This window comes from Pseudomonas sp. FSL W5-0203 (genome assembly GCF_001896155.1).
GTDB lineage: Bacteria > Pseudomonadota > Gammaproteobacteria > Pseudomonadales > Pseudomonadaceae > Aquipseudomonas > Aquipseudomonas paracarnis.
Map to the genome: position 1 here is coordinate 1 of NZ_MPOR01000010.1, position 182025 is coordinate 182025.

The 182025-nt window shown below is 58.6% G+C and carries 176 protein-coding genes and 3 pseudogenes; 84 read left to right on the top strand and 95 right to left on the bottom strand.

The genetic code is table 11. The features are described 5' to 3' along the window. Nucleotides 1-79 precede the first annotated feature (79 nt). Nucleotides 80-460 carry a glutamine synthetase gene (locus tag BOP96_RS11285; RefSeq protein WP_073452697.1) on the top strand — a complete coding sequence of 127 codons (381 nt, stop codon included), beginning with the start codon at nucleotides 80-82 and terminating at the stop codon, nucleotides 458-460. On the opposite strand, the gene BOP96_RS11290 is transcribed toward BOP96_RS11285, so the two are convergent. Beyond that, complete coding sequence (locus tag BOP96_RS11290) at nucleotides 457-1668, bottom strand: N-acetylmuramoyl-L-alanine amidase (protein ID WP_019818160.1); 1212 nt, start codon at nucleotides 1666-1668, stop codon at nucleotides 457-459. The two genes, BOP96_RS11285 and BOP96_RS11290, sit on opposite strands and share 4 nt — an antisense overlap. A gap of 128 nt (nucleotides 1669-1796) precedes the next feature. Here BOP96_RS11290 and folE2 point away from each other — a divergent pair, with 128 nt between their 5' ends. Genes folE2 through BOP96_RS11320 form a run of 6 tightly spaced genes read left to right on the top strand, consistent with a single transcriptional unit; the run spans nucleotide 1797 to nucleotide 7007 of the window. After that, the gene (gene folE2 / locus BOP96_RS11295; RefSeq protein ID WP_073452699.1) at nucleotides 1797-2687 is read left to right on the top strand and encodes a GTP cyclohydrolase FolE2; all 891 of its coding nucleotides are present in this window, start codon (nucleotides 1797-1799) and stop codon (nucleotides 2685-2687) included. Further along, nucleotides 2684-3352 (top strand): metal ABC transporter ATP-binding protein, encoded by a 669-nt coding sequence (locus BOP96_RS11300; protein WP_014720564.1) that lies wholly within the window; start codon nucleotides 2684-2686, stop codon nucleotides 3350-3352. The genes folE2 and BOP96_RS11300 overlap by 4 nt, the downstream gene beginning before the upstream one ends. Then, nucleotides 3353-4219 carry a metal ABC transporter permease gene (locus BOP96_RS11305; protein ID WP_073452701.1) on the top strand — a complete coding sequence of 289 codons (867 nt, stop codon included), beginning with the start codon at nucleotides 3353-3355 and terminating at the stop codon, nucleotides 4217-4219. Between the two features lie 11 nt (nucleotides 4220-4230). Then, nucleotides 4231-5109 (top strand): metal ABC transporter substrate-binding protein, encoded by an 879-nt coding sequence (locus tag BOP96_RS11310; protein WP_073452703.1) that lies wholly within the window; start codon nucleotides 4231-4233, stop codon nucleotides 5107-5109. Continuing rightward, a complete protein-coding gene (locus BOP96_RS11315; protein WP_005792581.1) occupies nucleotides 5106-5666 on the top strand; it encodes a gamma carbonic anhydrase family protein in 561 nt (186 codons plus the stop codon). Before BOP96_RS11310 ends, BOP96_RS11315 begins: the two co-directional genes overlap by 4 nt. Before the next feature lie 3 nt (nucleotides 5667-5669). Beyond that, nucleotides 5670-7007 (top strand): dihydroorotase, encoded by a 1338-nt coding sequence (locus BOP96_RS11320; RefSeq protein WP_032901862.1) that lies wholly within the window; start codon nucleotides 5670-5672, stop codon nucleotides 7005-7007. On the opposite strand, the gene BOP96_RS11325 is transcribed toward BOP96_RS11320, so the two are convergent. After that, complete coding sequence (locus BOP96_RS11325; RefSeq protein ID WP_014720569.1) at nucleotides 7004-7525, bottom strand: DUF3617 domain-containing protein; 522 nt, start codon at nucleotides 7523-7525, stop codon at nucleotides 7004-7006. The genes BOP96_RS11320 and BOP96_RS11325 overlap by 4 nt on opposite strands. Before the next feature lie 130 nt (nucleotides 7526-7655). Here BOP96_RS11325 and cls point away from each other — a divergent pair, with 130 nt between their 5' ends. Continuing rightward, a complete protein-coding gene (gene cls / locus BOP96_RS11330) occupies nucleotides 7656-9095 on the top strand; it encodes a cardiolipin synthase (RefSeq protein WP_020302042.1) in 1440 nt (479 codons plus the stop codon). 131 nt (nucleotides 9096-9226) lie between these two features. On the opposite strand, the gene cfaB is transcribed toward cls, so the two are convergent. From cfaB to hflK (BOP96_RS11370), 8 genes are all read right to left on the bottom strand, one after another. Beyond that, nucleotides 9227-10411, bottom strand: a complete 1185-nt coding sequence (cfaB, locus tag BOP96_RS11335) for a C17 cyclopropane fatty acid synthase CfaB (RefSeq protein WP_014720571.1) — start codon at nucleotides 10409-10411, stop codon at nucleotides 9227-9229. 87 nt (nucleotides 10412-10498) lie between these two features. Further along, complete coding sequence (locus tag BOP96_RS11340; protein ID WP_073452705.1) at nucleotides 10499-11287, bottom strand: HvfC/BufC N-terminal domain-containing protein; 789 nt, start codon at nucleotides 11285-11287, stop codon at nucleotides 10499-10501. Beyond that, complete coding sequence (gene bufB, locus BOP96_RS11345; protein ID WP_014720573.1) at nucleotides 11278-12123, bottom strand: MNIO family bufferin maturase; 846 nt, start codon at nucleotides 12121-12123, stop codon at nucleotides 11278-11280. Before bufB ends, BOP96_RS11340 begins: the two co-directional genes overlap by 10 nt. Nucleotides 12124-12190: 67 nt before the next feature. Next, a complete protein-coding gene (bufA2, locus tag BOP96_RS11350) occupies nucleotides 12191-12442 on the bottom strand; it encodes a BufA2 family periplasmic bufferin-type metallophore (RefSeq protein WP_003195792.1) in 252 nt (83 codons plus the stop codon). A gap of 116 nt (nucleotides 12443-12558) precedes the next feature. Beyond that, the gene (locus tag BOP96_RS11355; RefSeq protein ID WP_032901860.1) at nucleotides 12559-14445 is read right to left on the bottom strand and encodes a cation-translocating P-type ATPase; all 1887 of its coding nucleotides are present in this window, start codon (nucleotides 14443-14445) and stop codon (nucleotides 12559-12561) included. Continuing rightward, a complete protein-coding gene (gene hflK / locus BOP96_RS11360; RefSeq protein ID WP_014720575.1) occupies nucleotides 14442-15476 on the bottom strand; it encodes a protease modulator HflK in 1035 nt (344 codons plus the stop codon). Before hflK (BOP96_RS11360) ends, BOP96_RS11355 begins: the two co-directional genes overlap by 4 nt. Then, nucleotides 15473-16474, bottom strand: a complete 1002-nt coding sequence (hflC, locus tag BOP96_RS11365; RefSeq protein WP_161981171.1) for a protease modulator HflC — start codon at nucleotides 16472-16474, stop codon at nucleotides 15473-15475. The genes hflK (BOP96_RS11360) and hflC overlap by 4 nt, the downstream gene beginning before the upstream one ends. Nucleotides 16475-16483: 9 nt before the next feature. Next, nucleotides 16484-18409 carry a protease modulator HflK gene (gene hflK, locus BOP96_RS11370; protein ID WP_014720577.1) on the bottom strand — a complete coding sequence of 642 codons (1926 nt, stop codon included), beginning with the start codon at nucleotides 18407-18409 and terminating at the stop codon, nucleotides 16484-16486. A 310-nt stretch (nucleotides 18410-18719) separates the two neighbouring features. On the opposite strand from hflK (BOP96_RS11370), the gene BOP96_RS11375 reads away from it, so the two are divergent. The 6 genes from BOP96_RS11375 to BOP96_RS11400 are packed head-to-tail and all read left to right on the top strand — an operon-like array spanning nucleotide 18720 to nucleotide 24397. Then, nucleotides 18720-19340, top strand: a complete 621-nt coding sequence (locus tag BOP96_RS11375) for a CDP-alcohol phosphatidyltransferase family protein (RefSeq protein WP_014720578.1) — start codon at nucleotides 18720-18722, stop codon at nucleotides 19338-19340. Nucleotides 19341-19350: 10 nt separating this feature from the next. Next, nucleotides 19351-21099, top strand: coding sequence for a bifunctional alpha/beta hydrolase/class I SAM-dependent methyltransferase (locus tag BOP96_RS11380; RefSeq protein ID WP_038452043.1), 1749 nt, complete (start codon nucleotides 19351-19353; stop codon nucleotides 21097-21099). Nucleotides 21100-21101: 2 nt separating this feature from the next. Continuing rightward, entirely contained in the window at nucleotides 21102-22400 is a 1299-nt protein-coding gene (locus BOP96_RS11385) for a phosphatase PAP2/dual specificity phosphatase family protein (protein WP_073452709.1), read from the top strand. Continuing rightward, the gene (locus BOP96_RS11390) at nucleotides 22390-22833 is read left to right on the top strand and encodes a hypothetical protein (RefSeq protein ID WP_014720581.1); all 444 of its coding nucleotides are present in this window, start codon (nucleotides 22390-22392) and stop codon (nucleotides 22831-22833) included. Before BOP96_RS11385 ends, BOP96_RS11390 begins: the two co-directional genes overlap by 11 nt. Before the next feature lie 9 nt (nucleotides 22834-22842). Continuing rightward, nucleotides 22843-23463 carry a lysophospholipid acyltransferase family protein gene (locus BOP96_RS11395; RefSeq protein ID WP_073452711.1) on the top strand — a complete coding sequence of 207 codons (621 nt, stop codon included), beginning with the start codon at nucleotides 22843-22845 and terminating at the stop codon, nucleotides 23461-23463. A 1-nt stretch (nucleotide 23464) separates the two neighbouring features. Next, entirely contained in the window at nucleotides 23465-24397 is a 933-nt protein-coding gene (locus BOP96_RS11400) for a phosphatidate cytidylyltransferase (RefSeq protein ID WP_014720583.1), read from the top strand. 167 nt (nucleotides 24398-24564) lie between these two features. Here BOP96_RS11400 and BOP96_RS11405 read toward each other — a convergent pair whose 3' ends face one another. From BOP96_RS11405 to mnmG, 17 genes are all read right to left on the bottom strand, one after another. Then, on the bottom strand, nucleotides 24565-24930 hold the full coding sequence (locus tag BOP96_RS11405) for a hypothetical protein (protein ID WP_073452713.1): 366 nt from the start codon (nucleotides 24928-24930) through the stop codon (nucleotides 24565-24567). 84 nt (nucleotides 24931-25014) lie between these two features. Next, a complete protein-coding gene (gene glmS, locus BOP96_RS11410; protein ID WP_014720585.1) occupies nucleotides 25015-26847 on the bottom strand; it encodes a glutamine--fructose-6-phosphate transaminase (isomerizing) in 1833 nt (610 codons plus the stop codon). Nucleotides 26848-26857: 10 nt separating this feature from the next. Continuing rightward, nucleotides 26858-27625, bottom strand: coding sequence for a DeoR/GlpR family DNA-binding transcription regulator (locus BOP96_RS11415; RefSeq protein WP_014720586.1), 768 nt, complete (start codon nucleotides 27623-27625; stop codon nucleotides 26858-26860). Nucleotides 27626-27863: 238 nt separating this feature from the next. Beyond that, nucleotides 27864-29231 (bottom strand): bifunctional UDP-N-acetylglucosamine diphosphorylase/glucosamine-1-phosphate N-acetyltransferase GlmU, encoded by a 1368-nt coding sequence (glmU, locus tag BOP96_RS11425; protein ID WP_014720587.1) that lies wholly within the window; start codon nucleotides 29229-29231, stop codon nucleotides 27864-27866. A 122-nt stretch (nucleotides 29232-29353) separates the two neighbouring features. Then, nucleotides 29354-29770 (bottom strand): F0F1 ATP synthase subunit epsilon, encoded by a 417-nt coding sequence (locus tag BOP96_RS11430; protein ID WP_003195825.1) that lies wholly within the window; start codon nucleotides 29768-29770, stop codon nucleotides 29354-29356. 44 nt (nucleotides 29771-29814) lie between these two features. Then, nucleotides 29815-31191, bottom strand: a complete 1377-nt coding sequence (gene atpD, locus BOP96_RS11435; protein ID WP_003195827.1) for a F0F1 ATP synthase subunit beta — start codon at nucleotides 31189-31191, stop codon at nucleotides 29815-29817. Nucleotides 31192-31218: 27 nt separating this feature from the next. Continuing rightward, nucleotides 31219-32079, bottom strand: coding sequence for a F0F1 ATP synthase subunit gamma (gene atpG / locus BOP96_RS11440; RefSeq protein WP_005792602.1), 861 nt, complete (start codon nucleotides 32077-32079; stop codon nucleotides 31219-31221). Nucleotides 32080-32129: 50 nt separating this feature from the next. Then, nucleotides 32130-33674, bottom strand: a complete 1545-nt coding sequence (gene atpA / locus BOP96_RS11445; RefSeq protein ID WP_003195831.1) for a F0F1 ATP synthase subunit alpha — start codon at nucleotides 33672-33674, stop codon at nucleotides 32130-32132. A 21-nt stretch (nucleotides 33675-33695) separates the two neighbouring features. Further along, nucleotides 33696-34232 (bottom strand): F0F1 ATP synthase subunit delta, encoded by a 537-nt coding sequence (locus BOP96_RS11450; RefSeq protein WP_003195833.1) that lies wholly within the window; start codon nucleotides 34230-34232, stop codon nucleotides 33696-33698. A gap of 12 nt (nucleotides 34233-34244) precedes the next feature. Next, nucleotides 34245-34715 (bottom strand): F0F1 ATP synthase subunit B, encoded by a 471-nt coding sequence (locus BOP96_RS11455; RefSeq protein ID WP_003195835.1) that lies wholly within the window; start codon nucleotides 34713-34715, stop codon nucleotides 34245-34247. A gap of 55 nt (nucleotides 34716-34770) precedes the next feature. Next, entirely contained in the window at nucleotides 34771-35028 is a 258-nt protein-coding gene (gene atpE / locus BOP96_RS11460; protein WP_002555987.1) for a F0F1 ATP synthase subunit C, read from the bottom strand. A 133-nt stretch (nucleotides 35029-35161) separates the two neighbouring features. Further along, the gene (atpB, locus tag BOP96_RS11465) at nucleotides 35162-36031 is read right to left on the bottom strand and encodes a F0F1 ATP synthase subunit A (RefSeq protein ID WP_014720589.1); all 870 of its coding nucleotides are present in this window, start codon (nucleotides 36029-36031) and stop codon (nucleotides 35162-35164) included. A 16-nt stretch (nucleotides 36032-36047) separates the two neighbouring features. After that, nucleotides 36048-36455, bottom strand: coding sequence for a F0F1 ATP synthase subunit I (locus BOP96_RS11470; RefSeq protein ID WP_010565865.1), 408 nt, complete (start codon nucleotides 36453-36455; stop codon nucleotides 36048-36050). Nucleotides 36456-36603: 148 nt separating this feature from the next. Continuing rightward, a complete protein-coding gene (locus tag BOP96_RS11475; protein ID WP_003195890.1) occupies nucleotides 36604-37476 on the bottom strand; it encodes a ParB/RepB/Spo0J family partition protein in 873 nt (290 codons plus the stop codon). Between the two features lie 9 nt (nucleotides 37477-37485). Next, complete coding sequence (locus BOP96_RS11480) at nucleotides 37486-38283, bottom strand: ParA family protein (RefSeq protein ID WP_003195891.1); 798 nt, start codon at nucleotides 38281-38283, stop codon at nucleotides 37486-37488. Nucleotides 38284-38301: 18 nt separating this feature from the next. Further along, nucleotides 38302-38946: a 16S rRNA (guanine(527)-N(7))-methyltransferase RsmG gene (rsmG, locus tag BOP96_RS11485; protein WP_020302581.1), complete on the bottom strand. Its 645-nt coding sequence runs from the start codon at nucleotides 38944-38946 to the stop codon at nucleotides 38302-38304. Beyond that, a complete protein-coding gene (gene mnmG, locus BOP96_RS11490; protein WP_073452808.1) occupies nucleotides 38943-40835 on the bottom strand; it encodes a tRNA uridine-5-carboxymethylaminomethyl(34) synthesis enzyme MnmG in 1893 nt (630 codons plus the stop codon). The genes rsmG and mnmG overlap by 4 nt, the downstream gene beginning before the upstream one ends. A 541-nt stretch (nucleotides 40836-41376) precedes the next feature. On the opposite strand from mnmG, the gene BOP96_RS11495 reads away from it, so the two are divergent. The 3 genes from BOP96_RS11495 to BOP96_RS11505 all read left to right on the top strand — a co-directional run bounded on the left by BOP96_RS11495 (nucleotide 41377) and on the right by BOP96_RS11505 (nucleotide 45353). Beyond that, the gene (locus tag BOP96_RS11495; RefSeq protein WP_032901518.1) at nucleotides 41377-41883 is read left to right on the top strand and encodes a sigma-70 family RNA polymerase sigma factor; all 507 of its coding nucleotides are present in this window, start codon (nucleotides 41377-41379) and stop codon (nucleotides 41881-41883) included. Then, nucleotides 41883-42827, top strand: a complete 945-nt coding sequence (locus BOP96_RS11500) for a FecR domain-containing protein (protein ID WP_073452715.1) — start codon at nucleotides 41883-41885, stop codon at nucleotides 42825-42827. The genes BOP96_RS11495 and BOP96_RS11500 overlap by 1 nt, the downstream gene beginning before the upstream one ends. 135 nt (nucleotides 42828-42962) lie before the next feature. Next, nucleotides 42963-45353 carry a TonB-dependent siderophore receptor gene (locus BOP96_RS11505; RefSeq protein WP_175562984.1) on the top strand — a complete coding sequence of 797 codons (2391 nt, stop codon included), beginning with the start codon at nucleotides 42963-42965 and terminating at the stop codon, nucleotides 45351-45353. A gap of 18 nt (nucleotides 45354-45371) precedes the next feature. Here the strand turns inward: BOP96_RS11505 and mnmE are convergent, their stop codons facing one another. The 5 genes from mnmE to rpmH all read right to left on the bottom strand — a co-directional run bounded on the left by mnmE (nucleotide 45372) and on the right by rpmH (nucleotide 49300). Then, on the bottom strand, nucleotides 45372-46742 hold the full coding sequence (gene mnmE / locus BOP96_RS11510) for a tRNA uridine-5-carboxymethylaminomethyl(34) synthesis GTPase MnmE (protein WP_073452719.1): 1371 nt from the start codon (nucleotides 46740-46742) through the stop codon (nucleotides 45372-45374). Nucleotides 46743-46821: 79 nt separating this feature from the next. Next, on the bottom strand, nucleotides 46822-48504 hold the full coding sequence (yidC, locus tag BOP96_RS11515; RefSeq protein ID WP_073452721.1) for a membrane protein insertase YidC: 1683 nt from the start codon (nucleotides 48502-48504) through the stop codon (nucleotides 46822-46824). A 2-nt stretch (nucleotides 48505-48506) separates the two neighbouring features. Continuing rightward, the gene (gene yidD / locus BOP96_RS11520; RefSeq protein ID WP_019816912.1) at nucleotides 48507-48752 is read right to left on the bottom strand and encodes a membrane protein insertion efficiency factor YidD; all 246 of its coding nucleotides are present in this window, start codon (nucleotides 48750-48752) and stop codon (nucleotides 48507-48509) included. Beyond that, a complete protein-coding gene (gene rnpA, locus BOP96_RS11525) occupies nucleotides 48745-49152 on the bottom strand; it encodes a ribonuclease P protein component (protein ID WP_020302575.1) in 408 nt (135 codons plus the stop codon). Before rnpA ends, yidD begins: the two co-directional genes overlap by 8 nt. 13 nt (nucleotides 49153-49165) lie before the next feature. Beyond that, complete coding sequence (gene rpmH / locus BOP96_RS11530; protein WP_003213577.1) at nucleotides 49166-49300, bottom strand: 50S ribosomal protein L34; 135 nt, start codon at nucleotides 49298-49300, stop codon at nucleotides 49166-49168. Nucleotides 49301-49885: 585 nt separating this feature from the next. Between rpmH and dnaA the strand changes: the two genes are divergently transcribed. Genes dnaA through gyrB form a run of 4 tightly spaced genes read left to right on the top strand, consistent with a single transcriptional unit; the run spans nucleotide 49886 to nucleotide 56094 of the window. Then, nucleotides 49886-51406 carry a chromosomal replication initiator protein DnaA gene (dnaA, locus tag BOP96_RS11535; protein ID WP_032901521.1) on the top strand — a complete coding sequence of 507 codons (1521 nt, stop codon included), beginning with the start codon at nucleotides 49886-49888 and terminating at the stop codon, nucleotides 51404-51406. A gap of 38 nt (nucleotides 51407-51444) precedes the next feature. Beyond that, nucleotides 51445-52548: a DNA polymerase III subunit beta gene (dnaN, locus tag BOP96_RS11540; protein ID WP_073452723.1), complete on the top strand. Its 1104-nt coding sequence runs from the start codon at nucleotides 51445-51447 to the stop codon at nucleotides 52546-52548. 20 nt (nucleotides 52549-52568) lie between these two features. Continuing rightward, nucleotides 52569-53672, top strand: coding sequence for a DNA replication/repair protein RecF (gene recF / locus BOP96_RS11545; protein WP_003187251.1), 1104 nt, complete (start codon nucleotides 52569-52571; stop codon nucleotides 53670-53672). Between the two features lie 4 nt (nucleotides 53673-53676). Then, nucleotides 53677-56094, top strand: a complete 2418-nt coding sequence (gene gyrB, locus BOP96_RS11550) for a DNA topoisomerase (ATP-hydrolyzing) subunit B (protein ID WP_003187253.1) — start codon at nucleotides 53677-53679, stop codon at nucleotides 56092-56094. Between the two features lie 105 nt (nucleotides 56095-56199). Here the strand turns inward: gyrB and BOP96_RS11555 are convergent, their stop codons facing one another. Then, nucleotides 56200-56922 (bottom strand): response regulator transcription factor, encoded by a 723-nt coding sequence (locus BOP96_RS11555; protein WP_014716281.1) that lies wholly within the window; start codon nucleotides 56920-56922, stop codon nucleotides 56200-56202. A gap of 410 nt (nucleotides 56923-57332) precedes the next feature. Between BOP96_RS11555 and BOP96_RS11560 the strand changes: the two genes are divergently transcribed. Next, the gene (locus tag BOP96_RS11560) at nucleotides 57333-59612 is read left to right on the top strand and encodes a CHASE2 domain-containing protein (RefSeq protein ID WP_073452725.1); all 2280 of its coding nucleotides are present in this window, start codon (nucleotides 57333-57335) and stop codon (nucleotides 59610-59612) included. A 181-nt stretch (nucleotides 59613-59793) separates the two neighbouring features. On the opposite strand, the gene BOP96_RS11565 is transcribed toward BOP96_RS11560, so the two are convergent. From BOP96_RS11565 to glyQ, 4 genes are all read right to left on the bottom strand, one after another. After that, the gene (locus BOP96_RS11565) at nucleotides 59794-60564 is read right to left on the bottom strand and encodes a lysophospholipid acyltransferase family protein (protein WP_003187258.1); all 771 of its coding nucleotides are present in this window, start codon (nucleotides 60562-60564) and stop codon (nucleotides 59794-59796) included. A gap of 82 nt (nucleotides 60565-60646) precedes the next feature. After that, complete coding sequence (gene gmhB, locus BOP96_RS11570) at nucleotides 60647-61186, bottom strand: D-glycero-beta-D-manno-heptose 1,7-bisphosphate 7-phosphatase (protein ID WP_173877514.1); 540 nt, start codon at nucleotides 61184-61186, stop codon at nucleotides 60647-60649. Beyond that, the gene (gene glyS, locus BOP96_RS11575) at nucleotides 61186-63240 is read right to left on the bottom strand and encodes a glycine--tRNA ligase subunit beta (RefSeq protein ID WP_014716283.1); all 2055 of its coding nucleotides are present in this window, start codon (nucleotides 63238-63240) and stop codon (nucleotides 61186-61188) included. Before glyS ends, gmhB begins: the two co-directional genes overlap by 1 nt. Further along, complete coding sequence (glyQ, locus tag BOP96_RS11580; RefSeq protein ID WP_003187265.1) at nucleotides 63237-64190, bottom strand: glycine--tRNA ligase subunit alpha; 954 nt, start codon at nucleotides 64188-64190, stop codon at nucleotides 63237-63239. Before glyQ ends, glyS begins: the two co-directional genes overlap by 4 nt. An 81-nt stretch (nucleotides 64191-64271) precedes the next feature. Here glyQ and BOP96_RS11585 point away from each other — a divergent pair, with 81 nt between their 5' ends. Together BOP96_RS11585 and BOP96_RS11590 are read left to right on the top strand one after the other, a co-directional pair. Continuing rightward, entirely contained in the window at nucleotides 64272-64829 is a 558-nt protein-coding gene (locus BOP96_RS11585) for a DNA-3-methyladenine glycosylase I (protein WP_014716284.1), read from the top strand. Between the two features lie 40 nt (nucleotides 64830-64869). Continuing rightward, entirely contained in the window at nucleotides 64870-65757 is an 888-nt protein-coding gene (locus BOP96_RS11590; protein ID WP_014716285.1) for a lysophospholipid acyltransferase, read from the top strand. Between the two features lie 131 nt (nucleotides 65758-65888). Here the strand turns inward: BOP96_RS11590 and BOP96_RS11595 are convergent, their stop codons facing one another. The 5 genes from BOP96_RS11595 to def form a co-directional block, all read right to left on the bottom strand. Then, nucleotides 65889-66200, bottom strand: a complete 312-nt coding sequence (locus tag BOP96_RS11595) for a tetratricopeptide repeat protein (RefSeq protein WP_014716286.1) — start codon at nucleotides 66198-66200, stop codon at nucleotides 65889-65891. Between the two features lie 135 nt (nucleotides 66201-66335). Further along, nucleotides 66336-67709, bottom strand: a complete 1374-nt coding sequence (gene trkA / locus BOP96_RS11600) for a Trk system potassium transporter TrkA (protein WP_014716287.1) — start codon at nucleotides 67707-67709, stop codon at nucleotides 66336-66338. Nucleotides 67710-67731: 22 nt separating this feature from the next. After that, nucleotides 67732-69042: a 16S rRNA (cytosine(967)-C(5))-methyltransferase RsmB gene (gene rsmB / locus BOP96_RS11605; protein ID WP_073452727.1), complete on the bottom strand. Its 1311-nt coding sequence runs from the start codon at nucleotides 69040-69042 to the stop codon at nucleotides 67732-67734. Then, nucleotides 69039-69992, bottom strand: coding sequence for a methionyl-tRNA formyltransferase (gene fmt, locus BOP96_RS11610; protein ID WP_014716289.1), 954 nt, complete (start codon nucleotides 69990-69992; stop codon nucleotides 69039-69041). Before fmt ends, rsmB begins: the two co-directional genes overlap by 4 nt. A 69-nt stretch (nucleotides 69993-70061) precedes the next feature. Next, nucleotides 70062-70568 carry a peptide deformylase gene (def, locus tag BOP96_RS11615; RefSeq protein WP_003187273.1) on the bottom strand — a complete coding sequence of 169 codons (507 nt, stop codon included), beginning with the start codon at nucleotides 70566-70568 and terminating at the stop codon, nucleotides 70062-70064. 135 nt (nucleotides 70569-70703) lie between these two features. On the opposite strand from def, the gene BOP96_RS11620 reads away from it, so the two are divergent. The 3 genes from BOP96_RS11620 (at nucleotide 70704) to BOP96_RS11630 (ending at nucleotide 73278) form a co-directional block, all read left to right on the top strand. Continuing rightward, nucleotides 70704-71480: a hypothetical protein gene (locus tag BOP96_RS11620; RefSeq protein ID WP_014716290.1), complete on the top strand. Its 777-nt coding sequence runs from the start codon at nucleotides 70704-70706 to the stop codon at nucleotides 71478-71480. A 63-nt stretch (nucleotides 71481-71543) separates the two neighbouring features. Further along, nucleotides 71544-72647 (top strand): DNA-processing protein DprA, encoded by a 1104-nt coding sequence (dprA, locus tag BOP96_RS11625; protein WP_073452729.1) that lies wholly within the window; start codon nucleotides 71544-71546, stop codon nucleotides 72645-72647. Between the two features lie 73 nt (nucleotides 72648-72720). Further along, nucleotides 72721-73278, top strand: a complete 558-nt coding sequence (locus BOP96_RS11630; protein WP_014716292.1) for an L-threonylcarbamoyladenylate synthase — start codon at nucleotides 72721-72723, stop codon at nucleotides 73276-73278. A gap of 110 nt (nucleotides 73279-73388) precedes the next feature. Here the strand turns inward: BOP96_RS11630 and BOP96_RS11635 are convergent, their stop codons facing one another. After that, complete coding sequence (locus tag BOP96_RS11635; protein ID WP_014716293.1) at nucleotides 73389-74366, bottom strand: quinone oxidoreductase family protein; 978 nt, start codon at nucleotides 74364-74366, stop codon at nucleotides 73389-73391. A gap of 178 nt (nucleotides 74367-74544) precedes the next feature. Here BOP96_RS11635 and hemF point away from each other — a divergent pair, with 178 nt between their 5' ends. Together hemF and aroE are read left to right on the top strand one after the other, a co-directional pair. Next, nucleotides 74545-75477, top strand: a complete 933-nt coding sequence (hemF, locus tag BOP96_RS11640; protein ID WP_014716294.1) for an oxygen-dependent coproporphyrinogen oxidase — start codon at nucleotides 74545-74547, stop codon at nucleotides 75475-75477. Continuing rightward, nucleotides 75477-76295, top strand: a complete 819-nt coding sequence (gene aroE, locus BOP96_RS11645; RefSeq protein WP_073452732.1) for a shikimate dehydrogenase — start codon at nucleotides 75477-75479, stop codon at nucleotides 76293-76295. The genes hemF and aroE overlap by 1 nt, the downstream gene beginning before the upstream one ends. Nucleotides 76296-76423: 128 nt before the next feature. On the opposite strand, the gene BOP96_RS11650 is transcribed toward aroE, so the two are convergent. From BOP96_RS11650 to betC, 3 genes are all read right to left on the bottom strand, one after another. Further along, on the bottom strand, nucleotides 76424-77992 hold the full coding sequence (locus BOP96_RS11650) for a SulP family inorganic anion transporter (RefSeq protein ID WP_073452734.1): 1569 nt from the start codon (nucleotides 77990-77992) through the stop codon (nucleotides 76424-76426). Between the two features lie 222 nt (nucleotides 77993-78214). Beyond that, a complete protein-coding gene (choX, locus tag BOP96_RS11655; protein ID WP_014716297.1) occupies nucleotides 78215-79129 on the bottom strand; it encodes a choline ABC transporter substrate-binding protein in 915 nt (304 codons plus the stop codon). A gap of 18 nt (nucleotides 79130-79147) precedes the next feature. Beyond that, entirely contained in the window at nucleotides 79148-80662 is a 1515-nt protein-coding gene (gene betC, locus BOP96_RS11660) for a choline-sulfatase (RefSeq protein WP_014716298.1), read from the bottom strand. Between the two features lie 103 nt (nucleotides 80663-80765). Here betC and BOP96_RS11665 point away from each other — a divergent pair, with 103 nt between their 5' ends. From BOP96_RS11665 to BOP96_RS11690, 6 genes are all read left to right on the top strand, one after another. Further along, nucleotides 80766-81716: a choline sulfate utilization transcriptional regulator gene (locus BOP96_RS11665; protein WP_060766931.1), complete on the top strand. Its 951-nt coding sequence runs from the start codon at nucleotides 80766-80768 to the stop codon at nucleotides 81714-81716. Nucleotides 81717-81746: 30 nt separating this feature from the next. After that, a complete protein-coding gene (locus tag BOP96_RS11670) occupies nucleotides 81747-82073 on the top strand; it encodes a DOPA 4,5-dioxygenase family protein (protein ID WP_014716300.1) in 327 nt (108 codons plus the stop codon). A 176-nt stretch (nucleotides 82074-82249) separates the two neighbouring features. After that, nucleotides 82250-83209, top strand: a complete 960-nt coding sequence (locus tag BOP96_RS11675; protein ID WP_073452737.1) for a 2-dehydro-3-deoxygalactonokinase — start codon at nucleotides 82250-82252, stop codon at nucleotides 83207-83209. 1 nt (nucleotide 83210) lies between these two features. Continuing rightward, nucleotides 83211-83831 (top strand): 2-dehydro-3-deoxy-6-phosphogalactonate aldolase, encoded by a 621-nt coding sequence (locus BOP96_RS11680; RefSeq protein WP_014716302.1) that lies wholly within the window; start codon nucleotides 83211-83213, stop codon nucleotides 83829-83831. A gap of 48 nt (nucleotides 83832-83879) precedes the next feature. Further along, nucleotides 83880-85028, top strand: a complete 1149-nt coding sequence (dgoD, locus tag BOP96_RS11685; RefSeq protein WP_003187297.1) for a galactonate dehydratase — start codon at nucleotides 83880-83882, stop codon at nucleotides 85026-85028. 161 nt (nucleotides 85029-85189) lie between these two features. Further along, a complete protein-coding gene (locus BOP96_RS11690; RefSeq protein WP_073452739.1) occupies nucleotides 85190-86494 on the top strand; it encodes an MFS transporter in 1305 nt (434 codons plus the stop codon). 32 nt (nucleotides 86495-86526) lie between these two features. Here the strand turns inward: BOP96_RS11690 and BOP96_RS11695 are convergent, their stop codons facing one another. The 3 genes from BOP96_RS11695 to trpB form a co-directional block, all read right to left on the bottom strand. Further along, nucleotides 86527-88185 carry an FAD-dependent oxidoreductase gene (locus BOP96_RS11695; RefSeq protein WP_073452741.1) on the bottom strand — a complete coding sequence of 553 codons (1659 nt, stop codon included), beginning with the start codon at nucleotides 88183-88185 and terminating at the stop codon, nucleotides 86527-86529. A 189-nt stretch (nucleotides 88186-88374) separates the two neighbouring features. Next, entirely contained in the window at nucleotides 88375-89184 is an 810-nt protein-coding gene (gene trpA / locus BOP96_RS11700; RefSeq protein WP_020301419.1) for a tryptophan synthase subunit alpha, read from the bottom strand. Continuing rightward, the gene (gene trpB / locus BOP96_RS11705; RefSeq protein ID WP_073452743.1) at nucleotides 89184-90410 is read right to left on the bottom strand and encodes a tryptophan synthase subunit beta; all 1227 of its coding nucleotides are present in this window, start codon (nucleotides 90408-90410) and stop codon (nucleotides 89184-89186) included. The genes trpA and trpB overlap by 1 nt, the downstream gene beginning before the upstream one ends. A 108-nt stretch (nucleotides 90411-90518) precedes the next feature. Here trpB and BOP96_RS11710 point away from each other — a divergent pair, with 108 nt between their 5' ends. Next, nucleotides 90519-91415, top strand: a complete 897-nt coding sequence (locus BOP96_RS11710) for a LysR family transcriptional regulator (protein ID WP_073452745.1) — start codon at nucleotides 90519-90521, stop codon at nucleotides 91413-91415. Nucleotides 91416-91423: 8 nt separating this feature from the next. Here BOP96_RS11710 and BOP96_RS11715 read toward each other — a convergent pair whose 3' ends face one another. Further along, nucleotides 91424-91750 (bottom strand): DUF883 family protein, encoded by a 327-nt coding sequence (locus tag BOP96_RS11715; RefSeq protein WP_003187304.1) that lies wholly within the window; start codon nucleotides 91748-91750, stop codon nucleotides 91424-91426. 157 nt (nucleotides 91751-91907) lie between these two features. Between BOP96_RS11715 and BOP96_RS11720 the strand changes: the two genes are divergently transcribed. Both BOP96_RS11720 and BOP96_RS11725 read left to right on the top strand, forming a co-directional pair. After that, nucleotides 91908-92123 (top strand): dodecin, encoded by a 216-nt coding sequence (locus BOP96_RS11720; protein ID WP_005783406.1) that lies wholly within the window; start codon nucleotides 91908-91910, stop codon nucleotides 92121-92123. A gap of 116 nt (nucleotides 92124-92239) precedes the next feature. After that, on the top strand, nucleotides 92240-92467 hold the full coding sequence (locus tag BOP96_RS11725; protein ID WP_014716308.1) for a DUF1161 domain-containing protein: 228 nt from the start codon (nucleotides 92240-92242) through the stop codon (nucleotides 92465-92467). Between the two features lie 57 nt (nucleotides 92468-92524). Here the strand turns inward: BOP96_RS11725 and BOP96_RS11730 are convergent, their stop codons facing one another. Beyond that, nucleotides 92525-93526 carry an LLM class flavin-dependent oxidoreductase gene (locus tag BOP96_RS11730; RefSeq protein ID WP_014716309.1) on the bottom strand — a complete coding sequence of 334 codons (1002 nt, stop codon included), beginning with the start codon at nucleotides 93524-93526 and terminating at the stop codon, nucleotides 92525-92527. 218 nt (nucleotides 93527-93744) lie between these two features. Here BOP96_RS11730 and BOP96_RS11735 point away from each other — a divergent pair, with 218 nt between their 5' ends. Together BOP96_RS11735 and BOP96_RS11740 are read left to right on the top strand one after the other, a co-directional pair. Next, nucleotides 93745-94176 (top strand): OsmC family protein, encoded by a 432-nt coding sequence (locus tag BOP96_RS11735; protein WP_003187311.1) that lies wholly within the window; start codon nucleotides 93745-93747, stop codon nucleotides 94174-94176. A gap of 212 nt (nucleotides 94177-94388) precedes the next feature. Further along, the gene (locus BOP96_RS11740) at nucleotides 94389-94628 is read left to right on the top strand and encodes a DUF1161 domain-containing protein (RefSeq protein WP_003187312.1); all 240 of its coding nucleotides are present in this window, start codon (nucleotides 94389-94391) and stop codon (nucleotides 94626-94628) included. 1 nt (nucleotide 94629) lies between these two features. Here BOP96_RS11740 and BOP96_RS11745 read toward each other — a convergent pair whose 3' ends face one another. Beyond that, nucleotides 94630-95052 carry a PA0061/PA0062 family lipoprotein gene (locus BOP96_RS11745; protein WP_014716310.1) on the bottom strand — a complete coding sequence of 141 codons (423 nt, stop codon included), beginning with the start codon at nucleotides 95050-95052 and terminating at the stop codon, nucleotides 94630-94632. Nucleotides 95053-95162: 110 nt separating this feature from the next. Here BOP96_RS11745 and BOP96_RS11750 point away from each other — a divergent pair, with 110 nt between their 5' ends. Beyond that, on the top strand, nucleotides 95163-96206 hold the full coding sequence (locus BOP96_RS11750; protein WP_073452747.1) for an aminopeptidase: 1044 nt from the start codon (nucleotides 95163-95165) through the stop codon (nucleotides 96204-96206). A gap of 95 nt (nucleotides 96207-96301) precedes the next feature. Here the strand turns inward: BOP96_RS11750 and BOP96_RS11755 are convergent, their stop codons facing one another. Beyond that, the gene (locus BOP96_RS11755) at nucleotides 96302-96961 is read right to left on the bottom strand and encodes an HAD family hydrolase (RefSeq protein WP_073452749.1); all 660 of its coding nucleotides are present in this window, start codon (nucleotides 96959-96961) and stop codon (nucleotides 96302-96304) included. Then, the gene (locus BOP96_RS11760) at nucleotides 96958-97500 is read right to left on the bottom strand and encodes a gamma carbonic anhydrase family protein (protein WP_003187318.1); all 543 of its coding nucleotides are present in this window, start codon (nucleotides 97498-97500) and stop codon (nucleotides 96958-96960) included. Before BOP96_RS11760 ends, BOP96_RS11755 begins: the two co-directional genes overlap by 4 nt. Before the next feature lie 101 nt (nucleotides 97501-97601). Between BOP96_RS11760 and prlC the strand changes: the two genes are divergently transcribed. Beyond that, on the top strand, nucleotides 97602-99653 hold the full coding sequence (prlC, locus tag BOP96_RS11765; protein ID WP_073452751.1) for an oligopeptidase A: 2052 nt from the start codon (nucleotides 97602-97604) through the stop codon (nucleotides 99651-99653). After that, nucleotides 99650-99925 (top strand): YheV family putative zinc ribbon protein, encoded by a 276-nt coding sequence (locus tag BOP96_RS11770; RefSeq protein ID WP_020301415.1) that lies wholly within the window; start codon nucleotides 99650-99652, stop codon nucleotides 99923-99925. The genes prlC and BOP96_RS11770 overlap by 4 nt, the downstream gene beginning before the upstream one ends. A gap of 35 nt (nucleotides 99926-99960) precedes the next feature. Here BOP96_RS11770 and BOP96_RS11775 read toward each other — a convergent pair whose 3' ends face one another. Then, complete coding sequence (locus tag BOP96_RS11775; RefSeq protein WP_073452753.1) at nucleotides 99961-100611, bottom strand: dual specificity protein phosphatase family protein; 651 nt, start codon at nucleotides 100609-100611, stop codon at nucleotides 99961-99963. Between the two features lie 275 nt (nucleotides 100612-100886). Here BOP96_RS11775 and BOP96_RS11780 point away from each other — a divergent pair, with 275 nt between their 5' ends. The 10 genes and pseudogenes from BOP96_RS11780 (at nucleotide 100887) to BOP96_RS11820 (ending at nucleotide 108815) form a co-directional block, all read left to right on the top strand. Further along, entirely contained in the window at nucleotides 100887-101639 is a 753-nt protein-coding gene (locus BOP96_RS11780) for a gluconate 2-dehydrogenase subunit 3 family protein (RefSeq protein WP_014716317.1), read from the top strand. A gap of 2 nt (nucleotides 101640-101641) precedes the next feature. After that, on the top strand, nucleotides 101642-103426 hold the full coding sequence (locus BOP96_RS11785) for a GMC family oxidoreductase (protein ID WP_014716318.1): 1785 nt from the start codon (nucleotides 101642-101644) through the stop codon (nucleotides 103424-103426). Nucleotides 103427-103438: 12 nt separating this feature from the next. Beyond that, entirely contained in the window at nucleotides 103439-104737 is a 1299-nt protein-coding gene (locus BOP96_RS11790) for a cytochrome c (protein ID WP_073452756.1), read from the top strand. Between the two features lie 82 nt (nucleotides 104738-104819). Beyond that, nucleotides 104820-105047, top strand: a pseudogene (locus BOP96_RS11795) (PA0069 family radical SAM protein); the annotation flags it as partial. A gap of 117 nt (nucleotides 105048-105164) precedes the next feature. After that, on the top strand, nucleotides 105165-105845 hold the full coding sequence (locus tag BOP96_RS29555; RefSeq protein WP_138726216.1) for a dual OB domain-containing protein: 681 nt from the start codon (nucleotides 105165-105167) through the stop codon (nucleotides 105843-105845). Between the two features lies 1 nt (nucleotide 105846). After that, entirely contained in the window at nucleotides 105847-106290 is a 444-nt protein-coding gene (locus BOP96_RS11800; protein ID WP_073452760.1) for a DUF488 domain-containing protein, read from the top strand. Beyond that, nucleotides 106287-106886 carry a DUF4326 domain-containing protein gene (locus BOP96_RS11805; RefSeq protein ID WP_073452762.1) on the top strand — a complete coding sequence of 200 codons (600 nt, stop codon included), beginning with the start codon at nucleotides 106287-106289 and terminating at the stop codon, nucleotides 106884-106886. Before BOP96_RS11800 ends, BOP96_RS11805 begins: the two co-directional genes overlap by 4 nt. A 206-nt stretch (nucleotides 106887-107092) precedes the next feature. Next, entirely contained in the window at nucleotides 107093-107419 is a 327-nt protein-coding gene (locus BOP96_RS11810) for a hypothetical protein (protein WP_073452764.1), read from the top strand. 66 nt (nucleotides 107420-107485) lie between these two features. Continuing rightward, entirely contained in the window at nucleotides 107486-108070 is a 585-nt protein-coding gene (locus tag BOP96_RS11815) for a hypothetical protein (RefSeq protein ID WP_020301969.1), read from the top strand. Nucleotides 108071-108371: 301 nt separating this feature from the next. Continuing rightward, nucleotides 108372-108815, top strand: coding sequence for a hypothetical protein (locus BOP96_RS11820; RefSeq protein WP_073452766.1), 444 nt, complete (start codon nucleotides 108372-108374; stop codon nucleotides 108813-108815). A 268-nt stretch (nucleotides 108816-109083) separates the two neighbouring features. Here BOP96_RS11820 and BOP96_RS11825 read toward each other — a convergent pair whose 3' ends face one another. The 3 genes from BOP96_RS11825 to BOP96_RS11835 form a co-directional block, all read right to left on the bottom strand. Beyond that, complete coding sequence (locus tag BOP96_RS11825; protein ID WP_073452768.1) at nucleotides 109084-109809, bottom strand: hypothetical protein; 726 nt, start codon at nucleotides 109807-109809, stop codon at nucleotides 109084-109086. A gap of 341 nt (nucleotides 109810-110150) precedes the next feature. Then, nucleotides 110151-110588, bottom strand: a complete 438-nt coding sequence (locus BOP96_RS11830) for a hypothetical protein (RefSeq protein ID WP_073452770.1) — start codon at nucleotides 110586-110588, stop codon at nucleotides 110151-110153. A gap of 14 nt (nucleotides 110589-110602) precedes the next feature. Further along, the gene (locus BOP96_RS11835; protein ID WP_130898288.1) at nucleotides 110603-110998 is read right to left on the bottom strand and encodes a hypothetical protein; all 396 of its coding nucleotides are present in this window, start codon (nucleotides 110996-110998) and stop codon (nucleotides 110603-110605) included. 425 nt (nucleotides 110999-111423) lie between these two features. On the opposite strand from BOP96_RS11835, the gene BOP96_RS11840 reads away from it, so the two are divergent. Genes BOP96_RS11840 through BOP96_RS30480 form a run of 3 tightly spaced genes read left to right on the top strand, consistent with a single transcriptional unit; the run spans nucleotide 111424 to nucleotide 113458 of the window. Next, nucleotides 111424-112404, top strand: coding sequence for a RepB family plasmid replication initiator protein (locus BOP96_RS11840; RefSeq protein ID WP_073452774.1), 981 nt, complete (start codon nucleotides 111424-111426; stop codon nucleotides 112402-112404). Then, nucleotides 112395-112763: a hypothetical protein gene (locus BOP96_RS11845; RefSeq protein WP_073452777.1), complete on the top strand. Its 369-nt coding sequence runs from the start codon at nucleotides 112395-112397 to the stop codon at nucleotides 112761-112763. Before BOP96_RS11840 ends, BOP96_RS11845 begins: the two co-directional genes overlap by 10 nt. Before the next feature lie 17 nt (nucleotides 112764-112780). After that, nucleotides 112781-113458, top strand: coding sequence for a hypothetical protein (locus BOP96_RS30480; protein ID WP_238346835.1), 678 nt, complete (start codon nucleotides 112781-112783; stop codon nucleotides 113456-113458). Nucleotides 113459-113531: 73 nt separating this feature from the next. Here the strand turns inward: BOP96_RS30480 and BOP96_RS11855 are convergent, their stop codons facing one another. The 4 genes from BOP96_RS11855 to BOP96_RS11870 form a co-directional block, all read right to left on the bottom strand. Continuing rightward, entirely contained in the window at nucleotides 113532-115148 is a 1617-nt protein-coding gene (locus BOP96_RS11855; RefSeq protein WP_073452779.1) for a relaxase/mobilization nuclease domain-containing protein, read from the bottom strand. After that, on the bottom strand, nucleotides 115145-115507 hold the full coding sequence (mobC, locus tag BOP96_RS11860) for a plasmid mobilization relaxosome protein MobC (protein WP_073452782.1): 363 nt from the start codon (nucleotides 115505-115507) through the stop codon (nucleotides 115145-115147). Before mobC ends, BOP96_RS11855 begins: the two co-directional genes overlap by 4 nt. 69 nt (nucleotides 115508-115576) lie before the next feature. Then, on the bottom strand, nucleotides 115577-115915 hold the full coding sequence (locus tag BOP96_RS11865; RefSeq protein WP_073452784.1) for a hypothetical protein: 339 nt from the start codon (nucleotides 115913-115915) through the stop codon (nucleotides 115577-115579). 408 nt (nucleotides 115916-116323) lie between these two features. Next, nucleotides 116324-117952, bottom strand: a complete 1629-nt coding sequence (locus tag BOP96_RS11870; RefSeq protein ID WP_073452787.1) for a recombinase family protein — start codon at nucleotides 117950-117952, stop codon at nucleotides 116324-116326. Nucleotides 117953-117990: 38 nt separating this feature from the next. On the opposite strand from BOP96_RS11870, the pseudogene BOP96_RS11875 reads away from it, so the two are divergent. The 3 genes and pseudogenes from BOP96_RS11875 to BOP96_RS11885 form a co-directional block, all read left to right on the top strand. Then, nucleotides 117991-118827: pseudogene (locus BOP96_RS11875) on the top strand (PA0069 family radical SAM protein); the annotation flags it as partial. Nucleotides 118828-119055: 228 nt separating this feature from the next. Then, on the top strand, nucleotides 119056-119787 hold the full coding sequence (locus BOP96_RS11880; RefSeq protein WP_003187331.1) for a carbonic anhydrase: 732 nt from the start codon (nucleotides 119056-119058) through the stop codon (nucleotides 119785-119787). Between the two features lie 85 nt (nucleotides 119788-119872). After that, entirely contained in the window at nucleotides 119873-121414 is a 1542-nt protein-coding gene (locus tag BOP96_RS11885; protein WP_014716321.1) for a SulP family inorganic anion transporter, read from the top strand. A 67-nt stretch (nucleotides 121415-121481) separates the two neighbouring features. On the opposite strand, the gene BOP96_RS11890 is transcribed toward BOP96_RS11885, so the two are convergent. After that, nucleotides 121482-122129, bottom strand: coding sequence for a hypothetical protein (locus tag BOP96_RS11890; protein ID WP_003187334.1), 648 nt, complete (start codon nucleotides 122127-122129; stop codon nucleotides 121482-121484). A gap of 369 nt (nucleotides 122130-122498) precedes the next feature. Here BOP96_RS11890 and coxB point away from each other — a divergent pair, with 369 nt between their 5' ends. The 4 genes from coxB (at nucleotide 122499) to BOP96_RS11910 (ending at nucleotide 126878) form a co-directional block, all read left to right on the top strand. Continuing rightward, entirely contained in the window at nucleotides 122499-123626 is a 1128-nt protein-coding gene (gene coxB, locus BOP96_RS11895; protein ID WP_014716323.1) for a cytochrome c oxidase subunit II, read from the top strand. Between the two features lie 58 nt (nucleotides 123627-123684). Further along, nucleotides 123685-125268, top strand: a complete 1584-nt coding sequence (ctaD, locus tag BOP96_RS11900) for a cytochrome c oxidase subunit I (protein WP_003187339.1) — start codon at nucleotides 123685-123687, stop codon at nucleotides 125266-125268. A 135-nt stretch (nucleotides 125269-125403) separates the two neighbouring features. Continuing rightward, nucleotides 125404-125955, top strand: a complete 552-nt coding sequence (locus tag BOP96_RS11905; RefSeq protein WP_003187340.1) for a cytochrome c oxidase assembly protein — start codon at nucleotides 125404-125406, stop codon at nucleotides 125953-125955. 35 nt (nucleotides 125956-125990) lie between these two features. Then, a complete protein-coding gene (locus BOP96_RS11910; RefSeq protein WP_014716325.1) occupies nucleotides 125991-126878 on the top strand; it encodes a cytochrome c oxidase subunit 3 in 888 nt (295 codons plus the stop codon). A gap of 6 nt (nucleotides 126879-126884) precedes the next feature. Here BOP96_RS11910 and BOP96_RS11915 read toward each other — a convergent pair whose 3' ends face one another. After that, nucleotides 126885-127088, bottom strand: a complete 204-nt coding sequence (locus BOP96_RS11915) for a twin transmembrane helix small protein (protein WP_003187345.1) — start codon at nucleotides 127086-127088, stop codon at nucleotides 126885-126887. Nucleotides 127089-127119: 31 nt separating this feature from the next. Between BOP96_RS11915 and BOP96_RS11920 the strand changes: the two genes are divergently transcribed. From BOP96_RS11920 to BOP96_RS11940, 5 genes are read left to right on the top strand one after another with little or no spacing between them, the layout of a single operon-like run. Further along, on the top strand, nucleotides 127120-127884 hold the full coding sequence (locus BOP96_RS11920) for an SURF1 family protein (RefSeq protein WP_032872186.1): 765 nt from the start codon (nucleotides 127120-127122) through the stop codon (nucleotides 127882-127884). Beyond that, complete coding sequence (locus tag BOP96_RS11925) at nucleotides 127850-128434, top strand: hypothetical protein (RefSeq protein WP_073452789.1); 585 nt, start codon at nucleotides 127850-127852, stop codon at nucleotides 128432-128434. Before BOP96_RS11920 ends, BOP96_RS11925 begins: the two co-directional genes overlap by 35 nt. A gap of 10 nt (nucleotides 128435-128444) precedes the next feature. After that, nucleotides 128445-129524 carry a COX15/CtaA family protein gene (locus tag BOP96_RS11930; RefSeq protein ID WP_038448363.1) on the top strand — a complete coding sequence of 360 codons (1080 nt, stop codon included), beginning with the start codon at nucleotides 128445-128447 and terminating at the stop codon, nucleotides 129522-129524. Continuing rightward, nucleotides 129512-130411, top strand: coding sequence for a heme o synthase (gene cyoE, locus BOP96_RS11935; protein WP_038448365.1), 900 nt, complete (start codon nucleotides 129512-129514; stop codon nucleotides 130409-130411). The genes BOP96_RS11930 and cyoE overlap by 13 nt, the downstream gene beginning before the upstream one ends. Continuing rightward, nucleotides 130408-131043, top strand: coding sequence for an SCO family protein (locus BOP96_RS11940; protein ID WP_014716330.1), 636 nt, complete (start codon nucleotides 130408-130410; stop codon nucleotides 131041-131043). Before cyoE ends, BOP96_RS11940 begins: the two co-directional genes overlap by 4 nt. A gap of 129 nt (nucleotides 131044-131172) precedes the next feature. Here the strand turns inward: BOP96_RS11940 and BOP96_RS11945 are convergent, their stop codons facing one another. The 3 genes from BOP96_RS11945 to BOP96_RS11955 are packed head-to-tail and all read right to left on the bottom strand — an operon-like array spanning nucleotide 131173 to nucleotide 133676. After that, nucleotides 131173-131943, bottom strand: coding sequence for a MetQ/NlpA family ABC transporter substrate-binding protein (locus BOP96_RS11945; RefSeq protein ID WP_014716331.1), 771 nt, complete (start codon nucleotides 131941-131943; stop codon nucleotides 131173-131175). A gap of 51 nt (nucleotides 131944-131994) precedes the next feature. Next, nucleotides 131995-132669 carry a methionine ABC transporter permease gene (locus BOP96_RS11950; RefSeq protein ID WP_003187354.1) on the bottom strand — a complete coding sequence of 225 codons (675 nt, stop codon included), beginning with the start codon at nucleotides 132667-132669 and terminating at the stop codon, nucleotides 131995-131997. Then, nucleotides 132669-133676 (bottom strand): methionine ABC transporter ATP-binding protein, encoded by a 1008-nt coding sequence (locus BOP96_RS11955; RefSeq protein WP_014716332.1) that lies wholly within the window; start codon nucleotides 133674-133676, stop codon nucleotides 132669-132671. Before BOP96_RS11955 ends, BOP96_RS11950 begins: the two co-directional genes overlap by 1 nt. 265 nt (nucleotides 133677-133941) lie before the next feature. Here BOP96_RS11955 and katE point away from each other — a divergent pair, with 265 nt between their 5' ends. Then, a complete protein-coding gene (gene katE, locus BOP96_RS11960) occupies nucleotides 133942-136083 on the top strand; it encodes a catalase HPII (protein WP_060766945.1) in 2142 nt (713 codons plus the stop codon). Between the two features lie 86 nt (nucleotides 136084-136169). On the opposite strand, the gene BOP96_RS11965 is transcribed toward katE, so the two are convergent. From BOP96_RS11965 to zur, 4 genes are read right to left on the bottom strand one after another with little or no spacing between them, the layout of a single operon-like run. Beyond that, complete coding sequence (locus BOP96_RS11965; RefSeq protein ID WP_014716334.1) at nucleotides 136170-136889, bottom strand: PA5502 family lipoprotein; 720 nt, start codon at nucleotides 136887-136889, stop codon at nucleotides 136170-136172. A gap of 37 nt (nucleotides 136890-136926) precedes the next feature. Beyond that, complete coding sequence (znuB, locus tag BOP96_RS11970) at nucleotides 136927-137715, bottom strand: zinc ABC transporter permease subunit ZnuB (RefSeq protein ID WP_014716335.1); 789 nt, start codon at nucleotides 137713-137715, stop codon at nucleotides 136927-136929. Further along, the gene (gene znuC / locus BOP96_RS11975; protein ID WP_003187361.1) at nucleotides 137708-138478 is read right to left on the bottom strand and encodes a zinc ABC transporter ATP-binding protein ZnuC; all 771 of its coding nucleotides are present in this window, start codon (nucleotides 138476-138478) and stop codon (nucleotides 137708-137710) included. Before znuC ends, znuB begins: the two co-directional genes overlap by 8 nt. Then, complete coding sequence (gene zur, locus BOP96_RS11980; protein ID WP_014716336.1) at nucleotides 138478-138960, bottom strand: zinc uptake transcriptional repressor Zur; 483 nt, start codon at nucleotides 138958-138960, stop codon at nucleotides 138478-138480. Before zur ends, znuC begins: the two co-directional genes overlap by 1 nt. Nucleotides 138961-139018: 58 nt before the next feature. Here zur and BOP96_RS11985 point away from each other — a divergent pair, with 58 nt between their 5' ends. Continuing rightward, nucleotides 139019-139948, top strand: coding sequence for a zinc ABC transporter substrate-binding protein (locus BOP96_RS11985; RefSeq protein WP_073452792.1), 930 nt, complete (start codon nucleotides 139019-139021; stop codon nucleotides 139946-139948). A 107-nt stretch (nucleotides 139949-140055) separates the two neighbouring features. Here the strand turns inward: BOP96_RS11985 and BOP96_RS11990 are convergent, their stop codons facing one another. Both BOP96_RS11990 and BOP96_RS11995 read right to left on the bottom strand, forming a co-directional pair. After that, on the bottom strand, nucleotides 140056-141009 hold the full coding sequence (locus BOP96_RS11990) for a homoserine kinase (RefSeq protein WP_014716337.1): 954 nt from the start codon (nucleotides 141007-141009) through the stop codon (nucleotides 140056-140058). A 56-nt stretch (nucleotides 141010-141065) separates the two neighbouring features. Then, nucleotides 141066-141356: a DUF2782 domain-containing protein gene (locus BOP96_RS11995; RefSeq protein WP_014716338.1), complete on the bottom strand. Its 291-nt coding sequence runs from the start codon at nucleotides 141354-141356 to the stop codon at nucleotides 141066-141068. Nucleotides 141357-141430: 74 nt separating this feature from the next. Between BOP96_RS11995 and polA the strand changes: the two genes are divergently transcribed. Further along, nucleotides 141431-144226, top strand: a complete 2796-nt coding sequence (polA, locus tag BOP96_RS12000; RefSeq protein ID WP_014716339.1) for a DNA polymerase I — start codon at nucleotides 141431-141433, stop codon at nucleotides 144224-144226. A 271-nt stretch (nucleotides 144227-144497) separates the two neighbouring features. On the opposite strand, the gene yihA is transcribed toward polA, so the two are convergent. Next, a complete protein-coding gene (yihA, locus tag BOP96_RS12005) occupies nucleotides 144498-145139 on the bottom strand; it encodes a ribosome biogenesis GTP-binding protein YihA/YsxC (RefSeq protein ID WP_003187369.1) in 642 nt (213 codons plus the stop codon). A gap of 192 nt (nucleotides 145140-145331) precedes the next feature. On the opposite strand from yihA, the pseudogene BOP96_RS30485 reads away from it, so the two are divergent. The 6 genes and pseudogenes from BOP96_RS30485 (at nucleotide 145332) to BOP96_RS12035 (ending at nucleotide 150814) form a co-directional block, all read left to right on the top strand. Beyond that, nucleotides 145332-145539, top strand: a pseudogene (locus BOP96_RS30485) (cytochrome). Nucleotides 145540-145572: 33 nt separating this feature from the next. After that, a complete protein-coding gene (locus BOP96_RS12015; protein ID WP_014716340.1) occupies nucleotides 145573-146199 on the top strand; it encodes a c-type cytochrome in 627 nt (208 codons plus the stop codon). 167 nt (nucleotides 146200-146366) lie between these two features. Then, complete coding sequence (gene dsbA / locus BOP96_RS12020; RefSeq protein WP_014716341.1) at nucleotides 146367-147002, top strand: thiol:disulfide interchange protein DsbA; 636 nt, start codon at nucleotides 146367-146369, stop codon at nucleotides 147000-147002. Nucleotides 147003-147012: 10 nt separating this feature from the next. Further along, on the top strand, nucleotides 147013-147891 hold the full coding sequence (locus BOP96_RS12025; protein WP_003187377.1) for an endonuclease/exonuclease/phosphatase family protein: 879 nt from the start codon (nucleotides 147013-147015) through the stop codon (nucleotides 147889-147891). Continuing rightward, nucleotides 147888-149948 (top strand): GGDEF domain-containing protein, encoded by a 2061-nt coding sequence (locus BOP96_RS12030; protein WP_073452797.1) that lies wholly within the window; start codon nucleotides 147888-147890, stop codon nucleotides 149946-149948. The genes BOP96_RS12025 and BOP96_RS12030 overlap by 4 nt, the downstream gene beginning before the upstream one ends. Nucleotides 149949-150037: 89 nt before the next feature. Further along, the gene (locus tag BOP96_RS12035) at nucleotides 150038-150814 is read left to right on the top strand and encodes an N-acetylmuramoyl-L-alanine amidase (RefSeq protein WP_014716344.1); all 777 of its coding nucleotides are present in this window, start codon (nucleotides 150038-150040) and stop codon (nucleotides 150812-150814) included. Between the two features lie 32 nt (nucleotides 150815-150846). On the opposite strand, the gene BOP96_RS12040 is transcribed toward BOP96_RS12035, so the two are convergent. Further along, nucleotides 150847-152634 (bottom strand): ATP-binding protein, encoded by a 1788-nt coding sequence (locus BOP96_RS12040; protein ID WP_073452799.1) that lies wholly within the window; start codon nucleotides 152632-152634, stop codon nucleotides 150847-150849. Nucleotides 152635-152644: 10 nt separating this feature from the next. After that, nucleotides 152645-153991, bottom strand: coding sequence for a sigma-54-dependent response regulator transcription factor AlgB (gene algB / locus BOP96_RS12045; RefSeq protein ID WP_014716346.1), 1347 nt, complete (start codon nucleotides 153989-153991; stop codon nucleotides 152645-152647). Nucleotides 153992-154380: 389 nt separating this feature from the next. On the opposite strand from algB, the gene BOP96_RS12050 reads away from it, so the two are divergent. The 5 genes from BOP96_RS12050 (at nucleotide 154381) to BOP96_RS12070 (ending at nucleotide 158748) form a co-directional block, all read left to right on the top strand. Beyond that, complete coding sequence (locus BOP96_RS12050; RefSeq protein WP_014716347.1) at nucleotides 154381-154665, top strand: hypothetical protein; 285 nt, start codon at nucleotides 154381-154383, stop codon at nucleotides 154663-154665. 77 nt (nucleotides 154666-154742) lie between these two features. Then, nucleotides 154743-154907 carry a DUF1328 domain-containing protein gene (locus BOP96_RS12055; protein WP_003187386.1) on the top strand — a complete coding sequence of 55 codons (165 nt, stop codon included), beginning with the start codon at nucleotides 154743-154745 and terminating at the stop codon, nucleotides 154905-154907. A gap of 2 nt (nucleotides 154908-154909) precedes the next feature. Next, complete coding sequence (locus BOP96_RS12060; RefSeq protein ID WP_014716348.1) at nucleotides 154910-155377, top strand: inhibitor of vertebrate lysozyme family protein; 468 nt, start codon at nucleotides 154910-154912, stop codon at nucleotides 155375-155377. A gap of 712 nt (nucleotides 155378-156089) precedes the next feature. Further along, entirely contained in the window at nucleotides 156090-157421 is a 1332-nt protein-coding gene (gene gltP, locus BOP96_RS12065; RefSeq protein WP_003187390.1) for a glutamate/aspartate:proton symporter GltP, read from the top strand. Nucleotides 157422-157518: 97 nt separating this feature from the next. Next, on the top strand, nucleotides 157519-158748 hold the full coding sequence (locus tag BOP96_RS12070) for a nucleoside recognition domain-containing protein (protein WP_019816928.1): 1230 nt from the start codon (nucleotides 157519-157521) through the stop codon (nucleotides 158746-158748). Nucleotides 158749-158839: 91 nt separating this feature from the next. On the opposite strand, the gene BOP96_RS12075 is transcribed toward BOP96_RS12070, so the two are convergent. The 19 genes from BOP96_RS12075 to BOP96_RS12165 all read right to left on the bottom strand — a co-directional run bounded on the left by BOP96_RS12075 (nucleotide 158840) and on the right by BOP96_RS12165 (nucleotide 179279). After that, a complete protein-coding gene (locus BOP96_RS12075; protein ID WP_019816929.1) occupies nucleotides 158840-159451 on the bottom strand; it encodes an ABC-type transport auxiliary lipoprotein family protein in 612 nt (203 codons plus the stop codon). Continuing rightward, nucleotides 159448-160386 (bottom strand): MlaD family protein, encoded by a 939-nt coding sequence (locus BOP96_RS12080; RefSeq protein WP_003187394.1) that lies wholly within the window; start codon nucleotides 160384-160386, stop codon nucleotides 159448-159450. The genes BOP96_RS12075 and BOP96_RS12080 overlap by 4 nt, the downstream gene beginning before the upstream one ends. A 1-nt stretch (nucleotide 160387) precedes the next feature. Further along, nucleotides 160388-161191: an ABC transporter ATP-binding protein gene (locus tag BOP96_RS12085; RefSeq protein ID WP_014716351.1), complete on the bottom strand. Its 804-nt coding sequence runs from the start codon at nucleotides 161189-161191 to the stop codon at nucleotides 160388-160390. Further along, entirely contained in the window at nucleotides 161188-162336 is a 1149-nt protein-coding gene (locus BOP96_RS12090) for an ABC transporter permease (protein ID WP_073452801.1), read from the bottom strand. Before BOP96_RS12090 ends, BOP96_RS12085 begins: the two co-directional genes overlap by 4 nt. Before the next feature lie 54 nt (nucleotides 162337-162390). After that, nucleotides 162391-163422 (bottom strand): DUF5924 family protein, encoded by a 1032-nt coding sequence (locus tag BOP96_RS12095; protein ID WP_003187399.1) that lies wholly within the window; start codon nucleotides 163420-163422, stop codon nucleotides 162391-162393. A gap of 68 nt (nucleotides 163423-163490) precedes the next feature. Next, nucleotides 163491-164873 (bottom strand): M16 family metallopeptidase, encoded by a 1383-nt coding sequence (locus BOP96_RS12100; RefSeq protein WP_032903962.1) that lies wholly within the window; start codon nucleotides 164871-164873, stop codon nucleotides 163491-163493. Between the two features lie 58 nt (nucleotides 164874-164931). Further along, nucleotides 164932-166590 (bottom strand): Na/Pi cotransporter family protein, encoded by a 1659-nt coding sequence (locus BOP96_RS12105; RefSeq protein ID WP_003187402.1) that lies wholly within the window; start codon nucleotides 166588-166590, stop codon nucleotides 164932-164934. Between the two features lie 272 nt (nucleotides 166591-166862). After that, a complete protein-coding gene (locus tag BOP96_RS12110; protein WP_014716354.1) occupies nucleotides 166863-167630 on the bottom strand; it encodes a TerC family protein in 768 nt (255 codons plus the stop codon). Between the two features lie 67 nt (nucleotides 167631-167697). Then, nucleotides 167698-169005 carry a CitMHS family transporter gene (locus BOP96_RS12115; RefSeq protein ID WP_073452803.1) on the bottom strand — a complete coding sequence of 436 codons (1308 nt, stop codon included), beginning with the start codon at nucleotides 169003-169005 and terminating at the stop codon, nucleotides 167698-167700. Between the two features lie 380 nt (nucleotides 169006-169385). After that, a complete protein-coding gene (locus BOP96_RS12120) occupies nucleotides 169386-171347 on the bottom strand; it encodes a DUF7844 domain-containing protein (protein ID WP_073452805.1) in 1962 nt (653 codons plus the stop codon). Continuing rightward, nucleotides 171344-171664 carry a DUF2388 domain-containing protein gene (locus BOP96_RS12125; RefSeq protein WP_003187408.1) on the bottom strand — a complete coding sequence of 107 codons (321 nt, stop codon included), beginning with the start codon at nucleotides 171662-171664 and terminating at the stop codon, nucleotides 171344-171346. The genes BOP96_RS12120 and BOP96_RS12125 overlap by 4 nt, the downstream gene beginning before the upstream one ends. Nucleotides 171665-171703: 39 nt before the next feature. After that, complete coding sequence (locus BOP96_RS12130; RefSeq protein ID WP_032894275.1) at nucleotides 171704-172012, bottom strand: DUF2388 domain-containing protein; 309 nt, start codon at nucleotides 172010-172012, stop codon at nucleotides 171704-171706. Nucleotides 172013-172118: 106 nt separating this feature from the next. Next, nucleotides 172119-172439 carry a DUF2388 domain-containing protein gene (locus BOP96_RS12135; protein WP_020301396.1) on the bottom strand — a complete coding sequence of 107 codons (321 nt, stop codon included), beginning with the start codon at nucleotides 172437-172439 and terminating at the stop codon, nucleotides 172119-172121. Nucleotides 172440-172769: 330 nt separating this feature from the next. After that, entirely contained in the window at nucleotides 172770-172985 is a 216-nt protein-coding gene (locus tag BOP96_RS12140) for a DUF1127 domain-containing protein (protein ID WP_003187413.1), read from the bottom strand. 318 nt (nucleotides 172986-173303) lie between these two features. Next, entirely contained in the window at nucleotides 173304-174797 is a 1494-nt protein-coding gene (locus tag BOP96_RS12145; RefSeq protein ID WP_003187414.1) for an acetyl-CoA hydrolase/transferase family protein, read from the bottom strand. 236 nt (nucleotides 174798-175033) lie between these two features. Beyond that, on the bottom strand, nucleotides 175034-176470 hold the full coding sequence (locus tag BOP96_RS12150; RefSeq protein WP_014716357.1) for an NAD(P)(+) transhydrogenase (Re/Si-specific) subunit beta: 1437 nt from the start codon (nucleotides 176468-176470) through the stop codon (nucleotides 175034-175036). Next, on the bottom strand, nucleotides 176470-176790 hold the full coding sequence (locus BOP96_RS12155) for an NAD(P) transhydrogenase subunit alpha (protein ID WP_003187417.1): 321 nt from the start codon (nucleotides 176788-176790) through the stop codon (nucleotides 176470-176472). The genes BOP96_RS12150 and BOP96_RS12155 overlap by 1 nt, the downstream gene beginning before the upstream one ends. Before the next feature lie 15 nt (nucleotides 176791-176805). After that, nucleotides 176806-177927, bottom strand: a complete 1122-nt coding sequence (locus BOP96_RS12160; RefSeq protein WP_003187419.1) for a Re/Si-specific NAD(P)(+) transhydrogenase subunit alpha — start codon at nucleotides 177925-177927, stop codon at nucleotides 176806-176808. 452 nt (nucleotides 177928-178379) lie between these two features. Further along, nucleotides 178380-179279: a LysR family transcriptional regulator gene (locus BOP96_RS12165; protein ID WP_032903964.1), complete on the bottom strand. Its 900-nt coding sequence runs from the start codon at nucleotides 179277-179279 to the stop codon at nucleotides 178380-178382. A gap of 157 nt (nucleotides 179280-179436) precedes the next feature. Here BOP96_RS12165 and BOP96_RS12170 point away from each other — a divergent pair, with 157 nt between their 5' ends. Together BOP96_RS12170 and BOP96_RS12175 are read left to right on the top strand one after the other, a co-directional pair. Further along, entirely contained in the window at nucleotides 179437-180618 is a 1182-nt protein-coding gene (locus BOP96_RS12170) for an acyl-CoA dehydrogenase (RefSeq protein WP_003187423.1), read from the top strand. Nucleotides 180619-180631: 13 nt separating this feature from the next. Beyond that, the gene (locus tag BOP96_RS12175) at nucleotides 180632-181852 is read left to right on the top strand and encodes a CaiB/BaiF CoA transferase family protein (protein WP_014716358.1); all 1221 of its coding nucleotides are present in this window, start codon (nucleotides 180632-180634) and stop codon (nucleotides 181850-181852) included. The last annotated feature ends 173 nt before the right edge of the window (nucleotides 181853-182025 follow it).

The following is a 182025-nucleotide window of genomic DNA, read 5'->3' on the forward strand; positions in this document are numbered from 1 at the left end:
CCTTCCAGACTGACGGCAAGTTCATCGACCTGGATGCGCTCGTGGCGGGACTGGAGCTGGGCTGACGGAAATTTCTGGGATTCCGGCGTACAACCCCTACCTGCTGTGCGCCCTGCTATTGGCAGCCGCCGGGCCTGCCTGCGCCCAGGCACCCAGCCTGTTGGCCAAGTGCACACGCAGCGCAAACCTGCTGGCGTGTGTAGACCCGTTGGGCAATGCCTATAGCGTGGCAACCGTCGGCAGCACCACCTACTTGCGCGGTTTCGAAGTGATCGGCAAACGCTATTGGGCGCAGACCAACAGCCGTTATGGGCAACTGACGTTTTTTACCGGGTTGGCATCGGATGGCGAGGCGTGGGTTGGCTACACGCGGCGCGTAGGCTGGACCACCATCAATCGGTTTTCCAGCTCTGGGGGCGCCAGCGCCAAGTTCACCTGCAGCCGAATGACCGGCTGTTAGGCCTGGCTGTTTTTCTGCGCCTGCACCCAGGCCATGTAGCTGTTCATGGGTGGGTTCTTCTGGAAGTAACGCTTGAGTCCTTCGAAAAGGCCATCCGCCACCGCCTGTTGATGGCGCGCCGTCACCAGCCGCTGGGCATCCCGAGGGTTGGAAATGAATCCCGTCTCCACCAGGATCGAAGGAACATCCGGTGACTTGAGCACGGCGAACCCAGCCTGCTCCACCCGTTTCTGATGCAGGCTGGTGATGTTTTGCAGGCTGCCCAATACCGAGCTGCCCAACTGCAGGCTGGAGGCGATGGTCGCGTTCATCGACATGTCGAGAATCACTCCGGCCAGCATCGGGTCCTTGTCCTTCAGATTGAGCAAGGTGGTGGCGCCCAGCAAGTCGGCGCCATTTTCGCGCTGGGCCATGAAACGCGCTGTGGCCGAGGTGGCGCCGCCTTCAGACAACGCATACACCGAGGCGCCCGACGCGGTCAGCCGTGGCGCGGCGTCGGCATGTACCGAAATAAACATATCGGCCTTGTGCTGACGGGCAATGTCAACGCGCTTGCGCAGCGGCACGAAGAAGTCGTCGTTGCGCACCAGTTTCACGTCAAAACCCTTTTCGCGTTTCAAGCGTTTAGCCAGTAACTGGGCGATGGACAGCACCACATCTTTTTCGCGCTGGCCCTTGGAGCCGATGGCGCCGGGGTCTTTGCCGCCATGGCCGGGGTCGACCACCACGATGATGTCGCGCTTGGGATGCGCCTTGTCTACCGGCGCCACCAAGGGTGCTGGCTCAGCGGCGATTTGACGGGGCGCACGGGTCGCGTTGGTCAAGTCCAGCACCAGGCGATGGCCTTGTCCCTCCTGCGGCGGCAACACGAAACTGTTGAGCTGCATGGGCTCGACCAGGTCCAGCACGATGCGCGTGTCGCTCTGGCCGAAATGCCCGGAACGGATCGAGGTAATCCCACTGTTCTTCAACGCCAATTGGGAAAAGTCGCCGCTGAGCCCGGCGCCACTCAAGTCGATGATCAATCGGTCAGGTGAGGTTAGGGAAAAGGTCTTGTATTGCACCGGGCCGCTGAGGTCGAACACCAGGCGCAGCTTGTCGTCTGAGCGCCACAGGCGTGCATTGCGAATCTGCGTGGCGTGAGCCCCCAAAGGCAAGGCAAACAAGGGGCTGACCAGCAGCAGGTTGAGGAGCTGACGTCGGTGCATGGCATATACCGCAGATAAAGGAGCATCCCTACTCGACGTGACTGAACAAAGGCAGGTGCAGAAAATTCATCGTGGCTCGTATTGTTATACTATAACATGTCGAATTATTTCCAACGATGGACCTGCTTATGAATGCGCTGACTCTGCCGGATATCGCCGCGCAGGCTTCACGCCAAGCCTTGCCACTCGACTGGGTGGGGATGCGCGGCATCGCCTTGCCAATCCTGATTGACGGTCAACACCTGACCGCCACCGCTGATGCGGGCGTAAGCCTGGACGACGGCACGGCCCGTGGCATTCATATGTCACGCCTGTACCTGGCTCTGGAAATGCTCGATCAACAGCCGCTGACATCTGCACTGCTGCGTAATGTACTGCAGCGTTTTCTCGACACACATGAAGGTTTATCTAAGAACGCTTACCTGCGCATCCACACCCAGCTGCTGCTTAAACGCCCTGCTCTGGTCAGCCCATTAGCCGGCTGGAAAACCTACCCCGTGAGCATCGAAGCGCGCCTGGAAAACCAGATGTTCCACGTGGAACTAAAAATTGACGTTACTTATTCCTCAACCTGCCCTTGCTCCGCCGCCCTCGCCAGGCAGTTGATTCAGCAGCAATTTGTGGATGATTTCGCCAATACGCCGTTACAGCATGAAGCGGTGCTGGCCTGGCTCGGCACTGCCGACGGCATCGTCGCCACACCCCATAGCCAGCGCAGCAGCGCGCAGTTGCACGTCCAGTTGCAAGGTACTGACCTGCCGATAGTCGGCTTGATCAACGCTGCCGAAGCCGCGCTCGGCACCGCCGTACAAACCGCGGTGAAACGCGCAGACGAACAAGCCTTCGCCCTGGCCAACGGGCAGAACCTGATGTTCTGCGAAGACGCCGCTCGCCGCCTGAACCTCGCCTTGAAACGCTCGGATGCCATCAAAGCCTTCCACCTCCAAGTGATCCACGCCGAAAGCCTGCACGCGCACGATGCCGTGGCTGAAAGCCGCTGGACGAGAGACTTTGCATGATCACCTGTAACTCTTTGCGCTGGGGTGCCCCCGGGCAACCGCTCACCCCGGCACTGGATTTGACCCTGGAAAAAGGCAGCCTCACCGGCATCATCGGCGCCAATGGCACAGGCAAAAGCAGCCTGCTCAAGGTCATTGCCGGCCTGCAAAAACCGCTGGCGGGAAAGGTCATTGTGGATGTTCCACGCCGTGGCGGCCTGGCCTTCTTGCCCCAGCAGCAACACTTGGACCGCCAGTTCCCCATCAGCCTGCAAGAGCTGGTCGCTGCCGGTTTCTGGGGCATCCAACACACCCCGCAACAACGCAGCCAACGCCTGCAAGCGGTACTCGAAGACTGGTGCCTGACTGGCTTGGAACACCGACCGTTGATGGCATTGTCCGGCGGCGAATTGCAGCGCGCCCTGCTGGCACGCATGAGCCTGGCCGACGCACCCGTCCTGCTGCTCGACGAACCTCACGCAGCTCTCGACGAGGATGGCCAGGCGCTGTGCTGGAAACACATCCACGCCTGGCACAACGAAGGCCGCACCCTGGTGATCGTCTGCCATGACCTGGCCTCCGTGCGTCACCACACCCAGCACGTACTGCAGATCAAAAACACCGGCTGCGTATTCGGCCCCAGCAAAGAGCTGATCCGCCCGCAACCGCAGATGCAGGTGGCCTGAATGCACTTCACTGCCCACTTATGGATGCCGTTTCATGAGTTCGTCTTTATGCGCCGCGCACTCCTCGGCGGTTTGGTACTGGCTTGCAGCACCGCGCCGCTAGGAGTGTTTCTGATCCTGCGGCGCATGAGCCTGATCGGTGATGCGGTGGCCCACGGCATCCTGCCCGGTGCCGCCCTGGGTTTCTGGTTCGCCGGCCTGAGCCTGCCCGCGCTGACCCTCGGTGGCCTGGGTGCGGGCCTGAGCATGGCCGGCCTGGCCGCGTGGATCACTCGCCGCACCGGCCTGCGCGAAGACGCCAGCCTCGCCGCCATCTACCCCATCTCTTTGGCCGCCGGCGTGCTGATCCTGGGCCTTGCCGGCAAGCGTCTGGACCTGCTGCACCTGCTGTTCGGCTCCGCCCTGGCCGTGGATCAAACCACACTGACCGGCATGCTATGGGTCTCGGGTTTCAGCCTGATCGCCATGGCGCTGATCTACAAACCGCTGCTGCTGGACACCCTCGACCCGCTGTTCCTGCAAACCGTCAGCCGCCTCGGCCCCCTCGCCCATGGCGTGTTCCTGACCCTGGTGGTGCTGAACCTGGTGATTGGTTTCCAGGCCATCGGCGCGTTGATGGTGGTCGGCTTGATGATGTTGCCGGCCATTGCCTCACGCTTCTGGAGTCGACGCCTGCCAGTACTGATCGCGGTATCGGCACTGCTGGGCTGCCTGTCGGTGTGGTTGGGTCTGCTGCTGTCGTTCTACTACTCACTGCCCAGCGGCCCGGCGATCGTGCTGGTGGCGGGCGCTGGGTATTTGTTGTCCGTGGTGTTCGGTCCGGTGCACGGTTTGTTGCGCCGCCCGCCTTTGCTCACATCCCAATGAGGTGTTTCCCGATGCGCGCTCTATTCGTGCTGTTCAGCCTGCTGCTGCCGCTTTCGATGGCCCACGCCGCCGACAAACTGCAAGTGGTCACCAGCTTCAGTATTCTCGATGACATTACCCACCAGATCGGTGGCGAGCATATCCAGATCAGCAACATGGTCGGCCCGGACGCCGACGCCCATACCTATGAACCCACGCCGGACAACGCCAAGGCACTGCTCAAGGCCAAGGTCATCATCAAGAACGGCCTCGGTTTCGAGCCGTGGCTGGACCGCCTGGTCACCAGCACCGAAACCAAGGCAACGGTGGTCACCGCCAGCAAAGGCGTGATTTCCCACACCATGGACGAGGATGGCGAAACCATTCCCGACCCGCACGCCTGGCACAACCTGGCCAATGCCGAGATTTATGTGAGCAACATCACCAAGGCCTTGGTGACCGCCGACCCGGCCAACAAGACCGCCTACCTGCGCAACAGCCAGGCCTACCTCAAACAAATCCATAGCCTGCTGGAAGAGGCCAAGGCCAAGTTCGGCGCCCTGCCACCGGGTAACCGCCGCATCGTCACCTCCCATGACGCCTTCGGCTACCTGGGCCAGGCCTATGGCATCCAGTTCCTCGCGCCCCAGGGCTTGTCCACTGAACGTGACCCTTCGGCCGCTGAAGTTGCCGCACTGATCACCCAGATTCGCAAGGACAAGGTCAAAGCCGTGTTCATGGAAAACATCAAAGACTCGCGCCTGCTCAAGCAGATCGCTGACGAAAGCGGCGCACAGATCGGCGGCACGCTGTACTCCGACGCCCTCGCCGCAGAAGGCCCGGCCAGCACCTTTATCGGGCTGTTCGAATACAACCTCAACACCCTGTGCGCCGCACTGAGCCAGCCATGATCCGCAAAAATCCTTCCGGCGACCTGCCGGTGATTGCCGAATCGGCCTACGTCGACAAGACCGCGATCATCTGCGGCAAAGTCATCATCGGTGAGAACGTGTTCGTCGGCCCTTACGCCGTGATCCGCGCCGACGAAGTGGATGCCAGCGGCGCCATGGACCCGATCACCATCGGCGCCAACTCCAACATCCAGGACGGCGTGGTCATCCACTCCAAATCCGGCGCAGCAGTGACCATCGGCGAATTCACCTCCATCGCTCATCGCTCCATCGTCCACGGCCCCTGCACGGTGGGCGACCGCGTGTTTATTGGCTTCAACAGTGTGCTGTTCAATTGCGCCGTCGGCGATGGGTGCGTGGTGCGCCACAACTCGGTGGTCGACGGCCGCGACCTGCCCGCCGCTTTCTACGTGCCCTCCACCACGCGTATCGGCCCCAACACCGACTTGTCGCAATTCCCACCGGTGAGTGTCAGCGCCTCGGAGTTTTCCGAAGACGTGGCACGCACTAACGTCGACCTGGTGCGCGGCTACAAAGCCCTGCAAAACGAGTTCTGAACCATGAGCCGCCTGCTGATCCGCAACGCCCGCCTGGTCAACGAAGGCCAGGTATTCGACGCCGACGTACTGATCGCTAATGGTCGTATCGAGAAGATTGCCGCCAGCATTCAAGGCGATAACGAACCGGTGGAAATCGATGCCAACGGCCAGTGGCTACTGCCAGGGATGATCGACGACCAGGTGCATTTTCGCGAACCCGGCGCGCCGGAAAAAGGCAGCTTCTACAGCGAATCCCGCGCGGCGGTGGCCGGTGGTATCACCAGCTTCATGGATATGCCCAACACTCACCCGGCCACCTTGAACCTGGAAGCCCTGGCCGATAAAAAGCGCCGTGCCGCACTGCATTCAGTGGCCAACTACGGCTTTCATTTTGGCGTGAGCAACGACAACCTCGACACCGTCGCGGCCCTCGCTCCTCGTGAAGTGGCTGGAGTCAAAGTGTTCATGGGCGCATCCACCGGCAATATGCTGGTGGACGACCCACGCGTTCTGGAGCGCCTGTTTGCCGAGGTGCCGACCATCCTGCTCGCTCACTGCGAACACACGCCCAGCATCCTGGCCAACGAGCAACGCCTGCGCGAACGCTTCGGCGAGCATATTCCCGCAGTCGCCCACCCGCTGATCCGCGATGCCGAGGCCTGTTATCGCTCGTCATCGTTTGCCGTGGAATTGGCCAAACGCCATGGCACGCGCCTGCATGTGTTGCACCTGACCACCGCGCGGGAACTGGCGTTGTTCGAAGACAAGCCCCTGGCCGACAAGCACATCACCGCCGAGGTCTGCCTGCACCACCTGCTGTTCGATGACCGCGATTACCACCACCTCGGCCACCAGATCAAATGCAACCCGGCGATCAAGACCCGCACCGACCGCGACGCGCTGCGCCTGGCATTATTGAGTGATCGTCTGGATGTGATTGGCACCGACCATGCGCCGCATACCTGGGCGCAAAAACAGTTGGGCTATCGGCAAGCGCCCTCGGGCTTGCCTCTGGTGCAGCATGCCCTGCCGGCGTTACTGGAGTTGGTGGCCGACGGGCATTTGCCCTTGACCACTCTGGTAGCCAAGACCAGCCACCGCGTGGCCGACCTGTTTGCCATCGCTGATCGCGGCTACGTGCGCGAAGGCTACTGGGCCGACCTGGTACTGATCAAACCGGAGCCTGCCGGCAAGCCGGTCAACAGCCAGCCTATTCTCGCCCGCTGCGGCTGGACACCCTTTGCAGAACGCAGCTTTCGCCACAGCGTGAGTACCACACTGGTCAGCGGCCACCTGGCCTGGCACAACGGCCAGGTGGTCAACAGTTGCCAGGGCTTGCCCCTGCAGTTTGGGCGTTAGGCGCGGGGTTTGACTGAACCGCAATCGTTGCCCAGCCACTGAGCGTGGCTGTCCAGGCTACCCTTCTGCTGGATCCCGGTGGCATTGAAGGTACCGTTGACGCTGGTGGTGAATTCTTTCTGGCTCTGAAACGTTGCCACCCCAGTGCCCTGGGCTTTCGGGCAACTGAAGCGGAACTTCCACTGGTTGCCGCTCTTGTCGGTGACTTCCTGTTTGCAGCCCGATTGAGGGTCGGTCAGGGGGATCGAATCGGAGGCCACCTGGGCCGGGGTCAGGCACACCTGTACGCCTTTACCGGCCATGTTAATGCCTTGTTTTTCGAGCATGGCGCGCTGTTCAGGGGTCATCTGTTGCTTGAGTTGACCGAGGATCAGCGACAAGTCCGGCAGGTCCTGGTTATCGACTTTCATATTGCTGGTGGTCAATTCCCACAAGCCCGGCGCCAGCATCTGCGCCTGTGCCGCCACAGGCAGCGACAAACCAACAACCATGGCCAAACCAAGCAGACGAGCATTCATCGGGTAACTCCTGGGTAATTGTGGGCGTTAGACGTCGCAAAGCAGCCAGTGTTGCATGGCAAATAAAATAGCGACATTCACAGCCGTTCATGGTCTGTTACGCACTGGACTGCCTGGAGTTACGTCGTTCATGGATTTCTTTGGCCCGCACCTGCTCGCCTACGTCATTGCCACGCTGCACTTTCTTGGAACGCTCGCCGCGATCCACGCAGTACTGACCGTGCGCACCGCACAAGGCTCGATTGCCTGGGCGTTGTCACTGATGTTCATGCCCTACCTGACGCTGATCCCCTACCTGATTTTCGGCCGCAGCACGTTCGACGCGTACATCCAGGCCCGTCGCCAGGCCAACCAGGAAATGCACACGGCCATTACCGAATTGAACTGGCGCCCCTGGGTGGAGGAAGCGCTCGCGGCGCGCAATTCCAGCGCCTATGCCTCCTTGCGCGCCATGCCCAAGCTGGGCCGCATGCCGTGCCTGGCCAACAACGAAGTGCGCCTGTTGATCAATGGCGATGCCACGTTCGGCGCGATCTTCGAGGCTATCCGTCACGCAAAGACCGCCGTGCTGTTCCAGTTTTTCATCATTCACGATGACGAACTGGGCCGTCAATTGCAGGCCCTGTTGAGGGAAAAAGCCGCTCAGGGCGTGGCCATTTATGTGCTGTACGACCGCATCGGCAGTCACGCCCTGCCCCATCGTTATGTGCAAGCGCTGCGTGACGCTGGCGTGCAGGTCAAGGCATTCGCCACCCGCAGTGGCTGGCTTAATCGCTTCCAGGTCAACTTCCGTAACCATCGCAAGATCGTCGTGGTGGACGGCATCACCGGTTTTGTCGGCGGGCATAACGTAGGCGATGAATACCTGGGTAAAAAACCGCCGCTGGCGCCATGGCGCGATACCCATGTGCAGGTCGCAGGCCCAGTGGTGGCATGCCTGCAGGAGTCGTTTGCCGAGGACTGGTTCTGGGCCGCACGGGAACTGCCGCCGCTGATCCTGCCGGACGCCTACCCGGAAGACGGCGTGCTCTGCCAGTTGCTTGCCAGTGGGCCAGCGGACCCTTATGAAACCTGCTCGCTGTTTTTCGTCGAGGCCATCCATGCCGCGACCAAGCGGGTGTGGATCACCAGCCCCTATTTCATCCCCGACGAGGCGGTGTTTGCCGCCCTGCGCCTGGCGGTATTGCGCGGAGTCGATGTGCGCCTGCTGCTGCCGTCACGGCCCGACCACCGCATCGTATATGCCGCATCCAGCCTGTACGCCAACGAAGCGGTGCGAGCAGGCGTGCGAGTGTTTCGCTACACACCGGGCTTTTTGCATCAGAAGGTGGTGTTGGTAGACAGCGAAATCAGCGCCATTGGCAGCGCCAACATGGACAACCGTTCGTTCCGGCTGAATTTTGAAGTGATGCTGCTGACGGTGGATGAAGCCTTCGCCAGCCAGGTTGAACAAATGTTGCTGGATGACTTTGCCCTGGCCCATGAAGTCAGCCAGGAAGAAAGCCGCGAGACCCGTCGCCTGCAACAACTGGGGATGCGCATTGCACGCCTGATCTCACCCATCCTCTAACCGCCAATACAAAACCAATGTGGGAGCTGGCTTGCCTGCGATAGCGGTGTTTCAGTCGACTCATCCGGTCCTGATACAACGCTATCGCAGGCAAGCCAGCTCCCACAGTTTTGAGCTTCAGTGCCTGGTGGTCAACGGTAGAGATCTTCCCGCGTCCACGGCAGTTCATGCCCGCCATCAGCATGGGGTTTCACTGCCAGTATCTGGTGCAGGTTGATCCAGCCACGGGCAAATGCATAAGCGCAACCGGCCAGGTACAGCCGCCAGATGCGTAGCGCCTGCTCTGGCACCATCTTCGCCGCTGCTTCCAGGTTGTCTTCCAGGCGTTCGCTCCAATGGTCCAATGTGCGGGCGTAATGCATACGCAGGCTTTCGACATCGACCACTTCCAGCCCTGCTTCGCTGATCTCGGCGGTCATCATGGCCAGGTGCGGCAGTTCACCATTAGGGAACACGTAGCGCTCGATAAACTCGCCGGCTCCACGGCCTACGGGGCGGCCGTCGGTGTGCTTGGCGGTGATGCCATGGTTCATCACCAGGCCGCCTTCACGCACTGCGCCGAACAGGGTCCGGCAGTATTGCGCCAGGTTGGCGTGGCCGACGTGTTCGAACATGCCCACGCTCACGACTTTGTCGAAACGACCGTCCTGGGGCAGGTCGCGGTAGTCGAGTAATTGCAGGTCGACCTGGTCTTCCAGGCCTTCGGCTTTCACCCGCTCCTTGGCCAGCGCCAGTTGTTCCTTGCTCAAGGTGATGCCGAACACCTTGACCCCGAACTCACGTGCGGCATAACGCGCCAGCCCGCCCCAGCCGCAGCCCACATCGAGCAGATACTCACCCGGCTGCAGCCGCAACTTGCGGCACAGGTGGCGGAATTTGTCTTGTTGGGCCTGATCGATCGACTCGCTGCCGGTTTCGAAATAACCGCAGGAGTAGGCCATGTCCTGGTCCAGCCATAGCTGGTAGAACTCGTTGGACAGGTCGTAATGGTAGGAAATGGCCGCCGCGTCGGTGGCCTTATCGTGAATCGAGCGCACCGGACGACTCTCCTCGTCGTCATCGACCAAAGCGTGACTCAACTCGTCACATACCCTGATCACTTCGGTGATGGAGCCTTCCAGCTCCAGCTTGCCCTCGACGAAGGCTTCGCCCAGTGAGTCGAGTGTTGGATGGGTCAGCCTGGATACAACCGTGGGGTCCTTGACCACGATGGTGACACTGGGCTCAGGGCCCAAGTTGAATTCATGGCCGTCCCAGAGTCGAAGACGCAGCGGTAGCTGAAGATTCTGTAAGGCCGGTGGAAGTTGCGCGAGCATGAGTAGTCCCCCCTTGTTTCAGACGTCTGCTGTGAGGGTAGACCATGCCAAACAAAGTAGGAAGCTATCGAATGAATAGCTCCCCTTCTATGGCGCTCGGCGCTCGAGCAAACCTTCCTGGACCCACTGTTTCAGCCAAGTGGCCGCTTGCAGCGACGCCCCCTCTGAATAAGTGACCGTCAGCTCAGTACACAGTTCTGAAAAATTCCAGCCCATGGTCACCATGCCCGACAGCGCACAGGCTTCAGCGGCTTCCAGGCTGCGGTAGTGGCAGCGGTTCTGGTTGCGCCACACCAGGCAAATCTGCGCCGGTTCCAGCGCCTGGCTGCCGGGGAAATCCGACTCATCCTTGCTGGCTCGCCAGATCGCCACCGTGTTGAAACGGCAAAGCAGCTGCTGCACCGAAGGCGTCAGCGCAACCTGCAAGGTGGGCCAGTCTTCAGGCGCCAAATGCGCCATGTCATTCAAGGTCAGCGGCTCCCCTTCGGCGGCGTCAAACGCCAAGGTGAACGCCCACTCCAGACGTGCCAACTCAGCCAAAGGCGCACTGTGCGCAGCCATAAGATGCTCAACGATAAACATCGCAAAGCGCTCGCCCAACCAACGCACGCTGTAATGGGCCGAGGGATAACGGCGGATGTAGGCCTCGGTCAGCGAGCAAAACTGCTCATCTCCCAGCCAATACCAGATGGCACCGAAGTCATGGCGCAGCACCTCTTGCAGTCGCGAAAGATAGGCGTTGTGGTAAATCGCCAGGCCGGTGTCCACATCCAACGTCGGCCCTCCCAGCAAGGTAGCGGCAAAGCCACTGTTGGCCGGGGGCGCTTCGGATAATAGATGCTGTTCAAACGCCAACTGCCAGTCGATCAGGCGCATAACGCTCTCCGGGCCAAGGCGCTGGCACCCAACTCACGGGCTTTGTTCAACTCGGTGAGTAATTCTTCGAAGGGTGGAAAATGGTCATCGCGTTCCAGTAACGTCGACACGGGGCCCAGATGTTCGAGAGTCTGCTGATACAGCGCCCACACCGGGTCGCACACTGGATGGTCATGGGTATCGACCACATAGTCGCCATAGTCCATATGCCCTGCCAAATGCAGCTGGCGAATGCTTTCGGGTGGCAGGTTGCGAATGAAGGTCCAGGCATCAAAACCATGGTTACGTGCGCTGACGTAGACATTGTTGACGTCCAGCAGCAACTGGCATCCGCTCAGGTGGGCCAAGGCGTTGAGGAACTCCCACTCGGTGAATTCATCCGCCTTGGAACGCACGTAGCTGGAGACATTTTCCAGTACCAGCGGTCGCTGCAACACGTCCTGCACCTGACGTACACGGCCGGCCACGTGGTAAAGGCTTTCTTCGGTGTAAGGCAGGGGTAACAAATCATGTAACTGGTGCGCGCTGCCACGGCTCCAGCACAGGTGATCGGAAATCCATGCCGGCTGAATGCGCTCTGCGAGCTGTTTGATGTGATTCAGGTAATCCATATCGAGGGCATGTGGCCCGCCGATGGACAACGACACACCGTGCATCACCAAGGGGTAACGCTCGGCTATCGCATCCAGGTAGTACAAGGCCTTGCCGCCCTGCACCAGGTAGTTCTCGGAGATCACTTCGAACCAATCCACGGCCGGCGACTGTTCAAGGATCTGGTGGTAGTACTCACTGCGTAAACCCAGGCCGTAACCCAGACTTGGAAGGGACGCGGACATGACTCACTCCAGGGCAAAGTGTCCGCAGCGGTGGCAGGCAGCCGCCGCGGTTGCACTCGTTTGCCGGTTACTCGCCGACTTTACCGCCAGCGGCGTCACAGGCCGATTTGGTCATGGCCTTGAAGCCCATCCCTTTGCACTCGCCCTGGCCCTTGCACGCGTGGTCCTTGGTTTTGCAGTCGTTCATGCCTTTGCAGGAGGTCACGCCGTAGCAGTGAACGGTGGCGTCTGCCGCTTGTACCTGGGTGGCCACACCCGCGAACAGAGAAGCAGCGGCCATTGCGAGGGCGGCACCAGCAGCAGCGGATTTAATGCTCATTGTTGTATTCCTCATGATCAGTAGTGGAGCCGATCTGAACGGATTGTTCAGTCTCGACACAGCACTAGAGTGAGGCCCCCTGTCGGCGTTACAGCCGTGAGCAAATATTTCTGAAATTATTCGTCGAGCTTCAACAGCGGCTCCTGGAAGCGCAGTAAACGCCCGGCGTTCCCCAATACCAACAAGGTGCTGAGGTTATGCAGCACCGCCGCGATCATCGCGCCCGCCGCCCCCAGCCAGCCAAATGCGGCGAACACCACGATGGCCAGTGTCCAGCCCAAGCCAATGATCACATTGACCTGCAACGTCTGCCGGCACTGGCGACTCAAGCGCACACAGGTGCCCAAGCGGCGCAAGTCGCTGCCGATCAGCACCACGTCCGCCGAGGCCAGGGCGATGTCGGCACCGCCCGCGCCCATGGCCACGCCGACCACGCCGGCCTTGAGCGCCAGGGAGTCGTTGATGCCATCGCCCACCACCATTGGCCGGAAGCCACTGCTGATTTCGCCCAGCACGCGGTTGAGCTTGTCTTCCGGCAGCGCTTGGGCTTCGACATCACTGATGCCCACGTCCAGCGCCAGGCTGTCGGCCACGCTTTGGCGGTCGCCGGTCAGCAGCAGTTGGCGGCCCAGGCCCAAGTCACGCAGCTCTTGCAGGGCCTGGCGCGCTTCGGGTTTGACGCTGTCGGCCAACAGCAGCCAGGCGAGGAACTCGCCGTTCAACGCCAGCCCGGCAATCGGGCCATCATGGGCGGGCACGGCGGTGGTGACGATGCCCAACTGTTCAAATAACTCCGGCCGCCCTAGCGCCGCTTCGCCCTGCTCGGTCTGGGCGACCACGCCCAGGCCCTGACGCTCGCGGATGTCGCTAAGCACCCGCATCTGCTCCTGGCTCGCCAACCCCGCCAACGCTCGGCTGACCGGGTGACTGCTTGCCGAACCAAGGCTGGCCGCCAGGTTCAGCAGCTTTTGGCGATCCGGCGCGGTAGTCTCGATGGACTGCAAGCGCAGGGTGCCAAAGGTCAGGGTGCCGGTCTTGTCGACCACCAGTGATGTCAGGTCGGCCAGTTCTTCGAGGAACGCCGAGCTGCGAATCAGGATGCCATGGCGCGCCGCCACGGCAATCCCGGCAATCGCCGTGGCCGGTGCCGACAGCACCAAGGCACAGGGGCACGCAGCCACGAGCACCGCGAGCATCGCCTGGGCGTCATTGGTGACAAACCAGGTGACGGCCGCCAGCAGCAACACCAGCACCATGTAGCTGCCGGCATAACGCTCCAGCAGCCGGGTGATCGGTGGCTTGGACCGCTCGGCGTTCTGCATCAGCGCAATAACTTTGCCCAACGTCGATTCGTTACCGGTGCGCGTGACCTCAAGGCGCAGCAGGCCATCGAGGTTGATCGCCCCACCAAACACCTGCACGCCCACGCTGGCTTCCAACGGCACCGACTCGCCGGTGATCGGCGCCGTGTCCAGGCTCGCCTGGCCGGACAACACCACGCCATCGGCCGGCACGCGGTCACCGGCACGCACTTCGACGATATCGCCGGTGTTCAAGGTGCCGTTATCCACTTCGGTGATGCTGCCGTCCGCCTGCACCAGGCGTGCATGGCTGCGGGTGAGTTTGCCCAGGGCATGGATCGCTTCCTGGGAGCCAATCACGCTGCGCTCTTCCAGCACATGGCCGAAGATCATGATGATCGGCAGCAACGCGGCGGTGAGCAGATCACCGGTGGCCCAGGCGCCGAGCATGGCCAGGGCGATCAATTGATCGGTGATGCCGTGCAGGCTCGGAAAGCGCAGGCTGTACCAGGCCGAACGCATCACCGGCACCGCCACCAGCAGCGAAGCCACGCCCAGCAGCAGCTGGCTGACGCCGCTCTGGTCCGGCGCGAGCCAGCGCCACACCAGGCCCAGCACGAGCAAGCCCAGGGCGAGCATCGCCAAGGTCAATTGCCGGGCAGCGCTGCGCTGTTCGGCAGAGGTCAGCATGGGTGCGCTCATTGTTCGGCTCCCTGGATGATCAAGCGGGAGTCGTCTTTGGGATCGACAGTGGTCACTGAACCGGCCTGGCCGAGAATCTTCGGCAAGCGTTCACGGTACAGACGCAACAGCAAACCGGGATCTTTGACCTGGGCCAGGCTGGCAACGGTAGCGGTCTGCGCCTGGGCATTGGCCAAGCGCTCACTGGCCTGGGCATGGGCGACTTGCACCTGGCGATCAGCTTCCTGGTTGGCGGTCTGGGTGAGTTTTTCCGCTTCAGTGCGGGCGTTGGCCACGGCTTTATCAGCCTGCTGGCTAGCGGTCAGTACCGCGTTAAATGCATTTACCGCAGGCCCAGGCAGGCTCGATTGCACATCGACGCGGGTGGCTTCGATACCCAGCCCCAAGCCGCTGGCCGCCAACTCCGCCAGGCGTTTGTTGATGCCTTGCACCAGGTCGCCGCGCAGCCGCTCACGCCGTTCGGCGGCGCCATTGTCGCTGCCGATCAGTTCCGGGCGGGCTACCAGGATGGTGTCCAGATCCCGCGCTGCGGTGAGGGCCACGGCGCTGCGTGTCACCAGCCGATCCAGGGCAGGCAGCACGTGGTCGCCCTGCAACACAAAGGCGTAGGGCTCGGTCACCTTGTAGAACACCCGCACGTCCAGTTGCACCACCCCGGCATCACCGGTCAGCAGGTAGCCGGAACCGGCCAGGGCATCGCTTAACGGCGTGGCGAAACTGGCCACGCGATCGGCCTGCAACGCCGCGTCGGAACGCAGCAGGTTTTCCACCCGGCGTTCGATCACCCGGTCGGCCGCTGGCAGCAGGATGACTTGCTCAAAAGGTTGCGGCCAGGCCAGCAACAACCCGGCGTTCTGAATGCGATCAAGGGCGCCGAAGTGCAAGACCACGGCGCGATTCTGCGGGTCGATCTGGCGCACATTGGAAAAGGCCCAGGCCAACGCCGCCAATACGGTGACCGCGTACAGTGCCAGGAACGTCAGGCGCCCGGCCTGGATCCACGGGCTGTCCGGGCTTTCAGGCTCGCTCATGGCTGCAGGTCCTTCGGCCCATCCACCAGGGCGCGGAACGGCGCGGCGTCGGTGCGCAGGATGATCTTGGTCCCCGGCGTGACCACCGTGCCCAAGGTATCCAGCGAACGCAGCAGGTTGTACAGCTGCGGATTGCCAGCGTAGGCGCGGCCATAAATCTGCGCGGCTTCAACCCGCGACTGCGCTTCGATATCGGCGGCTTTCACGGTGGCATCGGCCTGCATGATGCGCGCATCTCGCTCGGCAGCGGAGCGGATCTGCGCCGCTTCGCGCTTACCCACGGCGGTGCGTTCGGTGGCGATGGTTTCACGCTCGGCGCGCATGCGGTCAACCGTGGCGGTGAGGGTCACCGATGGCAACGTCAAACGCTCGATACCGACCTGCGCCACGCGCACACCATAGGTGGTGAGCAATTGTTGATCAATCTGCTGGCGCAACTGCGCTTCAAAATCGGCGATGCGCACTTGGTTGGCGTCGGTGTTGATCAAGCTGGACAGGTCAAAACTGGCCGCCGTGGTTTCCAGCGCCGAGCCGACAAAGGTACGAATCTGCCGCGCCGCCTCATCCGGCTGGTTCTGCACCGCACGCATAAAGCGCTGCACGTTGTCGGCATCGCCCTGCACCTGCCACGCCACATAGGCCTGCACAATAATCCGCAAGCCATCGCGGGTGCCCACATCCTGCAGGCCGCTGGAGGTGGTGCGCAGACGCAGGTCCACCGGGATCGCCGCTTCGAACGGTGCCGGCCAGCGCCAGCCCAGGCCCGGCTCCAGCAGCACGCGCGCCGGGTTGCCGAAGCGGGTAATCACCGTGGCCTCACCGGAACGCACTTGCACCAGGCTTGCCGCTGCCATGGCAAACAGCACCAGCAACACCGCCCACGCCATGCGACGCCAGGGAAAAGGCCCGGCCGCCTGCTCATCGCCGTGATGGTGATGGTGGTGGCCGTGATGGTGGTGATGACCGTGATCATGATCGTGGGAATGAGCGCTCAACAGACAGACTCCTTATTGAACGGCTTTGCGCGGCGCCGACGGGTCGGCGGGCAAGGTAAAAGAACGCAGATCGATCGTCGGCGCACTGTCGGCACCCAAACGATGATCCAGAATAAGCAGCTTGGCCTGGGCCAGGCCCTGGCTCAGTTGGCCCAGGTACTGTTCCAGCACGAAGGCTTGGCCCGCAGCGGCGTAGGCCTTTTGTTCGGCGGCAAAGCGCAGGTTCGCTGCTTGGGCGCCGGCATTCACTTCGCGGGCACTGGCCTGGGCCTGATCGCGGGCGGTACTGGCTTGAAGCAGCGCCTGGTTGGTCTGTTCGCTGGCTGCACCGCGTTCACGGGCGATCAGCGCCTGGGCGCCGATCTGCGCGGCCTGCACACCGTGATAAGCATTGGCGGCACCGGCCGGCGGGTGGATCGCCTCGACCACCGTGGCGAGGATTTCCACTCCGCTGTCGAGGGTTTGCAGGTCGGCTTGCACGCTGCGACCAATCTCGTCCGCGAGGCTGGTGCGCTCTTCCCCGAGCAATTCATCCAGGGTGCGCGAGGCAAAATCGTGCACCAGGATGCGGCTGGCGGTGCTGCGGATCAGGGTCGGGATATCCGCGCTGTTGTAGGTGGCGGCAAGCGCGGCCTGATCGGTGAGGCCGATGCGGTAGACAAAGCGCACGTCCATGTTGACGATCTGGAAGCCCTGCTTGTCGCCGCTGCTGCTGGCAATAACCTGGGATTTGTCATTCACATGGCTGGCGTCCCACAGGCGGTTGGCGATCAACGGCGCCGGGCCTTCGGCGGCGGCCAGCTGCGGTGTGGCGGCGTCACTGACGCTGGTCGCCAGCTCATGCACCACGCCGTTTTCCACGTTCAGCACGCGGCCCAACGGCCACGGCAAACCGGCATGCAGGCCGGGGCCGAACACCTCGACCGGTTTACCAAAACGCTCGTAAATCCCACGGCCTTGCAGGGGCACTTCATGCAGACCGGTCAGCGCCCAACCTACCGCCAGCACCACCAGCAACACCGGGAAAAACGCCCGGCGCATGTATGTAAAGGCCCAGATCTGGCGCAGGTCGATGCCAAAGCGGTTGTGCAACTCATGCTGCAACGCCAGCAAGGGCTGAGGCGGCCAACGCAGCAGGCCGGCAATGAAACTCTGCGCCATCAAGCGCGGCTCAAGGCGCGGCTGACGCGGGCTGAACAGCGACAGCACGCCCCTGAGCAGGAACTCCAACGCTACCAACGCTGGCAACAGCCCGATGAGAGTGGCCAGGCGCAGCGGCCAGACCGACTCCGCATTGGCAAACAGCAGGCAGATCGCGCTGAGCACCAGACAGATAATTGCCATCCGGCTCAACTGCGCCAACTGTGAGGCTTCCGGCCATTGGGCAGCGGTTTCCTGGGCCAGGCGGCGTTCGAATACCAGCAGGCCAAACGCCAGGGCCAAAGCGAGCGCTGCGCCAATACTTGCCGATTGCCCGATGGCAGCAGCGGGCAAGCCCAGGTTCCAGAACTGCAGGATGCTGACCAGCGCCAACAGCGACCAGCCGCCCAACCACAGCACCGGCGCGCCAATCTGCGCCAACAGGCCGTTGCCGAACCGGTTGATCAGGCCTTTATGCCAGGGAGTGGGCTCGATGGATTGTTCGACCGCTTCACCGCTCGGCGCTTCCAACGCCTGGGCACGCCAATCGGCCACCCACCAGGCCGATTGCAAACCGGCCACCAGCAGCAGCAAGGCCGACGCGCAGTTGATCAATACCACCGGCCAGATCGACAGCGGGGCAAACAACGCTACGAACAGCGCCAATATCCAACCACTGAGGGCCAGGGTTGTCAGGCCGATACCGGCTTGGCGCAATCGACGGGCGTGGAACAGCCCCTGCTGAAAACGCGCGAGGCCTTCAACCGAAGCCCCGTCAGCCTCTAGATCCACTTGCATCTGCTCAACGCCCACTTGTACACAATTCGTTACGATATAACACGAAGCGTGAAATTTTTGTTCGCTTTTGAATTCACCCTGAATCCCTTGTGGGAGGGGGCTTGCCCCCGATAGCAGTGTGTCAACCGACTGATTAGTTACTGGTACACCGCAATCGGGGGCAAGCCCCCTCCCACATTTGTTCTGATGGTGTTCTTCTGATTGTGACTAACCCCCTATAAACACGAGCCATCACTGGTGTCGGCTGCGATTAGTCGGCACACTCCAAAACAGTTTTTCGCGGGTTCACGGACAAGGAAGCGCCACCCCCATGATTTCCATCTACCAACTCAAACCGCGTTTTCAAAACCTGCTGCGGCCTCTCGTGCAGCGCCTTTATGACAACGGCACCACCGCCAACCAGATCACCGTGCTGGCCGGGGTTGTTTCCCTGCTGGTGGGGCTGTTGATCGCGGGCTTTGCCCAACACCTCTGGCTGTTTGCACTGATCCCGCTGTGGATGATTGTGCGCATGGCGCTCAATGCCATCGATGGCATGCTGGCCCGGGAATTCGGCCAACAGTCGCGCCTCGGTGCTTACCTCAATGAATTGTGCGACGTGATCGCCGATAGCGCGCTGATCCTGCCCTTTGCATTGATCCCCGATGTGAGCCTGGCGCCGGTGCTGCTGGTGACGCTGCTGGCGGTATTCAGCGAATACGCCGGGGTGCTGGGGCCGATGGTGGGCGCGTCGCGCCGTTATGACGGGCCCATGGGCAAGAGTGATCGGGCGTTCGTACTCGGTGTGTTGGCCACTGGCGTGGCGCTGGGCTGGCTCGGCGCCGGTTGGGTCGAGGCGGTGATGTGGCTGGTGGCCGCCCTGCTCGCCTATACCTTGGTCAACCGGGTGCGTCAGGGCCTCAAAGAACAACAATCTCTCCCTTCTGCATAAGGATTTTGCGATGCGCGAACAGCAAGAGCACACCTTCAGTACCCATGATGGCGTCGAGCTTTTCTACCGGCACTGGCCGGCCACGGCAGGCGCCGGGCCGCGCAAGGCGATCCTGTTGTTCCATCGCGGCCATGAGCATTCGGGGCGTATTGCCCACCTGGTGGATGAACTGGGCCTGCCTGAATTCGACTTCTTCGCCTGGGACGCCCGTGGCCACGGCCAATCCCCAGGCGAGCGCGGTGACAGCCCCAGCTTTGCCACCAGCGCCCGCGACGTGCAGACGTTCTGTGATCACATCAATGCCACCTACAGCATCGAAGAGGAAGACATCGCCGTCATCGCCCAAAGCGTCGGCGCGGTGATTGCGGCCACCTGGGTTCATGATTACGCGCCAAAAATCCGCGCCCTGGTGCTCGCCTCGCCAGCCTTCAAGGTCAAGCTGTATGTGCCCCTCGCCCGCCCGGGCCTGGCACTGATGCGCAAGTTTCGTGGCAACTTTTTCGTCAACAGTTACGTCAAGGCCAAGTTCCTCAGCCATGATCCGGAACGGGTGGCGTCCTACGACAGCGACCCCTTGATCACCAAGGCCATCTCGGTGAATGTGCTGCTGGGCCTGTACGAAGCCGCCGACCGGGTTGTAGCCGATGCCCAGGCGATCCAAGTGCCGACCCAGCTGCTTATCTCCGGCTCCGATTTTGTGGTGCACCGCAAACCCCAGCAGCAATTTTTCGACCGCCTCGGCAGCCTGAAAAAAGAGCTGCATATCCTCCCCGGCTTTTTCCACGACACCCTCGGCGAACGTGATCGCGCCGTGGCTGTGACCAGCGCCAAGCGCTTTATCTTGCAGAACTTCGCGCACCCGCTGGACCGCGCTTCTCTACTGGACGCCGACAAACTTGGCGCCACGTGCGCCGAATCCGAATCCCTCGCCGCGCCGTTGCCACGCAATTCACTGCGCGACCTGTACTGGCGCATGACCCGCGCCAGCATGGGCCTGGGCAAGAACCTGTCGGATGGGGTGAAGCTGGGCTTCGACACCGGCTTCGATTCCGGCAGCACCCTGGACTACGTGTATCGCAATAAGCCTACCGGCAAGGGCGGGCTGGGGCGGATGATCGATACCAACTACCTCAATTCCATCGGCTGGCGCGGTATTCGCCAGCGCAAGCTTAATGTCGAGGAACTGCTGCGCCTGGCCATGGCCAAGCTGCGTGATGACCAACGCGAAGTGCGCATTGTCGACATCGCCGCCGGCCACGGCCGCTACATCCTGGAAGCCTTGCAAGGCGTATCGCCGCTGCCGGAATCGATCCTGCTGCGCGACTACAGCGACATCAACGTGCGCGACGGTGGCGCGCTGATTCGCGAGAAGGGCCTGGGGGACATCGCCCAGTTCGTCAAAGGCGATGCGTTCGACCGCGCTGACCTGGCTGCCCTGGCCCCTAAGCCGACGCTGGCCGTGGTATCCGGCCTGTACGAATTGTTCGCCGATAACGCCATGGTCGGCGGCTCGCTGGCGGGCTTGGCCGAAGCCGTGGAGCCAGGTGGTTACCTTGTCTACACCGGGCAGCCGTGGCACCCGCAGTTGGAGCTGATTGCCCGTGCGCTCACCAGCCACCGGCAGGGCCAGGCCTGGGTGATGCGCCGGCGCAGCCAGGCGGAAATGGACCAACTCGTCGAAGCGGCGGGCTTTCGCAAGATCACCCAGCGCGTGGATGAGTGGGGCATTTTCACCGTGTCCCTGGCACAGAAGATCTGAACATGCGCGAGCCCGGTTTATTGAAACCTGCGGTGCTCTGGCTGCTGCTGTTGGCGCCGCTGTTTTTCAGCACCTATGGCTTTGCCACCTGGGTCACCAGCCAGCGCAGCGACGTCGGCACCCTGGTGTTCGGCTGGGAAACACACATGCCGTTCTGGGCCTGGACCATCGTGCCCTACTGGTCCATCGACCTGCTCTACGGCTTCTCCCTGCTGCTGCCCAATACACGGCATGAGTTGAAACAACATGCACTGCGCCTGCTGAGTGCGCAGGTGATTGCCGTGAGTTGCTTCCTGATCTGGCCATTGCGCTTCACCTTCGAGCGACCGGAACTGGACGGTGTGTTCGGCTGGCTGTTCGCCGTGCTGGCCGGTTTCGACAAACCGTTCAACCAGGCGCCTTCACTGCATATCGCGCTGCTGGTGATCCTGTGGGTCATGTATCAGCGGCACACCCAGGGGATTTGGCGCTGGGTGGTGCATGGCTGGTTTGCGCTGATCGGCATCTCGGTGCTGACTACTTATCAACATCACTTTATCGACTTACCCACAGGCGCCCTCGCGGGGTGGTTGTGCGTGTGGTTATGGCCGGTGGAACACCCGAGCCTATTGTTGAGTGCCCGGTTAACGCGCGATACCCAACGCTGGCGCCTGGCTGTTCGCTATGGGCTGGGTGCGATAGTACTGCTGACGCTGGGTTTGTTACTTCGCGGCGGCTGGCTGTGGTTGCTGTGGCCAGCAGTTTCCCTCGGCTTGATCAGCGCCAACTACCTGGTGATCGGCGCGCCGGGCTTTCAAAAACGTACAAATGGCCGCCTGACGCCTGCCGCTCGCTGGCTGTATGCGCCTTACTTGGCAGGGGCGTGGACCAATTCGCGGCTGTGGACACGCAAACATCCACAGCCGGATCTGATTGTGGATAACGTCTGGCTGGGGCGTGTTCCTACAACCTCTGAGCAAGGCCCGTTCAAAGCCATTGTCGATCTGTGTGCCGAACTGCCGATTAATCCACAGGGCCGTGCTTATGCCTGCGTGCCGGTACTGGACCTGATCACCCCGACAGCCGACGAATGCCTGAAGGCCGCGCACGCCATTGAACGTCTGCGAATGAGTGGCCCCTTGCTGGTGTGCTGCGCCCTCGGTTATTCCCGTAGCGCGACTGCCGTCGCCGCCTGGCTGCTGACCACCGGGCGCGCCGCAACGGTTGACCAAGCACTGGCTATTATTCGTACAGCACGGGCCACTGTGGTCCTGCACCCCGCACACCGTAAAGCGTTGGAGGGTTTGCATTATGCCCGCTGATATGGAACTCCAGGTAGTCGCCAGCCTGCTACGTCGTGGCCGTTCCCTGGATCAGTTATCCACAGGCCTGACGTTGCTCGGCGTACTGTTCGGCCTTGCCCAACTGTTGTTGGCCAGTATTTCGACGACCTGCCTGCTGCTGGCCCTGTGGATGATCGTGCTGGGCCTGCTGCAAAAATACTGGGCGCTACGGGTGGCCTTTGACGCCGATCTGTTCGCCTTGCTGGCCCGCGACGTTACCCGCACGCCAGACCTTGACCAAGCCTTGCAAACCCTTGGCCTGCAATTGCCCAAGCGAGCCGGTCGGCCATGGAGCGAACGCCGGCGCGGCGCTCTCAAACTGTTGCGTAAACAAGCCTGGCTACTGGGCGCGCAAGCGCTGCTGACCCTGGGCGTCATCCTTGCCAGCCCTTGGCTGCCTTTTGCCGGATAAGGAATCCTCATGTTCGAACCCGTGGTCGCCACGCTGATTACCTCCATGGCCCGCACCGTCACCGGCGCTCGCAGCCTGTGGCTGGGGTGCGCGCCAGTGCCGGTGCAGCGCATCTATTTCGCCAACCACAGCAGCCACGGCGACTTTGTGCTGGTGTGGGCGTCGCTGCCGCAGAACCTACGCAAGTTCACACGCCCGGTGGCCGGCAGTGATTACTGGAACAAGAGCGCGTTGCGCCGCTACATCATCAACCGCGTATTCAATGGTGTGCTGATCGACCGCGAGCGCAAAGAGCCTGTGGATAACCCACTGATGCCCATGCTCGCGGCCCTGGAAAGCGGCGATTCGTTGATAATCTTTCCCGAAGGCACGCGCAATCTGGAGGATGGCTTGCTGCCGTTCAAAAGCGGCTTGTACCACTTGGCAAAGAGTTACCCACAGGCCGAATTGGTCCCTGTGTGGATAGCCAACTTGAACCGGGTCATGCCCAAGGGTCGCGTATTGCCATTGCCGTTGTTATGCACCACCAGCTTCGGTGCCCCCCTGCAATTGGAAGAAGGCGAAGACAAAGCCGCCTTCCTCGCCCGCACTCGCGACGCCCTGCTCGCCCTTGCCCCGGAGCATTCCTGAGATGGATAGCCAAACCCTGATGTTATTTGGCGGCATCGGCGCGATCCTGGTCATCGCCTCGCTGATCGGCCTGATCCTCAAGCTGCGCACCCGTGGCAGCCCCAACGCAGTTATCGACAACCTCAACGCCCGCATCAACGCCTGGTGGGTGATGGTGGTGGTCATCGGCATCGCCTTCTGGCTCGGCACCGGCGCGGTGATCCTGCTGTTCTACGCGGTGTCGTTCTACGCCCTGCGCGAATTTCTCACCCTCACCCCGACCCGGCGCAGCGACTACCCGGCCCTGGTGGCCGCGTTTTACCTGGCCCTGCCGCTGCAATACCTGCTGATCTACGCCGACTGGTATGGGCTGTTCTCGATCTTCATCCCGGTGTACGTGTTCCTGCTGCTGCCGATCCTCGCCTCCCTGGGCGGCGACAGTACGCACTTTCTGGAACGGGCATCGAAGGTGCAATGGGGGTTGATGATCGCCGTGTTCTGCGTGTCTTTCGTCCCGGCGCTGCTGACATTGGACATACCGGGTTACGAAGGCCGTAACCTGCTGCTGATCGCCTATCTGGTGATCGTGGTGCAACTGTCGGACGTGCTGCAGTACGTGTGCGGCAAGCTGTTCGGCAAACACAAGATCGCGCCCAACCTGTCACCGTCGAAAACCGTGGAAGGTTTTGTCGGCGGGATCCTGTTGTCGTCGCTGATCGGCGCAGCGCTGTGGTGGACCACACCGTTCAATCCCTGGCAATCATTCCTGATCGCGCTGCTGATCAACCTGCTGGGGTTTGCGGGAGGGATTGTGATGTCGGCGATCAAGCGTGACCGCGGGGTGAAAGACTGGGGCCACATGATCGAAGGGCACGGCGGGATGCTGGATCGGCTGGATTCGGTGTGCTTTGCGGCGCCGATCTTCTTTCATCTCGTGCGCTACTGGTGGACCTAACCCACCCCTTTCTCAAACCCGATGGAGATCAAATGTGGGAGCTGGCTTGCCTGCGAAGGCGGTGGTGCAGTAACAGATGCAGCGACTGACACGCAGCCCTCGCAGGCAAGCCAGCTCCCACAGGGGATATGCGCCTACCTGTAGGTTTTATGGTGCTTTCAATACCTCTAGCCAGTGATCTCGATATAGCTAGACTCTCCGCCTCCGGTCGCACCCGATAGCCAGCCCCAAACGAAACTCAGGGTAGTGCGCCCGGCGTGATCAACACCTACCGTGCCTCGTGACCACCCTGCGAGCAGCTCCCCGTCCAGGGTGACGCACTGATAAAGCAGCTCGATAGTATCTGGGCCGGTCACCCGCCCGACCTGCGTTCCCAGGCGAATTCGGCCACCGTGGTAAGTGCTCGAAATCACCCCGCCTTCGACTTCGTAATGAAACACGGTGCCGGTACCGGACAACCCTTGGGCGTTGTTGGCGACCACGAACCGGCGATTGTGCAAACGTGCGTGGACGGTAGCAGGAGGGTTTTGCATCAATACGCATCCTTGAATTGAGCGAATTCAAAACACAAAAAAGGGGCTGTTGAAAACAGCCCCTTTTGGGTACGCCAGTGAGGCTTACTCCACCGTCACCGACTTCGCCAGGTTACGCGGCTGGTCAACGTCGGTGCCCTTGAGCACCGCGACGTAGTACGACAGCAACTGCAGCGGGATGGTGTAGAGGATCGGCGACAGGGTGTCGTGGATGTGCGGCATGTTGATGACGTGGGTGCCTTCACCGTTGGTCATTCCGGCCTTCTCGTCAGCGAAGACGATCAGTTGGCCGCCACGGGCGCGTACTTCCTGCAGGTTGGACTTGAGCTTCTCCAGCAGTTCGTTGTTCGGCGCCACGGTGACCACTGGCATGTCGTCATCCACCAGGGCCAACGGGCCGTGCTTCAGCTCGCCGGCCGGGTAGGCTTCGGCGTGGATGTACGAGATTTCCTTGAGTTTCAGCGAGCCTTCCATCGCCACCGGGTACTGCGCACCACGGCCGAGGAACAGGGTGTGGTTCTTGTCGGCGAACAGCTCGGCGACTTTTTCCACGGTGCCGTCCATGGCCAAGGCTTCGCCCAGGCGGGTCGGCAGGCGGCGCAGTTCTTCCACCAGAGTGGCTTCGACACCGTCGGCGAGGGTGCCGCGTACTTGGCCCAGTGACAGGGTCAGCAGCAACAGGCCCACCAGTTGGGTGGTGAAAGCCTTGGTGGAGGCGACACCGATTTCACGACCGGCCTGGGTCAGCAGGGTCAGGTCGGATTCACGCACCAGGGAGCTGATGCTGACGTTGCAGATCGCCAGGCTGCCGAGGAAGCCCAGTTCCTTGGCGTTGCGCAGGGCGGCCAGGGTGTCGGCGGTTTCGCCGGACTGGGAAATGGTCACGAACAGGGTGTCGGGCTGCACCACCACCTTGCGATAGCGGAACTCGCTGGCGACTTCGACCTGGCATGGGATGCCGGCCAGTTCTTCCAACCAGTAACGCGCCACCATACCGGCGTGGTAGCTGGTGCCGCAGGCGACGATCTGCACATTGCGCACTTTGGCGAACAGTTCAGCGGCTTGCGGGCCGAAAGCATTCACCAACACTTGGTTCTGGCTCAGGCGACCTTCCAGGGTGCGCTGTACCACGGACGGCTGCTCGTGGATTTCCTTGAGCATGAAGTGGCGGAACTCGCCCTTGTCGGCGGCTTCGGCACCGTCGCGGTATTGCACGGCTTCACGTTCCACGGACTGACCGTTCACGTCCCAGATCTGCACGCTTTCACGGCGGATGTCGGCAATGTCGCCTTCTTCCAGGTACATGAAGCGGTCGGTCACTTGGCGCAGGGCCAGTTGGTCGGACGCAAGGAAGTTCTCACCCAGGCCCAGGCCAATTACCAATGGGCTACCGCTGCGGGCGGCCACGACGCGGTCAGGCTGGCTCGCGCTGATCACGGCCAGGCCGTAGGCGCCGTGCAGCTCTTTGACCGTGGCCTTGAGGGCGGTGGTCAGGTCGCTGTGGTCCTTGAGCTTGTGGTTGAGCAGGTGGGCGATCACTTCGGTGTCAGTGTCCGAGGTGAAGACGTAGCCCAGGCCCTTGAGTTGTTCACGCAGCACTTCATGGTTTTCGATGATGCCGTTGTGCACCACCGCCAGGTCGCCCGAGAAGTGCGGGTGAGCGTTACGCTCGCACGGAGCACCGTGGGTGGCCCAACGGGTGTGGGCGATCCCTAAGCGACCTACCAGTGGCTCACCGGCCAGGGCCTGGTCCAACTCGCTGACCTTGCCCGGGCGGCGCATGCGCTCCAGCTTGCCGGCGTTAGTGAAGACGGCCACACCGGCGCTATCGTAGCCGCGGTATTCGAGGCGCTTGAGGCCTTCGATCAGGATGGCAGTAACGTTACGTTCGGCGACTGCGCCAACAATTCCACACATGGTGCTTCTCCTAGATGATTGCCGCGCATATCAGCGTAATGCCGCGGGCTTGGATCTGGTCGCGGGCCTCGAGCGGCAGGCGATCATCGGTAATAAGGGTATGGACGCTGCTCCAGGGCAGTTCCAGGTTGGGAATCTTGCGGCCGATCTTGTCGGATTCGACCATCACCACCACTTCACGGGCGACCTCGGCCATGACGCGGCTCAAGCCCAGCAGTTCGTTGAAGGTGGTGGTACCGCGCTGTAAATCGATGCCATCGGCACCGATGAACAGCTGGTCAAAGTCGTAAGAACGCAGGACCTGCTCGGCGACCTGGCCCTGGAACGAATCCGAATGCGGGTCCCAGGTGCCCCCGGTCATCAACAGCACCGGTTCGTGTTCCAGTTCGCTCAAGGCGCGGGCCACGTTCAGGGAGTTGGTCATCACCACCAGGCCCGGCTGATGGCCCAGTTCGGGGATCATCGCGGCGGTGGTGCTGCCGCTGTCGATGATGATGCGCGCATGTTCACGCAAACGCTTCACGGCCGCACGGGCGATGGCGCGCTTGTAGACCGAGATGGGCTGGGCAGCGTCACCCACCAGCTCTTGGGGCATAGTGATTGCACCGCCGTAGCGACGCAGGAGCAAGCCGTTACTTTCGAGGGCAGCAAGGTCCTTGCGGATGGTCACTTCCGAAGTTTCGAAATGTTTGGCCAATTCGTCCACGCTGACTTCGCCCTGTTCGTTGAGCAAGGTCAGGATATTGTGGCGTCGTTGGGGGGTGTTTCGTTTCGACATGGTAGTGATAAGTTTCGTTTCGAAAGATAACGAAGGCAATCAAAACCTATTGGTGAAAGATCGTCAAGAGGCGGAAGGCATTTTTGTAGAGCTTTCGGACATGCCGCTAAACAACTGTGGGAGCTGGCTTGCCTGCGATAGCGGCGTGTCAGGCGACATCATGATGAATGTCAGACCGCTATCGCAGGCAAGCCAGCTCCCACAGGAGTGAATCTCAACCTATCGAGTTGTGGATAACTCAGCTCTTCTTGATTTTGACCGGGCGTTTCCAGCCGTCGATGTTGCGTTGGCGAGCCCGGGCAACAGCCAGTTGGGACTTATCCACATCCTGGTTGATGGTTGAGCCCGCTGCGGTGTTGGAACCATCGCCGATGGTCACCGGAGCAACCAGCGAGTTATTGGAGCCGATGAACACGTCTTCACCAATGGTGGTCTGGTACTTGTTGGCACCGTCATAGTTGCAGGTGATGGTGCCGGCGCCGATGTTGGTGCGGGCGCCGATGACGGCATCGCCCAGGTAAGTCAGGTGGCCGACTTTGGCGCCTTCGCCCAGGTGAGCGTTTTTCAGTTCGACAAAGTTCCCCACATGGGCCTTGGCCCCCAGCTCGCTACCCGGACGCAAGCGCGCAAACGGCCCGGCATCGCTGCCCTCGCCCATCACCGCACCGTCGATATGGCTGTTGGCCTTGACCACCACGCCTTTGCGCAAGGTGCTGTCCTTGATCACGCAGTTCGGGCCGATCACCACACCGTCTTCAATGATCACGCGGCCTTCGAGGATCACATTGATATCGATCAGGATGTCGCGGCCCACCGTGACTTCGCCACGTACATCGAAACGCGCCGGGTCTCGCAGGGTCACACCCTGGGCCATCAGGCGCAGGCCTTCGCGCAGTTGATAGTGACGTTCCAGCTCTGCCAGTTGTTTGCGGTCGTTGGCGCCCTGCACTTCCATCGGATGGTGGGGCTGCTCGGTGGCGACCAGCAGGCCATCGCTGACGGCCATCTCGATGACGTCGGTGAGGTAATACTCGCCCTGGGCGTTGTTGTTGGACAGGCGGCTCATCCAATCGGCGAGCTTGTTGGCAGGCACCGCGAGAATGCCGGTGTTGCCTTCAGTAATCGCGCGCTGGGCTTCGCTGGCATCTTTGTGTTCAACGATGGCAGCCACCTTGCCGTCGGCGTTGCGCACAATGCGGCCGTAGCCCGTAGGGTCGTCCAGCTCCACGGTCAGCAGGCCCATCTGGCCAGGCACCACGTGCTTGAGCAGGCGTTGTAAGGTTTCCACTTCAATCAGCGGTACATCGCCGTAGAGGATCAATACCGTGTCCGCGGTGATGAAAGGCACAGCCTGCGCGGTCGCGTGGCCGGTGCCCAGTTGCTTGTCTTGCAATACGAAATTCAGGTCGTCCGCGGCCAGACGCTCACGGACCACATCGGCACCGTGGCCAATCACCACATGAATACGTTGTGGGTCCAGTTGCCGGGCGCTGTGGATAACATGACCCAGCATGGAATTGCCCGCGACCGGGTGCAGCACCTTGGGCAGGGCCGAACGCATACGAGTGCCCTGGCCTGCGGCGAGAATGACGATTTCAAGAGACATGAATGGCTACCAATCCTGGGCGGTCCGGGTTCAGACCAAAGAAGTGTTTTGCAAAAAAGAAAAAGGGTAGCCGAGGCTACCCTTTTTAATCAATCACGCATCAAGCAAAACGGCGTGGCCGCTTACTTCTTGCGGATCTGCTGGAGAGTACGCAGCTGGGCTGCGGCCTCGGCCAGACGGACTGCAGCAGCGCTGTAGTCGAAGTCTGCGCCTTTTTCGTTCAGCGCCTTCTCGGCAGCCTTGACGGCTTCCTGAGCGGAGGCTTCATCCAGGTCGCCAGCACGTTGCACGGTGTCGGCAAGTACCTTGACCATGTTCGGCTGAACCTCGAGGAAACCACCGGAGATGTAAAACACCTCACGTTCCCCGCCTTGCTTGGTCAGAGTGATCGGACCTGGCTTCAAGCTTGTGATCAGCGGGGCGTGACCCATGGCGATACCAAGATCACCCAAGTCGCCGTGCGCTGTTACAAACTCGACCAGACCGGAGAAAATTTCCCCTTCCGCGCTGACGATATCGCAATGGACTGTCATAGCCATCTGATTGCCTCAACCTGATGAGCGCCCGTTTCCGGGCGCCAGGATTACAGTTTCTTGGCTTTCTCGATCGCTTCTTCGATGCCGCCGACCATGTAGAACGCTTGTTCTGGCAGGTGGTCGTAGTCACCGTTGAGGATGCCTTTGAAGCCAGCAATGGTGTCTTTCAGGGAAACGTATTTACCCGAAGCACCGGTGAAGACTTCAGCCACGAAGAACGGCTGCGACAAGAAACGCTGGATCTTACGAGCACGGTTTACCAACTGCTTGTCGGCTTCCGACAGCTCGTCCATACCCAGGATCGCAATGATGTCCTTCAGTTCTTTGTAACGCTGCAGCACGTACTGAACGCCGCGAGCGGTGTCGTAGTGCTCCTGGCCGATCACGTTCGGGTCCAGCTGGCGCGAAGTCGAGTCGAGTGGATCGACCGCTGGGTAGATACCCAGGGAAGCGATGTCACGGGACAGAACGACGGTGGCGTCCAAGTGGGCGAAGGTGGTAGCTGGCGACGGGTCGGTCAAGTCATCCGCAGGTACGTATACCGCTTGGATCGAAGTGATCGAACCTTCCTTGGTCGAAGTGATACGTTCTTGCAGAACGCCCATCTCTTCAGCCAGGGTCGGCTGGTAACCTACTGCAGAAGGCATACGGCCCAGCAGTGCGGATACTTCAGTACCGGCCAGGGTGTAACGGTAGATGTTGTCGACGAACAGCAGAACGTCGTTACCTTCGTCACGGAATTTCTCGGCCATGGTCAGGCCAGTCAGGGCTACGCGCAGACGGTTTCCCGGCGGCTCGTTCATCTGACCGTAAACCAGTGCCACTTTGTCCAGAACGTTGGAGTCCTTCATCTCGTGGTAGAAGTCGTTACCCTCACGAGTACGCTCACCAACACCTGCGAACACGGAATAACCGCTGTGCTCGATGGCGATGTTACGGATCAGTTCCATCATGTTTACGGTCTTGCCTACACCGGCACCACCGAACAGACCGACTTTACCGCCTTTGGCGAACGGGCAAACCAGGTCGATAACCTTGATGCCGGTTTCCAGCAGGTCGTTGCCGCCCGCTTGTTCTGCGAACGAAGGTGCTGCGCGGTGAATGCCCCAGCGCTCTTCGGTGGCAATCGGGCCAGCTTCGTCGATCGGGTTGCCCAGTACGTCCATGATCCGGCCCAGGGTCGCTTTACCGACCGGTACGGAGATGGCAGCGCCAGTGTCGACAACGTCCAGACCGCGCTTCAAGCCTTCGGTGGAACCCATCGCAATGGTACGAACTACGCCGTCGCCCAGCTGCTGCTGAACTTCCAGGGTAGTTTCCGCGCCTTGTACTTTCAGCGCGTTGTAGATGCTCGGTACGCTGTCGCGTGGAAATTCCACGTCGATAACGGCGCCGATGATTTGAACGATACGTCCGCTACTCATAGCTGGATCCTCTGAATATTTGAACCGTTAAACCGCGGCAGCGCCGCCGACGATTTCCGAGATCTCTTGGGTGATCGCAGCCTGACGCGCCTTGTTGTAGATCAGCTGCAAATCGCTGATCAGATCACCGGCGTTATCGGTAGCGTTTTTCATCGCGATCATCCGCGCCGCTTGTTCAGCTGCGTTGTTCTCGACCACCGCCTGGTACACCTGCGACTCCACGTAGCGCACCATCAAGCCGTCAAGCAGCTCTTTGGCGTCTGGTTCGTAGAGGTAGTCCCAGTGGTGCTTGAGTTCCTGATCCGGGGTTGCCACCAGTGGAATCAATTGCTCCACGGTTGGCTGCTGGGTCATGGTGTTGATGAACTTATTGGATACCACGGACAGGCGGTCAATCCGGCCTTCCAGGTACGCATCCAGCATCACCTTCACACTGCCGATCAAATCATTGATCGACGGCTCTTCACCCAGGTGGCTGATAGCTGCAACGACGTTACCGCCGAAGTTGCGGAAAAAGGCCGCACCCTTGCTACCAACAACACACAGATCGATCTCGACGCCGTTTTCGCGGTTTACCGCCATGTCCTTGACCAGGGCCTTGAACAGGTTGGTATTCAGACCACCGCACAAACCACGGTCACTGCTCACTACCACATAACCTGCACGCTTGACGGCGCGCTCGATCATGAACGGGTGGCGGTATTCCGGGTTGGCGTTGGCCAGATGCCCAATTACCTGGCGGATACGCTCCGCATAAGGACGGCTAGCAGCCATGCGCATTTGTGCCTTGCGCATTTTGCTGACCGCCACTTTTTCCATGGCGCTGGTAATTTTTTGCGTGCTTTTGATGCTCGCAATCTTACTGCGAATCTCTTTTGCGCCTGCCATGTAACACCTATCAGGTTAGCAAGCGGAAGCCTTGCGGCTCCCGCTGCGGCTTACCAGGTTTGGGTGGCCTTGAACTTCTCGATACCGGCTTTCATGCCAGCGTCGATATCGTCATTGAAGTCACCCTTCACGTTGATCTTCGCCATCAATTCGGCGTGATCGCGGTTGAAGTAAGCAATCAGCGCTTGTTCAAAGCTGCCGACCTTGGCGATTTCAACGTCGGTCAGGAACCCACGCTCAGCGGCATACAGCGACAACGCCATGTCAGCGATCGACATTGGGGCGTATTGCTTCTGCTTCATCAGCTCGGTAACGCGCTGACCATGCTCAAGTTGCTTACGGGTCGCTTCGTCCAGGTCAGAAGCGAACTGGGCGAATGCCGCCAGTTCACGGTACTGAGCCAGAGCGGTACGGATACCACCGGAGAGCTTCTTGATGATCTTGGTCTGAGCGGCACCACCCACACGGGATACCGAAACACCGGCGTTCACTGCAGGGCGGATGCCCGAGTTGAACATGGCCGATTCCAGGAAGATCTGACCGTCGGTGATGGAAATCACGTTGGTCGGAACGAACGCGGAAACGTCGCCAGCCTGGGTTTCGATGATCGGCAGTGCGGTCAGGGAACCGGTTTTGCCGGTCACTGCGCCGTTGGTGAACTTCTCTACGTACTCTTCGGAAACGCGGGATGCGCGCTCCAGCAGACGGGAGTGGAGATAGAACACGTCGCCTGGGTAGGCTTCACGGCCTGGTGGACGGCGCAGCAGCAGGGAAATCTGGCGGTAAGCCACTGCTTGCTTGGACAGATCGTCATAAACGATCAGCGCGTCTTCACCGCGGTCGCGGAAGAATTCACCCATGGTGCAACCGGAGTACGGTGCCAGGAATTGCAGCGCAGGAGATTCCGAAGCACTGGCAGCCACGATGATCGTGTTGGCCAGGGCGCCGTTTTCTTCCAGCTTGCGAACTACGTTGGCGATGGTCGATTGCTTCTGACCGATGGCTACGTAGACGCAGAAAATGCCGCTGTCTTTCTGGTTGATGATCGCGTCGATGGCCAGAGCGGTTTTACCGATCTGACGGTCACCGATGATCAGCTCACGCTGGCCACGGCCGACCGGGATCATGGCATCGACAGCCTTGTAGCCAGTCTGTACAGGCTGGTCTACCGACTTACGCCAGATCACGCCTGGAGCAACTTTCTCGACCGCGTCGGTCTCGGTGTTGCCCAGTGGACCTTTACCGTCAACAGGGTTACCCAGTGCGTCGACTACGCGACCCAGCAGTTCCTTACCAACCGGAACTTCCAGGATGCGGCCTGTGCACTTGGCGCTCATGCCTTCAGCCAGACTGGTGTATGCGCCCAATACAACGGCACCTACGGAGTCTTGCTCCAGGTTGAGGGCCATACCGTAGACGCCGCCCGGAAACTCGATCATCTCGCCGTACATGACGTCGGCCAGACCGTGAATCCGCACGATGCCGTCAGATACGCTGACGACAGTGCCTTCGTTACGGGCTTGGGAGGTCACATCGAGCTTGTCGATGCGGCCCTTGATAATTTCACTTATTTCGGAAGGATTGAGTTGCTGCATTGCTCTGCTGCCCCTTCAAACTCAAGATTTCAATGCTTCGGCAAGTTTCGCGATTTTGCCGCGAATCGAGCCATCGATAACCAGGTCGCCGGCACGGATAACAACACCACCAATAAGCGATGCGTCCTCCGAAGCTTGCAGGCGCACTTCCCGATTGAGTCGTGCACTGAGAACCTTGGCGAGTTTGTCTTGCTGTTCTTGGTTCAATGCGAAAGCACTGGTCACTTCAACGTCTACCGATTTCTCTGCTTCGGCCTTGTACAGGTCGAACAGAGCGGCGATCTCCGGCAATAGCGGGAGACGGTCGTTTTCGGCAATGACGTGGATGAAGTTCTGCACCTTCACATCAAACTTGTCGCCGCACACTTCAATAAAAGTGGCGGCCTTGTCTGCGCTCGTCAGGCGCGGGGCCTTGAGCACGCGCTGCATGGTGTCGTCTTGCGACACTGCTGCAGCCAGGCCGAGCATGGCTGACCAAGAGGCCAGCTGCTGGTGGGCCTGGGCGTGCTCGAAGGCTGCCTTAGCGTAAGGTCGGGCCAACGTGGTCAGTTCTGCCATGATCGCCCTCGCTTAAATTTCAGCAGCCAGTTTGTTAACCAGCTCCGCGTGCGCGTTTTGATCGATTGTGGCACCGAGGATCTTCTCGGCACCGCCAACGGCCAGAGCACCCAGTTGGGCACGCAGCGCGTCTTTGACACCGTTCAGTTCCTGTTCGATCTCGGCATGAGCCGAAGCCTTCACACGGTCAGCTTCGACGCGGGCTTTTTCAACAGCCTCTTCGACGATCTGGTTACCGCGTTTCTTGGCTTGCTCAATGATCTCGGCTGCCTGTGCTTTAGCTTCGCGCAGTTGCTGACCCACTTTCTCGTGGGCCAACTCCAGGTCGCGAGCTGCACGGCTGGCAGCGTCCAAACCATCCGCGATCTTCTTCTGACGTTCGTGCAAAGCCGCGATGACCGGAGGCCACACGAACTTCATGCAAAACACTACAAAAATGAAGAACGCAACGGATTGGCCAATCAGGGTTGCATTAATGTTCACGCCAACACCTCGCTCATTCGTTGTCCATCACCCCAATCACTCGAAAATCGAGTGATTAGCCAGCGAGTTGACCAACGAAGGGGTTCGCGAAGGTGAAGAACAGTGCGATACCAACGCCGATCATGGTCACGGCGTCGAGAAGGCCGGCGACGATGAACATTTTAACTTGCAGCATTGGGACCATTTCTGGCTGACGCGCTGCGCCTTCCAGGAATTTGCCGCCCAGCAGGCCGAAACCAATGGCAGTACCCAGGGCGCCCAGGCCGATCAACAGTGCAACAGCGATAGCGGTTAGACCAACTACAGTTTCCATCTTTCCTCCCGACTTTTACGTCGTATGGTTTAGGTTTTTTAGATTTTAAAGCGGTAAAACAAATCGTTTCATAGCCCTGTTGGGCCACCTTCCCGTTTGACCGGGAAGGACATCAGACTAGTCGAGACTGGTCTTAATGGTTCTCTTCGTGCGCCATCGACAGGTAGACGATGGTCAGCATCATGAAGATGAAGGCCTGCAGGGTAATGATCAGGATGTGGAACACAGCCCACGCCCACTGCAGAACTACGCCCAGGCCGCTAAGCCAGAGCAGGCCGCTGCCGAACATCACAGCGATCAGAATGAACACCAGCTCGCCGGCATACATGTTGCCGAACAGTCGCAGAGCCAGGGAAATCGGCTTGGCGACCAGGGTGACGAATTCCAGCAGGAAGTTCACCGGGATCAGCAGGGCTTGAACGAAGATGTTCTTGCTGCCGAACGGGTGCAGGGTCAGTTCGCCGATGAAGCCGCCGATGCCCTTGACCTTGATGCTGTAGAAAATGATCAGCGCGAATACCGACAGAGCCATGCCCAGTGTGGCGTTCGGGTCAGTGGTGGATACGGCGCGGAATGGAATGTGCGGGTCGCCGGAGATCGCCATGGCCAACTGAGGAATCCAGTCCACCGGGATCAGGTCGACGGCGTTCATCAGGAACACCCAGACGAAGATGGTCAGTGCCAGCGGTGCAATCACCGGGCTACGGCCATGGAAGCTGTCTTTCACGCTGCCATCGACGAATTCGACCAATACTTCAACGAAGTTCTGCAAAGCACCTGGCTGACCGGAAGTCGCCTTCTTTGCCGCCATGCGGAAAATCAGGACGAAGATCAGACCCAATGCGACCGACCAACCCAGAGTATCCAGGTGGAAAGCCCAGAAACCCATTTCTTTGGCTTCTGCTGCGGTGTGGGCAAAGCCCCAGCCGCCATTAGGAAGCTGACCGAAGGTCAGGTTCTGCAAGTGGTGCTGGATATAGCCCGAAGCGGTTGTTTCTGCCATGGTTGCCTCAAACGCCCTAAGGTTTCGAAAGTCTTGTTTTCATTAGCAGGGGAGCGAACCAGCTGACCAGTTGGGTCAACACGAAGACGCCGAATACAGCCAGCGGCGCCAATGGCTTCACACCTGCAAAGGTCAGTGCAAACAGCACTGCCGTCAAAATCAGTTTCCCTGCTTCGCCGGCATAAAAAGACCGGACGATAGCCTGGGCTGCTCGGGCGCCGGAAAACCGAAAGGCCCTGTGAGCAAAATACATATTGGGCAGCAAGGCTATCAGGCCTCCGCAGAGTCCTGAATACCCGGCTACGACTCCATGCCAATACCAGAGCGCCAATGCGGCGATCAGCAAAATGACAAATTGAGCCAGTAGAACCGGAAAAACAGCCAAGCGATGGAACGGCAACGTGTTTGGCGTGCGGGTTTCCATCACTCTTGCTCCTCAATGGTCGGCTGCCGGAAATCAATAACTTGGCATAATTTGTGCCGACAAAATGCGCGCAGAGTATAGGGGCGGTTCAGCCCCTATTCAACTGTCGGGTAGTGATTTCCGATCACGCGCTACATAAGCAAATGTTTCAGCGGATGTGGGCAAGGACGCCTTGAAGCTCGTCAAGGGAGTTATATCCGATGACCAATTGCCCTTTGCCCTTCTTGCCGTGACGAATTTGCACCGCAGAGCCCAGGCGCTCGGCCAGGCGCTGCTCGAGTCGCGCGATATCCGGATCAGGTTTGGCGGTTTCCACCGGTGCAGGTTTGCCGCTGAGCCATTGGCGCACCAGCGCTTCAGTCTGACGTACGGTCAGGCCTCGTGCGACAACGTGTCGCGCCCCTTCAACCTGTTGATTTTCCGGCAAACCGAGCAACGCACGGGCATGGCCCATTTCCAGGTCGCCGTGGGACAACATGGTCTTGATCACTTCCGGCAGCGCGATCAAACGCAACAAGTTGGACACGGTGACGCGGGACTTGCCCACTGCCTCGGCCACTTGTTGCTGGGTGAGCTGGAATTCCTGCTGCAAACGCTGCAACGCAATCGCTTCTTCGATCGGGTTGAGGTCTTCACGCTGAATATTCTCGATCAGTGCCATGGCGATCGCGGTTTCATCCGGCACGTCGCGCACCATCGCCGGGATAGTCTCCTTGCCGGCCTGCTGGCTGGCACGCCAGCGGCGCTCCCCGGCGATAATCTCAAAGCGGCCACCGCCAATGGGGCGCACCACGATGGGCTGCATCACGCCCTGAGCCTTGATCGAGTTGGACAGTTCTTCCAGGGCCTGGGGGTCCATGTCCCGACGTGGCTGGTATTTGCCGCGCTGGATCAGGTCCAGCGGCAAGTGCTGCAGCTCGCGCTCGTCGGCCTGCACCGCTTGTTCTTCAAGCGATGTGACGGTCGGACCACTCAACAGTGCATCCAGTCCACGTCCGAGACCTCGTTTCTTGACGGCCATGGGGATTCCTTAAGTTGGCTGGGCTGCAGCGGTGCGTGAATTACGGCGTTGGCGGCGAACCATCTCGCCAGCCAATGCCAGGTAGGCGATGGCGCCACGCGAGGATTTGTCGTACGCCAGCGCCGGCATGCCATAGCTTGGCGCTTCGGCCAGACGGATGTTGCGTGGAATCACGGTGTCGTACAGCTGGTCACCGAAGTGTTCCTTGAGCTGCGCCGACACATCGTTCATCAGGCTCAGGCGCGGGTCGAACATGGTCCGCAACAAGCCTTCGATCTGCAGTTTCGGGTTGAGCAACTCGGCAATGCGCTTGATGTTATCCACAAGGTCGCTCAGGCCTTCCAACGCGTAGTACTCGCACTGCATGGGGATAATTACCCCATCGGCGGCCACCAGCGCGTTAAGCGTGAGCATCGACAGCGACGGTGGGCAGTCGATCAAGATGTAATCGTAGTTGTCGCGAATGGGCGCCAGGGCGCTGCGCAGACGGCTTTCTTTCATCTGCATTTCCAGCAACACCACTTCCGCCGCGGTCAGATCGCGGTTGGCCGGCAGCAGTTGGTAACCGCCGTGCTCGGAATAATGCATGGCCTGGGCAAGGTCGCATTCGCCAATCAGCAAATCGTAGACCGAGTTTTCCAGGCCGTGTTTATCCACACCGCTACCCATGGTGGCGTTGCCCTGTGGATCGAGATCGATCAACAGCACCCGACGCTTGGTCGCGACCAGGGATGCTGCGAGGTTGATACAGGTGGTGGTTTTACCCACGCCACCTTTCTGGTTCGCTATCGCGAATACCTTAGCCATTCTTGCTTGTGTTCCCAATCATGCCGTGCGGCGCAGTATCAGCAGATGGCGTTGGCCTTGGCAACCAGGTACGGCCAAGGCGTGTTCGCTATCGAGGTGGAAGTCTGCCGGCAATGCTAACAGCTCGTCGCTTGGATGGACGCCCTTCATTGCCAGCCAGCGCGTGTCGCGATCGCCAAGGTGGCGGGTCCAGTTGCTGAAGTTCTCCATGCTGCTGAACGCCCGGGAAACAATTCCGTTGAAGGGCTGTTCAGGCGTGAAGGCTTCGACGCGGCTGTGGATAACTTGCAGGTTGTCCAGCTTGAGTTCGAGTTTGACCTGGGTCAGGAAGCGGGTTTTCTTGCCGTTGCTGTCCAGGCAGGTCACTTGCGACTCGGGAAACAGAATCGCCAGCGGAATACCGGGCATTCCGCCGCCGCTGCCGACATCCAGCCAGCGACCATTTTCGATGAATGGCATAACACTAAGACTATCGAGCAGATGGCGCGAGACCATTTCGTCCGGATCACGCACTGCGGTCAGGTTGTAAGCCTTGTTCCATTTGATCAACAGGGCGAGGTAGCCCAGCAGTAGCTCATGCTGGGCTTCGGTCAGCGCAACGCCCAACTGGCGCGCTCCTGTGGATAACTCTTCGGCGTGTTGCGAGGTGACCAACGAACTCAAGCGCTTTGCTCCAACTGACGGCCCGCGCCGCGTTTTTTCAAATGAATCATCAACAGCGAGATGGCTGCCGGGGTGACGCCAGGAATACGTGAAGCCTGCCCGAGGGTTTCCGGACGAGTTACCCCCAACTTGCTTTGGATTTCTTTCGACAACCCGGAAATCCCGGTGTAGTCGATATCCACAGGCAGCTTGGTGTCTTCACTGGCGCGCAGGCGAGCAATTTCGTCCTGCTGGCGATCAATGTAACCGGCGTACTTGGTCTTGATCTCCACCTGTTCGGCAACTTGTGGGTCTTCAGCGCCCTGGCCTGTCACTTCGACCAAACCAGCGTAGTCGATTTCCGGACGGGAAAGCAGGTTGAGCAAGTTGTACTCATGGGTCAACGGCGTGCCGAATTTTTCTGCGATGGCGTCGCCCTGCTCCGTGCCCGGGCGAACCCAGGTACTTTTCAGACGCTGTTCTTCGAGCGCAATGCTTTCGCGTTTTTTGCAGAAGGCCGCCCAGCGGGCGTCATCGACCAGGCCCAGCTCGCGACCTTTTTCGGTCAAGCGCAGGTCGGCGTTGTCTTCGCGCAGGATCAGACGGTATTCCGCCCGAGATGTGAACATCCGGTACGGTTCCTGGGTACCCAGGGTAATCAGGTCGTCGACCAATACGCCGATGTAGGCTTCATCGCGACGCGGGCACCAGCTGTCTTTGCCCTGTGCACGCAATGCTGCGTTGGTCCCGGCCAGCAAACCTTGGGCCCCGGCTTCTTCATAACCGGTGGTGCCGTTGATTTGGCCGGCGAAGAACAGGCCACCGATCACTTTGGTTTCCAGGCTGTATTTCAGGTCGCGCGGGTCGAAGTAGTCGTACTCAATGGCGTAGCCCGGACGCACGATGTGCGCGTTTTCCATACCGCGAATCGACTGCACGATCTGGATTTGCACATCGAACGGCAGCGAAGTGGAAATTCCGTTGGGGTACAGCTCGTGGGTGGTCAGGCCTTCGGGTTCGATAAAGACCTGGTGGCTTTCCTTGTCGGCAAAGCGGTGGATCTTGTCTTCGATCGACGGGCAATACCGCGGGCCAATGCCTTCGATCACCCCGGAATACATCGGCGAACGATCAAGGTTCGCGGCAATGATTTCGTGGGTACGGGCGTTGGTGTGGGTAATCCAGCAGCTGACCTGTTTCGGGTGCTGTTCTTTGGAACCCATGAACGACATGACCGGGATCGGCGTGTCGCCGGCTTGCTCGGTCATCATCGAGAAATCCACAGAACGCCCATCAATGCGTGGCGGGGTCCCGGTTTTCAAGCGGCCGACGCGCAGCGGTAGTTCACGCAGACGTTTTGCCAGGGCGATCGACGGCGGGTCACCGGCACGGCCACCGGAATAATTTTGCATACCGATGTGGATAAGTCCGCCCAGGAACGTGCCCGTGGTCAGTACGACCGAATCTGCATGAAAACGCAGACCCATTTGCGTAACAACACCACGTACCTGGTCCTGCTCGACGATCAAGTCATCGGCGGCCTGCTGAAATATCCACAGGTTCGGCTGGTTTTCCAGGGTTTCGCGTACCGCTGCCTTGTACAGGATGCGGTCGGCCTGAGCCCGGGTAGCACGTACGGCCGGGCCTTTACGGCTGTTGAGCACGCGAAATTGAATACCACCCTTGTCGGTGGCCATCGCCATTACCCCGCCAAGGGCATCGATTTCCTTGACCAGATGGCTTTTGCCAATCCCGCCAATTGCGGGGTTGCAACTCATGGCACCGAGGGTTTCCACGTTATGCGTCAGCAACAGGGTTTTTACACCCATGCGTGCTGACGCCAGTGCTGCCTCGGTACCGGCATGACCGCCGCCGATGACGATCACTTCAAAACGGGAAGGGAAATCCACCACGCACCTCGTGCCTGCTTATGTAGGTAATCAGGAATTGTTTGTTGAAAGGGTTTTAGAGCTTTGCGGGCAAGTATAGGGACTTAGGGCTTCCTAAAGAACCCTTTGCACAAAATTTAACCAGCTGTGGATGAATCACAGACAATAGAAATTAAAAGAGAGAAATTTATTAAATCTTTGTTTTTATGTTTATTTATACTGAGCTACATTTCTGTGGATAGATCTCTACAGGCCTTTATTTTCAATGTGTACAGCGATTCAAAACGTTGTGGTCATCTGCCAATGAGGCCCTTGGATAAGTGCTTTAAGCCTGTGGATTAAACGACCGGTTATCCACAGATGGGTTTTTACGCAGGTTTCACGCCCTGTTATCAACTGGGCACAGGAGCGGTTATTCACAGGGCTTAATCCACAGAAACGGCCGATTTCGTCCACGGCAAAGCTGGGAATTAATCCCGGGTGGGACAAAAACAGATCTATTGTGGGAAAACACTGGGCCAGTTAATAATAGCGATTATCATTAACCTGCCTTGTCGCGCCTATGCCTCCCTCCTCACATACCGCAGCGGTCCACCACATCTATGAACAGCACCATTCGTGGTTGCGCGGATGGCTCAAGGGAAAATTGCATAACGCCAGCGATGCAGCCGATGTGGCCCACGACACGTTCGTGCGCATGCTCGGTGGACGACATGCGGCGCAGATCCTCGAACCACGGGACTATCTAGCCACCATCGCCAGGGGCCTGGTGATTGATCGGTATCGCCGGCATGCCATCGAGCAGGCCTACAGGCAGACCCTGGCAGAGCGTCCTGAAGCCACGGCTATCAGTGAGGAAGACAAGGCAATCATCATCGAAACCCTGGTGGCTGTGGATAAAGCGCTGTCTGGGCTGGGTGAGCGTGCACGGCGAATTTTCATGCTGGCACAGATTGAAGGGCTGACTTATCAACAGATCGCCGATCTACTGCAGGTATCGCTGACCACGGTGAAGAAACACATGATCCGTGCCCTCACCGAGTGCTCCCTGATCATGGCCAGCCGGTAATGGTCAGCCCTGACCGCAAGACGTTCGAGGTCGCTGCCAGTTGGTATGTGCAATTCCAGTCGCAATCACCGACGCCCGCACAACATCAAGCCTGGCAGCAGTGGCTTAATCATGACCCGTCCCACCAGGCGGCTTGGGACCAGATGGAGCAGTTGCAACGCAGCCTCGGTGGCCTGCCCCCTGATCTCACACGCCGCGCGTTATCCACCACGCAACAGCGGCGCCAGGTACTCAAGTGGATGCTGGTGCTTGGCGGCAGTGGCTACCTGGGCTGGAACGTCCAGCAACATACGTCGTTGGGTAACGCATGGGCTGATTACCGCACGTCGGTGGGCCAGAGGCGGCGCATCGAGTTGGCGGATGGCACGCAGATCAATCTCAATACTCATACCGCTATCGATGTGGCCTTTGACGGGTACCAACGTTTGATCCGTCTGCGCGAGGGTGAAGTACTTATCCACACCGGCACGCGGGGTGGGCACTTACCGTTTTATGTAGAAACTCGCCAAGGCCGGGTCAAGGCGCTGGGCACTCGGTTTACTGTGCGCCAACTGCCGGATGCCACGCGGGTGGGCGTCTTGGAAGAACGGGTTGAGATATCCCCCGGCGACCAACCCGAACTTCGCCGCACTATGGGCGCGGGTGAGAGCGCAGAGTTTGATCGGCACAATGTGCGCCCTGCCCAGCGATATGGCGGTGTACAGGCCGCCTGGGTCGATGGCCAACTGATCGTGCTCGATGCTCGGCTAGGAGAAGTTATCGATGAGTTGGCGCGCTATCGGCCGGGCGTATTGCACTGCGACCCAGCCTCTGCGGGCCTACGCGTTTCCGGGACATTCCGTCTGGACTCAACCGATGCCGTCCTCGCTAACCTGCAAGCGAGCCTGCCGATTCAAGTGAAATACTTTACGCGCTATTGGGTGTCGGTCACCCGGATCGGCTAATCGAAAAATAATCCACAGAGGGGTTATCTTTTTTTGACCTGGTGCGGCCCTACAGGTAATCACGACGCTACCTTCAGGGCTTACTCACCTATGCGCCTTCCCACCCCGCTCCGCAAACGACTTTCCTGCCATGGCATGACGTACGGTCTGCAGTTCATCACCGCTACGACCGGTGTGTTGTTATCCACCACCGTCATGGCCGCCAGCGCAACGCAACACTTTGCCATTGCCGCAGGCCCGCTGGACAACGCCTTGAGCCAGTTTGCCGCCAAGGCCAATGTGATTCTGTCCTTCTCGCCACAGCAAACGGCGCGTTTGAATACGCCAGGGCTGCAAGGTGACTATTCGGTGGACCAGGGCTTTGCGCTACTGTTGCAGAACTCGGACCTGCAGGCGGTCGCACAGGCTCCCGGCAGCTATGTATTACAGGCGGCACCTGCTGGCCAATTGACCTTGGCCCCTACCACCGTCAACGCTTATCAACAGGGCGGCTTCAATCAAGAGATCGCCGGGGATGTAGGCTACAAGGCTCAGAGCAGCCGGATCGGCACGAAGACCAGCACACCGCTGTCCGAGACCCCGCGTTCGGTGTCCGTTGTCACTGGCCAGCGTATCAAGGACCAGAAGTCCCAGACCCTGACAGAAGTGCTGGGCTACGTACCGGGAATCTTCGCCCCACCGTTCGCGGCGGGCGACGGCTTGGCAGGCGATCTGTTTTTCATACGCGGTTTCAACGCCACGGATTACGGCTACGGCCTGCTGCGAGATGGTCTGCGAGTTCAAGGCAATCGATACGACACCACCAGCGAACCCTACGGCCTGGAACGGGTCGAGATTTTCCGCGGTCCTTCTTCCCTGCTCTACGGTGAAAACGCACCCGGTGGCTTGGTTAATCTGGTGAGTAAACACCCGACTGCAACCCCGCAAGGCGAGGTGCAGGTGAGTTATGGTTCGAATAATCGACGCCAGTTGGGTGTGGATATCTCGGGCCCGCTCAACGACAGTGACACTATCCTGGGTCGGGTGGTGATGCTGGGGCGTAAATCCGACACGCAGACCGATCACGTTCCGGACGATCGTCTGTATATCGCGCCATCCTTGACCCTGAACTTCGACGACTACAACACCCTGACGCTGCTGGCCAACTATCAGAAAGACCATACCAACCTGGAACTCGGCCTACCCGCCGCCGGTACCCTGCTTACAAATCCCAACGGCAAGCTGTCCAAACACACCTTGCTGGGCAACCCGGACTGGAACACCTTTGAACGCGAAGCGTGGAGCACCGGCTATGAGTTCAGCCACAGCTTCAATGATGACTGGCAGTTCCGTCAGAACTCGCGCTATATGCAGTCACGTATCAACCGGCACGAAACCTGGCCTGGCTCATTGAATAACGGTGGCTTCGGCACCCGGCTGAACATGAACACCTACGACCGCTACAACAAGTCGATGGTCTATTCCCTGGATAACCAGCTCGAAGGCAAGTTCCAGTTGGGCAGTGTGGAAAACACAGTGCTATTGGGCGCCAGCTATGACCGAACCTCGTTCAATCAAGACTGGGATGCGGGTTTCGCCGGCACCATCGATGTGTATAACCCGGTGTACCTGCGCGACCCGCTCACTCCCCTGGCAGTGCAAAACACTTTGCTTGAACAGCAGATGAAAGGGGTTTATGCACAGATCCAAAGCAAATACGACCATTGGCTCTTTCTGCTCGGCGGCCGCCAGGACTGGGTCGACAGCGATTACCGAGACAAGGTCAAGCCATCGAGCAATATCAACTCACAGGATCGTAAATTCACTTACCAGGGCGGGGTGATGTACCAGTTCGACAACGGCCTTACGCCGTATGTCAGCTATTCCACCGCGTTTGTCCCCGTGCAGCAGATCTCCAACGCCGGCTCGCCGTTGAAACCGATCACCAGCAGCCAATACGAAGTGGGCGTTAAGTACGAACCGATCGGCTGGGATACGGCGATGACCGTGTCGGTGTATGACCTGCGCAAGCAGGACGATACCTACCTTGATGCCACCACCAACAGCTATCGCCAAGTCGGTGAAAGTCGCGCCAAGGGCGTGGAAGTCGAGGTCAACAGTAACATCAGCTCCAACTTCAACGTGACGGCAGCCTATACCTACACCGACGCCCGGATAACCAAGGATTCGGCCACTTCGCTGGTAGAAGGCCGTCAGATGACGGGCGTGCCGCGTAACCAGGCTTCGGTGTGGGGCAAATATCGCTTTCTCGACGGCCAACTCAAGGGTTTCTCCGTGGGCGGCGGGGTGCGCTATTTCGACAGTACCTTTTCCTACACCCCGCCTACGCTCTACGGGAAGCTGGACGCAGGTAGCGTCACCTTGGTGGATGCGGCACTGGGTTATCAGATCAACCCACACTGGTCGGTGGACCTGAACGCCAAGAACCTGTTCGACAAGGAATATGTATCCGGTTGCAACGATGCGGGGCGTTGCTATTGGGGCGACAGCCGTACCTTGCTCGGTACGGTGTCTTACAACTGGTAGACGGTGTGGATAACTCGGTTACTTGCCAATGCAAAAGCTTGAGAAAATCCGCCCCAGCAAATCATCCGAACTGAAAGCGCCGGTGATTTCACCCAACAGCTGCTGCGCCTGACGCAGATCTTCAGCCAGCAGCTCCCCAGCCCCCGCCAAGGTCAACTGAGCGCGCCCGTGCTCCAGGGCCGCGCTGGCATGACGCAGCGCTTCCAGGTGCCTGCGCCGCGCACTGAAGCTGCTTTCCGAGGTCTGTTCGTAGCCCATGCAGGCTTTAAGGTGTTCGCGCAGCAATTCCAGACCCTCACCGGCCGATTTCGCGCTCAAGCTGATCGTGACGTGGCCATCTTCACTGGTTTCCAGGGCGATGGCTTCACCCGTAAGGTCGGCCTTGTTACGGATCAAGGTGACTTTGGCCGGGTCTGGCCGTTGTTCAAGGAATTCGGGCCACAAGGCAAAAGGATCCACAGCTTCCGGTGCAGTGGCATCCACCACCAGCAACACACGATCGGCTTCGCTGATCGCCTTGAGCGCACGTTCCACGCCGATCTTTTCCACCTGGTCGTCGGTGTCGCGCAGACCAGCGGTGTCCACCACGTGCAGCGGCATACCGTCGATGTGGATATGTTCACGCAAGATATCCCGGGTAGTGCCGGCGATCTCGGTGACGATGGCCGCCTCGCGCCCTGCAAGAGCATTGAGCAGGCTGGATTTGCCGGCATTGGGCCGGCCGGCAATCACTACTGTCATACCATCGCGCAGTAAGGCGCCCTGCCCGGCTTCACGCAGCACTGTGGATAACTCATCGCGGACTTTGTCCAGCATCGCCAATACATGGCCATCCGCCAGAAAGTCGATTTCTTCTTCCGGAAAATCAATCGCGGCTTCGACGTAGATGCGCAGACTGATCAACTGCTCGGTCAAATTATGCACACGCAGGGAAAAAGCCCCCTGCAATGAGCGCAACGCGTTACGTGCAGCCTGTGCAGAACTGGCTTCGATCAAATCAGCGATAGCTTCGGCCTGGGCCAGGTCGAGCTTATCGTTCAAGAATGCGCGTTCGCTGAATTCCCCGGGTCTGGCCAGGCGGCAACCCAATTGCAAGCAGCGCTGCAGCAGCATGTCCAACACCACAGGACCACCGTGCCCTTGTAGTTCAAGGACATCTTCACCGGTGAACGAGTTTGGCCCTGGAAAATAGATGGCCAGCCCCTCGTCCAATACGCTGTGGTCGGCATCCAGGAACTGGCCGTAATGGGCATAACGGGGTTTCAGCTCCCGGCCTCTGATAGCCTTGGCTGCCACGCCCGCCAATGGCCCGGAAATTCGAACGATGCCGACACCGCCCCGACCTTGAGCGGTAGCGACAGCAGCGATGGTTTCACGAGGAGCGCTCATCAGCAGGTTCCAGAACAAAAGTGACGGAAAGCAAAACGCCCCACTAGGGGGCGTCTTGAGTGGTTATCCACAGAGTAAATTACGCCTCGGCTTTTTTGGTAGCCGCTTCGATTTTACGTGTGATGTACCACTGTTGAGAGATCGACAACAAGTTGTTGACCACCCAGTACAGTACCAAGCCAGCAGGGAACCACAGGAAGAAGAAGGTGAAGATGATTGGCATCATTTTCATTACCTTGGCCTGCATCGGATCCGGCGGGGTTGGGTTCAGACGCTGCTGGATAAACATGGTCGCGCCCATGATGATCGGCAGGATAAAGAACGGGTCTTTGATCGACAGGTCAGTTATCCACAGCATGAACGGCGCCTGGCGCATTTCAACGCTTTCCAGCAATACCCAGTAAAGCGACAGGAACACCGGCATCTGTACCAGAATCGGCAAGCATCCACCCAGCGGGTTGATCTTCTCTTTCTTGTACAGCTCCATCATGGCCTGCGACATTTTCTGCCGGTCATCACCATGTTGTTCTTTCAGCGCGGCCAGTTTCGGGGCCACGGCGCGCATACGCGCCATCGACTTGTAGCTGGCTGCCGACAGAGGGAAGAAAAGCCCTTTGATCAGCATGGTCAGGAAGATGATCGACCAGCCCCAGTTACCGACGATGCTGTGGATATGCTGCAACAGCCAGAAGATCGGCTGGGCAATGAACCACAGGAAGCCGTAGTCCACAGTCAATTCCAGGCCTGGGGACAACTCTTTCAGTACCGCCTGGCTTTTAGGGCCGGCGTACAGGGTAGCGCTGGTTTCAGCCTTGGCACCTGGAGCGACGGTCAACGCCGGGCCAGTGAAACCAATGATGTAGTTGCCCTGGCTGTCCTTGCGGGTCTGAACCAGGTTCGCGTCACCCTTGTTAGGAATCCAGGCGGTCACGAAATAGTGCTGCAGCCACGCTACCCAGCCACCTTGGACGGTTTCTTTCAGCGAGCCCTTGTCGATATCTTTCATCGACACTTTTTTGTACGGCTCGTTACTTGTCCACAGGGCGGCGCCCAGGTAAGTGGCGGTACCGGTGGCGGTGCTGGAAGACGGATCGGAGCTGGCGTCACGCTTGAGCTGGGCAAACAGGTTGCCGCTCCAGGCTTTGTCGCTGGTGTTGTCGATCAGGTAAGTGACCTTCAAATCGTACAAACCGCGGGTAAAGCTGAAACGCTTGATGTAGTTGACACCGTCGAGGCTGAATTTCAGGTCGACGTTCAACTGGTTCTGGCCGTCTGCCAGTTGATAAGTCTTCTGCTCGGTCGAATAAACCGGACGACCGGTAGCACGTGCATCCGGACCATTGGTGCCGGTCAGGCCGCTTTGCGCCAGATAGGTACGTTCACCGCCGTTATCGAACAGTTGGAACGGCACATCCGGATGGTCTTGGCGACGTGGATAAAGCGGCAGCTTCAGCTGTGCGATATCACCACCTTGTGGGTCGATAGCCAGGTCGAGCACATCCGTTTTTACGTGGATGAGGTCTTTGTTGGTGACCACTGGCGTTTCTAACGGGGCACTTGTCTCGCCATTCGCGCTGGGAACATCGGCACTCGCGGACGCATTGTTACCCAGCGGGGTGTCCGGAATAGCCGGCGCAGCCTGATTGGTAGCAACATTCTGAGTCGGCAGGGCAGCCTGACCGTAGTCCTGGTTCCATTTAAGGACCATGACATAGGACACGATTGCCAGGGCGACGATCAGGATTGTGCGTTTAATATCCATGATTACTCGGCCATCGAAGAAGAACGGGAGGTAGGGATAGGTGGAACCGGGTCATAACCACCGGGATTCCACGGATGACAGCGACCTAAACGACGAAAGGTCAGCCAGCCACCGCGCAGAAGACCATGATTTTCTATGGCCTCTAACGCGTAGCAGGAACAACTGGGGTAGAAACGACAGTGGCTGGCCATCAGAGGACTAATGGCATAGCGATAAAACTGGATCGGAACGATTGCCAGTTTACGCATCAAGGCTGTCTACCCCTACAGTTTCGGTGCTGACTGCTGGTGCTGGCTTGTGGGTACGCGCCAAACGTTTCCAGAGCTTGCCGAAATGCTGAATCAATTCGGGGTTTTCTACATCACCCAAGCCTTTGCGCGCGACGATAACAATATCCCAACCAACCAGAGTGTCCTGGTGGAGGCGAAACGATTCGCGCATCAGACGCTTGAGGCGATTGCGCTCAACGGAGAGCTTTACGCTCTTCTTGCCGATCACCAACCCGAGACGGGGATGATCAAGATCGTTGTTACGCGCAAGGAGCAGGAGATTTTTCCCCGGAACCTTGCCGGTGGGGGAGTCAAAGACTGCCTTGAAATGCCGGGGGGTTAGCAGACGCTTTTCCCGACTGAAGTCCTGACTCACCACCAGTACCGGATTATCAAACTGCCAGACGCGCACGACCTTTGGCGCGGCGACGCGACAGGACAGCACGGCCGTTCTTGGTAGCCATGCGAGCACGGAAGCCGTGAGTACGGGCGCGTTTGATGGTGCTTGGTTGGAAAGTACGTTTCATGGCGTTGTTACCTGGTTCGTCCACAACGGGCCGGAATGGCCCCCGTTTTAAGAGACCGGCGATTCTAGAGAAAGCAAGCCTCTAGGTCAATTTCCAACCAGCTTTTCCTTTAATTAGATGTCGACGGGGTCCTGGCGCCCTTCTCCCCGTCTGACTTCCATCTGCCATGCGATAGATATAAAAATAAAGAAGGAAGTTATTTAAAGCTTTTCTGTAAAGCTTATAAAAGCTAGGGACGCGATCATCTGTGGATAACTGCCTTGAGCCCTTGTTCCACGTGTTGTACAGAGAATGACAACACGGGGGAGAAGCGGTGCTCTGCCTGTGCTGCGCTATCGGATAAGCTGTGTGTGGAACAGCTACTTATCCACAGGCCGGTTACCCACAGACTTTCGACCCCACTTGTACAACGAGCTTAGGTGGGTTTATCCACAGAGCTTATACACAGACCACTGGTCGCATTTTTTGCGGTTAAGGCATTGATTTTGGGTGGCCTGTGAACAACCTACATGTGGATAAGTGGACGGCTGGCCGCTACAATGGCGGCTGTTTTTGCCTCACCGGCTTTCAACTTAGGGGATATCCGTGTCAGTGGAACTTTGGCAGCAGTGCGTGGAGCTTTTGCGCGATGAGCTGCCTGCCCAGCAATTCAACACCTGGATCCGTCCGCTACAGGTCGAAGCCGAAGGCGACGAGTTGCGTGTCTATGCGCCCAATCGTTTTGTCCTCGACTGGGTCAACGAGAAGTACCTGGGCCGCGTTCTCGAATTGCTCGACGAACATGGCAACGGCCTGGCGCCTGCTCTCTCCTTATTAATAGGCAGCAAGCGCAGCTCAGCTCCTCGCGCCGCGCCGAATGCGCCATTGGCCGCCGCCGCGTCGCAAGCCCAAGCTGCAGTGGCGCCTGTCGCCGCAGCACCTGCACCGACAGCTGCGCCGTCCAAGCCGTCGTCGCGCAAAAATAATGCGCCAGAGAATGAAGAGCCGTCCCGCGACAGCTTCGACCCGATGGCCGGTGCCAGCTCTCAACAGGCGCCCGTGCGCTCCGAGCAACGTACTGTGCAGGTAGAAGGCGCGCTCAAGCACACCAGTTACCTGAACCGCACGTTTACCTTCGAGAACTTTGTCGAAGGCAAGTCCAACCAGCTGGCCCGAGCGGCCGCCTGGCAGGTCGCCGATAACCCCAAGCATGGTTACAACCCGCTCTTCCTTTATGGCGGCGTGGGCTTGGGTAAGACGCACTTGATGCACGCCGTCGGTAACCACCTATTAAAGAAGAACCCGAATGCCAAGGTGGTTTACCTGCATTCGGAGCGCTTCGTGGCCGACATGGTCAAGGCCTTGCAGCTCAACGCCATCAACGAGTTCAAACGTTTCTACCGCTCCGTTGATGCCTTATTGATCGATGACATTCAGTTCTTTGCCCGCAAGGAACGTTCCCAAGAGGAGTTCTTCCACACCTTCAACGCCCTGCTCGAAGGTGGCCAGCAGGTCATCTTGACCAGTGACCGTTACCCGAAGGAAATCGAAGGCCTGGAAGAACGTCTGAAGTCTCGTTTCGGCTGGGGCCTGACGGTTGCCGTGGAGCCACCGGAGCTGGAAACCCGCGTTGCGATCCTGATGAAGAAGGCCGACCAGGCTAAAGTCGATCTGCCTCACGATGCTGCGTTCTTCATCGCCCAACGCATCCGTTCCAACGTGCGTGAGCTGGAAGGCGCGCTCAAGCGGGTCATCGCCCACTCGCACTTCATGGGTCGCGATATCACCATCGAGCTGATTCGCGAGTCCTTGAAAGACTTGTTGGCCTTGCAGGACAAGTTGGTGAGTGTGGATAACATCCAGCGTACCGTGGCCGAGTACTACAAGATCAAGATTTCCGACCTGCTGTCCAAGCGCCGTTCGCGCTCGGTGGCACGTCCACGCCAGGTTGCCATGGCCCTCTCCAAGGAGTTGACCAACCACAGCCTGCCGGAAATCGGTGATGTGTTTGGCGGACGCGACCACACCACGGTCTTGCACGCATGCCGCAAGATCAATGAACTTAAGGAATCCGACGCGGATATTCGCGAGGACTACAAGAACCTGCTGCGTACACTGACTACGTGATGACACCAGCGCAGCTTATTAAGGCAAGGGACTAGACCATGCATTTCACCATTCAACGCGAAGCCCTGTTGAAACCCCTGCAACTGGTCGCAGGCGTCGTCGAGCGCCGACAGACCTTGCCGGTGCTTTCCAACGTATTACTGGTGGTCGAGGGGCAACAGTTGTCCTTGACCGGTACCGACCTGGAAGTCGAACTGGTGGGTCGTGTCCAGCTCGAAGAGCCTGCCGAACCCGGCGAGATCACCGTGCCGGCGCGCAAGCTGATGGATATCTGCAAAAGCCTGCCTAACGATGCGCTGATCGACATCAAGGTGGATGAGCAGAAGTTGGTGGTCAAGGCAGGCCGTAGCCGTTTCACCCTGTCGACCTTGCCGGCCAATGACTTTCCAACCGTAGAAGAAGGCCCTGGCTCGCTGACGTGCAGCCTGGAGCAAAGCAGGCTGCGTCGTTTGATCGAGCGCACCAGCTTCGCAATGGCCCAGCAGGACGTGCGTTACTACCTCAACGGTATGCTGCTGGAAGTCTCGGAAGGTATTATCCGCGCCGTGGCCACCGACGGTCACCGTCTGGCAATGTGCTCGATGCGTGCCGATATCGGTCAGCCGGATCGTCACCAGGTAATCGTTCCACGCAAAGGTATCCTTGAACTGGCGCGCTTGCTCACCGAGCCGGACGGCAACGTCAGCATCGTGTTGGGCCAGCACCACATTCGCGCGACCACCGGTGAGTTCACCTTCACCTCCAAGTTGGTAGACGGTAAGTTCCCGGACTACGAGCGTGTGTTGCCTAAAGGTGGCGACAAGCTGGTGGTCGGTGATCGTCAGGCTCTGCGTGAAGCCTTTAGCCGTACTGCGATTCTGTCCAACGAAAAGTACCGTGGTATTCGCCTGCAGCTGGCCAACGGTCAACTGAAAATCCAGGCCAACAACCCGGAACAGGAAGAGGCGGAAGAAGAAGTGGGTGTCGACTACAACGGCGCATCGCTGGAAATCGGCTTTAACGTGAGCTACCTGTTGGACGTGCTGGGTGTTATGACTACCGAACAGGTTCGTCTGATCCTGTCGGACTCCAACAGCAGCGCCCTGGTACAAGAATCCGACAACGACGACTCGGCTTACGTTGTCATGCCGATGCGCCTGTAATCATGCTCAGCAGAAGCTAGATGTCCCTCAGTCGCGTCTCGGTCACCGCGGTGCGCAATCTGCACCCGGTGACCTTCTCCCCTTCCCCCCGCATCAATATCCTCCATGGCGCCAACGGCAGTGGCAAAACCAGTGTGCTGGAAGCCATCCATCTGCTGGGGCTTGCGCGTTCCTTCCGCAGTGCCCGTTTGTTACCCGTGATTCAGTACGAACAATTGGCCTGTACCGTATTTGGCCAAGTGGAACTGGCTGAGGGCGGTCATAGCAGCCTGGGGATATCGCGTGATCGTGGTGGGGAATTTCAGATCCGAATCGACGGGCAAAATGCGCGCAGCGCAGCGCAACTGGCAGAGATCCTGCCGTTGCAACTGATCAACCCCGACAGCTTTCGATTGCTGGAAGGTGCCCCGAAAATCCGTCGGCAATTCCTCGACTGGGGCGTGTTCCACGTGGAACCCCGCTTCATGGCCACTTGGCAGCGGCTGCAGAAGGCCCTGCGGCAGCGGAACTCATGGCTGCGGCATGGTACACTTGACGCCGCTTCGCAAGCAGCCTGGGACCGTGAACTGTGCCTGGCCAGCGACGAAATAGATGAATACCGCCGCGCCTATATCAAAGCCTTGAAACCAGTCTTTGAGCAGACCTTGAGCGAGTTGTTGGACCTCGAGGGCCTGACGCTGAGTTATTACCGCGGTTGGGACAAAGAACGTGAGCTGAGTGCAGTGCTCGCAACGTCCTTGCAACGGGATCAGCAAATCGGACACACCCAGGCCGGCCCCCAGCGCGCTGATTTGCGCCTTAGATTAGGTGCACACAATGCTGCGGACATCTTGTCCCGCGGCCAGCAAAAGTTGGTCGTCTGTGCGTTGCGTATCGCGCAGGGCCATCTGGTTAGCCAGGCTCGACGCGGTCAGTGTATTTATTTGGTGGATGACTTGCCGTCAGAACTCGACGAGCAGCACCGCCGCTCGCTATGCCGCTTGTTGGAAGACTTACGCTGCCAGGTGTTTATCACCTGTGTAGACCACGAATTATTGAGGGAAGGCTGGCAGACGGAAACGCCAGTCGCTTTGTTCCACGTGGAACAAGGCCGTATCACCCAGACCCACGACCATCGGGAGTGAAGGCATGAGCGAAGAAAACACGTACGACTCGACCAGCATTAAAGTGCTGAAAGGTTTGGATGCCGTACGCAAACGTCCCGGTATGTACATTGGCGACACCGATGATGGTAGCGGTCTGCACCACATGGTGTTCGAGGTGGTCGATAACTCCATCGACGAAGCTCTGGCCGGTCACTGCGACGACATCAGCATTATCATCCACCCGGATGAATCCATCACCGTGCGTGACAACGGTCGTGGCATCCCGGTAGACGTGCACAAAGAAGAAGGCGTTTCGGCGGCAGAGGTCATCATGACCGTGCTCCACGCTGGCGGTAAGTTCGACGACAACTCCTATAAAGTATCCGGTGGTTTACACGGTGTAGGTGTGTCGGTAGTGAACGCCCTGTCCGAAGAACTGATCCTCACTGTCCGCCGTAGCGGCAAGATTTGGGAGCAGACCTACGTCCACGGCGTACCACAGGAGCCGATGAAAATCGTCGGTGACAGTGAAACCACCGGTACCCAGATCCACTTCAAGCCATCGGAAGAAACCTTCAAAAACATACACTTCAGCTGGGACATCCTGGCCAAGCGGATTCGCGAACTGTCTTTCCTTAACTCCGGTGTCGGCATCGTCCTCAAGGATGAGCGCAGCGGCAAGGAAGAGCTGTTCAAGTATGAAGGTGGCCTGCGAGCGTTCGTTGAATACCTGAACACCAACAAGACCGCGGTCAACCAAGTGTTCCACTTCAACATCCAGCGTGAAGATGGCATCGGCGTGGAAATCGCCCTGCAGTGGAACGACAGCTTCAACGAGAACCTGTTGTGCTTCACCAACAACATTCCACAACGCGATGGCGGTACTCACCTGGTGGGTTTCCGTTCTGCGCTGACGCGTAACCTGAACACCTACATCGAAGCGGAAGGCTTGGCGAAGAAACATAAAGTCGCCACCACCGGTGACGATGCCCGTGAAGGCCTGACGGCGATCATCTCGGTCAAGGTACCGGATCCGAAGTTCAGCTCCCAGACCAAAGACAAGCTGGTGTCTTCCGAAGTGAAGACTGCGGTTGAACAGGAAATGGGTAAGTACTTCTCCGACTTCCTGTTGGAAAACCCGAACGAAGCCAAGCTGGTTGTCGGCAAGATGATCGACGCTGCACGCGCCCGTGAAGCCGCGCGGAAGGCCCGTGAAATGACCCGCCGCAAAGGCGCGCTGGATATCGCCGGCCTGCCAGGCAAACTGGCTGACTGCCAGGAGAAGGACCCTGCCCTCTCCGAACTGTACCTGGTGGAAGGTGACTCTGCTGGCGGTTCCGCCAAGCAGGGTCGTAACCGTCGCACCCAGGCCATCCTGCCGTTGAAGGGTAAGATCCTTAACGTTGAGAAGGCCCGCTTCGACAAGATGATTTCCTCCCAGGAAGTCGGCACCTTGATCACGGCGTTGGGCTGCGGTATTGGCCGCGATGAGTACAATATCGACAAGCTGCGCTACCACAACATCATCATCATGACCGATGCTGACGTCGACGGTTCGCACATCCGCACCCTGCTGCTGACCTTCTTCTTCCGTCAGTTGCCGGAGCTGATCGAGCGTGGCTACATCTACATCGCCCAGCCGCCGTTGTACAAAGTGAAAAAGGGCAAGCAAGAGCAATACATCAAAGACGACGACGCCATGGAAGAGTACATGACGCAGTCGGCCCTGGAAGATGCCAGCCTGCACTTGAATGACGAAGCGCCGGGTATCTCCGGTGAGTCGCTGGAGCGACTGGTCAACGACTTCCGTATGGTCATGAAGACACTCAAGCGTTTGTCGCGCCTGTACCCTCAGGAGCTGACCGAGCACTTTATCTACCTGCCGGCCGTGAGCCTGGAGCAGTTGGGCGATCACGCCGCCATGCAGGATTGGCTGGCCCAATACGAAGTGCGCCTGCGTACTGTGGAGAAGTCTGGTCTGGTGTACAAAGCCAGCCTGCGTGAGGACCGTGAACGTAACGTATGGCTGCCAGAGGTCGAACTGATCTCCCACGGCCTGTCCAATTACGTCACCTTCAACCGCGACTTCTTCGGTAGCAACGACTACAAGACCGTGGTTACCCTCGGCGCGCAATTGAGCACCCTGCTGGACGACGGTGCTTACATTCAGCGTGGCGAACGCAAGAAGCAGGTCAAGGAGTTCAAGGAAGCCTTGGACTGGTTGATGGCGGAAAGCACCAAGCGTCATACCATCCAGCGCTATAAAGGTCTGGGCGAGATGAACCCGGATCAGCTGTGGGAAACCACCATGGACCCTGCTCAACGTCGCATGCTGCGCGTGACCATCGAAGACGCCATTGGCGCCGACCAGATCTTCAACACCCTGATGGGTGATGCGGTCGAGCCTCGTCGTGACTTCATCGAGAGCAATGCTTTGGCGGTGTCTAACCTGGACTTCTGATCAGGAACATCTGCTAAAAACAAAAGGCCAACGCTTAGCGTTGGCCTTTTTTGTTGGTTCGTAGTCGCGCATTTTTTAAATGCTCCACGTGGAACATCAGGCTATTTAACTTTCCACAGCGGGTGTCACACTCTCCAACCGATACCCGTACCCATAGATCGTCAACAGCTGCCAACCGCGATCCGCGGTCAGCCCTAGCTTGTTGCGCAGGCGGTAGATATGCGTGTCCAACGGCCGCGACGACACCATTTCTTCGTGGCTCCAGAACCGCTCATAGAGATACTCGCGAGACAACGGCCGGGCCAGGTTGGCAAATAGACAACTTGCCAAACGGTATTCCCGTTCTGTCAGGTTAATGGGCTTGCCCGCTCGGGTGACGGTCAGTTCGGCATCGTCGAACGTCAGATCGTTAAAGCTCTGCACTTCCTGGGTAGCCGACTTTTGCAAACCGTGGCGCCGCAGCACGGCGCTGACTCGGGCTTTGAGTTCGTTGGGCCGAAACGGCTTGCTGACATAGTCGTCCGCCCCGCTGTTCAACGCCGTCACGATATCGCTTTCGGCATCGCGACTGGTGAGCATGATAACGGCGGGAGGCGACTCCATGTGCTCGCGGGTCCAGCGCAATAACGCGATCCCGGAGATATCCGGCAGTTGCCAGTCGAGGATCAGCAGGTCAAAGGTTTCCCGACGTAGCTGGCGTAGCAGGTCTTCGCCACGTTCAAAAAAATGCAGGGACCAGGGCTGTTCAGCCGGACCGGGAATCTGTCGCAGTGTCTGTTCCACCCGTCGCAACTCTGCGGGTTCGTCATCCAGTATTGCGACACGCATGGGCGGGGTCCTTCCTACAAAAATACGAGAGCTTGAATGGGGGGCACATGCTGTACAAATGCCGACCTATGAATCTGAATAATTATGGACGGATTCTACAGTGCCTGGATCTCTCGATACGCTGAAAGCGCCGTAAACTCAATCCACTACGATCCTCAAAGAAGATACCGGCTCCTGTCGTTCCGGAAAAGGGTCGGCGTGATCGCCTCGCCGGGGCGTTATGCCCGCTCCAATGTGCGGTATCGTTCATTGCGCGGTCGTGGGAAGTCCTCCAATGAGACCGAAATAAGCTTCACTGGTTTCAGAACACCGCATGCACTTCATCGCAACCCCATGGAGAGGGATCCTGGGCTTATGACATCTTTACTTAACGACCATCAATGCCTTGGCCCCCTCATGGCGCTAGCCCTGTGAAGCTCTGGCGCAAAACCGAGAAACGCCAACCTACCCAGGCCCAGCTTTTGTTCCATGGGTTGGTTCGTGAATGGCTGTTGATCGGTTTGGTACTCCTGCCCTTTACGGCCTACTTATCCTTGAGCGCTGGCTTAGCGCTCAATAATCCGCTCTATGACAGCCTGCGCCGCCTCACGCCCTTGCCGGTAGATCCACGCATCGTCCTGGTGACCATCGACGCACCCAGCCTGGAAGCACTTGGCCCATGGCCTTGGCCGCGCAGCGTACATGCCGAGCTGATTGAACGCGTGAACGCCGCACAGCCGGCGGGCATTTTGTTGGATGTGATCTTCAGTGAGACCGACCACAGTCATGACGAGCAGCGCCTGGCCGATGCCGTATGCAAAGCCGGCAATGTATTGCTGCCCATCGCCGGAGACAGCAGCGTCAGCCCCAAGGCTCCCATAGCGCCGTTGTCGCCACTGCTCAAGTGCGCCAAGGGTGTCGGTCACATCAACGTCGAAGCGGACAACGACGGTGTGGTGCGCAGCGTGTATCTACGTGAAGGCCCGCCGGGAAGCACGCTTCCTCAGTTGGCGTGGCTGGCGTTCGCCATGAGCGAGCATGCCGAGACGATGCCGGGCCTGCCACAAGAGCCTACTGGAGGGCACTGGCATCAGGAACATGAGATTCGTGTGCCGTTCACTTCGGAACCAGACCATTTTCCCAGTCTGTCCTACGTCAGCGTACTACGCGGCGAGGTAGCTCCCGAGTCGCTGCGGGGTCGCCTGGTTCTGATCGGCGCCTCAGCCTATGGCATGGCCGATCGTTTCGTGACGCCGCTCTCTTCCACCGTGGGCACCACTGCGGGGGTTGAGATCCAGGCTGAAGTACTGAATGGTTTGTTGCAGGGTCGCAGCATCGTCGATCTGCCCGGCTGGTTCGCGGCGTTGCTAGCAACGTCCCTGGTGGCCCTGCTGCTGGGCCTTCTGCTTGTGCGCCCCCGTTACGCCCTGTGGATGACCTTGGCGTGCATGGCCGTGGCTTTGCTGGGCTCATGGGGCTTATTGCGCCTGGGCCACTGGTGGAGCCCCGCAGCATGCCTGATCGGTTTGTTGCTGAGTTACCTGATCTGGAATTGGCGACGTCTGAGCGTAATTCTCGCCTACTTTGGCTGGGAACTGGCACGTCTGGATAACGAACCCAAGGTGCTTCCGGAACGTCGTCGCGCGCCCGCCAGTAAGGGCGATGTGCTGCAAGGGCGGATCTTTGCCCTTGAACAAGCCGTCAGTCGTACACGCGATACGCGGCGCTTTATGGCTGACGGGCTGGAGTGCCTGCCGGTAGCAACGCTGATCACCGACCCTCAGGGCAGCATCCTGTTGGCCAACCGCGTGGCCCGTGAAGTATTCGGCAATGACCTGGGCGGCGAAAACCTCGTCGAACAGCTCGCCGATCTAGGCTATCCCCCGCTGCACAATGGTGTACGCCCTGCCCTGTCGGCACTGGAACTGGTCGAGTTTCGCGATATCCACCAACGCAGTTTGCGCATGGAGCTAGCCCCTTTGCTGCCTGCCGAAGGGGATTTCGCCCTCGGCTGGTTGTTGAGCCTCACGGACCTGAGCAAGGAGCGTGAAGCACAGCAGCACCGCGAGACGATGCTGCGTTTCCTTTCCCACGACCTGCGTGCACCGCACTCAGCGATCCTTGCCCTGTTGGACGTGCACAACGGGGAGTCCCCGGTGTTTACCCAGATCGAACAGCAGGTGCGGCGGGCCTTGAGCCTGACTGAATCCTTTGTGCAATTGGCCAAGGCTGAAGCGGACGGTTACCAGTTCCAGCCCACCCTGTTTGCCATGCTGGTGATGGACGCTTTTGATCAAGTGGCGGTGATTGCGCAGTTGAAGGGCATCCATTTGGTTCACGACCTGGATGAGGCGGACGAGGCCATGGTCTACGCCGACCAATCGCTGCTCACCCGGGCGTTGTTCAATGTGCTGGAGAACGCGATCAAATACTCCCCATCCGGTACCACCGTCAGGTTGAGGCATGGCAGTGCGCAAGGTTGGTTGGAATGCAGGATAAGCGACCAGGGACCGGGGATTGCGCCTGAGGATCTGCCGGAGTTGTTTAACCAATACCGACGTTTCGATTCGGCTCAAGGCAGTGAGGGGCTTGGACTGGGGCTGACCATGGTTAAAGCAGTGTTGGAGCGGCACGGTGGGCGCATCGTGTGTGAAAGTGAGCTGGGCAAGGGCTCGACGTTTATCCTGCTGCTGCCGTTATTGGAGGACTGAAAAAGCGGCTTTTCTGCTGTGCATAAAAAACCGGTCACAAGGACCGGTTTTTTTATGAAGAAAAAACTTATGCACGTTTTTCTGAATTTTATGAGCTTCAGAAATATGTAAGTAAATCAGCTTGTTATGAAGCAAAAAAGCCAATTCGCCAACAAAGCGTACACAGGTTATCCACAGATGCTCAAACGGCCGGCGTCTCCACCACCACCGGTTCCGGAGGCAGGGAGCCCATGGCCCGTTGCTGCGCCTCATTCCACGCCGCAGCGCGGTCGTTCAGGGCGGCGATGGCACGTGGTCCTTCGCCTTCTGCGTACATCGGTTCGCCGATCACTACGGTGATAGTGCCTGGGCGTTTAGCCCAGCCAGTCTTGGGCCAGAACTTGCCGGCGTTATGCGCAATTGGCAGCACAGGCAGGTTGGCGTTGACCGCCAGGGCGGTACCACCCCGTGAGAACTTACCCACGGTGCCGTAGGGCACCCGCGTGCCCTCCGGAAAGATCAGCACCCAGACGCCGTCCTTGAGCAACTCATCGCCCTTCTTCGCGACATGCTTGAGCGCAGCCTTGGGGTTGTCCCGGTCGATGGCGATCGGACGCAACATGGCCATGGCCCAGCCGAAGAATGGCACATACAGAAGCTCGCGCTTGAGCACCTGGCTCAACGGCGAGAAATACGCCGAGAGGAAGAACGTCTCCCAGGTGCTCTGATGGTTCGAGAGAATCACGCACGGTTGATCAGGAACGTTTTCAGCGCCCTTGACCTCGAAACGAATATTCAGGAACACCTTGCTCAGCCACAACGCGCAGCGGCACCAGTAGACGTTGATAAAGCGATAGCGCGCCTTGAAGGGCAGGAACGGTGCAATAAAAAAGCTCAGGGTGCACCAGAGAAACGAACTGGTGCCCAGCAGCAGGTAAAAGAAAAAGGTTCTGATGGCCTGCAAGATCGACATGGCGGCATTTACCGTTGCGGGACACGGCCCGCCTGCTAAAAGCGCACTCCCGAACAGTCCTTGGTCAGGAAGTCGAGGGCGGCTAGTTGTTGATAAGTTCTGCGGCAACGGCCGCCAGATCGTCAAAAATCAAGGTGCCTACCGGCAGGTTTTTAGCCTGGGTCTTTTCGCCTTTTCCGGTTTTAACCAAAACTGGCTGAGAGTCGACGGCTTTGGCCGCCTCCAGGTCACCGAGGCTGTCCCCGACGAACCATATCCCAGCCAAGGGCACCTTGTAATGTTCTGCAATAATTTTCAACATGCCAGGCTTGGGCTTGCGGCAATCGCAGCCTTCGTCCGGCCCGTGGGGGCAGTAGACCACCAGCCCCACCTCGCCGCCCTGCTCGGCCACTAACGCGCGCAAACGCGCGTGCATGGCCTCCAGGGTCGCGATGTCGTAGTAACCGCGGGCGATGCCGGACTGGTTGGTGGCGATGGCCACCGTCCAGCCGGCTTTGCTCAACTGCGCGATGGCCTCGATCGAACCGGGCAGCGGGATCCACTCCTCCACCGACTTGATGTAAGCGTCGGAGTCGTAGTTGATCACCCCGTCCCGATCGAGAATCAGCAGTTTCAACATGATCAGCCCAGTACGGAGATGTCGGCGATATTGATGAACAAGCCACGCAGGCGCGCCAGCATGGCGTAGCGGTTTTTGCGCACGCCAGCATCATCGGCATTGATCATCACCGCTTCGAAGAACGCATCCACCGGCTCACGCAAGGACGCCAGGCGCGCCAACGCTTCAGCGTAGTTACGCTCGGCGATCAGCGGCTTCACGGCGTTCTCGGCCTTGGCGATGGCTGAGTTCAGCGAGAACTCCTTGGCATCGGCAAACAGGCCCGGGTCGACTTCGGCAGTGCCGAGGTTGTCGGCCTTGCTCAACAGGTTCGACACGCGCTTGTTCACGGCGGCCAGGGCATCGGCTTCCGGCAGCTTGCGGAACGCTTGCACGGCTTGTACACGCTGGTCGAAGTCCAGTGCCGAGCCCGGTTGCAGGGCACGTACCGACAGGTAGACGGAAACGTCCACGCCTTCGTCTTCATAACGCGCACGCAGGCGATCGAACACAAACTCCAGCACTTGCTCGGCCAGGCCGGCTTGCTTGACCTTGGTGCCGAACTGGCCGACGGCAAATACCACGGCCTGGGTCAGGTCGAGGTCCAGCTTTTTGTCGATCAGGATACGCAGCACGCCCAAGGCCGCACGGCGCAGGGCATACGGGTCTTTGCTGCCGGTGGGCAGCATGCCGATACCGAAGATACCCACGAGGGTGTCCAGCTTGTCGGCAATGGCCACGGCCGCACCGGTCAGGGTGCTCGGCAGTTCTGCACCGGCACCGCGCGGCATGTACTGCTCGTTCAGGGCCAGGGCGACATCATCCGGCTCGCCGTCGTTGAGGGCGTAGTAGTAACCGGCCACGCCTTGCATCTCTGGGAACTCGCCGACCATCTCGGTGGCCAGGTCGCACTTGGACAGCAAGCCAGCACGCGCTGCCCAGGCTGCGTCGCCGCCGATACGTGGGGCAATGTAGGCCGCCAGCTTGGAAACACGCACGGCCTTGTCGTAGACGCTGCCGAGTTTTTCCTGGAACACCACGTTTTGCAGGCGCAGGTTGAAGTCTTCCAGCTTCTGCTTCTTGTCTTGCTTGAAGAAGAACTCGGCGTCGGTCAGGCGCGGGCGCACGACTTTTTCGTTACCGGCGATGATCTGCTGTGGGTCTTTGCTTTCGATGTTGGCCACGGTGATAAAACGCGGCAACAACTTACCGTCCACGTCCAGCAGGCAGAAGTACTTCTGGTTGTCCTGCATGGTGGTGATCAAGGCTTCTTGCGGCACGTCGAGGAAACGCTCTTCGAACGAGCACACCAGCGGCACCGGCCATTCCACCAGGGCGGTCACTTCGTCGAGCAGGCTTGGCGGCACGATGGCGGTGCCTTCCTGCAGACGGGCCAGCTCTTCGGTGCGCTTGCTGATCAGCTCGCGACGCTCATTGGCGTCGGCCAGCACGTAAGCAGCGCGCAGGTCGTTGAGGTAGTTGGCCGGCGAAGTGATGCGCACACTTTCTGGATGATGGAAGCGGTGACCACGGGAGTCACGACCGGCCTTCTGGGCGAGGATGGTGCAATCGATGACCTGGTCACCGAGCAGCATCACCAGCCATTGGGTTGGGCGCACGAACTCTTCCTTGCGCGCACCCCAGCGCATGCGCTTGGGGATAGGCAGGTCGTTCAGGGAATCTTCAACGATGGTCGGCAACAGGCTGGCGGTTGGCTTGCCGGTGATGACCTGGCTGAAACGCAGTTTCGGGCCGCTCTGGTCGATCTCGCTCAGCTCCACGCCACACTTCTTGGCAAAGCCAAGGGCCGCCTGGGTCGGGTTGCCTTCGGCGTCGAAAGCCGCCTGGCGCGGTGGGCCGTCCAGGTTGATGCTGCGATCCGGCTGCTGGGTTTCCAGCGCGGTCAGCAGCACAGCCAGGCGGCGCGGCGCGGCGTAGACCTTCTTGGCTTGAAACTTCAGGCCAGCGGTCTGCAGGCCTTTTTCGATACCGGCCAGGAATGCATCGGCCAGGGTATTGAGGGCCTTGGGTGGCAGCTCTTCGGTGCCCAGTTCAACCAGGAAATCTTGAGCACTCATTGTGCAGCCTCCAGCTTAGCCAACACTTCATCACGCAAATCCGGGGTTGCCATCGGGAAGCCCAGCTTGGCGCGAGCCAGCAGGTAGGCTTGGGCGACGGAACGCGCCAGGGTGCGCACACGCAGGATGTATTGCTGGCGCGCAGTAACCGAAATGGCACGGCGGGCGTCCAGCAGGTTGAAGGTATGGGAGGCCTTCAACACCATTTCATAGCTTGGCAACGGCAGCGGCTGGTCGAGTTCGATCAGACGCTTGGCTTCGCTTTCATAGAAGTCGAACAGTTCGAACAGTTTGTCGACGTTGGCGTGTTCGAAGTTGTAGGTGGACTGCTCCACCTCGTTCTGGTGGAACACATCGCCGTAAGTCACCTTGCCGAACGGGCCGTCAGCCCATACCAGGTCGTAGACCGAGTCCACGCCTTGCAGGTACATGGCCAGGCGCTCAAGGCCGTAGGTGATTTCGCCGGTGACCGGGTAGCACTCGATGCCGCCGGCTTGCTGGAAGTAAGTGAACTGTGTCACTTCCATGCCATTGAGCCAGACTTCCCAGCCCAGGCCCCAGGCGCCCAGGGTTGGCGATTCCCAGTTGTCTTCGACGAAACGAATGTCGTGCACCAGTGGGTCCAGGCCGACATGTTTCAGCGAGCCCAGGTACAGCTCCTGGAAGTTGTCCGGGTTGGGCTTCAATACCACCTGGAACTGGTAGTAGTGCTGCAGACGGTTCGGGTTTTCGCCGTAGCGGCCGTCAGTCGGGCGGCGACTGGGCTGCACATAAGCGGCGTTCCAGGTTTCCGGGCCGATGGCCCGCAGGAATGTAGCGGTGTGGAAAGTGCCGGCGCCTACTTCCATATCGTAGGGCTGAAGTACCACACAACCTTGCTCGGCCCAGTATTGCTGGAGGGCGAGGATCAAGTCTTGGAAGGTACGCACGGCTGGCGTAGGCTGGCTCACGAAATTCACCTGTTACTTGGGCTGCGATTTAAAGAGCGGGAGTATACCCGATTCGGCCCCGCCACCACTCCCTGGAGCCTTATGCCACGCTGCTTTTGGTGTTCTGAAGATCCGCTGTACATGGCTTATCACGATCAAGAGTGGGGAACGCCGCTGCGCGATGCGCAGGGTTTGTTCGAGTTGCTTTTGCTCGAAGGGTTCCAGGCAGGCCTGTCCTGGATCACCGTTTTACGCAAACGCGAGCATTATCGAAAGGTGTTGTTCGGCTTTGACGCGCAGCGTCTGGCGCAATTGAGCGATGACGAAATCGAGGTGCTGATGCAGGACCCGGGCATCGTGCGCAATCGCTTGAAGCTCAACGCTACCCGGCGCAACGCCGCGGCCTGGCTGGCGCTGGAAGATCCCGTGGGGTTGCTGTGGTCGTTTGTCGGCGGCAAACCCAAGGTCAATCACTTCAAGGATCGCAGCGACGTCCCGGCGATCACGCCCGAAGCCCAAGCCATGAGCAAAGCCTTGAAAAAGGCCGGCTTCACCTTCGTCGGGCCGACCATCTGCTACGCCTTCATGCAGGCCTCGGGCATGGTCATGGACCACACCCAGGACTGCGACCGTTACGCGGACTTGGTCAACGCCGGTTAGAATGCCGGCTTTGCGCACCACACACGATCAGGAGTGACCTGTGGAAAAGTTTAAAGGCGCCTTGCTGGTAGGCGCTCTTCGGTTGTTTGCCCTGCTGCCCTGGCGCGCCGTACAAGCCGTCGGCACGGGGATCGGCTGGATCATGTGGAAAACCCCCAACCGTTCCCGCGATACCGTGCGGATCAACCTCTCCAAATGCTTCCCGGACATGGACCCTGCAGAACGCGAGCGCCTGGTGGGCCGCAGCCTGATGGACATCGGCAAGTCCCTCACCGAAAGCGCCTGCGCGTGGATCTGGCCGGCGCAGCGCTCCATCGACCTGGTCCGCGAAGTCGAGGGCTTGGAAGTGCTGCACGAGGCCCTGGCTTCTGGCAAAGGCGTGGTGGGCATCACCAGCCACCTGGGCAACTGGGAAGTGTTGAACCACTTCTATTGCAGCCAGTGCAAACCGATCATTTTCTATCGCCCGCCCAAGCTCAAGGCGGTGGACGAACTGCTGCGCAAACAACGCGTGCAGCTGGGCAACCGCGTGGCGGCTTCCACCAAGGAAGGCATTCTCAGCGTGATCAAGGAAGTGCGCAAAGGCGGCCAGGTGGGCATTCCTGCCGACCCGGAGCCGGCTGAGTCCGCCGGGATCTTCGTACCGTTTTTTGCCACCCAGGCGCTTACCAGCAAGTTCGTGCCGAACATGCTCGCGGGCCACAAGGCGGTGGGTGTGTTCCTGCATGCCCTGCGGCTGCCGGACGGCTCGGGCTACAAGGTGATCCTGGAAGCGGCGCCGGAGGACATGTACAGCACCGACACCGCGACGTCCTGTGCGGCGATGAGCAAGGTAGTTGAGCGCTATGTAGGCGCTTACCCAAGCCAGTACATGTGGAGCATGAAGCGCTTCAAGAAACGCCCGCCGGGTGAGGCGCGGTGGTATTGATACACCGCTGACCTCCAGCCCAATGGAGATCAAATGTGGGAGCTGGCTTGCCTGCGATAGCATCACCTCGGAGTGCCTGATATACCGAGGTGTCTGCATCGCAGGCAAGCCAGCTCCCACAGGTGATCACGTCAGGTTTGGCGATCAAGTTTCTTCAGGAACACCGTCATTTCTTTTTCGGCCTGTTTGTCGCCATGGGCCTGGGCGGCTTCGATGCCCTTCTCCCATGCCAGGTGTGCTGCCGCGCGATCTTCCAATCCCAGCCGCGCCTTGCCCAACAACTTCCACGCCGCTGAATACTTCGGATCGAACTCGACGCATCGCTGCAAATGCTCGGCCGCCGTTGCGTTGTCCTTCAGGTCCAGATAACCCTTGCCCAGGCCAAAGCGCAGCAGCGAATTATCCACACCCTTGGCGAGCATTTTTTCCAGGGATTCGAGCATGACTGTGCGTCCTTTAGCTATATAGCGGTTTCGATATCGTCATCGCGGGCAAGCCCGCTCCCACACTTGGAACGCGATCACATGTGGGAGCGGGCTTGCCCGCGATGGCGGCGGCAGGCTCACTCAATTTTTTAATCAGAAAAAACTCAGCCCCACGTGGAACAGCTTCTCCACATCGCGGATATGTTTCTTGTCCACAAGGAACAAAATCACGTGGTCTCCGGTGGCGATCACCGTGTCGTCGTGGGCAATGATCACTTCTTCATCGCGAATGATCGCACCAATGGTGGTACCGGGCGGCAGGCCGATATCGCGGATCGCCTTGCCAATCACTTTGCTGGACTTGGAGTCACCGTGGGCAATCGCCTCGATGGCTTCCGCTGCGCCACGGCGCAACGAGTGCACGCTGACAATGTCGCCACGCCGTACGTGGGCGAGCAAGGTACCGATGGTCGCCAACTGCGGGCTGATGGCAATGTCGATATCGCCGCCCTGGATCAGGTCCACATAGGCCGGGTTGTTGATGATGGTCATCACCTTCTTCGCCCCCAGCCGCTTGGCGAGCAAGGACGACATGATATTGGCTTCGTCATCGTTGGTCAGGGCCAGGAAGATATCCGCGTCGGCGATGTTCTCTTCCATCAGGAGATCACGGTCCGAGGCGCTGCCTTGCAGTACAACAGTGCTGTCGAGGGTGTCGGACAAATGCCGGCACCGCGTCGGGCTCATCTCGATGATCTTCACCTGGTAGCGGCTTTCGATGGCTTCTGCCAAACGCTCGCCAATCTGCCCGCCGCCGGCGATGACGATGCGTTTGTAGCTTTCGTCGAGCCTGCGCATTTCGCTCATGACCGCACGAATGTTCGCCTTGGCGGCGATGAAAAACACTTCGTCGTCAGCCTCGATCACCGTATCGCCCTGGGGCAGGATCGGCCGGTCACGGCGGAAAATCGCGGCGACGCGGGTTTCCACATTCGGCATGTGCTCACGCAGCTGGCGCAATTGCTGGCCAACCAGCGGCCCGCCGTAATAGGCCTTCACGGCTACCAGTTGCGCTTTGCCTTCAGCGAAGTCGATAACCTGTAGCGCACCTGGAATTTCGATCAGGCGCTTGATGTAGTGGGTCACCACCTGTTCCGGGCTGATCAGGACGTCTACCGGGATGGCGTCGTTGTCGAACAGCCCGGCGCGGGTCAGGTAAGCCGCTTCGCGCACCCGAGCGATCTTGGTCGGGGTGTGGAACAGGGTGTGGGCGACCTGGCAGGCGACCATGTTGGTCTCGTCGCTGTTGGTCACAGCCACCAGCATGTCGGCATCGTCGGCACCGGCCTGGCGCAGCACCGTCGGAAACGACGCGCGGCCTTGCACCGTACGAATGTCCAGGCGGTCGCCCAGGTTGCGCAAGCGCTCGGCATCGGTGTCGACCACGGTGATGTCGTTGGCTTCACCGGCCAAATGTTCGGCCAGCGTGCCACCCACCTGCCCTGCTCCAAGGATGATGATTTTCATCCGGTCACTCCCTTAAAACCATTCAGCCGCGCGCGGCGGCAATCTTGATCAGTTTGGCGTAGTAGAAACCATCGTGCCCGCCTTCCTGCGCGAGCAGTTGGCGGCCGTGGGGCTGCTTGATGCCGGCGCTGGTGGCGAGGTCCAGTTCGCGCGCGCCGCTGGTGCGGGCGAGGAAGGCTTGGATGACCTCGGTATTTTCGGTGGGCAGCGTGGAGCAGGTGGCGTAAAGCAGGATGCCGCCCACTTCCAGGGTTGGCCACAGCGCGTCGAGCAGTTCGCCTTGCAACACCGCCAGCGCGGCGATGTCGTCGGGCTGGCGGGTCAGCTTGATGTCCGGGTGCCGACGGATCACACCGGTGGCGGAGCAAGGAGCGTCCAGCAGGATGCGCTGGAATGGCTTGCCGTCCCACCACGTCGCGGTGTCGCGGCCGTCGGCGGCGATCAGGTCGGCGCTGAGGCCCAGGCGTGCAAGGTTTTCCCGCACGCGCACCAGGCGCTTGGCCTCAAGGTCCACAGCCACCACACCGGCCAGGTCTTTTTCAACCTCAAGGATGTGACACGTCTTACCGCCTGGCGCGCAGCAGGCGTCGAGTACGCGCTGGCCGGGGGCCAAATCGAGCAGATCGGCAGCCAATTGCGCGGCCTCGTCCTGCACGCTGATCCAGCCTTCGGCAAAGCCCGGCAGGCTGCGCACATCGGCGGCGGCTTCCAGCACGATACCGTCCGTGCTGTACACGCACGGGGTGGCGTTAATGGCCGCGTCGGCGAGTAATTGCAGGTATGCATCCCGGCTGTGGTGGCGACGGTTGACCCGCAGGATCATCGGCGGGTGCGCGTTGTTGGCCGCGCAGATAGCCTCCCATTGCTCGGGCCAAAAGGCTTTCAGGGATTTTTGCAGCCAGCGCGGGTGGGCGGTGCGCACCACCGGATCATGTTCAAGCTCGGCCAACAGCGCTTCGCTTTCACGCTGGGCGCGACGCAGCACGGCATTGAGCAGGGCCTTGGCCCAGGGCTTTTTCAGCTTGTCGGCGCAACCGACGGTTTCACCAATGGCGGCGTGGGCGGGCACGCGGGTGTAGAGCAACTGGTAGAGACCCACCAGCAACAGCGCCTCGACATCCGCGTCCGCCGTTTTGAACGGTTTTTGCAGCAGCTTGGCGGCCAACGCAGACAACCGTGGCTGCCAACGGGCGGTGCCAAAGGCCAGGTCCTGCGTAAACCCCCGGTCGCGGTCTTCAACCTTATCCAACTGCGTGGGCAATGAACTGTTCAGCGAAGCCTTGCCGTTGAGCACGGCGGCGAGAGCCTTGGCGGCGGCCAGACGTGGGTTCATTGAGTGACCACTCCAAGCGTGGTGCCCAGGGCGAATTTCTCACGACGACTGTTGAACAAATCACTGAAGTTCAGCGCCTTGCCGCCGGGCAATTGCAGACGCGTCAGGCACAGCGCCTGTTCACCGCAAGCCACCAACAGGCCGTCTTTGCTGGCGCCGATGATCTCGCCGGGAGCGCCTGCACCATCGGCCAGGGTCGCGGCCAACACTTTCAAAGCCTCGCCGTTCAGGGTGCTGTGGCAGATCGGCCACGGGTTGAAGGCACGTACCAGGCGCTCAAGCTCCACGGCTGGGCGGCTCCAGTCGATGCGTGCTTCGTCTTTGTTCAATTTGTGCGCGTAGGTGGCCAGGCTGTCGTCCTGTACCTCGCCTTCCAGTGTGCCGGCAGCCAGGCCAGCGATGGCCTGGATCACGGCGGGCGGCCCCAATTCAGCGAGGCGGTCGTGCAGGCTGCCGCCGGTGTCTTGGGCGGTGATCGGTGTGGTGACTTTGAGCAGCATCGGCCCGGTATCCAGGCCGGCTTCCATGCGCATCACGGTCACGCCGCTCTCGCTGTCGCCTGCTTCAACGGCACGTTGAATCGGCGCCGCACCGCGCCAGCGGGGCAGCAGTGAAGCATGACTGTTGATGCAACCCAGGCGCGGTATATCCAGCACAGCCTGAGGCAGGATCAAACCGTAAGCCACCACCACCAGCAGGTCCGGCTTCAGCGCGGCCAGTTCGGCCTGGGCGTCGGCGTTACGCAGGGTCGGCGGTTGCAGCACCGGAATGTTGTGCTCCAGTGCTAATTGCTTGACTGGGCTCGGCATCAGTTTTTGCCCGCGACCGGCCGGGCGATCCGGCTGGGTGTACACCGCGACGATGTCATAAGGGCTGGCAAGCAGCGCCTTGAGGTGTTCGGCGGCAAATTCAGGAGTGCCGGCAAAAACAATGCGCAATGGCTCGGTCATGGGAGTTCTCGGTAAAAAACAGTCACAAAAGAAAAAGGCTTGCCGCAGCAAGCCTTTGGAAGAAGGGCATCAAGCTTGCTGGCGATGCTTTTTTTCCAGCTTTTTCTTGATCCTGTCCCGCTTGAGCGTGGACAGGTAATCGACAAACAGTTTGCCGTTGAGGTGGTCGCATTCATGCTGGATGCACACCGCCAACAGACCTTCGGCAATCAGCTCAAACGGCTTGCCGTCACGGTCCAGCGCCTTGATCTTCACGCGCAGCGGGCGTTCAACGTTCTCGTAGAACTCCGGCACCGACAGGCAGCCTTCCTGGTATTCGCCCATCTCTTCGGTCAGCGGTTCGAACTCAGGGTTGATGTACACCCGAGGTTCGCTGCGATCTTCCGACAGGTCCATGACCACGACACGCAGGTGCACGTTGACCTGGGTAGCGGCGAGGCCGATGCCCGGGGCTTCATACATTGTTTCAAACATGTCATCGACCAACTGACGAACCTTGTCGTCCACTACGGCCACCGGCTTGGCGATCGTGCGCAGGCGCGAGTCGGGAAATTCGAGGATGTTCAAAATAGCCATAAGCGTAATTGCTGCACATGTGAGGAAGAGACAAATCGGCGGTGGGATGGACCCATACGGCCGGTGTGAAACGCTCGGAAGCCGCGAAGGCTATGGCATTTCACGCGAACGCACATAATAAAGGAGATTCACCCCATGAGGAAATCGCTACTCGTCTTGCTGCTGTGGGCCCCGTTCGCCACGGCATTGATTGTGCAACCCACTGAGCGTCTGGATCAGGCCGCGCAACAGGCCATTCAGCATTTTTTACTGCACAACCGTATTTTTGACTCCCCCCACGACCTGGACAACGCGCCTTATATTATTGCGGCTCAAGGCGGGCGCGTGCTGGGTGCCAACGACGAGCGTGTGCATGCGCGCGGGCATCTGGACCCGGCCCAGCCCAGCTACGGGATCTTTCGGCGGGGCAAGGCCTACACCGACCCCGTTACCCAGGAATTACTCGGCATCAATGCCGACGACATCGGCACTGCACGCTTTGTGCTTGCCGACAGCCTCACCACCTTGGCAGTGCAACGGGTGACCCAGGAAATTCGCCCGGGTGACCGTTTGTTGCGCGCCGAGCCTCCCGTTGCTTTGGCCAGCCTGGAACCCTGCAAACCCGCACCCTTGATTACAGGGCACATCATCGACATCCCCAAGGGCGTCACGCAGATTGGCGTGCTCGATGCTGTGACCCTGAACAAGGGCCGCCGCGATGGCCTGATGGAAGGCCAACTGCTCACGGTGATCAAGGCTGGCGCCACCGTGCGAGACGCCCTCACCGGTACGCCCACGCCGCTCCCGGATGAGCGAGCGGGCACCCTGCTGGTGTTTCGCACCTACGAAAAGCTCAGCTATGCCCTGGTGCTCAGTGCTTCAAGGTCGTTGGCCGTGCAAGACCGTTTCGAGACGGCTCAACAAGCGCAATAAATAGCCTGCTAAATAAGTTACCAACAGAGTTATCCACAGCTTGTTCCGGTCAAGGATGATCATATGAATCCGATAAACAGTAGCGATATTTCCCCGGCAGAGCTGGAAGCCCGGCTACGCTTGCACAGGCTGCCAGAACTGGGGCCCAAGCGTTTTCACGTGTTGATCGAAGCCTTTGGTTGCGCTTCCAAGGCTCTGAGTGCTCCCGCCAGCGCCTGGCGTTCCCTCGGTTTGCCCGCCATCAGTGCCGAGGCCCGACGTAGCCCCAAAGTCCGTGACGGTGCCAGTGAGGCGTTGGCCTGGCTGGCGCGCCCGGCCCAGCATTTGCTGATGTGGGACCAACCAGAGTACCCGGCGTTGCTCGCGCAGATCGACGATGCGCCGCCGTTGTTATTCGTGGCGGGCGACCCCGGTATTCTGGAAAAACCACAGTTGGCCATGGTCGGAAGCCGGCGTGCCTCTCGCCCAGGCATGGACACGGCAGCGGCCTTTTCCCGCAGCCTGGCGAGCGCCGGTTTTGTCATCACCAGTGGGCTGGCGGTGGGCATTGACGGCGCAGCGCACCAGGCGGCATTGGACGTGGGCGGCCATACCATCGGCGTGCTTGGCACTGGCCTGGAAAATTTTTATCCACAGCGCCATCGCAAGCTTGCTGCGGCGATGATCGCCCAAGGCAGCGCCGTGGTTTCCGAGTTTCCGCTGGATACCGCGCCCCAGGCCGGTAATTTCCCACGGCGCAACCGGATTATCAGCGGGTTGTCGTTAGGCGTGCTGGTGGTGGAGGCCAGTATGTCCAGCGGCTCGCTGATCACCGCACGCCTGGCGGCGGAGCAAGGGCGTGAGGTGTACGCGATTCCGGGTTCCATCCACCACCCCGCCGCCAAGGGCTGTCATCAACTGATCCGTGATGGCGCGGTGCTGGTGGAAACCATCGAGCACATTCTTGAAGGCCTGCGCGGTTGGCAGCGGTTGCCCCCTGCTGCGCCGGTGCCCGTGACCCATCCGCTGGTGGCGCTGCTGCACGCGGCACCGCATAGCAGCGAAGCCTTGGCGATTGCCAGCGGCCGGCCGTTGTCCCAAGTGCTGGCCACCCTGACGGAGCTGGAGTTGGAGGGCCAGGTGATTTGCGAAAGCGGGCGCTGGCTGGCGCGGTGTCGGCTTTTGTAGTGGACGTTTTTGGCGCTAGGTTTTGTAACGAAGATCGGTAAACTGCCCAGAGCTTTAGTCCGGAGAGTAAACAATGGTCAACAGGTGGCGTGTGCTGGAAGCCGCACGGGAAATTCGCGCAGGCGCGGTGATCGCCTATCCGACCGAAGCGGTCTGGGGCCTGGGCTGCGACCCGTGGAACGAAGAAGCAGTGGATCGGCTGCTGGCGATCAAGAACCGCTCGGTCGACAAAGGCCTGATCCTGGTGGCGGACAATATTCGTCAGTTCGACTTTCTGTTTGAAGATTTCCCGGACACATGGATCGAACGCATGGCCAGCACCTGGCCAGGGCCGAATACCTGGCTGGTGCCCCATCAAGACTTGCTGCCCGAATGGGTCACGGGTGTGCACGACACCGTAGCGCTGCGGGTCAGTGATCATCCGTTGGTGAGAGATTTGTGCGCCGAGGTCGGCCCGTTGATTTCCACCTCGGCCAACCCACAGGGCCGCCCGGCAGCCCGCACTCGGATTCGCGTGGAGCAGTATTTTCGCGGGCAAGTGGACCTGGTGTTGGGCGGCGCCTTGGGTGGGCGCAAGAACCCGAGCCTGATTCGGGACCTGGTGACGGGGGATGTGGTGCGCCCCTCGTAGGTGCAGCTCGTTCCCACGCTCTGTGTGGGAACGCCGCATTGGACGCTCTGGGCCCGCTTGTGACGCAGAGCGTCACGGTATGCATTCCCACGCAGAGCGTGGGTACGATCTTAAGGCAGCAGGATGGTCGATCCAGTCGTGCGCCGCCCCGACAACTCCGTCTGTGCTTTGGCCGCCTCTGCCAGCGAGTAGCGCTGGTTGATATCAATGCGCACCTTGCCACTTTTGATCATCGAAAACAGATCGTCCGCCATCGCCTGCAAGTTCGCCGGGTTGTTCGCGTAGGTCGCCAAAGTAGGCCGGGTCACGTACAGCGATCCTTTCGCCGACAGAATCCCCAGGTTCACCCCATCCACCGCACCCGACGCATTGCCGAAGCTCACCAACAAGCCCCGCGGTGACACGCTGTCGAGCGAGGTCAGCCAGGTGTCTTTGCCGACGCCGTCATATACCACCGGGCACTTCTTGCCGTCAGTCAATTCCAGTACGCGTTGTGCGACATCCTCCTTGCTGTAGTCGATGGTTTCCCAGGCGCCCAGCGATTTGGCCAAAGCGGCTTTTTCCGGGGAGCTGACCGTACCAATCAACTTCACGCCCAGGGCCTTGGCCCATTGGCAGGCGAGGGAACCCACGCCACCGGCGGCGGCGTGGAACAAAATGGTTTCACCGCCTTTGAGCTCATAGGTCTGGCGCAACAGGTATTGCACGGTCAGGCCTTTGAGCATGGCACCGGCGGCCTGTTCAAAGCTGATCTCATCCGGTAGGTGCACCAGGTTGGCGGCAGGCAACACATGCAGCTCGCTGTAGGCACCCAGCGGACCGCTGCCGTAGGCCACGCGGTCGCCAACTTTGAATTGGCTGACTTCACTGCCCACCGCGTCCACCACGCCAGCGCCTTCCGCACCCAGGCCCGATGGCAGGGCGGGCGGCGCGTAGAGACCACTGCGGAAATAGGTGTCGATGAAGTTCAGGCCGATAGCTTCGTTGCGCACCCGAACCTGCTGTGGGCCAGGCTCCGCTGGCGTGTAGTCCACATATTCAAGTACTTCGGGGCCGCCATGGGCGCTGAACTGGATACGTTTGGCCATCTGCACTTCTCCTTGGGTTCGAATCTGCGTAGCCCCCTATCGGACTCCTAAGCTTGATCCTCGTCAACTGCTGTGCACCTAAGTGCAGTGGCATGTAGGCGCAGTGGTATCCTGTGCGCCCATTTGCCGCCGACGCCCCATGGGCCTCGCGTAGCTTTGCCCGATTCAAGGTGATGCCATGACTACCCGCACCGAGGCCGTTAAAGCCTACCTGCTTGACCTGCAAGACCGCATTTGCAGCGCCCTGGAAACCTTCGAGACGGACACTCGCTTTATCGAAGACGCCTGGACCCGGCCAGCCGGCGGTGGCGGTCGTACCCGTGTGATGGAAAACGGTTCGGTGATCGAAAAAGGCGGTGTCAACTTTTCCCACGTGTTCGGCAGCGGTCTGCCACCGTCTGCCAGTGCCCATCGCCCTGAACTGGCGGGCCGTGGGTTTGAGGCCCTGGGTGTGTCACTGGTGATCCATCCGCATAACCCTCATGTACCGACTTCCCACGCCAATGTGCGGTTTTTCATCGCTGAAAAAGAAGGCGAAGAACCGGTGTGGTGGTTCGGTGGTGGCTTCGATCTCACCCCGTATTACGGCAATGAAGAAGACTGCATTCACTGGCACCGCGTGGCCGAGCAGGCCTGTGCACCGTTTGGCCCGGACGTGTACTCCCGCTACAAGGCCTGGTGTGACACCTACTTCCACATCAAGCACCGCAACGAGCCCCGTGGCATCGGTGGGCTGTTCTTCGATGACTTGAACGAGTGGGGCTTTGACACCTGCTTCGCCTTCATCCGCGCCATCGGCGATGCCTACATCGATGCCTATCTGCCGATTGTGCAGCGTCGCAAGGCCATGGCGTACACCGAGCAACAACGCCAGTTCCAGGAGTTCCGCCGGGGCCGCTACGTTGAGTTCAACCTGGTCTATGACCGTGGCACCCTGTTCGGCCTGCAATCGGGCGGGCGTACGGAGTCGATCCTGATGTCGCTGCCACCTCAGGTACGCTGGAGCTACGACTGGAAGGCCGAAGCCGGCAGCGAAGAGGCGCGCCTCACCGACTACTTCCTGCAAGACCGTGACTGGCTCGGCGTTGCCGCGCCCAAGGCGGCGGTGTGATGGACCGTTATGTGGTGTTCGGCAACCCCATCGGCCATAGCAAGTCGCCGCTGATTCATCGTCTGTTCGCCGCCCAGACCGGCGAGCAACTGGACTACAGCACGATGCTCGCGCCGTTGGAGGACTTCACCGCCTGTGCCCGTGAGTTTTTCCAACAGGGCCGTGGCGCCAACGTGACGGTGCCGTTCAAGGAAGAGGCCTATCGCTTGGCCAATACCCTGACCGAACGTGCCCAGCGCGCCGGCGCCGTGAACACCTTGAGCAAGCTGGCTGACGGCACGTTGTTGGGCGACAACACCGACGGCGCGGGCCTGGTGCGCGACTTGACGGTCAATGCCGGGCTGTGCCTGCAAGGCAAACGCATCCTGTTGTTGGGCGCCGGTGGCGCGGTACGCGGTGCGCTGGAGCCGTTGCTGGCGCAGCAACCCTCGTCGTTGATCATCGCCAACCGCACCGTGGAAAAGGCCGAGCGGCTGGCTGAGCTGTTCGATGACCTGGGCCCGGTGTCTGCCAGTGGTTTCGACTGGTTGCGTGAGCCGGTGGATGTGATCATCAATGCCACGTCGGCCAGCCTGTCAGGCGATGTACCGCCGATTGCCGGCAGCCTGATCGAGCCGGGCAAGACCTTCTGCTACGACATGATGTACGCCAAGGAACCCACCGCATTCTGCCGCTGGGCGAGCGAGCAAGGCGCGGCGGTGGCGATGGATGGCCTGGGCATGCTGGTGGAGCAAGCGGCGGAAGCCTTCTTGCTGTGGCGCGGCGTGCGTCCGGATTCGGGCCCCGTACTGGCCGAACTGCGCCGGCAATTGGCCTGATTCCACACGCTGATGTGGGCACACTTAATGTGGGAGCTGGCTTGCCTGCGATAGCAATAGGTCAGTTACCCATGTGCTGGCTGATCCACCGCTATCGCAGGCAAGCCAGCTCCCACAGTTGATCGGGTTTAATCTTCGAAATGGAGGGGGCAGTTATCCGGCCCCTCCAGCTTCATCAATTCCTCGACCACCTGCGGCCTGGCCCCACGCAACGTCAAGCTACGGCCCAACCCCGCCAACCGCCGCGCCTCCTGGTGCAGCATCTCCACCCCGGAATAGTCGATAAAGTTGATCTGCTGCGCCTCGATCACCACCCGCTCACCCTGCAGACGTTGCAGGCGCACTTGCAGGTAATGGCTGGCGCCAAAAAAGATCGAGCCGCCCACCCGCAACACATCCGCTTCACCGTCGCGCCAGTGTTGCACCCGTGGCTGCGAGGTGCGTTTGAGGTAGAAAAACAGCGACGCCAGCACCCCGGCATAGATCGCCGTTTGCAGCTCCAGCAACAAGGTGGCGACACAGGTCAGGCTCATCACCACAAATTCGGCGCGGCTGACCCGGAACAGCGCACGGATGCCGCGGTGGTCCACCAGGCCCCAGCAGATCAGCAGGATGCTCGCCGCCATGCTCGGGATCGGAATATGCGCAATCAACGCTGCGCCAAATAACGCGAATAACGCCACCCACAGGGCCGAAAAAACCCCCGCCAATGGCGAGCAGGCACCCGCCTCATAACTGAGGCCCGAGCGGGTGAACGATCCGGCTGACAGGTAGCCGGAAAAAAATCCGCCCACGATGTTGGATAAACCCTGGGCGCGTACTTCCTGGTTGGCGTCGATCAGTTGTTGCGAGCGGGCGGACAGCGAACGGGCAATCGACAGGCTGGTCACCAACCCCAGCATTCCCACCGCCACGGCACTGGGCAGCAGGCGTAGTACCAGATCCAGATCCATCGGCAACGGGCTGAACGGCGGCAGTATGCCAATAAACGAACTGACCCGTGCCACATGCCCGAACATCGCCGGCAACAGCCATGCCGCCAGGCTGCCCAACACCAAGGCGATCAACAATGTCGGCCAACGTGGCACCAGGTACTTGAGCAGCATACCTGCCAGCAATGTACCCAGCCCCAGGGCCAGGGACGCGTGGTCCCACTCGCCACGATGGTCGATCAGCGCCAGCAGGCCATTGATAGCCGTGGCCTGGCTCGGTAAATCCAAGCCGAGTAGGTTTGGCAGTTGCCCCAAGGCGATCACTACGGCGGCACCCAGGGTGAAACCCAGCACCACCGAATGGGAGACAAAGTTCACCAACGCGCCGAAGCGCAGCAGGCCGAGCAACCATTGGAATACCCCGGCGAGGAAGGTCAGCAACAGGATGAGGGTGATGTAGTCCTGGGAGCCTGGCACGGCCAGTGGGCTGATGCTGGCGTAAAGCACGATGGAGATGGCGGCCGTGGGCCCGCAGATCAGGTGCCAGGACGAGCCCCACAGGCAGGCGATCAATACTGGGATGATGGCTGCGTAGAGCCCATATTCGGGTGGGAGACCGGCGATCAGTGCGTAGGCAATCGACTGCGGCAGCGCAAGCACAGCGCCGCTGAGGCCGACGATCGCGTCCCGGCCGACGCTGGCGCGGGTTTGGCGCGGCAGCCAGCGCAGGAAAGGCAAGAGTGTATGGCGGTTGGGCCGGGGCATCGCAGGCTCGGATAAAGGGTTTTGGCAAGAGTATCAATATGCATGGGTACCTGTGGGAGCTGGCTTGCCTGCGATGCTGGCGCCTCGGTGTGAGAGGCATACCGGGGTGATGCTATCGCAGGCAAGCCAGCTCCCACGGGGTCGCCGGCAAGCGTCAGAGTTGATCGTTCCCACGCTCTGCGTGGGAATGCTGCTCGGGACGCTCTGCGTCCGATTTTAACGTCAGAGTTTGGCTTTTACCGCCGGCAACGCCTCCTGGCCGTCCAGGGTTTTCACCCCCTCCAGCCACTGGTCCAGGACCGCCGGGTTGGCCTTGATCCACGTCTTCGCCGCCTGCGCATTGCTGACCTTGTTGTTCGCCACGTCAGCCATGATGCTGTTCTCCATGGCCTGGGTAAAACTCAGGTTGGTCAGCAGTTTGCCGACATTGGGGCACGCTTGTGCGTAACCCTTGCGAGTCAAGGTATAGACGCTGCCGGTGGCACCAAAGTACTGCTCGCCGCCCTTGAGGTAGCGCATTTTCAGTTGCACGTTCATCGGGTGCGGGGTCCAGCCGAGAAAGGTGATGAAACGCTGTTTCTTCACCGCTCGCGAGACCTCTGCGAGCATCGCCTGTTCGCTGGACTCGATCAGCTTCCACTGCCCCAGGTCGAAATCATTTTTCTTGATGATCTCCTGCAACGAGATATTGGCTGGTGCGCCGGAGCCGATGCCGTAGATCTTCTTGTCGAACTTGTCGGCAAATGTGTTCAGGTCGGCAAAGTCATGCACCCCGGCGTCCCACACATAGTCCGGCACGGCGAGGGTGAACTCGGTGCCCTCCAGGTTCTTCGCCAGTTGCACCACATCGCCGTTGGCCACGAACTTGTCGTAGAAGCCCTGCTGCGCCGGCATCCAGTTGCCGAGGAAGACATCCACCTGGCCGTCCTTGAGCCCGCCGAAGGTAATCGGCACCGCCAGGGTGTCGACCTTGGGTTGATAGCCCATGCCCGTCAGCAGGAAACTGGTGATAGCGTTGGTGGCGGCAATATCGCTCCAGCCTGGATCGGCCATCTTTACCGTTTCGCAGCGAGTGTCTGCGTACACCTGGGCGCTGCTGAGCACCACCAAACTCAGTACCACGGTCAACTTTTGCATGGCCTTCCCTCTGTCTACTTATTGGTTTTGGCAGGGTTGTGGAAAACGTGCTTTGCGCTCCAGGTCATCAAGGTCGATATGGTTGCGCATGTACTGCTGACTGGCGTCTACCAGTGGCTGGTGATCCCAGCTCTTGAGCTTGCCTTGGGTCAGCGCTTCAAACACCAGGCGGCGACGGCGTTGGCTGGCGAGCACCTGTTGATGGATCGCCGGGATGTCCCATTTAGCCCGCGCTTCACGCAAGAACGCCTCGAACAATGGCCGATGTTCAGCTGACTGGCTGAGGTTTTCCTGCTCGCTCGGGTCGTTATGCACATCGAACAATAGGCAAGGATCGTCCTCGCTGTAGATGAATTTGTAGGCGCCCCGGCGAATCATCATCAATGGGCTGACGGTGCCTTCGGCCATGTATTCGCCAAACACTTCGTCATGTCCGCCCTGCCCCTGCAAGTGCGCGACCAGCGAGCGGCCGTCCAGCGGCAAGTGCGGATCCAGTTCGCCGCCGGCCAATTCCACCAGGGTCGGCAACAAGTCGGCGGTCGACACGGCCTGGGCGACGCGGCCAGCGGCGAACTGCCCCGGTGCACTGATCAGCAGCGGCACGCGGGCGGCCATTTCAAACCAGTGCATTTTGTACCAGAGGCCGCGCTCGCCAAGCATGTCGCCGTGGTCGCCAGAGAAAATGATCAGGGTGTCGTCGGCCAGGCCGGTGTCTTCCAGGGTCTGCAGCAGCTTGCCGACGTTGCTGTCGATGTAGCTGCAGGCACCGAAGTAGGCGCGGCGGGCGTCGCGGATCTTATCCACAGGCAGCGGTTTGTCCCACAAGTCATAAACCTTGAGCAGCCGCTGGGAATGCGGGTCGAGATCGGCCTGGGGCGGCGTCGCGGGCATTGGGATCTCGGTGTCGGCGTAGAGGTCCCAGAACGGCTTGGGAATGGTGTAAGGGTCGTGGGGATGAGTCATCGACACGGTCAGGCAGAACGGCTGGTCGCCCGGCTCGCGGATGTGGTCGAACAGATATTGCTGGGCCTTGAACACCACCTCTTCGTCGAAATCCAGCTGGTTGGTGCGTACACACGGACCGGCTTGCAGCACCGAGGACATGTTGTGATACCAGGTAGGGCGTACGTCTGGCTCATCCCAGTTCACCGCCCAGCCGTAGTCGGCGGGGTAGATGTCGCTGGTCAGGCGCTCCTCATAGCCGTGCAACTGGTCGGGGCCACAGAAGTGCATCTTGCCCGACAGCGCGGTGCGGTAGCCGAGGCGGCGCAAGTAGTGGGCATAGGTCGGCACGTCGGCGGGGAAATCGGCGGCGTTGTCGTAGGCGCCGATCTTGCTCGGCAACTGGCCGCTGACCAAGGTGAAGCGCGACGGTGCGCACAACGGGCTGTTGCAATAGGCGGCGTCGAACACCACGCCTTGTGCCGCCAGGCGGCTGAGGTTGGGCAGCTTGATCGGGGAAGGCCCGTAGAACGGCAGCATCGGCGCGGCCATCTGATCGGCCATGATGAAAAGAATGTTCTTGCGCTTCATGGTTTCTCGGCATTCCATAGGCAGTGTTTATGCCAATGAGCATGCGGTCCTTAAATTATGGGGTAAAGCCCATGCGCAGCAATGACTAGGATAAGTTGAGCTTATGTATGAAGCGCTGGGTGACCTCTCTCTCGATTTGCTGCGCGCCTTTGAGGCGGCGGCGCGTCATCGCAGTTTCACCGCGGCCGCGATGGAGCTGGGTACCACCCAACCGGCGGTCAGCCAGCAAATCAAACGCCTTGAAGAGCAACTGGCGATCCGCCTGTTTGATCGCATTTACCGCGGCATTGAACTGACCGACGCTGGCGCCCGGCTGTTCGAGCATGTGCAAGGCGGCCTGCAGAACATCAATCAGGGCCTCGGCGCCATCACTCAACAAAGCCAGCATGAAGTGCTGCAAGTCGCCACCGACTTTGCCTTCGCCGCCTATTGGCTGATGCCACGCCTGCATCGCTTTCACCAGGCCAACCCGCAGGTGGATGTCAGCCTGGTCACCAGTGAGCGCAACCACGCCACGCTGCGCAGCGATATTGATGTGGCGGTGCTGTTTGGCGATGGCCGTTTCAAGCAGGGCGAAAGCCTGTGGTTGTTCAATGAGGAAGTGTTCCCGGTGTGCAGCCCGCAGTGGCTCAAGGAGCAGGTCGCGCCCCTGACGGTGCAGACCTTGCAAGACTGCCCGTTGCTGCACCTGCGCCAGGAAAACAACAGCCAGTGGTTCGACTGGAATAGCGTGTTCCGTGAATTGGGTATCACGGCTGCGCCGACCCCTGGGCAATTGCGCTTTGACAACTACACCTTGCTGATCCAGGCCGCGATTGCCGGCCAGGGCGTCGCCATCGGCTGGCGCCACCTGGTGGATAACCTGCTGGAGCAGAATTGGCTGTGCCGGCCGATCAGCCACACGGTGACGTCGCGCTTGGGCTATTACGTGGTGCAGCCCCAGCGCAAACGCCGTGGGCAGTTGGTGGACCGATTTGTCGAGTGGCTGGTGGCGGAACAGGCCAGCAGTGCGCAGTCGTTGACCGGGCTGGCCCTGCCGTCGATTGCGGTCTAGGATCGGCGCACAGTGGAACCGGAGTCTGCCATGCAACGTATCAAGGGCTACCACGCCCATATCTACTTCGATGCCAGCACGATCGAGCAGGCGCGCACGCTCTGTGAAGACGCCGCCAAGTTGTTCCCGCTGCGCATGGGCCGCGTGCACGAGCGGCCCGTGGGCCCGCACCCGGATTGGAGTTGCCAGTTGGCGTTCGAGCCGGAATATATCGGCGTGGTGTTGCCGTGGCTGGCGCTGCATCGCAATGGTCTGGTGGTGTTCCTGCACCCTGAAACCGGTGACGACCTCAAGGACCACACCGATTACGCCATCTGGATGGGGGCGATGCGCGAACTGGACCTGTCTATTTTTTAGCCTTTCCTACCCGATAATCCCGCGTCTTTCCCTAAGTAAAAACAGGATGAGTTGTAGGATTTATCTTGTCTTGTCTCATTATATGGGATTGATATTTATATATTGAGATATTCCGCGCCCTAGGTTTATATTCGCCCATCTGCTTTTATCAGCACCCACTCATTTCAGGTGAAGCGATGCAGGCGCAATTGATCGCGCTCGATTGGGGGACCAGCTCCCTTCGTGCTTACAAACTCGGCCCCGCGGGGGTTGTGCTGGAACAGCGCTCGCAAGCCTGGGGCATCATGCATTTGCCCACAGAGCCCCGGGAAATAGCCGGTGTGCTGTGCACTGACGGCTTTGAACTGGCGTTCGATAGCGCCTGTGGCGATTGGCTTGATGCCCAGCCTGAGCTGCCGGTGATCGCTTGCGGTATGGTCGGCAGCGCACAGGGTTGGAGCGAGGCGGCCTATCGCAGCACGCCCGTGGATGTCGCCAGTCTCGGCCAGGCGTTGCATGGCATACGCAGCCTGCGCGGGGTGCAGGTGCATATCGTGCCGGGGGTGATCGAGCAAGTGGGTCTGCCTAATGTCATGCGTGGCGAAGAAACCCAAGTGCTCGGCGTACTGCAAGGGCTAGGGCCCCAGGTGTTGATCGGCCTGCCCGGCAGCCATTCCAAATGGGTCGAGGTGGTGGAAGGCCGCATTACCCATTTCGATACCTTCATGACTGGCGAAGTGTTTGCGGTGTTGAGCAAGCACAGCATCCTGGGGCGTACCCAACAGGCGAGCGAGCAGTTCCAGGCCGAGGCGTTTGATCGCGGCGTGCGCGTGGCGCTGTCCAACGATGGTCAGCGTGGCGTGCTTTCGACCCTGTTCAGTGCCCGTACCCTTGGGCTGACCGCGCAGCTGGCGTCCGACCAGCAACCCGATTACCTGTCTGGCCTGCTCATCGGCCATGAGCTCGCCGGCTTGCCAGATTCGGCCAAACATCAGCCGATCATCCTGGTCGGCGCTGCTGCACTTTGCGCCCGCTATCAACGCGCCCTCGCCCTTTGCGGATTTGCCCACGTCAGCCTGGCGCAAGAAGCCACTGAGCGTGGCCTGTGGCAACTGGCGCAAGCCGCCGGGCTCATTCGACCTGTACTGGAGGCCTGACATGCTCAAGCAAGCACTCGCACAAAACGGTTTGATCGCCATCCTGCGCGGCCTACGCCCCGACGAAGCCCAGGCGGTCGGCCAAGTGCTGTACGACGCGGGGTTTCGCGTGATCGAAGTGCCGCTCAACTCGCCAGACCCTTACACCAGCATCCGCATCCTGCGCGACAGCTTGCCCGCCGATTGCCTGATCGGTGCCGGCACGGTGTTGACGCCTGAGCAGGTCGAACAGGTCAAGGCCGCCGGAGGCCAGGTGATCGTCATGCCCCACAGCGATGCCAAGGTGCTGCGTGCCGCTAAAGCGGCGGGCCTGTACTTGTCGCCTGGGGTAGCCACGCCTACCGAAGCCTTTGCCGCACTGGCCGAAGGCGCCGATGTGTTGAAGCTGTTCCCGGCCGAGCAGATGGGCCCTTCAGTGATCAAGGCATGGCTGGCGGTGTTGCCGGCGGGCACATTGCTGCTGCCGGTGGGCGGCATCACCCCGGACAACATGCAGGTGTTTACCGACGCCGGCGCCAAGGGCTTCGGATTGGGTTCCGGGCTGTTCAAGCCGGGCATGACAGTGGATCAGGTTGCGAGCCGTGCCCAGGCTTATGTCGCCGCCTGGAAAGCCCTCGGCTGAGAGCATATTCCGCGCCCACAGGCGCTGCATCTATAAGAGAGACAAGAGATGAAAATCACCAAACTGACGACCTTTATCGTTCCGCCGCGCTGGTGCTTCCTCAAGGTCGAAACCGACCAGGGTGTGACCGGCTGGGGCGAGCCGGTGGTCGAGGGCCGCGCTCACACGGTGGCCGCCGCCGTCGAAGAACTGTCCGACTACCTGATCGGCAAAGACCCACGCAATATCGAAGATATCTGGACCGTGCTCTATCGCGGCGGCTTCTACCGAGGCGGCGCGGTGCACATGAGCGCCCTCGCCGGTATCGACCAAGCGTTGTGGGACATCAAGGGCAAAGCCCTCGGTGTGTCGGTCAGCGATCTGCTGGGCGGCCAGGTGCGTGACAAGATTCGCGTGTACTCATGGATCGGCGGTGACCGCCCCGCCGACACCGCCCGTGCTGCCAAAGAGGCCGTAGCGCGTGGCTTCACGGCGGTAAAAATGAACGGCACCGAAGAATTGCAGTTCGTCGACAGCTTCGAAAAAGTCGACCTGGCCCTGGCCAACGTCGCTGCCGTGCGCGATGCGGTCGGCCCTAACGTGGGTATCGGCGTCGACTTCCATGGCCGCGTGCACAAGCCGATGGCCAAGGTGCTGATGAAAGAGCTCGACCCATACAAACTGATGTTCATTGAAGAGCCGGTGCTGAGCGAAAACTACGAAGCGCTGAAAGAACTGGCGCCGCTGACCAGTACGCCGATCGCCCTGGGCGAGCGCCTGTTCTCGCGCTGGGATTTCAAGCGGGTGCTCAGCGAAGGCTACGTCGACATCATTCAGCCGGACGCCTCCCACGCCGGTGGGATTACCGAAACCCGCAAGATCGCCAACATGGCCGAAGCCTACGACGTGGCCTTGGCCCTGCACTGCCCGCTGGGCCCGATTGCCTTGGCGGCATGCCTGCAACTGGATGCGGTTTGCTACAACGCGTTTATTCAGGAGCAGAGCCTGGGTATTCACTACAACGAAAGCAACGATCTGCTCGACTATGTGCGTGATCCAGGCGTATTCGACTATGACCAGGGCTTTGTGAAGATCCCCAACGGCCCAGGTCTGGGCATTGAGATCAACGAGGAGTATGTGGTTGAGCGCGCGGCCATCGGCCATCGCTGGCGCAATCCGATCTGGCGCCATGCCGATGGCAGCTTTGCCGAGTGGTGATTTCCACTTGATTGAAACGCGCTAAAAATGTGGGAGCTGGCTTGCCTGCGATGGCGGTGGGCCAGTCACCGCAGCGGTGCCAGTCATGCCGCCATCGCAGGCAAGCCAGCTCCCACATTCAGTACGTTTTGTCCTCAACAAACATAAAAAGAGGCACCCCCATGCACCCTGAATCCCTCACCGGGCAGGCTTCTTTAGTCACGCCTAGCAGAAAGCGCTTTTTCATCATGGTGCTGCTGTTCATCACCGTGGTCATCAACTACCTCGATCGCAGCAACCTGTCGATTGCCGCGCCCGCGCTGACCAGCGAGCTGGGGATCGACCCGGTGCAAGTCGGGCTGATTTTCTCTGCCTTCGGCTGGACGTACGCGGCCATGCAAATCCCGGGTGGCTGGCTGGTAGATCGAGTGCCGCCGCGCATTCTCTACACGGCAGCCCTGCTGCTGTGGTCGATTGCCACCGTGATGCTAGGTTTCGCCGCCAGCTTTATCGCGCTGTTTGTGCTGCGCATGGCCGTGGGCGCGTTGGAGGCACCGGCCTATCCCATCAACAGCCGTGTGGTCACCACCTGGTTTCCCGAGCGTGAGCGCGCCACGGCTATCGGCGTCTATACCTCCGGGCAATTCGTCGGCCTGGCGTTCCTCACCCCGGTGTTGGCGTGGCTGCAGCACCAGTACGGCTGGCACATGGTGTTTGTGGTAACCGGTGGCATCGGCATCCTGTGGGCGGCGATCTGGTATGCGGTGTATCGCGAGCCCAAGGATTTCAAAGGCGTCAACGAAGCCGAAGTCCAACTGATCCGCGACGGTGGCGGGCTGGTGGACATACAGGCTAAAACCGTCAAGGCACCCTTCAGTTGGACCGACCTCGGCATCGTGCTGAGCAAGCGCAAGCTGTGGGGCATCTACCTGGGCCAGTTTTGCCTGAACTCCACGCTGTGGTTCTTCCTGACCTGGTTCCCGACGTACCTGGTGAAATATCGCGGCATGGACTTTATCCAGTCTGGCTTGCTGGCCTCCTTGCCGTTCCTGGCCGCGTTTGTGGGCGTGCTGTGTTCGGGGGTGTTTTCCGATTGGCTGATTCGGCGTGGGGCGTCAGTGGGCTTTGCGCGCAAGTTGCCGATCATCAGCGGGCTGCTGATTTCCACGGCGATCATCGGGGCCAACTACGTGGAATCGACGGGGTGGGTCATCGCGTTTCTGGCGGTGGCGTTTTTCGGCAATGGCCTGGCGTCGATCACCTGGTCGTTGGTGTCGACCTTGGCGCCTGCCCGTCTGCTGGGGCTGACCGGCGGGGTGTTCAACTTCATTGGCAACCTGGCGGCGATTGCCACACCTATCGTGATTGGTTTTCTGGCCAGTGGCTCATCGTTTGCGCCGGCCATCACCTATATCGCGGTCTTGGCGTTGCTCGGTGCGCTTTCCTACATATTGCTGGTCGGCAAAGTCGAGCGGATCGAGCTGTAAAAAGGGCGACCTTCGGGTCGCCTTTTTTTGTTCTACGGCACCGACATCTCGTTGCGAAATATATTGTGCGGGTCCCAGCGCTGCTTGGTACGGCGCAAGCGGCTTTCGATCATCAGATCGGGAAAGAAGATTTTGTACCACTGGGGGTTTTTGCCGTTGGCCGGGTTACCCCCTTTGTAAGTCATGTCGAGGTCGGGGTAATTGATGTAGCAGCCTTCGAACGCATCGTTGAGCGGCACGCCTTGAGCGTCGGCAAACGCGTTGAAGTACAGCCCCCGGATCCAGTCAGCATGGACTTGGTCCGCAGCGGCGCTGTCGCCGTGCCAGTAACATTGGGGTTGCCACTTGAGGAAGGACGACCGCTGGGCGGCCGACGACTCCTTGCGTACGGGCGCACTGGCGGCGTTGATCTGGCCGCCGAAGGACTGGATCTGGATCAGGCTTTGTGTCAGGTGGTTGTCTGGGTCTGGCCAGGTCAAGGCCCGCGAGATGGCCTCTAATACGTGAGGGCTGAATTCACCTTTCTGATATGCCGATTTATAGCGCCCACGCTGATTGTCTCCCGAACCATTCAATGTTTGCTGGCACGCCAGCCAATCCAGGCGCCGCGCCGCAGCCTGGGCGGATGACACTGAGTCGATGGGGCGCCCGCCGACTGTGCCAGGCGGCAAATGGACCACATGAAACGGCACCAGCGACTCGGTGGCAGGTAAGCCGATGGCCGTGAGCATCTTGTCGACAAAATCATCGAAGGGCGCAAGGTCGTTCAGCTCACCCTCCTTGTCCACATAATGGATGCCCAGGGTGATATTGCCTGTGTGCTCGTGGCGCATTTCCAGTTTGGTCGCCAGGCCCCAGGTGTCCGGGTTGTTCTGATGGCTGGCAAACCATAGCTGGTAAGCCGCCAGCAGATTGTTCAGTGCATCCTGGGTCAGTACTGACCAATCCCATTCCAACACCAGCCACAGTACTTCTTTGGGGGCCGGTGGCAGGTCTTCGAAGTAATAGCTGGTGATAATGCCGAATTGCCCACCCCCCGCACCGCAGCACGCGGCGAACAGGTCCAATTCGTCCTGTTGCGTGCTGTCCCGGCTGACATGGCGCGGTTCGAGCCCTTTGCCTTGGCTGTCAGGCACCAGGATATCGACCCCGCTGAGCCAGTCACACACCAGTCCATACTTGCGCGACAGCAGCCCGTAGCCGCCACCACAAATGTGCCCGCCCAGGCCCACTGAGTAACATGACCCGCCGGGCAGGGTCTTGTTGGCTTGCTTGTACAACGTGCTATAGCTGTCCCAGGCCTGGCTGCCGGCCTCGAGGCGAAAGCGGTAGCGAAAGGGCTGCGTGGGATTCAGCTCGGAACCGATCTGGCCGCTGGCATCGTAGACCACTCGGTTCAGCGCGCTGATATCCAGGATCGATAGCACCTCATGCGGGCTGTCGGGCATCTTGTTGGCGACAAACCCTTCGTAGCAATGACCGCCGCTGCGTACGGTGATGCGCCCATTGGGCAGGGCCAATGCCTGGGCGGCGGCGTCCATGATGTCTTGCGGGCTGCGGCACAGGTAAATCAGATTGGCGCCCTTGTTCGACGACTGGCCCTGCACGTTTCCCAAGGGCCAGCGCAGGTTGAAGCCTTTTTGTAGGGCTGAGTGACGACGGTCTGAAACCGTGACGAGATCAAATGCCATGATGTACTCCTTAAAGAGACAAGAATGACTTCTGATGCGGCTAACTTAACGACCGAGGGGCAAGGACTGCAGGGCTTGCGAAGGTGGTTAGACGGCAAAGGGCACGAAGTGCGATAAAAAAGGAGGTGGGCGACATGCCCACCTCCTTTGAAGCCTAGCGTATGAGCTGCGGTTGTTGCGCCGTGCAGTTTACTTGCGTGCGTTGCGAACACCTTTCGACAGCGCCGCGCACAGGGTCAGTACGCCATCAATGGCTTGCTGGTCGTTCTTGGCCGTGGCGATGTGATCGATCAGCGCCGAACCCACTACCACCCCGTCTGCCAGGCGTGCGATGGCCGCTGCCTGGTCCGGTGTGCGGATACCAAAGCCGATGCTGATCGGCAGGTCGGTATGACGGCGCAGGCGGGTCACGGCTTCTTCGACGTGTTCCAGAGTGGCGGCGCCCGCCCCGGTGACACCGGCGACCGACACGTAATACACAAACCCGGAGCTGCCATTGAGCACAGTAGGCAGGCGCACATCATCGGTGGTCGGCGTGGTCAGGCGGATAAAGTCGATGCCTGCGGCCTGGGCCGGGTCGCACAGCTCGCCGTTGTGCTCGGGGGGCATGTCCACCACGATCAGGCCGTCGACGCCAGCTGCCTTGGCATCGGCAATGAACTGCGACACGCCATATTTATGGATCGGGTTGAAATAGCCCATCAACACCAGCGGCGTGTCGTTGTTGTCCTGGCGGAACTCGCGAACCATCTGCAGGGTTTTCAACAGGTTCTGTTTGGCGGCCAGCGCGCGGATATTGGCCAGTTGAATGGCCGGGCCGTCGGCCATCGGGTCGGTGAAGGGCATGCCCAGTTCGATCACGTCGGCGCCAGCGGCCGGCAAGCCCTTGAGGATCGCCAGCGAGGTGTCATAGCCGGGGTCGCCAGCGGTGACGAAGGTCACCAGGGCGGCGCGGTTTTGTTCTTTAAGTTGCGCAAAGCGCGTTTGCAGGCGGCTCATCAGTGTTTCTCCTGCTTGGACTGTTCCATATGGTGCATCACGGTCTGCATGTCTTTGTCGCCACGGCCCGAGAGATTGACCACCATCAGATGATCCTTGGGCAAGTTTGGCGCGCGCTTGAATACTTCAGCCAGGGCGTGGGCGCTTTCCAGGGCAGGAATGATCCCTTCCAGGCGGCAGCATTTGTGGAAGGCTTCCAGGGCTTCGTCGTCCGTTACCGACGTGTATTGGACGCGGCCAATGTCATGCAACCAGGCGTGTTCCGGGCCGATGCCGGGGTAGTCCAGGCCTGCGGAAATCGAGTGGGCGTCGATGATCTGGCCGTCGTCGTCCTGCAGCAGGAAGGTGCGATTGCCGTGCAGCACGCCCGGGACGCCGCCGTTGAGGCTGGCGGCGTGCTTGCCGGTTTCGATGCCATGGCCTGCGGCTTCAACGCCGATGATCTCGACGCTGGTGTCATCCAGGAACGGGTGGAACAGGCCCATGGCGTTGGAACCGCCGCCGATGCACGCCACCAGGCTGTCCGGCAGGCGGCCTTCCTGGGCTTGCAGCTGGGTGCGGGTTTCCTTGCCGATCACTGCCTGGAAGTCGCGCACCATCGCCGGGTATGGGTGTGGGCCGGCCACGGTGCCGATCAGGTAGAAGGTGCTGTCGACGTTGGTGACCCAGTCGCGCAGGGCTTCGTTCATGGCGTCTTTGAGGGTGCCGGTGCCGGCGACCACGGGGATGACCTCGGCGCCCAGCAGCTTCATGCGAAACACGTTGGCCTGCTGGCGCTCGATGTCGGTGGTGCCCATGTAGATCACGCATTGCAGGCCAAAGCGCGCCGCCACAGTTGCGGTGGCCACGCCGTGCATGCCGGCGCCGGTCTCGGCGATGATGCGTTTCTTGCCCATGCGCCGGGCCAGCAGGATCTGGCCGATGCAGTTGTTGATCTTGTGCGCGCCGGTGTGGTTGAGCTCTTCGCGCTTGAGGTAGATCTTGGCGCCGCCGCAGAACTCGGTGAGGCGTTCGGCAAAGTACAGCGGGCTTGGGCGTCCGACATAATCGCGCTGAAAGTAGGCCAATTCTTCGTTAAACGTCGGATCTACCTTCGCCGCTTCGTATTCACGGGCCAGGTCGAGAATCAACGGCATCAGGGTTTCAGCGACGTAGCGGCCGCCGAACGCACCGAACAGGCCGTTGGCGTCGGGGCCGTTGCGTAGATCGGTCTGGGACTGAGTCATGGGACGCTCCAGGAAAAATGTGTTTAAAGGCAATGACGGTCACTCTACTCATGACGCCCTGGCCTGAAAACCGATAAGATCGCCGTAACCTGTCAGGAAAACTCACAGATGAGTCGTAATCTCCCGCCCCTTAATGCCCTGCGCGCTTTTGAAGCCACTGCTCGCCTTAACAGCGTCAGCCAGGCTGCGCAGCTATTGCACGTGACCCACGGTGCTGTCAGCCGGCAGTTGAAAGTACTGGAGGAGCATTTGGGCGTGAGCCTGTTCGTCAAGGATGGACGCGGCCTTAAACTCACAGATGCTGGCGTCAGGCTACGAGATGCCAGCAGCGAGGCTTTTGAGCGGTTGCGCGACGTGTGCGCCGAACTCACCCAACGCGGCGCTGATGCGCCCTTCGTTCTTGGCTGTTCAGGCAGCTTGCTGGCGCGTTGGTTTATCCCTCGGCTGGGGCGGTTGAATGCCGACTTGCCGGATTTACGCCTGCACCTGTCGGCGGGCGAAGGCGATCTGGACCCGCGCCGTCCGGGGCTGGATGCCCTGCTGGTATTCGCTGAGCCGCCTTGGCCGGCGGACATGCAAGTGTATGAATTGGCCAGCGAGCGTATCGGCCCGGTCTTGAGCCCCCGTTTCGCCGGTTTTGAACACCTGCGTCAGGCCCCAGCGTCGGAACTGCTGGAGCAACCCTTGCTTCACACCACGTCAAGGCCGCAAGCCTGGCCCAGTTGGGCACGGCAACACGGCATCGAACCCGGTGCGCTGAAGCTCGGCCAGGGGTTTGAGCATTTGTATTATTTACTGGAAGCGGCGGTTGCCGGCTTGGGAGTGGCAATTGCGCCAGAACCGCTGGTGGCAGAGGACCTGCGAGCGGGTCGCCTGGTGGCGCCGTGGGGGTTCAGTGAAACCCGGGCGCACCTGGCGTTGTGGCTACCCAAGCGCGCCGCAGACGGGCGCGCCGGGCAGTTGGCGCAATGGCTCAAGGCTGAGCTGTTGCGTCAACCGGTGTAACCGGTCAATCAGTCACCGCGCTTGCACAGCAGGTAAGCCGCCAGCAGGCCCAGCGCGCCCACGGCGACGCCAGCGGTCGTCCATGGGTGCTCTTGTGCGTAGTCACGGGTGGCAGCGCTGGTTTCGCGGATTTTGACTTTGCTTTCTTCGTAGGCGTCGCTGATCAGATGGCGAGAGTGCTTGAGCGCGTTCTCGGCATTGCTCTTCAAGGCCTTCAGCGTTTTGCGCGACTCATCGGACGCGTCGTCCTTGAGGCTCTCCAGAGATTTGAGCAGGCTCGAAATCTCGGCTTCCATGCTTTCCAGCGACGCTTTGCGTAAAGAAGTGTTGGCCATGTGGACATCTCCTGAAGTGATTGAGTGGCGTGTGTAGATACCGACTGCGCCGGTTTCAGAAAGTGCAGTAATTCTGAACTTTCGCCTCCCAACGGTCGCCTGAAGCAGTACGCACATTCGCTGCTAGTCTTGATTGACGACCTAAAGGAGAAACGCCATGAGTGATCATCACACGTACAAGAAAGTCGAACTGGTAGGCTCTTCCACCACCAGCATCGAAGACGCGATCAACAATGCCCTGGCCGAAGCCAACAAGAGCATCAAGCATCTGGAATGGTTTGAGGTGACCGAAACCCGTGGTCACATCAAGGATGGCAAGGCTGCACACTTCCAGGTCACGCTCAAAGTGGGATTCCGCATTGCCAGTAGTTGATCGGCAGAGTTGAACTTTGCCCGCTGGCCGATTGCCATAACCTGCGCTACAAACAACGGGTGCCGACGCGATGAGCGTCGGCACGCTCTTTTTGATCAGCGCAAGGAAAGTAACGGATGAAGAAGTTTCTGTTAGCGGTAGGGTTGTTGAGCATTGCGGGTACCGCTATGGCGGCGGGCAAGCCTTGTGAAGAGTTGAAAAGCGAAATCGCAGCGAAAATCGACGCCAAGGGTGCTTCGGGGTATTCGCTGGAAGTGGTGGACAAAGGTGCTACGCCCAGTGACCACACAGTAGTTGGCACCTGCGAAGGTGGCACCAAGGAAATTGCCTACAAGCGCGGTTAATCTCGTGTTGTGGACATAAAAACCGACGCAAGTGCGTCGGTTTTTTTCGCTTGGATTTCAGCCCTTCATCACTTGTGCGAGCAGCTCGTAGGAATGAATCCGGTCGGCGTGCTCATACAGGTCACTGGTAAAAATCAGCTCATCAGCGCCGGTCTGCTCGATCAACACCTCCAGCTTGCCGCGAATCTTCGCCGGGCTGCCCACCATGGCCAGGCCGAGGAAGCTGCCCACCGCGTCTTTTTCGTGAGGCAACCACAGGCCGTCCATGGTTTTTACTGGAGGGCGCTGCACCAGGCTCTGGCCGCGCATCAACGCGAGAATACGCTGGTACACCGAGGTGGCCAGGTAATCGGCCTGCTCATCGGTGTCCGCGGCCACCAGCGGAATGCCGAGCATCACGTAGGGCTTGTCCAGCACCGCCGAAGGCTTGAAGTGATTGCGGTACACGCGAATTGCTTCGTGCATCAGGCGCGGCGCGAAATGGGAGGCGAAGGCGTAAGGCAAGCCACGCTCACCGGCCAATTGCGCGCTGAACAGGCTTGAACCCAGCAGCCACACTGGCACATTGGTGCCGGTCCCCGGTACCGCGATAACCCGTTGGTCGGGCGTACGCGGGCCCAAGTAGGCCATCAGCTCGGCCACATCTTCGGGGAAGTCATCGGCACTGCCGGAGCGTTCACGGCGTAGGGCGCGGGCGGTCATCTGGTCGGAACCGGGGGCGCGCCCCAGGCCCAGGTCGATACGGCCAGGGTAGAGGCTTTCCAGGGTGCCGAACTGCTCGGCGATCACCAGTGGCGCGTGGTTAGGCAGCATCACCCCGCCGGAACCCACGCGAATGGTCGAGGTGCCGCCTGCCAGGTAACCGAGCAGTACCGAGGTAGCCGAACTGGCGATACCGTCCATATTGTGGTGCTCGGCTACCCAGAAACGGTGGTAACCGAACTTCTCCACATGCTGGGCCAGGTCCAGGGAATTACGCAGGGACTGCGCCGGGTTGCCGTCGGCGCGCACGGGCACGAGGTCAAGGGTCGAGAATTTTACGTCGGACAGCGATTTCATCAGCCTGCTTCTCCAATAGGGCGTACAGGCTTTTTTAAACGAGCTAAAACCTGCCGCTGCATGTGCATACCCTATGCAATGAGGGCATATACCCGAGATTCAATAGTAACCGCCAAATTTCCTACTTAATCACTAGGTTTTTCTTACAAGTGAACTTTGCCGCGGCGTCTATCCTCAGAACCCTTACCGACGCAAAACCACCGTTCGAGGAGAAAGCTATGAGTATCGTTAAAAAGGCATCCGCGCATTGGGAAGGTGACCTGAAGACTGGCCTGGGCTCCATTTCCACCGAAACCGGCGTGCTGCGCGAAGCGCCCTACGGCTTCAAGGCCCGCTTCGAGGGCGGCAAGGGTACCAACCCTGAAGAATTGATCGGCGCGGCTCACGCCGGCTGTTTCTCCATGGCGTTTTCCATGATTCTTGGCGACGCCGGGCTCAAGGCTGACAGTATCGACACCCAGGCCGAAGTGACCCTGGACCAGGTCGAGGGCGGCTTTGCGATTACAGCAGTGCATCTGATCCTGAAGGCCAAAATTCCAGGCGCGAGCCAGGCGCAGTTCGATGAACTGAGCAAAAAGGCCAAGGAAGGATGCCCGGTGTCCAAGGTGCTGAATGCAACCATCACCTTGGATGCCACGCTGGTCAACTGACACAGCAGTCATCTTATGTGGGAGCGGGCTTGCTCGCGAATGCGGTGGATCAGCCGATATCTTCGGTGACTGATACTGCGTATTCGCGAGCAAGCCCGCTCTCACATTTTTGGTGCTGCGTTAAATTAGAACTCGTGTTTGCAAAATGTGGTCGAATAGCCCATGCAGCCTAGGCGCACACTCGTGCGCAGCGCATTCAGGGAGCTCCACACATGAAACGTTTTGCCTTGGCAATCATCTGCGGTGTATTGGCCACTTCGGCCGTGGCCGCGCCAAAAGATTGTGAAGAGCTCAGGAAAGAAATCGAAGTGAAGATCCAGGCCAAGGCGATTCCGTCCTACACCCTGGAAATCATCACCGCCGAAGAAGCCAAGAACCATGACGAAGCCATGATTGTCGGCTCATGCGAAAACGGCACCAAGCGCATCATCTATCAAAAGAACAACGACTGATTCAGATGCAGTTCACGCTGCGCTCTTCGGCCAATAGCTGGCGGGTTGAGTCGTACAGCCGGATGTTGGGCGTGAACGCCAGTGATCGCCCTTCCAGCACATAGTGCTGGCCGGCCTGAAAGTGGTCGTACTGCAGCGTCATGAAGCAGGTGCGATACATCATCTGGCTGAGGCCACCCAAACCGCCGCCGGCGGGCACTTCAAAATCAAAGCGCACCATCAGCTCGTGAGGGCCGGGAGGCATTTGAAAAAAACGCCCGTCGTCGAGGTTTTTCCCGTCCAGGCGCTGAGCCATCACCAACTTGGAACCCGGTGTCGGCGTGGTGAAATCCACCCAGGCCTGCTGCGGGTCCACAGGGGGGATGGGGGTATAGGCGCAAGCGCTGAGGAACACAGCGGCGAGGGGAAGCACAAGCTGGCGCATGGCAGGTACTCAACACGAAGAGAGGCTTGAGTATAAACACGCCATGCCGTGGAAAAATCCCCTGCAAGCGCGATAGTCTGGCGAACCCATCATCCAGGAGCAGTCAGGGCATGATCAGGCGTTTTCTTCCAGGGCTGATGGTTGTGCTGCTCAGCGGCTGCTCCAGTGTCAGTTATTACAGCCAGTTGGCGAGTGGCCAGTGGCAGCTGTTGCGGGCCCGGGAGCCGGTTGCCGAGGTCATCGCCGACCCTGCTCGCCCGCCAGTGCTGCGCGAGCATCTGGCTCAATCGCAGAGAGCCCGAACCTTTGCCAGTGAACAACTGCATCTGCCTGACAACCAAAGTTATCGGCTGTATGCCGATATCGGCCGGCCCTATGTGGTCTGGAATGTCTTTGCCACGCAGGAATTTTCTCTGTCACCACAGAACCATTGCTTTCCCATCGCCGGTTGCGTCGCCTATCGCGGCTACTACAACCAAGGCGCTGCGCGGGGCGAGGCGGCGCTGTTGCGGCAGCAGGGCATGGATGTGTCGATTGGTGGCGTGGAGGCCTATTCCACCCTGGGCTGGTTCAACGACCCGATCATGAGTTCGATGATGAGCTGGGGCGATGAGCGCCTCGCCACGCTGATCTTCCATGAGCTGGCCCACCAGCGCTTCTACGTGAAAGACGACACCGAGTTCAACGAGTCCTATGCCAGTTTTGTCGAGCAGGAAGGCACCCGACAATGGCGTGCGGCGCGGGGCCTGGCGCCTGTCGGCGATGCGGCGTTGAAGCAACGCGATCAATTTATCCGGCTGATTCTCGATACCCGCAAACGTCTGGAGGCGTTGTACGCGCAGCCGTTGGCGGCGGACGCGATGCGCCGGGCCAAAGCGGCGCAATTCGAGCAGTTGCGCAGCGAATACCGGCGCCTGCGCGATAGCCAATGGGGTGGTGACAAGCGTTATGACGCCTGGATCAACCAGCCGATGAATAACGCGCGGCTTTTGCCGTTTGGGTTGTATGACCAATGGGTGCCGGCGTTTGCGGCGTTGTTTGCGCGGGAAGGCGGGGATTGGGTGAGGTTTTATGCGACGGTGGAGAAGTTGGGTGAGCTGCCGGTGGAGCAGCGTAAGGCGGCGTTGAGGCAGTTGGAGAGGGTTGGCCGTTAGGGCCTTATCGCAGGCAAGCCAGCTCCCACAGTTGACCGAATTTCAACATGAGAATGCGGTCAACTGTGGGCGCTGGCTTGCCTGCGAAAGCGGTCTCAAGGACGCTGCAAAAACGCCTGATGCATCTGGTCAAACGTCTCGAAATGCCAGGTCGGCGCCTCGGCATTCAGCTCTTCAAAACTACCAAACCCATACCCCACGGCGACCGAATCCAGCCCATTACTGCGTGCCCCGATCAGGTCATGCTTGCGATCACCGATCATCAAGGTGGTGGCCGGGTCCAGTCGTTCCTCACGCATCAAATGCGCGATCAATTCCACCTTGTTGGTACGCGTGCCGTCCAACTCGCTGCCGTAGATCACCTTGAAGTGCTTGGCAAAGTCGAAATGCCGCGCAATCTCGCGGGCAAATTCCCACGGTTTGGAGGTGGCGATGTACAGCTGGCGCCCTTGGCTGTTCAACTCTTCCAACAACGGCATGACCCCGTCGAACACGCGGTTTTCATACAGTCCGGTAACCTTGAAGCGCTCGCGGTAGAAATTCACCGCCTCCCATGCCTTGGCCTCGTCGAAGGCGTAAAACTGCATGAACGCCTGCAACAAGGGCGGGCCGATGAAGTGTTCGAGCTTGGTCAGGTCGGGCTCATCAATGCCCAGTTTGGCCAGGGCGTACTGGATCGAACGGGTAATGCCCTCGCGCGGGTCGGTGAGGGTGCCGTCCAGGTCGAACAGGACGGTGGGGTGATGCAGGGTCATTGATCGAATCCTTCGGCCAGGTGCAGGTCTTTGAGCTTCACGTAGTTCGCCGCGCTGTAGGTGAAAAAGGCGCGCTCTTTGTCAGTCAATGCGCGAACCTGCTTAACCGGGCTGCCCACATACAAAAAACCGCTGTCGAGTTTCTTGCCTGGCGGCACCAGGCTGCCGGCACCGATGATCACGTCGTCTTCAACCACGGCGCCATCCATCACGATGCTGCCCATGCCGATCAGGACGCGGCTACCTACGGTGCAGCCATGCAGCATGACCTTATGGGCGATGGTCACATCGTCGCCGATCAGCAACGGGTAACCCTGCGGATTGAACGGCCCGGCATGGGTAATGTGCAGCACACAGCCGTCTTGCACGCTGGTGCGCGCACCGATGCGGATGCGGTGCATGTCGCCGCGAATCACGGTCAGCGGCCAAACCGAGCTGTCAGTGCCGATTTCGACATCGCCGATCACCACCGCCGAAATATCGACAAACGCCCCGGCGCCGAGGGTCGGCGTGTGGTTCTGATAGGTGCGAAGGGTCACGATAGCCTCTCTCTGTTGTGCTGATAGCTGCGGTGGGTGTTGATTGTAATTAAGATGGCCCCATCTTTGTTCTACATGTTTCTTCAGCCAAGGTGCCCACCGTGAGCGCGAACAACCCGCTTTTGCAGTCCTACGGCCTGCCGCCGTTCTCGGCGATCCGTGCCGAGCACGTCCAGCCGGCCATCGAACAGATCCTCGCCGACAACCGCGTGGCAATCGCAGAGATCCTGCAAAGCCAGGGTAAAAATCCGACGTGGGCCGGCCTGGTCCTGGCCATGGATGAACTCAATGATCGCCTCGGCGCGGCCTGGAGCCCGGTCAGCCATCTCAATGCCGTGTGCAACAGCGCCGAACTGCGCGAAGCCTACGAGGCGTGCCTGCCGGCCTTGAGCGCTTACTCCACCGAAATGGGCCAGAACCGTGAGCTGTTCCAGGCCTTCGAAGCCCTGGCCAACAGCCCGGAAGCTGCCGGTTTCGATGTGGCACAAAAAACCATTCTGGAGCACTCCCTGCGTGACTTCCGCCTGTCGGGTATCGACTTGCCGCCGGAGCAGCAAAAACGCTACGCCGAGGTACAGAGCAAGCTATCCGAGCTGGGCAGCAAATTCTCCAACCAGTTGCTGGACGCCACCCAGGCCTGGACCAAACACGTCACCGATGAAGCCACCCTCGCCGGCCTGACCGATTCGGCCAAGGCGCAAATGGCCGCCGCCGCTCAGGCCAAGGGCCTCGACGGCTGGCTGATCACCTTGGAATTCCCCAGCTACTACGCCGTCATGACCTACGCCCAGGACCGTGCCCTGCGTGAAGAGGTGTACGCCGCCTACTGCACCCGTGCCTCGGACCAAGGCCCGAATGCCGGTCAGAACGATAACGGCCCGGTGATGGAACAGATCCTCGACCTGCGTCAGGAACTGGCCCAATTGCTGGGTTATGCGTCGTTCTCCGAGCTGAGCCTGGCCACCAAGATGGCCGAGTCCAGCGACCAGGTGCTCAGCTTCCTGCGTGACCTGGCCAAGCGCAGCAAGCCGTTTGCCGCCCAGGACCTGCAGCAACTCAAGGCCTATGCCGCCGAGCAAGGCTGCGCCGATCTGCAAAGCTGGGACAGCGGTTTCTACGGCGAAAAACTGCGTGAGCAGCGCTACAGCGTGTCCCAGGAAGCGCTACGCGCCTACTTCCCCATCGACAAAGTGCTGGGCGGCCTGTTTGCCATTGTGCAGCGCCTGTACGGCATCGAGATCGCCGAGCTTAAAGGCTTCGACACCTGGCACCCGGATGTGCGCTTGTTCGAGATCAAGGAGAACGGCGAGCACGTCGGACGTTTCTTCTTCGACCTGTACGCCCGCGCCAACAAGCGTGGCGGTGCCTGGATGGATGGCGCCCGTGACCGCCGCCGTACCGTTGATGGCGTGCTGCAAAGCCCCGTCGCCAACCTGGTGTGCAACTTCACTCCGGCCGACAGCGGCAAGCCTGCCCTGCTGACCCACGATGAAGTCACCACCCTGTTCCACGAATTCGGCCATGGCCTGCATCACCTGCTCACCCGCGTGGAACATGCCGGCGTATCCGGTATCAACGGTGTGGCGTGGGACGCGGTGGAACTGCCGAGCCAATTCATGGAGAACTGGTGCTGGGAGCCTGAAGGCCTGGCGCTGATCTCCGGCCACTACGAAACCGGCGAGCCCCTGCCCCAGGACTTGCTGGAGAAAATGCTCGCGGCGAAAAATTTCCAGTCCGGCCTGATGATGGTGCGTCAGCTGGAGTTCTCACTGTTCGACTTTGAACTGCACGCCACCCATGGCGATGGTCGCAGTGTGGCCCAGGTGCTTGAAGGCGTGCGCGATGAAGTCTCGGTCATGCGCCCACCGGCCTACAACCGCTTCCCCAACAGCTTCGCTCACATCTTCGCCGGCGGTTATGCGGCGGGCTACTACAGCTACAAGTGGGCCGAAGTGCTGTCGGCGGATGCGTTCTCCAAGTTTGAGGAAGACGGCGTGCTCAACGCCCAGACCGGGCGTGCCTTCCGTGAAGCCATCCTGGCGCGTGGCGGTTCCCAGGCACCGATGGTGCTGTTCGTCGACTTCCGCGGACGCGCGCCGTCGATTGACGCACTCTTGCGCCACAGCGGCCTGAGTGAGGACGCAGCAGCATGAGTGAAGGGCCTGTGATCACCAAAAAGCAATTTATCGCCGGGGCGGTCTGCCCGGCGTGCAGCGAGCCGGACAAGTTGAAGATGTGGACCGAAGACAGCGTGCCGCACCGCGAATGCGTGGCCTGCGGGTATACCGATACGCTGAATGATCAAGGCCTGTCGGTGCCCAAGGAGTTGGGCACTAGGGTCAATACCACCGCGTTGAAAGCGCCGGCGGATCCTAAAGTGCAGGCAGTGCAGTTCTTCCCGAACCCGAAGCTGAAAAAAGACTAAAACCGCACTCACTGTAGGAGCGAGCAAGCTCGCTCCTACAATTTTTTCTCTTGCTGGCCCGTTGTGGTGATCCAGTCTTTCATTGAGCACAACGCAAAGGCGCTGGTGCTGCAATCCCCATTCGCCAAAGCTGTACGCAACTTGTCGACATCAGCTTTTATCATGTAGCGAACGCCGTCCTTGAAACCATTGCTGCTGCCAAAGCCGCCCAAGGTCATTTCGTTCAGCGCGTCCTCCTTGCTCCACCCTTGAACCACCACCCGATACATCGCTGCCATCAGGCCGGTGCGGTCGGCGCCGTGCTTGCAATGCATCAACACCGGGCCATCGGCCTCTGCTGCCTGAATCGCCCTGATCGCCGCCAGCACGTCGGCATCGTCGACGTGGTTGGTGCGATAACTCAACTGCACCTGTTTGATATCAGATGATTGGAGCCACTGCGCATCAGATTCCGGCAGGAAGTTGATGACCGTAGCGATCTTGAGCGTGTGCAACAGCGGCAGCGCACGCTCGTCCGGCAATGCACTGCGATAGAGCGTGGGTGTCATTTGATGCAGGTTGTATTGGTTACCCACCGGCTGGGCCCATTCCGGCGAGCGGATCGACGCAGCCTCATCGGCTTGTACGGTGTTGAGCAGGCTCATGAGCGCCAGGCCGAGAGCGAGCAGTATGCGTGTGTTGAACATGAACGTTGTGACCGAGCGAGGAAGTGGTTGATGGGCCACAGGCTCACTCACGGCGGGTCAATAAGGCGTGAGGTTCGCGTCAAAGAATCGTGATACTTGCTATCTGATCCGGTGTTTTTGTCGCCGAATTGACGCCTCTGAATTCTTAGCCTGCTATCATTTGTAACTAATGTTTGCCATTGTGCTGTATCTGCTTGGATCCAATTAGCCGCAAAGCCTTCACGCTGCTCCCAGAAGCGGCGGATAAACCCGTGACCACATGATGAGGTGTACCTATGTCTGATCAAGATCAAGACAACCCCCGGCGTGACTTTTTACGCAAATCCTTGACCTTGATCCCGGTGGTCACGGTTGCCAGCACTGGCCTTGGCGGTTCGATGTTGATGGCCACTCCGGCACCGGCCCAGGCCGAGCCGGCCAAACCTGCGGCGAGCGATAAAGCCTATGAGCCGAGCTATTTCACGGCCGAGGAATGGGCGTTTATCAACGCCGCCGTCGAGCGCTTGATTCCCGCTGACGCCCAGGGACCCGGTGCCTTGGAGGCTGGCGCGCCGGAATACATCGACCGCCAGATGAACACCCCTTACGCCAGTGGCGCTCTGTGGTTCATGCAAGGCCCGTTCAATGCCGATGCGGCGCCGGAGATGGGCTGGCAGAGCAAATTGGTGCCCAAGGAGATCTATCGCCTGGGTATTGCTGCGACGGATGCCTGGTCGAAAGCGTTCAACGGTAAAGCTTTTGCTGCGCAAGACAGCGCTACCCGAGACGATATGCTCAGGCGTCTGGAGGCTGGCGGCAGCGAAGTGGCGGCGCACTTCGACGCGGTGCCGCCCAAGATGTTCTTCAACCTTTTGCTGCAAAACACCAAGGAAGGCTTCTTCTGCGACCCTATCCACGGCGGTAATAAAGGCATGGTCGGCTGGACCATGATCGGCTTCCCCGGCGCCCGCGCCGACTTTATGGATTGGGTGGAACGCAACGAGCAATACCCCTTCCCGGCTGTTTCCATTCGCGGCGAGAGGGCATAAACGTGGCGACCATCATGAAGAAAGTGGATGCAGTGATTGTGGGCTTCGGCTGGACGGGCGCGATCATGGCCAAAGAGCTGACAGAAGCGGGCCTCAACGTGGTAGCGCTGGAGCGCGGCCCGATGCAGGACACTTACCCAGACGGCAACTATCCCCAGGTCATCGACGAACTGACCTACAGCGTGCGTAAGAAGCTGTTCCAGGACATCTCCAAAGAAACGGTGACCATTCGCCACAGCGTGAATGACGTTGCCCTGCCCAATCGCCAGTTGGGCGCATTCCTGCCGGGTAACGGTGTTGGTGGTGCGGGGCTGCACTGGTCGGGCGTGCATTTTCGCGTCGACCCGATTGAGCTGCGCATGCGCAGCCATTACGAAGAGCGCTACGGGAAGAACTTCATTCCCAAGGACATGACCATCCAGGACTTCGGCGTCAGCTATGAAGAGCTGGAGCCGTTTTTCGATTATGCGGAAAAAGTCTTTGGCACCTCCGGGCAAGCCTGGACGGTCAAGGGCCAACTGGTCGGCGAAGGCCGTGGCGGCAACCCCTACGCGCCGGATCGCTCCAACCCGTTCCCGCTTGCGGCGCAGAAAAATACCGTCTCCGCCCAGCTGTTTCAGAAAGCGGCGACCGACGTAGGTTACAAACCTTACAACCTGCCTTCGGCCAACACGTCGGGGCCGTACACCAACCCCTACGGTGCGCAGATGGGCCCGTGCAACTTCTGCGGTTTTTGCAGTGGCTACGTGTGCTACATGTATTCCAAAGCCTCGCCGAACGTGAACATCCTGCCGGCCTTGCGCCAGGTGCCCAACTTCGAGCTGCGGCCCAATTCCCACGTGCTCAAGGTCAACCTCGACAGCACCAAGAAGAAAGCCACCGGCGTGACCTACATCGACGCCCAGGGCCGCGAATGTGAACAACCGGCCGACCTGGTGATTCTTGGCGCATTCCAGTTCCATAACGTGCGCCTGATGCTGCTGTCGGGCATCGGCAAGCCCTACGACCCGATTACCAACGAGGGTGTGGTAGGCCGCAACTTCGCCTACCAGAACATGGGCACCATCAAGGCGTTCTTCGACAAGGACACCCACACCAACAACTTTATCGGCGCGGGCGGCAATGGCGTGGCCATCGACGACTTCAACGCCGACAACTTTGACCATGGCCCCCATGGCTTTGTGGGGGGGTCGCCGATGTGGGTCAACCAGGCGGGCAGCCGGCCGATTGCCGGTACGTCCAACCCGCCGGGCACCCCGGCGTGGGGCAGTGCCTGGAAGCGCGCCACCGCCGATTACTACACCCATCAAGTCTCAATGGATTCCCACGGTGCCCATCAGTCCTACCGCAGCAACTACCTGGATCTGGACCCGGTTTACCGCGATGCCTACGGCCTGCCGCTGCTGCGCATGACCTTCGACTGGCAAGAAAACGACATCAAGATGAACCGCTTCATGATGGAAAAAATGGGCAAAGTGGCCCAGGCCATGAACCCCAAGGCCATCGCCGTGCTGGGTAAAAAGGTCGGTGAGCATTTCAATACCGCCTCCTACCAGACCACCCACCTCAACGGTGGCGCGATCATGGGTACCGACCCGAAAACCAGTGCGTTGAACCGCTACTTGCAGAGCTGGGATGTGCACAACGTCTTCGTCCCTGGTGCTTCCGCTTTCCCACAAGGCTTGGGCTACAACCCTACCGGCCTGGTGGCAGCGTTGACCTATTGGTCGGCTCGCGCGATTCGCGAGCAGTACCTCAAAAACCCCGGCCCACTGGTTCAGGCATAAGGAGCGATGACCATGAAAGCATTCGTTATTGCCTCCCTGGCGCTGTTCAGCAGCTGCTCGATCAGCGCTGCCGAAACCGATCTGATCAAACAGGGTGAATACCTGGCGCGCGCCGGCGACTGTGTTGCCTGCCATACCGCCAAGGGTGGCAAGCCCTTCGCTGGCGGCCTGCCGATGGAAACACCGATTGGCGTGATCTATTCCACCAACATCACCCCGGACAAGACCGGCCTGGGCGACTACAGCTTCGAGGATTTCGACAAGGCCGTGCGCCATGGCGTCGCCAAGAACGGTAGTACGCTTTACCCGGCGATGCCCTACCCGTCTTACGCGCGCGTCAGCGACAGCGATATGCAAGCGTTGTATGCGTACTTCATGAAGGGGGTCGAACCGGTCGCCCAGGAAAACAAGGACAGCGATATACCCTGGCCCCTGAGCATGCGTTGGCCGTTGGCGGCCTGGCGCTGGATGTTTGCCCCGGCAGTCGAGGCGCATCAGCCGCAAGCCGCTGCCGACCCGGTGATCGATCGCGGTGCCTACCTGGTGGAAGGTCTCGGACATTGCGGCGCCTGCCATACGCCGCGTGCCCTGACCATGCAGGAAAAAGCCCTGAGTGCTACGGACGGCAGCGCCTTCCTGTCTGGCAGTGCACCGTTGGAAGGCTGGATTGCCAAAAGCCTGCGCGGCGACCACAAGGACGGCCTCGGCAGCTGGAGCGAGGAGCAGTTGGTGCAGTTCCTCAAGACCGGTCGCAGCGACCGCAGCGCGGTATTCGGCGGCATGAGTGATGTGGTCGTGCACAGCATGCAGTACATGTCGGAAGATGACCTGACCGCCATCGCCCGTTACCTCAAGAGCCTGCCGGCTGTCGATCCCAAGGATCAGCCGCACCAGTACGACAAGCAGGTAGCGCAAGCGCTGTGGAAGGGGGATGACAGCAAACCGGGTGCGTCGGTGTACATCGACAACTGCGCGGCCTGCCACCGTACCGACGGCTATGGCTATACGCGGGTATTCCCGGCGCTGGCGGGCAACCCGGTGTTGCAGACGGCAGATGCCACGTCGTTGATCAACATTGTGTTGAACGGCGGCACTTTGCCGGCCACCCATGCGGCGCCGTCAACCTTCACCATGCCGGCGTTTGCCTGGCGTCTGTCGGACCAGGAAGTGGCGGATGTGGTCAGTTTTATCCGTGGCAGTTGGGGCAACCAGGGCGCACCGGTCAAGGCGAGCGATGTGGCGGATCTGCGCAAAAACGATCTGCACACCACCTCGGGTGATGACCTGGGGCAGGTGACGCAAAAGCACTGATAAGTTCGCTGACCGCCCAACGGCACTGGTCAGAAGCTTCGCGCCTCGATACTGTATATAAAAACAGTATCGAGGCGTTTTCATGTCTACTGCGCTGCCGCCCCGTGGCCGGGGTACGGCCACCAACCTGCACAATCGCTTTGCACCCACCGTCAGCGTGGCCGAGGACGACGGTTGGTACCAGGAAGTGCCGCCGACCCAAGGCACCGAAGTGCGTATCGAAACGGCCAAGACCATCATCACCCGCAACACCTCCCCGGACTTGCCGTTTGATCGGTCCATCAATCCGTATCGCGGTTGTGAACATGGTTGAATATGTTCAGCGATAGGTTCCAAAATCTAGTAGAGTCCATGAAACGGGGGTTGATAGGTACAGTGCGTCAGGCGAGTATGTGAAGCACATCGCCATCACGGAAGGGGTACGTCAATGCCGCACACATTAGATATGGTCTGTCTTGCAAACTCGTGGAAGCATGGAGGGAGATGCATCGCGGGAAAAATATACGGTGGTGACCGCTCTGGCGAATGGATCAGGCCGGTAAGCCCAACCGTAGGCAAAAGACAAATTACATTTGCTCAAATGAATTATGGCCAAAATCAATTTGCTCAAATATTGGACATTATTCGTATTGAATTTACTGTCCGGGAACCTGATACCTTCCAGCATGAAAATTTAATAGTATCCGGCACCGGATGGATAAAGTTGGGCAGGCTCGATCAAAGAAATATACACCAATGGATTGATGCTCCAAACGCTCTTTGGAGTAATGGTGACAGCAGTGAATACGGTGAAAACGATAAAATTTCGGGGCATCGTCTAGCCCTAGACCAGCCGTCGTCTCTTGTAATAGTTCAACCGGATGGCGGACATTTGAATGTATCCGTTGCAAAAGAGCGAGATGATAAAATAAAAATACGCCTTAATTTTCACTATAATGGCGTTAAATACGCGTTAACAACCACTGATCTTTGGGCACAAGATCATTTTCGTGGCCGTGGTGTTGGTAATTATGAAATGAAAAATATCCAAGCAATGACGATCAGCTTGGGAGAACCGTTCGCCAATGGAAACACCACGAAAATTGTGGCAGAGATTTTCAGGGGATAATATGAAAATTTTTACAATCGGTTTTACCGAGAAAAAAGCAGAACGCTTTTTCTCTTTGATAAAACTATCAGGCACAAAGCGAATTGTTGACGTTCGATTGAACAATATTTCTCAACTCTCAGGGTTTGCAAAAAGAGATGATTTGAAATATTTTCTAAAAGAGTTATGTGACGTTGAATACGTGCATCTGCCAGAACTCGCACCAACGAAAGAGATTTTATCGCCATACCAAAAAAAGGAAATTTCTTGGCAGCAGTATGAAGATAAATTCCTCAATCTTATGGCGAAGCGAAATATTGAAAAACATGTAAAGCCTGAAATCATTGATGAAGGATGCTTGCTTTGCAGTGAGCATCAGCCGCATCAGTGCCATAGGCGGCTTGTTGCGAACTATCTCAAGCAAGCGTGGGATCAATCTGATGCGGTTCTCAAAGATTTAGTATGAGTAAAGATGCAAAAGTCTTAATTGCATATCCTATCGACTTCCTCTCATATTCGAAATTTGAGAGGAAAGTCGATAAAATTATCAGCTCTCTTGAAAAAGTAGAGCTGATTTTTGTGCGTGACGAAAACGACTTTATCGAAAAATATTCAAAGTCAAAGGGTTTGCAGGCAATTCTTTTCGGCTCGGATAAAGAAGCGTTGAACAAAGTCACGCACGCCATTCTTTTTCAAGATGAAGAGCGGAATTGTTTCTTTATACTCGATAATGAATTGCGAGAAAAAGAAATACCCACAAGAATTATAAATTTGAAAATTACCAAGGTGTCTAACAAAGACAACGGTGACAGCTATGATGTTTACATTGGTAGGGGAACCCTGTGGGGCAATCCATACCAGATGGGAAAAGAAGGCACACGCGACGAAGTTATAGCCAAGTTTGCTTATGATTTCGAAAAACGCTTTTTGAAATTACCGGAAAAATTTGATGAAAACATCGAAAAGCTCCGAGGTAAGACACTTGGTTGCCACTGCAAGCCTGCCGCCTGCCATGGTGACGTGATAGCTAACTATCTCAATTCCCAAGACGATGGGAAATGAAAAACGGCCATTCGATTGCTCGTGAAATTTCTCGTGTGTTGCAGAATGGATTAAGACGGTAGCGTTTAACCTGTGATTTCTTGGGTGTCTTTTCATCACTGGGATCATACCGGGAGTAATCGCGGCAAGACATGGAAACAGGGCTTGAAAGTCGGGCACTATGCCACCATGTAGGCTTGATCACTCAGTCAAGGGATACGACCAGCATGTCTAGTAGAATTGACGAAATTCTCGCCAAGTTACTGAAGGCGAACCCTACGTCTATCAAAGATATCAATGACCAATACGATTACGAGGATGCAAAGGGTGGGGGTAAGCGAGACGCTTCCCTCGTCTCGTGCGGTCAATGTGGTGATTACAATGAGCTTCAATACATATATGACACTAAGCTAAAACCGCTGGTCAACAGGTTCAAAATCACCGAAACGCAAGCCCTCATCGCCTTGGAAGAGTGCTGCTCAGAACTGAAAAACCCCCGTAAGCGTGAAGACTTCTATGAACTGCTGAGCGAAAAACTAAATCTGGAAATCTAGTAAAGGACACGGCCCATCTATGCGACTGATCATGTGTGGGTGGGCTTTAATCATAGGGAGAATAGTATGGCTTACGTTCAGCTAAATCACGACTTTACAAAGTTCATTGATCCAGAATTGTACGCAAGTGTTTTGGATAAAAAAGACGATGGCGATTGTGTGCTGCGACTTCAATTGATCTGCGAGCGATTTTTAAACGTATATTTAAAAGAGCGGATTGCACCCGAAAATATTGAATTCTTCACCAGTGGGCAAGGCAAGGGAGCTGAAATCCTCCGACATTTTAACGAAAGACTTACAACTGCTGTCGCATCTGGGCTACCCGCCGAACTGGCCCGACCGCTGAAACACCTGAACAAAATAAGAAATAATTTCGCACACAATCTTGATTATGAAATCAAGGATGTGGACATGAATAAATATTTTGAACTAGTAGACTTATTCACAGTTGACGTTGGGACGCCCCATGGGTTTGAAGGCAACGTAAAAGACTTTCAAATCCACGGCGATGGGAAAATCACAAAAGCCACCGATAACTTCCAAGCCGGATTTACGGCGGCAACCTATGCCTTGATGACAAAAGCGGGGATCTGGCTAGTCAATGATTTGAATAGACGCGGACAGTTGAACGTTGGCGGTCCACTGCAATAGCGTTTGCAGTCAAGACGGTAGCGTTTAACCTGTGATTTTCTGGGTGTCGTTTCATCACTGGGATCATACCTAACCCCCGGCTTTTCTCACTCCGTGGGTATTGGCCCGGTTGCGAACGCCCGGCCAATGATGCGTTAAAAGCTCCTAGGCTTCGATCAGGGTGGTTTGATGTGCGGGGACTTGTACCCGTGCAGAAAATCGCCGGGATACGCGATGTGTGGCACGGCATCCGTAGGGTTGGGTAGAATCAACGCAAGGTGCCATTGCAGGGCCACTACTCAACGATCTCTAAGGATGGCGAATGAAAAAAATAATTTTTGTGCTGGTTGCTGGATCACTACTGACTGGCTGCGTAACGCAAAAGCCACCGCTTTCTGATAGCCAATACACTGCATTTGCTACTCAATTGATAGGCATCCATAAATGCGTTGCCAGCGGAAACATGCCACCAGATACAGGTGCCCGTGGTCAGCAATATTCGATGGCAAATCTTAACACTTGGCAATTCGACCAAAATTATTTCATGAGCCGAGCTAAGCAGATAGCGGATTCGGTCAACCCGTCGCAAGGTGATTGCAACACATTGGCGATGAATATCATGCAAAGAAAAAATCAGATCGAGGCACAAAATCAGCAGGCCGCACAGGAAGCACAAGCGTGGCAAAACCTGCAAAATCAACAGGAACAGAATAAAACCACTTATTGCAATCAAATAGGCACACAGACTATTTGCAATCGATACTAAAACAAGGCGTGCAGCGGCTCGCCTATTCTGGTGGTAGCTTTGCTTGGAAAGTCAAAATAAAGGGCCTAACACCTAATAAAGTAAATGCCGTAAAAACGGGGAATTTCAATAATCTATTGCCGTGTTATTTCCCAATAACGGGTTATTGACATTTGAAATTTAAAAAGCCGATTTGATCAAGATCAATGATCTCTTAAAGCGGACCACGAAAAACGTAAAAAGCCCATGAATGAGCCTTTTTTTGTTTTTTCCCTTTAAATCAAGATTTTTAAATTTTCATGATATCAACCATATCTCGATAGTCCTTTTTACGGTCGTTAAATGTAGCCATAAACTCAATACCATCATCTTTATAAACCGGATTAGATAATGATGGCCTAGTGGCCTTTTTCTGCTTGCTGTCTTCTTCTTGATAGTCATATGGCTTTGAACCAACGATCAACGTGAAATAGCCAATATTGACAGTCATTTTTTTGATCAACTTTCTATTTTTTACAAGTGAAATCGAAACCCTAAACTCTGTGCGGACTTCTTGAAATTTGAAAAAGTCGTCAGGCTCTAACATTCCTTCAAAAGCCATTCTCAATACTGGATCAATCTCTATGCCGTTTGATGACGGTGTTTTACGGGTTATTATTCTCGTAAGCTTCTGGCATTTGGACAAAGATGAAACCGGCTTAAATTTATGTGTCCTAGTGAGCTTTATAGATGCCGCATCGTAATCATACTGATCAAGATCAATGATGTGAAATTTCTTATGGGTAGCGTCTTGATATTGAGAAGATGCGAAATAGTCTTTCAATAAATATTGCACATTAGACAACGTAGATTTGTTATCTGTGATCAATAGGTGTTTTGTGCTTATATCAACTACATGAACACCAATAACCGCTTTTGCATGACCGTGTTGAAACGTTTTATCTTTACCAAAAGTCGCATTCATGCAAAAAACTTGGCTACCTAATTCGACCGGGTTAAATTTAGTATTATTCATAAATCTCCTTTTCTGTTTTGTTACTTAAAATTAGAACACAGAAAAAGATAATGTCAAACTAAAGGGCCGCACTATTTTCATGAATGGGCTTTATTGTCTAACCCTATTTTTAAATAATATTCGACCTTAAATATATTTCCAACTTACTATTGACACGCAATTAATGGCTTGTCTAAGCCAAAATACAACCATCACAAAAATGACAAAACTCAAAAATTTGCAAGATATTCCAAAATAAAATTGTCGATATTTTATTGAAAAATAAATTGTCAAAATAAAGGGCCTAACATCATCAGGCACAAAAAAGCCCCGGTTAGGGGGCTTCATGGTGTCGCTAGATTTTAGATCTTTTCGGCTTTGAGTTTGTCGATCAAAGCTTCGAACGTATCAACCTCGTTTTTCTGCATCAGGTCAGCCAAAAACAAAGCGTAGGTTTTAAATCCTTTATCTTTCATGGCTTGACTGGCAATGCCTTGCTTCGCCTTCTTCAAGATAAATTCAACGCCGTCAATCTGCACTTTCCATTTATCGCTAGGCTCCTTGGGTGCCTTTGGTACGTCCTCGCTCACGCTTTTAGGTGTTTTAGCGGGGGTTTTGATTTGGTGAAGGGAATGCACCACATCAACAAATTCAGCCACTGAATAGCCGTATTTGACGCGAAGGGTTTCAAGCTCTTCAACAAATTCGATGACTTTTGCTTCTTCTTCATTTTCTCTTAGGTTCTTGATTTGTTCTTCAAGCTGTTTTTGCTGTGCGAGTAGATCAAGCAATTTCGACATTTTTCTTTTTTCCTTCAAGAATAGGATTGATCATCGGAGGATAAATAAACCAGAAAACGGCTGAACTCTATATTGATACGCTCGTAAAATTCTTGCCAATTGGCATCAACCAATTCAGCGATGGAACTACGACCATGTTCAAGGTTTTCTTGATCTTCAATTTCAGACGCTTCAAGTTGAAGGGTGTAAAGAATGACATAAAGGACATAGGGCTTTAATGCTGCCTTCAAAGCTGCTTCAACGCCGAATAAGCCAAGATCAACCGGCTTCTTAATCTCCAATATGTCGATGCAATATCGATCAAAATAAAGACAGTCTGATGGCTTGTCGGCCTTCGATCCTCTCCACCACTCATCACTTAAAGCACTATGGATAAGTTGTGTATTTACAAAAATCTCACCAATTTTCAAAATATTGTCCATTGCACATGGTTATGGAAAATTGATTTTAAAATCAATCCTTGAAAATGTCAAAATAAAGGGCCTAAGCTCTTACCAGAAAGGTTTTTGATTTTAGATCCACCAGATGAGCTTTTGACGTTCTGCCCTACATCTTATATATAGATTTACGAAGTAAATATCTTTTCTTTTGTGAAAACGTTCGAATAAGCCCGCAAGGATAAGGAAATCTTAAAAACCCCAGTTAACGCTCCTTATTTATTTACCCCCTTTCGGTTAACGCTCCTTATTTTTTAAAGTGGTTTATCTTTTAAAATATGGATAATCTCAAAGCATGATAATACGGTTAACAGCATTTGTTATTTTTTTACTGCCTTAATCTTGTAATTAGTTTTTTTTGTGGTTAATTATAGGTATAACAAGGGTGAAAAATAACCATGAAATACATTTTAAAGGAAAGCGGTAAAGAAAAAGAGGTGTTCAAACTCAAAGGTTATGTATCAGTTCCACGCGTTTTCCTAGCTCTTCCATTGTTCAACACAATAAACGCTCACAAAGAGCCGAGAGGCTTTGAAATAGCTAAAAACCACAATGCTAAAAACATTCATATTGCTTCAACGTCGCTGACTATATTCAATGACTTTGAAGTATTTCTTTTTATTTTGCGAAAAGTATACAGCAGCAAAAGCAATGAATTTGAATTTACTCTTGATGAAATAATGAATGACTTTGATGTTAAAATATCACATAGAACAATGTATTTTTCGATCTTCAAGCAGTCAATTAGAAAGCTCAATAAGATCAATATTGAATATGAAGAAGAAACAGAAGATGGAACGAAAACTGTTTTTCTAAACTTCATTATCGGCGAGCTGACTAAAAAAGGCGGAAAGATTGAAGTATCAAAACGTTTTATTGATTTTTTTGGTAGCCTAAAAGAGTTGTACGAGATCGACACGAAGATGCTGAGCTTATTAACTAATGAATATCAGCGAATTCTTTATGTATTGTACGTTTGTAATAGACGCAACAAAACAAACTATTTCAGCGTTGACATGTTAAAAGAACGTTTCCGCATCAGCGATAAAATGCCTTGTAAAACGTTCATAATGAAAATAAGAAAGGCCAATGAGGCACTCCAAGAAATGGGCCTAATTGAAGGTTTTAAAGAAGATAAAACTAATCGAGTAACTACAAGATTTTTAGTCGACTACAGTTATAATTCGCTCTACAAAGATTTTAAAGAAAAAAAGGCAATTGCTGAAAAAAAGAAAGCGGCAAGCATCGAAAAGAAAGCCGTTAAAGGGTCTAATTCAGACGATTTTGATCGTGAGTTGAGTGAGGATTTTTACGAAGAAATTGAAGAGCCAAAAGCACCAAATGAATTAACAGATGACGGAGACGAAGAATGGAGATGAAAAAAGAAGAACAGAAACCGCAATTGCCCGGCTTAATAGTAGAAGCTTTGATAATGAGAATTGAGGCACTTATTCACCTAATAAAAAGCGACGTGATTAGATCGTCTATATCTGCAAAATTGGGCGAAATAAAGGACATTAAAGCTTTGTATCAATTGTTATCGCTAGCACAAACATCTATTGAAAATAGTGAACTGATCGAAAATAAGATCAAGGGGGGTCTAGTTTTCAATCCGTTTACTGGTGAGTTAATAAGTGAGCTTGATTACCACTACGCCATGGAAGATATGATCGAAATGATGAAAGGAGTTGTTAACAATCCAGCACCAAAAATGAACCCAAAACCGCCAACGGTTTAACATCGATCAGAGGGCAAATGAATGTAAGAAATTTAATCACCGCTTTAACGCTTTTATTATCAGTCAACGCTTCTTTTGCTGATGACCCTGCATGGTGGAGCGATAGCAAATGCAGAGAGCAAAGAAACAAGGATTACGCTTCGCTAATGTTGCACGGTTTTAAATCTCACGATGCTATTAAAAAGATAGATGAACAATTCAAAATTTGTGTTTGTTCGTCGGGCGATGAAACGAGGGTCGCAGTTCAGTCACTTGCGGATAATCATGAAATTGAAATGATGAGTAACGATGGAGTTATAACCGTCCCTATTAAGTATGGTCGAGATTTCGGAATGATGGCCTATAAAGGCCAATGTTATCTCAATATTGGAAAGCCGGAACTATGCAAAAATTCGGCGTTTATGGGTGAAGCAAAACAGTCATTTAATGTATATGAAACATACGACGAAAAAACAATGTATGTGCTTTTGATTTCGACAAGCAAAATAAATCAACGGGGGGATAATATGAACGAAGAATATTGCAGAGCAATGCTTGAACATTTCAGCATTAGAATATATTCATTACAAAAAGAATTCGACGCTTACAAGAATGACCAGATGATCCCAAGCGATGAAAGAAAAGCCGCAATGTTCGACCGCTATCACCGCATTAGGGCGTTAAAATTAGAGTTGCTTTACTTGAAATTGATTTGAAATAAGCAACGATCCCAGTTGGTGAATGTTCATGATGAAATCTAAGAAAAAACAAACGCCATAAGGCGTTTTTTTAATCTGGTCTTAACTGCTGCCTTCTTCTTTTTTCGTTTTGATAAGCTTCGTTTTCGGAACTGCTTTGACTGTTTTTAGCTTGTGCAGCAAGAACACGCATCTCAGAAAGTTTTTCATTCATCGAACCTGCGGCATCATGCACTGCGAATACATCAGCAGTCTTAACAAGTCCATCGGCTATACCAACGGCCCCGGTTTTTCCAAGCCTTTTGGCTTTCGTATCATCGTCAGCATTTACAGGAGGTATAAAGCTTTTTGATTTAGGATCTTCAAGATGATCCACCGCTTTTTTAACAGGTGTTGTAGGATGTGGCTTTTTAGCTGGCTTTTTAGCTGGCTTATTAGTCGGTGAAGATGTAACGCTAATCGCTTCAACCGGCTTCTTAAACGCTGGATTTTCAAGCTTAAATTTTTCAAGCTCTGCTTTATCGTTGGCGTTAGGTGTAAAACCACTTAATGAATACCCTTTTTGGTCTAGTCCCATCATTTGGAATTGTAGCCACGCATTACGCTTAAAATCGTGCGTTCCTGTTAAGTGCAGGGTTTGGGGTTTGCCGCTCTCTGTGAGCTTCTGCAAGCCCGCTTTAATCGCCATTGGGCTGGTGGTGTTGAAAGTGGCCGTGCGATCGCTGTATTCAAAAGCTTTCTTGTTCGTCCCTTTATAATAGAAATCATGACCATCAGGGGTATCGAAGCGAGTATCTAGGACGCGATTAGATTTCTTGATCCTTTTTTCGGTGATGCTTGATTGCTCATCATGAAAATCGCCGCCAACGCTGCCCATTTCACGTATAGGAGCCGTTTTTACTCCAAGACTTGCAAGCGTGTCGGAGAACAGGGGATCGTCGCCAAAACGGGCTTTAAGAGCTTTGTAAGAAGCTCCAACCTCAGAGGCTTTGAAGATCTGGCCGTCTTTCTCCATTGAGTACGCATTGTTGCCGTTGGTGATCAAGGTGAAGCCGTCAGCATGGAGGAACTCAAGGAACTCACCGGCTGTAATGGCCATTTCAGTCACAGCGTTTACAGCCTCTTTAAATTTTTTCTTCTCGGATTTAATGCCGCGGTTTTCAAGCCTATATTCGTTCGATGGTTTTGGACTTGTAGGCATTCCGGGATTTAAAGACTTTCTGTTTTCAACGACTTTTAACCCGTATTCTTCTTCGATTTCCTGACAAGCTTTTTCAAATAAAGCAAAATCGTTATGCTTAGTGTAAAGGTTTCCTTTGTTGTCTCTTTTATTCCATACAAGATGAACGTGAATTTCATCGGTGTCAGTATGAACTGCCCAACGGTGTTTTCGATTATCTAAGTCAAGAACGTTACGCCAAACGGTTAAAGCCAAATCACGGGCTATTTCAGGCGAAACTTTATCATCAGTGTGAAAGCTGATGATTTCATGTACTGCTTCTATTTCCTGAGTTCGGCCAGTTTTAGATTGATACTTGTTGTTAACCTGCCTGAATTTCTTCGCCCCGAATTCCGCATATTCTTCCATGCTGGTGTTGTCAAATTTTTCTTCACTACCGCCAACCAACTCGGCTTTTTCTAAAATATAATTCATTGTGCGAGTGGTCGCAGCATTGTCAGGGAGTTTGCTTTTTACGTCCCTGATCATTTTGAACCTCTTTTTTTGATTACTGTTTTTTTTGTTTTAGTTGCAACGAAGTCATAGAGCTTTTCAAAGCGGTCAGATACTTGTTCAAGTGTTTTACTGTCTTGCTCTGTGAACCTGCCGCCAGCGTTCACCTTCCTCGCCATCTGGTTAACATTGTTCCCAATGCCTTCGAGCATTTTTTCGATTTTTGAAAAAGAAGCGAGAAGATCGTCGTTGGTGATTTCGACAGTTTGAGCAAAGCCATCGTTAACGATTTTTTTGATTACTGCTGTTTTAGTCATTGAAAGACTAAAAGCGAGTTCGTTGAATTTTTGCATGTCTTCTTTTGAAATTCTTATTGATACTTTATCTTGTGCCATGTTTCTCCTGATCGATGTGTTTTTAATTTGGTGAACAAAGGCCGGGGCCTGTTGTTCGTTGGTGGATCATTAGCTTTTCGAAACGTCATCACCTTCGAGATCACCATGAATAATTACATTTAATCCATAGGTGAAGGCACCCATACATTGTAATTTGATTTCATCTTTTATCAGGTCGTGTGTAAAAACCTCGCCAAGAAGATAAGTGATAAACTTGATTTTTTCATGGTCGTCACTACCTAATAATATTTCTTCTACTACCCCTTCTTTCAAATTGAATACGCTTCCCTCATTAAGTCCGTTAATTAGTTTGTATAGTTGATCTAGATCTTCACCTGCTGAGCTATTTGGCTTCTTAGATTTGTGTGCATCAAAGTCGAATACGTTAGTGTCTTTTTTGTCTTTCATAATTTTCCTCATGTTTAAGTTTATTTTTCTGTAATGTCCGAAGGCATTGCAGGGACTTGCTTTTGCCTTACCATTTTCAAACGAAGTGCGAAAATCAAGAAGGAAACGGAACAAAAAAGACCGAAGGTTTTTTTGTGCCCGACAAATTTAACGAAGTTAAATGTCGGACGTTTCCATTGCTTGCCTGTTCTTTTAGAAGCCTATATAAAAGTTGTATCATATATTTTAATGTTTTCAATAGTGTCCGACATATCTGTATGACAGAAAAGTGTCCGACATAAAACGTTTGATGATTAGATTATTTATGTGCTCTTTTACCGTGTGATTTTTAGACTGCATAAAAAAAGGCTATCAAATTAATGACAGCCTCTTTTATACGTTTGATGGATAGACTTTATTGCGGTGCGGTTATTCTTGTGATTGATAGCCAGCTTTAAGATCAAAGCGTTCTTCATCTTCTGGCTCAAATTCTGGTGGCTCGAAACCTATGATTTGATCCCCGGTGTTGCCATCTTGATCTATAAACCTTTGGACGCCGTTAAAGAATTCGATTTCAAGGGCGTTTTCTAGATAATCTATACGAATATGCTTAATTATCTTTTTCAGCTCGCTATTGTATCTCACACGTTTTTCAATGGCTTCATCAGAGCGATCATAAATTATTTCGCTAATGTCATTCGATTTCAAACCTGAAAACGATTTTTCAGACATGTATATCAAATCAAGTTTTTTAGTTTCGCTTTCGATTTCTCGATCTATATGGGTGCGGTTGCTTTCTAGTTCTGCGATCAACTCGTTGTAAGTAGATGGTATGGTTTTACCGCTCATAATCATGTTTTTAACGTCGATCTTGAAGTCGTCAAGCCTACTAGTGATTTGATCTCTATTCGCTTCCATTTTCATGATTTGTGTTTTCAGTTCCTCGGCCTGTGTGTTTTCTTCAAGCAAAGCCGAAACATTCAAACCATCTGTGAAAGCGAAGAACATGCCAAATAATTTTTTACCTCGGATCGACAATTGACCAAAATGGCTATTTAGATCGCATTTTCCGGTCATTGAATTGGTGCAAATGAAATAATCCCTTTCACCTTTATTCATATAGCGGATGGTGCCGCCACACCATTTGCAATAAATCAGGTCACGAAAAACGTTATATCGTTGATTAGAGTATCTACCCGCGAAAGGTCTACGGGATTTGATTACTTCTTGAACCTGATAGAAAAGCTTTTCATCGACAACGGCGGGGTAATAATTCGGTATGGCATCGCCTTCGTCTTTACGTTTTAGTTGTCCACCTTCGTCATAATGGATTTTTTGCGGGGAATGCTCGCCAATCAGTTTACGATTAGACAATAGGTATTGTGTCTGGTGAATAGCGAGCTTTTCACTATAAAGATCGTTATATTCTCGCGTTGCTTCTTGTAGACCTTTCGACAATGAAAGCTTGAAAAGCGTGTTAATTCGTTCGACTTTTACTTGGTCAATGACAAAAGCATTGTTTTCGACTTTTAACCAAGTCGGCACCTTTTTAGTGACGATTTCACCGTTTCGCATTTTTTCGCGATTAAATTTCCATGCTTTGCTTGAAAAGTCGCTTTTTCGCTCACTCTCTGCGTTTGCTCGTTCAAACTCTACTAAGGCACTGATCCAATCCCCGAAATCTAGATTATCAGCATCATAGATTTTGTTTTTATCAAGAATGACGATCTTGATACCGGCGTAAAGGAGATCGGAAAAAATTTTGTTACTGCGGACAATTTTGTCACGCGAGAGCCGGTCGAAGTTTTCAATCAAGAGATACGAACCCTTGTCGATTTCGCCCATTCTCACTTGACGCAAAAACTGACCTAACACGCCTTCAGCACTGGCGTTTTTCCCCCGGTGAGCTGACGTACCAGCGTCTTCAAGGTGTCGATCCACCTCCAAGCCATGCTTGGTGACGAAAGCGTCTATAAGCTCGTTTTGGCGGGTTCTGGTGCTGCCGTCTTCTTGCCGGGTCGAGGAAAAGCGAACGTAGGGAAAGCATTTTTTGGTCATTTTTTAATCAACCCGGTGCAATGGAACGTATAGCGTAACATGTCTGCATCTACTGCTATGCACGGCCCAGCCATGCCTATTGGGACATGTCGCCCGGGCTGGACTTTGAAACCAGATTGATTGCCAAGAGCAACGCGGCCGATGTGCTGGAACAGCAGTTGTCGAAGCCGGGCTACGTGTGTGCGCCGATCAACCTGGGCTCCAATACCGATCCGTACCAGCCAATCGAGCGCGAATACCGGATCACCCGGCAAACCCTTCAAGTCCTGCTGCGCTACCGCCACCCAGTGACGATCATCACCAAGGGCTCGCTGATCCTGCGCGACCTCGACCTGCTGACCGAGTTGGCCCGCCAGCGCCTGGTGGCGGTGATGATCAGCCTCACCAGCCTGGACGATGAGCTCAAGCGCATCCTGGAACCGCGCACCGCAGCGCCCAAGGCACGGCTGCGGGCGATTCGGGTAATGCGCGACGCGGGTATCCCGGTGGGCGTGCTGTGCTCGCCAATGATCCCGATGATCAACGACAGCGAGCTGGAGAGCCTGCTTACCGAAGCTCACGCGGCCGGCGCACAAAGCGCGGCGTATATGATGCTGCGCCTGCCGTTGGAGGTGGCGCCGTTATTCGAGGAGTGGTTGGCGGCCCATTACCCCCAGCGTGCGGCCCATGTGATGAGCCTGGTGCGCCAGGTGCGCGGGGGTGAGGTGTATGACAGCCGGTTTGGCGTGCGCATGCGTGGTGAGGGGCCGTTTGCCGATTTGCTGGCGCAGCGTTTCAGCAAGGCAATCAAGCGCCTGGGGCTGAATCGGCGGGAAGGGTTCAACCTCGATTGCACGGTGTTTTGCCCACCGGGCAGGCAGATGGCTTTGTTGTAGACTGATGGAGAGACACGCACCTTTGCTGTAGGAATAGTCGCGTTTTGATATCACTGAAACCCGCGTTCTAGAGCGGTTCATTCAGTTTGAGTTAAGTTTCGACGGTTACCTTGTTCAGCGAGTGACTGATGAGTCGGCGGCCTGGCCGGTGCTTGTTTTACAACTATTTCACCGCCATGGCGTCGAACTGACCTGAACCCTCCCCTGCATTGATCAAGAGGATGAATCATGAGTGACAAGGATAAACAGCCGTTGGCTGCGTCGGCTTCAGCCCCTCAGGTGGCGGAATCCGCCGATGCAGCGCTGCAGCATATCGTTGACGGCTTTTTGCATTTCCATCACGACGTCTTCCCCCAGCAGGAAGAACTCTTCAAGAAACTCGCCACCGCCCAGAGCCCACGGGCGATGTTCATCACCTGCGCCGACTCGCGCATCGTGCCCGAGCTGATTACCCAAAGCTCCCCAGGCGACCTGTTCGTGACCCGTAACGTCGGTAACGTGGTGCCGCCTTACGGCCAGATGAACGGTGGTGTTTCCACCGCTATCGAGTACGCGGTGCTCGCCCTTGGCGTACAGCACATCATCGTGTGCGGGCATTCGGACTGCGGCGCCATGCGTGCGGTGCTCAACCCCGACAGCCTGGAGAAGATGCCAACGGTCAAGGCCTGGTTGCGTCACGCCGAGGTCGCCAAGACAATGGTCCATGACAACTGCGACTGCGCCAACGAAGGCGAGAGCATGGCGGTGCTGACCGAAGAAAACGTCATCGCCCAACTGCAACATTTGCGCACCCACCCTTCCGTGGCTTCGCGCATGGCCAATGGTCATTTGTTTATCCATGGTTGGATCTACAACATCGAGACCAGCGAAATCCGGGCCTACGATGCGGACAAAGCGGCGTTCCGACCGCTGAACGGCACCGAGCCGATCCCTTCAGCGACGCCTAAAGCGCGCTTCTAAAACACTTCCCTGCCGGGTAATGCGGTGGCTGCCATGGATGCAGCCAGGCTTTACCGCGCCCGGCGAATGCCTCGGGAGAGTCATCATGCGTGCTGCTCAATTGAAAGCTGTATTGCCACGGGAGCTGCTCGCCTCGGTGGTTGTTTTTCTGGTCGCCTTGCCACTGTGCATGGGCATCGCGATTGCGTCCGGCATGCCGCCGGCCAAAGGCCTGATCACTGGCATCATCGGCGGCTTGGTGGTGGGCTGGTTGGCCGGCTCGCCGCTGCAAGTCAGCGGCCCGGCGGCGGGTCTGGCGGTACTGGTGTTCGAACTGGTGCGCCAGCACGGCATGCTGATGCTGGGGCCGATCCTGTTGCTGGCCGGCTTCCTGCAATTGGTGGCCGGGCGTTTGCGCCTGGGCTGCTGGTTTCGCGTTACCGCGCCGGCGGTGGTCTACGGCATGTTGGCCGGCATTGGCGTGTTGATCGTGCTGTCGCAGATCCATGTGATGCTCGACGGCGCGCCCAAGCCGTCAGGGCTGGATAACCTGGCTGGCTTCCCGGCAGCGCTGGCTGAAGCGATTCCTACCTTCGGCGGCGGTCTCGGCTGGCAGGCTGGCGTACTCGGCCTGTCGACGATGTTGGTGATGTACCTGTGGGACAAATTCCGCCCGCAACAACTGCGGTTTGTGCCTGGCGCGTTGCTTGGCGTGGGCCTGGCGACCGTCGCCAGCCTGGTGCTGGCGTTGCAGGTCAAGCGCGTGGAAGTCCCGGAAAACCTGGCGGACGCTATCGACTGGCTGCGCCCCAGCGACCTGCTGAACCTGGCAGATCCACAGCTTTTGATCGCGGCATTCGCCGTGGCGTTTATTGCCAGTGCCGAAACCCTGCTGTCTGCCGCAGCGGTGGACCGTATGCACAGTGGTCAACGTTCCGATTTCGACAAGGAATTGTCGGCCCAAGGCGTGGGCAACATGCTCTGCGGCCTGGTGGGTGCATTGCCAATGACCGGCGTGATCGTACGCAGCTCGGCTAACGTCCAGGCTGGTGCTACCACGCGTCTGTCGGCGATGTTCCATGGCCTGTGGTTGCTGGGTTTCGTGCTTTTGCTGTCGAGCGTGCTGCAGAGCATTCCGGTCGCGAGCCTGGCGGGTGTGCTGGTATACACCGGGATCAAGCTGGTAGACGTCAAGGCGTTCAAGGCGCTGGGGCGCTATGGGCGGATGCCGATGTTCACCTATGCGGCCACCGCCCTGGCAATCATCTTTACCGATTTGCTGACCGGCGTGCTGGTGGGTTTCGGGCTCACATTGCTCAAGTTGGCCTTCAAGGCCTCGCGCCTGAAAGTCAGCCTGATCGACCTGCCCCAGGAAGGTGAGATGGAGCTGCGTTTGACGGGGGCGGCGACCTTTCTGAAGGTGCCGGCGTTGACTCAGGTGTTGTCGGCGGTGCCTGCGGGGACCACCCTGCATGTGCCGTTGAGCAACTTGAGTTACATCGACCACTCTTGCCTGGAGTTGCTAGAAGAATGGGGCCGGGCCAACGCGGCCAAGGGCTCGACGTTGGTGATCGAGGCGCGTGGGTTGAAGCGTCGGCTGGAAGGTCGGGTGCGGACAACGGTGGGGATCGGCTCAGCGCCTGCCTGACCGCTCAAAAAACTGTGGGAGCCGGGCTTGCCCGGCTCCCACATTGGATCCCTATCGGATCTGAAGTCTACGCAGGCTGATCCAGCGACAGCTCAACCCCAAGCTGGCGCGACAGGCATGGCCAGCGCTTCCAGGACGCTTCGGTCTGCGGGCTCTTGAGCTGTTCGCGATAGGCCTCGACCGACTCCAGCGCAAAGCTTTCCTCGTTAAGCATCTCATCCACCGCCAGGTGCACGGCTTCATCCAATTGGTTGGCGAAGTCTTCACCGATCAGTTGATGGGCGATCACGTTGGCCACGGTGGTATCCGCTGGAATCAACGGCTGGCCAAAATGCTTGATATACAGATCGTTCACTTCTTCGACCAGGCGATGCGCCAGGTAGGCCTCATCCAGCAGGCCATCAAGGCCGTCGTGTCCGGCCAGAATCGCTGGCGGCTGCAGGAAGAAATGTTCAGCGATTTTCAGTACCGGTTTGATCTGGCTTTCAATCCCGGCCTCACGGGCCACGTCATTGGCGGCGTCGAGCAAATCAGGAACCAGGTCGATGTAAGCGGTCACAAAACGGGTCATGACCATGTTGCGATCACCGTCAGCCAGGGCGATGGACGAATGCAGGTGCGGCACTTGTTTTTTCAGCTGGCTGACGAGCTGGCCGGTGCTGGCTTCGTGTTGATGGGCACGGGAAATCTGCTCGCGCAATGCGGCGGTGTTCATGAGGGCTCCAGTGAAGCAGGCGTAGGAAAAGGGAGAAGATAAGGTAGTTCGTTTATACGAGCGCCTAAGACGCATTTGTCATAATTATTTCATGGTTATAGGCAGGGGTTATATCGAAATGCCATCGTTCGTCGGATAAACGATTCCGCTGCCTATTTTACGGGCTCCGTCTGTCTGTTTCTATTCATTTGCCCCCACACATTGCGGGGTTGCTACGGCTGTCTATACTCGATTTTGTACGCAATTAGCTGATGACGCCCAACTGCATGACGCAGGCAAGGCTTGGCGGTTGTAAGCAGTATGGAAGCCGCTCCCTTCGCCGCAGGTGCAAACCGGCGGGATAACAAGAAACATAAAGGGGAACCCGCAATGACGCGACATCCACACGTTTGGATGGGCCTCCTGTTGTGGTCGGTATTCGGCCAGGCGCACGCCGCCTGGACTACGAATATGGCGCCAGGGGCTACTGAAGTCAGCCACGCTGTGTTTGACCTGCACATGACCATTTTCTGGATCTGTGTGGTGATCGGCATCGTCGTGTTTGGCGCGATGTTCTGGTCGATGATCCTGCACCGTCGGTCCACGGGCCAGGTAGCGGCCAAGTTCCACGAAAGCACCACCGTGGAAATCCTCTGGACCGTGGTGCCCTTGCTGATCCTGGTGGCCATGGCTATTCCGGCCACCAAGACCCTGATCAACATCTACGACAGCAGTGAGTCGGATATCGATATCCAGGTCACCGGCTATCAGTGGAAGTGGCACTACAAATACCTGGGTCAGGATGTGGAGTTCTTCAGCAACCTGGCCACCCCCGCCGAGCAGATCCATAACCAGGCCACCAAGGGTGAGCACTACCTGTTGGAAGTCGACCAGCCGCTGGTATTGCCGGTGGGCGCCAAGGTGCGCTTTCTGGTGACCGCTGCCGATGTGATCCACTCCTGGTGGGTGCCGGCCTTTGCGGTCAAGCGCGATGCTATCCCTGGCTTCGTCAACGAGGCCTGGACCCGCGTCGAGAAGCCCGGCATCTACCGTGGCCAGTGCGCCGAACTGTGTGGCAAGGACCATGGCTTCATGCCCATCGTGGTGGAGGTCAAGTCCAAGGCCGACTACGACACCTGGCTGGGCGAGCGCAAGGAGGAGGCCGCCAAGCTCAAGGAGTTGACCTCCAAAGAATGGACACTGGACGAACTGGTGGCACGTGGCGACAAGGTCTATCACACCACTTGCGTGGCCTGTCACCAGGCCGAGGGCCAAGGCTTGCCACCGATGTTCCCAGCGCTCAAGGGCTCGAAAATCGCCACCGGGCCGGCCAAAGACCATCTGAGCATCGTGTATCACGGCAAGCCCGGCACCGCGATGGCAGCCTTCGGCAAGCAGCTCTCTGAAGTGGATATCGCCGCCGTGGTGACCTATGAGCGTAACGCCTGGGGCAATAACAAAGGCGACATGGTCACGCCCAAAGACGTGCTGGCTCTGAAACAGGCCCAAAGCAAATGACGACTTTCATTGCCAATGCCCTGAATCGCCCCGCTCACTCGCTTGCAGGAGAACGGCCATGAGCACTGTGATCGACCACGGTCATGCCGACCACGCCCACGGCCCCGCCAAAGGCTTGATGCGCTGGGTGCTGACCACCAACCACAAAGACATCGGCACCATGTACCTGTGGTTCGCCTTCACCATGTTCCTGCTCGGCGGCTCGTTCGCCATGGTGATCCGCGCCGAGTTGTTCCAGCCGGGCCTTCAGATCGTGCAGCCGGCGTTCTTCAACCAGATGACCACCATGCACGGGTTGATCATGGTATTCGGCGCGGTGATGCCGGCGTTTGTCGGCCTGGCCAACTGGATGATCCCGTTGATGATCGGCGCGCCGGACATGGCCCTGCCGCGCATGAACAATTTCAGCTTCTGGCTGTTGCCGGCGGCGTTCCTGTTGCTGGTGTCCACCTTGTTCACGCCCGGCGGCGGGCCGAATTTCGGCTGGACCTTCTACGCCCCGCTCTCCACCACTTATGCGCCGGAAAGCGTGACGTTCTTTATATTTGCCATCCACCTGATGGGCATCAGTTCGATCATGGGCGCGATCAACGTGGTCGCCACCATCCTCAACCTGCGTGCGCCGGGCATGACCCTGATGAAAATGCCGCTGTTCGTGTGGACCTGGCTGATCACCGCATTCCTGCTGATCGCGGTGATGCCGGTACTGGCGGGCTGCGTGACCATGATGCTGATGGACATTCACTTTGGCACCAGCTTCTTCAGTGCGGCCGGTGGTGGTGATCCGGTGCTGTTCCAGCACGTGTTCTGGTTCTTCGGGCATCCCGAGGTGTACATCATGATCCTGCCGGCCTTTGGCGCCGTCAGCTCGATCATCCCTACCTTCTCGCGCAAGCCGCTGTTCGGTTACACCTCGATGGTCTACGCCACCGCGAGCATCGCGTTCCTGTCGTTCATCGTGTGGGCGCACCACATGTTCGTGGTGGGCATTCCGCTGGTGGGTGAGCTGTTCTTCATGTACGCCACCCTGCTGATTGCCGTGCCCACGGGCGTGAAGGTGTTCAACTGGGTCAGCACCATGTGGCAAGGCTCACTGACGTTCGAGACGCCGATGTTGTTTGCGGTGGCCTTTGTGATCCTGTTCACCATCGGCGGCTTCTCCGGGCTGATGCTGGCGATTGCCCCGGCGGACTTCCAGTACCACGACACCTACTTTGTGGTGGCGCATTTCCATTACGTACTGGTGCCCGGCGCGATCTTCGGGATCTTCGCTTCTGCCTACTACTGGCTGCCGAAATGGACCGGCCATATGTACGACGAAACCTTGGGCAAGCTGCACTTCTGGTTGTCTTTCGTGGGCATGAACATGGCGTTCTTCCCCATGCACTTTGTGGGGCTGGCCGGTATGCCGCGCCGAGTGCCGGACTACAACCTGCAGTTCGCTGACTTCAATATGGTCTCGTCCATTGGTGCCTTCATGTTTGGCGCCACGCAGATCTTCTTCCTGTTCATTGTCATCAAGTGCATCCGTGGCGGCCCGCCTGCGCCGGCCAAGCCGTGGGATGGCGCCGAGGGCCTGGAATGGAGCGTGCCCTCACCCGCGCCGTATCACACCTTCACGACGCCGCCGGAGGTCAAATGAAGCCCTCCCTATACTCCCCATGTGGGAGCGGGCTTGCCCGCGATGGCGGTAGGTCAGGCGCTGAATCTACCAGCCCTCAGGCCCTCATCGCAGGCAAGCCAGCTCCCACAGAAAGTCCAAAGCCAGGTGGGCGCTATGGCTGACTCCGTACCGCTCAAGCGCCTGGTCACCCGCCTGCTGATCCTGGTGCTGGCAATGTTCGCCTTCGGCTTCGCCCTGGTGCCGATCTACGACGTGATGTGCAAGGCGTTCGGCATCAACGGCAAGACCGCCGGGCAGTACGAGGGTGAGCAAATGGTTGACCCCTCGCGCCAGGTGCGGGTGCAGTTTCTGTCCACCAACGCCATCGACATGGTCTGGGAATTCCACTCCAAGGCCGATGAGATTGTGGTCAACCCCGGTGCAGTCAACGAGATGCTGTTCGTGGCCTACAACCCCACCGATAAGCCGATGACAGCCCAGGCGATACCCAGCATTTCCCCGGCCGAAGCGGCGATGTACTTCCACAAGACCGAATGCTTCTGCTTCACCCAGCAAGTGTTGCAGCCCGGTGAGCGCATTGAGATGCCCGTACGTTTCATCGTCGACCGCGCGATGCCCAAGGATGTGAAGCATTTGACCCTGGCGTACACGCTGTTCGATATCACTGCGCGCCAGCCGCCCGTGGCCGTCAGGACCGGGGGCTAGCTACTGTTTGCCCCCTCAATCAGGAGAGCGAATACATGTCGACTCATGATACGTACTACGTACCAGCGCAAAGCAAATGGCCAATAATTGCCACGATTGGCCTGCTGGTCACCGTGTATGGCCTGGCCGTGTGGTTCAACGACTTGAAGGCCGCGCGGCCCGAATCCCACGGGCCGTGGATCTTTTTCGTCGGCGGTTTGTTGCTGGCCTATATGCTGTTTGGCTGGTTTGGCGCGGTGATCAAGGAAAGTCGCGCCGGGCTGTACAGCGCGCAGATGGACCGCTCGTTCCGCTGGGGCATGACCTGGTTCATCTTTTCGGAGGTGATGTTCTTCATTGCCTTTTTTGGTGCGCTGTTCTACGTGCGCGTCTGGGCTGGGCCTTGGTTGGCGGGCGAGGGGCCCAAGGGCATTGCCCACATGCTGTGGCCGAACTTTGAGTTTGCCTGGCCCCTGCTGAACAACCCCGACCCTAAGCTCTACCCTGCGCCCAAAGGCACCATCAGCCCCTGGGGCCTGCCATTGGTGAACACCATCTTGCTGGTGAGTTCCAGCGTGACCATCACCATTGCCCACCATGCCCTGCGCAAAGGCCATCGTGGTGCGCTGAAAGTCTGGCTGGCGATCACCGTGCTGCTGGGCTTGGCGTTTCTTGGATTCCAGGCCGAGGAATACATCCACGCCTACAAAGAGTTGGGCCTCACCCTGGGTTCAGGCGTGTACGGCGCGACGTTCTTCATGCTCACGGGCTTTCACGGCGCCCACGTGACCATCGGCACCATCATTCTGTTTGTGATGCTGATGCGCATCCTGCGCGGGCATTTCAATGCCGAGCACCAGTTCGGTTTCGAGGCGGCCAGTTGGTATTGGCATTTTGTGGACGTGGTGTGGATCGGGCTGTTTTTCTTTGTCTATGTGCTGTGACGCCGCTTACCACGGCGCATGAGAGACCAATTGGCCGCTGAAAAAGCCCCAGGCGATCAAGCCCACGGTGATCACGGCCAGCGTGACACGCACGGTCAAGGCAGTGACGAGGCGGTTGGAGTTGCCCTCGTCCTTGACCAGGAAGAACAAGCCACTGAACAGGCTCACGACGGTCGCGATCAGCATCAGGGCAATGGCGGCTTTGAGCATGGTCTGGCTCCGGGCTAATTGGGGAGGGGCGATGAGATCGAGTATAGCCAGTGCCATGCAACGCTTTCGCCCGGGCATCGCGCCGACGCTGGTGGTACTGGTGTTGCTGCCGTTGATGGTGGGCCTGGGGTTTTGGCAATTGTCCCGCGGGCACGAAAAGCAACTGTTGGTAGACCGTTATGCCGAGCGCCGCGCCGCCGAGCCGGTCAGCAGTGCTCAGCTCAATGACATGGCTGATCCAGCCTTCCGTCGCGTTCACCTTCGCGGGCAACTGGATGGTGCACACAGCGTATTGCTGGATAACCGCATGCGTGACGGCAAGGCCGGTGTCGAGTTGCTGCAACCCTTTCATGACCAGGCCAGCGGCCTGTGGCTGTTGCTCAATCGCGGCTGGCTGCCCTGGCCGGACCGGCGTATCGCGCCCGCCTTTACTACCCCTGAACAGACGCTGAACCTCGACGCCTGGGTGTACGTCGCCCCCGGCGAGACCTTCCAACTGCATGCCGACCCGGCCAGCACGCAATGGCCGCGCCTGCTGACCGCGCTGCACCCTGCCGCCCTGTGGGGCGAACTGGGGCGCAGTGGCTTTGCCTATGAGCTGCGTGCCGAAGCGGGCCCCGGTACCTACGAAACCAGCTGGCCTGTGGTCGCCATGGGCCCGGAAAAACACCTGGCCTACGCTGTGCAATGGTTCGCCATGGCCATGGCGTTGCTGGCGCTTTACCTCTACCTCGGATGGCATAACAAAAAGGAGAAGCCCCATGGGAGCGGTCATGAATCCACCCAGCACATCTGACACGCCTGATCGGCGCAAGGGGCGCTGGCAGCTGATTTTGATCCTGATGATGGTGATCGGCCCGATGGTGCTGGCCACCTTCATGTACAAATTGCAGTTCTGGGTGCCGGACAGCCGCAGCTATCACGGCGAACTGATTGGCAACGGCCAGACCCGCGCCGACATCGGCGTGCAGGCCGATGAACAGCGCTGGCAACTGCTGGTCACCGCCCCCACCGCCTGTGCTGCCGATTGCCAGCAACTGGTCTACCTGGCGCGCCAGCTGCAGATCAGTCTTGGCCGTGATGCATCCCGTGCCAGCCATGCCCTGGCCGGCGCGCAACCGCTGAGCAGCGAATACGAGGCCAAGCTCAAAGCCGAATATCCACAACTGCAGCGCTACCCGCTGGATGTGTCGACCTTTACCAGGAACGCTGCCGCGCCTGGCGATGCGCAATTGTGGATCGTCGACCCCCACGGCAATCTGGTGCTGCGCTACGACGCCAAGGTCAAGGGCAAGGACTTGCTCAACGATCTGCGCTTGCTGCTGAAACTGTCGAACATCGGATAAGGGCACCCTCATGGCCAAGCCTGGATTTCGCCTCGCGCTGTTTGCCACGCTTCTGGCGTTGTTTGTCGTGCTGCTCGGCGCCTATACCCGCCTGACTCACGCCGGTCTCGGCTGCCCGGACTGGCCCGGCTGCTATGGCTTTATCAGCGTGCCGCAAAGCGAAGCCCAACTGGCCCATGCCGAGTTGCACTTTCCCGGCACGCCAGTGGAGGCCGACAAAGGTTGGGCCGAGATGACCCATCGCTACTTCGCGGGCAGCCTGGGCCTGTTGATCGCGCTGCTGGCGGCGCGTTCGTGGCGTCATCGACGCGATCCGGGCCAGCCGGTGAAGCTGCCGCTGTTCCTGCTGGCGGTGGTGTTCGCCCAAGCGGCGTTTGGCATGTGGACCGTGACCTTGAAGCTCTGGCCGCAAGTGGTCACAGGGCACCTGTTGGGCGGCTTTGCGACCTTGAGCCTGCTGTTTCTGCTGAGCCTGCGGCTGTCCGGCGTACTACCGGCGCTGGTCGTGCCCAAGCGCCTGCAATATTGGGCGACGGCGGGGCTGGTGCTGGTGATCGGGCAGATCGCCCTGGGCGGCTGGGTCAGTTCCAACTACGCGGCGGTGGCCTGTGTCGATTTGCCCACCTGCCATGGCCAATGGTGGCCAGCAGCGGACTTCGCCAATGGTTTTCACCTGACCCAGCACATCGGCCCCAATTACCTGGGGGGCCAGCTCGACAGCGAAGCGCGCACCGCCATCCACCTGACGCATCGCATCGGCGCCGTGCTGGTCACGCTGGTGCTGCTCGGTTTGGCCTGGCAACTGCGGGCAGTGGGGATGACGCGCCTGGCCGGCTTGTTGTTGATCGCCCTGGCCGCGCAGATCTGCCTGGGGGTGAGCAATGTGGCGTTCGGCCTGCCGCTGCCGGTGGCGGTCGCGCACAACGCTGGCGGGGCAACGTTGTTGATGACGCTGGTGCTGGTCAATTATCACGCGCGCACCAGCCTGGTTCGGGTGCGTCACCCGCGCCTGTTCGGCTGGCGTTTTATCCCGCGCAAACAGGTGTCAGGCCTGATCACCCTTAAAGGAGAACTGCCATGGCGGCCGTGATCGGCGCACGTCGCGACCGGGCGATCTGGCGTGACTATTTGGAGCTGACCAAGCCCAAAGTGGTGGTGCTGATGCTGATCACTTCGCTGGTGGGCATGTTCCTTGCCACCCGCGCCGGTGTGCCCTGGACAGTGCTGGTGTTCGGCAACCTCGGCATTGCCCTGTGTGCCGGCGGCGCGGCGGCGGTCAATCATGTAGTGGATCGACGGATTGATGCCGTGATGGCGCGCACTCACAAGCGGCCGATGGCTGAGGGGCGTGTCTCGCCGATGGCTGCGTTAGCGTTTGCGTTGTTCCTGGCTATTGCAGGATTGGCCCTGCTGCTGGTGTTCACCAACCCGCTGGCGGCCTGGCTGACCTTGGCTTCGCTGCTGGGTTATGCGGTGATCTACACCGGCTTTCTCAAGCGAGCGACGCCGCAGAATATTGTCATCGGCGGTCTGGCCGGTGCGGCGCCGCCGCTGCTGGGTTGGGTGGCTGTCACTGGGCATGTGAGTGCCGAACCCTTGCTGCTGGTGCTGATCATCTTCGCCTGGACTCCGCCACACTTCTGGGCCCTGGCTATTCACCGCAAAGAGGAATACGCCAAGGCCGACATCCCGATGCTGCCGGTCACCCATGGCGAGCACTACACCAAGGTGCATATCCTGCTGTACACCTTCGCCCTGCTGGCGGTGAGCCTGATGCCCTACGTTATCCACATGAGCGGGCTGCTCTACTTGGGCTTTGCGCTGGTATTGGGGGCGCGCTTTCTGCAATGGGCCTGGGTGTTGTACCGTGGCAGCCAGCCGCACGCGGCGATCAACACGTTCAAGTACTCTATCTGGTACTTGCTGCTGCTGTTTATCGCCCTGCTCGTAGACCACTACTTATTGTTGAACCTATGACTCGAACTCAAAAAACCGTCTTCATCCTCGTGGCCCTGGTGGCGTTGATCATGGGCCTGACCGTCAACAAAGTGCTCTCGGGCAAAGGCCAGGGCGACCCCACTGCGCTGATCGACGCCGGCATCATTCTGCTGCCGCAAAGCCGCCAGTTGCCAGCGGTGACCATGACTGACCAGGAAGGTCAGCCGGTGGTGGTCAATGAGTTGAAGGGCAAGTGGAGCCTGCTGTTTTTCGGTTACACCTTCTGCCCGGATATCTGCCCGACCACCCTCGCCCAGCTTCGCCAGATCAAGAGCGAACTGCCCAAAGAGGCTGTGGATAAGTTGCAGGTGATCCTGGTGAGCGTCGATCCGAACCGCGATACCCCGGCGCAGCTCAAGCAGTACCTGGGTTACTTCGACCCACAGTTCCAAGGCCTGACTGGCGCGAATGTGGAGGATGTACAGAAGGTTTCGAATGCGGTGAGCATTCCCTTCATTCCGGCGGATACCAGCAAGCCGAACTACACCGTCGACCACAGCGGTAACCTGGCACTGATCGGCCCGGATGGTACTCAGCGTGGGTTTATTCGTGCGCCATTGAACAACCAGAAGCTGGTGGCGCAGTTGCCGGGGTTGCTACAGCGCAAGTGAGCACCTGATGATCGTTCCAACGCTCTGCGTGGGAATGCAGTTAGGGACGCTCTGCGTCCCCAAGCGTGACGCAGAGCTTCACAAGAGGCGTTCCCACGCGGAGCGTGGGAACGATCAGATCAGGAGAGATCAGAACGCTGGCTTGATCGCGCCTTTGTACTTCTCTTCGATGAATTTCTTCACTTCAGGCGTGTGCAAGGCTGCAACCAGCTTCTTCACCGCGTCTGCATCCTTGTTGTCTTCGCGGGTTACCAGGATGTTCACGTAAGGCGAGTCGTTGCCTTCGATCACCAGGGCATCCTTGGATGGGTCCAGCTTGGCTTCCAGGGCGTAGTTGGTGTTGATCAGCGCCAGATCGACCTGGGTCAGCACGCGTGGCAAGGTAGCGGCTTCCAGTTCACGGAATTTCAGGTTTTTATCGTTGCCGGTGATGTCCTTGATGGTCGACAGGATGTTGGTCGGGTCCTTCAGGGTGATCAGGCCGTTCTTGGCCAGCAGCAACAGCGCACGGCCGCCGTTGGTGGCGTCGTTCGGGATCACCACGTTGGCGCCGTCAGGCAGGTCGGCCAGTTTTTTGTACTTGCTGGAGTAAGCGCCCAGAGGTTCCAGGTGCACAGCGCCGACGCTCACCAGGTGAGTGCCTTTGGCTTTGTTGAATTCATCCAGGTACGGCTGGTGCTGGAAGAAGTTGGCATCCAGGCGCTTTTCAGCCACCTGTACGTTCGGCTGCACGTAGTCGGTGAAGACTTTGACCTTCAGGTCCACGCCTTCTTTGGCCAGGGCAGGCTTCACGAATTCGAGGATTTCGGCGTGAGGCACCGGCGAAGCAGCGACCGTAATGGTCTCGGCGTGGGCGGAAAACGCAGCCACAGCGGCGAAAGCAACCAGTAGTTTTTTCATCCAGCAAGCTCCTTGTTCGGGCATCTGCCGGCTACGTGCCGGCAATGGCCGTTATTTACGAGAAAAGTGCACCACCAGCCGGTCGCCGACGGTTTGCAGAATTTGCACCAGAATCAACAGCATCACCACAGTGACCACCATCACATCGGTCTGGAAGCGCTGGTAGCCAAAACGGATTGCCAGGTCGCCCAGGCCGCCAGCACCGACCACACCAGCCATCGCGGTGTAGGAAACCAGTGTAATAGCCGTCACCGTAATCGCCGCGAAGATGCCAGGGCGGGCCTCGGGCAATAGGGCATTGGTGATGATCTGGCGGGTGGTGGCGCCCATGGCCTGGGTGGCTTCGATGATGCCACGGTCCACTTCGCGCAGTGCGGTTTCCACCAGGCGCGCAAAGAATGGCGTAGCGCCGACGACCAACGGTGGGATCGCACCGGCAACACCCAGCGACGTGCCGGTGATCAGTACCGTGAACGGAATCATCACGATCAACAGAATGATGAACGGCAGCGAGCGCAAGATATTCACGATCAGCGACAACAGCGCGTACAGGCCTTTTTGTTCGAACAGCTGGCGCGGGCTGGTCAGGAACAACAGCACGCCCAGAGGCAGGCCCAGCAGCACGGTGAAGAACAGCGAGCCGAACAGCATGGTCATAGTGTCGCCGGTGGCGAGCCAGATTTCAGACCAGTCGATATTGGCGAAGAAACTCAGGAACACGTCCATCAGCGCAGCACCTCCATGTGAACGTCTGCGGCGGTGAAGCGTGCAAACGCAGCTTCCATGTCACCGCCGGTGACGGCGAGGGTCAGTTGCCCGTAAGGGATGTCTTTGATGCGGTCGATACGACCGGCAAGAATGCTGTAGTCCACACCGGTTTCCCGTGCGACGGTACCCAGCAGTGGCGCGTAGGTCGCGTCCCCTTGGAACGTCAGGCGCACGATACGGCCTGGCACATGGGCAAAGTCGTCGCGCTGCTCGCCTTCGTCCACCTGTTCGGCTTCTTGTACGAAGCGTTTGGTGGTCGGGTGCTTGGGGTGCAGGAACACGTCGGCCACCGAGCCTTGCTCGACGATCACCCCCGCGTCCATCACCGCGACTTGGTCGCATACGCGGCGGATCACGTCCATTTCATGGGTGATCAACACGATGGTCAGGTTCAACTCGCGGTTGATCTCGGCCAGCAGTTGCAGGACCGACGCCGTGGTTTGCGGGTCGAGGGCGCTGGTGGCTTCGTCACAAAGCAGGATTTTTGGCTTGGTCGCCAGGGCTCGGGCGATGCCGACGCGCTGTTTCTGGCCGCCGGACAACTGCGCCGGGTACTTCTTGGCGTGGTCCGACAAGCCGACGCGGGCGAGCAGCTCAGCCACACGTTGGTCGATTTCCTTGCGCGACAGTTCACCGGCGAGCGTCAGCGGCAGCGCGACGTTGTCGGCCACGGTCTTGGACGCCAGCAAGTTGAAGTGCTGGAAGATCATCCCGACCTGCTGACGGAAGCGGCGCAGGCCGTTGGCATCCAGGGCGGTGACTTCTTCACCGTCGACCGTGATCTGCCCGCCGCTGGGTTCTTCCAGGCGGTTGATCAGGCGCAGCAGTGTGCTTTTACCCGCACCCGAGTGGCCAATCAGGCCGAACACTTGGCCGTTGGCGACGCGCAGGCTGGTGGGGTGCAGGGCGGGGATATCCTTACCGGCGACGCGGTAGGTTTTATGGACGTTTTGAAACTCGATCACGTAGCGAACCTTGTGGGGCGCATTGAAAAGGGATCAGCGGTTAGCCGGGCGCGCATTTTAGCCTGTCCGTATAGCGTTTCTTAGCATTTATTTCGTATTCATCCAGTCATTTGGCAATAACGCGATCAAAGGTCATAAAAAAGGAACGGTGCAAAACCGCGTCAGTCACTACTTAAGCAACTCGATTTCCCAGGTGCCGTGCCTGGGGTTTTGCTCAAACGAGCCGGGGACCGCTCTGGCCACTTTGAATAAGGAGTTTTGACTGATGAGTACCAAGAAGCCAGCCACCCCGCCGAAGAGTGAACTCGCGGGCACTGATACCCTGGACCGTGGCAACACCAACGCCAAGCTGCAGGCGTTGGAAGAATTCCGTTCCGATGCAACCGGCCAGGCCCTGCGCACCAACCAGGGCGTGAAAATTTCCGATAACCAGAACAGCCTGAAAGTCGGCGCTCGCGGCCCGTCGCTGCTGGAAGACTTCATCATGCGTGAAAAGATCACGCACTTCGACCATGAACGCATCCCTGAGCGCATCGTGCATGCCCGTGGTACGGGGGCCCATGGCTATTTCCAGAGCTACGGCGACCATTCGGCGCTGACCAAGGCAGGTTTCCTGCGCACGCCTGAGCATAAAACCCCGGTGTTCGCGCGTTTTTCCACGGTGCAGGGCCCGCGTGGCTCCGGCGACACCGTGCGTGACGTTCGCGGTTTTGCCGTGAAGTTCTTCACCGACGAAGGCAACTTCGACCTGGTGGGCAACAACATGCCGGTGTTCTTCATCCAGGATGCGATCAAATTTCCTGACTTCGTCCACGCGGTGAAACCCGAGCCTCATAACGAGATTCCTACCGGCGGTTCGGCCCACGATACGTTCTGGGACTTTGTTTCGCTGCAACCGGAATCCGCGCACATGGTGATCTGGGCCATGTCCGACCGCGCCATTCCAAAAAGCCTGCGCGCCATGCAGGGCTTTGGGGTACACACCTTCCGTTTGATCAATACCGAAGGTAAGTCCAGCTTCGTGAAGTTCCACTGGCGTCCAAAAGTCGGCACCTGCTCGCTGGTATGGGATGAGGCGCAAAAGCTGGCCGGTAAAGATACGGACTACCACCGTCGTGACCTGTGGGAAGCGATTGAAAGCGGCGATTACCCCGAGTGGGAGCTGGGCGTACAGATCGTGGCCGAAGAAGACGAGCACAAGTTTGATTTCGACTTGCTCGACCCGACCAAGATCATTCCAGAAGAACTGGTACCGATCACGCCGCTGGGCAAAATGGTGCTCAACCGTAACCCGGACAACTTCTTCGCTGAAGTCGAGCAGGTTGCGTTCTGCCCGGGCCACATCGTGCCGGGCATCGACTTCACCAACGACCCATTGCTGCAGGGCCGTCTGTTTTCCTACACCGATACCCAGATCAGCCGACTGGGCGGGCCGAACTTTCATGAGATTCCAATCAACCGGCCTGTCGTGCCTTTCCATAACGGCCAGCGCGACGCTCAGCATCGCACCGTGATTGATAAGGGTCGTGCGTCCTACGAGCCAAACTCTATTGATGGTGGTTGGCCGAAAGAAACCCCTGCTGGTCCTACCGATGGTGGCTTTGAGTCCTACTACGAGCGCGTCGATGCCAACAAAGTACGTGAGCGCAGCGAATCCTTCGGTGACCATTTCTCCCAGGCGACGCTGTTCTACAACAGCATGAGCCACCACGAGAAAGAGCACATTATCGCGGCCTATAGTTTTGAGCTGGGCAAGGTGGAGCGCGAGTTCATCCGTGCGCGCCAGGTCAACGAGATCCTGGCCAATATCGACCTGGAGCTGGCCAAGCGCGTTGCGCAGAACCTCGGCTTGCCGGCGCCGACCAAGGGCACCGTGCCTGCACGTGAAACGTCGTTGAAAGAATCGCCAGCCTTGAGCCAGGTGAATTTGCTATCGGGTGATATCAAAACGCGCAAAGTGGCGATTCTGGCAGCCAACGGCGTTGATGGTGCGGCCATTGACGCGTTAAAAGCCGCGCTTGAAGCTGAAGGCGCCCATGCCAAGTTGCTGGGGCCTACTTCGGCGCCGGTAACCACCGCGCAGGGCAAGACGCTGCCGGTCGACGCCTCCATGGAAGGCATGCCGTCCATTGCCTTCGACGCAGTGTTTATCCCGGGTGGCAAAGAGTCCGTGAAGGCGCTGAGCGGTGATGGCGTGGCGTTGCATTACGTACTGGAAGCCTACAAACACCTGAAGGCGATTGCGGTAGCCAGCGATGTGAAGCCGTTGCTGGACCTGCTGAAACTGGAGGAGGATGCGGGGTTGATCGTGGGCGCGGATGCCAAGGCGTTCAAAGCGTTTTTTGCGGCGATTGCCCAGCATCGGGTGTGGGAGCGTGAGCCGAAATCCAAGGCGATTCCGGCTTAACTTATCGGTTGTTTGTTAGGTCGTCATCGCAGGCAAGCCAGCTCCCACACTGTTCAAATGTGGGAGCTGGCTTGCCTGCGATGCTTTTAGTCCGCCTTGCGCGGAATCAGCACAACCTGCGCCGGAATATGTTTCAGGATTTGCCGGTGAATCTTCAGGTCATACCCCGAATCAATCCGCTTGACCCGCTTGGTCAGTAACGTGGCCAGCCACGGGTAATCCTGGGTGCGTGGCACCTGGATGCTGACGTCGCACTGGTAATTCACCACATCGGTGGCGATGGCGTCCAACTGATGGCGCATGTCTTCAACATCCGCAAGGTTCAGCGCCACGGTGGTGCTCGGCGCTGCCGGGTCGATGACCTTGGCGGCAGGCTTGGCCTCAGCGGCTTTCAACGCAGCTTCTGCCTGGTCCAATTCGGCTTTGCGCGCATGGCTGATGGCGCTGTTGACGCCACCGGTCAGCGCAGGGGCCTTGGGCATCAAGGCGCGGGCGCGGCTCAGGGCCGTGGCGGCAGCGTTGACGTCGCCTTTTTGCAACACGATCTGGCTGCGTTGCAGGTAGGCTTCGGCCAATTGACGCTGGTAGGCCTCAAGTGCCGGGTCATTGGGCGATTGGGCCTGCAATGCAGCCAGCTGGTCTTCGGCGGTGGCCAATTCGCTGCTGGCCAGGTTTTGTTCCAGCTGCGCGATGGCCGCAGCCCGCGGATCCGGAGCCTGGGGGGCAGCGGGTGGCGTACTTTGGCAGGCGCCCAGCAGCAGTGAAAATGCGGCAAGGAGCAGATAACGGGAGGTGAACGGCTTCATTCCTGCGACTCTCTATTTGCGCAAAAAGCGAGCAAGTCTACACCCCTCGACGGGGCAGGACAAAACTCAGCAGAAACAGGGCGGCCGCCGTAACCACAATCGACGGCCCGGCCGGTGTGTCCTTGAACCAGGACAGCGCCAGGCCACCACACACTGCAAGCATCCCCAGGAGGCTGGCGCCAATCGCCATCTGCTCCGGAGAGCGAGCGTGGCGCTGGGCGGCGGCGGCTGGAATGATCAGCAGCGACGTGATCAACAATACGCCGACAATCTTCATCGCGACAGCAATCACCACGGCGATGAGCAACATCAAGGCCATACGCAGGCCTGCGACGGGCAAGCCTTCTACCTTGGCCAGTTCTTCATGCACGGTGATCGCCAGCAACGGGCGCCACAGGGCCACCAGCAACGCCAGCACCGCAGCGCTGCCGCCGAGGATCCAGGCCAGGTCGGTCGGGCTGATCGCCAGCAGGTCGCCGAACAGGTAGGCCATCAGGTCGATGCGCACTTCATGCATGAAGCTCAGCACCACCAGGCCCAGAGACAAGGTACTGGGCGCAAGGATGCCCAGCAGTGTGTCGGAAGCCAGTGGCTGGCGTTGCTGCAGGGTCACCAGCAGCACGGCTAGCAGCAGGCAGCCGACGGTCACGGCGATGGCCGGGCTTACATCCAGCAGAAAGCCCATGGCCACGCCCAGCAAGGCAGCATGGGACAAGGTGTCGCCGAAATAGGCCATGCGTCGCCACACCACGAACGAGCCCAATGGGCCCGCCACCAGTGCCAAAGCCAAGCCTGCCAGCAGGGCGTAGAGCAGAAAATCAGCCATGCTTGCAGCTATCTCCATGAACGTGGGGGGTATCGACGACGGCGCCATGCAGGTCATGGGCGTGGTCATGGTGGTGATGGTAGATCGCCAGGCTCTGGGCGTTCTTGCCGAACAGCTCCACGAACGCCGGGTCGCCACTGACCTGTTCCGGGTGGCCGGAGCAGCACACGTGGCGGTTGAGGCAGACCACTTGGTCGGTGGTGCTCATGACCAGGTGCAAGTCGTGGGAGACCATCAGTACGCCGCAACCATGGCGGTCGCGCAGGCGGGTGATCAGGCTGTACAGCTCGGCCTGGCCGGCGACATCGACACCTTGCACGGGTTCATCGAGTACCAGCAGCTCGGGCTCGCGCAGCAGGGCGCGGGCCAGCAGCACGCGCTGCATTTCGCCACCGGAGATGCTTTGCACCGGGTTGTCGATGACGTGTTCGGCGCCGACTTCCTTAAGCGCAGCCTGGGCGCGGGCGCGGTCTACGCCAGGCACCAGGCGCAGGAAGCGCAATACGGAGAGCGGCAATGTCGGGTCCACATGCAGCTTTTGCGGCATATAGCCCACGCGCAGCTTGGGCTTGCGCCAAACCGTGCCGCTGTGGGGCTTGAGCAGCCCGAGTACGGCGCGCACCAAGGTGGTCTTGCCAGCGCCGTTGGGGCCGATCAAGGTGACGATTTGACCCGGCTCCACGCTCAGTGCGATGTTCTCCAGCACGTTTTGCCCGGCGAACGTGACCCCGACCTGCTCCAGGCGGATTAACGCATTGCTCATCAAACCCCCTGGCAGCCTGCGCACAGGCCGACCACTTCGACCGTTTGCCCTTCGACCTTGAAGCCGACGTCGGCAGAGCTTTTGATAATGGCGTCGCTGATGCTTTTTTGTTCAAGCTCAATGGCGGCGTGGCACTCGCGGCAGATCAAGAACTGGCCCTGATGCGCGTGCTCCGGGTGGTTGCAACCGACAAAGGCGTTAAGCGAGGCGATACGGTGCACCAGGCCGTTTTCCAGCAGGAAATCCAACGCACGGTAAACGGTGGGCGGCGCGGCGCGGCGGCCGTCCTGCTCGCTGAGGACGCCCAGAATGTCGTACGCGCCCAAAGGCTTGTGGCTCTGCCACACCAGCTCCAGCACCCGGCGACGCAAGGCAGTCAGGCGCAAGCCTTTCTTTGCGCACAGGGTGTCGGCCTCTGACAATGCGGTGTGCACGCAGTGAGAGTGGTCGTGGGGACGGCTGGCAAGCGGTGTTTTAGGCATGAGCGGCGACAGATATTTGATAGAGACGTTATTATGTTACCCGTTCCTACGCCATCGAGTGGTCATCGTGTCCCGACTTTTTCCCGTTTTTGTCGTATTTGTCACCAGTTTGTTCGTTGCGGGTGCCGCTCAGGCCGAGGTCAAGGTACTGACGAGCATCAAGCCGTTGCAGCTGATTGCCGCTGCCGTGCAGGACGGCGTGGCTGTTCCAGAGGTATTGCTGCCGCCGGGGGCGTCGCCGCACAACTTCGCTTTACGCCCATCCGACGTACGGCGTGTGCAGTCGGTGGACCTGCTGTACTGGATCGGGCCGGACATGGAAACGTTTTTGCCGCGTGTGCTCAAAGGCCGTACGGCGCCAACGGTGGCCGTGCAGGACCTGCCAGGCATGAAACTGCGCATCTTCGGCGAAGATAGCCATTCACATGCCGATGAAGCCGACGAACATGACCACGATCACCGCCCAGGCAGTGTGGATGCGCACCTGTGGCTGTCCACGGTCAATGCACGTGTGATCGCCGCTCGGATGGCGGCCGATCTGAGCGCTGCCGACCCAGCCAATGCCGAGCGTTATCAGAGCAATGCGAAGGCCTTCGAAGAACGCCTGAACGCGCTGGATGCGCGCCTGAAGCAGCGTTTGGCGGGCGTTGATGGCAAACCATACTTCGTGTTCCACGAAGCCTTTGATTACTTCGAAGAGGCGTACGGTTTGAAGCATGCTGGCGTGTTCAGCGTGGCCGCCGAAGTGCAGCCGGGCGCGCAGCACGTAGCGGCGATGCGCGCGCGTTTGCAGGACGTGGGCAAGACTTGCGTGTTCAGCGAGCCGCCGTTGCGACCTCGCTTGGCCGAAACCCTGGTGGCCGGGTTGCCGGTGAAGTTGGCGGAATTGGATGCGTTGGGTGGCTATACGCCGGCTACCGCGCAGGGTTATGAGCAGGTGCTGGAAAAACTCGGCAATGATCTGGCCGGTTGCCTGGAGTCGCTCTGACAGGCAATACAAAACCCCTGTGGGAGCGGGCTTGCCCGCGATAGCGGTGTGTCAGTCGATACCGCTATCGCAGGCAAGCCAGCTCCCACATTGACCGAGTCGGTCTTTTAAAGCGCGAACGGTAGATGGAGCGTGACCTGCTGACGCTGCGCCAGGCGATGCTCGAACTCAGCCGGGTCGTGAATCAACACATCCTGCCCGGCAAATGACTCGGCCGCGATCAGCCGGGACAGCCAGAACCGTACGCACGCCACGCGCAGCATGGTCGGCCATAGCTCGGCTTCCTTCGCGGTAAACGCTCGTAGCCCCGCGTAAGCGCCCAGCAGCGCCCGGGCACGGTGACCGTCAATCACGCCATCGGCATCCGAGCACCAGTCATTCAAGGCGATTGCCACGTCGTAGAGCATCGGCCCCGAACAGGCGTTGTAGAAGTCGATCAGGCCCGTCAGGTGCGTGCCTTCAAACATCGCGTTATCGCGAAACAGATCGGCGTGCACATTCGCTCGTGGCAGGCCGAGGATGTCAGCCTTGTGAGCGTCGATCTCGGCCAGCGCATCGCGCAACAGGCGTTGCTGGGCCTCGTTGAGGTGCGAAATAAGCTGCGCGCCCTCGCTGAGCATCCACGCCAGGCCGCGGTCGGTCTTGCGTTCAAGTACCTTTTCGCCCTGGGTGGCCAAGTGCAGGTGGCCGAGCAGTTCGCCAACCTGGGCGCAATGCTGCGCATTGGCCTCCTTGATGTGCTTGCCCGCCAGGCGCGGTTGCAGCAAGGCCGGTTTGCCCTTGAGTTCGCGCAAAGCGATACCGTCGGTGGTACGCAGGGCGTACGGCACGGGCAGATCGGCGTCGTGGAGCACGTCAAGCAGTTCGATGAAGAACGGCATTTCTGCCACCGGGCCACGCTCAACCAGGGTCAGGACGAATTCACCCTGTTCCAGGCTGATAAAGAAATTGGTGTTTTCGCTGCCGGCGGCAATCCCCTGGAAATCAAGCAGGCGGCCGAGCCCGTAAGGGGCGAGAAAGGTTTCCAGCTCGGGCCGAGCCAGGGGGGTGAACACAGACATGGTTAAAACTGCCGTTACGGGCGCTGCGGTGGGCAGCGCCGGTTAAAATTAAGAAATCATTTCCATTCGAAGATCTTCCATGACGGGATCAGCATATCCGGCTGGTCAGAGCGGATGAAGTTCGCGTCGGTGCCGTCCGCACGTACCAGAAAGTACGGTGGTGCGCCCTTCGGGGTGACTTTGATTGCGTACAGAAAGCCGTTTTGGCGGTATTCCTGGATGGTTTTGTCGCCTTCCGTGCGAATGGTAACTTCCGGATCACCTCCAGGGGCACTGTCTGCCGCCGTGGCAGCCATCGGAGCGAGTGCAATCAAACCGGTCAACAGCAGGCGATTGAATGTACGCATGATAACCTTGTCCCTTTGTTTTCATTGGTCCGGCTATTCTAGCGCCTGACCCGCCGAAAAGGTTGATCCTGCTCATGAGCCAAGCGCCCCTCGTCCTGGTGGACGGTTCTTCTTATCTGTACCGCGCCTTCCACGCGCTGCCACCGCTGACCACCTCCAAAGGCCTGCCCACCGGTGCGGTCAAGGGCGTGTTGAACATGCTCAAAAGCCTGCGCAAGCAGTACCCGGACAGCCCATTTGCCGTGGTTTTCGACGCCAAGGGTGGGACGTTTCGCGATGAGATGTACGCCGAATACAAAGCCAACCGCCCGAGCATGCCCGATGACATGCGCCTGCAGATCGAGCCGCTGCATCAAAGCGTGATCGCTCTTGGCTTCCCGTTGCTGTGCGTCGAGGGCGTTGAGGCCGATGACGTGATCGGCACTCTGGCCCGCAGCAGCGCGGCCGCCAGCCGCCCGGTGGTGATCTCGACCGGTGACAAAGACATGGCGCAGTTGGTGGACGGCCACATTACCTTGGTCAACACCATGACCGGTAGCTCGATGGACATCGAGGGCGTTAAGGAGAAATTCGGTGTCGCTCCGGAGCAGATCATCGACTATCTGGCGTTGATGGGGGATTCGTCCGACAACATTCCCGGCGTTCCGGGCATTGGCCCCAAGACCGCCTCTGGCTTGCTGGTAGGGGTCAATGGCGGCCTCAAAGAGCTTTATGAGCAGCTGGATATTGTGCCGACCCTGCCCATCCGTGGGGCCAAGACCCTGCCGGCCAAGCTGGAAGAGCATAAGGAGATGGCATTCCTGTCTTATCAGTTGGCGACGATCAAGATCGATGTGCCGCTGGATATCGGGTTGGATGATTTGCACCTGATCGAACCGGATCGCGAAAAGCTGCTGGAGCTGTACACGCTGCTTGAGTTCAAAAGCTGGTACGACGAGATCCAGCGCGATGCCAAGCGTGTCGAGCTCAAATCGGCGAGCGAAGTTGCGCCTGCCGCCGAAATGCCGGTCGAGGCTGTTATATCGGTACCGGTAGAGGCGGTTTACACCACCATTCTGGACCAAGCCACCTTCGACGTGTGGCTGAAAAAACTCCACGATGCGCCGTTGTTTGCTTTCGACACCGAAACCACCGGCATCGACGCCCAGCAGGCGCAATTGGTCGGGGTCTCGTTTGCTGTGCAGCCCCATGAAGCCGCCTACATCCCGCTGACCCATTCCTATATCGGCGCGCCGGATCAATTGGACCGCGACACCGTGCTGCTGGCCCTGAAACCGCTGCTGGAAGACCCGACCAAACTCAAGGTGGGCCAGCACGCCAAGTTCGATATGAACATCCTGGCCAACTGCGCCATTGGCGGCGACCCTGCCCAGGGCATTACCGTGCGCGGCATCGCCTTCGACACCATGCTTGAATCCTACGTGCTCAATTCCACCGCGACGCGGCACGATATGGACAGTCTGGCGAAGAAGTACCTGGACCACGACACGGTCAGCTTCCAGGACATCGCCGGCAAAGGTGCAAAGCAACTCACGTTCGACCAGATCGCCCTTGAGCAAGCCGGCCCCTACGCGGCCGAAGATGCCGACGTGACCTTGCGCCTGCATCAACACTTGTACGCGCAACTGGCCGCGATCCCGACCCTGGCCAGTGTGCTGACGGACATCGAGATCCCGCTGGTGCCGGTGCTGGCACGCATCGAGCGCCAGGGCGCACTGGTAGACAAGGACCTGCTCGGCATCCAGAGCATCGAGCTGGGTAACAAGATGGTCGAGCTGGAGCGCCAGGCGTACGAGATCGCCGGTGAAGAATTCAACCTGGGTTCGCCCAAGCAGCTCGGGGCGATCCTGTACGAGAAGCTCGGCATGCCGGTGCTGAAGAAAACCGGCAAGGGCCAGGCATCCACGGCTGAGGAAGTACTGGCCAAACTGGCCGAGGATGATTTCCCGCTGCCCAAGGTACTCATGCAGTACCGCAGCATGAGCAAGCTCAAAAGTACCTATACCGACCGCCTGCCGGAACAGATCAACCCGCGTACCGGGCGTATTCATACGTCCTACCATCAGGCCGTCGCGGCGACCGGGCGCTTGTCCTCCAGCGATCCGAACCTGCAGAACATCCCGGTGCGCACCGCCGAGGGACGGCGCATTCGCCAGGCGTTTGTCGCGCCCAAGGGTTACAAGCTACTAGCGGCGGACTATTCGCAGATCGAGCTGCGGATCATGGCGCATTTGTCCAAGGACGAAGGCTTGATGAACGCCTTCCGCAATGACCTGGACGTGCATACGGCCACGGCGGCCGAAGTGTTCAAGGTCGAGTTGAATGAGGTCACGTCCAACCAGCGCCGCAGCGCCAAGGCGATCAACTTCGGCCTGATTTACGGCATGGGCGCCCAGAAGCTGGGTAAGGACATCGGCGTCGATACCAAGACCGCCAAGGCTTACATCGATGTGTACTTCGCCCGCTACCCAGGGGTGCGCGAATACATGGAGCGCACCCGCGCCCAGGCGGCGGATCAGGGGTATGTCGAAACGTTCTTCGGACGACGGCTGTACTTGCCGGATATCAACTCCAACAAGCCCCAAGAGCGCGCGGCGGCCGAGCGCACGGCGATCAACGCGCCGATGCAGGGCACGGCGGCGGACATCATCAAGAAAGCCATGGTGCAGGTGGATAACTGGCTGACCGAGTCGGGCCTGGATGCCAAGGTTATCCTTCAAGTGCACGACGAATTGGTGCTGGAGGTGCGTGAAGACTTGGTCGCGCAGGTCAGCGAGAAGATTCGCGAGCATATGAGCGCGGCGGCGCAGTTGGACGTGCCTTTGGTGGTGGACGTAGGCGTAGGCGATAACTGGGACGAGGCGCACTGATTCTGCGGCTTTGCCATCATCGCCAGTGGTGGCGAAGCGGTTTAGAGCGCAAACGGGGGTCAGTTATTTCCAATAGTTTTTTGAGCCTGTCGGAACTTAACCTGTGAACTGCCACTCAGAGTTACTGAATGGGTGGTGAAGCCCTTCAATGCTCCTATGTTGTGTTAAGTGTTGGCAGATAATTCCGGACCCCGCCCTAGCGGTCCGGAACTTGAACCCCGAACTTCCCCTCCCCAAAAGAAGTCCGGGGTTTTTTTTGCCCGCAGAAAAGTTATTCGGCGATTTCTGCGCCCTTGTCCGCCAATTCCATCCAGCCGGCCAGTACGGTGTAGGCTTCTTCCAGGCCCATGCGCTTGGGGGCGGAGAACAGTTGAATCGTGATGGTATCGCCCCAGCCCTTACGGATTTCGGACTGCACTTTGAGCAGGGTGTTCTTGGCTGCGCCGTAGGTGAGCTTGTCGGCCTTGGTCAGCAAAATGTGCATCGGCATGCCGCTGGCGACAGCCCAGTCGAGCATCAGCAAGTCGAAGTCGGTCATTGGATGACGGATATCCATCATCAGAATCAAACCCTTCAAACTCTCGCGACCACCCAGGTAAGCCTCAAGGTGACGCTGCCAGTGCAGCTTCAGCGGGATAGGTACTTTTGCATAACCGTAGCCCGGCAGGTCGACCAGACGCCGATCATCGTCTAGCTTGAAGAAATTGAGTAGTTGCGTGCGGCCCGGGGTTTTCGAGGTGCGCGCCAGGCTGGCGTGAGTCAGGGTGTTCAGTGCGCTGGATTTACCGGCGTTGGAACGGCCGGCAAAGGCGACTTCAAAGCCCTCGTCATCGGGGCATTGGTCCACTTTGGCGGCGCTGAGCATGAAGGTGGACTGTTGGCACAGGCCGAGGATGGGGTTCTTGAGTTGCATGAGATTTCCGATGTGGGCGGTGCCGAGAAAGGGTGCGGCAAGCGGTGTCGTTTCCGTTTCAGTAGCGCCAGTATATAATGCCGCAGATTTTGTGTGTGCTTTGTCCCAGCGAAGGATGAGGTTCACGGGAGCGAAAGACCTTTATTGCGCATTAGAACGCAAAACGCTCTCAAACCCTGAATAGGTCGATGTATGGACCGACGGTTGCTCGCTTCTGCTGCCCTGATTCCGCTTTACGGCGCTCAGGCTACACAGGATCAACCGAGTTTGCATGGTCAGGCTGACGCAGTGCGTGACCCAGGGTTTCAAGGCAATGCCGCCGCGTGGTTTGTGCATGGACTGCAGTACTGAGGATTACCAGGCCGTCATTGATTTGGTGGTGAGTAAACCCGGTAGATAACTCTTAAACCCTTAGCCGTAGTTGGATTAGCTGATGAACAAACTGATCGTGAGTCTGCTGTTGACCTTGGGCATCACAGGCGCTGCCGTCGCTGCAGAGGGCCCCGTCAAAGGTGATGCCACTGCCGGTCAAGCGAAGGCCGCCGTGTGTGGTGCCTGCCACGGGCCGGATGGTAACAGCCCGGCGCCGAACTTCCCCAAACTGGCCGGCCAGGGTGAACGTTACCTGAGCAAGCAGATGCACGACATCAAGGACGGCAAGCGCACGGTGCTGGAAATGACCGGCCTGCTGACCAATCTCAACGATCAGGACCTGGCGGACCTCGCGGCGTATTTTGCCAGCCAGAAGGGCAGCGTGGGAGCTGCCGATCCTAAACTGGTCGCCCGCGGAGAGCAGTTGTTCCGTGGCGGTAACCTGGAAAAAGGCTTGCCTGCCTGCACCGGTTGCCACTCGCCCAATGGCGCAGGCAACGCTGCCGCAGGCTTCCCGCACCTGAGCGGCCAGCACGCCACCTACATCGCCAAGCAGTTGACCGACTTCCGCAAAGAAGAAGCCGGCCGGGCCAACGATGGGGACGCCATGACTATGCGCACCATCGCTCGCAAGCTGAGCGACGAAGACATCGCAGCCCTCTCCAGTTATATCCAGGGCCTGCACTGACGGGGCTGGGCGTTAACGCTCGATTAATCCCGCGATGCAAGCATAAAAAGGGTGGCTCAGGCCGCCCTTTTTTGTGGCCGCTGCCGTTACACTAACGAACTCATGTCCGCGTAGACCTGTCACAACAAAGGTCGCGTGAGGCGACTTTATTTGTCCAGGAGTAAAGCATGCGTAATCTGATCCTCAGCGCCGCTCTCGTCACTGCCAGCCTCTTCGGCATGACCGCACAAGCTGCCGATGTGCCGCTTGAAGCCGGTAAAACCTATGTTGAGCTGTCTAATCCGGTTCCGGTTGCGGTACCCGGCAAGATCGAGGTGGTGGAGCTGTTCTGGTACGGTTGCCCGCATTGCTACGCGTTCGAGCCGACTATCAACCCATGGGCTGAAAAGCTGCCCAAGGACGTTAACTTCCGTCGCATTCCCGCCATGTTCGGTGGCCCATGGGACGCCCACGGCCAACTGTTCCTGACCCTGGAAGCCATGGGTGTTGAGCACAAGGTCCACAACGCCGTCTTCGAAGCGATCCAGAAACAGGGCAAGCGCCTGACCAAACCGGACGAAATGGCTGACTTCGTTGCTACTCAAGGTGTCGACAAGGACAAGTTCCTGGCGACCTTCAACTCTTTCGCTATCCAGGGCCAGATCAAACAGGCCAAGGAACTCGCGCAGAAGTACGGCGTGCAAGGCGTTCCCACGCTGATCGTCAACGGCAAATACCGTTTCGACCTGGGCAGCACCGGTGGTCCTGAAGCGACCCTCAACGTTGCTGACCAACTGATTGCCAAAGAACGCGCTGCCAAGTAAGGGGCTCGCCATGCGCCGCTGGGGTACCGAGCGTGTCGTTGGCCTGCATGAACCGCAGGTCAACGAGCATCACCTGGAGTCCACAGGCCTGCCGGCAGATAGCCGCTTGCGCCTGCTCAGTTTCAATATCCAGGTGGGCAACAGTACCGAGAAGTATCGGCATTACCTCACGCGTGGCTGGCAGCACCTGCTGCCCCACAAGGGGCGTACCGGTAACCTGCAGAAAATCGGCGACCTGCTCAGCGACTTCGACTTGGTCGCGCTGCAGGAAGCCGACGGCGGCAGCCTGCGCTCCGGCTATATCAACCAGGTGGAACACCTGGCTCAGCTGGGCGCCTTCCCGTACTGGTATCAGCAACTCAACCGCAACCTGGGGCGCCTGGCGCAGCACAGCAATGGCGTACTCAGCCGCCTCAAACCCACGGCTATTGAAGATCACCCCTTGCCAGGCCCCAAAGGGCGCGGGGCGATCCTTGTGCGTTTTGGCGAAGGCCCGGAAGCCTTGGTGGTGGTGATGATGCACCTGGCCCTAGGGGGGCGTACGCGCAACCTGCAACTGGCCTACGTGCGTGAATTGATTGGCAACTACAAGCACCAGGTGCTCATGGGTGACATGAACACCCATGCCAACGACCTGCTGCAGAATTCTCCGCTGCGCGACCTGGGGTTACTGGCGCCGCAAGTCGAAGCCACGTTTCCCAGCTGGCGCCCGCAGCGCTGTCTTGACCATATCCTGCTCAGCCCAAGCCTCACACTGGAAAGTGTGCAAGTGCTGGCGCAGCCCATTTCCGATCACCTGCCGGTCGCGGTAGAGATTCGTCTGCCGGGTTCGCTCACGGCTGATGCATTACCCGCGTTGAGCCCAGGCCCTCGCGGACCCCTTGCATGAGCGACGACGCCCAGCGCTGGAAAGAGAAATACCTCCAGAGCATCGAGCAACAAGACAAACTCGAACGCCGCTGGGCTGCCCGCCTCGATTTGCTGCGCCGCGGGCTGGTGCGCAGCACGCTGGCCGCCGAAGGCACCGACCGAGCTGTCGACCAATGCATGAAGGAAATGCGCGATGTCGTGCGCACGGACGACATGGATGCTGCCCTCGCCGCTTTACTGCCACGCCTGGAAAAGGCCGTGCTGGATTCGGAGCAGCGCCGCGAAACCCGCGTCGACCAGATCAGCGCCGCGCTCACCGCCTTGGTCACCCAGTTGCAAAAGCTGCCGCTGCCCCGCGAGGTGGCTCGTCCGCTGAAAACCTTCGCCAAGCAACTCGATGGTCGCGTGGCGCAAGCGCGGGAGATACCGCTGCTGCTCAGTGAGCTGAGCAGCCTGCAGGGGCAGGCGCTGAATAATCTGGAGCCTGAAGGCGAACCCGCACGCCCAGGCCCGGGTCTGTTGCAACGCCTGTTCGGTAGTAAAGAGGCCGCCGGTGAAGCGCTCCCGGTTGACGCGGAGCCACTGCCGGCAGCGCAATTGGCACCGCCAAAGCCTGCAGCGCCCACACCCGCGCCCGAACCGGAAGAACCTGCGCAATCGGAAGAATTGACCCAAGCCTTGCGTGCCTTTGCACCGCTGTCACCTACGCCCGTGGCCTTGAAGCCTGCGCCTGTTGCAGCGGCCGGAGGGCAAGAGGTCGCCAGCGACACGCCGTTATTCGACGCTCCAGAGCTGCCGTCGATTGCGGCGCCTGCGCAATTATCTGAACCCGACGTGCAGGCGCCTCCGGTTGCGGAGCCTGCTCAAGAAAGCGCACTCGCCGCCTTTATCGAACCGCCGCCGGTTCCAGTCGAAACGCCGGATGAAACCACCATCGGCAGCCTGTCGCTGCCCCCTGTGCTGGAAGGTCCCGAGCCCGACGAACTGCAACCGGACGGCACCTACGCCCTGCCTGATTCGCCTGAACCGTCCTATAGTTCGGTGGCCAAGCACATTGAAGGCTCTTTGCTCGGCCTGCTGGAAGACCTTTCCCTGCCTGAACGTCACCAGCCCCAGGCCGAGGCGATGCGTGAACGTCTCGCCCATGGTTTGAATTGGTACGAACTGCTGCCGATCCTGGATGACCTGGCCGTGCTGATGCTGGCGGTCACCGACAGTGGCCAGCATGAGTTCGAGGCTTATCTCAAGCAGCTCAACGAGCGTCTCGAGGCATTCCAGGGTCATCTGCAGGTCGCCAGCGAGGGCCACGCCGACAGCAGCCTGGCCGCGCGGGAGTTGGACACGCAGATTCGCGAGCAGGTCGACGGCCTGCAAAGCAGCGTGCAGGACGCTGCCGACCTGGACAGCCTCAAGCAGGTGCTCGAAAGCCATCTTGAAGGCTTGCTCGGCACCATGGATGAACACCAGCAACAGCGTGACCTGCGCGAACAGGAAGTGGCCGCACGCCTCAAAGGTCTGGCTGAACGCGTGGCCCATATGGAGCAGGAGGCCCAGGGCTACCGCGAGCACCTGGAGGTACAACGCCAGAAGGCCTTGCTCGATCCGCTCACCGGGTTGCCCAACCGTGCGGCGTGGAGCGAACGCCTCGATTACGAAGTCAACGCCTGGCATCAGCGCGGTAACAGCCTGTCGCTGGCCATGCTCGACCTGGACCACTTCAAACGCATCAACGACGGCTACGGTCACCTGGCAGGGGACAAAGTCTTGAAGATCATCGCCAATGTGCTGAGCAAGCGCCTGCGGCCGACGGACTTCATCGCGCGTTTCGGGGGTGAAGAGTTTGTGCTGCTAATGCCCGACTCGGCCTTGGCGGATGCCTTGGCCGTAGGTGAAGTATTGCGTGAGGCTATTGCAGCGTGCCCGTTCCACTTCAAGGGTGAGCCGGTAACGATCACGGTGTCCATGGGCGTGGCGCAGTTTCAACCCGGCGAGCGCAGTGACCTGGCGCTCAAGCGTGCCGATGAAGCGCTCTACAGGGCAAAAGCTGCGGGACGTAATCAGGTGCAGGCGGCATAAAAGATGTTCCATTTTGTAATTTGACCGCTTGGCCGTGAGCCGTACGTTACACTGTTGCATTATCGTCTTTCAGTGTAATGCCTCTCGCCATGAAATCCTTGTATATCGCTTTAGCGTTTCTTCTGCTCGCCGGCTGCGCCAGTGGCCCGCGCCTGAACACCAGCCATCCTTCGGTTAACCACGACAACCGCGTGCAGTTCGTTGTGGTGCATTACACCTCGACCAACCTTGAACGTTCCCTGGCGCTGTTGACCCATGGCCAGGTCAGCAGTCATTACCTGATCGGCGACGACGCCTCCGGCACCATCTACAAGCTGGTGGATGAAAGCCAGCGCGCCTGGCACGCGGGGGAAAGCGAGTGGATGGGGCGCACCTGGCTCAATTCCAGCTCCATCGGCATCGAGATCGTCAACCCAGGGTTCAGTGATACTCCCACGGGGCGTGTGTGGTACCCGTATTCCGAAGCGCAGGTGCAGTCGCTGATCGTGCTGCTCAAGGACATCAGCAAGCGCAATGGCATCGACCCCAAGAACATCATCGGGCACAGCGACATCGCCCCACTGCGCAAGCTGGACCCAGGCCCGTTGTTCCCTTGGAAACGCTTGGCGGCAGAAGGTCTGGCCGTGTGGCCGGATGCCCAGGCAGTGGCCCGGTTCCAGGTGCAGTACGCCGCGCAGTTACCAAGCATTACCTGGTTCCAGGAAGAGCTGGCGCGCCTGGGCTACCAGACGCCGCAGACTGGCGAGTTGGATGTGGCCACGCGGCACGTCATCGCCGCGTTCCAGATGCGCTTCCGGCCATCGCTGTTTGATGGCACTCCGGATGCTGAAAGTGCCGCAATCCTGCGGGCCTTGAATCACCGCTGATGGTGTACAGGTAGGAGCGAGCAAGCTCTCTCCTACAGGGGTAATGCCATATAGAACTGCGTACCCTGCCCCGGCCGCGAGTACACACCCATGCGGCCGCCGTGCAATTGCACGATTTCCTTGCACAGTGCCAAGCCCAGGCCCGCACCGCCCTTCTTGCGGCCCACCTGTACAAAGGGTTCGAAGATCCGCCCTTGCTGGCCGTAGGCAATGCCTTCGCCGTTATCCTCGACGCTGATAATCACCCGCTCACCATGCCGTCGTGCCTGCAGACGAATCTGCCCGCCTTCGGCGGTGTGGCGCAGGGCATTGCCCAGCAGGTTGTCGAGCACCCGCTCCAGTTGCACTTGGTCGGCATACAGCCGTGGCAATTCAGGTTGAGCTTCTACCAGCAACTCAATGTGCTGGGCGTTCGCAGGCTCAGCAAATCGGGCCCGTGCGTGCTCCAGCAAGTCGGTGACATCGCACGTCCCCAGGGTGAGTTTTTGCAGGCCGTTCTGGTAACGCGAGAAGTTGAGCAGGTCATTGATCAACTGCATCAGGCGCTGCATCTCTTCATTGACCGTATCCAGCAGGTCCGCCTCGCGGGAGTCCGCAGGGAATTTGGCCCGCTCACGGAACAAGCCGAAGGCCATGTGCATGCCGGTAACCGGGGTGCGCAGCTCATGGGAGGCGCGCAACACGAACTCGCTGCGCACCCGTTCGAAGGCGCGCTGTTCCGTCACGTCATGCAGCACCATCACGGCCCCGAGAATGTGCCCCTGTGTATGGCTAACCGGGGTCAGGCTGTAGGTCAGCAGGCGTAACTCACCCTCGACTTCCACCTCCAGATCATCCGGGGCCCGCTCCAGGTTGCCGCCGCGTAGCACCAGTTGCAGCTGTTCATCCATTTCCGCGCGACCCATGGCTTCGCCAAGCCCTTGACCCAGCCGCTCCTCATCCCAGCCCAATTGGCGCTGCGCCACAGGGTTGAGGTGCTCCAGGCAGCCTTGGCGATCAATCATCAACAGGCCGTCATCGATACTGTCGAGCACCGCTTGCAGGCGCTGTTGGCCGGCCAGCAGCTCATCGATGTTAGTGGCCTGATGTTGGCGCAACGCTTCGGCCATGATGCCGAAACGGCGGGTCAGCAGGTTCATTTCCGCTGCGGAGGAGATCGGCAGCGTGACTTCAAAGTCGCCCTGCCCGATCTTGTCGGCGGCCTTGGCCAGGGCCTCGATGGGACCACCGAAACGCCGGGCGATGCCATGGGCCGTGACGAAACCGATGATCAGCACCGCGAGCCCCACCAGCCCGAGCAGGCCCGCTATCAACAACGCGCGCTCACGGGATTTATGCTCACTGGTACTGATATTTTCCAGCGCCCGCTTGTGTTCGGCAATCAAGCCGTTGCGCAGTATGTTGAAGGTTTCGGTGAGCCTTTCCTTGCTGCCCGCAGGCGGTGATGCCTGTTGGGATTGGTCAAACGCATTGAGCAGATTCTGGTAATCCGAGCGTGCCTGGCTGAAACCATGGTTTTTGCCGTCGACCTGTTCATGGGCGATGCCCTGGTCCAACAGATCGAAATAATGCTGCTTTGAGGCTTGCAGGGCGTCTGGGTCGGGACGCTTCTCCAGCATCATGATCAACTGGTCGCCCAGGCTCTGACGCAACTTGAGCCCCAGGTCCAGGGTGATGAAATTACTGCGGATCAACGATTCCTGGGTCTTGGCCATTTGCATGACGCTGACCAAGCCCAGGATCAACCCCAGCAAAGCCACGGTAATCAACGCTGAGATGCTCAGGAATAACCGGGTGCGCAGTTTCATCGCGAGCTTCATAAAGTCCTGTTCAAAGGTTGTACTGCTTGCGTTTGCGGTACAGCGTCGACGCATCGATGCCGAGTGTGCGGGCCGCTTGGTCCAGCGTGTCGCTGGTCGCAAGTACGGCGCCGATATGAGCCTTTTCCAGCTCGTCCAGGCTCAAAGCCGCTCCGATACGCGGTGCATTGTTGGCCGGTTGCTCGGCCATCCCCAGGTGGCTGATCTCCACCTTTTCCTGAGGGCAGATGATGCTGGCGCGTTCCACCACGTTACGCAGTTCGCGGATGTTGCCGGGCCAGCGATAGTTGAGTAGCGCTTCGCGGGCATTATCACTGAAGCCGCGTGCCGGGCGTGCGTATTCCTTGACGAAGCGGGCAAGGAAGCGGTCAGCCAGGGTCAGGATGTCTTCACTGCGTTCGCGCAGCGGCGGCAAGTGCAAGGTGATGACATTCAGGCGGTAGAGCAAGTCTTCACGGAACCGGCCATCGCGCACCATGTCTTCCAGGTTCAGGTTGGTGGCTGCGAGGATGCGCACGTCGGCGCGGCGAGTGACCGGGTCGCCCACGCGCTCATACTCTTTGTCCTGGATAAACCGCAGCAACTTGGGTTGCAACGTGAGGGGGAAATCGCCGATCTCGTCGAGAAACAGCGTGCCGCCGTCCGCCTGATTCACTCGGCCCAAGGTGCTTTCACTGGCGCCGGTGAACGCGCCACGGCTGTGGCCAAACAGTTCGCTTTCCATTAGTTCGGCGGTCAGTGAGGGGCAGTTGATGGTCACGCAGGACTTCTTCGAGCGTTTGCTCCAGCCGTGTATCGCCCGGGCCAACTCACCTTTACCGGTGCCGGACTCGCCGAGGATCAAGATGTTGGCGTCCGTTCCGGCCACCTGCCGCGCGGTTTCCAACACCACCATCATGGCCGGACTATGGGAGTCGAGGCCGTCTTTGGGCTGGCGCACTTCGCCTTCCAGTGCTTCCAACCGCGCTGAGAGCTGACGCACTTCCAGTTGCTTGGCGGTAGCCAGGCGCAGTTGGTCTGGGCTGCAAGGTTTGACCAGGTAGTCGGCGGCGCCAGCCTGGATGGCGTCCACGGCGGTATCCACAGCCGAATGGGCGGTCACAATCACCACGCGCATCCACGGAGCCTGCACGCGCATCTGGGCCAGCACGTCCAGGCCATTGTCCTCGCCCAGCCGCAGGTCGAGGAAGCACAGGTCGAACACCTGACGCTGCATCAGGGCATCGGCCTGCGCGGCGCTGTTCGCGGTGGCGACGGTGTAGCCCTCATCTTCCAGGCAATAGCGGAAGGTGCGCAGGATCGCGGATTCGTCATCCACTAAAAGAATGCGGCCTTGAAGTTCCTTGGCTGAATCCATCTGTCCCGCACTCCTTAACTATAAATGTGATGGTGTTTAGTCCCGGAATAATCGGGCAAGTTGCATGGTTTATTCTGATTCATAAAAGGCTTCTTCGTGCAGCTATCTGCGCGCCTTCCTACAGACGTGGTTTGCGGACATTTTAAGGCCTTATTGCTCTTCGACCCTTCGATGTGCGCGCCAAGTGTCTGGTTCCGTCTACTGGGCATCGTGCATTTCGCACGGCCTATACCGAGGCATCGTGCAGGATGCTAGGCGATGATTCCATCGATCAAGTATAACTTATTGATTTTATTAGGTTTTATTTTGCAATAAAGCTGGCATGCACTCTGCAATATCTCCCCCAAGAGCGTCATGAACGAATAATCAGAATGCGGGAGTAATGCTGTATGACTCGCCAAAGCTTCAGCCAATTGCGTGTATCGCCGCTGCGCTTGCAGCAGGGCCTGTTCGCCAGCCTGGCGTTGATGGTCACGTTGATTGCCGGCCAGCAGTTGCAGCATTGGCAGGAGCGTGCGCAGCCAGCCCCGCAATTTGAACGTCCCGTCATGACCCAGACCCATTTCCGTTCCATTGGCAGCGCCAGCGCCGATGTGACTGCCCCGCAATTGAGCCTGGTAGATCAGGGTTCCACTCTGGACGAACTGCCGGCCCATGACCGTTGGGTGTTCTAGGCAAAAAACGTCGCTTATGTTGAGCGACTGCACGGCATCACTGCTGTTACCCCTATAGAAGCATAAGGAGAATCACCATGTTGAGTTGGGCAATCACATTTCTGATCATCGCCATTGTGGCCGCAGTCCTGGGCTTCGGTGGTATCGCGGGCACCGCCACCGGCATCGCCAAGATCCTGTTTGTGGTCTTCCTGGTGATGTTTATCGCTTCGTTCTTCTTTGGTCGCAAAGGCCGAGGTTGAATATGGTCAGCCTGCCTTTTAAAGCCCTTGCTGCTGCCCTGCTGTTGGGCGGCAGTGGCCTTGCCTTGGCCGCCAATGACGGCCAATCCCGGGCTAACGAATTGCTCAGCGCGGATCCGCAGTACCGTGAAACCTGGCAAGACGTGGTGAAGAAAGAGGAACGCCTGCCCGAATGGGTGATGAACCTGTCGGGCACGGCCGAGCAAATGAATGCCGTTGAGGAAGATGGCGACAAGTATTTGGTCGGGCCGCTCTGCGAAACCGCAGACACCTGCCTGAACAAGCGCCTGATCGTCGCCTTCAGCCTCGACAAGGAAGATGCCTACGCCATGTTGGTGGAAGTCCCGGCTGGTTTGCCAGCGGACAAGTCGCCGACACGGCACGCCGATTACCGTTTTCTCGGTAAGCCGGACGAGGGTATGCAAAAGCTGCTGATGGAGCAGCTCAAGAAAGACCCGAATTGGTACTAGGTTCCGTCTGACGGAGCTGGCGTCCATAGAAGGAAGCCCTTGTGCTTCTTTCTGTTTGCATCGCTCCTTGAGTGATGCATGACCAGGGGGCCGGGTTGCTCTGATCGATCAGGATCGGCGTGACCTACGGGTACAGGGAGTACCTGCGCAAGGGCCGGGTCAGGCGAAAAGCTGCGACGCAAGTTCACAAGACCTCAAGCTTGCTGAACTTGCGGCGGGCTTACGACTCTCATCCCCGCGTTTCATGCCGCTCATAGCCGCCGTTTTGCTTTTTGCCTCTGGCCAACCATTACCGGGTATGTCGTTGTGACCATCTATCGAGAATTTTTCATCGACGCTATAGGATCTTTCTGGCGCTAGGTGATGGATTTCTCAGACATTTCTGCCAATCAATCCGAGTCGTCCAGTATCTCTGCGCGAGCCTGATTTAGCCGCTCAACGGCATATTCACCCGCCGGAATGGCAGATACGAACTGACCGTTTGGACAAATTATTTCAAAAAAAGCCATGCCGATTCGGCATGGGGTAGGCGTTTACGGCATTAGACGTCGCTCCCTTGCATGGGAATAGTTGCGCCTTTTTTCGCCTGCCAGTAAGCCATTTCGGCCACGCTGCGGTGACCTTCCATGGAGGCAGATGCACACACTTTTTCGCTTTCGAGCGTTGCAGCTGGCGCATTTGCCGTAAGTCCACTTGAAGCAAGGGTAATGACATGAAGAAGGCAAAGCTAAGCCTCGCCTGGCAGATCCTCATCGGTTTGGTACTGGGCATTGCAATCGGTGCAGTACTCAACCATTTCAGTGCTGAAAAGGCCTGGTGGATCAGCAATGTGTTGCAGCCGGCGGGCGATATCTTTATCCGCCTGATCAAGATGATCGTGATCCCGATTGTGATTTCTTCGCTGATCGTCGGTATCGCCGGTGTAGGCGACGCGAAAAAGCTCGGTCGTATCGGCGTCAAAACCATCCTCTACTTCGAAATCGTCACCACCATCGCCATCGTGGTGGGCCTGTTGCTCGCCAACCTGTTCCACCCAGGCGCTGGCATCGACATGAGTACCCTGGGTACCGTGGATATCTCCAAGTACCAGGCGACTGCCGCCGAAGTGCAGCATGAACATGCGTTCATCGAAACCATCCTCAACCTGATCCCCTCGAACATCTTCGCGGCTGTTGCCCGTGGCGAGATGCTGCCGATCATCTTCTTCTCGGTGCTGTTCGGCCTGGGGCTGTCGAGCCTCAAGCCTGAGCTGCGCGAGCCGCTGGTGACCATGTTCCAGGGCGTGTCCGAGAGCATGTTCAAAGTCACCCACATGATCATGAAGTACGCCCCTATCGGTGTATTCGCGCTGATCGCGGTGACGGTCGCCAACTTCGGCTTCGCCTCGCTGCTGCCGCTGGCCAAGCTGGTGATCCTGGTTTACGTCGCGATCCTGTTCTTCGCCTTCGCGGTCCTGGGTTTGATCGCCCGCCTGTTCGGCTTCTCGATCCTCAAGCTGATCCGCATCTTCAAAGATGAGTTGGTATTGGCTTACTCCACCGCCAGCTCCGAAACCGTGCTGCCGCGTGTGATCGAAAAGATGGAAGCCTACGGCGCGCCGAAAGCGATCTGCAGCTTCGTGGTGCCGACCGGTTATTCGTTCAACCTCGACGGTTCGACCCTGTACCAGAGCATCGCAGCAATCTTCATTGCCCAGCTGTATGGCATCGACCTGTCGATCGGCCAGCAATTGATGTTGGTACTGACCCTGATGGTGACCTCCAAAGGCATCGCCGGCGTGCCGGGCGTGTCCTTCGTGGTGTTGCTGGCGACGCTGGGCAGCGTGGGCATCCCACTGGAAGGCTTGGCGTTTATCGCCGGTGTCGACCGTGTGATGGACATGGCGCGTACCGCCCTGAACGTGATCGGCAACGCCTTGGCCGTACTGGTTATCTCCCGTTGGGAAGGCATGTACGACGACGCCAAGGGCGAGCGCTATTGGAATTCCTTGCCGCACTGGCGCAGCAAGGAAGCCCTGCCTACGGCACAAGCCACCCGTAGCTGATTGCAGATTGATCGAAAACAAACCCCGGAGAATTCCGGGGTTTGTCGTTTCTGCCAGCCCCGTTATCATTCGCCCCATCTTTCGGGGGATTTATCTGATGCTCAATGGCCTGTGGCTTGGCTTCTTTGTCGTGGCAATGGTGTCAGCGCTGGCGCAATGGCTGGTGGGCGGTAACGCCGGGATCTTCGCGGCGATGGTCGAAAGCATTTTCGCCATGGCCAAATTATCGGTGGAAGTTATGGTGCTGCTGTTCGGTACCCTGACGTTATGGCTGGGCTTTCTTCGGATCGCCGAAAAAGCCGGGATCGTCGATTGGCTGGCCAAGGCCCTCGGCCCGCTGTTTCGCCGCCTGATGCCCGAAGTGCCCGCCGGGCACCCCGCGATCGGTTTGATCACCCTCAACTTTGCCGCCAACGGCCTGGGCCTGGACAACGCCGCCACGCCCATCGGCCTGAAAGCCATGAAGGCGCTGCAAGAGCTCAACCCCATCCCCAATACGGCGACCAACGCTCAGATCCTGTTCCTGGTGCTCAACGCGTCCTCGCTGACGCTGTTGCCGGTGACCATCTTCATGTACCGCGCCCAGCAAGGCGCTGCGGACCCGACGCTGGTGTTCCTGCCGATCCTGCTGGCCACCAGCGCCTCGACGCTGGTGGGCCTGCTGTCGGTGGCGGTGATGCAGCGCCTGCGTTTGTGGGACCCGGTGGTGCTGGCCTATCTGATCCCCGGCGCGCTGGTACTGGGCGGCTTCATGGCGCTGCTGGCGACCCTGTCTGCCACAGCGCTGGCCGGTTTGTCGTCGATCCTGGGCAACCTCACGCTGTTTGGCTTGATCATGCTGTTCCTGGTGATCGGCGCGTTGCGCAAGGTCAAGGTGTACGAGGCCTTTGTCGAAGGCGCCAAGGAAGGCTTCGACGTGGCCAAGAACCTTTTGCCCTATCTGGTGGCGATGCTGTGTGCGGTTGGCGTGTTGCGTGCCTCGGGCGCCTTGGAGTTCGGCCTGGAAGGGATTCGCCATGTGGTGGCCTGGACGGGCCTGGATACGCGCTTTGTCGACGCGCTGCCGACCGCGATGGTCAAGCCGTTCTCCGGCAGCGCGGCGCGGGCGATGCTGATCGAGACCATGCAGACCCAGGGTGTGGACAGCTTCCCGGCCTTGGTGGCGGCGACGATTCAGGGCAGTACGGAAACCACTTTCTATGTGTTGGCGGTGTACTTTGGTTCGGTGGGGATCCAGCGGGCTCGGCATGCGGTGGGGTGTGCGTTGTTCGCGGAGTTTGCTGGTGTGGTCGCGGCTGTTTCGGTGTGCTACTGGTTTTTTGGTTAAGGCTACAATCGCTATCGCAGGCAAGCCAGCTCCCACTTTGACTGTGTTCACAAATCAGACTGTGGGAGCTGGCTTGCCTGCGATGAGGTCCTCAAGGTTTCAGTGCTGTATTGCCCTGACTCACCACCCAATCCACCACCTGCTTATTCAACTGATCCCCAGCCTGGCCAAAAGCAGCCACCACCGCTGGCACCTGGGTGTCACTCACTGGCTGCCTCACTTCAAACCGACGGCTGGCGATAATCCTTTGATCACGCCCACGCACCAATCGCGCGTCGAGGCGAATCACCACCTCCACCGTCTTGCCCCGATACTCGCTCTGAAACGCCTGCAACTGCCCGCCCAGTTCATAGTCGGCTTGCAGGTTGGTCTCGTCAGTGCTCAACAATGTCACGCGCCCGTCGCGCTGGAAGCCATCCAGCAGGCGATTACGCAGCAGCACCGGCGCCGGGTCACTCCAGCGCGAGTTCGCATAGTTGCTGATCAAGTTGCCATCTGGCACCACGGCGATGCGCGGGCTGTCGAGAAACTCGCTGGTCTGCGGCTTGGTCACGCGCAGCGACCAACTCACCGGCGTGCCTTGGCTGGCCGGCTGGGTGGACGCCAGGCGGTACACGTCCGAAGGGTCCGGCTTGGGTAGGATCGAGCACGCGCTGACCAGTGCCAGGGCCATGGGGACGATCATGTGATACGCACGCTTCATGGCGTGAACTCCTTGTTCTTGTCGCTGCCCAGCAGGTAACCGCTGGGGTTGGCTTCCAGACGGCGGGAGATGGCGCGCAGCGAGCCGAGGGTTTCACGCAACTCGCGCACGGCTGGCGCCAGTTCGTTGAGGCCCTGCATGCCGCTGTTCACCGAGTCCTGGTTATTGGTCAGCAAGGTATTGATGGTGGCGGTGCTTTGCTCCAGGGATTTCATCGCCTGCTCGGCGCTGCCGAAGGCTTGCTTGCCTTGTTCACTGAGCAAACCATTGGCGCTGCGCATCAGCACGGTGGTTTGCTCCAGCGCCGCGCCCGCCTGTTTGCTCACTTGCATCAATTGCTGCATCACCACCTTGATGTCGCCGCGTTGCTCGGCAATGGCGCCGGTGGTTTGTTGCAGGTTGTCCAGGGTGTTGCTCAGGCGTTCGACGTTTTCCCGCGAGAACAGGTGGTTGGCGTTGTGCAGCAGCAGGTTGACGCTGGTCATCAGGTCGTTGCTGTTATTGAGCAGGCGTGCGATAGGCGATGGCGACGCGATGATTTCCGGCAGGTTGCCGTCCTTGCCCTTGAGCTCCGGGCTCTGCGGGGTGCCGCCACTGAGCTGGATGATCGAGGTGCCGGTGATACCGGTCAGGGCCAGTTTGGCCTGGGTGTCCTCCTTGATTGGCGTTTGCCCGGCCAGGCGGATGCGCGCCAGGACGCGGCGTGGGTCTTTGGGGTCCAGGCGCAGGCTGATCACGTCGCCCACCTTGATGCCGCTGTACTGCACCGCACTGCCCTGGGACAGGCCGCTGACCGCTTCGTTGAAGATCACTTCGTAATCCTGGAAGGCGGTATCGACGCTGGACTTGGCCAGCCACAGGCCAAACAGCATCGCGCCGACCACCACAATTACGCTGAACAGTCCGATCATCACATGATGGGCTCGGGTTTCCATGTCATACCTCGTTGAGCGATTGAGCGGCATCCAATGCCGCGCGGCCCCGGGGGCCGTGGAAATATTCGTGAATCCAGGCGTCGTCCGTTTCCGAAACGACATCGATGGCGTCGGCCACCAGCACTTTCTTCTGCGCCAGCACCGCCACACGGTCGGTGATGGTGTACAGCGTGTCGAGGTCGTGGGTGACCAGGAACACACTCAAGCCCAGCGCATCGCGCAGGGTGAGGATCAGTTGGTCGAACTGCGCCGCGCCAATCGGGTCGAGACCGGCGGTGGGTTCGTCCAGGAACAGGATGTCCGGGTCCAAGGCCAGTGCGCGGGCCAGAGCTGCGCGCTTGATCATGCCGCCGGATAACGAGGCCGGGTATTTGTCGGCCGCCGACAGCGGCAACCCCGCCAGGGCCAGCTTGACCGCCGCCAGGTGCTCGGCATCGGCGCGGCTGAGGCCGGCGTGCTCGATCAATGGCAGAGCCACGTTCTCGGTCACCGTCAGCGAGGAAAACAGCGCGCCCTTCTGGAACAGTACGCCAAAGCGGCGTTCTACCAGTGAGCGTTCATGTTCAGGCAGGCTCGGCAGGTTTTTGCCGAACACCCGCACTTCGCCCTCGCTGGGGCGCCGCAGGCCAACGATGCTGCGCAACAACACGGATTTACCGCTGCCAGAGCCCCCCACCACCGCCAGGATCTCGCCCTTGTACAAATCCAGGTCGAGGTTCTCATGCACGCTTTGGCTGCCGAAACGGTTGCACAGGCCACGTACTTCAATCACCGCCTCAGTGGGCGCACGGTGTAGACGACTCACCAGCCCATCTCCATGAAGAACATCGCCGCGACCGCATCCAGCACGATCACCACAAAGATCGATTGCACCACGCTGGACGTGGTGTGCGCGCCGACCGACTCGGCACTGCCGCTGACTTTAAAACCTTCCAGGCAACCAATGGCCGCGATCAAAAACGCAAAGATCGGCGCCTTCACCATGCCCACCAGAAAGTGCTGCACGCCAATGTCCGATTGCAGCAGCGAAAGAAACATCGCTGGCGAAATATCCAGGGCCACCGCACACACCACACCACCGCCGACGATCCCCGAGAGCATCGCCAGGAAGGTCAGCATCGGCAACGCCACCAGCAGCGCCAGCACGCGGGGCAATACCAACAGCTCCATAGAGTCCAGGCCCAGTGTGCGGATGGCGTCGATTTCTTCGTTGGCTTTCATGGAGCCGATTTGCGCGGTGAACGCACTGGCGGTACGGCCGGCGATGAGGATTGCGGTGAGCAATACGCCGAATTCACGCAGGAAGGAGAACGCCACCAGGTCCACGGTAAAGATCGTCGCGCCGAAGCTCTTGAGCACAGTGGCGCCGAGGAAGGCCACGACGGCGCCGACCAGAAAGGTCAACAGCGCAACGATAGGCGCCGCATCCAGGCCGGTCTGTTCGATGTGGGCGACCATGGGCGTCAGGCGCCAGCGTTTGGGCCGCCAAATGCCGCGGGCGAAGGTTTCGAGGATCAGGCCGATAAAGCCCAACAGCTTCATTGCGTCTTGCCAGACCGTGTCTACTGCACGGCCGATGCGAGCCAACACTTGAATGCCGGCGGCCTCTTCCGGCTCTTTGATCGGTACGCAAAAGTCATTCAGGGAGCGGTAGACGGTCTTGAGCAGTGCACGGTCGGCGGCTGCCAGGGTGCAATCGGTCTGTTCGGCAGAGTGTTCGATGCGTGCAGGGCCCAGCAGCTCTACCAGCAGCGAGGCGCCGGCGGTATCCAGCGCGCCGAGGCCGTTGAGGTCAATGCGGGCGCCGGCGTCGTATTGGCCGTCGAGTGCGGCCGACAGCTTCTTCAGGTCGGCGTAGTGGGCCAGCGTCCAGTCGCCGGTAATCCGTAGCGAAGGCGGGGTGCTGGACGTATCTAGATGGGCCGCGCCGGCCGTCGTGCGAGTGGTCATAAGCTCCGAGCTTGTTTGGCTATCCACAATTGCTACGTAATAGCACGATCCGGCTTACTTTGGGTTGTCCGCTTGTGCTGTGTCTATCACCTTGAAGCGCAGAACGCCGATGACTTGCCCGTCTTCGGTGAGCACCTGCACCTGCCAGCGCCCTACGGCGTCACCGGGGAAGTTCTGCTTGTGGGTCCAGGCGCGATAGCCTTCCTTGCGCCCACCATGGATGTCCAGGGCAATGCGGTCGACTTCCTGGCCGTTGAATTTCCACACATGGTAAATCCGCTCATCCAGCCCGCGTGGTGCGTTGATGGCGGTGTACGCATACAGCCCACCGCTGCGCAATTGGGCGGCGGTGACTTGCTTGAGGTCGTCGCCCGGCGTGCGGTCTTGCAGTTGGGTGCTGATGGCGACTTCGGTCATCCATAGGGTGGCGGGCGGTACCCAGCTGCGCAGGAACCAGCCGGCGCAGCCGATGGCGGCCGTTACCCCCAGCAGCATCGCCCAGCCCTTGAGGCTACGCAGCGGCAGGCTGACGGCCAGGCTCGGGATCGACAGGACCATGGCCACGCCCAACGCCAGTTTGTAACTCTGGGCGGTGGTCAGGTGCATGATGATCGGCAGCGCGGTCAGCAACGCGGCGAATAGGGTCAGGGTGTGCAGGGCCAGGAATAGCGAGCGTTTGGGCGCCAGCCATTTGTAATACAGCGGGTCGATGATCGACACCAGCGCCGCTGCGCCGAGCAGGCCAGTGAACAACGATTGGCCGCTGTTCCAGGCGGTGGTGACGAAAAAGAAGGGCAGGACGAAAAACAGACTTTCCTGGTGGATCATCTGGGTGGCGTAGCGCAGCAGCGGTTCAGGGATCTCGCGATTGAAGACTTTGGTGAACAGTTGCGTAAAGCTGTTCTCCAGCATCAGCCACAACCAGCTCACCAGCATGATCACCGCGATCCAGCTGGCCATGCCCTGCTGGCGGTCTACCAGGATGAAGCTGCCCACCCCCGAGATGAAACCGCCGAGTGCAATCACCCCTGGGTAGCGCTTGATCAGTTCTATAACGCGCTGGATGAGGGGCGGCAAGTTCGGCATGGGCGGTTCACTGGTTGTGGGAAAAATCTCAGACAGAATAACGCCTTGGCCCGATATTCTGTGCCTCATTACTCAACAGGTTTGCGATAAAGCCTCAGGCCGATCAAACCAAGGATGATCAGGCCCAGTAGGCCCGCACCGATCCAGGTCAAGGCGTCATAACTCAACAGCGGTTTTTCGATGCGCCAGTAGCCCGGCTGCTGGAACGCTTCGCGCATGGCCTGGTTGGTTTGCGCCAGGCTCACGGCCTTGATGCGTTTGACCGGGTCGCTGAAACGTCCATTGGAGTAGTCGCCGGCCGCACTCCAGTAATAGTCGGCCAACGCGCTGTTGCCCTGCACTGCCCAGGCTTGGCGGGCAATGGCGGCTTGTTGCAGGCGTGTGAATACTGTTGGGTCGAGGCCATCCTTGAGCAGTTGGGCCTTGAGGTCTTGCAAGACCTGCTCGGCTTCAGCGAGGTTTTCTCGCTCAAGGTCGGCATTCAGGCTGAGGAACCCAACGCCGCCGAGCACTTCGCGTTCTACCCACGGGCCGTAGGACAAACCGTGCTTGAGGCGCAGTTGCCGGTACAGCGCCCAGTCGAGGTAGTCCTTGAGCAGGTTGTAGGTTTCATCATGCTGGTCGTCCAGCACAGGCTCCGGGAACAGCCAGTGCAGCTTGGCGCCATCGCCCACCCAGCCGCGGATCAGGTCGCGGTGGCTGGCGGCGGTATGCTGGATTTCCGGGAGGGGGCGATGTTCGCTCGGCTCCACTGGGTCGAGTTGACCATAGGTGCGTTCCAGGTAGGCGGGCAGCAGTTTGTCGAGATCGCCGACGACGATCAGGGTCATGTTGTTCGGCGCGTACCATTCTTTGCGCAGCTTCTCCAACGAGTCGCGGGTGAGGTGGCTGACCTCGGCGCGTTCGGCGCACTTGAGGCCCAACTCCACGGCCAATTGGTTACTGGCGCTGTGACCGAGGTCTTGGCGATCCAGCAGGCGTTGCAAGTGTGAATAATGGCCGCCGTCTTCGCGCTCCACCACCTGTTTGGCGGCGTTGATATGAGCGTCGGTCAGTTGCGTGCGCGTGAGGATTGCCAGCAGCAGGTCCAGTACTTTGCGTTGGTTCTGCGCGGGCGCCTCGATCACGAAGGTAGTGTCGGCGTTGCTGGTGTAGGCGTTCCACTCGCCGCCCAGGGCTTGCATGCGGTCTTCGAGGTCGCCTTCGCCGCCGCCATCGATGCCACTGAACAGCAAGTGCTCGAACAAGTGCGGCAGTTCTTTTTCTTCGCAACCGAAGTCGTCCAGGCCCACCCCAACCACCAGGCGAATAGCCACGTGCCCACGCTCGGTGCCCGGTTTGAGCAGCAATTGCAGGCCGTTGGGCAAGGTGTAGCCCTCGACTTGCAGACGGTCAAAGGCAAAGGTGTGTACCGAGCCCAAGAGCAGGCAGGCGAGTAACAGGCGACGCATAACAAGCTTCCTGGCGAATGAGGTCCATTGTTAACTGACTTCGCTCGCGGGCGTACGTTCAGGGCGAATGGGTGATGTCGGCAATACTTTCGGCAGAGAGCGCGCCGGTGTCGGACGTTTCCAACACTACATAAGCACTGCTGCAAAACAACGAGTTCAAGCGTTTCATGTCGGCAATCAGTTCCAGATGCAGGGAGCTGGTTTCCAGGCTCTGCACGATCTTGCGCTGCAAGCGGCTGACATGGGCGTGGGCCAGGCGGCGTTCCTGGGCACGGAAGCGGCGCTTTTCTCGCAGTAATTGACGGGCGCTTTCCGGGTCGCCGCTGAGAAACACCGACAGGCCCAGGCGCAGGTTGGCGATCAACTGGCTGTGCAGGCCACTGAGTTCCTCCAGGCCCACTTCGGAAAATTGCCGGCGTTGCGAGGTCTTCTGTTGCTGGACCTTGCGCAGCATGCGTTCGATCAGGTCACCGGCCAATTTCAAGTTGATCGACAGCTCGATGATCTCGGCCCAGCGGCGGTTGTCCTGTTCACTCAGGTCTTCACGGGGCATTTGCGCCAGGTAGAGTTTGATCGCGCTGTAGAGCGCTTCGACGTCATCGCTCAGGCTGCGCATTTCTTGGGTAACGGCGGTTTGGTTGCCGCGCAGCACTTCCTGCATCGAAGTGAGCATATTGTCGATCAAGTCACCCAGGCGCAGGGTTTCGCGGGCGGCGTTCGCCAGGGCCAGGCTTGGGGTATTCAATGAGGCCAGGTCCAGATGGCGTGGCTTGGCCTTGCCATTGGTTTCGGGGCGTTCCGGCAGCAGCCATTCGCACAGGCGTGCCATGGGCCCGATGGTGGGCAACAGGATCAGGCAACGGCTGACGTTGTAGAGCAGGTGGAAGGTGATGACCATGCCCTGAACGCTGTAGTCCAGGCCGTCCATCCAGCCCACGAGCGGGTCAAGCACCGGAATGATCAGCAACAGACCGATCAATTTGTACAACAGGCTGCCCAGGGCCACTTGGCGACCGGCAGTGTTTTGCATGCTGGTACTGAGAAACGCCAGCACCCCGCTGCCGATGTTGGCGCCGATTACCAGGCCGATGGCCACGTGCAAGCCGATCACGCCGGCACCGGCCAGGGTGGCCGTGAGCAGCACCGCAGCGAGGCTGGAGTAGGAAATCATGGCGAACAGCGCGCCCACCAGGGCGTCCAGCAAGATATCGCCGGTCAGCGAAGCGAAGATGACTTTCACGCCCTGGGCATGGGTAATGGGCCCGGCGGCTTCGACGATCAATTGCAGCGCGAGGATGATCAGGCCCAGGCCGATCCCCACCCGGCCTAACTGTCCTGCCCGCGTCTGCTTGCGCGACAGGAAGAAAATCACCCCGAGGAAGATCAGCAGCGGCGACAGCCAGGACAAATCGAACGTCAGCACCCGCGCCATCAAGGCCGTACCGACGTCGGCGCCAAGCATGGTGGCCAAGGCCGGCGTGAGGCTCATCAGCCCTTGGCCGACGAACGAAGTCACCAGCATCGCGGTGGCGTTACTGCTTTGCACCATGGCCGTCACCAGGATACCGGCGACAAATGCCAGCCAGCGCTTGGACATGTTCTGCCCGATGACTTGGCGCAAATTGGAACCGTAGACCCGCAGGATGCCGGTTCGGACGATATGCGTGCCCCAGATAAGCAGGGTCACGGCGGAAAGCAGATTGAGCAAGGTCAGCATGCTCGGCCCCCCGTGTGGGTGCGCTCCAGCAGGAGCGAAGGAAAGTTACCGCGTGCCGCTCTACGTCTTGTACCTAAGCTGTAGTTGGCGAATGGGCTCTGCGCCAGCATCGCATAGCTAAACTTGGGATTGAAACAAAACTGTCATGAAGATCGTTCCCCACGCTCGGCGTGGGAACGCATCCTGTGACGCTCTGCGTCACTTTGCGGACGCGGAGCGTCCGAGAGGGCATTCCCACGCGGAGCGTGGGAACGATCACTCGCGGGTCAAATTTACTGACCCGGAATGTCCTTGCGCAGTTTCACTGGGTCCTGCTGTTTCTTCTTTTTCGCGATGGCGGTACGCATCTTGATGTTCACCGCTTCCACCGCCAGCGAGAACGCCATGGCGAAGTAGACGTAGCCTTTTGGCACGTGTACGTCGAAGGATTCAGCGATCAGTACGGTACCCACGACCAGCAGGAACGACAGCGCCAGCATTTTCAGCGACGGGTGCTTGTCGATGAACTCGCTGATGGTGCCGGCAGCCAGCATCATCACCAATACCGCAACGACGATGGCGGCAACCATCACCGGCACGTGGGAAACCATGCCGACGGCGGTAATCACCGAGTCCAGGGAGAACACGATGTCGATGATGGCGATCTGGATAATGGTGTAGATGAACTTGCCACCGGCGCCTTTGGGCTCGTCGTGGGTTTCATCTTCACCTTCCAGCGCGTGGTACATCTCCTGGGAGCTTTTCCACAGCAGGAACAGGCCACCGAAGAACAGGATCAGGTCACGACCGGAGATGCCTTGGCCAAACACGACGAACAGGTCGGCGGTCAGTTGCATGACCCAGGTGATCGACAGCAGCAACAGGATGCGCGTGACCATGGCCAGTGCCAGGCCGAAGATCCGGGTGCGCGCCTGCATATGCTTGGGCATGCGGCTGACCAGGATCGAAATCATGATGATGTTATCGATGCCCAGGACGATCTCGAGAGCCGTCAGGGTGAAGAAGGCAATCCAGATTTCCGGATTGGTCAGCCATTCCATGTGTATTCCTTTGAGCAAGTGTTAACCGCGCAAGCTGTAGCGCCGCGCGGTGAGTGAGTCGGTACGATTATAGAGTGCTGAACAGCGGAAAAATCCCCATCAGCAGTGCGGCGAACATTATGCACAGGCACACCAGCACTGCCCACTTGAGCGTGAAGCGCTGGTGATCGCCGAATTCGATACCCGCCAGCGCAACCAGCAAGTACGTCGAGGGTACCAGTGGGCTGAGCAAATGCACGGGTTGCCCGACGATCGACGCCCGCGCCATTTCCACCGCGGTGATGCCGTAATGGCTGGCAGCTTCGGCCAGTACCGGCAGTACGCCGTAGTAGAACGCATCGTTGGACATGAAGAAGGTGAACGGCATGCTCACCAGCGCGGTGATCACCGCCAGGTAAGGGCCCATGGCTTCGGGGATGACTGCCAACAGGCTCTTGGACATGGCGTCGACCATGCCGGTGCCCGACAGGATGCCTGTGAAAATACCGGCGGCGAAGATCAAGCCCACCACCGCCAATACGCTACCGGCGTGAGCCGCGACGCGGTCTTTCTGCTGCTGCAGGCACGGGTAGTTGACGATCATGGCGATACTGAACGCCACCATGAACAGCACCGGCAGCGGCAACAGGCCGGCAATCAGGGTGCACATCAACGCCAGGGTCAGGGCGCCGTTGAACCAGATCAATTTCGGCCGGCGGGCGTCGGGGAATTGCGACACGCTGATTTCGCTGTGGTCGATCTCGTCGCCCGGCAGGTGCAGTTCACCCAGGCGCGCACGTTCGCGCTTGCCGTACATGTAGGCAATCACCAGGATCGCCACTACACCGGCGGCCATGGCCGGGATCATCGGTACGAAGATGTCCGACGGGTCTACATGCAGCGCACTGGCGGCGCGCGCCGTCGGGCCGCCCCAGGGGGTCATGTTCATCACGCCACCGGCGAGAATGATCAGGCCGGCCATGATCCTTGGGCTCATGCCGATGCGCTGGTACAGCGGCAGCATGGCCGCGACGCAGATCATGTAGGTGGTGGCACCGTCACCGTCCAGGGACACCACCAGGGCCAGCACGGCGGTGCCGACCGACACCTTGAGCGGGTCGCCCTTGACCATCTTGAGGATCTTGCGCACGGCCGGGTCGAACAGGCCGGAGTCGATCATCAAGGCAAAATAAAGGATGGCGAACATCAGCATCACGCCGGTCGGCGCAAGCTTGGTGATGCCTTCGAGCATCATCGGGCCGATCTTCGGTGCGAAACCGCCGAACAGCGCGAACAGGATCGGCACGATGATCAAGGCGATCAGCGCGGACAGGCGCTTGGTCATGATCAGGAACATGAACGTGATGACCATGGCAAAGCCAAGGAAAGTCAGCATAGGAATACTCCAGGCGTAGCGCGGCTAGGGAATGGCGGACCGAGTGGCGGTCAGCGCAGAACGAAAGGCACGAGGCGTACGGGTGGAGTTGGAGCGAACAGGCGGGTACGAGCGGACATCGGGAATCACCATTGTTGTTGTTAACAGCCGGTCTGTTGCCGGCAGTGAGGGCGATCCTAGACGGGGAAGCTTTCAGCCAGCTTTCGCTGAGAAAACAGCTGATGAAGGGCAGGCATCATTCTTCAGGTTGGTGCAGAACAAAATGTGGGGGGCTGGCTTGCCTGCGATGGCGGTGTATCAGCCAACATCTCTTATGGCTGTGACACCGCCATCGCAGGCAAGCCAGCTCCCACATTTGGATAGTGGTCGCTGCCAGACTATCAGGGTAGTTCCAGGCCGCCGGCGGCTTTGTGCAAGGCCCGCAAATGCTCACCCACCTGCTTGAGGTTGGCTTCACACGCGGCGATCTCGGCGGCGCGGGAAGGATCGAGCAGCGCCCTCACCTCCTTATCCAGCTCGCCGGTCAACGACTGCAACTGTTTCTGGCGTTCGGCGCTTTCTGATTCAAGGCGCTTGGCTTCCGAAGGTTGCGGCAGGCCATAACCCCCGCTGTCCAGCAACTCGGCCGGGCGACTCAGGAAGCCGCTGTTGGCGAGAATTTGCTGCAGCGTGTTGTTGGCTTTCTCCATGCCGCCGTATTTCAGCTCGCGGGCATTGAGGTAGCGTTGTTTGACCTCATCCTGGGCGAGCATCAGTTGTTTGCGATAGCTGGCCTGCTCCAGCAGCAACAGCGCGGCGCTGGTGCGCAGGTCGGCCTGGCTGAACCATTGGCGACGCGCTTGCGCATCCAGGGACAACCAGTCTTCGACCTGGGTCTGCTTGATCGGCAGTTGCTTGCGCAGCACATCGAACATGGCCTGGTAGCGCTCGCGGAACGAGTCGAAGTGATACCCCAGCCGCAGTGCCTCGCGCTTGTCATTCAATACGCTGGTATCGGCCAGGCCGCGGGCGCTGAGCACTTCCAGCAAACCGTTGGGGGTGATGTTGTCCAGGCCGGTCAATTGCGGGTTGGCGCTGCCGCTGCGCAACAGTTTCAGGCTTTCGACCGCACAATTGTTGGAGATAAAGAAGTAGTTGCCGTCATAGCTCCAGTGCATCTGCGCCGCATGTTCGACGGTGTCGTTGATTTCCTGGCGGCTGAGCTTCAGCGGCACCGACGCCAGGCCACGCAGTTCGGTCTTGGTGTACTCATCGATGACCTGGGCCAGCGGCAGTACGAACAGCCGCGACGGGTATTTGCCCACCAGGCCATCCCAGCTCGACAGCTGGACATCCCCGACGAAGGCGCGGTAGGACAGCACCAGATGCCGGTCCAGGTCCAGCCGGCAATCCGGGCCACGCGGGCGGCCCGGCGCACAAATCACCAGGCGCAACATGCTATGGCCCCAACGGCTCACCAGGTTCTGGTTGGCTTCGGCCAGCAGATAGTCGATTTCATACACGCGCTCCGGATCGATCTGGCCCAGGGGCGTCTTGGCGAAATCGTTGCCCGCGTTCAGGAAGGCATAGGTCCTGGCGCAGGTGTCCTGTTCAGGCGGGGCCCAGCCGAAGTGATCCTTGTAATAACGGAACAGCGCGGGGCGGCGACAGGCGTAGCTGGGGTCCAGGAGGAAATACTCCATGTTGACCGCCACGAACTCCAGCGGGCTGGTGGTTTCGTAGATGTCCGGGCTGCGCACCACCTGATGGTTGTGCTGCTCACGCTCTCCGCGCCGACCCACATATTGTGGCCAGCCGGCAAGATCCAACAGGCGTGGGTCGTCACTGAGGGTAAAGCGGCGGTCGTTCTGGCCACGGCACTGGTCGGGCAAGCCTATCAAGCCGGTAATGTTGTTCTGACGGCTGCAGCGCTGGATCAGCGTGCGCTCGTCCTGGGACCACAGGCGCGCACGGTCATAGATGTGGGTCAGTTCATGCAGCACGGTGGCGAGCATTTCTCGGCGCACAGTACCGTGGGGGCGATTGGTTTTCTGGGTGGCGGCGCTGCCGTCAGTCAGGCTGGCGAGCAGGTTCTGGTTGAGGTCCAACTCGGACACCAGGGACGCCTGGCCGTAGGCGTTGTCAGGCATCTTGTCGGTCCAGCCGACATCAATACGTCGGTCCAATTGCTCGACAAAGCGCGGCGGCAAGGAGCGCAGCGCTTCATCCAGCAATGCCTGGCTGGCCTGCTGTTCGGCCGGGCTCAAGCCTTCGGTCTTGAGCCGCAGTTGCAGGCCGGCCTGGGCCGTACTCGCGCACAGCAGCACGGCCCCGGCCAGGAGCCAGGTTTTGAGGCGCCTCACAGAGCGAGGATAGCTTCGGCGAGGGTCTGGTCGCTGGCATCACGGGCTTCTGGCACGCGGGTGCGAAGGGTATCGAACGCTGCTTCCAGCTGGGCGCCACGGATCTCGCCATTGGTGGCGACGAAACTGGCGGCGTCATCGTGGGCTTCGCGCACGATCTTGGAGTCGCGGATGGAGGTGGTGGTGTCCGAGGTGAAATCAATGGTGCGCGCCGAGGCACGCACGACGATGTTGCTGGTGGCCTTCAAGGTTTGCGCCTGGGCGACATCGGCCAAAAACAGCAGGCCGAGGGCGGCGACGATCAGCGGGCTACGCATGGGGTGACTCCAATGACAAAGATAGAAATACAACGATGATTATTGGACGAGAATTGCTTGCGCCAGTTCAAGGTCGCTTGCATGAAGTTTTGGCTGGGTGCGGCGCAGATAGTCCAGCGCGGACTCCAGGCGTGCGCCCCGCCATTGGCCGTCAGTGGCAATGAAAGCGGCAGCATCATCCCGAGCGGCCAGGACCAACTTATTGTCGAACGGCGCAGAGGTCACTTTGCTGGTGGCATACACGCTGACAACCGTGCTCTGGGTGGACACATCCAACGCTGAAGCCATGGGTGACCAGCAGGCGCAAAACAGTACAGGAACACTCAATAAACGGTATGAAAAAGCCATGGGACTCGACAATTGAAAGCGAGCGCCAAGGCTAGCGCAACCGCCGGGCGAGAGCCAGCGTCGAGCCATGCGGGAGCGGCAGGCGCTCCCGTCTGGTTGCCGTGGGTCAGATAGCCAGGATGGCCTGTGCCAGCTGCGTATCGGTAGCGGTATTCAACTGCGGCGCTTGTTGGCGGATCTGGGCCAGGGCGCTTTCCAGTTTCACGCCACGGATGGCGCCCTGGCTGGCGACAAAGCTGGCGGCGTCGTCACGGGCCGCTTGTACGACCTTGTTGTCGCGCAGGGATGAGGTGGCATCAGACGTGGCATCGGAGGTTGCCTTCAGAGCGCCGACGATCGAGTCAGTCGTCATGATCAGGCTGCTCGCGTTGGCATTGGCAGCCAGAGTCAGCACAGCGGCAGTGCACAGCAGGCGAAGACGGGACATGGGGTAACTCCTGTAGACGAATAATAAGGTGGCGCGAAACGGCCACAATGAAACGGACTGGGACTGTCGAGCATCAGACGCACGCTCTACAGGGTTCGCCACGTGGTGAACCGATATTAGGCGTGTGCAGGACTATTCGGAAGCCTGTAATTAAACTGTACCTGTCATATTTTATAAATTTGAAACTGTATCTGTGTGCTTGAATCGAGCCTATCCAATGCGCTATCGCAGATACAACAAAGCCCGCCTCCGGTTACCCGGGGCGGGCTTTGCTTTGACAAATCAGGGTGCTGGCAGTGGACCCGTCAGGTCAGGGCCAGCGGGCGCCACTTAGCGCCAGAACGGCTTGCTCAGCTCTTCGTAGCGTTGAGCTTCGCTGATACCGGCGTCAGCCAGCAGGCGCGAATCCAGGCGAGCCAACTGGTGGCGGCTGGAGATGCGGCGCTGCCACAACATCAGGTTGGCGAGAACGCGCAAAGGCAGGGACGCCTGGGTGTTTACAGCTTTTTCTTCAAAGAACAGTTCGGAACTGAGTGTACGTTCCATGATGACATCCTTCCGCTTGTGGCGGGATTAGGTAGTGGTTTAACTGATGCCAATGATCCTCCTCCGAGGCAAGACTCTCTAGATACAGTTCACCTGTATTGTGAGAGGCCAGTTAACTGTTTAGCGAGGCTGTACGGTACGAAATTGGGGCAACTGTACCTGTGCGCACTTAAAAGGTGCGAAATAGGCATTTTTGAGTTGGTGTATGGGATATTTCGGTAGGAAATGACCAGTACAGCAGTACAGTTTTTTCCATAAGTGCGGGTGGGTTCACCGAGCTGATGAAACTGTATTTGCATCAGCCCGGATCTGTATTCATCAAGCCTTGAGCATGTGCCCGGTTTCTTCCAGGTTAATGTGCCAACTCAGTGCTTCGCGCAAGATGTGCGGCGTATGCCCACCGATGGCGCAGGCGGCATCGAAGTAAGTGTTGAGGGCATCGCGGTAGGCTGGGTGCACGCAGTTATCGATGATCACCCGAGCGCGCTCCCGTGGCGCCAGGCCCCGCAGGTCGGCAAGGCCTACTTCGGTGACGAGAATGTCCACGTCATGCTCGGTGTGGTCCACATGGCTGACCATCGGTACCACGCTGGAAATTGCGCCGCCCTTGGCAATGGACTTGGTGACGAAGATCGCCAGGTGCGCATTGCGGGCGAAATCCCCGGAGCCGCCGATGCCGTTCATCATCCGCGTGCCGCAGACGTGGGTGGAGTTGACGTTGCCGTAGATATCGAACTCCAGCGCGGTATTGATACCGATGATGCCCAGGCGCCGTACCACTTCAGGGTGGTTGGAAATTTCCTGCGGGCGCAGCACCAATTTGTCCTTGTAGTGCTCCAGGTTGCCGAACACATCGGCATTGCGTCGCTCCGACAAGGTAATCGAACTGCCGGAGGCAAAGCTCAGCTTGCCGGCGTCGATCAGGTCGAAGGTCGAATCCTGCAACACTTCCGAGTACATGGTCAGGTCTTCGAACGGCGACTCGATCAATCCGCACATCACCGCGTTGGCAATATTACCGATGCCGGCTTGCAGCGGGCCGAGCTTGTTGGTCATGCGCCCGGCATCGACTTCTTGCTTGAGGAAGTTGATCAGGTGATTGGCGATGCCTTGGGTGTCGCTGTCAGGCGGCGTTACCGTGGAGGCGGAGTCCGCCTGGTTGGTGATGACGATGGCGACGATTTTCTCGGGCGGGATCGGAATCGCGGTGCTGCCGATACGGTCGTCGACTTTCACCAGCGGGATCGGCGTGCGCGTCGGCCGGTAGGTCGGGATGTAGATGTCGTGCAGCCCTTCCAGGTTCGGGTTGTGCGCCAGGTTGATCTCGACGATCACCTGTTTGGCAAAGATCGCGAAGCTGGCCGAGTTGCCTACGGAAGTAGTGGGCACGATATGGCCCTGCTCAGTGATCGCGACGGCTTCGATCACGGCGATGTCGGGCAATTTGAGCTGATTGTTGCGCAGTTGCTCGACGGTTTCCGACAGGTGCTGGTCGATAAACATCACCTCGCCGGCATTGATCGCCTTGCGCAGAGTGCTGTCGACTTGAAAGGGCATGCGTCGTGACAGTACGCCGGCTTCGGTCAACTGCTTGTCCAGGTCATTGCCCAGGCTGGCGCCGGTCATCAGCGTGATTTTGAGTGGCGAAGTCTTGGCGCGTTCGGCCAGGGCGTGGGGGACGGCCTTGGCTTCACCGGCACGGGTGAAGCCGCTCATGCCGACGGTCATGCCGTCCTCGATCAGTGCAGCGGCGTCTGCCGCGCTCATGACCTTGTTCAACAACGAAGGCAAGCGGATACGATCACGGTACATGAATTGTTATCTCTGGCTACGGAAAGCAAGGTGGGCAGTGTAGTGATTTCAAAAAGTTTCGGCCCGCTACCATGGTCGAATGCCAGGTCGCGATTTAGAGCCTTTGGTCGGGTTTCATGTGTGTGCAAAGCGGGACGCAGAGCATCCCTGGATGCGTTCCCACGCGGAGCGGGGGAACCATAAAAAAACCCCAGCCTACGTGAGGCCAGGGTTTCAGGTATTGCGCTGGCGCAGTGTTATTCGACGGCCTTGACCATGTCTTCGATGACCTTCTTGGCATCACCGAACACCATCATGGTCTTGTCCAGGTAGAACAACTCGTTATCCAGGCCGGCGTAGCCGCTGGCCATCGAGCGCTTGTTGACGATGATGGTCTTGGCCTTGAACGCCTCGAGAATCGGCATGCCGGCGATGGGTGAGTTCGGGTCGTTCTTGGCGGCCGGGTTGACCACGTCGTTGGCGCCCAATACCAGCACCACGTCGGCCTGGCCGAACTCGGAGTTGATGTCTTCCATCTCGAACACCTGGTCGTAAGGCACTTCGGCCTCGGCCAGCAATACGTTCATGTGCCCCGGCATACGGCCCGCCACCGGGTGGATCGCGTACTTTACGGTGACGCCGTGGTGGGTCAGCTTCTCGGTCAGCTCCTTGAGCGCGTGTTGTGCCCGCGCGACCGCAAGGCCGTAGCCTGGGACGATAATCACGGTGTCGGCGTTGGTCAGCAGGAAGGTGGCGTCATCAGCGGAGCCGGACTTCACCGGACGTGCTTCTTTGGAGCCCGCCGCAGCGCCAGCATCCGGCGCGTTGCCGAAACCGCCCAACAGCACATTAAAGAAGGAGCGGTTCATCGCCTTGCACATGATGTACGACAGGATCGCGCCGCTGGAGCCCACCAGGGAACCGGCGATGATCAGCATCGAGTTGTTCAGCGAGAAACCGATGCCCGCCGCTGCCCAGCCGGAATAGCTATTGAGCATCGACACCACCACGGGCATGTCGGCGCCGCCAATCGGGATGATGATCAGCACACCCAGCACGAAGGCCAGGGCCAGCATCAGTGCAAATGCGCTGAGATTGCCGGTGAACATGAACGCCAGGCCCAGGCCCAGGGTTGCCAGGCCGAGTACCAAGTTCAGTTTGTGTTGGCCGCCGAACTGTACCGGTGCGCCCTGGAACAGGCGGAACTTGTACTTGCCCGACAGCTTGCCGAATGCGATCACCGAGCCGGAGAAGGTGATTGCACCGATAGCGGCACCGAGGAACAGTTCCAGGCGGTTACCGGCCGGTATCGAATCGCCCAAGTGCTTGACGATGCCCAGGGACTGCGGCTCAACCACGGCGGCAATGGCGATGAACACCGCTGCCAGGCCGATCATGCTGTGCATGAAGGCGACCAGCTCGGGCATCTTGGTCATTTCAACACGCTTGGCCATGATCGAGCCGGCGGTACCGCCAACCAATAGGCCAACGATGACGTAGCCGATACCGGCAGTCGCCAGTTCAGCCCCCAGCTTATAGATGAGGCCGACGGTAGTGAGTACCGCCAGCGCCATGCCGAGCATGCCGAACAGGTTGCCGCGCCGCGAAGTGGTCGGGTGCGAGAGGCCTTTAAGGGCCTGGATGAAGCAGATCGACGCGATCAGGTAGAGCGTCGTCACGAGATTCATGCTCATTACTTGGGCGCCTCTTCTTTTACTTTCGGGGCTTTCTTCTTGAACATCTCAAGCATTCTGCGGGTGACCAGGAAGCCACCAAAGACATTTACCGCCGCCAGGGCCACGGCCAGTGTGCCCATAGTCTTGCCCAACGGGGTGACGGTCAGCGCGGCAGCCAGCATGGCGCCGACGATGACAATCGCGGAAATGGCGTTGGTCACGGCCATCAGCGGCGTGTGCAATGCAGGTGTTACGTTCCAGACCACGTGATAACCGACATAAATCGCCAGCACAAAGATGATCAGGTTGTAGATACCGGGGGAGATAAGCTCTTCCATCGTCTGAATCCCTGCTTAGGCGTTTTTGCGGATGACTTGGCCGTCGCGGCACATCAGGCACGCGGCGACGATGTCGTCTTCGAGGTTGATTTCAAACTGCCCTTCCTTGGTGAAGACCAGCTTCAGGAAGTCCAGCAGGTTGCGCGCATACAAGGCCGACGCATCGGCGGCGACAGCGCCCGCCAGGTTGGTCGGGCCGCAGATGATCACGCCGTTTTCCACCACGACCTGGTCGGCCACCGTCAGCGGGCAGTTGCCACCTTGGGCTGCAGCGAGGTCGATGACCACCGAGCCGGGTTTCATCTGCGCCACGGTATCGGCGCTGAGCAGGGTCGGCGCCTTGCGGCCCGGGATGAGGGCGGTGGTGATGACGATATCGGCCTGTTTGGCGCGTTCGTGCACGGCCAGGGCCTGGCGTTGCATCCAACTGCTGGGCATCGGGCGCGCGTAGCCACCGACACCGACGGCGCATTCACGCTCTTCATCGGTTTCGTACGGTACGTCGACAAACTTGGCGCCCAGGGATTCGATCTGCTCCTTAACCGCCGGGCGTACGTCGGACGCTTCGATCACCGCGCCCAGGCGCTTGGCCGTGGCGATGGCTTGCAGGCCCGCCACACCGGCGCCGAGGATCAGTACGCGCGCGGCTTTTACAGTGCCGGCAGCAGTCATCAGCATCGGCATGAAACGCGGGTAGTGATGAGCGGCGAGCAACACGGCCTTGTAACCGGCGATGTTGGCTTGCGAAGACAGCACATCAAGGCTTTGAGCGCGTGAAGTGCGCGGCGCGGCTTCCAGGGCGAAGGCGGTGATGCCGCGCTCGGCGAGCTTGGCGATGGTTTCGTTGCTGAACGGGTTGAGCATGCCCACCAACACGGTGCCACTTTTGATCAGCGCAAGTTCGCTGTCGCTGGGGGCAACCACTTTGAGAATCAGCTCGGCGCCAAACGCGTCGTTGGCACTGCCAATGGTGGCGCCTGCCGTTTCATAGGCACTGTCGACGATGCTGGCATTGATGCCTGCGCCGCTTTGTACAGTGACCTTATGGCCCTGGCCGATCAGCTTCTTGATGGTTTCCGGGGTGGCAGCCACCCGCGTTTCACCGGTCTGGGTTTCGAGAGGAACACCAATGTGCACGTCAAATCTCCTGCATGATCTTTTTGCTTTTGATCTTTTTGTAAAAAGGCCAGTGCACCGCGAGTGGCGCAACTGGGGCGGCCGATCAGCACGATCCCGCTGAAATGACAGCGGGGCGCGGCATTTTGCAGGCGAACTTTACGGCCATCAAGGGATTATGACGGGTGACGAAAAATTAACTACAAGTCACCCTGTGACTGATTGTCGCAACAAGCTGAAATAACCTCTTTAAATACAGGTCTTTAAAGGTGTTCAGGCGTTTTCGCTCCGTTTTTCCATTGCCAGTGTGAATAGTCGTGCATTGGCCGGTAAGAGTCGCTACGAGCCATGAGATACATGCCTTTTAGCCTTATTTTGGGCTGACAAGTACAGTCTGTTTAAATGCGACATATACGTACATCTGTAGGATCTTAATTTATCTGACTACAAAGTCAGCAATTGCGCTTTGTCCTTTATTTACATGGGTTGTAGCGTCTTGACTGGTCGAGCAGCCAGTCCCTGAATGCATGCAGTGAGGCGGATTCGACCTTTTTGTCAGGAATCATCAGGTAATAAGCCTTTTCGCTGGTCAGTGCTTCGGTGCTCGCGATTACCAGTTGTTGCTCCTTCAGCTCCCGCTGTATGAGGAAGGGAGGAATCAGTGCGATGCCCATGTCATGCATGGCCGCTTGAGACAGCATCGAGAATAGCTCGTATCGAGGGCCTGTCATGTCGCGAGGGATGCTCAGGTGTTGGGCGTTGAACCATTGGCGCCAGGCGTAGGGGCGTGTGGTCTGCTGCAACAGGGGCAGCTCGGCGATCTGTTGAGGGGTGAAGTGCGTGCGGTCGCCGAGTAAGCGCGGGCTGCATACCGGTACCGGGTTTTCGCCCATTAACCGGTGGGATTGCGTACCCGACCAATCGGCATCCCCGAAGTAGATCGCCGCATCGAACTCAGTATCGGCGAACAGGAAGGGGCGTGTGCGGTTCGTCAGGTTCACCGTGACTTCCGGGTGCTGATGTTGAAAGTCTTTCAGGCGTGGGATCAGCCACTGCGTGCCGAAGGTAGGTACCACCGCCAGTTCGATCACATTGGCGCCCTGCTGGCCCATCACCGACAAGGTGTCGCGCTCTACGGCGTCCAGTTGCGTTGCAACCCTGCGGCTATAAGACAGCCCCGCCTCCGTCAGCTTCACCCCACGGCGTGAGCGGCGAAACAGCTCGACACTCAAAAACTCCTCCAGGCTGGCGATCTGTCGGCAAATCGCGCCTTGGGTGATGGAAAGCTCCAAGGCTGCCTTGGTGAAGCTCTCGTGCCGGGCTGCTGCCTCAAAGCTGATGAGCGCGGTGGTACTGGGGATTTTCCTGCGCATGTACGTTGCCCTCACAGATAAAGCGCATTTCTGGGCTTTTTTAGTGTTACGAAGTGAGAAATTAGCACAAGCCTATGCAAAAACCTCGTTTGCCCTCTGCGCTGACCGCGCCTAGTCTGGTTCCACGACTTCTGATTTTTTCCGCGAGGACTTATTCATGGCTGGCAAGGCAAGCTTCAACTGGATCGATCCACTGCTGTTGGATCAACAGCTCACCGAAGAAGAGCGCATGGTGCGTGACAGCGCCGAGCAATTTGCTCAGGACAAGCTGGCTCCCCGCGTGCTCGAAGCCTTTCGCCACGAAAAGACAGACCCTGCTATTTTCCGCGAGATGGGCGAGACCGGTTTGCTGGGGGCGATGATCCCTGAGCAGTACGGTGGCAGTGGCTTGAACTATGTCAGCTACGGTTTGATTGCTCGGGAGGTGGAGCGTGTCGACTCCGGCTATCGCTCGATGATGAGTGTGCAGTCTTCCCTCGTCATGGTGCCGATCAATGAGTTTGGTACCGAGGCGCAAAAACAGAAGTACTTGCCCAAACTGGCCTCTGGTGAATGGATCGGTTGCTTCGGGCTGACCGAGCCCAACCATGGTTCCGACCCAGGTGCGATGATTACTCGTGCACGCAAAGTGGATGGCGGCTACAGCCTGACCGGCGCAAAGATGTGGATCACCAACAGTCCGATTGCGGATGTGTTTGTGGTGTGGGGCAAAGATGATGCCGGGGACATCCGTGGCTTTGTCCTGGAAAAAGGCTGGAAAGGTCTGAGCGCTCCGGCTATCCACGGCAAGGTGGGGCTGCGGGCCTCCATCACCGGTGAAATCGTGATGGATAACGTATTTGTGCCCGAAGAAAATATCTTCCCGGATGTACGGGGTTTGAAAGGGCCGTTTACCTGCCTTAATTCGGCACGGTACGGGATTTCCTGGGGGGCGCTGGGGGCTGCTGAGTTCTGCTGGCATACCGCACGCCAGTACACACTTGATCGCCAGCAGTTTGGTCGCCCACTGGCTGCCACTCAGTTGATCCAGAAGAAGCTGGCAGACATGCAGACCGAGATTACCTTGGCCCTGCAAGGTTGCCTGCGCCTGGGTCGGATGAAGGATGAGGGGACGGCGGCGGTTGAGATCACTTCGATCATGAAGCGTAACTCGTGTGGCAAGTCATTGGATATCGCGCGCATGGCCCGGGACATGCTGGGCGGCAACGGTATCTCCGACGAATTCGGAGTGGCGCGCCACTTGGTCAACCTTGAGGTGGTCAACACCTATGAAGGGACCCATGACGTGCATGCCTTGATCCTGGGGCGCGCGCAAACCGGTCTTCAAGCGTTCTATTAATGGGAGCATGGGCATGGGCGCGCTTTCGCATCTGCGAGTGCTGGATTTGTCGCGAGTACTCGCGGGCCCCTGGTCCGGGCAGATTCTTGCAGACCTTGGGGCTGAGGTGATCAAGGTCGAAAGGCCGAGCAGCGGCGATGACACGCGCGCTTGGGGGCCGCCCTTCCTTAAGGATGCGGATGGCGAAAATACCAGTGAGGCGGCGTATTACCTGTCGGCCAACCGTAATAAAGAGTCGGTGACCATCGACTTTACGCGGCCGGAAGGCCAGAAGCTGGTGCGTGATCTGGCCGCCAAGTCGGACATCCTGATCGAAAACTTCAAGGTGGGCGGCCTTGCAGCGTATGGGCTGGACTATGAATCCCTCAAAGAGGTCAACCCGGAGCTGATTTACTGTTCCATCACAGGGTTTGGTCAGACGGGCCCCTATGCGATGCGTGCCGGCTACGATTTCATGATCCAGGGTCTGGGCGGGCTCATGAGCCTGACCGGGCGGCCTGAAGGGGATGAAGGCGCCGGGCCGGTAAAGGTTGGCGTAGCCTTGACCGACATCTTGACCGGGCTTTATTCGACCGTCGCGATCCTGGCTGCGCTAGCTCATCGCGATCACGATGGTGGTGGGCAGCATATCGATATGGCGTTACTGGATGTGCAGGTGGCTTGCCTGGCGAATCAGGCGATGAATTACCTGACAACCGGGGCGCCGCCCAAGCGCCTGGGGAATGCTCACCCTAATATCGTGCCTTATCAGGATTTTCCTACGGCCGATGGAGATTTCATCCTCACCGTAGGCAATGACGGGCAGTTCCGTAAATTCGCTGAAGTCGCTGGGCAACCGCAATGGGCGGATGACGTGCGTTTCGCCACCAATCGCGCACGGGTAGCTAATCGTGCGGAGCTGATTCCTTTGATTCGCCAGGCGACGGTCTTCAAGACGACCGCTGAGTGGGTGTCGCAGCTGGAGCAAGTGGGCGTGCCGTGTGGGCCCATCAATGATCTGGCGCAGGTGTTCTCCGATCCTCAGGTCCAGGCGCGGGGTTTGGCGATTGAGTTGCCTCACGCATTGGCGGGGACGGTGCCCCAGGTTGCGAGCCCGATACGCTTATCCAAGACGCCTGTGGAGTACCGGAGTGCGCCTCCTCTATTGGGGGAGCATACGCTTGAGGTGCTGCAGGGGGTTTTGGGGTTGGGAGCTGCTCATGTGGCCGCACTGAAGGAGGCGGGCGTTATTTGAACTTCCCTTCTATAATAGACGCGCAGTGGATGCCGGCTGTTTTTTAACCGAAGCTAACTTATTGATAGAAAAGCAAAATTAAGAGTTGACGGCGAATTATATCTGTCTATAATTCGCCCCACTTCCGGCGCAGTCGAAACGGAAAACTCCTTGGTAAACAATGAGTTACGCAG

Excerpts from the sequence above, each read along its gene's own strand:
- BOP96_RS11290 (WP_019818160.1), bottom strand. The coding sequence starts at position 1,668 with ATGCACCGACGTCAGCTCCTCAACCTGCTGCTGGTCAGCCCCTTGTTT.
- folE2 (WP_073452699.1), top strand. The coding sequence starts at position 1,797 with ATGAATGCGCTGACTCTGCCGGATATCGCCGCGCAGGCTTCACGCCAA.
- BOP96_RS11300 (WP_014720564.1), top strand. The coding sequence starts at position 2,684 with ATGATCACCTGTAACTCTTTGCGCTGGGGTGCCCCCGGGCAACCGCTC.
- BOP96_RS11305 (WP_073452701.1), top strand. The coding sequence starts at position 3,353 with ATGCACTTCACTGCCCACTTATGGATGCCGTTTCATGAGTTCGTCTTT.
- BOP96_RS11310 (WP_073452703.1), top strand. The coding sequence starts at position 4,231 with ATGCGCGCTCTATTCGTGCTGTTCAGCCTGCTGCTGCCGCTTTCGATG.
- BOP96_RS11315 (WP_005792581.1), top strand. The coding sequence starts at position 5,106 with ATGATCCGCAAAAATCCTTCCGGCGACCTGCCGGTGATTGCCGAATCG.
- BOP96_RS11320 (WP_032901862.1), top strand. The coding sequence starts at position 5,670 with ATGAGCCGCCTGCTGATCCGCAACGCCCGCCTGGTCAACGAAGGCCAG.
- BOP96_RS11325 (WP_014720569.1), bottom strand. The coding sequence starts at position 7,525 with ATGAATGCTCGTCTGCTTGGTTTGGCCATGGTTGTTGGTTTGTCGCTG.
- cls (WP_020302042.1), top strand. The coding sequence starts at position 7,656 with ATGGATTTCTTTGGCCCGCACCTGCTCGCCTACGTCATTGCCACGCTG.
- cfaB (WP_014720571.1), bottom strand. The coding sequence starts at position 10,411 with ATGCTCGCGCAACTTCCACCGGCCTTACAGAATCTTCAGCTACCGCTG.
- BOP96_RS11340 (WP_073452705.1), bottom strand. The coding sequence starts at position 11,287 with ATGCGCCTGATCGACTGGCAGTTGGCGTTTGAACAGCATCTATTATCC.
- bufB (WP_014720573.1), bottom strand. The coding sequence starts at position 12,123 with ATGTCCGCGTCCCTTCCAAGTCTGGGTTACGGCCTGGGTTTACGCAGT.
- bufA2 (WP_003195792.1), bottom strand. The coding sequence starts at position 12,442 with ATGAGCATTAAATCCGCTGCTGCTGGTGCCGCCCTCGCAATGGCCGCT.
- BOP96_RS11355 (WP_032901860.1), bottom strand. The coding sequence starts at position 14,445 with ATGAGCGCACCCATGCTGACCTCTGCCGAACAGCGCAGCGCTGCCCGG.
- hflK (WP_014720575.1), bottom strand. The coding sequence starts at position 15,476 with ATGAGCGAGCCTGAAAGCCCGGACAGCCCGTGGATCCAGGCCGGGCGC.
- hflK (WP_014720577.1), bottom strand. The coding sequence starts at position 18,409 with ATGCAAGTGGATCTAGAGGCTGACGGGGCTTCGGTTGAAGGCCTCGCG.
- BOP96_RS11375 (WP_014720578.1), top strand. The coding sequence starts at position 18,720 with ATGATTTCCATCTACCAACTCAAACCGCGTTTTCAAAACCTGCTGCGG.
- BOP96_RS11380 (WP_038452043.1), top strand. The coding sequence starts at position 19,351 with ATGCGCGAACAGCAAGAGCACACCTTCAGTACCCATGATGGCGTCGAG.
- BOP96_RS11385 (WP_073452709.1), top strand. The coding sequence starts at position 21,102 with ATGCGCGAGCCCGGTTTATTGAAACCTGCGGTGCTCTGGCTGCTGCTG.
- BOP96_RS11390 (WP_014720581.1), top strand. The coding sequence starts at position 22,390 with ATGCCCGCTGATATGGAACTCCAGGTAGTCGCCAGCCTGCTACGTCGT.
- BOP96_RS11395 (WP_073452711.1), top strand. The coding sequence starts at position 22,843 with ATGTTCGAACCCGTGGTCGCCACGCTGATTACCTCCATGGCCCGCACC.
- BOP96_RS11400 (WP_014720583.1), top strand. The coding sequence starts at position 23,465 with ATGGATAGCCAAACCCTGATGTTATTTGGCGGCATCGGCGCGATCCTG.
- BOP96_RS11405 (WP_073452713.1), bottom strand. The coding sequence starts at position 24,930 with ATGCAAAACCCTCCTGCTACCGTCCACGCACGTTTGCACAATCGCCGG.
- glmS (WP_014720585.1), bottom strand. The coding sequence starts at position 26,847 with ATGTGTGGAATTGTTGGCGCAGTCGCCGAACGTAACGTTACTGCCATC.
- BOP96_RS11415 (WP_014720586.1), bottom strand. The coding sequence starts at position 27,625 with ATGTCGAAACGAAACACCCCCCAACGACGCCACAATATCCTGACCTTG.
- glmU (WP_014720587.1), bottom strand. The coding sequence starts at position 29,231 with ATGTCTCTTGAAATCGTCATTCTCGCCGCAGGCCAGGGCACTCGTATG.
- BOP96_RS11430 (WP_003195825.1), bottom strand. The coding sequence starts at position 29,770 with ATGGCTATGACAGTCCATTGCGATATCGTCAGCGCGGAAGGGGAAATT.
- atpD (WP_003195827.1), bottom strand. The coding sequence starts at position 31,191 with ATGAGTAGCGGACGTATCGTTCAAATCATCGGCGCCGTTATCGACGTG.
- atpG (WP_005792602.1), bottom strand. The coding sequence starts at position 32,079 with ATGGCAGGCGCAAAAGAGATTCGCAGTAAGATTGCGAGCATCAAAAGC.
- atpA (WP_003195831.1), bottom strand. The coding sequence starts at position 33,674 with ATGCAGCAACTCAATCCTTCCGAAATAAGTGAAATTATCAAGGGCCGC.
- BOP96_RS11450 (WP_003195833.1), bottom strand. The coding sequence starts at position 34,232 with ATGGCAGAACTGACCACGTTGGCCCGACCTTACGCTAAGGCAGCCTTC.
- atpE (WP_002555987.1), bottom strand. The coding sequence starts at position 35,028 with ATGGAAACTGTAGTTGGTCTAACCGCTATCGCTGTTGCACTGTTGATC.
- atpB (WP_014720589.1), bottom strand. The coding sequence starts at position 36,031 with ATGGCAGAAACAACCGCTTCGGGCTATATCCAGCACCACTTGCAGAAC.
- BOP96_RS11470 (WP_010565865.1), bottom strand. The coding sequence starts at position 36,455 with ATGGAAACCCGCACGCCAAACACGTTGCCGTTCCATCGCTTGGCTGTT.
- BOP96_RS11475 (WP_003195890.1), bottom strand. The coding sequence starts at position 37,476 with ATGGCCGTCAAGAAACGAGGTCTCGGACGTGGACTGGATGCACTGTTG.
- BOP96_RS11480 (WP_003195891.1), bottom strand. The coding sequence starts at position 38,283 with ATGGCTAAGGTATTCGCGATAGCGAACCAGAAAGGTGGCGTGGGTAAA.
- BOP96_RS11495 (WP_032901518.1), top strand. The coding sequence starts at position 41,377 with ATGCCTCCCTCCTCACATACCGCAGCGGTCCACCACATCTATGAACAG.
- BOP96_RS11500 (WP_073452715.1), top strand. The coding sequence starts at position 41,883 with ATGGTCAGCCCTGACCGCAAGACGTTCGAGGTCGCTGCCAGTTGGTAT.
- BOP96_RS11505 (WP_175562984.1), top strand. The coding sequence starts at position 42,963 with ATGACGTACGGTCTGCAGTTCATCACCGCTACGACCGGTGTGTTGTTA.
- mnmE (WP_073452719.1), bottom strand. The coding sequence starts at position 46,742 with ATGAGCGCTCCTCGTGAAACCATCGCTGCTGTCGCTACCGCTCAAGGT.
- yidC (WP_073452721.1), bottom strand. The coding sequence starts at position 48,504 with ATGGATATTAAACGCACAATCCTGATCGTCGCCCTGGCAATCGTGTCC.
- yidD (WP_019816912.1), bottom strand. The coding sequence starts at position 48,752 with ATGCGTAAACTGGCAATCGTTCCGATCCAGTTTTATCGCTATGCCATT.
- rpmH (WP_003213577.1), bottom strand. The coding sequence starts at position 49,300 with ATGAAACGTACTTTCCAACCAAGCACCATCAAACGCGCCCGTACTCAC.
- dnaN (WP_073452723.1), top strand. The coding sequence starts at position 51,445 with ATGCATTTCACCATTCAACGCGAAGCCCTGTTGAAACCCCTGCAACTG.
- recF (WP_003187251.1), top strand. The coding sequence starts at position 52,569 with ATGTCCCTCAGTCGCGTCTCGGTCACCGCGGTGCGCAATCTGCACCCG.
- gyrB (WP_003187253.1), top strand. The coding sequence starts at position 53,677 with ATGAGCGAAGAAAACACGTACGACTCGACCAGCATTAAAGTGCTGAAA.
- BOP96_RS11555 (WP_014716281.1), bottom strand. The coding sequence starts at position 56,922 with ATGCGTGTCGCAATACTGGATGACGAACCCGCAGAGTTGCGACGGGTG.
- BOP96_RS11565 (WP_003187258.1), bottom strand. The coding sequence starts at position 60,564 with ATGTCGATCTTGCAGGCCATCAGAACCTTTTTCTTTTACCTGCTGCTG.
- glyS (WP_014716283.1), bottom strand. The coding sequence starts at position 63,240 with ATGAGTGCTCAAGATTTCCTGGTTGAACTGGGCACCGAAGAGCTGCCA.
- BOP96_RS11585 (WP_014716284.1), top strand. The coding sequence starts at position 64,272 with ATGCCACGCTGCTTTTGGTGTTCTGAAGATCCGCTGTACATGGCTTAT.
- BOP96_RS11595 (WP_014716286.1), bottom strand. The coding sequence starts at position 66,200 with ATGCTCGAATCCCTGGAAAAAATGCTCGCCAAGGGTGTGGATAATTCG.
- trkA (WP_014716287.1), bottom strand. The coding sequence starts at position 67,709 with ATGAAAATCATCATCCTTGGAGCAGGGCAGGTGGGTGGCACGCTGGCC.
- rsmB (WP_073452727.1), bottom strand. The coding sequence starts at position 69,042 with ATGAACCCACGTCTGGCCGCCGCCAAGGCTCTCGCCGCCGTGCTCAAC.
- fmt (WP_014716289.1), bottom strand. The coding sequence starts at position 69,992 with ATGACCGAGCCATTGCGCATTGTTTTTGCCGGCACTCCTGAATTTGCC.
- def (WP_003187273.1), bottom strand. The coding sequence starts at position 70,568 with ATGGCTATTTTGAACATCCTCGAATTTCCCGACTCGCGCCTGCGCACG.
- BOP96_RS11620 (WP_014716290.1), top strand. The coding sequence starts at position 70,704 with ATGAGGAAATCGCTACTCGTCTTGCTGCTGTGGGCCCCGTTCGCCACG.
- dprA (WP_073452729.1), top strand. The coding sequence starts at position 71,544 with ATGAATCCGATAAACAGTAGCGATATTTCCCCGGCAGAGCTGGAAGCC.
- BOP96_RS11630 (WP_014716292.1), top strand. The coding sequence starts at position 72,721 with ATGGTCAACAGGTGGCGTGTGCTGGAAGCCGCACGGGAAATTCGCGCA.
- BOP96_RS11635 (WP_014716293.1), bottom strand. The coding sequence starts at position 74,366 with ATGGCCAAACGTATCCAGTTCAGCGCCCATGGCGGCCCCGAAGTACTT.
- hemF (WP_014716294.1), top strand. The coding sequence starts at position 74,545 with ATGACTACCCGCACCGAGGCCGTTAAAGCCTACCTGCTTGACCTGCAA.
- aroE (WP_073452732.1), top strand. The coding sequence starts at position 75,477 with ATGGACCGTTATGTGGTGTTCGGCAACCCCATCGGCCATAGCAAGTCG.
- BOP96_RS11650 (WP_073452734.1), bottom strand. The coding sequence starts at position 77,992 with ATGCCCCGGCCCAACCGCCATACACTCTTGCCTTTCCTGCGCTGGCTG.
- choX (WP_014716297.1), bottom strand. The coding sequence starts at position 79,129 with ATGCAAAAGTTGACCGTGGTACTGAGTTTGGTGGTGCTCAGCAGCGCC.
- betC (WP_014716298.1), bottom strand. The coding sequence starts at position 80,662 with ATGAAGCGCAAGAACATTCTTTTCATCATGGCCGATCAGATGGCCGCG.
- BOP96_RS11665 (WP_060766931.1), top strand. The coding sequence starts at position 80,766 with ATGTATGAAGCGCTGGGTGACCTCTCTCTCGATTTGCTGCGCGCCTTT.
- BOP96_RS11670 (WP_014716300.1), top strand. The coding sequence starts at position 81,747 with ATGCAACGTATCAAGGGCTACCACGCCCATATCTACTTCGATGCCAGC.
- BOP96_RS11675 (WP_073452737.1), top strand. The coding sequence starts at position 82,250 with ATGCAGGCGCAATTGATCGCGCTCGATTGGGGGACCAGCTCCCTTCGT.
- BOP96_RS11680 (WP_014716302.1), top strand. The coding sequence starts at position 83,211 with ATGCTCAAGCAAGCACTCGCACAAAACGGTTTGATCGCCATCCTGCGC.
- dgoD (WP_003187297.1), top strand. The coding sequence starts at position 83,880 with ATGAAAATCACCAAACTGACGACCTTTATCGTTCCGCCGCGCTGGTGC.
- BOP96_RS11690 (WP_073452739.1), top strand. The coding sequence starts at position 85,190 with ATGCACCCTGAATCCCTCACCGGGCAGGCTTCTTTAGTCACGCCTAGC.
- BOP96_RS11695 (WP_073452741.1), bottom strand. The coding sequence starts at position 88,185 with ATGGCATTTGATCTCGTCACGGTTTCAGACCGTCGTCACTCAGCCCTA.
- trpA (WP_020301419.1), bottom strand. The coding sequence starts at position 89,184 with ATGAGCCGCCTGCAAACGCGCTTTGCGCAACTTAAAGAACAAAACCGC.
- trpB (WP_073452743.1), bottom strand. The coding sequence starts at position 90,410 with ATGACTCAGTCCCAGACCGATCTACGCAACGGCCCCGACGCCAACGGC.
- BOP96_RS11710 (WP_073452745.1), top strand. The coding sequence starts at position 90,519 with ATGAGTCGTAATCTCCCGCCCCTTAATGCCCTGCGCGCTTTTGAAGCC.
- BOP96_RS11715 (WP_003187304.1), bottom strand. The coding sequence starts at position 91,750 with ATGGCCAACACTTCTTTACGCAAAGCGTCGCTGGAAAGCATGGAAGCC.
- BOP96_RS11720 (WP_005783406.1), top strand. The coding sequence starts at position 91,908 with ATGAGTGATCATCACACGTACAAGAAAGTCGAACTGGTAGGCTCTTCC.
- BOP96_RS11725 (WP_014716308.1), top strand. The coding sequence starts at position 92,240 with ATGAAGAAGTTTCTGTTAGCGGTAGGGTTGTTGAGCATTGCGGGTACC.
- BOP96_RS11730 (WP_014716309.1), bottom strand. The coding sequence starts at position 93,526 with ATGAAATCGCTGTCCGACGTAAAATTCTCGACCCTTGACCTCGTGCCC.
- BOP96_RS11735 (WP_003187311.1), top strand. The coding sequence starts at position 93,745 with ATGAGTATCGTTAAAAAGGCATCCGCGCATTGGGAAGGTGACCTGAAG.
- BOP96_RS11740 (WP_003187312.1), top strand. The coding sequence starts at position 94,389 with ATGAAACGTTTTGCCTTGGCAATCATCTGCGGTGTATTGGCCACTTCG.
- BOP96_RS11745 (WP_014716310.1), bottom strand. The coding sequence starts at position 95,052 with ATGCGCCAGCTTGTGCTTCCCCTCGCCGCTGTGTTCCTCAGCGCTTGC.
- BOP96_RS11750 (WP_073452747.1), top strand. The coding sequence starts at position 95,163 with ATGATCAGGCGTTTTCTTCCAGGGCTGATGGTTGTGCTGCTCAGCGGC.
- BOP96_RS11755 (WP_073452749.1), bottom strand. The coding sequence starts at position 96,961 with ATGACCCTGCATCACCCCACCGTCCTGTTCGACCTGGACGGCACCCTC.
- BOP96_RS11770 (WP_020301415.1), top strand. The coding sequence starts at position 99,650 with ATGAGTGAAGGGCCTGTGATCACCAAAAAGCAATTTATCGCCGGGGCG.
- BOP96_RS11775 (WP_073452753.1), bottom strand. The coding sequence starts at position 100,611 with ATGTTCAACACACGCATACTGCTCGCTCTCGGCCTGGCGCTCATGAGC.
- BOP96_RS11780 (WP_014716317.1), top strand. The coding sequence starts at position 100,887 with ATGTCTGATCAAGATCAAGACAACCCCCGGCGTGACTTTTTACGCAAA.
- BOP96_RS11790 (WP_073452756.1), top strand. The coding sequence starts at position 103,439 with ATGAAAGCATTCGTTATTGCCTCCCTGGCGCTGTTCAGCAGCTGCTCG.
- BOP96_RS29555 (WP_138726216.1), top strand. The coding sequence starts at position 105,165 with ATGCCGCACACATTAGATATGGTCTGTCTTGCAAACTCGTGGAAGCAT.
- BOP96_RS11800 (WP_073452760.1), top strand. The coding sequence starts at position 105,847 with ATGAAAATTTTTACAATCGGTTTTACCGAGAAAAAAGCAGAACGCTTT.
- BOP96_RS11805 (WP_073452762.1), top strand. The coding sequence starts at position 106,287 with ATGAGTAAAGATGCAAAAGTCTTAATTGCATATCCTATCGACTTCCTC.
- BOP96_RS11810 (WP_073452764.1), top strand. The coding sequence starts at position 107,093 with ATGTCTAGTAGAATTGACGAAATTCTCGCCAAGTTACTGAAGGCGAAC.
- BOP96_RS11815 (WP_020301969.1), top strand. The coding sequence starts at position 107,486 with ATGGCTTACGTTCAGCTAAATCACGACTTTACAAAGTTCATTGATCCA.
- BOP96_RS11820 (WP_073452766.1), top strand. The coding sequence starts at position 108,372 with ATGAAAAAAATAATTTTTGTGCTGGTTGCTGGATCACTACTGACTGGC.
- BOP96_RS11825 (WP_073452768.1), bottom strand. The coding sequence starts at position 109,809 with ATGAATAATACTAAATTTAACCCGGTCGAATTAGGTAGCCAAGTTTTT.
- BOP96_RS11830 (WP_073452770.1), bottom strand. The coding sequence starts at position 110,588 with ATGTCGAAATTGCTTGATCTACTCGCACAGCAAAAACAGCTTGAAGAA.
- BOP96_RS11840 (WP_073452774.1), top strand. The coding sequence starts at position 111,424 with ATGAAATACATTTTAAAGGAAAGCGGTAAAGAAAAAGAGGTGTTCAAA.
- BOP96_RS11845 (WP_073452777.1), top strand. The coding sequence starts at position 112,395 with ATGGAGATGAAAAAAGAAGAACAGAAACCGCAATTGCCCGGCTTAATA.
- BOP96_RS30480 (WP_238346835.1), top strand. The coding sequence starts at position 112,781 with ATGAATGTAAGAAATTTAATCACCGCTTTAACGCTTTTATTATCAGTC.
- BOP96_RS11855 (WP_073452779.1), bottom strand. The coding sequence starts at position 115,148 with ATGATCAGGGACGTAAAAAGCAAACTCCCTGACAATGCTGCGACCACT.
- mobC (WP_073452782.1), bottom strand. The coding sequence starts at position 115,507 with ATGGCACAAGATAAAGTATCAATAAGAATTTCAAAAGAAGACATGCAA.
- BOP96_RS11865 (WP_073452784.1), bottom strand. The coding sequence starts at position 115,915 with ATGAAAGACAAAAAAGACACTAACGTATTCGACTTTGATGCACACAAA.
- BOP96_RS11870 (WP_073452787.1), bottom strand. The coding sequence starts at position 117,952 with ATGACCAAAAAATGCTTTCCCTACGTTCGCTTTTCCTCGACCCGGCAA.
- BOP96_RS11880 (WP_003187331.1), top strand. The coding sequence starts at position 119,056 with ATGAGTGACAAGGATAAACAGCCGTTGGCTGCGTCGGCTTCAGCCCCT.
- BOP96_RS11885 (WP_014716321.1), top strand. The coding sequence starts at position 119,873 with ATGCGTGCTGCTCAATTGAAAGCTGTATTGCCACGGGAGCTGCTCGCC.
- BOP96_RS11890 (WP_003187334.1), bottom strand. The coding sequence starts at position 122,129 with ATGAACACCGCCGCATTGCGCGAGCAGATTTCCCGTGCCCATCAACAC.
- coxB (WP_014716323.1), top strand. The coding sequence starts at position 122,499 with ATGACGCGACATCCACACGTTTGGATGGGCCTCCTGTTGTGGTCGGTA.
- ctaD (WP_003187339.1), top strand. The coding sequence starts at position 123,685 with ATGAGCACTGTGATCGACCACGGTCATGCCGACCACGCCCACGGCCCC.
- BOP96_RS11905 (WP_003187340.1), top strand. The coding sequence starts at position 125,404 with ATGGCTGACTCCGTACCGCTCAAGCGCCTGGTCACCCGCCTGCTGATC.
- BOP96_RS11910 (WP_014716325.1), top strand. The coding sequence starts at position 125,991 with ATGTCGACTCATGATACGTACTACGTACCAGCGCAAAGCAAATGGCCA.
- BOP96_RS11915 (WP_003187345.1), bottom strand. The coding sequence starts at position 127,088 with ATGCTCAAAGCCGCCATTGCCCTGATGCTGATCGCGACCGTCGTGAGC.
- BOP96_RS11920 (WP_032872186.1), top strand. The coding sequence starts at position 127,120 with ATGAGATCGAGTATAGCCAGTGCCATGCAACGCTTTCGCCCGGGCATC.
- BOP96_RS11925 (WP_073452789.1), top strand. The coding sequence starts at position 127,850 with ATGGGAGCGGTCATGAATCCACCCAGCACATCTGACACGCCTGATCGG.
- BOP96_RS11930 (WP_038448363.1), top strand. The coding sequence starts at position 128,445 with ATGGCCAAGCCTGGATTTCGCCTCGCGCTGTTTGCCACGCTTCTGGCG.
- cyoE (WP_038448365.1), top strand. The coding sequence starts at position 129,512 with ATGGCGGCCGTGATCGGCGCACGTCGCGACCGGGCGATCTGGCGTGAC.
- BOP96_RS11940 (WP_014716330.1), top strand. The coding sequence starts at position 130,408 with ATGACTCGAACTCAAAAAACCGTCTTCATCCTCGTGGCCCTGGTGGCG.
- BOP96_RS11945 (WP_014716331.1), bottom strand. The coding sequence starts at position 131,943 with ATGAAAAAACTACTGGTTGCTTTCGCCGCTGTGGCTGCGTTTTCCGCC.
- BOP96_RS11950 (WP_003187354.1), bottom strand. The coding sequence starts at position 132,669 with ATGGACGTGTTCCTGAGTTTCTTCGCCAATATCGACTGGTCTGAAATC.
- katE (WP_060766945.1), top strand. The coding sequence starts at position 133,942 with ATGAGTACCAAGAAGCCAGCCACCCCGCCGAAGAGTGAACTCGCGGGC.
- BOP96_RS11965 (WP_014716334.1), bottom strand. The coding sequence starts at position 136,889 with ATGAAGCCGTTCACCTCCCGTTATCTGCTCCTTGCCGCATTTTCACTG.
- znuB (WP_014716335.1), bottom strand. The coding sequence starts at position 137,715 with ATGGCTGATTTTCTGCTCTACGCCCTGCTGGCAGGCTTGGCTTTGGCA.
- znuC (WP_003187361.1), bottom strand. The coding sequence starts at position 138,478 with ATGAGCAATGCGTTAATCCGCCTGGAGCAGGTCGGGGTCACGTTCGCC.
- zur (WP_014716336.1), bottom strand. The coding sequence starts at position 138,960 with ATGCCTAAAACACCGCTTGCCAGCCGTCCCCACGACCACTCTCACTGC.
- BOP96_RS11990 (WP_014716337.1), bottom strand. The coding sequence starts at position 141,009 with ATGTCTGTGTTCACCCCCCTGGCTCGGCCCGAGCTGGAAACCTTTCTC.
- BOP96_RS11995 (WP_014716338.1), bottom strand. The coding sequence starts at position 141,356 with ATGCGTACATTCAATCGCCTGCTGTTGACCGGTTTGATTGCACTCGCT.
- polA (WP_014716339.1), top strand. The coding sequence starts at position 141,431 with ATGAGCCAAGCGCCCCTCGTCCTGGTGGACGGTTCTTCTTATCTGTAC.
- yihA (WP_003187369.1), bottom strand. The coding sequence starts at position 145,139 with ATGCAACTCAAGAACCCCATCCTCGGCCTGTGCCAACAGTCCACCTTC.
- BOP96_RS12015 (WP_014716340.1), top strand. The coding sequence starts at position 145,573 with ATGAACAAACTGATCGTGAGTCTGCTGTTGACCTTGGGCATCACAGGC.
- dsbA (WP_014716341.1), top strand. The coding sequence starts at position 146,367 with ATGCGTAATCTGATCCTCAGCGCCGCTCTCGTCACTGCCAGCCTCTTC.
- BOP96_RS12025 (WP_003187377.1), top strand. The coding sequence starts at position 147,013 with ATGCGCCGCTGGGGTACCGAGCGTGTCGTTGGCCTGCATGAACCGCAG.
- BOP96_RS12030 (WP_073452797.1), top strand. The coding sequence starts at position 147,888 with ATGAGCGACGACGCCCAGCGCTGGAAAGAGAAATACCTCCAGAGCATC.
- BOP96_RS12035 (WP_014716344.1), top strand. The coding sequence starts at position 150,038 with ATGAAATCCTTGTATATCGCTTTAGCGTTTCTTCTGCTCGCCGGCTGC.
- BOP96_RS12040 (WP_073452799.1), bottom strand. The coding sequence starts at position 152,634 with ATGAAGCTCGCGATGAAACTGCGCACCCGGTTATTCCTGAGCATCTCA.
- algB (WP_014716346.1), bottom strand. The coding sequence starts at position 153,991 with ATGGATTCAGCCAAGGAACTTCAAGGCCGCATTCTTTTAGTGGATGAC.
- BOP96_RS12050 (WP_014716347.1), top strand. The coding sequence starts at position 154,381 with ATGACTCGCCAAAGCTTCAGCCAATTGCGTGTATCGCCGCTGCGCTTG.
- BOP96_RS12055 (WP_003187386.1), top strand. The coding sequence starts at position 154,743 with ATGTTGAGTTGGGCAATCACATTTCTGATCATCGCCATTGTGGCCGCA.
- BOP96_RS12060 (WP_014716348.1), top strand. The coding sequence starts at position 154,910 with ATGGTCAGCCTGCCTTTTAAAGCCCTTGCTGCTGCCCTGCTGTTGGGC.
- gltP (WP_003187390.1), top strand. The coding sequence starts at position 156,090 with ATGAAGAAGGCAAAGCTAAGCCTCGCCTGGCAGATCCTCATCGGTTTG.
- BOP96_RS12070 (WP_019816928.1), top strand. The coding sequence starts at position 157,519 with ATGCTCAATGGCCTGTGGCTTGGCTTCTTTGTCGTGGCAATGGTGTCA.
- BOP96_RS12075 (WP_019816929.1), bottom strand. The coding sequence starts at position 159,451 with ATGAAGCGTGCGTATCACATGATCGTCCCCATGGCCCTGGCACTGGTC.
- BOP96_RS12080 (WP_003187394.1), bottom strand. The coding sequence starts at position 160,386 with ATGGAAACCCGAGCCCATCATGTGATGATCGGACTGTTCAGCGTAATT.
- BOP96_RS12090 (WP_073452801.1), bottom strand. The coding sequence starts at position 162,336 with ATGACCACTCGCACGACGGCCGGCGCGGCCCATCTAGATACGTCCAGC.
- BOP96_RS12095 (WP_003187399.1), bottom strand. The coding sequence starts at position 163,422 with ATGCCGAACTTGCCGCCCCTCATCCAGCGCGTTATAGAACTGATCAAG.
- BOP96_RS12100 (WP_032903962.1), bottom strand. The coding sequence starts at position 164,873 with ATGCGTCGCCTGTTACTCGCCTGCCTGCTCTTGGGCTCGGTACACACC.
- BOP96_RS12105 (WP_003187402.1), bottom strand. The coding sequence starts at position 166,590 with ATGCTGACCTTGCTCAATCTGCTTTCCGCCGTGACCCTGCTTATCTGG.
- BOP96_RS12110 (WP_014716354.1), bottom strand. The coding sequence starts at position 167,630 with ATGGAATGGCTGACCAATCCGGAAATCTGGATTGCCTTCTTCACCCTG.
- BOP96_RS12115 (WP_073452803.1), bottom strand. The coding sequence starts at position 169,005 with ATGCTGACTTTCCTTGGCTTTGCCATGGTCATCACGTTCATGTTCCTG.
- BOP96_RS12125 (WP_003187408.1), bottom strand. The coding sequence starts at position 171,664 with ATGCGTAGCCCGCTGATCGTCGCCGCCCTCGGCCTGCTGTTTTTGGCC.
- BOP96_RS12130 (WP_032894275.1), bottom strand. The coding sequence starts at position 172,012 with ATGGCTTTTTCATACCGTTTATTGAGTGTTCCTGTACTGTTTTGCGCC.
- BOP96_RS12135 (WP_020301396.1), bottom strand. The coding sequence starts at position 172,439 with ATGTCCCGTCTTCGCCTGCTGTGCACTGCCGCTGTGCTGACTCTGGCT.
- BOP96_RS12140 (WP_003187413.1), bottom strand. The coding sequence starts at position 172,985 with ATGGAACGTACACTCAGTTCCGAACTGTTCTTTGAAGAAAAAGCTGTA.
- BOP96_RS12145 (WP_003187414.1), bottom strand. The coding sequence starts at position 174,797 with ATGTACCGTGATCGTATCCGCTTGCCTTCGTTGTTGAACAAGGTCATG.
- BOP96_RS12150 (WP_014716357.1), bottom strand. The coding sequence starts at position 176,470 with ATGAGCATGAATCTCGTGACGACGCTCTACCTGATCGCGTCGATCTGC.
- BOP96_RS12155 (WP_003187417.1), bottom strand. The coding sequence starts at position 176,790 with ATGGAAGAGCTTATCTCCCCCGGTATCTACAACCTGATCATCTTTGTG.
- BOP96_RS12165 (WP_032903964.1), bottom strand. The coding sequence starts at position 179,279 with ATGCGCAGGAAAATCCCCAGTACCACCGCGCTCATCAGCTTTGAGGCA.
- BOP96_RS12170 (WP_003187423.1), top strand. The coding sequence starts at position 179,437 with ATGGCTGGCAAGGCAAGCTTCAACTGGATCGATCCACTGCTGTTGGAT.
- BOP96_RS12175 (WP_014716358.1), top strand. The coding sequence starts at position 180,632 with ATGGGCGCGCTTTCGCATCTGCGAGTGCTGGATTTGTCGCGAGTACTC.